Source organism: Spiribacter pallidus, from assembly GCF_040838495.1.
GTDB lineage: Bacteria > Pseudomonadota > Gammaproteobacteria > Nitrococcales > Nitrococcaceae > Spiribacter > Spiribacter pallidus.
On the sequence record NZ_JBAKFM010000002.1, the window covers coordinates 4,722 to 235,407 of the forward strand.

Here is a 230,686-nt window from a genome sequence, read left to right on the forward strand (position 1 = left end):
ACCACGGTGGGTGGTCAGCGCTACGGGGTGAGCAACGCAGGTGCAGTCAATGTCCGCGGAGCGGATGTCACCTTCACGGCCACGGCCAGCGATGCCGATGTGGTGTTCGAGGGCGATCTGCTGGCCGGTGCAACGGCCTATGACCAGGCTACGCTGCTGGATTATGACGATAAGAGCGCGGGTAACTGGAGTCTGCCGTTCGGCACCAAGAGCCTGAAGGTCTGGGCGATTGGTGCCGGTGGTGGCGGTGGTGGTGCCGATCAGTACTACGACGGCGGCTCCTGGCAGAACTATAACCCGGGCGGCGGCGGCGCCGCCGGCGGTGTTGTCTATTACACACTTGACGATGTCAGCGGGCTCAGTGCGCTCAGTTATGCCATCGGTGCAGGTGGTAGAGGCGGCTACGGTGGAGCCAACGGCGCCGATGGCCGCGACACCACGGTCACCCTCACTATGTCCTCTGAAGACGAGGTGCTCACCGCTGAGGGCGGTGAAGCAGGACGCTGGACCAGGCTGAGCCAGGGCTTTGAGGCGAGTGGCGGTGGTCACAGCGGTGGTGATGGCGGTCGTACGGGTGGACCTGGTGGCGAGTCCTGGTACACCGGCTATGGCGGCGGTGGTGGTGGTGCCATCGGTGGTAACAGCGGGGAATATGGCGGCGGCGGCAGGGGCGGCTACGGGGGAGAGAGCTCGGATGTCTCCGGCCTGCAGGCCGCACTGGAGCTGGCGGATCCAAAGTTTGCGGACAACCCCGAGGCTATCGGCGCTGAGCGGGCTGATTACGGCAATGGCAACTCTAATAGAGAAGGCGACGACGCCCAGAGCTTTGGCGGTGGCGGCGGTGGTGGTGATGACTACTACGATTCCAGCCACGGTGGTGATGGCCTTTATGGCGGTGGTGGCGGCGGCGCCGGCACGCAGGACACCAATGGCAGAGGTGGCACCGGTGGTGATGGCGCGGTGGTCATCCGCTACAGCCTGGCGCCGCAGTCGGTCACCATTGATGCCGGTGATGATGTCCGGGTTGGGGGTGATCTCACCGGCAAGACGGTGACCATCAACACCGGTGATGGCACCACGGGCGAATCCGGCGGTACTGATGGCTCGAACGTTGCCGGTGCCATTGATGTGGCAGACAGCGGCGCTGGCCTGACCAAGCAGGGCGGCGGCACGCTCAAGCTCACGGCGGATAACACTTTCACCGGTGATACGAACATCGAGGCGGGCACGCTGCAGATCGGTGACGGCGGCGCCACCGGTGCGCTTGGCAGTGAGAGCATCAAGATCGGTGATGGGGCGACGCTGGATATCCGCCGCTCGGATAGCTACACGCTGTCCGGGGATATCACCGATGCGGCGGGCACGACGAGCACGGGCGGTTCGGTGGCGATCGACTCCAGTGGTGGCACGATCACGCTCTCGGGCAATAACAGCTACAGCGGCGGCACCACGGTGACGGCGGGTGTTCTCAAGGCCGGCAGTGATCTCACCGAGGATAGCTCGGGCGATGTCACCGGCGGTGCGTTTGGTCTTGACAAGACCGCGGGCGGCGATGGCCTGATTACGGTGGCGGCTGGCGCGGAGCTTGATCTCAACAGCTACACCATCAGCAACGATCTCAACCTCTCCGGCGGTGGTGTTAATGGCGGTGCGCTGAACCACAGCGGCAGTGACAAGGCCAAGGTCACCGGTGATATCACGCTTGCAGCGGCGGGCACGGTAATCAAGAGCACGGGTGATCTCACGCTTGGCGGTGATCTGATCACGGGCTTCTCCCCGGCGCCGGGTAGTGCGCTCACGCTTGAGTTTGATAATGCCGGGCGGGTGGATCTGGCCAGTGACCTGACGCTTACGACAGATACCAAGATCATCAGTGGGGCGGGCACGCTGCGCCTGGCGGGCAGCATCGATGATGATGCGGTTACGAACACAGCTTCTAACCTGACCTTTGCGAACACCGGTTCGCTGGAGCTGCTTGGCGCGGTGGGTGTTAGCAAGGCGATTGACAGTCTCACGGTTGATGGCGCGGCGATGGTGGCGGCGGATATCACCACGGTGGGTGGTCAGCGCTACGGGGTGAGCAACGCAGGTGCAGTCAATGTCCGCGGAGCGGATGTCACCTTCACGGCCACGGCCAGCGATGCCGATGTGGTGTTCGAGGGCGATCTGCTGGCCGACGTGACCGCCAGCGATGGCGCAACGCTGCTGACCTACGACCAAAACAGCGCGGGCAGCTGGACGCTGCCGCTTGGCACGACAGGTCTTAAGGTCTGGGCGATTGGTGCCGGTGGTGGCGGTGCCGGTGCCGACGACGATACAGACGGGACTGATTACGTCCCTGGTGGTGGCGGCGGCGCGGGTGGCGTTACCTACTACACCTTGGATGCGAGCGGGCTCAGTGCGTTCAGCTATGTCATCGGTGAAGGCGGTGAAAGCGGCTACGGTCGGAGCAATGGAGCAGATGGTGGTACGACGACGGTTACTGTCGGTGGCGAGCAGCTCGTCGCGGAGGGTGGCGAAGGTGGCTACTGGGCTCGATATGATGGTCAGGACGGTCAGGACTATGAAAATTACGCCGCAGCCGGTGGCAGCGGTAGTGGCGGTACCGATACCGTTGCTGGTGGTGATGGCGGAAAAACTAATCAAGGCGACGGCGGCAGCGGCGGCGGCGCCATCGGTGGTGGTGTCGGCTACGATGGTATTTATTGGAGGGGCGGCTACGGGGGAGAGAGCTCGGATGTCTCCGGCCTGCAGGCCGCACTGGAACTGGCGGATCCAAAGTTCGCGGACAACAGCAGCAAACCCAAGGGTATTGGCGCCGAGCGCGCTGATTATGGCTACAGCACCAACAGCACCCATGGGCCTGGTGAGGACGCCGAGAGCTTTGGCGGCGGTGGTGCTGGTGGTGATGACGCCTATAACTATGCGTACGGTGGTGATGGTTTTTATGGTGGCGGCGGTGGTGGCGCCGGCACGAACACCTACTCAGTCAGAGGCGGTGACGGCGGTCATGGCGCGGTGGTGGCCAAGTACACCCTGGCGCCGCAGTCGGTCACCATTGATGCGGGGGATGATGTCCGGGTTGGGGGTGATCTCACCGGCGAGACGGTGACCATCAATACCGGTGATGGCACCACGGGCGGTTCGGACACCAGCGACGGCTCCAATGTGGCCGGCAAGGTTGATGTGGCAGACAGCGGCGCTGGCCTGACCAAGCAGGGCGGCGGCACGCTCAAGCTCACGGCGGATAACACTTTCACCGGTGATACGAACATCGAGGCCGGCACGCTGCAGATCGGCGATGGCGGCACCACCGGCGCGCTCGCCAGCGACCACATCAACATCTCGGATAATGCCACGCTAAAGATCAGCCGGAGCGACGACCACGAGCTCGATAATCTCATCCAGGATGCCGACAGCGGGGGCGCTGGCGGCTCCGTTCTCATCGACTCCGATGGGGCCAATATCACGCTATCCGGTGCCAGCACCTATTCCGGTGGTACCACGGTTAAGGCAGGCGGGCGTCTGAAAGCCGGGGTGGACAGCACCATCAGCTTGGGTGCGCTTGCCGATGGCGCGTTCGGTACCGGACTGGTGACCGTTGAAACCGGCGCTGAGCTGGATCTTAATGGCTTCACAGTAGGGAATGACCTCAAGCTCTCTGGTCGCGGTGTCGACACCGATAACAGTGGCACCGGCAATGGCGGCGCGCTTACCCACAGCGGTACCGATACCGCCACGCTCACCGGAGATATCACCATCGCCGACGCGGATACCGTGATCGAGAGTCAAGGCGATATGGTGCTCGAGGGCAACCTCACTCCGCCATCGAATATCAGCGATCTCACGCTGGAATTCCTCATTGGCTCGGATGATAGCGTTACCCTCAACAGCGCCCTCGAGCTGACCGTCCCCACCACCGTCATCAGTGGCGACGGCGACCTCATCCTCACCGGTTCGATCGATGAGGCGGCCAGCGGTGTTGATCCTGCTGGCACAGCGCTGACCTTCCAGCACACAGGCGACCTGCAGTTGCTGGGTGACATCGGCGTCACCCGCGCCATCGACAGCCTCACTGCCGGTGGTAAATACGACGGGAGCGGTAATCTGGTCACCGCGTCCGGTGATCTCTACGTCGGTGCCCTCAGCGGCATGACCATCCGCACCGATGGCGACCAGCACTACAAAGCGGATGTGGCCACGATTGGGGATGTGGCGTTTGAGACCACCTCAGGCAATGGTGGCGATATCACGTTCGATGGCAATCTGTATGGCCGGCTGACGGCTCCGCAGGCAGAGATCTTTGTCACCGGTGGTGAGACCGGTGACTGGGTGATACCAAACGAGGTTTCAGAAGTCGAAGTCTGGGCTATCGGCGGTGGCGGTGGCGGCGGCGGTGGGCCGGACGTGTACGACGCCGGGTCCGGCGGCGGTGCGGGCGGATTAGTGTATCGGGCCTATGAACTCGCTGCTGGCGATACGACCATCGGTTACTCGATCGCGAAGGGCGGTTTAGGTTCGACTTCGACCGGCACCGATGGCGGTGATACTGAAATCACCTACCCCGATGGAACATGGATGAAAGCACTCGGGGGAACCGCTGGCAGTACGAACGGATGGTTTAAATCCGGCGGTAGTTTCAGCGGTACTTATGACCATGGCATAGAAGGTGGCCGGGGTGGTCGCGCGAGCACCTACGACGGTGGTGGTGGCGGCGGCGGTATCGGCGATCAGGATGGCGAAGCTCAATCGAGCTATGGCGGTGATGGCGGCAATAGTATTGACGATTTCCATGGCCTGGCCGCTGCCCTGGAGCGCGCCGGTGAGACAGATGAGCTGGGCAAGCAGCAGACACCAGGCTCGAAGGTATTCAACGACGGCTCTTCACATGGTGGATGGGCGTCGACTTACAAGGTGTTCGGTGGCGGTGGCGGTGGTGCCAGCGACAACGGAGGCAATGGAGGGCGTGGCCTTCATGGCGGCGGCGGCGGTGGCGGTACCGGTTGGTACTATTACTACAACTATCGTCAATACGACGATCCCGGCACTGGCCGACGCGGCGGCGATGGCGTTGTCGTCTTCCAGTACGAACGGCCAGGCGATGCGGTTGCGGTTAACGCGGATGGCGCGGTCAATGTCAGCGGTGAGGTAACGGGTGATTCGGTAACGATCGGCGCCGAGCAGGATTCCGTCGTCAACGCCGTGACGGTCCATGAAGACAATGCCCAGCGTGTTGATGACACCTCGGCGGTGATCGGCGGCGGCTTTACCAAGCAGGGCAGCGGCAAGCTCACCATCGAGACCGACCTGGCGCACCAGACGAATGGCGACGCGGACAACGAGGTCTCCACCACGCAGATCGATGCCGGCACACTGCAGATCGGCACTGGCGTTGATGCGGGTAGCATTGCCAGTGACAGGATCACCATCGCCGGTGGTGCCACGCTGCGCACCGAGCGGACCGGTGAATTCACCATCAGCGCCGATATCGATGGCGCTGGTGATTTGATCAAGGCAGGTGGCAGCACGCTCACGCTCAGCGGTAGCAGCACCTATAGTGGTGATACCAACGTCAATACCGGCATCCTCAAAGCCGGTAGCGACATGACCACCAATGGGTCGAATAACCTCACTGGCGGTGCCTTTGGCACTGGGCTGATTACCGTCAGCGATGGTGCGGAGCTTGATCTTAACGGCTACTCCATTGGCAACGACCTGGATCTGACCGGTACCGGTATTAACGGCGGCGCCCTGAACCACACAGGCAGTGGCAAGGCCACGATCACCGGTGATGTCACGCTCTCCGGCGAAGGCACGGTCATCAAGAGCCTGGGCGACATGGAGCTGACCGGTGCGTTCAACATGCCCACGGCTTCGGGCAATTCGCTTACCCTGACATTTGATAATTCCGGCGACATCACCATTGCCGATGCCCTGTCACTGACCCAAGACACCGTCATCCAGACGGCGACCACCGAGGCGGGCGACGACACCGGTGCGCTGATTCTTGAAGGCACGATCGCTTCTAATTCCAGCACGCTGCGCTCGCTGACCATCGACAACCTGGGCCAGGCCAAACTGCTGGGCGGTGTGGGCTCACAGAATAATGGCAGCGATGGCCTGAATGCCGTCAGCGAGCTGACGGTGATGGGCTCGGCCACCGTGGGTGGGCATGTCACTACCGAAAACGCCATGACCTTTGGTGCAGCCCATGCCTCAGGCGTCAGCGCAGACGACTACGGCAAAAATGTCACCACGCAGTCGCAGGATGTCACCTTCCGCTCCAACGCGGGCGATGTCACCTTCCATGGCTCGGTGAAAGCGCCGTTGACGACGATTAAGGGCGAGGTGATCCGTGGCCCGCAATATGGTGACGAGACACATACCTGGGCTATCCCATCGGGCGTCGACGGTGTCCGTGTCTGGGTGGTCGGTGCTGGTGGCGGCGGTGCGGGCACCAATGATAACAGTCAAAACGTCGGCGGCGGTGGCGGCGCCGGTGGTGTCACCTACAAAGAATTCGCGAGGAAAGCCGGCGATGATGATCTGACCCTCGTCCTTTACCATCGTGGTCACAGCGGTGGCGTCGAAACGGACGGCGGAGACGGCGGTGAAGCGAAAGCTACATACAACGGCGTCACGATCAGGGCTGACGGTGGTAAGGGCGGGAAAAACGAGGATACGGACGAGGTTGCCGGCGGCGGCGGCTCCGGTCTGGACACCAATCCGGTCGGCGAGACCGCGCCAGGTGGCCGTGGCCGTGGCGAGTGGAGTTGGGGCGCCGGTGGCGGCGGCGCGATTGGCGGCGTTGACGCACCAGAAAGACATTACTACTGGTATGGAGCCCATGGTGCAGAGGCTGCCGATTTTAAGGGTCTTGCAGTCACTGTTGAGTTGATCAGTAATTACCAGTACGGCAAACCAGCAGGACAAGGCTCGCAAAGTTCCAGCAATAACCGCGCGCACGGTGGCGGTACCAGTGCGTTCGGCGCTGGTGGCGGCGGGGCCTCTTACTACGGTGGCAATGGCGGTAGTGCAGTCATTGGTGGCGGCGGTGGTGGCGCCAGCGGATACAACAATAGTGGATATGGCGGCTGGGGTGGCTACAGTGCCGCTGTCATCGCCTATGACGCGCCCGGTCAGACCGTCACCATCGAGGCCCCGAGCGGCTCGGTGGATGTGGCCGGTGATGTCGCGGGGGATGCGGTCACCATTGATGTGGGTGACACCGGCACGGATTCGCGGGTCTCCGGCAAACTGACAACGCATGAGGATGGCACCAAGGGCGGCTTCACCAAGAAAGGTGCCGGCACGCTGATTCTGGAGGGCGAAGTCGCCCACGAGGTGCCGCTGGACGCGGATTCCCTCACCTCCAAGACCACTGTGAGTTCTGGCACGCTGCAGATCGGTGATGGCGGGGATGCCGGTTCGATCACCAGTGAAACCATCATTGTCGAATCCGGCGCGGTGCTGCGTACCAACCGGGACACCAGCGAAGACATCACCATCGAGGGGACCATCAGCGGTGATGGATCGCTCGAGAAATCGGGCACGAGCACGCTCACCCTCTCCGGCACGAACACCTACACCGGCGGCACGAGCGTTCGCAACGGTGAGCTGGTCCTTGCCGGTAGCGGCGTGGTGGGCACGGGCACCATCGATCTCGGCCCGGATGCCAGTACGCCGGCCACCCTGTCGCTGGCCCGCGGCCTGCGCCTGACCAACGACATCAATATCGGTGCCGGTGGCGGTGACATCGGCATGGTCGATATCTTCGCCGGTGCCACGGATATCTACAGCAATCTATCGACTGATGTCCTCGTCGTCGCCGGCGGTGGCGGCGGTGGCGGCGGTGGTGGTGAAGGCACCACCTCAACCGACGGCGGTGGCGGCGGTGCCGGTGGCCTCATTTTTAAAGCTGGTTACAATCTGGGCGATGCGGTGGCCAACATCGCCATTGGTGATGGTGGCGCCTACGAAGAAAATGGTGAAGATTCCATTTTCTCAACGCTCACCGCGCTTGGTGGCGGTGCTGGCGGCGGCTCGCAGAGAGACGATACCGATGGCCATGCTGGATCTGGCGGGTCAGGTGGCGGAGCAGGGGCCGTTAGCGGAATTGACTCGAATCCGGGTGCGACCAATCAGACCGGTGCCGATGGCTATGGGCACGCGGGTGGTGGAGAAGATGGCGACGCCGGCGGCGGCGGCGGCGCTGGTGGTCCTGGTGGAACAGGAAACCCTTCCAGTCCAGGTGATGGCGGTCCCGGTAAAGATTACAGCGATGTCTTCGGCACGGGCTACGGTGAGGATGGCTGGTTTGCCGGCGGTGGCGCCGGTGGTGGAGAAGGTGGCGATGCGCCCAATGCCGATGGCGGCAAAGGCGGTGGCGGTAGTTCTGATGAGGCCGCAAATCCGGCTGAATCCGGTATGGACGGCACCGGTGGCGGTGGCGCCGGTGCGAACAACGGACAAGGCGGCTCGGGTGGCTCGGGTATCGTCCTGGTGCGCTATGCCGGTGAGGACGAAATGCTCACCGGTGGCAGCACCAATCAGGTCACGCTCGACGGCCGTACCTACACCGTCCACAGCTTTACCAACACCAGCGGCACTCACAGCCTCGAGGTTGATGAGTCCAACGTGAAGACCGCCTGGGTGGACGGCAAGATCACCGGTAGCGGTAATGTCACCGTGGGTGACACTGATGGCACCATTGAGTTGACCGCAGCCAATGACGTGACCGGTAAGGTCACCGTGGCTACAAATACCACCGTTGATGTGACGGGGTCGTTGCCGGATACCGGCGAAGTCGCGGTGGAGAGCGGGGGTACTTATAAGGCATCGGCCACCGATACCATCGGTAAGGTCACCGGCACCGGCTCGGTTGAAGTTTATGGCACCAACACCACCCTGTCGGTTGGTGGTGGTGATCAGACGAGTACCTTTGGCGGCTCCATTGAGGGTAGCGGCAGTTTCAACAAGGTGGGGACTGGCACGATCAGCCTTACCGGTGACAGCGACTATGCCGGAACAACAACCGTAACCGGGGGCGTGCTGTCAATCGGTGCGGGTAGCGATAGCGGCTCGCTCGCCAGCTCGCTGATCACCGTTGCAAGCGGAGGGACGCTGCAGGCCAATCGCTCCGATAACCTGACGCTGGATACCGTGATCGATGGCGCGGGTGAAGTGGTCAAGGCCGGCACCGGCAGCCTCACGCTCGCGGGTGACAGCACCTACAGCGGTGGCACGACGGTCAAGGAAGGCACGCTCAAGGCAGGCATTGACAACACGCTGAGCGGCACGACGATCGTCAGCGGCGCCTTTGGCACCGGGACGGTTGCGGTTGATCCGGGGGTGGATGGCAATGGAGACCTGACTGGGATCGGCGCCGAGCTCAATCTCAACGGCTACACCGTCGAGAACGATCTCGAGCTCACGGGCAAAGGCGTGGACACCGATGATGATGGCACCGGCGATGGCGGTGCGCTCACCCATAGCGGCAGCAGCACGGCCAATATCAACGGCACCATCACACTCACCGATACCGATACCGTCATCGCCAGTGAAGGCGATATGGTCATTAACGGCAACCTGGTCTCGCAGGGCAGCGGTGATCTCAAGCTCACGTTTGACCTGGGCAACGACAGCAGCATCAAGCTCAACAGCGATCTGACGCTGACGGTCCCCACCGAGATTGCCACCATCGGCAGCGCCGATGGTTCGATGATCATCACTGGCACGATTAACGAGGCCAGTTCGGTGACATCGAGCGACAGCACCGATCTCACCTTCAATAACCAGGGACCGTTAAGCCTTAAGGGCAGTATTGGCGACAGCAAACCGATCGACTCACTAACCACCATAGGTGTGCTTACCTTGGGCGGTGGTGATTCGGCCACGCTGGTCAAGACCAGCGGCAATCAGACCTATGAAGATAATGTCTTCATCAGCCCGGCCATCAACCCGGCTGGCGGTGCGGATGATGTCAGCTTTGAGACACCGGGCGATATTACCTTCGAGGGCAATCTCATGGCCCCGATCGCGGGCCCTGCCGCGGAAATTCTCACCAGTCCTGGGTCCGGTGACTGGACTATCCCCAATGGTGTGACGGCCGTCTCTGCCTGGGTTATTGGCGCCGGCGGTGGCGGTGCAGGCGGCTATTGGGGCGATGCCGGCGGCGGCGGTGGCGCAGGCGGATTGGGGTACGCGGAAGATATTGATGTTTCGGGCCTCACGACGATCGCTTGGACGGTCGGGCGCGGCGGAAACGGGGGCTGGAGCACAAGTGCCGGTCAAAACGGAGAAGACTCGTTCATTTATGTGGACGGAGAAAAGTTTTGGGCTGATGGCGGTTACCGCGGTTACCACGACAGCTGGACTCGTGGGTACGGAGGTAGCTCTATCTCGAAAAACTTCGACTTCTTTGTTTCTGGCGGCACCTCGGATGACAATGGTCAAAGAGGCGGTGGGTCCGGTGGTGGCTCGATCTTCAATGCCTGGGGCGAGGCCACTGGGGGTGATGTTGGTGGCGATGGTGGCGACCCGGATAACAGTTCTTATTCGACTCACAAAGACAAGCTCAATGCCGCGTTGGCACTAACCAATGTGAGCGCACGCGTGGATGACGATTATGCCAAGGGCAACGATCGCTCATTCGGGCGTGGTGGCAGTTCATATTCCGACACGCTATATCAATATTGGAATGGTGAGAGGGCAGACGGATTCGGTCACGGCGGTGGTGGGGCACATCGTTGGGGTGGTAGCGGTGGCCGCGGCGCCTACGGTGGTGGGGGTGGTGGCGGTTCCGGCGTGGGTGTGTACCACGGTGCAGGGGACTGGGACGGCTACGGCAAATGGGGTGGTCGTGGCGGCAATGGTGTTGTCCTCTTTGAATACACCCGGCCGGATGCCAGTTTTGGTGTGGATGTAGGCGGTGATGTCGTCGTCCAGGGTGACTTGAAGGGTAACGAGGTCACCATCGCCAACGACGGCGGTGCCTCAGAGCTCATGGGGACGAGCACGGTTGATGAAGGCCTTGTTAAACAGGGGTCGGGCACACTCAATGTCACTGGTGAACTGATCAGCGGTAAGACCGACGCGGGCGAGTACAAATCGACCACCGTGACCGATGGCACCCTGGTCATCAAAGACGATAATCCCGATCTTAAGACCGGTGACTTCGTCGGAGACGGCAACGGCAACGGCGGTCGCGTGGTCATTCAGCCGACTGATGGTAGCAACGACTTCACCAGCTTGCTTGATACAGACATGGCCGGTTTCGGGTCTGAATTAACGGGCGTGCGCATCGGCAAAAAGCCATCGGATAACGCCATTTCCGGCCGGACTTCGACGATCAGGATTGATGAGGCGATCGACATCGCTGCCGGTCCCATCGAAATCTTTGGCGGCAGCATCGACCTCAATGCCAATCTGGGCAGTGATGCCACCACGAGCACGGGCATTGACCTGCAGGCCAATGAGATCGTGCAGGCCGCGGGGCTTAGCGTCTCGACGCAGGGCGCGGATGTGAACTACACCGTCCACGCCAGTAACGACACCTACGCGATGCGTATTGGTGAGAGCACCAGCGGCGCGACGACCACCATTAACGCCGCCGGCGGTGACATCACACTGAGCTCCACGGCCAAGTCGGGCCAGAACGTCCGCCGCGCCATTCAGCTGGTCAATGCGGATCTCTCGACTACCGGCAGCGGCGAAATCGACGTGACCGGTGATGCCACCGAGAGCGGGATCACCAGCAGCAACGCCTGGGGCATCCAGATCTATGGCAGCGAGCTGCAGACCGATAGCGGCAACATTACGCTGACCGGTACTGGTGGCAAGGATTCCCGCGACTCCCGTGGCATCGTCGCCCAGAACACCGATCTCAAGCTGCTATCGGATAGCGGCGATATCACGCTCGTTGATACCGATGCCACTGGCGGCGGCACCAATGGCAATTCTGAATATAAAGGCCTGTGGCTGGCGCCGGATAGCGACGGCAGCATCGTCCTTGGTGCCGATGGCTCTGATGTGAGTATGGCAACGGGCGACATCACCCTCCAGGCTGACACGCTCCAGGCCAATGACCACACCGTCTCGGCGGTGAGCAGCGGTGACCTGGTGGTGGAGTCGGTGGGCGACGACTTCCTGGGTGAGACCAGCACCATCAACATCGATGCCACGGGGGATAACTTCACCAGCATCACGCTGGGCAAGAGCGGTAACACCGGCGAGCTCACCAGCAATGCTGAGCTCACCACCGATGGCACCTTCACCGCCTATGGCCCCCTGACCCTGGGTGATTCCATCACCACCTCGGGCACACAGGACTACAACGGTGATGTCACCATCGCCGGCTCTGCCGTAATGCTCTCGAGCATGGGTAGCGGCAGCACCGGCGGTGCCATGACCTTCACCGGTAACATCGACGGTGCCCAGGCCAATGCCAATGACCTGGTGCTGCTCAGTGGTGATCAGACGATCGACGTGACCGGTGGGGTCGGTAGCACGGTGGCGCTCGATATTTCCGATTTGGGCGGCTCCGCCTCTGGCAACCAAACCGGCAACATCACCATCGACGGTGGCGTGAATGCCACTGAGCTCAAGACCAGTGACACGGACTTCGATCTCGCACTTGCCAGCGATGCCACCAAAGGCGGCAGCGTCAACATCGGTACTGACACCACGCTGAATAACACCGGCACGGTGCAGATCGGTGGTGGGGATTACGGGCAGAACGCTCAGATTAGCGGCAAGCTCGACACCACGGCGGCATCCAAGACCACTTTGGGCGCTAGTGTCACGACCACTGGTACCCAGACCTACGATCAGGTTGAGTTGATGCGGGATGTGGTCCTCAAGACCACTGACAGCACCGTTGATATCAACCAGACGGTGGATTCTGCTGGCCAAGATTCTGACGGTAATGACAAAAGCCATTCCCTGACCGTGCAAACGGGCAGTGGTGATATCAATTTTGATCAGGCCATTGGCGGCACTCAGGCGCTCAACAACATCATCCTGGACAGCACGGGTGCCGTGACCTTTGATGGGGCGGTGACGGCCGCCTCCCTGCGCAGCCAGGGCAGCGCTACGGTGGCCATTAACGGCGGCAGCATCGACACCACCAGCGGCGATCAGACATACGGCGGTGACATCACGCTGGGCGCGGGTACAACACTGACAGCGGCCAATTTGACCGCCGAGGGCATCGCCCTGACCGATTATGACCTCACGGTGGATCTGACCGGCAACAACAGCGAAATTGCCGGCAACATCACCGAGTCGGCCAGCGCGGGCAATACCTTCACCCAGCAGGGCAGCGGCACGCTGACGCTCTCGGGTGACAACGGCTACACCGGGGCCACGGCAATCGATGGCGGCACACTGATTCTGTCCAACGATGACCCGGTCGCGATGACCGCCAGTTCCGGGTTCTCCGGCAACGGCGAGCTGCGCATTCAGCCAGCGGGCGCTGACTTCAACAGCAGCTCCGGCAGCAGTAATGCGCTTGAGACCAGCCTGTTCACCTTCGGCGAGATCAAGGGCGGGTTGGTGCTTGGCCAAGATGGCAAGGCCGCGACCATTGAGATTGACAGTGCGCTGACCCTGGATAACACGCTCGCCGTGTACGCTGGTGATCTGGATATCAATGGCGTGCTGACCATTAACGACGCGACGTCTGGCCCGGCCCACGAGCTGCACCTGCATGCCCGCACTAGCGCGGATCAGTCGGCGGCCATCAATGCCTCCACGCTCGCGCTCTATGGCATTGGTGACTTCACGCTGGATAACGCCAGCAACGTGGTTGATACGCTTGCCGGCGGCTCAGCTGAGAACAAGCTCGGCAGCCTGACCTTTGTGAACAACGGCGCGCTGACCATCGGCGCGATCAACCCCACGGGCATTACCGCTACCGGCGAGATCGACATCAGCACCAAGACCGGTGATCTGATTATTGCCGAGGCCATTACCACCGACAGCGACAGCGCCAACGCCGTGGTGCTGAATGCCGGCAGTGATGTGGATATCTCTGACGGAGATGGATCAACGGCCACCACCAACGATGATGTTCCGGGGGTTGGTGGCGATACCGGTGGCAACGTTCAGATCACTATGGCCAACCCTGATCAGGCCATCAGCATCGGACAGGGCGGCCGAGCGACGGTCTACACGGGATCGGTCAGTATTGCGGATGCCGATAGTCGAGATGTCGTAGAGTCAGGCGACAATGCTGGCGATGGCCTTGTCGAGTGGGGCGCCGGACGCGTCCGGTATGGCAGTGATGAGACCACTAAACGCTTCGGAGCCGGCCTTGGTGGCGGTGTCTATGCCGTTTTCCGTGAGCGCCCCGAGATTGATATCTCGGCTAGTGACCAAGCGATTGTTTACGGGCAGCAGCCCGCGCTCTCCGTGCTGCGGGATGGCGATACAGAACATGGCGATACCCTGACCCAGGCCATTCCGGGCATGGGTAGCGAAATCACTGTCGAAGATGCCAACGGTAACCAGGTTGTGGCTGAGGATAATGGCACCGCGTACTTCGATGTCGGTACCTATGACCTGGTTGTGGCAGAGCAGGCCATCGATTCCTCGGCACTCGGCTACAAGATCAACAGTCAGGCCACAGATGAGGAAGGCAACCCGCGGGTGCTCACGGTGAGCCCGCGTGATCTGCTGCTCAAGGCCAATGACGACGCGAAGTTCAAGGTTGAGATGCCCGAGGGCACGGGCTACACCTACAACGGCGTCGCGGTCTCCGGCATGGCGGACGGTGAGCAGATCATCACCCTCAAAAAAGGCGAGAAATATTTCGATGGCAGCGGTGTTGAGATCACCGCAGCCGGCGGCGAGTCATTCATCATCCCGGAGGGTGACGATCCCGCGAGTATCAATCTGCAAACGAACGCCACGCATCATCACATCGGCACGATGTCGATAACGCGTAATAACGATGGCATCAATAACAACAACCCTGTCACCGGTAATGCGGTAGGCAAGTACGATCTTGAGCTTGATGCTGGAAGCATCACGCTCGATAACTATAACGAGACCTCAGAGGACGGCACTTTCACCGTGGTCGCAGCCAACGAACTGCTGGTGCGCACGGGTACGCTGGACAGCACCTATGGTGACGAGCGCACCTATCGTGATGATGACGCAACCGCTGAGTTCGTCTCGCAGTCGCTCAAATTGGCAAGTGTTGCGGGGATTCAGTCCGGCGATGTTATTGAGCAAACGGACGGCACCAAGACCGCAAAAGGCCTTGTCGTCGAGATCGATACCGGCAACAACACGGTCACCCTCAGTGACGTCTCCGGTCAGCGTGAATTCACGGCGGAAGACGGTACGACCGCTACGACAACAACAATCAAGGATTCGACAGACAGCCTTACGATTAATCAGGTCAATACCTCGATTGTGGGCACGAGGACGCTTTCCGAGGTCGCGGGCACCCCGAACCGGTTCAGCTTCAACGTCGAAGACGGGGGTGAGACCGTCGAATTCGAGATTGCGGCGAATGCTGATGGTGCTGGGAAGCCAGCTTCGCCAGGCGATAACCTCGACGTCGGCATTTACAGCCTGATGTCCAATAATCTCACCGGTGGCGGGCCAGATGTCGTCAGCGCCGTTAACGTCATCGGTAACGTCAAGGTTACCCCGCGGGAACTCACCCTTAGCGCCAGCAAGGTTTACGATGGACTGAATACCGCCACGATTACCTTGGGTAATCTCGCGGATACTGACGAACCGGCCGGTGGAAAGGAGGGGCTCGGCCAGACCGACGTGACGCTCTCAAGTCCCAATGCCGGCAGCAATCGTTATGTGACTGCCCTCACGCTTCAGGATGGAGAGCGCGGCGGAAAGGCTAGCAACTATAAGTTGCCCGCGCTTACGGGGCGGGCGGACGGTGACATCACGAACGGCGGTTCGGTCAACAAGGTGGATATCGCTCGCCGGGCGCTCGCCATTCAGGCCGAGAAGACTTACGACGGCTCTGTCATGGTCAACGCCACCGCGATTGATCTGACGACCGTTAGCGGCAGCGAGAGCAGCACCGGCCTTGCCGCCGGCGAGACGCTGGTCATTGACTCGGCGACGGGCAGTAGCGCCCGCGCGGGTGACGCCCACCATATTAGCGATATCACCTTCTCCGATGGCACCGGGTTGGTGAGTAACTACACAATCCAGGGGCAGGATCTGGCATCAGGGACGGCCGAGACGCTCACCCACGATGCCGATGAGAACAACCTCAAGATCAATAAGCGCGAGTTGGTCATCAGCCTGACCAATAGCGATGTCAGCAAGGTCTACGACGGCACGTCGGCGGCCAAGGTGGGTGATGGTACGAATGCCAACGCCGATTTTGTGCCGCAGTACCTGTTCTCGAATGTGCTCAGCGGGGATAGCTTCACCTTCACCGAGTCCATGCGCTACGAGGATGGCAGCGGTAATGCGGCCTCCAGTGTGAATGCCGCCAGTGAGCTGATGGTGGACTTCAGCAATATCGCCGTGGATGCCACCACCAGCGGCTCTCAGCTCAGCGACTACACCATCAACACCTCGGCTTCAGTGGATGCGCGGATTACACCGCGTCCGGTTTCTGTCGAAGGTGCAGGTGTAACCAAGGTCTATGACGGCACGACAGCCATGACCGGCGACATTTCGGTCTCGCTGGATGCGGTCTCTGGAAAAATCGAGTCCGGTCTACTCAGTGACGAGAGCATTAGTGTGACCGGCGGTGTTGGGGCCTTTGACGCGCCGGATGCCGGTATCAACGTAAGCTATACCCTGGCAGGCACCGCGGATAACCCGCTGGACATCACCGGCAGCAACGGGACCGATATCGATAACTACGATATCCCGGGCAGCATCGGTGCCATCTCGGGCTCAGACGGTGTCATTTACCAGCGTGCGCTGGACATCACCTTCACCGCCGACGACAAGGTCTATGACGGCAATGCCGATGGCACCGTGGCGGTTTCTTTCGATAACGCCAATCTTGATTACGGCATGGTCCAAGGCGATGACCTGCAGATCAATCGCACGGTCACCTTTGACGATAAGAACGTCGGGACCGGTAAGAACGCCACCATTAGCGGCGTCAGCTTGGCGGGTAATGACGCGGGCAACTACCGAATTTCCTTTGACAGCAGCAATGCACTGCACCACGAAGACACTACGACTGGCTCTCCAGATACGGACAACGTCTACTTCAACACCGCATCCACGGCTGACATCACCCGCGCTGAGTCCACGACTTGGTCCGGCGGTGGCGATGGAAACAACTGGTTCGACCCGGATAATTGGGTCGATGGTGTCACGCCGGATAAGGCCAACGTCGCCAGCGTGACGATTGGTGAGGGTGAGACGGTCACGTTTGACGACACGTCGATTTTCGGACTTGCTGAGGCCGGTACGGTCCAGATCGACTCGCTCACCTACACGGATAGCGATGGCGGCACTGATCTGAATGCCAGCCGCCTGAATATGACTAACGGTGCCCTGACTGTTTCGGGTGCCGCCACGCTGGGCGGCCTGCAAACCGCCAGCGGCACCACGCTCGATATTGGTAACACGCTGAGCCTCGACATCGTCTCGAGTGGCAGCAACGGTGTGCTCGCCGGTGACATCACCGGCGCGGGCGATGTCGTGAAAGCCGGCGCCGGCACACTCACGATGAGCGGCACCAACACCTACACGGGCGGCACCACAGTAAATGCCGGTGTGCTCGAGGCCGGCAGCCCCACCACGCGTAGCGCGGGCAGCATTACCGACGGGCCGTTTGGTACTAGCACCGTCACGATCAACGACGGTGCCGCGCTCAACCTTGATGGTAATTCGATCGCCAATGATCTTGCCCTGACCGGCAGCGGCATTAGCAATGGCGGCGCGCTGGTGATTGGCGGCTCGGCGGTCACTCTGGATGGCAATATCGGCCTGGGTGCCATCACCACGATTAACGCCGCCAGCAACCTCAAGCTCAATGGTACGTTGCAGGCGAAAAACGCGGGCACGGCGATGGCGCTGACCTTTGATGGCGCCGGTGATGTGGTCGTCGACGGTGCTCAGTTGATCGAAGCCGACACCACCATCAACAACACCGGCGGAAGTCTCACGTTTGACGGCGCCATCGATGCCGCTGGGGGTGCAAGCAGCAGTGTTCTGACGCTGGATAACGACGGCGGCTTGACGCTGAACGGCACAGTCGGCGGCACGACCGCGCTGAGTGCGCTGGATATCAAACATACCGCGACAATCGATGCCGACATCACTACCGCGGGCAACCAGAGCTACGGTGGCGCCGTCACGATCAATCCGGCCACTGCCAGCTTCCTGGCAACCGCCGGAAACATCACCTTCTCTGACGCCATTAATGCCGGCCCGGCGGATAGCGCGGGTTCCGTGGTGAACATCACCGCCCAGGACGGTGATATCCAGCTTGATGGCAATGTCACCGCGCAGACGCTGAATGTGACCGCCAGTGGCGATCTCACCATGGCCGGCAATGCCGATGCGGACGCCATGACCGCCGATATCGGCGGCAGCAGCTCGACGGTCAGTGGCGCGCTCACACTGGCTAATGGGTTGACCAAAGCGGGCTTGGGCAGCCTCACTTTCACTGCTGATAATAGCGGTACGACGACCGTAGATGTCCTGAAAGGCGGCATTCAATTGGGTGATGGCGGCACGACCGGCTCGTTTGGCACCGGTACGATTAACTTGGCCGGCGCGACTTCTTTCACGGTCAACCGCAGCGATAACGTCACCATCGCCTCGGATCTGCTGGCCACGGGTACAGATCCGGATGGCGCCCTCGCGGGCGGCGCCTTGGTGAAACAGGGTTCCGGCACGCTAACGCTTTCCGGGGCAAACACCTATGCGGATGGGTCCAGTGTTCTTGCGGGCGTGCTCAAGCCGGGCACAGACGGCGCCCTCGGCTCCGGTAATGTCACGGTTCTATCGGGCGCCCAGCTGGACTTGAATGGCAAGGTGATCGCTAACAATCTCGATCTTGCCGGCGCTGGTGTTGATACTAACGATGATGGGACAGTCGATAATGCCGGGGCGTTAAGAAACAGCACAGGCACGGCGACGGTGACGGGTAATGTGTCCCTGGAGCCGGATGCGGTGATCCAGGCCAATGGCGGCATCGTGATCGACGGCGACCTGGCATTGGGCGAGCCCGATGTTGCGTCCCTTCCGGAGCCAAACAATGACCCGAATGCGCCAGAGGGCGAAGAAGATCTCGGAGGTGAGTCCCCGGAAATGCCCACGCGCTCGGCAACGGATCAGACCTTTACGCTGCAGGGCACCGGTGGCGTTTTCGTCAATGGCAATATCGAGCTGCCACGCAACACAATTTTCAACAACGGCGCCGGTGATCTGGTCTTTAACGGCACGATCGATGAGTTTGTCATTGACCCGGCTACCCAGATTGGCCCGGAGCCGACCTCCGAGCTAACCTTCAAAAACAGCGGCGGCGGTACGGTAACGCTGGCTGGTGACGTGGGCAGTAACAAGCGCCTGGATGCACTGACCTTCGAAGGTCCCGCGCAGCTTGGCGCCAGCCAGGGTGCGGTGGGCGTCCATCTCGAAGGCGCCGCCCAGTTTGATGACACCGTGACACTCAAGCACGACGCCACCATTGATTCAGCTACGGCCGGTATCACCTTTGACGGGGTGGTCAGTTCCGATGGCATGGATGATCGCCTGACGCTCATCACGCCACAGGGCGTGACCCAGGGGCCCAGTGGGTCGATTAAGGTAGACGCGCTGGCGTTGAAGGGTGAGACGGACTTCACCCTGACGAATGCCGGTAATGAGATCGGCACCCTTGCCGCTGGCACGGCGGGCAGCCGCGTGGGTGCACTCACGGTGGTGAGCACCGGCGATATGACGATCGGTGCTGTGGATGGGCTTACCGGCATTCAGAGCAGTGGCATGATCGATCTGAAGACCACCGGCGCCAACCTGACGGTGAGCAAGGCCATCGACACACCGAGCGATGCCGAGGTTAGCGGCAGCGGCCCGGCCATTAGCTTGGAGGCCACCAGCAGCGGTGAAGTCCAGCTCGGCGCCGATATCACCTCGGTGGGTGATCAACTCTACACCGGCACCGCCCGGATGGTGGGCGATGCCACGCTGACCGCGGCTGGCACGAACAGCCTGGACGCGAGCATCGAGTTCACCGGTGGCATGCTCAATGACAGTGGTGAGCAGATCCTGACGCTGATCAGTGACGGCGGCATCACCGTGGGTGGCAGCATGGTGGTTGATGCGCTGGCGCTGCAGGGCACCGCGGCGGTCACGCTGGATAACAGCAGTAATGAGATCGGCCGCATCGCCGCCGGCACATCCACCGAACGTCTGAAGAGCCTGAGCGTCGTCAGCACCGGCGCCATGGAAGTCGGGGATATCAACGGCCAGAAGGGCATCTACGTTGACGATGATGTCAGTCTCAAGACCCTTGGCGCCGATCTCACCGTCACGGAGGCCATCGTTGCGGATGGCGTAACAACCATCGATAACAACGGTGATCCCACATACTCCGAGGCGATCGATCTGGAGGCCACGGGTGGTGGCACGATCAGACTGGGCGGCGACCTCACATCGGGTACGGATCTGACCCTGACCGGAGACACGCATCTCATCGAGAACAGCGTGCTGACGGCGAATAACAATCGCATCATCACCTTCACCGGTGGTGACATGACCAACAGAGACGATGCCACGGATGAGCGTCTCACACTGGTGACCGGCGGTTCGGTCGATGCATCGAGCTATGGGCTGGGCGTGGATGCGCTTGCCCTGAAGGGCGCCGGTGACTTCACCCTGACCGACAGCGGCAACGCCATCAGCAAGTTGGCGGCGGGTGTCGCCGGCGACACCACAGCCGATCCGGTTATTGCGGAAGAGCGCATCGGCGAGCTGACGCTGGTTAACGGTGCGGCGATGGAAGTCGCAAGCATTGGCAGCCAGAATGGCGTTCTCGCCAGCGGTGACATCAGCCTGACAGTGAATGGCGCGGACCTCACGGTTAGCCAGGCCATGAACACCACCAGCGAGACCACGCAGGCCAACGACAGCGCCAACGCCATCACCATCGCCAATACCGGTGGCGCCAGCAACATTAACGCGGGCATCACCGCACCGGGTGATATCGCATTCACCGGCACCACCAACATCACCGGTGCAACGGTGGCCACGCAGGCCAATGAGGCCGGTGTTAACAACGCCAACATCACCATCAGTGGCGATGGCGGCACGTTGGAATCGGGTGCCAAGCTCGAGACTGACGAGGGCACCATTGCGCTGGCCGGCGACAGCATCACGGTCACCGACAGTGGCTCAGCGGTTGAGACCACTAGCGGCGCTATCACTGTCTCCGGTGATGGTCTAACCCTGAACAACAGCGCCGAGCTCAAGTCTGACACCGGTGCGGTGACCTTCAGTGGTGCCAATACAACGGTAGCCGGCAGCGCCAAGGTGGAAACGGACAGCAGCGCCATCAGCTTCACCGGCACCGGCGCCACCGTGGAAGGCGGCGCGACGGTCAAGACCACCAGCAGCAACATCACCTTCGCCGGAGATAACGCGGCGATTAAGTCCGGCGTTGAGACCAACAGCGGTGACGTGATCCTCTCTGGCAGCAACACGGCACTGAATGGCGGCACGGTCACGACGGCCAGTGGCGATATCAATGTCACTGGTCCGCTGAACATGACCGGCGATGGCACGCTTGAGGCCACCAGCGGCACGATCGCGATGGATGCGGCGGTGACCAACGCCGGTGGCACCGAGACTCTGACACTGATCACCAGCAACGCGGTCACGCAGGCGAATACCGCCGGCATTAACGTGGATCAGCTCGCCCTGCAGGGCACCGGCACGTTCACCCTGGATGATGCGGATAACCAGATCAGCCGGTTGGCGGCAGGTATTCCGGGTAATGATGCGCCTATCGGAGCCTTGAGCGTGGCGAATGCCGGCATCCTCAAGGTAGGCACCATCGGCAATCAGACCGGCATCCTGTCGACGTCAACGGTGGATCTGTCGGTCGGTGGTAGCGGCGAAATCCAGTTTGATGCGGATATTGAATCCAACGCCAAGCAGACCTACACCGGCGCCATGAAGCTGATGAGCAATATCACGATGGATGCGGGCGCCGCGGACATCGAGTTCGCCGGCAACATGACCAACGCCGGTGGCACCGAACTGCTCAGCCTGGTAACGGATAGCCAGGTGACCCAGTCCGGCACGATCGATGTGGATGCGCTGGCGCTACGCGGCAGCGGTGATTTCATCTTTGACCAGGCTGGCAACCAGATCAGCCGGCTAGCCGCGGGTGTTCCTGAATCAACCGCCGAAACTACGGACGAAAACGGCAACACAGTGACCGTTACAGTGCCTGCCGAGCGTATCGGCCAGCTGACGGTCAACAACACCGGCGCCCTTGAAGTGGGCACCACCGCCGCGGGCACGGGCGATGAGCAAAACGGCATTCTGGCCTTGGGTGATGTCAGTCTGACTGCAGCGGGTGGGGATCTGAAGGTTAACAAGGCCATTGACACCCAGAGCGCCTCGACGACGGCACTGACGCTGGCCGAGACGGGCAGCAGCGGTGCGATTACGCTCAATGCCGATATCACCACGGTGGGCGATCAGACCTACAGCGGTGATCAGAGTGGCAGCCATGATGTGGTCATCGCCGGTGATATCACCCTTGAGACCACGGGGACGGACCGGGATATTGATTTCACGGGCAACACCGCCAGTGCGACCGGTACGCAGACCCTCACGCTGGTGACCGACGGTGCTATGACGCACGCCGGTGCCCTTGAGGTGGACAGGCTCGCGCTGCAGGGCACCGCCAGCTACACCCTTGCCGATACGGGCAACCAGATTGGCCTGCTGGCCGCAGGGGCGGCGGGTGAGCGGATTCCTGAGCTCACACTTGTCAACAGCGCGGCGCTGGAAGTGGGAACCATCGGGGCTCAGAGCGGTATTCTGGCAAGCGGTGACATCAGTCTGACCGTGAACAACGCCGGGCTGACTGTCAGCAAGGCCATCGACACCACCAGCACTAGCACCCAGGCCAACGACAGTGCCAACGCCATCACCATCGCGAATACCGGTGGCAGTGGTGTGAGCGATATCAACGCCGGCATCACCGCGCCGGGCGACATCGAATTCGCCGGTAAGACCAACATCACTGGTGCCACGGTCGAGTCGGCAGAGGCGGGCATCACCATTAGCGGCAGTGGTGGCACGCTCTCGGGCGGCGCCAAGCTCAAGACCGATACGCCTTCGAACGACGCCGACAAGATCGTATTCAGCGGTGACAACATCACCATCTCTGGCGCCACCACGGCTGTCGAGACCACCGATGGCCCCATCACGGTCTCGGGTGATGGCTTCACGCTTGAAAACAACGCAACCGTTCAGTCTTCGTCGGGGGCGGTCAGCATCAACGGTGACAATGCAACGCTCGACAGCGGCGCAACGCTGCAGACCACCAGCAGTGACATCACGATCGCCGGTGATAATGGCTCGATCGAGTCCGCCGTGCAGACCACCGATGGCAATGTCATCCTCTCCGGCAGTGGCATCGGGCTTGACGGCGGCAAGGTGACGACGGCCAGCGGCGGTATCACCCTCACCGGATCGCTCAACATGACCGGCGATGGTGCGCTGGAGGCGACCAGCGGGGCCATTGCCATGAACGGGGCGGTGACCAACGCCACGGGCGGCACCGAGACCCTGACGCTGATCACCGACAATGCCGTCACCCAGACGGATACCACCGGCATCGATGTCGATGCGCTTGCTTTGCAAGGGCCCGGTACGTTCACGCTGGATGATGCGGACAACCAGATCAGCCTCCTGACCGCAGGTAGCAGCACCGAGCGCGTTGCCGCTTTGACGGTCAATAACAGCGGCGCCCTCGAAGTGGAAACCACTGCTGCGACCACGGCCGATGAGCAAAACGGCATTTTCGCGGTGGGCGATGTGAGTATCAGCTCGGCGGGGGGTGATCTGACGGTCAACAAGGCCATTGACACCCAGAGCGCCTCAACGACAGCACTGACGCTGGCTGAGACGGGCAGCAGCGGTGCGATTACGCTCAACGCCAATATCACCACCGTGGGGGATCAGACCTACAGCGGTGATCAGAGCGGCAGCAGTGATGTGGTCATCGCCGGCGACGTCACGCTCGAGACCACGGGGACGGACCGGGATATTGATTTCACTGGCAACACCGCCAGTGCGACCGGTGTGCAGACCCTCACGCTGGTGACCGATGGTGCCATGACGCACACTGGCGCGATTGAGGTGGACGAGCTCGCGCTGCAGGGCACGGCCAGCTTCACCTTGGCCAATGCCGGCAACCAGATCGGCTTGCTGGCGGCTGGCATTGCCAGCGATACGAGCGCGAGTCCGGAAGTTCTCGAAGAGCGCACAAGTGCCATTACCGTCAACAACACCGGTAATATCACGATCGGCAGTATCGGCAGCCAGGACGGGATCCTCGCCGAGGGGCCGGTGGCCTTGGGGACGACCAACGGCGTGCTCGCCATCGAGCAGGCGATCGACACGCAGACGCCCAACACCGGCGGCTCACCGAGTACGCTCAGCCTGAGCGCTTCGGGCAGCGGCGTGATCCAGTTGGCGGCGGATATCGACTCGGACGGCACGCAGACGTACACCGGTGCCAGCAAGCTCATGGCCGATGTGGCGCTGAACGCCGATGATGCGGACATCACCTTCGCCGGTGACATGACCAATGCCGCGGGTGGCATCGAGACGCTGAGCCTGACCTCCAACGGCCAGGTGACCCAGTCGGGCACGCTGGACGTGGACGAGCTCGCGCTGTTCGGCACCGGCGATTTCATCTTTGATCAGGCCGGTAACCAGATCACCAAGCTCTCCGCCGGAACGCCGGAGAGCCAGGAAACCACTGGAGGCACCACGGTTACGCTGCCCGCCCAGCGCATTGGCAAGCTGACGGTGAACAACACCGGCGCCCTTGAGGTGGGGACCACCGCTTCAGGCAGCGCTGACGAGCAAAGTGGCATCGTGGCGGCCGGCGCGGTGAATCTGCAGACCGATGGGGCGGCGCTGACGGTCAGCCAGATCATCGACACCACCGACGACACAACGGGTGCGCTTGCCCTGACGACGAGCAACACTGGTGGAGTGATCGAGCTGGATGCGGATATCACCAGCGTTGGGGATCAGAGCTACAGCGGTGACACCAAGCTTCTGAACAACGTCACGTTGACGGCCACCGGTGCCGGCACCGCCGCAGGCGACATCGGCTTTGCTGGTGGGGACATGTCCAATGCGTCTGGCACCGAGCGCCTGACGCTGGTGAGTGATGGCACGGTCTTGGCCACCGGTGCCATGGTCATCGACGAGCTGGCGCTCCAGGGCACGGCCGACTACAGCTTTGCCAATGCCGACAATCAGATCAGCCTGCTCGCGGCCGGCACGAGTTCGCAGCGTATTGGCGACCTGAGCGTGGCCAACAAAGCGACAGCACTTGAAGTGGGCACCACGGATGCGGGGGGCGCGGACGAGCAGAGCGGCATACTTGCCACTGGAGATGTCAGCATCGCCTCCGCTGGCGCGGATCTTCTGGTCAACCAGGCAATCGACACGCAGAGCGCTACGGCCACCGCCCTCACGCTGACCGAGACCGGCAGCAGCGGCGTGATCACGCTCAATGCCGATATCACCACCGTGGGGAGTCAGACCTACAGCGGTGACCAGGCTGGTGACAGCGATGTCGTTATCACCGGAACCACCCGGAGCACCGAGAATAACGTCACGACGCTGGATGACTACGTCACCCTCGAGGCCACCGGCACTGGCACGACCGATAGCGACATCACGTTCACCGGCAATACCGCCAGTGATAGCAGCAGCCAGGTGTTGATGCTGGTTGCCGATGGGGCGGTGGACCACGGTGGGTCGATGCAGATCGAGTCGCTCGGGCTGGACGGTGGAGCCGACTTCACCTTTGACAACACGGCCAACCAGATCGATCTGCTGGCGGCCGGCGGCGGTGTTAACGGGCGGACCGGTTCAATCACCTTGGCCAATGACGGCACGCTGACCATCGGCTCGGTAGATGCCCTCAGCGGCGTCAACGCCAGCGGCGATGTCAGCCTGACCCTCGCGGATGCGGATCTCACCATCGACAGTGGGGTCACGGTCGGGCTCGCCAGCGGCAGTGATGCGCAGACCCGTTCACTCGGCGTCGATGTGGGCACCGGCAATGTGGTGCTGAGCAATGACGTCACGGTCGATGACGATCTGACGATCAAAGGCAACATGACCGTCTCCGGCGAGGGTCAAAGCGCTGATGATGTCATCAATCGCACGCTTGAGGCCGGTGGCGCGATGGCGCTCAATGGCACGGTCGAGAACGCGACCACGGGCAATCAGGCCCTGACGCTTAGCAGTGACGGGACTGTCACCCAGAGCGCTGCCATGACCCTGGACCGGCTGGCCCTCGCCGGCAGCGGCGATTTCACTTTGGATCAGGCGGGCAATGCGATTGACCTGATCGCAGCCGGAAGCGCGGGCAACCGCATCGGCGCGCTCACGCTCGATAACAGCCAGGCCATCGAGATTGGCAGTGTCGGTACACGCGATGGTATTAACGCGGCCGGCGATCTGAACATCCAGACGCAGACGGGCAACATCACTGTCTCGCAGGTCATCGACACCTCGAGCACGACGGCGAATGCCTTGGTCCTCAATGCCGGCAGCGATCATGTTCATGAGACGGCCTTCGTCGATGGCACCAACACCCTCGGTAGCAATGACAATGTGATGATCGCTGAGGGCGGCGGCATCAACGTCACTGCCGGTCGCGGTGTCATCTACACCGGCAGCATTGCCGGCAGCAGCGGTCTGGTTGAAACGCAAGCCGGCGCCGCTGACGGCGTGATGGCGCAGGGCACTGGCCGCTTCCGCTACAACGCCGATGAGACGGCCGACTTCACCGACGCGACGACCTGGACGGCGCTCGAGGCCACCGGTCTGAACGCGGTGTACCGCGAGCAGCCGCTGCTTGAGGTGACTGCCAATGGCAACATCATCACCTACAGCGACGCGCTGCCGGACGCCGGGGATAGCAACGACTACGGCTCGACCGTGATCGGCCTGCAGAACGGCGATACCACGGACGATATTGAAGGCTTTGATGACATCGAGTGGACCACGCCGTCGCTGATCACCGAGGACAACCCCGAGGGCGTCATCCCGGTCTCCAGCGCGGGCTTTGAAGCCGCCGGCACCTATGAGCTGGACGTCGCCGAAGCGATTGCCAACAAGCTCGGTTACGCCACGGAAGTGGGCGGTGAACTGACCATCAACCCCAAAACCGTGACGCTCACCAGCACCCTTAAGGCCACGAGTCGCGAGTACGACGGCACCACCAAGGCACTCTTTACTGGCAAGGTCGAGATCCCGGGTACCGTGGAACTGGCCGAGGCCAACAGCGGTGATGGCCTGATCCTGGCGCTGGATGAGGTGACCGCTACCCCCCCGGCGGATATCACCGGTGCCTTTTCAAGCAAGGATGTAGACGAAGACAATCGGGTTGACTTTGGCAACCTGCTGCAGGGCGATGATGCCGCTAACTACACTTACAACGTCTTCGATGCCGAGGCCGAGATCACCCCGCGCACCCTCGAGGTGTCGGCCGAGAAGGTCTACGACGGCAACACCGACCTTGATGGCTACGTGACCCTGCGCACCGGTGTTGCCGGCGAGGTCATCGACTACGAAAACGCCGAGGCTTCGTTCGCCAATGTGATCACCGAGGTGAATGGTGAGGTGCAGCCTAACTTTCTCCTCAACATCGATCTCAAGGCGGTGGATGCCGGTGCGCTGGGTGATGGTGAAGTCGCGGCAGCGTTGAACAACTACCGCCTACCAGCCGACGAGAACGGGACTTTTGATGCCGATAGCGCTCCGGTGACGATTACGCCGAAGACTCTGACGGTGGCGCTCAATGACACCAATGTCACCAAGGTTTATGACGGCAGTGATGCCGCACCCACCGGGTTTGCGCCATCGCTCACGATCACCGATGGCTTACTGACTGGTGACAGCCTGACTAACGATGCACTGGCCTCGCTCGGCTTCACCGTTGACAGCGGCCAGGCGTTTTTCAACAGCAAGAACGTGCTTCAGGCCGACACGCTCACGGTCGAGGGCCTGACGCTTTCTGAAATCGACAGCGATAACGGCTCGATGGTCACCGACTATCAGCTCAACACCGACACGCTCACGCTCACCGATGGTGCAGACAGTGGCAACGTGACGGTCTCCGTTGATCCACGGCCGATCCAGTCGATTGAGGTCACCAAGACCTATGACGGCTCCACGCTGCTGTTCGAGACCAAGGAGCTTGCCTTTAATAACATTGTTGAGGGTGAGTCTTTCGACTCCTCGCGCGGAGAAGCGGCGTTCGCCAATGTCACCGCTGCGAATAACTACATCGAAACGATCACCTTGAAGGATGGCAAGGGCGGTCTGCTGAGCAACTACAGCCTCCCGGGCAACAAGACCGTGAACTCGGGGAGCCAGTCGGTGACGCTGAGCTTTGGCTCGCTGCAGATGGACGGTGGCAACCCGGTCAACCCGGTGACCATCGACCAGCGCCTGCTCACGATCCGCGCCGCGGATGACGCCAAACTCGAAGGTCAGCTGGATCCGGCGACCTACGGTGGGGTGTTCTACAACGGCTTTGTGACCGGTGAAGGCGAAGGTGATCTGAGCACCTTGCCCACCATCACCCGTGTAGCCGCTGACGGCAGTAACACCCCTGAGGAAGCCGTCGGCGTCTACGAAGATGTGCTGCAGGTCTCCGGCGCGGCGGCAGATAACTACCGGATCGAATACGAGACGGGTGACTACGAGATCCTCGGCCCGGACGTTCTTTTGCTGCGCACCGAAATCTCCGCGCAGCAGGAATACGGCGGCCAGGCGGTTTATGACTACCAGTCGGCGCAGTATCTCGACGATGCCGGCAATGTGCAGACCATCGAGGCGGGCGAGTTCGTTCTAAACAACAACGCGGTCACCCTGCGAGACAACTCCGCAGGCACGGGTGTCGCCTTCACGCTGGGCGCCTCCGAGCAGACGGCGAAGTTCAGCAGCTCGGGCAACCTGGCGGTGGGCGGCTACAACATCGCCGCGCGCGACTTCCAGGCGGTGGATGACCTGGAGATCTTTGACGACATTCGCGTAAAGGGTGCGCTGACGGTAACGCCAATCCAGCTCAACGTGCCCGCTGACTTTGATTTCGGAGTCACCGAAAAAGTCTACGACGGCAACACGACCATCAATGACCTGGCGGTGGAGAATCAGCCCACCGAGATTATTGCCGATGACGATGCCGCGCTCAGTGGGCTGGGCAGCTACGCCACGCGCCACGTGGGTGATAACAAGCGGGTGGATCTCACGCTGGGGCTGAGCGGGCCTGATGCGGGTAACTACACCCTCGGGGCTCAGCAGTTCAGTAACAATCAGGGCAAGATCACCCAGCGGGCATCGGTGGAGTGGGTCGGCGCCGATGAGGGCCTGTGGTCCAACTCATTGAACTGGGCGGATGGCGCGACGCCCGATAACAGCCCGGAGATGATCGACCCGGCCACGGGTGAGGCGATGCCCAACGTCGCCCAGGTGATCCTGCCGGAAGGCTCCGTGAGCCGCTATGACCGCGGCAACTTTGGCGACACCCACTCCGGTCTTCAGATCGACGGTACGCTCAAGCTCGACTCGGATGTGGCGGATCTAGACTTCGATAACAGCCTCACCGGTGGCGGGCGCCTGGAGCAGGTCAGTGATCAGACGTTGACGCTGTCGGTGGCCAATGAGGGCTTCAGCGGTACCGTCGATGCCGGAAGTGGCACCGTCAAGGTCACCGACGCCAACGCCCTGGGCACCGCACCGGTGGTTGAGGGCAATGGCGGCACCCTTGAGTTCGCGATCAGTGGGCAGAACGGCGAGCCCGCACCGAAACTCGCGAGCCTGATCACCCGCGGGACGCTGAACATCGCAAGCGATGTGCATACGATCGGGGATCAGACCCATGATGCGAAGCTGATCCTCGCGACCGGTGAGGTCGGCGGGACTGGTTATGACCCCATCACCAGCGATGGGGAGACGTTCATCGTCCAGCAGGATGCTGAAGGCAATGACAAGGTCTATCGCCACGTTCGCGGTGTTGCTGGCGAGAAGCTTTTTGTCCACGAGGTGATTGTCGCCGAACCGGTGACCGACGAGGACGCGGCTGAGGGCGATGGCGATTCACCGCAGCCGCAGCCGGAGACGGAGCCGGAGGCGGGGACGCAGACGGAGATTCTGCGGCCGCTCTACACGCTTTCAGAAAGTGGCGAAATCGTCGCCGACACGGCTGGTGAGGCTGAGCGGGTTGTAGCCGTGCGTGAGCCCCAAACACAGGAGCCGGCGACGGATGCCGAGGAAAATGGCGAAGGTGGCGAAGCGCAGGAGCCGGCGCAGTCACTTGCGCAGAATCTCGCTGAGCTCGAGGATCTGGGGCAGACGCTGCGGCGTTACGTGTTTGATGACACGCAGGATAAGTACCTCAGGCTTGAGCCGATCGAGTTCACGGCGGAGACCGCGGATGCCGAGCTCGCCTTCAATGGCGGCATCTCCGGCGGCACAAACGCCAAGTCCACGAAACGCTCCGTTCTTATTGATGCGGGGACCGGCACGGTCACCATCGACGGTCAGGTCGGTCAGGACGTCCGCGCTGAGAAGGCCATGGATGCCGATCTGCGCGAGGGGAGCAGCCGGATCGCCTGGAGCGCCTTCGATCAGCAGGACACGAGCGTGTATCGCCTCGAGGTGGTCGGCGAGCAGATCAACCTCAATGGCGATGTCACGACCTTTGAGGAGCAGATCTACCGCGGCGCGATGCAGGTGGGCTCGGGCACCGATCGCAACCCCATGCGTCTGCTGGTCTCTGTGGATCCGGCGGTGCGCTTCACCGGCACCATTGATGACGCTGTGGCCGGCGGTCGTGTCCACAGTCTTGCAAGCTACGCCCTCTCGACGGTGGAGCGGGGCTCTGAAGGCTTTGTCCGACCGGAAATCGAATTCGAGGGCAGCATCGGCGAGACCAATCCGCTGCTGCATTTCACGGCCGAGACCGGGATGCAGAGTACGAAGCGTCAGGTGGCGAGCATCGTCGAGCGTGACACCCGCGCTGACCGCGATCGGTTCCCAGGCGAGGTCAGCTTCGGTGAGAATGTCGGGGTGATTAACACCGGTGGCGATCAGGTTGTCTATGGCTGGGATATTGTTTTTGATGCCAACACCACCCGACTTGCCGATGGCGAGACCGAATATCGCATGGGCCAGACGCTCAACGAGGATGGTGAACTGATCCCGCGCGGCCTCGGCGGTGAGGGAACGCCGCCCCCGCCGGGTGACTTGACGGTGCCGACCGCACCTATTCCGCCAGTTGTGAGTGCCCCGCCGGTGGTGACAGGTGACATCGGCTTCGCACCGCCGTCGTTTGGCGCCGAAGATACCCCGGCAGGTGTCGACTTTGAGATGGAGCTGCTGCGTGAGGCGCTGGAGCGCATCCAGGGGGCGACGCCCAACGACAGCCCGCTGCAGCCACCAGGCAGCGGTCCGACCGGCTTGCTGACCGCTAGCGTGCAGGTCGGGGAGATCGCCACCGAGGGTGGTGGCAGCGGCGGTGCTGATGTGGATGAGTGCGTCGAAGAGGACGACGAGGACTGCGAAGAACGGTAAACTGACAATGCTGCCAGGATCGACAGAGTCCAGCGTTAATTAACAATGAACACGATGAAAGGAAAAAACGGGAATGGCTGAACTGCTTTTCTACAACGAGCCGGTTGCACTGAACCGCGAAGAACACAAGACCATGAAGGTCAGCGCGCCGAAGGATTTCGGCTTTACGCGTGAGACCAACTCGGTGGTTCTCACCGGTATAGAGTTTGCGAAAGCTTGTCGGCATTTCCCGATCGTTTTCACGCGTAACGCCGACCAGGTTATCCCGGTGGCGGTGCTCGGTATGCGGGATAACGAGAACCTCTTCGTCGACAGTGAAGGGCAGTGGCAGGCGAATTACATCCCCGCCTACATCCGCCGCTACCCGTTTGTCCTCGCGAACCGGGGCGAGGATCAGGATCAGTTCCTGATCTGCGTGGAAAACTCCGCGCTGCGCAAGCGCGGCGGCGAGGCGCTTTTTACCAAGGACGGCGAGGAGACCGAGTATCTGGAGAACGCCACGCGTTTCATGCAGGAATATCACCAGAGCTTCCTGCGGACGGTGGAATTTGGCAGAAAGCTCGACGAGCTGGGGCTTTTCCAGGAGATGAATGCACGGGTGACCCGGGATGATGACTCATCGGTGGTGCTCGGGCAGTTCCTGAGCGTCAACGAAGATGCGCTGATGAAGCTGCCGGCGGCCGCCGCCGACGAGCTTTTCCGCGCCGGGTATCTGGGCTGGATCTACGCGCATTTGATCTCCATGGACCTCTTCCCTGAGCTCGCCCGGTTGATGGGCAAGGACGAAGAGACGGCGTAAGGCGCTGTCTCAGGTGACCGCCGTGGGAGGGCGGTCACCTGACGGATAACCGAGCGGGCACCGGGTGCAGCAAGAGCGTCTCACGGACAGACGGCCCTCACTGGCCTCACTACCGCGCTGGGTGATCGGTGTGGTGGCCGTTATGGTGGTTTCCGTCCATGTCGTCGGTGTCGTCTGGTTCAGCCGGCTCGGTCTGGCAGATCCGGAGGATTTCGAGCCTGCGGAAGTGACCGTGGAGCTGGTTGCCAGCCAAAGCCTGGCGGTGCCAACGGATGCGCCGGTCGAAGAGCCGGTGGAAGAGGTGATCGAAGAGCCGGTGGAGGAACCGGTTGAGGAGCCGGAGCCGGAGCCGGTACCGGAGCCTGAGCCCGTACCGGAACCCGAACCCGAGCCCGTACCGGAACCCGAACCCGAGCCGGAACCTGAGCCCGAGCCCGAGCCGATCCCCGAACCCGAGCCCGTCCCTGAGCCGGAACCTGAGCCCGAGCCCGAGCCCGAGCCGATCCCCGAGCCCGAGCCCGAGCCGGAACCCGAACCTGTACCGGAACCCGAGCGCGAACCACAGCCGGAACCGGCCCCGGAGCCAAAGCCGGAACCGGTGCCCGAGACGGTCCCGGAGGCCGCGCCTTCCGAGAGTTTTTCGCTGCCCACCGAGGGAGCGACCGAATCGGCAGAGGGCTTGGATAATCCCGTACCACCGTATCCGCCTGAGGCCTATTTTGATCAGTTGACCGGCACGGTGCTGCTGCGGGTGCGGGTGAACGCCGAAGGCGGTGTGGACGCCGTCGAAGTCAAGCAATCAAGCGGTCATGACATCCTCGATGACTCAGCGACCACCACCGTCATAGACTGGGAGTTCAAGCCTGCGCTCGAAAATGGGACGGCGGTGGCGCAGTGGGTCGAGGTGCCCATCACTTTTGAACTGGAGTAGCGGGGGCAAGAATGGAATCGGATCTGGTTTTTAACCTGACATCTTATACTTTGCTGGCCATGTCGGCACTCACCTGGACCATCGCCATCGCGAAGGTGTTGCAGTTGCGTCTGGCGCGTAGCCGGGCGCGGATGCTCGAGCGCTCGTTTGACGCGTCCATGGACTGGTCGGCGTTCAAGGAAATCGGCCGTGGGCGGGATGCCGGCGATGCGGTCTATCTCACCGATCGCATCAAGCAGGTCTGCAGCGACTATGCCGGCCCGGACCATGCCAGTTACAGCTTTGAGCAGCTCCGTGCCATGCTCGCAGCCGAGACCCAGCGCAAGCTCGGCACCGTCGCCCGACACAAGGAAAGCTGGCTCAATGCGCTCGCGAGCATCAGCGCCACGGCGCCATTCCTTGGCCTGTTCGGCACGGTCTGGGGCATCATGAAAGCGCTTGAGACCATTGGCGAGACCGGCGCGGCTAACATCACCGTGGTGGCCGCCCCCATCGGCGGCGCCCTGGTGACAACGGCCGTGGGCATTGTCACCGCGATTCCGGCGGTGGTCTTCTACAACGTTATCAATCGCATGGTTCGTCAGCACGTCGGCCGTCTTGAGAACTTTTCCGAGGGGCTCCTGCGCTACGTGCTGCACCATCGCCCGCACTGGCAGGAGATCGACCGATGAACTACGGCGATTCTCAGAACCAATCCATCGCGGATATGAATGTCACGCCCATGATCGATGTGATGTTCGTGCTGCTGGTCCTCTTTCTGGTCTCGATTCCCCTGATGGTGCCTCAGACCATGGGGGTGGATCTGCCGGACACCCAGCCCCACAATGCCGCCGAGGCCGACGATGAGCCCTATCGCCTGGCCATCCGCGCTGATGGGGTCATCGAGCTGGATGACGAGGAAATCAGCGAAGACGCCCTCCTGGAACGCTTTGAGTCGATCGCCGATGAGGAAGGGGCTCGGGTCCTTCTGGAAGCGGATAAGAACGTCACCTATGAGCGCATCGCCACACTCATGGTCGACGCCCAGGTGGCGGGTGTGGCGCAGCTGGGGTTTCTGACCGAGGCCGAGTCCAACCGCTAGGGGGATTGCAAACCCCGCAATCGCCCCCATATCCCTTGGTAAGCGAACGTATCGATTACCGAAGGAGTCCGTCCCATGCGAATGGACAAGTTAACCACCAAGTTCCAGATGGCACTCGCTGAGGCCCAGTCACTGGCGCTTGGCCGTGACCATCAAATGATCGAACCCGAGCATCTGGTGCTGGCCATGCTTGATCAGGAAGGTGGCGGTGTCCGTCATCTGTTGCAGCAGGCCGGCGTCAACGTCAATCTGCTGCGCTCGCAGCTGGGCGACGCGGTGGATCGTCTGCCCACGGTGCAGGGCACCGCCGGCGAGGTACATGTCAGTAATGACCTCAACCGCTTGCTCAATCTCACCGACAAGCTCGCCCAAAAGCGCGGCGACAGCTACGTCTCCAGCGAGCTTTTCCTGCTCGCGGCGGTGGATGAGGGCAAAAGCAAGGCCGGTGAGGCGCTCAAGCATGCCGGCGCCACCAAGGAGGCGCTGGAGAAGGCCATCGAGGCCACCCGGGGCGGCGAGAACATCGATGATCCCAACGCCGAGGATCAGCGCCAGGCGCTCGAGAAATACACCATCGATCTGACCGAGCGGGCCGAGCAGGGCAAGCTTGACCCGGTGATCGGCCGCGATGAAGAGATCCGGCGCACGATCCAGGTCCTGCAGCGCCGCACCAAGAACAACCCGGTGCTCATTGGCGAGCCGGGGGTGGGCAAGACCGCCATTGTCGAGGGCCTGGCCCTTCGCATCGTCAACCACGAGGTGCCCGAGGCGCTCAAGGAAAAACGTGTGCTCTCGCTCGACATGGGGGCCATGGTCGCCGGGGCCAAATACCGCGGCGAGTTCGAAGAGCGCATGAAGGGCGTGCTCAAGGATCTGGCCAAGCAGGAAGGCGAGATCATCCTTTTCATCGACGAGATCCACACCATCGTCGGCGCCGGTAAGGCCGAGGGCTCGATGGATGCCGGCAATATGTTAAAGCCTGCGCTGGCGCGCGGTGAGTTGCATTGTATCGGCGCGACCACCCTGGATGAGTACCGCACCAACATTGAAAAGGACGCCGCCCTTGAGCGGCGGTTTCAAAAGGTGCTGGTGGATGAGCCCAGTGTGGAAGACACGGTGGCGATCCTGCGCGGGCTCAAGGAGCGCTATGAGGTCCATCATGGTGTGGAGATCACCGACCCGGCGATCGTCTCGGCGGCGACGCTCTCGCAGCGCTATATCACCGATCGGAAGCTGCCGGACAAGGCCATCGATCTGATCGACGAGGCCGCTAGTCGGATTCGCATCGAGATCGACTCCAAGCCCGAGGCGATGGATCGGCTCGAGCGCCGGCTGATTCAGCTCAAGATCGAGCGCGAGGCGCTCAACAAGGAAGAGGATGAGGCCTCGAAAAAGCGGCTCGCCACGCTAGAGGGCGAGATCGCCGAGATCGAGCGCGAGTACAACGAGATGGAGTCGGTGTGGAATGCCGAGAAATCGGCGGTGCAGGGGGCGACCGGTCTCAAGGAGGCGCTGGAGCAGGCCCGACAGGAGCTCGAGACGGCCCGTCGTGCCGGGGACCTGACCCGGATGTCCGAGTTGCAGTACGGGCGAATCCCTGAGCTTGAGCAGCAGCTCGACGCCGCCACCCAGGCCGAGGACAAGCAGGAAATGCAGCTTTTGCGCAACTCGGTCACCGACGAGGAGGTGGCTGAGGTGGTGTCCAAGTGGACCGGGATTCCGGTGTCGAAGATGCTCGAGGGCGAGCGCGACAAGCTGCTGCGCATGGAAGCGGCGCTAGGGGATCGGGTGATTGGCCAGACCGAGGCGGTCGAGGCGGTATCCAACGCCATCCGCCGCTCGCGGGCCGGGTTGTCGGATCCTAATCGCCCGAACGGCTCATTTTTGTTCCTCGGCCCCACGGGCGTGGGCAAGACAGAGCTGTGCAAGGCCCTTGCCACCTTCCTCTTCGACACCGAAGAGGCGATGGTGCGCATCGATATGTCGGAGTTCATGGAAAAGCACGCCGTCGCCCGGCTGATCGGTGCCCCACCGGGGTATGTGGGTTATGAAGAGGGCGGTTATCTGACCGAAGCCGTCCGACGCAAACCCTACTCGGTGCTGTTGCTCGACGAGGTGGAAAAGGCTCATGCGGATGTGTTCAACATCCTGTTGCAGGTGCTCGATGACGGCCGCTTGACCGACAGCCACGGCCGTACCGTGGATTTTCGCAACACGGTGATCGTGATGACCTCGAATCTGGGCTCGCATCTCATCCAGGAGCATGCCGGCGAGGCGCAGTACCAAGAGATGAAGCAAGAGGTGATGGGCGTGGTCAGCCAGCACTTCCGGCCCGAGTTCATCAACCGGGTGGATGATGTGGTGGTGTTCCATCCTCTGGAGCAGGCAGAGATTCGCCGGATCACCGAGATCCAGGTGCGCTACCTCTCCGAGCGGCTGCGGGAGCGGGAGATGGCCCTTGAGCTTAGCGACGCGGCGCTGGATGCCATTGGTGAGGCGGGCTTTGATCCGATCTACGGGGCGCGCCCGCTCAAGCGAGTGTTGCAGCAGCGGGTCGAGAATGTGCTGGCTCAGCGGATTCTCAGCGGCGAGTTCAGCGCCGGTGATCGTGTTCGGGTCGACGCCGTGGGCGAAGGCGACGCGCGGGAGTTGCGCTTCGAGCGCATCAGCGAGCCGGCGGTGGCCTAACGGTCTGGACCTGGTGGCGATTGGGGCGGGCTGGCGGTTGGCGGCTCGCGGGACGCTACCGTGTCGGGTTCCGGCGCCTAGGTGGTGTGGGATGCCCGGAGACCCGATGGTAGCGGCTGCGCGCGGCTCGAGCGACCCAGTAGCGGGCGACCGAGGGCTCGACGCTAGCAGCTGCCAGGGTCTAAGGCGGTGGCACTCGGACTCGCCTCAAAGGGCCCCTACGCGATATGTAGCTTGTGGTGCGGCTGCGTTGTCACGCCTTTGCCGCGTCGTCTGCACACGCTTGAAACACGCGATTGATGCACATCGTAATACCCCGGCCTCGCGGCAGCGCCTGCCCCGCAGCGGGCCGCCTGCGTCTTCGGAATATCGTCACGCCTAGGTGTGTTTTTACGATGTGCGTAAACGATGTGTAGCGGCCGTGTTCACTGCGCTTAGTAAAAGGGTGTTATCCGACCGCCCGGGTCCGTGCGCCCAGCAAGCGAACGCTATCCAGCGGCCCCTGCCAGTGCCAGGTCGTTATTGGTAATGGCCTCGCCGCCGTCGGCGGTGACCCGCACGGTATTGCTCATGCCGATGCCCCAAACGCCGGGGATGCGCAGCATCAACGGCAGATGGAAGACCATGTTCTCGACGAACTCGCGCTCGATGCCGCGGGCGATAAAGCCCGAGCCTTCCACCCAGGATGGCGGGAACTGGATGCCGACGGTGTAACCATAGACCCCCGAGAAAAATGCTCGGTCCGCCACCGGGGCCAGTGCCTGGTCGGCGGCCGCGGCCGCGGCGTCCATTGTGACTCCGGGGCGCATATGCTCGATCAGTGCCTCGTAGATATCGCGGATCACACCGGCGACCCGGCGCATTTCGTCCGTTGGCTGACCGGCGACCCGGCTGCGCATCACCGGTGCGGTATAGCGGTGATAGGCCGCGCCGAACTCGAGGAAAACCAGTTCGTCTTCGGCCACCTCGTGGCGCTGGTGGTTGCAGTGAATGACGCTTGAGCGCCATCCGGTGGTGACAATGGGCTGCAGGCTCATGAATTCGCCGCCGGCGGCGAGCATGGCCGCCGAACCGCTGGCGGCCAGTTGCTGGTCGCCGACGCCCGGTGCAATCAGGGCCTCGGCAGCGGCGATGCCGGCCTCGGTAATGCGGGCGCTTTGCCGCAGCATGGCGATTTCTGCCTCGCTCTTGACGATCTTGGCGCCATCCACCAGGCCGGAGGCGTCAACCAGCGTCACGCCGGGCATGACCGCCGCCAGGCCGTCACGAAAGCCACTGCGAAGCGCCGGCCCCCAGTTGTCGGTGCCGATGCGTGGGGACGCTCCAGCACCCGACCCCGACACGCCCGCTCCCGGTCCCGACGAGCCACCCAACCCCAAATCGCGGATGATCGCCTGCATCTGTCCTACGGCGCCGTCCGCCTCTTCCCATCGATAGCCAAAGACATCATCCACCCGTGCGGTGGTGACCGCCGGCCCGGTCTCGATAGACGGGACCTGCAGTATCGCGCGACCCTCGCCCTTGTCGGCAGAGTTGTTGGCTCTAGCGTTATCGGCGCTACCTTCGGCACCGGCGCCACCATCGCCATCACCACCATCACCGGCATCGCTACCACCTCCACCAGTCAAGAAAAGCGCTGTATGAACCGAGACCTCGAAGGTGTTGTAGCCGGTGAGATAGCAGATATCGGCCGCATCGGTGACCAGCAGCCCGTCCAGGCCCCGCGCGGCCATCGCCGCTGCCACCGCGGATCGACGGCGGGCATATTCGGCGTCCTCGAATGGCAGCGGCAGGCGGCCGATCCGCTCGGCAAGGGCATCGCGATAGGTATGAAAATCCATGGCCCGGCTCCTGGTGAGACATTAACGTTGGCTTAGGCTAGCAGCACCGCCACCAGGCCGGTGATAAAGACCCCGTCAAAGGTGCCTGCGCCACCGATCGAGGCAAGCGGTGCGCCGAGGCCGCGAACATCCCGCAGCCGCAGCAGATCGGCGCCGACCAGCACGCCCAGGGTGCCGCAGATGTAGGCAAGTGGGGCGCTGTTATCGGGCGCCAGTGTCACGGCGATCACCGCCGCCGCAATGGGGGCGACAAAGATGGGCATACCCACGCCAAGCCCCGGCACCGGGCGGCTGAATCCATAGCAGATCGCCGACTGGATGGCGATGGCCAGCAGCACCACGCCGCCACCCAGCGGGTGGTGGCGCAGCAGATAGACCGAGAAGGCCAGCGGAATCAGGCCGCCGCCGACGTTTAGCGCGATCAGCACCTTGGCCGGGTCAAGATTACGGTGTAAGCGCGCCATCCAGCGCAGCCGCTCCTGCCACCGCGGGTCGGGCTCGCGGGTGGCGTCGACGGTAAAAAGGGGCAGGTTGATGCCGCTGCCAAAGAGTGAGGCGATCAAAAGCAGCATCGCTGAGCCCTGCGACAACCCCAGCTTGTCGAAGGCGACGGTGACCACGCCGATCTGTATGAACACAAAGATCGTGGCGAGAAGAAAAATGGCGGCGATGATCTGAAAGGGCAAGTTCCGTCTCCGCAGATTGATGCCAAAACCCGGTATCATGGCTTGTATTGAGGCACCGGCGACCCTAGATAAGTTGCAGCGGTGATTGATTACAACGAGGACAAAACACCATGCCCATCTACGAGTACATTTGCGATGACTGCGGCCACGAGCTCGAGGCGCTGCAGGGCCTGAGCGACGATCCGCTCACCGACTGCCCGCAGTGCGAAAACGCCCGGTTGCGGCGGAAGATCTCGGCGGCGGCGTTTCGGTTGAAGGGCGGCGGCTGGTACGAGACCGATTTCAAAAAAGACAACAAGCGCAATCTCGCCGGCGAGGGCAAAGCCGAGAAGGGCAACGCAGGCAACGCCGACAGCGGCGCATCCGGCAAGACCGATAGCGGTGGTTCGTCCGGTCAGAAGGGCGCGGCGAGCGGGGGCAAAACCGGCGAGGCCAAGGGCGCGTCCGGCAAGTCGGAGAACAAGGCAGGCAAGGCGCAGTAAGCCCCGGCTCGCTTGCCTGCCAACCCCCCACCGCTTACCATTCCGGCTTTTGCGAAAGGCGGTCAGGCATCCATGCGCACCCATTACTGCGGCGAAGTCACCGAGGCCCTGCTCGATCAGGACGTAGAGATTTGCGGCTGGGTGCACCGCCGCCGTGATCACGGCGGGGTCATATTTATCGATCTGCGAGATCGCGAGGGCTTGCTTCAGGTGGTTTTTGACCCCGATCGGGACACCGCCTTTGCCACCGCCGACCGGGCCCGGCCCGAGTGGGTGCTCAAAATCCGCGGCCGGGTCCGCTACCGGCCCGAAGGCACGGAAAACGCCAACCTCAACTCTGGCAAGGTCGAAGTGCTCGGCCATGAGATTGAGGTGCTCAACCAGGCCAAGACGCCGCCCTTCCAGCTGGACGAGGACGACGTGGGCGAGGATGTGCGGCTGCGGCACCGCTACGTGGATCTGCGCCGGCCGGAGATGCAGCAAAACCTCATCACCCGGGCGCGGGTGACCGGGTTCATGCATCGGTTTCTGGACCAGCATGGTTTTCTCGATATCGAAACCCCGATGCTCACCCGGGCGACGCCGGAAGGGGCGCGGGATTTTCTGGTGCCAAGCCGCCTGCATGCTGGCAGCTTCTATGCGCTGCCGCAGTCGCCGCAGCTATTCAAGCAGCTTTTGATGATGTCCGGGCTCGATCGCTACTACCAGATCGTGCGTTGCTTTCGCGATGAGGACCTGCGCGCCGACCGGCAGCCGGAGTTCACCCAGCTCGATGTGGAGACCTCGTTCATGGACGAGGACCAGATCACCACATTGATGGAGCAGATGTTCCGCAATCTCATGCGCGAGGTGGCGGGTGTCGAGTTGCCGGAGCCCTTCCCGCGCATGACCTATGCCGAGGCGGTGGAGCGCTATGGCATCGACCGGCCGGACCTGCGCATCCCCATGGAGCTGGTCACGGTGGGGGATCTCCTCGCCGATGTGGATTTCAAGGTTTTCGCTGCGCCGGCGGCGGACCCCCGGGGCCGGGTGGCGGCGATGCGCGTGCCAGGGGGCAACGCCCTGACCCGCAAGCAGATCGATGAATACACCGAGTTCGTCGGCCGCTACGGCGCCAAGGGGCTAGCCTACATCAAGGTCAACGACCCGGCGGCGGGGGCCGAAGGGCTGCAATCGCCCATCCTTAAATTCCTGCCCGAGTCGGCCATAACCGAAATCCTCTCGCGGACCGGGGCCCGGGCGGGGGATCTGATCTTCTTTGGCGCTGACAAGGCCAAGGTGGTGAATGAGTCACTGGCCGCGCTGCGGGTGCGCGTCGGCCACGATCTGGACCTGCTCGAGGGCGATTGGGCGCCGCTCTGGGTGGTGGACTTTCCGATGTTCGAGTACGACGAAGATGACGGGCGTTATTACGCGCTGCATCATCCGTTCACCGCGCCGCAGACCGAGTCGGTGGACGAGCTTCAGACCGCCGATCCCGAGGCGCTGCTCTCGCGGGCCTACGATCTGGTGCTCAATGGCACCGAACTGGGCGGCGGCTCGATCCGTATCCATCGCCCGGACATGCAGTCGGCGGTGTTCGAGCGGTTGGGCATCGGCGCCGAGGAGGCGCGGGAGAAGTTCGGCTTTCTGCTGGATGCGCTGGATTACGGCACGCCGCCCCACGGCGGCATTGCCTTTGGTCTCGATCGCATCGTGATGATGATCGCCGGGGCCGGTTCGATCCGCGATGTTATGGCCTTCCCCAAGACCCAGACCGGCGCCTGCCTGTTGACCAACGCTCCGGCCGAGGTCGAGGAGAGCGCCCTGCGCGATCTGCATGTGCGGGTGAGAAAGCCGCAGAAGGGGTAGGGCGGCGATAGGGCGGTAACGGGCGCGGCGTTGGCCGGATCGCCTGGCCGTCGGCCCCGATTGGTCGCTGGGCGCCACCGCCGACGCGATTGCTCCGAGCCGTTAGCGGGCGAGTGACAGGCGGGCCCCGGGCGCGATCCCCAGTCGCCTGGCATCCCCGGCGGCGACTTCCAGCGCCGCGGCGATGGGCTCGTTGATACCGTAACCGGTCTGCCCGGGCGCCATCCGTTCGATGGCGATGACCATGCCGGCATCGTCTACATAGACGATATCCAGCGGGATGCGCACATCGCGCATATGCCATCCCGTGCGTCGGGGCTCGGGAAAGACAAACCAGATGGGGTTGTCGCGCACCACCCGGGCGGGCAGGTGCTGCATGCCCTGGGCGCGCTCGGCTGTCTCATCGGCGATCCGCACGGCGAGCACGTCCTGACGCCTGCCACCGGGTGCTTCAATGACAACCTCACCCTCGGTCATCGACTGCCAGGCGGCCGGTATCGTCGCGCCGGTTCGCTCGGTGGTGTCGGCGTCCGGGGACAGCAGCGCAATCTGCGCCGCCAGGATGCCGGCGGCGAGTGTGAGCCCGGCAACGATGCGAAGGATCCAGCGTTTCATCGGGTTATGATGGCACAGGTGCTGGCGACGGCGGATACACCGGGGATGCTGGGTTAGACTGTCGGCCATGAATCCATGGTTACTGTTGATCGCGGCGGTCATCCTTGAGGTCATTGGAACGACCGCCCTCAAGCTTTCTGAAGGTTTCACGCGCCTGTGGCCCAGCCTCACCGTCGTCGCCGGTTATCTGCTTGCCTTTATTGCGCTGGGGCTGGTGCTCAAGCGCATGGAGGTGAGCGTTGCCTATGCCGTCTGGGCTGGCCTGGGGACGGCGCTGGTGGCGCTGGTGGGGGTTTTCTTCTTTGGCGAGGCGATGACCTGGGTAAAAGCGGCGAGCCTGCTGTTGATCGTGACCGGCTTGATCGGCCTCAACCTCGCGAGCGGCGGCTAGGCGGCATACTGGCCGGGTGGACTTTCGGGCAGCGCTGCCAAGGGCGGGTTGCCGAGGTCGGCGACTGAAGTGGAACCTTTAGTTTGGAAAGGTTTCAAACTATGTAGGTTTCGTTTGGATCGAAAAGGAGGTCATGATGGCCACAGCAACCAATCCGGCACCGCAGATCAATATCGGCATCGATGAGGGGACACGGGCGGAGATCGCCGCGGGCGTTTCGCGCGTCTTGGCGGACAGCTACTCGCTGTATCTCAAGACGCACAATTTCCACTGGAATGTGACCGGGCCGATGTTCAACTCGCTGCACATGATGTTTGAAGAGCAGTACACCGAGCTCGCCACGGCGGTGGATGAGATCGCCGAGCGTATCCGTGCCCTCGGCGAACGGGCGCCCGGTAGTTACAGCGAGTACCAGAAACTCACGGCGATCCCTGAGGAGACCGGCAGCCCCGAGGCGACCGAAATGATCCGTCAGCTGGTCTCGGATCACGAGACCGTGGCCCGAACGGCCCGCGAGGTGTTCGCGCTGGCGGACGAGGCCGATGACGAGCCAACGGCGGATCTGCTCACCCAGCGCATGCAGCTGCATGAGAAAACCGCCTGGATGCTGCGAAGCATGCTCGCGTAACGTGGGACGCCGCGGCGTCCCGTTACGCTGGGCTGCCGCGGCCGCGCGTAATGCGGGGCTGGCGCGGTTGGCCGGCTAGCGCGGCGAACGGATCAAGTTGGTATGGCCGGGGCGTGATCCGGCTCGAGCGGTGGGTGTCGAGCCGCGCGGGGAAGACGACGGCTTGCTCCGGCGTGGCTTAGAGCCGTGTGAGGGCCAGGTCGGACGGTGCCTGGGCGATGTCGGGCCGCGCGTGGTGTTACAGGTTTTTCCAAAATCCTGCACACGATCGATACACATCGTTTATGCACATCATCACCCGCGCGCCGGCTTCCGGTCATTGAATCAACCGCCGTGTGACGCTGCGCATGACGCTCTGGATCACCGTCAACCGGATGGATTAGATCCCGCCCAAGAGGAAGTCGATGGCACGGGTGATTTTGCGGTTCGCTTTTGCGAGGTATTCGACGGGCTCGCCGAGGCTGCGTTGCGTGACCGTCATCAGATGATGGGTGACCAACACAAAGCGGCTGCCGGGGGAGCAGTCGAGCTCGACGATGGGGTGGACATCATCCAGCGGTGTTTCGTAGTGCCGGGTCGGGATGAGCGGCGCGACGATCTCGGTGCCAAGGGGCTCGAGCAGGGCGCTCTGGAATCCGACAAGGAATGGCGCGCGACGGTCGAGTCGCACAATTCGGGTGCGGAAGACCGGATACATCGACGCCGGAAAAATGTCGCCGAGGCGCCGTTGCGTCGATTCGTTGAGAACCGGCAGTCGATTAACCATTGACTGGAAGTTTTCCTCATCCAGGAAGGCGTCATTTTCGGTGTACGCCTGGCCGCCGTTGATCGGATCCGGTCGGTATGCGAATGGCTCGCGACTGTGGTCGATCAACGCCCGTCGGTTGCGCTCGACCCATTGCCGACAGCGCAATTCATGCATCGATTGGCGGAGATAATCCTCGAACACCCTTGAGAGGTTGAGCTCCCAATGCTTGGCTTCGGCGAGCAAATCCGCGTCGATACTGATGTTGATCCGTTTTTTGGGTTGCGGAATACGGCATTCGTGGGTGCCTAAGACCATCGCTTCCCCCTCCCGCGGCGCTTGCATCGGTCGCTTCCTCCTCCCGCGGCACTTGCATAGGTTCAATGCCTACTGACGATGTGCATAATCCGTGTGTAAAACCCGTGTGCGGCATCTGCGGCAAGAGGGATAACACAATCCGGTCCAGCGGCCACCGCCTGCATCACCGACCGGTCGCACCGGGCTGACCAGCGGCTGCACAGGCACAGGCACAAGGCACTGGCAGAGCCAAAGCCAAAGGCATCGGCACCATACCCGTCGGTTCACCCGCGACCCCACCGACCAACGCCACTGGCCAGCGCCACCGACCGGCGCCCTATATGCCTTGCGGCGATTTCCATATCACCGCATATTCCAGACGGCACTGCCGAAACACGTTACAGTTCGTGCACGAGATACCGGTTCCAACGGCGTTCGGCGCCTCGGCCGTCGATCTAGCCCGTCAGCAAGCGAGAGGACCCTATGAAACTCGAGACCAAGGCGATTCACAGCGGCTATTCGCCGGACCCCACGACCAAAGCGGTGGCGGTGCCGGTCTACCAGACCACCTCTTATGCCTTCGATGACACCCAGCACGGGGCGGATCTTTTTGACCTTAAGGTCGAGGGCAATATCTACAGCCGCATCATGAACCCGACCAATGCCGCACTGGAGCAGCGGGTGGCCGAGATGGAGGGCGGTATCGCCGGGCTGGCGCTCGCCTCGGGCATGGCGGCGATCACCTATGCCATTCAGTGCATTACCCGGGTGGGGGATAACATCGTCACCACCAGCCAGCTCTATGGCGGGACCTATAACCTTTTCGCCCACGCCATGCCCAACATGGGCATCGAGGTGCGCTTTGGCAGCGGCGACGACCCGGCGGCCATCGAGGCGCTCATCGATGACAACACCAAGGCGGTCTACGCCGAGACCGTGGGCAACCCCAACGGCAACGTGGTCGACATTGAGGCGTTTGCCGCGATCGCGCACCGCCACGGCGTGCCGCTGATCGTCGACAATACCGTTCCCACACCGGTGCTCTGGCGGCCCATTGAGCATGGCGCCGACATCGTGGTCCACTCGCTGACCAAGGCCATGGGCGGGCACGGCACCACCGTGGGTGGGGTGATCGTCGACTCGGGCAACTTTCCCTGGGCCGAGTATGCCGCCAAATACCCGATGCTTACCGAGCCCGATCCGTCCTACCACGGTGTGGTCTACACCAACGCCCTGGGACCGGCGGCGTTCATCGGCCGCTGCCGGGTGGCCCCGCTGCGCAACATGGGTGCGGCGTTATCGCCGATGAATGCGTTTTTGCTCATGCAGGGCATCGAGACGGTGCCGCTTCGCATGGAGCGCCACGGCGAGAATGCGCTGGCGGTTGCCGAGCACCTGCAGAACCACCCCGGGGTGACTTGGGTGAAATACGCAGGCCTCTCGGGTAGTCCCTACTATTCGCTGGTGCAGAAATACATGGGCGGCAATGCAGGCGGCATTTTGAGCTTTGGCATCAAGGGCGGCGAGGAAGCCGGTGCCCGGTTTATCGATGCGCTTGGGCTTATCACCCGCCTGGTCAACATCGGTGATGCCAAATCCCTTGCCTGTCACCCGGCGACGACCACCCACCGCCAGCTCAATGACGAAGAGCTCGAGAGCGCGGGTGTCAGCCGGGACATGGTCCGGCTATCGGTGGGGATCGAACATATCGATGACATCCTGGCGGATATCGATCAGGCACTTGCCGCGGCCGGTTGATCGGGGGCAGCGGTTGCCGTCGGCCCCCGCCGGTTGATCGGGGGCGGCGCTCGCCGTCTGCCCCCGCCGGCTGATCGTGGCACGAGCGGCGCACATCGACCCTGGCCGGCTGACCGCGGTCTCGGTCGGTCGATGCCGACTTGCGTCGGCTGAGCCGGTCCTCGGCTCTATCGATCAATCAACCGCAATATGGTCCTCGGGCTTGACTGATCCGAGGGCCCAGCCCACTTCGTAGAAGCCAGTGACCGAAAACTCGCTGGACGCCGGGCTGGTATGGGCGATGGTGATATCGCCACAAATGGCGCGGCAGGCGGCTTTAGTTACCTCCTGCAACAGCGCGAACTCTCGAACCCATGACCTCAGTGGCGGCTTGCCCAGTCGATGGCGTTTGGCGTTTTTGGCCTCGATCCGGGTTTGGATGGCGGCTTCGAGTTCTTCGAGCAGCCGGGGATTGCGTCGGCAATCCCCCAAGAGGCCGGCCATCTGTGAGTAGCGAAACTCCAGGCTGACGTTGTGTCGATCGGCATCGCGGGCGTGGTAGTCGGCGATCGCCTCGTCCAGGCAAACCAGCGCCCGGCTGGTCTCTAGCCCCTCGGCCACCCGGCGGGTGATGGCGGATATGCCCCGGGGCGCCAGCGGGTCGCCCTGGATGACGACAATCGGTGGCCGGTGAATGGGGCGGTCCTGCCAGTGGCGGTCCAGACGAGCGAGCAGCGCCTCGCTCACCGCGCCGGGTTCCCGCCGATCGGCGCCGCCCATGCCCTCGACGATCACCGGATGATAGTCGGCCAGGGTGGTCGGGCAGGGAAATCCGCGATTGAGGCGATCGCCCATGGAAGTCGGTCACCGTTGGAGAGGTAAAAAGCGGGATTTGGTGGGTCGTGCAGGATTCGAACCTGCGACCAGCGGATTAAAAGTCCGATGCTCTACCAACTGAGCTAACGACCCGATGCCAGCCCGTAATGATACGGCGCTGCGACGCGCTGGACAATAAGTCGACTACTGGTGCCTCAGCCACAAATGATATCGTGATATCATCAGGGCGTGGCAGACGAGTAGAGCTTGAGTATGGCACAAGTGGTTGTTCGTCATTTGGACGAGGGACTGAAGCAGGCATTAAAGTCCCGCGCGGCGGCTCATGGCCGGAGCATGGAAGAGGAGATCCGACAGATACTCCGACTGTCGATTGCCGAGGAAATCCCGGTGCAAAGCGCGCTTGGCACCCGCATGGCCGAGCGCTTCGCGTCTGACCCGTTGGATGCACCCATTCCGGAATGGCGCGATGAATTGATTGGGCCGATGGATATCGGAGATGAAAAGCCGGATGATTCTGCTTGACACCAATATCCTCTCGGCGCTGATTCAAAGACGGCCGGATCCTACGGTGGTGGACTGGCTCAACCAGCAGCGGGCCGACGAGCTCTGGATTTCGGGTATTACGATCTTCGAGGCCCACTACGGCTTCGAGAGCATGGCGGATGGCAAACGAAGGCGGCGATTAGAGGCCGCTTTCATGGCGCTTGTTCGCGAGGATCTGGGCAATCGCGTGCTGGGTTTCGGCCAGTCAGCGGCAGCAAAAGCCGCCACACTGGCGGCCGAGCAGAAGGCGGCGGGACGGCCAGTGGATATGCGCGATACCTTCATCGCCGGGATTGCCATGGCCAACGGGGCAACCCTTGTAACCGGCAACACCCGGCATTTCGACGATGTGGCGGTGCCGGTGTTCGATCCCTGGCGGGCGACCCGCACCACCGATCGCGCGTAGAGTCCGGAGTGCGGTTAGATGCGATCGAGCCGTTGCCGGGCCAGGTTGGCCGCGGTGCTGTCCGGGAAGGTCTCGATCACGCGCTCGAGCGCGGTGCGTGCCTCGGCCATGCGGCCCTGTTCGAAGTGCACAAACCCGATTTTAAGCAGCGCGTCGGGCCGCTTGTTGCTGTCCGGGTGGTTGTCGATCACCTGCTGAAAGTGCCCCAGGGCCGTTTCGAACTCGCGCACCACATAGTGCGATTCGCCCAGCCAGTAGCGGGCATTCGCGGCGAGCGCCGCCTGCGGATAGTCGGCCAGAAACTGCTTGAATGCCTCGGCGGCCTCGGCATAGCGCCCGGCACGCAATGTCTCGAAGGCGGCCTCATAAGCGGCCTCGGCAGCGGCGGGGTCGCTTGGCGCATCCGCATCGGGGTGCGCGTCTGGGGCGCCCGCCTGATCGGCATCACCGGTGGCTTCCCCTGTGACCGGCGTATTGGATGCGCCAAGTCCGTCGCTGGCGCCATCGCCGGCGCCGGGTTCGTTCCCACCGGTTGCCGGACGCTCGCTGGTGGCGGCGGTATCGCCGGGTGCCGCGGTGGTGTCACCCGGCGCCGCGCCCGTCTCGGCCTGTTCCAGGGCTTGTAGCCGCCCATCCACATCCAGATAGAGCTGTCTTTGCTGATCGCGCAGATCATCGATCTGGCGCTGGAGCACCTCGATCTCGCCGCGCAGGGTGGTGACTTCTTGGCGCAGAGACGCCGCCTGGTTCATCAGCCCCATCAGGGCGCTGCCTTCAAGGCGCTGTTCGAGCCGATTAACGCGGTCTTCTAGGTCGCTCTGGGCGGCAACCGGGCCGGTGCCAAGGGCCACCACGACGCCGGCTGCGAGGGTGAGCGCGATAGCGGGGTGCCAGTCGATCATCGCTTGATCACCGTTCGTAGACCAGCTCCGCCCGGCGGTTTTGGGACCAGGCCGACTCGGTGCTGCCGCTGACCGCTGGGCTTTCTTCGCCATAGCTCACCGTATCCACCTGTCCGTCCCGGGCACCGGCCAGCAGCAGGGCCTGTTTGACCGATTCGGCCCGCCGCTCGCCGAGGGCGAGGTTGTATTCGCGGGATCCGCGCTCGTCGGTATGGCCCTCGACCAGCATGCGGCTGTCGGGATGATCCGCCAGGTAGGCGGCGTGGGCTTCGATCAGGTTCATCGCCTCGCTGCTCAGCGTGGCGCTGTCGTAGTCAAAATAGACCACCCGCTCGGAGAGCGGGCTTGAGGGGTCTTCGAGGGGTTCGCCCTCAAAGCCTGTGCCTGTGGTGGCACCGGATGCGGTGGCGCCGGTGGTGGCCTCGGCCGCGGCAGCCTGATCGATTTCGGCCATCTCGGCGTCGTCGATGTCATCGTCGGTGGTCGCGCAGCCGGCCAGCAGGACCGAAGCGGTCAGCATTAAAAGCCAATGTTTGGTGCGGTTCATGGATGCTCTCCTAGTGTAATGCGCGTTGACCGTCAATGGCCCCCTATTAAACGCCGAAATCGCGCTCGGGGGAAAGCCTCGGGACGTGACACCGCTCCGGCATCCCCCTAAAGCGGTCCCCAGTCCGGCTCGCGAACGGTGTGATTGAACTCGGTGAGTTCGCCCTGCACCCGACCGAAGACCGATACCGTCGCCAGTTCGGTGGTGCCATTGGCCGAGCGGGTATAGGCGATCATGCTGCCGCTCGCCGAAAAGCTTGGTGACTCGTCAAGCGGCCCCTCGGTGAGGACACGCATGAATTCCTCTTCGAGATCCTGGACGGCGATGCGAAAACCGCCATCCACCTCGTGGGCGAATGCGAGAAACCGCCCATCGCCGGAGATGCTCGGGCTTGCGTTGTAGTTGCCCTGAAAGGTCACGCGCTCGACATCGCCGCTTGCCACATCAACCGAGTAGATTTGCGGGCTGCCCCCCCGGTTGGAGGTAAAATAGATGGTCTGGCCGTCCGGCGACCAGGTCGGTTCGGTGTCGATGCCAAAATGCCGGGTGAGCTGCCGCGGCTCGCCGCTTGCCAGATCCAGCAGATAGATATCCGGGTTGCCGCCGCGTGACAGGGTGATGGCGAGCTGTTCGCCATCCGGTGACCAGGCCGGTGCGCCATTGATGCCCGCAAAGCTCGCCACGATCTGCCGCTCGCTGGTGGCGACTTCCTGGACAAAGATCTGCGAGCTGCGCCCGGATTCAAACGACACATAGGCCAGCCGCTCGCCATCCGGTGACCAGTCCGGCGACATTAGCGGCTCGGCGGATTGGAGGATGCGCTGCGGGCGGTGGCCATCCGCTTCGGCCACCACCAGGTGGTATTGGCGGTCATCCACCGGTCCGCGTTCTTCGACGTAGGCGATGCGGCTGTTAAAGCCACCGGGCCGGCCGATCAGCGCCTCGAATATCTGATCGCTGATGGTGTGGGCGAGGTTGCGCAGCCCCGCCGGGGTGACGTTGAAGCGCTGCCCGGCCAGCCGCTCGCCGGCATAGACATCTAGCAGCTCGTAGCGGACCTGAAAGTTGCCGTTGGTCCCGGGGCGGATACGGCCGACGACCAGTGTGTCGGCCCCCAGCGCCCGCCAGTTACGAAAGCGGACATCGTCAAATCGGCTGGGCGTGCTGATGAAATTGGCCGGGTCCAGTGGATCAAACAATCCGCTGCGGTAGAGATTGTCGCGGATGATCTGATCGACATCGACATTCACCCGGGCGCCATCGGTGGCGAAGGGCACCACGGCAATGGGCAGGGCCGCCTCGGCGCCGCCGGTGATCTCGATGCGCACCTGGGCGTGGCTGACGATCGGTGCCGCGAGCAGCAGGCCAAGCAGTAAAAGCCCGGCGAGCGGGCGTCGTTGCCGCGTTGCCGGTCGCCGGAGAAGATCGCGCAGGGTGTGGATGCTGCTCATCAGTGGCGTTCCGCAGGTTCCGGGCCGCCGCGAGGGCGACCGCGAGGTGAATGATCCATTGCCAGGGCCCAATGCTAACGGAACCGATCGTTGGATGTTAGCCGCGGGGCGCCGGTTCATTCGTCGGGCGCGAAGACCAGCTCCACCCCCTCGCGATAGGGGGCGGCCAGCACCGGATCATCCGGCATGGGCAAGGGATCGGCCCGACGGACCGCGGTCTCCGCCGAGCGGTCGAAGGCGGCGTTGCCGCTGCTGCGGACCACCTGGGCGGCGAGCACCACACCGCCGGGGCCGAGCCTGACTTCGACCACGCAGCTCAGCCCCTCGGGTGTACCGGCGGGGCGGTTCCAGACGGCTTCGACTTTCTGACGGATGGCGCCGTCGTAGGTCCCGCGGGCCTCGGCGATGCGCTCTGCCCGCTGGGCGGCCGCCTGTTCAGCCCGGGCCTGGGCTTCGGCTCGGGCACGGGCCTCGGCTTCGCGCCGGGCGGCCGCCGCGGCTTCGGCTTCTCGACGCGCCTGGGCCTCGGCCTCGGCTTCCGCCTCGCGTCGGGCCTGTTCCTCGGCCTCGCGTTGTGCTCGGGCCTCGGCCTCGCGTCGGGCCTGTGCTTCGGCCTCGCGCCGCGCCTGTTCGGCCGCTTCGGCCTCGCGGCGGGCTTGTGCTTCGGCTTCGCGCTGGCGCTGGGCCGCCTGTTCGGCGGCCTCGCGCTGACGCCGGGCTTCCGCCTCGGCCTCGCGCCGCGCCTGCTCGGCGGCCCGGGCGGCCTCGCGTTCGGCGGCAAGGCGTTCGGCCTCTTCACGGCGGGCTGCCTCGAGTTCGGCCAGTTCGGCCTCGCGGGCGCGGCGTTCGGCGGTGGCCTGCGCCTCCAGCGCCTCGACCGCCGCTTCGACCTCGGCTTCGTCCACGGCTACCGCCTGGACCGCCTGTTGGGTGCCGGCCGGCGCCTGATCGGTGACCGAGCCCCACTGGAAACCCACCCCGAAGGCGGCGAAAAGCAGCCCGTGGGCGGCCAGTGACAGGCCCAGGTCCCGCCAGCTCACCCCGGCGATCCCGCCGTCACTCAGCCCGCTGCCAAGCCGGTCCAGCCAGCCCTTGCCAAGCCCGGCCGGTATTTTCATTGGCCCGCACCACTTGCGGGGGGTGGCTGGGTCATCAGCCCGACCTGCGGGACACCGGCCTGCTGCAGGGCGGTCATGACCTCGACCACCCGGCCATAGGCGACTCCGGTATCGCCGCGCACAAAAACCGGCGTCTCGGGCCGGGCGCGCATCACGGCGGTGACATTGACGATGACCTCTTCGGCGCTGACCGGCTCATCATCGTCCTGTGCACCGATACTCAGGTAATAGCGGCCGTTGCGGTCCACCTCGACGATGACTGGCTCCTGTTCCTGGGGCTGCATCGGCTCGGCGGTGGACTGGGGCAGCTGGATTTCCACCCCCTGGTAGAGCAGCGGTGCGGTGACCATGAAAATCACCAGCAGCACCAGCATGACGTCGATGTAGGGGACGACGTTGATCTCCGCCATGGCACGGCGGCGGTGACGGCGACGCAGTGGCGCGGCATTCACCGGCTGGCTCCTCCCTGCAAATGACGCTGCAGAAAACTGGTGAACTCTTCGATGAACATCTCGTAGCGCCCGGCAATGCGCTCGGACTGGTTGGAGAAGCGATTATAGGCCATGACCGCCGGAATCGCGGCAAAAAGTCCCAGTGCCGTGGCGATCAGCGCTTCGGCGATCCCCGGGGCGACGGTTGCCAGGGTGGCCTGCTGCATGGCCCCCAGGGCCAGGAACGAGTTCATGATGCCCCAGACAGTGCCGAACAACCCGATATACGGACTGGTCGATCCCACCGTGGCCAGATAGGGCACCTGCTGCTCGAGCTGGTCCATTTCGCGGTTGAGCGCCACGCGCATGACCCGCTGGGCGCTTTCCATGGTGGGTTCGGCGGCGGCGCCCTGCTGGCGCATGCGGTTGAACTCGCGAAAGCCCGCCCGAAAGATCCGCTCGAGCCCGCCGGTGTGCAGATCCGGGTGCTCGCTGCGGGCGTAGAGCTCGCTTAGGTTACCGCCCGACCAGAACTCGTCCTCGAAGCGCTCGGCGCCGTGGCGGGCGGCCTTGAGCTGGCGGATCTTGCGGAAGATCACTGCCCATGAGCTCACCGAAGCGGCCAGCAGGATGAGCATGACAAGCTGGACGACGAGACTGGCATCGAGGATGAGATGGGTAATCGAGAGGTCGACGGCCATGGTTACCTGATCCTTATCGTTGCGGTTCACTCATCGTCGAAAAGCGCCCCGGTGGGGTCTTCGATGCGTGGTGGGGCGGGACGGTCGAAATGGGCATAGGCGGTGCGGGTCGCCATCCGACCCCGCGGGGTTCGGTGCAGAAAGCCCTGCTGGATGAGAAACGGCTCGATGACATCCTCGATGGTGCCACGCTCTTCCCCAATGGCGGCGGCGAGGCTCTCGACGCCCACCGGGCCACCGTCGAATTTATCCAGAATCGCCAGCAGCAGCCGCCGGTCCTGGGTGTCAAAGCCATTGTGGTCGACCTTGAGCATGTCCATGGCCGCGGCGGCCACCGCACCGGTGATGCGCCCATCGGCTTTGACCTCGGCGTAGTCCCGAACCCGGCGCAGCAGCCGGTTGGCGATCCGCGGGGTGCCGCGGGCGCGGCGAGCCACTTCGGCGGCGCCATCTGGCTCCATGGCAAGGGCCAGCAACCCGGCGCTGCGGTTGACGATGGTGGTGAGCTCGGCCTCGGTGTAGTACTCAAGCCGCTGGACGATGCCGAACCGATCGCGCAGCGGCGAGGTGAGAAGGCCGGCTCGGGTGGTGGCGCCCACCAGAGTGAAGGGGGGTAGATCCAGTTTGATGGATCGGGCCGCCGGCCCCTCGCCCACCACGATATCGATCTGCTGATCCTCCATGGCCGGGTAGAGCACCTCTTCGACCACCGCCGAGAGGCGATGGATTTCGTCGACGAACAGCACATCCCCGGGTTCGAGGTTGGTCAAAAGCGCGGCCAGATCGCCGGGGCGGTCGATGACCGGGCCGGACGTCTGGCGCAAGTTGACGCCCAGCTCGTGGGCGATGATGTGCGCCAGCGTGGTCTTACCAAGGCCGGGCGGGCCAAAGACCAGGACATGGTCCAGCGACTCGGCGCGTCCCCGGGCCGCCTGGATGAAAATCTCCAGTTGTTCGCGCACCGCCGACTGGCCGATGTACTCATCTAGCCGCCGCGGCCGGATGGCGCGGTCGACGGCCTCATCCTCGGCGGCGGCGGTGCTCGAGATGATACGGTCTTCTTCGATCATGCCCCTAGCGTACCGCCTTCTGCAGTGCGGCGCGGATCAATGTCTCGCTGCTCTCGCCATCGACGTCCTTTAAAAGCCGCTGGGCCTCCGCCGACTTGTAGCCCAGTGCCACCAGCGCGGCGTTGGCCTCGGCCACCGGGTCATCCACCACCGCTGCCGTGCCCGGCGGCCCGGCGCCGGGCAGCGTCGTGCCGCCGCCGATGCCCTCAAGCCGGTCCTGCATCTCGAGGGTCAGGCGTTCGGCGATCTTGCGGCCGATGCCCGGCAGGCGGTTGAGTGTGGCCATGTCCTTTTGCTCGATACAGCGGCGAAACTCATCGGTGCTCATCCCCGAGAGGATGGCGAGCGCCATTTTGGGGCCGACGCCGTTGACCCGAATGAGGTGGCGGAAAAGCCCGCGCTCGCTTTCGGTGAGAAACCCGTAGAGCACCGGCACCTCGTCGCGCACTCCCTGGTGGACGCGCAGGGTGACCCCATCGCCGGTTGCCGGTAGCTGGTAGAAGCTCGACATGGGCACCTCGAGCTCGTAGCCCACGCCGTGGACATCCACGATGACCTGGGGTGGATGCTTTTCGGCCACGGTGCCCGTGATACGACCGATCATGATGTGCCCCCGTCAGCGTTGCCCGGCCACCCGGGCGTTGAATCGATCCTGCTGGGCATGGGTCAGGGCCACGGCCAGCGCATCGGCGGCGTCCTCTTTGAGCGCGCCCTTGAGCCCGAGGATAGCCCGCACCATGTAGCCGACCTGGTCCTTTTCGGCGCCGCCGCGGCCGACCAGGGCCTGTTTGACTGACCGCGGGGTGTATTCATGCACCGGCAGTCCGGCGCTGGCGCAGGCGCACATGGCCGCCCCGCGGCCCTGGCCGAGCTTGAGCGCGGACTGCGGGTTGCGGTTGATGAACACCTCTTCGATGGCCGCCTCGGTGATGGCATGGCCGGCGATCACCTCGCCGATGCCGGTAAAGATCGTATGCAGTCGCCCCGCGAAAGGCCCGGTGCCGGCCTGGATCACGCCACTGGTGATATAGCCGGCCGTGGCGCCGCTTACCTCGATTACGCCAAAGCCGGTTTTCACCGACCCGGGGTCGATGCCAAGTACGCGGCGGGGCGGCCGGGCGGTGGTGGGTGCGGCGCTGGCCACCGGGGTCAGGCCTCCTCGTAGGCGTCGGCCTGGATGTCGGCGTTGGTGTAGACATGCTGGACATCGTCCAGGTCTTCCAGACGCTCAATGAGCCGCAGGGTCTTGCTGGCCTCGTCGCCTTCCAGTGCCGTGGTGGTGGTCGGGCGCATGGTGACCTCGGCATCGGCCGGTTCCAGGCCCGCGCCCACCAGATCATCCCGCACCTGGGTGAAGGCCTCGGGCGTGGTCAGCACCTCAAAGGCGCCGTCATCGTGGCTGATGACGTCCTCGGCGCCGGCCTCGAGGGCGGCCTCCATCAATCCATCCTCATCGGTATCTGGCGGATAGATCAGCACCCCGCGTTGTTCGAACATAAAGGCTACACAGCCATCGGTGCCCAGATTGCCGCCGTGTTTGTTGAATGCATGGCGGATCTCGCTGACCGTCCGGTTGCGGTTGTCGGTCATGCAATCGGCCATGATCGCGATACCGCCGGGGCCATAGCCTTCGAAACGGGCTTCCTCGTAGGCGGCGGCCTCATCGGTGCCAGCGCCACGGGCGGCGGCTTTCTCGATCTTGTCCTTGGGCATGTTGACCGCCAGCGCCCGGTCCACTGCCAGTCGCAGGCGCGGGTTGGCGTCGGGGTCGTCGCCGCCCTGGCGGGCCGCGACGGTAATCTCGCGGATCATCTTGGTGAACACCTTGCCGCGCTTGGCATCCTGCGCCTTTTTGCGGTGCTGGATATTGGCCCATTTACTGTGCCCTGCCATGGTCTCCCTCGTCCGATCGGCCCATATCAATTCGCCTATCGGCAGATTACCATGCCGAAAAAGCTCCGACAGGACGCTGGATCGCAGGGCACATGGCGCAGACCTTCATTCCATACCCCATCGACGTGGTGGCAACCGTGGCGGCGATCCGCCGCGACTGGCCCGCGGTGGTGTGGCTGGACGGCGACGCCGGTGGGGATCACAGCATCATCAGCGCCGCACCACGCGAGCAGCTCATCAGTCGCGGGGGCGAGACCTGGGTGGCGGATCCGCTGTCGGACCGGCCCGCCCGAGCGCTGGGCAAGGGCGATCCGCTGGCCCATCTGCGCGAGCGCCTGGGCCCGGTGCGGCCCGGGCAGGGGCCTTTTGCCGGGGGCGCGATTGGTTATTTCAGCTACGAGCTGGGTCGGCGTCTGCAGGGGCAGACCGTCGCCGATGCGGGCATGCCCGAGATGGCGGTGGGCCTTTATGACTGGGCACTGGTGCTCGACCATCGCAGGCATCGGGCCTGGTTGGCCGGCGAGCCGCCGGCTGCCCTCGCCGATGCGCTGACTGGCGCGGCGGCGCTATCGCCCGGTCCATGGTCAACCGGAGGGCATGTTCAGTGCGCACCCGGCTTTGGCGACTATGCCGAGGCCTTCCATCGGGTGATGGGTTATCTGCGCGATGGCGACTGCTACCAGGTCAACCTCGCCCGGCGCTTTCGTGGGGATTTCGAGGGGGATCCGCTGGGGCTCTACCGGGACTTCCGCACCCGGGCGGGCGGGCCGTTTGCTGCGTATCTGGAGCTGCCCGGTGGGCCGATCCTGAGCGGCTCGCCAGAGCGCTTTCTGTGGTTGCGCGATGGTTGTGTCGAGACCTGCCCGATCAAGGGCACCCGCCGACGACAGGCCGATCCGGCGGCCGACGCACGGGCCCGCGAGTCGCTGCTATCGAGTGCCAAGGATCGCGCCGAGAATGTGATGATCGTGGATTTGCTGCGCAATGACATCGGCCGTTGCTGTGCCACGGGGACGGTGACGGTCCCGCGGCTCTGTGCCCTGGAGTCATTCGCCACGGTTCATCACATGGTCAGTGTCGTCACCGGCCGGCTGGATCCGCGCTTTCATGCCACCGATCTCCTGCGGGACTGTCTGCCCGGTGGTTCGATTACCGGCGCGCCCAAATACCGGGCCATGGAGATCATCGACGAGTTGGAAGACGGCCCGCGTGGCGTCTACTGTGGTGCCATCGGCTATATCGGCTACGACGGGGCAATGGATAGCAACATCGCCATTCGCACCATGACCGCGCGGGATGGGCAGCTGGATTATCACGCCGGCGGCGGACTGGTGATGGACTCGGCCTGCCGCGAGGAATACGACGAGACCAGTGCCAAGGCCGAGGCCTTCTGCGGGGTGGTGGAACAAGGCGGCCAGACGCATGTTGCAGAGCAGCAATTTCCGTTTGACGCTGATATGATGCAGAGTTTTGATCGATAGCGGTTTGAAATCGCGGGGAGGCAGAGAGATGGAAGATATTGTTATTGTGGCCGCGGGACGCAGCGCGGTGGGCAGTTTTGGCGGCACCCTGGCCCCTCTGGGTGCCGCGGACATCGGCTCGCAGGTGATCAAGGGGGTGCTCGGCCGCGCCGGCATCCAGCCAGAGGCCATCGATGAGGTGGTCCTGGGACAGGTGCTGACCGCCGCCTGCGGGATGAACCCGGCCCGGCAGTCGTCACTCAACGCGGGCCTACCGGTGGGGACGCCGGCGATGACCATCAACAAGGTCTGTGGCAGCGGGCTGAAGGCCACCCACATGGCCGCCCAGGCCATTAACGCCGGCGATGCCGAGGTGATGATCGCCGGGGGCCAGGAATCCATGAGCCAGGCACCCCACGCTCTGCCCAATTCGCGCAATGGTCAGCGTATGGGGCCGTGGAAGATGGAAGACACCATGATCAAGGACGGTCTGTGGGATGTGTTCAACAACTACCACATGGGTGTGACCGCCGAGAATCTGGCCAAGGAATACGAAATCACGCGTGAAGCGCAGGACGCCTTTGCCGCTCAGTCGCAGCAGCGCGCCGAGGCCGCGCAGAAAGCCGGGCGGTTTGATGAGGAAATCGTCCCGGTGGAAATCCCGCAGCGCAAGGGCGAGCCCATTGTCTTTGACACCGACGAGTTCCCGCGTCATGGCACCACCGCCGAGAAGCTCGCGAAGATGCGCCCGGCCTTTGATAAAGAGGGGACGGTGACCGCCGGCAACGCCTCGGGCATCAACGACGGCGCCGCCGTGGTGGTGATGATGTCCGCCTCGAAGGCCGAGTCGCTGGGACTGACACCCCTGGCGCGGGTCAAGGCCTATGCCAATGCCGGCGTCGAGCCCCATGTCATGGGCAGCGGCCCCATTCCGGCGACCCGCCGCTGTCTAGAGCGGGCCGGTTGGGATGTGAACGATCTCGATCTGGTGGAATCGAACGAGGCCTTCGCGGCTCAGGCGCTGGCGGTCAACAAGACCCTGGGCTGGGACGCCGAGAAGGTCAATGTCAACGGTGGCGCCATTGCCATCGGGCATCCGATCGGGGCCTCCGGGGCGCGCATCCTTGTCACCCTGTTACACGAGATGAAACGCCGGGACGCTCACAAAGGCCTCGCCACGCTGTGCATCGGCGGTGGCCAGGGTGTGGCGCTGGCGGTGGAACGCTGAGAGGAGCTGGACTGATGGCCGAAATGCGACTGATCAAAAAGTATCCCAATCGGCGGCTGTATGACACGGCCATCAGCAGCTACGTCACGCTCGAGGACGTCAAGGCGCTGGTGCTCGACGGCGTGGAGTTTCAGGTCAACGATGCCAAATCCGGTGAGGACCTCACCCGGACCATTCTGTTGCAGATCATCAGCGAAGAGGAGGAAGGCGGCGAGCCGATCTTCTCGAGCGCGTTGCTCGCGCAGATCATCCGCGCCTATGGCGGCAACATGCAGACGCTTTTGACCACCTATCTGGAGAAGTCCATGGAGCTGTGGGCCGATCAGCAGCGTGAGCTGCGCGATCGGGCCCGCTCGTTCATGGATGTCAGTAATCCGGTCCAGGTGCTCTCGCAGATTGCCGAGCAGAATCTGAGCATGTGGCAGCAGGCCATGGACAGCTTCAAACCCGATCAGGGCAGCGCCCGCGATCGATCGAAGGATGCCTCGGACGATCAAAAGGACTGATCCGCTGCGTTGACAGGGGTCATGACGCCTCCCTATGATGCTGCGCAACATAACTTGTTGCGACGCACAAATCCGGGAGGCAAAGATGACGCAGCGACTGGCACTGGTAACCGGCGGCGAGGGTGGAATCGGCACAGAGATCTGCCGACAACTGGCCGCCCAGGGGCGTCGCATCGTCACGACCTGCCTCGACCCCGAGCAGGAGAACATCGAGCAGTGGGCGCAGAATCTCCGCGATGAAGGCATCGAAGCGGACTGGGTGGTCTGCAACGTGGCCGACTACAGCGCCTGCGAGGCCATGGCCGAGGATGTACGCAAGCGTTTTGGCGAGGTGGATATCCTGGTCAACGTCGCCGGCATCACCCGCGACGGGTTTTTGCACAAAATGGAAAACGAGCAGTGGCGCTCGGTGATTGATATCAACCTCTCCGGGGCGTTCAACGTCACCCGGCAGTTCGTGGCCGGCATGCGTGAGCGGGGCTTCGGCCGCGTGGTGAATATCTCGTCGGTCAACGGCCAGACCGGCCAGTTTGGCCAGACCAACTACTCCGCCGCCAAGGCCGGACTCCACGGCTTTACCATGGCGCTCGCCAAGGAGGGGGCACCTAAGGGCGTGACGGCGAATACGGTCTCGCCGGGGTATGTCAAAACCAGCATGACCGCGGCCATGCCCGATAAGGTGCGTGAGGCGATTGTCGGCCAGATCCCGGCCGGCGACATGGGCGAGCCCGCCGACATCGCCCGGGCAGTGCGCTTTCTCTGTGCGGATGAGGCCGGCTACATCAACGGCGCCAACCTGCCGGTGAACGGCGCGCTTTTCTGCAGCTTCTGATCATCGCCGGGGTGCTGCAGCGCAGCATCCCGTGGCGAAAAAAGGGGAGACCAGGTCTCCCGTAGAAGTGCACCCTCATGCGCGGGGTGCTTTGTCTGTGGGTCATCACCTGTCAGGACGTGCCGGTGGCGCGGCCGGTGGACCCGCTCCTCCTCTTGGCGCTCTATCGTTGTGATAGATGACGTTAATGTGACCTTATGTCGGACGCAAGCCCTTCTTGTGATGCGCTGCGACACGGCGGCGCGGTTGTTTAAAGGGTCTGCAGCCAGTCCAGTAACGCCGGATAGAGCCGCCGATGGGCCTCGGCACTGATGAACAACCCCAGGTGACCGCCCGGCAGGGTGGTGGTGGTGCACCGTCCGGTGACATGCCGCTCGAGTGCCGCGGCGGCGGCCGGCGGGACCAGGTGGTCGTCCTCGGCCAGCGCGTTGAAGACCGGACAGCCGATCCGATCGAGCCTCACAGGCTGCCCATCCAGCATCAGCCCGCCCTCCACCAGGGCATTGTCCTGGTAGATGGCCCGGGCAAATTCGGCAAAGGCCTGGCCGGCCAGATCCGGGCCGTCATACATCCACCGCTCCATGCGCATGAACGCCTCCACCGCGGCCGCGTCCGCATCGGCCAGGGCGGTCAGCCCGCCATAACGCTGCGGACCTAGGGCAAAGGGCTTGAGGCTGGCAAAAACGGCCGCCATGCCCTGGCCCGACGGGTTGCCGGTGGCCTGGACCAGGGCATCGAAATCGATGGCCCGAGCCAGTGCGGCCAGCTGATCGCCGTCGGTGCCGGTATCCACCGGCGTCGCCAGCGTGGTGAGGCTGCGACAGGGCTGAAGGGCGGCATGGCAGAGCGCCAGCACACCGCCCTGGCATACCCCGAGCAGGTGGGGTGATTGATCATGGGCGTTGCCGATCCAGGCCACCGCCTCGGCAATATCGCCCAGGATGTAGTCGGCCAGCCTCAGATAACGCCGGGCCGCCCCCGGCGGATGCCAGGCGAGCAGATAGACGCACAGCCCGCCGTCGACCAGACGCCGGACCACCGAGCGCTGCGAACTGAGATCGAGGATGGCGGGTCGGTTGACCAGCGAGTAGATGATCAGCAGCGGTGGCCTGTCGCCATGGCCATAGCGATACAGCGTGGCGTTGTCGGTCTCGGTGACCGGCTCGGCAGGCGTGACCGGCTGGTTGGCGCCATCCAGCCGTGCGGCCCGGGCCAGGGCCCGCTGCAGCTCCGGGGCGGCACCGGGGGTGTCGGTCGGCCGGGTCACGATGGATGATCCTGGCCGGCTTTCAGGGCCTCGATTTCGGCACGCAGCGCGGCGATATCCCGCCGATGTCGACGGCGCTGACGCTGCAGTTCGGCGCTGATGTCCTCCATTCCGCGGCTTGAGGGCAGCCCCAGGCTCTCCAGCGTCTCATCGGCGAGGGCCTTCAGGGTCTCCACCAGATGGCTCCAGGCGTTCACCAGCGCGGCGATGCGATCCTGGGTCTGCGCCCGAGCGAGCCAGGCCTCGTATCGCGGCTCGGCCGTCTCGTTCCAGCACTGGATCAATGCCCCGGGCTCGGCGGTACTGGCCCCTAGATCCTCGCCGTAGCGCTGGATCAGCGCCTCGCGAAAGGCGGCGAGGCAGGACTCGGTCAGATCGGTCAGGCCCTCGAGATGCGTGGCGAGGGCCTTTTGATAGATGTCACTGCGCTCGGCCAGCGACCGCAGCAGGGTCTGCCGCCGCGGATACGGGCCCAGGGCCGGGATGTCGCCGATATCGGTATCCGGCAGCACCGGGCCGATCATCCGCAGGGTATCCGCCCAGTGTTTGAGCAACGCATCCAGACTGTTGCCGCGTTCGGCCTGCGCGGCGCGCTCGGCGTCGATGGCCGCTACCAGGCGATTGATGGCCTCGGCCGGGCTGCGGGCCGATTCCATTGCCTCGGCGCTGCGCAGCAGTAGCCGGCCAACCCCCAGCGGATCGGTCCAGTCGCTGCCGTTGTGCGCATTCCTGTGATCGTCTGGCCCGGCCATTCAGTCCTCCCCCCGACGGATGACATGCTACACCGGCGTCGGGGCCGGGTTCAGCCATCGGGTGCGATGCGTGACTCCCAGCGCTCGCGCAGCGCCCGGGCACGGGCCATCTGGTTGGGCGTGGCGGTGGCCGGATCAAGCCGCTTGAGCTGCGAGAGCCCCGCCTGGGTATCCCCCTGCACCGCGTAGTACTGGGCCATGGCGAGCGCCGATTCGTCATCATCGCCGGCGGCGCTTGCCGCTCGGGCGTGCAACGACCAAACCTCGGGGGCATTGGGCTGTTGATGGCTGAGGGTGCGGGTAATGGCGAGGGCCTTGTCCGGTCGGCCGCTTTGCAGATGCACCTCGACCCGGGTGAGGGTCAACGCCGGGTGGTCCGGAAAAAGGCTCAGGCCGCGGTTCAACTCGGCCAGTGCCGCCTCGGGGGCGTTGTCTGCCATGGCCGCCTCGGCCCGGGCAAGCACCAGCAGGGCATGTTCGGGTTGTTCCGAGGCCAGGGTGTCGAGCAGACGCCGGGCCCGGTCCACATCGCCGGCGCGGATCCGCGCATAGGCGAGCCCGTAGCGGTTGCCCCGATCGGGTTGTGATTGCACGCGGGCGGCGAAGGCCTCGACGGCCTCGTCGGGATTCTCGGCCGACAGCACCCGGGCCCGGGCGCGGATGAAGGCGTGATCCGGGCTTTCGAAGATCTCGCTAGGGGCAATGGAGCGGGCGATGGCCCGGGCATCGGCGATGCGGGCCTCGGTCAGCGGATGGGTGCTGAGAAAGGCCGGGGGCTGGCTGCGATAGCGGCTGTCGTCCATTAGCACCTGAAAGAAATCCGGCATGCCCTGGGGGTTGAGGTCGGCCCGGGCGAGGATGCGCATCCCCACCCGATCGGCTTCGCGCTCATGGTCCCGTGAGTAGGCCAACTGGCTGTCGATGCCGCTCGCCATCCCCGAGGTGGCGGCGGCCATGCCCGCCTGGGGGTTTTGCGAGCCGATCAGCAGCCCGGCGAGCACCAGCGCCGTGGTGCGCAGGTTCACCCCCTGGGTGGCCGCCACGCGCCGGGCGATATGCCGCTGGGTGACGTGGGCGAGCTCGTGGGCGATCACCGCGCCCAGCTCGCTTTCATTGCGCGAGGCGGTGATCAGCCCGCTGTGGACCCCTACATAGCCGCCGGGCATGGCAAAGGCATTGATGCGCGGGTCATCGACCACGAAAAACCGGTATGCCGCCCCCGGCATGTCGGTGGCGGTGGCGATGCGGGTGCCAAGATCGCGCACATAGGCGTTGATTGCCGGGTCGTCGACAAGCGCGACCTCGCGGCGGATTTCGCGCATCATCTGCTGGCCGATGCGGGCTTCTTCCTGGCTCGAGAGCACCCGAGCGGCCGGGTCGCCGAGCTCTGGCAGCGACAGATCCAGGGCGGCGGCGCTGCCGTGGGCAAACGCCAGAATGGCCACCAGCACGATCCACCCCGGCGCCATTGGGCGTCGTGGCGGTGACAGGGGCGGCGCGGCGGGCGAGTGTCTGGGCATCAGGCAAACCGTTGTGGTGGTCGGGATCGGCGGCGGGGGCATCGTCTCAGACCCGAGCGGGTCGCCCACGTTCCCCTGCCGGCCGGGATTGTGCAAAAGTATACCCCGCAACCGGAGGTTATCGTGTCGACACCCATGTACACCGTCAGAGACTGGATCCATCGCCACCTGAGCGATCCCCAGGTGGTTAGCCTGGCGTTGCTGCTCATCGCCGCCGTGGCGGTGGTCACCCTGCTGGGCAGCATGCTGGTGCCGGTGTTCGCCTCGATCGTGCTTGCCTATCTGCTCGAGGGGGTGGTGCGGGTGTTGACCCGTCATGGCGTCGGTCGGCGCTGGGCGGTGCTGGGGGTGTTCCTGCTCTTTCTAGTGGTCCTCGGGGCGGTGTTTCTGGCGCTGCTGCCGACGGTGGTCAATCAGGTCGTGCAGCTTGTCGAGAGTCTGCCGGCGATGCTCGAGCAGGGCCAGGCGGCGGTGCTGCAGTTGCCCGAACTCTATCCCGAGTACTTCTCGGCCGATCAGGTCGCGGCGCTGCTCGATACCATCCGCCGCGAGGCGATCGCCTATGCCCGCTCGATTGCGGCGTCGTTTTCGTTTGCCTCGGTGGTCAGCGTCATCACCCTGGTGGTCTACACCATCCTGCTGCCGGTGCTGATCTTTTTCTTTCTCTGGGACAAGGGCAAGATTTTGAGCTGGATGGGGCGCTTTCTTCCGCGTCACCACGGCCTGGCCATATCGGTCTGGCACGAGGTGGATCTGCAGATCGGCAACTATGTCCGTGGCAAGTTCGTCGAGGTGGCCATCCTCTGGTTCGGCAGCTATCTGACCTTCCTTTTTCTGGGCCTCGACTTTGCCATGCTGCTCGCCCTGCTGGTCGGGCTGTCGGTCATCATCCCCTATGTCGGGGCCATTGTGGTGACCCTGCCGATTGCCATTGTGGCGTACTTTCAGTTTGGCGCCAGCAGTGAGTTCATGTGGGTGTTGATCGCCTACGCCATCATCCAGGCCATTGATGCCAATGTGCTGGTGCCGCTGCTGTTCTCCGAGGCAGTCAACCTACACCCGGTGGCCATTATCATCGCCATCCTGGTCTTTGGCGGGATCTGGGGGTTCTGGGGGGTATTTTTTGCCATCCCCCTGGCAACTGTCATCCAGGCGGTGATGAATGCCTGGCCTCGGGCCACGGCGGACGAAACGCCCGCAGGCGCCGATCCTCAGGCGCCGACCGGCTAGAGCACGTCGCTGGCATGGGCGGCGAGACGCGAGCGCTCGCCGCGGGTGAGGGTCAGGTGGCCGCCATGGGGCCAGTCGGCAAAGCGCCGGATCAGATAGGTCAGCCCCGAGGTGCTCGGGGTGAGTAGCGGGGTGTCGATCTGGCCGAGGTTGCCCAGGCAGACGATCTTGGTGCCCGGCCCGGCTCGGGTGATGAGGGTGCGCATCTGCTGCGGTGTGAGATTCTGCGCCTCATCCAGCACCATGAAGCGGTTGAGCAGGGTGCGGCCGCGCATGAAGTTCAGCGAGCGCACCCGGATGCGGCTTTGCAGCAGATCCTGGCTGGCCGCCTGACCCCATCGGCTGCTGCCCGCCGAGCCGCTGCCGCCGCCCGGCGCGGCCAGGATCTCGAGGTTATCCATCAGCGCGCCCATCCAGGGCGTCATCTTCTCCTCCTCGGTGCCGGGTAGATAGCCGATGTCCTCGCCGATGGCCACCGTCGCCCGGGTCATGAGGATCTCTTCGTAGCGCTGTGTCTCCAGCGTCTGGGCCAGGCCGGCCGCCAGGGTCAGCAGCGTCTTACCGGTGCCCGCCGGGCCCAGCAGGGTAACGATGTCGACCTCCGGGTCCATCAGCAACTCCAGGGCCAGGTTCTGCTGCCGGTTGCGCGGATGAATGCCCCAGACCGATTCGCCATCGGCGCTTCGGTCGGCGACCGGCACCAGCCGGTGCTCGCCCAGCCGCTCGCCGACCACCCGCCAGCTGCGGGTCGCATCGACGACAAAGCTGTTCACCGGTGGCGCCGGCTGTTGGCTGTCGCAGTAGGCCTGTGGCTCGGTATCCGGGGGCAGCGTGACCACGCCCGAGGGCAGCAGATCCGGGTCGTCCACGGGGCCTTCGCCCTGATGGTCGATGGCTGCCAGGCCGAGTACCCGTGCCTGGATTCGCAGGTTGATATCCCGGGCCACCAGGGTGACCCGCACATCGGGGTGGGTGTGCACCAGCTGCCGGGCGGCGGCCAGAACCGCGGTGTTACGGGCCTCGGCGCTGGGTGGTCGGGTTGTCTGCGCCTCGTCGAGAAAATACAGCCGGCCCAGGCCGTCGCCGAGCGGCAGTCCGCGATCGAGCGAGGCCGGGTCCACGCCGGCCAGACGCTCGTCGAGAAAGCGCGCGGCCTGCAGCGCGTTACGGGCTTCCTCGCTGTTGCCGTGGCGGGCGGCATCCAGGCCGTGGAGCACCGCGAGCGGCAGGTAGATGTCCTGCTCGGCAAAGCGGAAAAGCGCCGCCGGGTCATGCAGCAGGACCGAGGTATCGAGCAGACAGGCCCGACGCATGGCTCAGCCGGCCTGCTTGGCCTGCAGGGCCTCAAGCACCGCCTCGGCGTGGCCGTCCACGGCCACTTTGCGCCATTCCGCTCGCAGCACCCCCTCCGGGTCGATGACAAAGGTACTTCGCTCGATCCCCCGGGCGGGTTTGCCGAACATGACTTTGTCCTTCATCACGCCAAACAGGTTGCAGACCTGCTCTTGCTTGTCACTGAGCAGCGGGTAGGGGAAGTCGTGCTTGGCCCGGAAGTTAGCCAACGCTTTGGGGCCGTCCCGCGAGATCCCCACCACCTGGGCGTTGAGTGCGGCAAAGCGCCGGTCGAGGTCGCGGAACGCCTGGCCCTCGACGGTGCAGCCCGGGGTACTGGCCTTGGGGAAGAAAAACAGCACCACCCAGCGCCCGCGGTGGTCAGCGAGCCGCCAGGTCTCGGCGGTGTCGGTGGGGCATTCAAAATCCGGGACCGGGGCGTCGAGGCGGATGTCGCTCATCGCAAAGCTCCTTAGAGTTTGGCCGGCTCGATGATGGCATCGAGGTTGAGTTGGTCGCAGAGGTCCATGAATTCCTCACGCAACCGGGCGATATGCTGGCTGGCCGCCACATCGACGGTCATGTGCACCTGAAACATCGGCGTACCGGTATGGGCGGTGGTGTAGGTGGTGGTGGCCATCTCGCGGATGTTGATCCCGCGCGTCGAGAAAAACCCGGCGAGGTGCTGGACGATACCGGGGTGGTCGATCGAGACCACTTCGACGGTGTAGGGCAGGCGATTGCCCGAGGGCACCGCCGTGGTGGTGCGCTTGGCGTTGATCTGCAGATTGAGCCGCCGGCCGGCGGCGGGCAGCCCGGCTTCGAGCTTGGCCAGCTCGTTCCAGCGCCCCTCCACCATCATGACCATGGCCACATCGGCGCCCAGCACGGTCATGCGCGAGTCCTCGATGCTGCAGCCCGACTCGGTGATCAAACCGGCCAGCTCATCGATGATGCCCGGGCGATCATCGCCCAGGGCCGAAATAACCAGAAGATTCGTCTGCATGGTTTTGCCCGATGCTGTCCCTGCGCACCCCTGTCAAAGGCGGTGAGGATATCATGTCGGCGGCCATGATCCGCTTGTCAGCCCGGGGGTCCGGGGCTACCATCCGCGCATTGATCCACCGAGAAAGGATGAGGCGATGTTTCAGGGCAGTATGGTCGCGATGGTGACCCCCATGCGGGACGATGGCGCCCTGGATGAGCGTGCCCTGGAGCGGCTGGTCGAGTTTCATGTCAGCCACGGCACTGATGCCATTGTCGCGGTGGGCACCACCGGTGAGTCGGCGACACTGGATCATGACGAGCATGCCCATGTCATGCGCCGTACCGTCGAGATCGCCGATGGCCGGATCACCGTGATGGGCGGCTGCGGTGCCAACTCGACCTGGGAAGCCGAGCAGCTCACCCGGGTGGCGATGGAGGCCGGCTGTGCCGCCGCGCTGCTGGTGACCCCGTACTACAACAAGCCCACCCAGGAAGGGCTTTATCAGCATTTCAGCCACATCGCCGAGGCGGTGCCCATGCCGCAGATCCTCTACAACGTGCCGGGGCGCACCGGGTGTGATCTGCTGCCCGAGACCGTGGATCGGCTGGCCGAGATCAGCAATATCGTCGGCATCAAAGAGGCCTCGGGCAGCCTGGAGCGGGCCGAAGAGGTCATCGAGCGCTGTGGTGACCGGATCGATGTGTACTGCGGCGAGGATGCGCGCAACCTGGCGCTGATGAACGCTGGTGCCAAGGGCTGTGTGTCGGTGACCGCCAATGTCGCCCCGGATCTCATGCACCGTATGTGTCTGGCCGTGCTCCAGGGCGATGCCACCGAGGCCGAGGCGCTGGACGCCCGGTTGGCGGCGTTGCACAACGCGCTCTTTCTCGAGACCAATCCGATCCCGGTCAAGTGGGCGCTGGCCGAGATGGGGCTGATCGGCCCCGGCATGCGGCTGCCCATGACGCCGCTCTCTGAGCAGCACCACGAGACGGTACGTCAGGCGCTGAAACTGGCGGATGCGCTGTGACGCCAACCGGTTTGCAGTCTCGACGTTGGCCCACGGGCCTGGCGCTGATCGGATTGGTCGCCTTGCTTGGCGGCTGCAGCTGGATCGGGGGTGCCCCCACCGAGGCCGAGCGTCTTGCCGAGCGGCTTCGCACGCCGCCGGATGTGTTGTCCACTGCCACCGCCGAGGCCCGGGACGAGGATATGACCGAGGCCATCGATCGGCTCTCGACAACCGCCACCGGCGCCGATGGCCAGCCGGACGCCTCGCGGCTGACCGAGGCAGGGTCGTTCGTGGCCCTGGATCTGGGGCTGCCCCGGCAGCCGGCCTGGGCCGTGGTCGGCCGGGCCCTGGAGCGCAGCGGGTTTTCGCTGATCGACTCGGACGAGTCGGCCCACATCCACCGCATCCGTTATGACAGCGGCGTGGCACCGGAAATTGCCGCCGACAGTGGCGATCTGTTCGATGGCCTGGCGTTCTGGCGCAGCGAACCCGACCCGGGGGTGGTGACCTATCAGGTGCGCATCGACGAACGCGGCAAGGGCTCGCGCGTACAGGTCGTGACCGATAATGGCGATCCGGCGCCCCGCGGCGCGGCCCGCCAGGTGCTGGCAGTCCTGGCCGAACAGCTCAAGCCCTGACCGTCATGTGGGTACTGCTCGCCGATACCCCCGCCCAGCCGGTGGCGGAGCCGCGTCTTGTCGAACGGGCCCGGGGGGCCGAACCGCGTCTCGACACGCTGTGGGTGCGCACGCTCTATCTAGTGGATGCCCCGCAACCGCTGGATGATGCTCACCACCAGAAGCTCCAGTCACTGCTCGATGCCCGGCCGGTGACTCCGGCGGATGGCCTGGATGAAGCCGCCGGCGGCCAGGTCTTTGTCACGCCACGGCTTGGTACCCTCTCGCCCTGGGCCAGCAAGGCCACCGAAATCGCCCGGCAATGCGGGCTTGATGGGGTGCGGCGGGTCGAGCGGGCGGTGGTCTATCGCGCCTGCGATGCCACCGGCGACGGGCTTGCCCTGGCCCCGGGCGGGGCGCTTGCCGATGCCTTGCATGACCGGATGACCGAATCGGTACTCGGCGAACTGGCCGCCGCCGAGGCGCTTTTCGCCACCCAGTCGCCGCGGCCGCTGCAGCGGATCGATCTCAGCGGCGATGGCCGGGCCGCCCTCGATCGCGCCAACGCCCAACTGGGCCTGGCTTTGTCCGCGGATGAAATCGACTATCTGCTCGATAACTACCAGGCGCTGCAACGCGATCCCACCGATGTCGAGCTGATGATGTTCGCCCAGGCCAACTCCGAGCACTGCCGGCACAAGATCTTTAACGCCGACTGGGTGATCGACGGGCAGCCCATGCCCCATTCGCTTTTCGCGATGATCCGTCATACCCATCGCGAGCGCCCCGACGGGGTGCTTTCGGCCTACAGCGACAACGCGGCGGTGATCGAGGCCGGCTGTGTCGATCGCTACTGGCCGGACCGCGACGGTGCCTACCATCACGTCGATGAGCCCGCGCACCTGGTGATGAAAGTCGAAACCCACAATCACCCCACGGCCATTTCGCCCTTTGCCGGCGCGGCAACGGGCGTGGGCGGCGAGATCCGCGATGAGGCCGCGACCGGCCGCGGGGCACGGACCAAGGCCGGGCTGGCGGGTTTTTCGGTCTCGAACCTGCGCATCCCGGGCGCCGAGCAGCCCTGGGAGGTCGACCACGGGCGGCCCGACCGGATGGCCTCGGCCTATGAAATCATGCTTGATGGCCCGATCGGGGCGGCCCGCTACGGCAACGAGTTCGGCCGCCCGCAGCTGGTCGGGTATTTTCGCACCTACGAGCAGACCGTCCCCGATGTCGAGGGTGAGGCGATCCGCGGCTATCACAAGCCGGTGATGATCGCCGGCGGCATGGGGGCGATTCGCAGCCATCAAATCGACAAGGGCAAGGCACCGGCCGGTTCGCCGCTGGTGGTCCTGGGCGGGCCGGCCATGCTGATCGGCCTGGGTGGTGGCGCCGCCTCGTCGGTGGCCAGTGGTCAGAGTGACGAGGCGCTGGACTTTGCCTCGGTGCAGCGCAGTAACCCCGAAATGGAGCGTCGCTGTCAGGAGGTGATCGATGCCTGCTGGCGTCTGGGTGAGCACAACCCCATCATCGCCATCCATGATGTCGGCGCCGGCGGGCTTTCCAACGCCCTGCCGGAGCTTCTGGATGATGCCGGTCGGGGCGGGCGCATGAATCTGCGTGACATCCCCTGCGCCGAGCCAGGGCTCTCACCGCTCGAGATCTGGTGCAACGAGGCCCAGGAGCGCTACGTCCTGGTCCTCGACAGCGCCCGGCTCGAGACGTTCTGCGCCCTGTGCCGGCGCGAGCGGGCCCCCTGTGCCGTGGTCGGCGAGGCGACCGAGTCGCCGCAGCTGGTACTGGCCGATGCGCGGGACGAGGACAACCCGGTGGATATCCCCATGGCGCTTTTGCTGGGCAAGCCGCCGCGGATGCAGCGCGATGTCCGCCGGGCCGGGTCAAGCCTGCGGCCGCTGGATCTGGCCGGGGTGAGCCTGGCCGAGGCCATGGACCGGCTGCTGCGCCTGCCCACTGTGGCCAGTAAAGGCTTTCTGATTACCATTGCCGATCGCACCGTGGGCGGGTTGACCACCCGCGACCAGATGGTGGGGCCCTGGCAGGTCCCGGTGGGGGATTTTGGCCTGACCCTGGGTGACTACAGCGGCTATCGGGGCGAGGCCATGGCCATGGGCGAGCGCAGTCCGGTGGCGCTGGTGGATGCCCCGGCATCCGGGCGCATGGCCATTGGCGAGGCGCTGACCAATCTGATGGGGGCGGCGGTCGGCCGGCTCTCGGCGGTGAACCTCTCGGCCAACTGGATGGCCGCCTGCGGGCACCCCGGTGAGGATGCGCGGCTTTATGACACCGTCGAGGCGGTGGGACGGGCGCTCTGCCCGGCGCTTGGCATTGCCATCCCGGTGGGCAAGGATTCGCTTTCGATGAAAACCGTCTGGCAGGCCGGCGATCAACAACGGACGGTCACCGCGCCGTTGACGCTGGTGGTCTCGGCCTTCGCGCCGGTGGCGGATGCCCGCCGGGCGGTGACGCCCCAGCTGGCGGCCCGGCCGGACAGCCAACTGCTGTTGCTGGATCTTGGCGGGGGACGCCGTCTGGGCGGCTCGGCCCTCGCCCAGGTCTACGGGCAACTCGGTGACAAGGCGCCGGATCTGGATGACCCGGCGGCATTCCGGGCGGGTTTTGACCTCGTCCAGCATCTGCTTGGCCATGATTGCATCCTGGCCTTGCACGATGTCAGTGACGGCGGGTTGGCGGTGACGCTGGCCGAGATGGGATTTGCCGGGCGTCAGGGGATAGCGGTGGATTTATCCACCCTCTCGGACGATCCCCTGGCGGCCGCCTTTGCCGAAGAGCTGGGCGTGGTGCTGCAGGTCGCCGATGAGGCACTCGAGGCGGTGCAGACAGCCGTTGAGGCCGCCGGGCTCGAGCAGCGGTTGTACCGGCTGGGCCGGCCGATCGCCGCTGAGCATCTGGTGATTCGCCACCATGGCGCGGTGGTGCTCGACAAGGCCTTGGGCGAGCTGGAACAGGCCTGGCACGAGACCAGCTATCATATGCAGTCGCGGCGGGATGATCCGGACTGTGCCGGTGAGGCCCACCAGGCGTTGGCCGATCGCGACGACCCCGGGCTGCGGGCGGTGCTCAGCTTTGACCCGAGCGAGGATCCGGCGGCGGCTATGGTCAATACCAGGGTCCGTCCCCGGGTGGCGGTGCTGCGCGAACAGGGGGTGAACAGCCACATCGAGATGGCCGCGGCGTTCGAGCGCGCCGGTTTCGAGCCCCGGGATATCCACACCACCGATCTGATGGCCGACCCCGGCCGGCTCGAAGACTGCCAGGCCCTGGTGGCCTGTGGCGGGTTCTCGTATGGAGATGTCCTGGGTGCCGGTGTGGGTTGGGCGCGGACGATCCGGTTCAACCCGCAACTGCGCGATGCCTTTGCCGGTTTCTTCGACCGGCCGGATACCCTGGCACTGGGGGTCTGCAATGGCTGTCAGATGTTGTCGGCGTTGCGCGGGATCATTCCCGGCACCGAGCGATGGCCCGATTTCAAGGCCAACCGCTCGCGGCAGTACGAGGCCCGACTGGCGATGGTCGAGGTGCTCCCCTCGCAGTCGCTGATGCTCGGTGACATGGCCGGCTCGAGACTGCCCATTGTGGTGGCCCACGGCGAAGGCCGGGCGGTCTTTTCGACCGATGCCGGGGCCCGGGAAGCCATCGATGCCGGGCAAGTGGGCCTGCGCTATATCGATGCCGCCGACCGACCCGCCGAGGCCTATCCAGCCAACCCCAACGGCTCGCCCCTGGGGGTGACCGGGCTTTGCAACGCCGACGGCCGGATCACCATCATGATGCCGCATCCCGAGCGGGTCTTCCGCACGGTGCAGCATTCGTGGCACCCCGAGGAATGGGGCGAGGATGGCCCCTGGCTGCGGCTCTTTCGCAACGCCCGACGGGCGCTGGGATGACCGGCGCTTGATTCGCGACTGAACTCCGGCGAAGGTGCGGGGCTCGAAGCGTGAAACACCAGTGGGGTTTGTCTGATGCTGATCAAAAAACGCCGCGCCAGCGATGTGCTGCCTTCGGAGATCACGCCGGAGTCCATCTACCGCGACCGCCGACGCTTTCTGCGCACCTCGGCGTTGGCCGCGGCGGGGAGCCTGCTGGCTCCGGGCTGGAGCCTCGCCAAACCCATGGAAGCGCTAGAGCCACTGGGTGAGCTGCCGGCAAGCGAGTTCAGCACCGACACACCGGCCAATACCTACGAAGAGATCACCACCTACAACAATTTCTACGAGTTCGGCTCGGGCAAGGAAGACCCCATGCGCCTGGCCCCCGGTCGACTCGAGCACCGGCCCTGGACGGTGACCGTCAGTGGCGAGGCCGAGAACACCGGCGAGTTCGGCTTTGACGATTTTATGCGTGGGCTCACCGTCGAAGAGCGGATCTACCGACTGCGCTGTGTCGAGGCCTGGTCCATGGTCATCCCGTGGGCCGGCGTCCCGCTGGCCGAGGTCATCCGCCGGGCGCGCCCGACCTCGCGGGCCAAATATGTGAAGTTCTACACCGGCTATGACCCGCAGGTGTTTCCGGCTCAGGCGGCCCGGGGCATGGGTTTTCTCGCCAGTATCGACTGGCCCTACACCGAGGGGCTGCGCATGGACGAGGCCATGAATCCGCTCACCCTGCTGGCCACCGGGCTGTATGGCAAGGAAATGCCGTCGCAGAACGGCGCGCCCATCCGTTTGGTGGTGCCCTGGAAATACGGGTTCAAAAGCATCAAGTCGGTGGTGCGCATCCATTTTCAGGAGACCGAGCCCGAGGCGACATGGAACCAGCTCGCCCCCCACGAGTACGGCTTCTATGCCAACGTCAATCCCAACGTCGACCATCCGCGCTGGAGCCAGGCCCGTGAGCGACGCATCGGCGAGTTCTTCAAACAGGACACGCTCATGTTCAACGGCTATCAAGAGGAAGTGGCCCATCTCTACGCCGGCATGGACCTCAGCAAGCATTACTGACGGCGGATGCGCGGCGGGCAGCCGGTGATGGGCGCGGCGACGCTGGCTCGTACGCCCTCGCCGGCCGGCCTGCGGGCGCTGCGCGTCGGGCTCTTTGCCGTGGCCGGGCTACCGGCGATGATGCTGGCGGTCGGCCTGGTGCAGGGGGAGCTGGGCGTCAATCCGGTCGAGACCCTGCTGGATACCACCGGTATCTGGGCGTTGCGATTCTTGCTGGCGACCCTTGCTGTGACCCCGATCCGCTGGTTGACCGGCGCGGTCTGGGTGGTGCGCCTGCGCCGGCAGGTGGGGCTGTGGGCGTTTTTCTACGCCAGCTGCCATTTTGCGGTATTCGCCGTTTTCGATCATGGACTGGCCCTCGCGCCGATGATCGAGGATATCGCCAAACGGCCGTTCATTCTGGTGGGCATGAGTGGGCTTTTATTGATGCTGCCGCTTGCCCTGACCTCGACCCGTGGCTGGATCCGGCGGCTGGGTAAGCGTTGGCGGCAGCTCCACTGGCTGGTCTATCCGGGGGCGGTGCTGGGGCTGGTGCATTTTTTCTGGCTGATTCGCGCCAACCGCTGGACCGAACCATTGATCTATGCAGCGCTCCTGGCCGTCTTTCTGGGCTGGCGCGCGTGGCGGCGACGAGGTGTAGCCTTGCGGGATGGATAAAACAGAGGGCAATCTGGAGCGCGTCTTGACGGTCGCGGACCCGCTCATCGCCGGTCATCTCGAATCCATCCTCAGCGAGCGCGGCATCCATTGCCATGTCCGTAATCGCCATCTGGTCGGTGGTGCCGGCGAAATCCCGCCGCTGGAGGCCTGGCCGGAGATTTGGGTGGACGCCGAGGATGCCGCCGCAGCGCGGCGACTTATCGACGAAGTCCTCGAGCCCACCGGCGCGGCAGCCGAATCCTGGGTCTGTCGCGGCTGCGGCGAGACGATTGAGGGGCAGTTCGCGCAGTGCTGGCGCTGCGGGGAGTATCCGGATTGATCCAGCTGAACAACATCACCCTGCGTCGCGGTCCCGACCCGCTGCTCGAGGGCGCGCGGCTCACCGTCCACGCCGGCAGTAAGGTGGGCCTGGTAGGGGCCAATGGCACCGGCAAGAGCACGCTTTTCGCCCTTTTGCGCGGCGAGATGGGAGTGGATGAGGGGGATGTTTCGTTGCCCGCCGACTGGCGGGTGGCCTGGATGGCGCAGGAGACACCGGCCCGGCCGGAGTCGGCCATTGATTTTGTGCTCGATGGCGATACCGCGCTGCGCCGGGCCGAGGCCGAGGTGGCGGCCGCCGAGGCGAGCGGCGCCGGCGAGCGGATCGCCCATGCCCACGTCGAGCTGGAAAACGCCGGCGGTTATGATGCCCGGGCCCGCGCGGGTGTGCTTTTGCATGGTCTGGGCTTTGCGCCGACCGAGCACGACCGTCCGGTCGGGGAGTTCTCCGGCGGCTGGCGGGTGCGGCTCAACCTGGCCCGGGCACTGATGGCGCCGTCGGATCTGCTGCTACTCGACGAGCCCACCAACCACCTGGATCTCGAGACGGTGTTGTGGCTTGAGCAGTGGCTGCAGGCCTATCAGGGCACCCTCATCCTGATCGCCCACGACCGGGATTTTCTCGATCACGTCGCCGAGGAGATCGTGCACATCGAGCATCGCCGCCTGAACCGCTACAGCGGCAACTACACCGCCTTCGAGCGTCAGCGCAGCGAGCGCCTGGCCCAGCAGCAGGCGCTGCACGAGCGCCAGCAGCGCGAGATTGCGCACATGGAGGCGTTCATCAACCGGTTTCGGGCCAAGGCCACCAAGGCCCGTGCCGCCCAGAGCCGCATCAAGGCGCTCGAGCGCATGGAGCGGGTGGCCCCGGCCCATGTCGACTCGCCCTTTACCTTCGAGTTTCCGCCGGCGCCACGGGCAGGCAACCCATTGCTCAACCTCGACGATGTGGGTCTGGGCTATCGACAGCGGCCGGTGCTTGCCGGACTGCGGCTGGGGTTGGCGCCCGGTGATCGAGTCGGGCTGCTGGGGCGCAATGGCGCGGGCAAATCGACCCTCATCCAGGCATTGTCCGGGGACCTGGCACCCCTTGCCGGTCAGATCCGCCGGGCCAGGCAACTCAAAGTCGGCTATTTTGCCCAGCATCAGCTCGAGCAACTGGACGCCAAGGCCTCGCCCGTGGTCCATCTGCAGCGACTCAGTCCCGATGCCGAACCGCAGCGCCTGCGCGACTTTCTGGGCGGGTTCGGTTTCAACGGTGATCAGGCGCTGGCGCCGGTGGCGCCGTTCTCTGGCGGCGAGAAGGCGCGTCTGGTGCTGGCGATGCTGGTCTGGCAGGCGCCCAACCTCTTGCTGCTCGACGAGCCCACCAACCACCTGGATCTGGAAATGCGGCATGCGCTGAACCTGGCCCTGCAGGGGTTCGAGGGCGCTGTGGTGGTGGTCTCTCACGACCGGTACCTGCTCGAGAGCACCGTGGCCGATTACTGGCTGGTGGCGGATGGGCAAGTGACGCCGTTTGACGGGGATCTGGATGACTATCGCCGCTGGCTGGCCCGGGACGAGCGGCAGAAGCGCCGACAGGCCCGGGCGGGCTCGTCGGTGGAGACCCCTCCGCCGGCGCCGGCGGCGGCCGGTCGCGGTCGTCAGGCGCGCCGGGCGCAACGCCAGGCGGTGGCCGATGCCAAGGCCGCGCTGCGTCCGGCGCGTCGTCGGGTGGATCAGGCCGTCGAGGCGCTGGAGCGGCTTGACCAGGCGCTTGCCGATCTTGAGGGCCAGCTCGCCGACCCCGCGCTCTATCAGGACGAGGGCAATGACCGGCTCCAGGCGCTTTTAAAAGAACAGGGCCAGCTGCGGCAGGCCCGGGATGCGGCCGAGGCCGAATGGATGGCGGCCGAAGCCTCGCTGGAGGCGGCGGAATCCGAAGCGGCCGACCAGGCCCGCGCCTGACGGTGGGGATGCCTTGGGCGGATGCCTGGGTGTGTTTTGCGAATGCGTCCGTGGCTGAGTATTCTCGGTCGAGCTGATCAAAAATCCACAACCATCCAGCGGAGTGTTGGACATGAAGACAAACGGCAAACTCGCGGGCGCCGCCGGCGCCCTGTCTGTGCTCATGGCCGCCGGCGCGGCCCAGGCCGAGCTCAAGGTCGGCGCGCTCATGCCCATGACCGGCGATTTACAGGCCTACGGCGAGAGTTCGCGTAACGGCGTTGAGCTTGCCATTAGCGAGATCAACGACGCCGGCGGGGTCATGGGCGAGCCGGTGGTGCTCGAGGTCTCCGATACCCAGACCGAACCCCAGGCCGGTGTGGATGCCGCGCAGCGGCTGGTCTCGGTTCAGGGCGTGTCGGCTATCGTCGGGGCGTTGTCCAGCGGCGTCACCATTCCGGTGGCGAGTAGTGTCTCGTCGGTGGAGGGCGTACCACAGATCTCTAACGCCTCGACCTCGCCGGTGATGACCGATCTCGACGACAATGACTTCCTCTTCCGCACCACGCCGTCGGATGCCTTCCAGGGTGTGGCCCTGGCCTCGGTGGCGGTGGAAAACGGCGTCGACAGCGCGGCGATCCTGTATATTAACAACGACTACGGTGAGGGGCTTGCCAACGCCTTTGCCGATGCCTTCGAAGCCGCCGGTGGCACGGTGGTGGGCAGCAACGGCTACGAGCCGGGCCAGGCTTCGTATCGCGGCGATCTCAGCGCGGTCTCGGACGGTGAATCGCCACTGCTTTTGATCGGCTACCCCGAAAACGGCCAGACCATCCTGCGTCAGGCGCTGGAGGGGGGGTACTTCAGTGACTTCTTCTTCACCGATGGCATGAAGTCGCCGGTCATCGTCGAGAACCTGGGGGCGGAGTTTCTCAACGGCAGTTTCGGCACCGCCGCCGAAGCCCGCGCTGATACCGATGCCGCGCAGCATTTCCGCAGCGCCTACGAGCAGGCCTATGGCGAGGTGCCGCCGGTGCCTTACATCGATACCGCCTATGATGCCGTCTACAGCATTGCGCTGGCCGCGGTGGCCGCTGACAGCACCGATCCGGCGGCAATCCGTGATCATCTGCGGGCCATCAACGACCCGGATGGCGAGATCGTCGGCCCGGGCGAATTTGCCGAGGCCGTGGATCGGCTTGAAGCTGGTGAGCCGATCAACTACCAGGGCGCCTCGGGCAGCGTGGACTTTGATGCCAACGGGGATGTCGGCGGCACCTTTGCCCACTGGGTAATCGAGGACGGTGAATACCGCACCCTCGAGATCTTCGAGCCAAGCATGTAACCGGCCGACCGGGTTTGGGGGTGCCCGTTGCGGCGCTGGCCACCGCGCCGGCGTGTCAGTGACGGGCAACCTCCGGGCGCGGTTGAGCGTGGTTGGCGGGTCCTGAGCGGTCCGTCGTCGCTAGCGTTGTTCGCCGGGCATGGGCGGACGGCGCTCCGGCAACATGCCCTGGGGCCGGCTGACCAGGATGATCTGCAGCAACACCCCGATGAGGAATACCCGAAAGGCGCTCTCGCTGCCGATCAGATCCGTGGGCAGCACCCCGGCAAGCATCTCGGTGGATGACCAGATCAGCCAGACCACCAGCGCCCCGAGGATGGCGCCCAGGTTGTTGCCGCTGCCCCCGGCGATGAGCATGACCCAGACCAGAAAGGTGCCGTAGAGCGGGCGGAAGGCCTCGGGGCTGACAAAGCCGACAAAGTGGGCATAGAGCCCGCCGGCCAGCGCCATGATGCACGAGCCCACCACGAATGCCTGCAGCCGGAACCGGGCGATATCCTTGCCCGCGGCGGCGGTGGCCGGCTCGTTGTCGCGGATGGCCCGCAGAACCCGGCCCCAGGGCGAACGCCGGGCCATTTCGACCAATAGCCAGATCAGCGCGACAAAGGCGGTGACGATCAAAAGGTAGCCGCCGTTGCCCGTGCCCAGGGGTTTCTCGATGCCGGGGATGCCCCGCACGCCGTTGGTCAGCCATCCCTCGTTGAGAAAGAAAAGCCGGATGATCTCGGCGATCCCGATGGTGGCAATGGCCAGATAGTCGGTACGCAGTCGGGCGGTGATGCGGCCGACCAGCCAGGCAATGGGCAGGCAGACCAGGACCGTCGCGGCCAGCCCCAGCAGAAACGGCAGACCGAAGCCGCCCAACCAGGTCGGCGATGACCCGGTGGTCAGGATGGCGCTGGTGTAGGCGCCCACGGCAAAAAACCCGGCAATGCCGATGTTGAACTGCCCGGTCATTCCCCATTGCATGTTCAGCCCCAGCGCCATGATGGCGTAGATGCCCACCAGGTTGAGGAAGAAAAGCCCATAGGCGAGCAGACCTGCCAGATCCATCAGACCGTCCCCTTGATAATGCCTTGGGGCCGGAAAACCAGCGTGGCCACCATGATGGCAAAGGCCACCGCGGGTTTGTATGAGCCCGGAATGATTAGTGTCGAGAGCTCCATGGCACAGCCGATGACCAGCCCGCCGAAGATCGCGCCGTAGGGCCGGCCGATGCCGCCCAGGATGGTGGCGGCGAAAATCGGCAGCAGCAGCGTCCAGCCCATCACCGGGTGGAGCCGCGTATCCATGCCCAGAAACACGCCGGCCGCCGCGGCCAGTGCGCCGCCGATGGCCCAGGTGGCCATGATCACCCGGTCGGCCGGGATGCCGGTGATCAGCGCCAGGTTCATGTTGTCGCTCATCGCCCGCATGGCCTTGCCGAGCCGAGTGCGGGTGAGGAAAAGATGCACGGTGACCACCAGCCCGGTGGCGGCCAGAAAGATCAGCAGATGATCGGGTTTGAGGGTAAAAGGCCCAATCCGCCAGGGCAGCTGGATACCGGTTTCATAGACCTGATTGCTGCTGCCCCAGATCATCTGGATCAGCGAGCGCAGCACCAGCGCCGTGGCAAACGAGGAGATCAGCAGGATCACCGGCTGGACACGGCGGATGCGCCGATAGACCAGCTGATCGATGGCCACCGCCAGCCCGGCGGTCGCCGCCATGGCGACGGGCAGTGCCGCGAGCACCGGCAGGTTGAACACCGTGACGACACTCAGGGCAAAGTAGGCGCCCACGGCCATGAAATCGCCGTGGGCAAAATGGGCAAAACGCAGCACCCCGAAAATCATCGTCGCCCCGACCGCGCCCAGGGCCAGGATGCTGCCCAGCAGAATGCCGTTGATCAGTAGCTGGATGACCTCAACCATGATTGTTTATCCGCCCAGAAACATTTCCGCCACCTCGGGATTGGCCAGAAGGGCGGGGCCGGTGTCTTCGTATCGATTCTCGCCGGTGGCGAGCACATAGCCACGGTCGGCGATGGCCAGGGCCTGACGGGCGTTCTGCTCGACCATCAGCACGCCAATCCCCAGGTGGTTGACCTCGCGAATGCGCTCGAAGGTCTCATCAATCAACCGCGGCGACAGCCCGGCGGTGGGTTCGTCGAGCATCAAAAGCCGCGGCTCGACCATCAGCGCCCGGCCCATGGCCACCATCTGCCGCTCGCCACCGGACATCACGCCGGCCTGTTGGTTTCGGCGCTCCTTGAGCCGAGGGAAGATCTCGAAGACCTTCTCGAGCCGCGGGCGATGATCGCCGCGCAGGGCATAGGCCCCCAGCTCGAGATTCTCCAGCACGCTCAACGACGGAAAGACGTTGGCTTCCTGCGGGACATAGGCGATGCCCCGGGTGACCATCCGCTCGGGGGGGCGATTGGTGATGTCCTCGCCCTGATAATGGACCCGGCCTTCGCGGATGGGCACCAGGCCGAAGACCGCTTTCATCGCCGTCGATTTGCCTGCGCCGTTGGGCCCGACAATGACCACAATTTCATCGGCGCCCAGCCGAAGGTGGGTGTTGCGCAGGATATCCACGCCCCCATAGCCGGCGTACAGCCCCTGGGCATCGAGCAGGCTCATGTACCGGTCCCCGTCTGGCCGCTACTGCCGGTGCCCAGATAAGCCTCGCGGACCTGGGGGTTCTGTCGCAGGCTGGCCATATCCCCCTCGGCGATGAGCTCGCCGTTGGCCATCACCATGACCGGGTCGCACAGCCGGGCGATCAGATCCATATCATGCTCGATCACACAAAAGGTATAGCCGCGCTCGCGGTTGAGTCGCTCGATGGCCTCGGCGAGCTTGCCGAGCAGAGTCCGGTTGACGCCGGCGCCGGGTTCATCAAGCAAGACCGCCCTGGCATCGGTCATCATGGTCCGTCCCAGATCCAGCAGCTTTTTCTGGCCGCCGGAGAGGTTGCCGGCCAGCTCGTCCCGGACGTGGTCGATTTCGAGAAAGGCCAGGACATCATCGGCCCGGCGCAGGATTTCCCGGTCTTCGCGGACCACTTTCCACCAGCTCAGCCAGCTTTTGAGCAGGTTTTCGCCGCGCTGGGCGGCCGGCACCAGCATGAGGTTCTCGCGCACCGTCATGCGGGAGAACTCGTGGGGGATCTGAAAGGTGCGGACCAGGCCTTTGTGGAAAAGCCGATGGGTGGGCAGACCGGTGATGTCCTCGCCCTGCAACCGGATAGCGCCGCTGTCGGGCGGGATGCTGCCGGCGATGATGTTGAAAAGCGTCGACTTGCCCGCGCCGTTGGGCCCGATCAAGCCGGTGATGCTGCCGGTCGCGACGGTGAATGAGACCTCGCGGACTGCCTGCAGACCACCGAATGCCCGCGAAACCCGCTCGATCTCGATCACCTTGTCGCCCCCGGGTGTTTACTCGCCGTGCACGTGGCCGTGCTCGATTTCCTCGTCCGAGGCCTCACGAACGTCCGAGACCTTGACCTTGAAGTTCAGGGTCTGGCCGGCGAGGGGATGGTTGGCATCGACGGTCACCTGATCACCGCTGACCGCCGCGACGGTCACTACCTGGGTGCCCGACTGGGTCTGGGCCTGAAAGCGCATCCCGGCCTCGATGTTGTCGACGCCTTCGAACATGCTGCGTGGGACGTCCTGCTGCAGCCGGTCGTCGCGCTCGCCGTAGGCCTCTTCCGGTGGGATGCTGACATCCACATCGTCGCCGGCCTCGCGGCCCTCGAGGGCTTTTTCGAGTCCGGGGATGATGTTTCCTGCGCCATGCAGATACTGCAGTGGCTGGCCCTCCGGCGAAGCGTCGATGACCTCGCCCTCGGTGTCGCGCAGGGTGTAATCGATGGCAACCACCGCGTTGTTTGCAATCTGCATGAAAACCTCTGAACCATTGATTGAGCGCGTAGTGTAAACGCCCGGATTATGGCGAACAAACGATCGCCACTGGTCATCGGCCGGCCCGGGGGATAGGCTCTAGGGCTTTTACCCACCGCAGGAGGCTGTTTGTCCGCACCACCGGCCCAAGCCCTTTTCTCTGGCCCGCAGGCCCATGCCCGGGGCCTGGCCATCGCCGTGGGGGCGGTGCTTTTGATCAGCTTTGATGCGCTCATGGTGCGGCTCGCCGATGCCCATCACTGGGATATCATCTTCTGGCGGGGCTGGCTGATCTGCGCCTCGCTGGGGGGGTGGATGCTGCTCACTGGCCGCCGTGCGGTGTTGCCCCCGCGCCGGCGGGATCGCGGCCTGCTGTTGTTGGCCGTGGTTTTGTTATCGGGCAACACCTCGCTTTTTGTCCTGTCGGTCAGTCACACGACCGCCGCCAATACTGTGGTCCTGCTGGCGGCGTCGCCGTTTTTCGCCGCGATCTTCTCGCGGCTGTTTCTCGCCGAGCCCGTGCCCTTGCGCACCTGGGTGGCCATCGCGCTGGCCATGGCCGGTGTGGTGGTGGTCTTTGGCGGTGGCCTGCAGGGCGGCTCGTGGATCGGCGATGGTCTGGCTTTGCTGCTGGCCATGACCGTCGGCGGCCAGTTGACCATTCTGCGGCGCTTTCCGGCGACGCCGCGGCTGCCGCTGGTCTGTGTCAGTGGTGCCATCGCCGGGGCGATGGCCATCCCCTTTGCCGATCCTTTCGCGCTGTCTGCCCAGAGCTACGGGGTGCTTCTGGCCATGGGGCTGGTGCAGATGCCGCTTGCCACCCTCATGCTCACCGTGGCCACCCGCTACATCCCCTCGCCGGAGGTCAGCCTCTGTCTGCTGCTCGAGACCATCCTCGGGCCGATCTGGGTGTGGTGGGTGCTGGGCGAAGCGGCACCGGCGCTGACCCTGGTGGGCGGCAGCATTATCCTGGTGACCGTCGCCACCCACGCCTGGCTGGCGCTCCGCGCGGAGCGCCGTGCCCGGGCCGGTCTTGAGGCCTCTGCATTATGACAAACGCCACGACCACCGACTCCATCCACCCCCCGATTGCCCCGCGCCGGGTGGTACTGGATCAACGTCATGGTAAGCGGCGCGAAGATCCCTATGCCTGGCTGCGGGATGCCAACTGGCGCGATGCCATGGCCGACCCGCAACGGCTGGATCCGGCGATTCGCAGCTATCTCGAGGCCGAAAACCGCTACGCCGAGGCCATGCTGGCGGATGTCGAGCCCCTGCGCCGGCAGTTGGTCGGTGAGCTGCGCGGCCGCATCCGCGAGGATGACAGCAGCGTGCCGGCGCCGGATGGCCCCTGGGCCTATTACAGCCGCTTTCGCGAGGGTGGGCAGCATGCCCTGCTCTGCCGCCGGCCCCGTGACGGCGGGGACGAGCAGATCCTGTTTGACGGCGATGCCGAGGCGGCGGGCAGTGAGTATTTTCGCCTAGGGGGTGCCTCGCACAGCGCCGATCACCGCTGGCTGGCCTATGCGGTCGATCGTACCGGCGCCGAGGCCTTTGAGATTCGGTTTCGGGATCTGGCCACCGGCGAAGATCTCGATGAAGTCATCGGGCAGGCCCGGGGCGATCTGGTCTGGGCCGCCGATCACCAGACCCTGCTCTATACCGTGCTGGATGAAGCGCACCGGCCGCGCTGGGTCTATCGCCACCGGCTGGGGACGCCCCCGGGCAGCGATGAGTGCGTCTACACCGAGGCCGATCCGGGGTTTTTCCTGGGCGTGGATCTGACCGAAAGCGGTCGCTATCTGCTCATCGACAGCCACGATCACACCACCAGCGAGGTGCGCTGGATACCCGCCGACAACCCTGGCGTCGAGCCGCAGCTGGTCGCCGCCAGGCAACCGGGTGTGGAGTACGCCATCAGCGATCATGGCGACGAGTGGCTGATTCTCACCAACGCCGGTGGCGCCGAGGATTTCTGGATTGCCCGGGCGCCGATCGGCTCGGTGGGACAGGCGCACTGGCAGGCAATGGTCGCGCATCGGCCCGGCCGGTTGATCGAGGGAATGCTGCTTTTTGCCGACTGGCTGGTCCGTCAGGAGCTGGAGGCTGCCGAGTCGCGACTCGTGATCCGGTCGCTGACGAGCGGTGAGGAGCATGTCATCGACCAGCCCGATCCGTGTATCGAGGTGGGGCTGATCCCCGGTCTGGAGTACCGCACCGATACCCTGCGTTTTGCGATCTCGGGGTTGGCCTATCCCACCCGGGTCTATGACTACGACATGGCAAGCCGGGAGCGGTTGTTGCGCAAGACCCAGGTGATCCCTTCGGGCCACGATCCGGCGGATTATGTCTCGCATCGCCTGACTGCCACCGCCCCGGACGGCGAGCAGGTGCCGGTGTCGTTATTCCACCGCCGCGATCGGGCCCCGGATGCCGATACCCCACTGCTGCTCTACGGCTACGGTGCCTATGGCATCAGCGAACTGCCGGGGTTCAGTCCTCACCGGCTGTCACTGGTGGATCGTGGCTTTGTCTATGCCATCGCCCATGTCCGCGGCGGCAAGGAGCGGGGTTATCGCTGGTATCGAGAGGGGCGAGCCGGTTCCAAGCACAACACCTTCGCCGATTTCATCGCCGCCGCCGAGGCGTTGATCGAGGCCGGCTACACCGGCGCCGGACGGATTGCCGTCCACGGCGGCAGTGCCGGTGGCATGCTCGTCGGTGCGGTCATCAACCAGCGCCCGGCGCTTTTCCATGCTGCGGTGGCCGATGTGCCGTTCGTGGATGTGCTCAATACCATGCTCGATCCCGACCTGCCTCTCACGCCCCCGGAGTGGCCGGAATGGGGCAACCCCATCGAGGATGCCGGCGCCTATGCGGATATCGCCGCCTATTCGCCCTACGACAACATTTCGCCGGCGCCCTACCCGCATCTGCTGGTTACCGCCGGGGTGTCAGACCCCCGGGTGACTTATTGGGAGCCGGCCAAATGGGTGGCCCGGTTGCGGGCCGAGGGCCGGCCGTCGGGCATGTTGCTGCTGCATACCAACATGAGCGCCGGCCACGGCGGGCCGGGGGGACGCTTTCAGTACCTCGAAGAGGTGGCCCGGCGCTATGCCTTTTTGCTCAAGGCTTACTCGCTGGCCGAGTAGAGGGTCGCGTAGGTATCGCGCAGCTGGTTTTTCTGCACCTTGCCCATGGCGTTGCGGGGCAGGGCGTCGACAAACACCACCCGTTTGGGCTGCTTGAATCGCGCCAGTCGGCCGTCGAGGGCTTGCTGGATGGATGATTCGCTGGGGTTGGCCCCGGCGGCCGGGACCACGACCGCCGTCACCCCCTCGCCGAAATCCGGGTGGGCGACACCAATGACCGCCGATTCCTCTACATCCGGGTGTTCGTCGATGATCTGCTCGACCTCGCGGGGATAGACGTTGTAGCCGCCAGAGATGACAAGATCCTTGCCGCGGCCGACGATCTGCAGATAGCCGCGGTCGTCGATCATCCCGAGGTCGCCGGTGATAAACCACCCGTCGCTGCGAAGCTCTTCGGCGGTCTTCTCGGGCATGCCCCAGTAGCCACTGAACACGTTGGGCCCGCGCACCTCGATCATCCCGACCTCGCCATCCGGCAGGGCGGTGGCCTGCTCGGGTTGGGTGATGCGGATTTCCACCCCCGGCAGGGGGAAGCCCACGGTGCCGGCGCAGCGCTCACCGTCATAGGGGTTGGAGCTGTTCATGCCCGTCTCGGTCATTCCGTACCGCTCGAGAATGGCCACGCCAGTGCGCTCGGAAAAGGCGTTGTGGGTCTCGGTGGTAAGCGGCGCCGACCCCGAGACAAAAAGGCGCATGGCGGCGACGGCATCGCGGGTGAGGCGTGGTGACTTCAAAAGCCTTGTATAGAAGGTCGGCACGCCCATCAGCACCGTGCCATCGACCATGGCATCAATGACCTCGTCGGCGTCAAAGCGCGGCAGATACAGCATCGAGGCGCCGCTTGCCAGCACCGTGTTGCAGGCCACAAAAAGCCCGTGGATATGGAATATCGGCAGCGCATGGATGAGCCGGTCGTCCGGTGTGAACCGCCATGTCTCGGCCAGTGCCCGGGCATTGCTGAGCAGGTTGCCGTGGGTGAGCATCGCCCCCTTGGAGCGGCCCGTGGTGCCCGAGGTATAGAGAATGCTGGCAAGATCATTCGCCGTCCTGGGGGTGATGCCCGACATGGGCTCGGCCCGGGCGGCTGCCTCGATCAGGCTGCCCTGGCCGTCGCCATCGAGGGTGGCCACGCTTGTCTGCGCGGCGTCGGTACAAAGCGCCCGGGCACTGGCCTCGTCCTCGGGCCGGCAGACGAACAGCGCCGGTTCGGCGTCAGCGAGAAAGTAGGCGATCTCCTCGCCGGTGTAGGCGGTGTTCAGCGGCAGATAGACACCGCCCATGCGCAGACAGGCAAGGTAGAGCAGGATGGTCTCCGGGCTTTTCTCCACCTGCACGGCCACCCGGTCGCCCGGCGCCACGCCCATTGCCTGCATCGCGCCGGCCAACCCCGCGGTGAGGCCTGGGAGGTCGCCGTAGCGGATGACCCGCCCGGCGGGCGTGGTCATGAACGTCGCCTCGGGCTGGCGCTCGATAACGGTGTGAAAGTGCTGGTAGAGATTGTCGCTCATGGCGCCGGATTCTCCTGGATCATCTTGCGGGCGCGTCTTGAAAGATCACGCACATTGCTGGATTGGGTAATGTGGCCATCGGCAGTAAAGCGCTCGTGGTTGCGCTCGATCTCGTCGGGGACATACAAATAATTGACCATCATGCCGGCGGCGGTCTCCAGCCCCTTGGCCGAGCGGTCGCCGAGGAAGTTGATTCGCTCGAGCCGGGCGCCGTTGCCAAGATGGAAGTTGGCCACCGGGTCGAGCGGGGTATTGCCGCGGCGCTTGGCCACGCCCAGGTAGTGGGCGGCGAGGGAGCGCAATGGTCCGGCCAGCGTTTCCTGTGTCGACGGATCGTCCACCCAGTCCGGGTCATCGAGCCGATCGAGGGTGGCAAGGGTCTCGGCGTCGAGTCGCGCCGGCTCGGCCCGGCGCAGTTCGTCGAGCCAGCGCCGGAAGCCGGGCATGGGAGAGAGCGTGACGAACTGGCGCAGGTCCGGGAGTTCGCGCGAGAGTTCGGTGACCACCTGCTTGATCAGGAAATTGCCAAACGATATCCCGCGCAGCCCCCGCTGACAGTTGCTGATGCCGTAGAAAGCGGCGGTGGTCAATGGCCCGTCGTCGGCGGCGCCATCGGTATCCTCGTCGAGGATGGCCTGAACCCGCTCGGGGATGGCCGGCTCGAGGGCCACCTCGACAAAAATCAACGGCTCGTCGCCGGTGGCTGGATGGAAGAAGGCAAAGCAGCGTCGGTCGCGCTGGTCGAGGCGTCGCCGCAGATCCTGCCAATCGCTGATGGCATGCACCGCCTCATAGGCGATGATCTTCTCGAGAATGGCCGCCGGTGTCTGCCAGTCGATGCGCCGCAGGACCAGGAAACCCCGGTTGAACCACGATCCGAACAGATGCTGGAAGTCCGCATCCACCGCGCGCAGCTCGGGGTCATCACCCATGACCTCGAGCAGGGTCTGGCGCATGCGGACCAGCTCGAGGGTGCCGCCGGCGGGCAGGTTGAGCCGTCGTAGAAGCTCCTGGCGGGCCGGCTCGCAGGCGGCAAACAGCTGCCCCAGCGTGGCCTCGTCGTGGTGGGACTGCCAGGCGCCGTAGGCCTGCTCGATGGCAACCCGGTCGGCGGAGAAGTCACGGGCCAGTGACTGGAAGAAGGCTTTCTTCTCGTCGGTGGCGAGGCTTTTGTAGATATCAAGCGCCCGCTGCGCCAGCGCGATGCTCGAGGCCTCGCCGTCACTGTCCATGAGTGTGCGGCAGGCATCGATCAGATCAGCGGCCGAGTCGGGCAGGCCACGCTGGCGTGCCCGCCGCATCGCCCGGCTGTCACGCTGGGTGATGGTATGCAGCAGATCCTGGAGGAAGCCGACGTTGACGATGGCCATGACCGATCAGCCCATCATGGTGGTCGGCAACCAGGTGGCGATGCCCGGGAAAAAGCAAAGGATGATGATCGCCAACACCATGCACAGCGCGTAGGGCAGGCTGCCGAGCAGGATGTCGCGAAGCGAGATCTCCGGGGCGATCCCGTTGATGATGAAAAGGTTCAGCCCCACCGGCGGGGTGATCAACCCGATCTCGAGGTTGATGGTCAGGATGACCGCAAACCAGTAGGGATCGAAGCCGGCATTGAGGATGATCGGCATCAGGATGGGGGCGGTCATCACGATGACAGCGACCGGCGGCAGGAAGAAACCGGCCACCAGCAAAAAGACATTGATAATGCCCATCAGCACCCAGCGATTGACCTCCATGGTGGCGATCGCCTCGGCCAGGGTCTGGGTGATGAATAGCGACGACAGGGCAAAGGCAAAGATCTCGGCCGCGGCGATGATCAGCATGATCATGACGCTCTCGCGCAGGGTGTCGCGGAAGATCAGCTGCAGGCGCTGACGGTCCCACATCCGGTAGATGACAATCGCCAGTAGGATGCAGAGAAAGGCCCCGGCGCCGGCCGCTTCGGAGGGCGTGGCGACCCCGCCGTAGAGGGTAAAGAGAATGCCCAGCACCACCGCCAGGAAGGGCAGCACCCGCCGGATGGCATCCAGGTTGGCGCGGACATTGTTGGCCACCTGATTGACGCCGGCCTTGACCGAGCCGCCGTATCCACCGCTGATGCGGCAGGCGATGATGGTCCAGACAATGAAAAGCCCCGCCAGCATGAAGCCCGGAAACACCCCGGCCATGAACAGCCGCCCGATGGAGGTCTCGGTGGCGATGCCATAGACGATCATGGTTACCGACGGCGGGATGAGGATGCCGAGCGTGCCCCCGGCGGCGATACAACCGGCGGCCACGCCGTCGGGATAGCCGCGTTGCCGCATCTCGGGGATGCCCATCTTGCCGATGGCCGCACAGGTGGCCGGCGACGAGCCGGACAGCGCGGCAAAGATCGAGCAGGCACCGATGTTGGAAACCGCAAGCCCGGCCGGCACTCGGCCCAGCCAGACGTCGAGCGCGCGGTAGAGGTCGCGGCCGGTAGGGGATGAGGCCACCGCCGCGCCCATCATGATGAACATGGGGATCGCCACGAAGCCAAAATGGGCGATGCTCTCGTAGAAGGTTTCACCAAAGTAGGTCAGCTCCGGCAACCCACGACTGGCCACGAGCGCGATCAGTGAGATGCCGCCCAGGGCAAACGCGATGGGGGTGCCGATGGCCATCAGCACGAACAGGCCGATGACCACGAGCAGCCCACTGGTCAATGGATCCATGATCAGGGTGCTCCGCGCAGGAATTCTGCGATGTATTGAAGACACAAAAGGGTCGCCGCAACGGCCATGGGAAAGATCGGTATCCACAGCGGCGGATTCCAGACCGTGCCGGTGCCCCATCCCAGATGCCAGGCTTCGTAGACGTAATACCAGGCCGCATAGGTGAGGGCGAGACAAAACCCCAGGCCGACCAGTCTGCCGATCGTCAGCATGATCACCCGGGCGCGGCCGCCCAGAAAATCAGGCAGTGCCGTGACGGCCACATGCCCTTTGGTCAGCAGGACATAGGGCGCGCCCAGCATCATGGCGCCGGTGATCGAGTAGATCGTGTACTCGGTCTGCCAGACGGTGCTCTGGTTGAGGATATAGCGGACGAAGATCATCTGGCAGACGACCACCACACCCGATATCAAAAGCCCCGCGGCGATCACCGCTGTTGTGACTGACAAGCGGTCGATCAGGCGGATATAGGCCGCGGCCACCCCGCCCGGGGTGGCCGTAGCGGGGCCGTTACTCGACTTCGAGGGCTGCATCGATGAGTTCCTGGCCGTTGGGGACATTGTCCGCAAAGGTCTGGTAGGAGCTCTGCTGTGCCAGCTCGAGCCAGGCCTGATAGTCCTCGCTGGACATGCCGACGACCTCGACACCGTTTTCCGAGAACACATCGACCAGCGTCTCGTCCAGTCCCGCCGCCTCGGCTGCGAAGTACTCCTCGGCCACCTGGCCGGCATCCATGAGCGCCTCACGCTGCTCGTCATTGAGCCGCTGCCAGGTACGCTCGGAGATGAGGATCGGCTCGTACATGAACCAGAGCGCGTTCTCACCCGGGCGGGTCAGGCAGGTGACCTGCTCGTAGATGCGATAAGAGACGAACGACCCGGACGAGGTGTTGGCGCCGGTCAGCACGCCGGTCTGCATGGCCGAGTAGATCTCCGAGCTGGGCATCGAGGCGATCGATGCGCCGGCGGCGGCGAGCAGTTCATCGAAGGCCGGTCCTGCCGCGCGCATGGTCTGGCCCTCGACGCTGTCCGGCGAGGTGATGCAACGCTCGTTCGAAGCGAATGCGCCGGCCAGCCAGGCATCCGCCAGAACGCGGGCTCCGCCTTCGTTGATGACATCCTTGATCATGTCCATGAAGCGCGAGTCGTTGAGACGCTCGGCCCGCTCGTGGTTACGCACGAGCCCGGGCATCAGCGTTGCCGAGAATTCCGGGTGGCGGCCACTGGCGTAGTCCAGGGGCAGGGCGGTGATGTCGAGCCGTCCCTGGGCGATGGCACCCCACTGCTCCTTGGGGCCGAACAGCGACGCCCCGGGGTAGACCTGGACCTCGAGGCCGACATCGGCCTCGGCGACTTCGCGGGCGAGAATCTGAACCATCTCGTCACGGACATCGCCCTGGCCACCGGGCCACTGGTGTGACGCCCGCAGCGTGGTCTGGGCCATGGCGGTGCTGCCAATGGCGACGGCGATGGCAACGGCGCCACCGATGATGTGATGATTGCGTATCATCGTTCTCTCCTCCTGATGGATTGTCAGGTGTTTGTTTTGATATACATCAAACGAATTGATGTATACATCGGTATAGTGAAGGAAAGCGGGGGTGTCAACCCTTGGCGGATCAAGGAGGGAGTTATGACGCGGGAGCGGACCTCGCAAATGCAGCGCCTGCGCGATGAACTGGCCGAAGCGGTGATCAACGGCGAACTCAGCCCCGGAGAGAAGATCGATCCGGAGGCGTTGTCCGAGCGTTACGGCTGCTCACGCACGCCGGTGCGCGAGGCGATCCAGCAGCTCCACGCCAGTGGGCTGCTGGTGGTGGTGCCCAAGCGCGGGACATTTGTCGCCGAACTGGGTGTGACCGAACTCATCGAACGCTTCGAGGTGATGGCCGAGCTCGAGGCAATGGCGGCACGGCTTGCGGCGCGCCGGGTGAGCACTGCCGAGATGGCCGAACTCAGCAAAGCCCTGCGGGCGTGTCAGAGTGCGGCCGCCCAGGGCGACGCCGATCGCTATTACTACGAAAACGAGCATTTCCACCACATCATCTACCGTGCCAGTCAGAACGGCTTTCTCGAGGAAGAGGCCCGTCGGCTGCACGATCGGCTCAAACCGTATCGACGGCTGCAGCTGCGGATGCGCAATCGACTGCAGCGATCACAGCAGGAGCATGCTGAGGTGGTGGCCGCTATCGAGGTCGGTGATGCTGAGGCCGCTGCAGAGTCACTGCGCGCCCATGTCCGGGTGCAGGGCGACCGCTTTACCGATCTGATCGCCTCAATGCATCACCAGATGAGGTCATCCGGGACCGGGTGATCCGGGTAGGCCGCCTCGGACTGTTCGTGGGGGCCGGCCTGGTCGGCGGTCCAGGCCAGCAGAAAGGGCGCGTCCCGGCGCAGGGTTGCCACGACGGCGGCGGGGACCAGGCGATACCGACCACGGGTCCGGGCGATGGCCAGTTCGCCGGCGGCGAGCTGACGGCGCTGTGCGGCGCTGACATTCACCGGGCGGATGCGGCCATTGTGCTCGAATTGAAAGCGCTCATCGCCATCATGGGGGACCTCCTGGTCGATGACCATCTGACGGGCGGCCTTCTCGGCGGCCTCGCGCTGGCGTTCCTCCTGCTGGCGGCGATTGAGGGTGCGGGCCCGGGCCTTGCGGTCGACTTCGCGCTGGATCGCGGCCTGACTGGCGCTGGCCTGCTCGCTGTCGGTCTCGCCACGCCGGCGCTGCTTGCGCTTTTTGCTGCGCGTCTTTTTGACCGACTGCTCGTCGACCAACCCGGCCTTTAACAGTTGATCCTGAAGGCTTTCACTCATAGCGCGAGCATAAGCACCCTGTCGGCGGGTGACTACCCCCGATTGGACTGAACCGGTGATGGCCGCTGCACCAGCGCCACGCCGATCACCACCACCGCCAGGCCGACCAGTGCCAGGGGCGGGAGGATCTCGTCGAACAGCAGCCAGGCGGTGACCACGGTAATGGGTGGGGCCAGGTAGAAAAACGATGCCACCCGCGAGGCCGCACCATGGCGGATGAGCAAAAACAAAAGCCCGATCGCACCCACCGACAGCACCAGCACCAGCCAGGCCAGCGCAAAGACAAGCTCGCCGGTCCAGATGATGCGCTGCTCCTCGAGGACAACCGCCAGACTGCCCAGCACAATGGCGCTGGCGGCGTACTGAATGGCGCCGCCGCTGCGCAGGTCGGTGACCGGGCAGAAGCGTTTTTGATACAGCGTGCCGAGGGTGATCCCGACAAGCGCGATCAGCGTCGCGGTCAGGGTCTGGATCGAGATCGCGCCGCCCTCGAGCCGGCCGAGGATGACCAGCGAGACCCCGGCGAACCCCAGAACAAGCCCCAGCCACTGGCGGGCGCTGACTCGCTCGGCGAGCAGCGGGCCGGCTAGTGTCGCGGTCAAAAGCGGCTGAAGGGCGACGATGATCGCCGTCACACCCGCCGCCTGGCCCCGATCGATGGCCCAGAACACGCCACCCAGGTAGGCGGCGTGGACCAGCAGGCCGGCAGCGGCGGTATGGACAATGGCGCGACCATCCGCTGGCCAGGGTGCACGGGTGAGCACGGCCACCAGCCCCAACAGGCCGCCGGCGATGATCATGCGGATGGACAGAAAGGTCAGCGGCTCGATCCACGGCAGGCCAAGCTTGGCGCCGATAAAGCCGGTGCTCCATAAAAGGATGAAGGCCGCCGGCAGGGCCAGCGACCAGACCCACTCGCCCCGTGCGGGCATGTTGCTGGCCTAGTAGGCTTCGTTGAGAACCCGCTCGCGAAGCTGCTGGTACTCGTTGTCACTGATCAGCCCGCGATCGCGCAGGGTATCCAGCTCTTCGAGCCGGCTGGTCAGCGAATCGGTGTTGCTGCCACCCCCCGCGCTGCCGCCCTGGGGCAGGGTCTCCTCGCGGAAGGCCACGCCGGTGAGCTGGAACATGTCGTTATGACAAAGCCCCCGGCTCTCGAGCTCGCCGGTGCCAAGCACGCGCAGATAATCGGCGCCATCCTCGACGGCGTTGCCCTTGAGTTTGTCCAGGGTCTCGACGAAGGCCGCCCGCTGGTCGCGGTCGTTGTTGCAGTCGGTGCGTGCGTAAGTGGTGTAACGGCCGAGCTGGCGCGAGAAGGTATCCGGAGTGCTGGTGCCCACGGTCAGTTCCGGGAAGCGGTTGCTGCTCACCGGCTCGGCGGGTTCGGCCGGTGCCGTCGACCCGGCCGCTTCGGGCTCGCTGTCGCCGCCGGGCATCATGCCACAGGCCGTCAGGGTAGAAGCGCAGACGAATAAAATGAGCAGTTGGCGGGCGGTCATTGGCAGCTCCGGTGAGTCAAATGCATCTCTGCGATGCAGTATTGCCGATTGGCCCGGTGATTGGCCAGCCCCATCCGGCCGGAAGCCCGGGCCGGTGGTGGTCAAAATGGGACTGAAAGGGTACGGTTTAGGGGTTTTCCCGAACCCATGCACGCAAACGCAAAGGAGATTCCCATGGCCTTTACGCTACCGGATTTGCCTTACGACTATGACGCGCTGGATCGGTCCATCGACGCCCGGACGATGGAGATCCACCACACCAAGCATCACAACACCTACGTTACCAAGCTCAATGATGCCGTCGGCGGCACCGAGCACGAGGGCAAGGACCTGGAAGCGCTGCTTGCCAATGTCTCGGCCCTGCCGGCGGCGGTGCGCAACAACGGCGGCGGGCATTTCAACCATTCGCTGTTCTGGAAGATGCTCTCGCCCAATGGTGGCGGCGCGCCGACGGGTGAGGTGGCCAGCGGGATCGATCAGGCCTTTGGCTCGTTCGATGCCTTTCGCGAGACCTTTACCAACGCCGCCCTGGGTCGTTTCGGCTCTGGCTGGGCCTGGCTGATCGCCACGCCGCAGGGGCTCAAGGTCACCTCGACCCCCAACCAGGACAACCCGATCATGGATGTGGCCGAGGACAACGGCACGCCCATCCTGGGGCTGGATGTCTGGGAACACGCCTACTACCTGCGCTACCAGAACCGTCGGCCGGATTACGTTGAGGCGTTCTGGGATGTGGTCAACTGGGACGAGGTCAACCGCCTGCTGGCGGCGGCGTGAACCGCGCCAGATCCTGATGCAGGGCCCCGGCGAGGGGGAGCTGCGCATCCTGTGGATGCAGCCCGATGCGCAGCCCCGCCCGCGGGGCCCTTTTTCGGTTGATGGCGTTGTTGATGACAAGCGCGGCATGCTGCAGCGGATTGCCGGCCTCATAGCCCAGAAGGGCGCGAAACGCCACCTGGCCCCTTTCCAGATCATTGATACCGCACAGTGTTTCGATGCGCCGGAACGGCTGTTCGCCCAGCCTTGAGCGGGGCAGACGACCCAGCGCCCAGGCCGGGGGCACGTACAGGGTAGGGGCATCCAGCCCTTGTTGCCCGAACCAGCGGTGGCAGCGCCGCATCAAATCCAGGATGCCGTCGGCATCGAGGCTCAGGTGCTCGGCTACATCCCGCGAGATGCAAAGCCCATGGAGGCGATGGTAGAGCCCGCCGTAGCCGCTGATTCGGTGCCGCCAGCCGTGGCCGGCCAGTTCGTGGCCGGCGGCCTGCCAGGCATGCAGCTGCTCGATGCCGGCCTGGTCCCATTCAAGCCCGGGGACCACCAACAGTGTGGGCGGTGGCCAGCCGTGGGCCTGGCTCATCCGGATCAGATCCGCGACCGGCTCGAGGGTCGTGGGCATGACATCGTGAATACTCAGGTGAACCGCGGTCATCGCGCAGGCTCCGGGGCGTGGAGCAGCTCGAGCCATTCCTGGGTGCAACGATGGGCCATGGCCCGGGCGGCGCCGCGCCCGGTTTCTGCCTGTTGGGTCAGGGCGTCGGTGGGTAGCGCCCGTACGCGGGCCACCGCCTCGGGGATGGGCTCATCGACTTCGGCGATGTGCAGGCCCCGGGCCAGGTCCGGCCAGTCGGTGATCCCGCAGCCCCGCGTCACCAGCGTGATGCGGCCGCGGGCCATGGCCTCGAGGGCCACCGTCCCGAAGGCCTCGATCCGTGAGGGCAGTACGAGCATATCCACCGCATCCAGCGCCTCACGCAGTGACGATCGCGTCATCCATCCCAAATACTCGAGGTTCTCCAGCCGCTGGGCAGCCGACTCGACCATCGATCGCAGCGGTCCATCGCCGGCAATGCGGATTTGCAGATCGGGATGGGCGCCGGCGGTGTCGATCAGCGTCTCTACGCGTTTCTCCTCGGCAAGCCGCCCGACAAAGAGCAAACGCTGCGGCGGCGTATTGAGCCGGGATGGGGGGGTGTCGATAAAGTCCCGTGGCACCGGGGTTGTCACCGGCACCGCGCGCCGTGCACCCCGCGCCCGGGCGAGGCTTTGCATGGCGGTGGCGTTGCTCACGACCGCAGCAGCCCGCGAGAACATGTAGCGGTTGATCCAGCGCATCAACAGGCGGTTGAGCCGACCACGAACCGGGCCGAAATAGAGCCCGGCAATCGACTCGAAATCGGTATGCAGCCCGGCGATCACAGGCACCCCCAGGCGGCGTGCGATATGGGTGGCGATCACCCCGTAGGGCCCCGGCGTGGCGGCGACCATGACATCGGGGGTCTGATCGGCGATGGCCGTCTGCAGCGCCGCGGGCGAGGGCAGGGCGATGGATTGGGTGGCATCGCCCGGCATGGGGCCTTCCCACCAGTGCGGGATGCCCCGGGTGGCCGGCGTGATCAGGCCAATCTGCCCCACCTGATCCGCCAGATGGGCGAGCAGGTCGTGGTAGTAGGTGCCGACCCCGTTGCGTTGCGGGATCGCATCCGAGACCACCACGACATTCAATGGCGGGGACGGGCGCTCGACCTCGGTGGCCGGGATCGGCCGCCGGGCGGCGAAGTCGAAACCGGCGCGCAGAAAACCGAATGCCTGCTCGATATCCGCGCGTGTGAGCCCGAAGTCGGCGGCCTTGTGTCGGTGGCCGGACTGCCACTGGCGGGCCTTTTCATCCAGCCCGGCCAGTGTCCGGGCAAACGCCGGCGACAGCGTCAGCCCGAGGGTCGGGTAGATTGCGGTCAGGGTCGCCTGGAGCCCGTGGCGCTGGGCGTCGAGGGGGACAAGCACCGACCGCCGGGGCGCCTTTTGTGGCAACACCGAAAGCAGATGGGTATAGGCAAACCGCAGCTGGCGGGTCATCTGCCGGGTCAGTGCCGGGCGCCGGATTCGGCCATGCAGGGCCGCCATGGCCGGCATCAGGCTGGCAAGCTGTGACGAGACGACCTGTTGCGGATCCCTCAGACAGGCGATGAAACGGGCATCGGGGAAGGTCTGGCAGAGACTGGCCGCCAGCACGGCATGACTGGCGTTTTTGGCCAGGTAGATGCGCTGGCTGCCATAGAAGTACAGATGCCGCTGGATGCTGCGATGGTAGGCGCGCATCAGCCTTGCCCTCTCGGCCTCGCTCAGTGCCTCATCGCCCCGGCCCAGGCGCCAGAGCCGGGCCGAGTCCGGAAACGCCACCACCAGGATGAAGGCCGAGAGTTGGGGCAGAAGGCTGAGGTAGTCCTCTTCGGGCGCTGACAAGGCAAGCGGGTGGGCATGGGTCAGACCGGCGAGCCAGCGCCGGTTGAACCAGCCCGCGGTCCGTCGCAGCGGGTTGCCCGCCAGCCGATCCAGCCGCGCCAGGCCGCGCCAGAGGTAGCGATGGCTGATGGCCGGAGCGAGCAGACACTCCCAGGTGCGCTGGGTGGTGAACTGCCCATCCTGGGCCAGCGCTTCGTGCAGCGCTGTCGTCCCGCTCCGTGGCACGCCCAGGATGAACACCGGCCGGCGGACCGCCACGCGGCGATAACCCCGAAAGACGATCTCATCGAGCCCCAGCCCGATCCAGTAGTAGAGCAGGGCGAGTGGCAGGACCACCGCCAGCCCCAGGGTGATCAGCCGGCGCCGCCACCCGGCCTCGACCAGGCTGGCGCGGTTGGGCGCAAGGCCGCTGTAGATCAGTGCGGCGGCGTCGACGGTAGCCCTGAACATCGGGTCAGTCTGTGACACCGCCGTGACGGTGACATGACAGCACGCGCGCTAGCGGTTGGCCTCGACGTCATCCAGGGCGTCGCTGAAGCCCATCAACGAGAGAGGCAGCTGAACCCCCTGGCCCTGCGGGTCGGCGATGGTCAGTGTGGCCTCGGTGCCGGCCCGCATCTGCTCGACCAGCGGCCCGTCGAGTGCGATATCCGCCCGGCAGCCACTGCTCAGGCAGATCTGCACGGCAAAACCGATGGGGTCGTTGCCGTCGACCTGCAGTTCGACACCGGGGGGCAGACGCATGCCAAGCGGCAGGAAGAACAAAGCAATGGGCTGCTCGGCGCCCTGGGGGTAGCCGATCACCGCCTCGAGGACCGTCTGTTCGGTCTCCTGGGCGCTGACCTGCTGATACATCTCGCAGAGCTTGTCGGCGCCAAAGGCGTCATCCGGTGCATCCTGGCACCGGACAATCCAGTCCTCGTACTCCGCCGTGACCGAGGCCTGGGCCTGATCGGACTCGGGCGTGATGGTTGGCTCGGCCGCTTCCTGGGCGACTGCCGGCAGTGCGAGGGCCATCATCAGCGCGGCGGCGCCGCGGGCGAGGTGGGGTTGCAGGTTGATCTGGCGTTTCATGGTGTCCTCTTTGTGTTCATCCGTCCTCGGCCGGTTCGTAGCCCAGATTGGGTGACAACCAGCGTTCGATCTCGCGCACGGTCATGCCCTTGCGCCGGGCGTAGTCTTCGACCTGGTCACGATAGATGCGACCAATGCCGAAATAACGGCTCTCCGGGTGGCCAAAATACCATCCCGAGACCGCGGCTGTCGGATACATGGCCTTGCTCTCGGTCAGTGTCAGCCCGATGCGTTGTTCCACATCGAGCAACGACCAGAGCAGATCCTTCTCGGTGTGATCGGGACAGGCCGGGTAGCCCGGCGCCGGCCGAATACCCCGGTACTGCTCGTCGATGAGCGATTCGTTATCGAGCTGCTCCCGCGGATCATACCCCCAGTACTGCTGTCGCACGCGCTGGTGGAGCATCTCGGCAAAGGCCTCGGCGAGCCGGTCGGCCAGAGCCTTGACCATGATCGAGCTGTAGTCGTCGTTGTCCGCCTCGAAGCGCGCCACCGGCGCATCGATGCCGGTCCCGGTGGATACGGCGAACGCCCCGATCCAGTCCGGGCAGCCCGTGTCTTTGGGGGCGACAAAATCGGCCAGTGACTGGTTGGGCCGACCGGCGGGCTTTTCGTTTTGCTGACGCAGGTGGTGCAGCGTGGTCAGTACGTGGCTGCGCGTCTCGTCGGTATAGATCTCGGTATCGTCGCCGACCCCGTTGGCCGGGAACAGCCCGTAGACCCCACGGGGCTGCAGCCAGCGCTCGGCGACCAGCTGCTCGAGCATGGCGCGGGCGTCGGCGAGCAGCTTGCGGGCCTCTTCGCCAACCACCTCGTCATCCAGGATCCGGGGGTAAGAGCCGGCCAGCTCCCAGGCGTGGAAAAACGGCGTCCAGTCGATGTACTCGACCAGCTCTTCGAGCGTTGGCTGGATGTCGTGGACGCCCGGGTGGTTGGGCCGTACCGGCTGCCAGGCCGCCCAGTCCACCGGGGTGCGGTTGGCCCGAGCCGCCTCGATATCCAGCCACTTGTGGCGCTTCTGCCGACCGGCATGCTGTTGCCGGACACGCTCGTATTCGTCGCGCAGTTCGGCGGCGAAGGGCTCGTAGCGGGTGTCGCTGACCAGATTACTGGCCACGCCCACCGCCCGGGAGGCGTCCTTGACGTAGATGACATCGCCGGCATACCGGGGGTCGATCTTGACCGCGGTGTGCACCCGCGAGGTGGTGGCGCCGCCGATGAGCAGAGGCAGTTGCATGCCGCGGCGCTCCATTTCCTTGGCCACATTGACCATCTCATCCAGCGAGGGCGTGATCAGCCCGGAGAGGCCGATGACATCGGCCTTTTTTTCGATGGCGGTATCCAGGATCTGCTCGGCAGGGACCATGACCCCCAGATCGGTGACCTCGAAGTTGTTGCACTGAAGCACCACGCCAACGATGTTCTTGCCGATGTCGTGGACATCGCCCTTAACGGTGGCCAGCAGAATGCGACCGGCGGGCGCGTCATCGGTGTTGCCGGCGGCGGCTTTTTCCTCTTCGATGTAGGGCAGCAGATAGGCGACAGCTTTTTTCATTACCCGCGCCGATTTGACCACCTGGGGCAGGAACATCTTGCCCTCGCCAAAGAGATCCCCCACCACGTTCATGCCATCCATGAGCGGCCCCTCGATTACCTCGATGGGGCGGGCGAACTGCTGCCGGGCCTCTTCGACATCCTCGTCGGTGTAATCGGCGATGCCCTTGACCAGTGCGTGCTCCAGCCGCTTGGCCACCGGCTGCTCGCGCCAGGCCAGATCTTCTTCTTTCTTCCGGCCGCCCTGGCCCTTGTAGCGCTCGGCCAGATCCAGCAGCCGCTCGGTGGCATCCTCGCGCCGGGCAAGGACCACGTCCTCGACATGCTCGCGCAACTCATCGTCGATATCGTCGTAGACCTCGAGCTGCCCGGCGTTGACGATGGCCATGTCCAGACCCGCGCGGATGGCGTGGTAGAGGAATACCGAGTGCATCGCCTCGCGGACCGCGTTGTTGCCCCGGAACGAGAACGACAGGTTTGACAGCCCGCCACTGACCTTGGCGTAGGGGAGGTTGTCCTTGATCCAGCGGGTGGCGGCGATGAAATCCACCGCGTAGCGGTCATGCTCGGCGATGCCCGTGGCCACCGGAAAGATGTTGGGGTCAAAGATGATGTCTTCGGGCGGAAAATCCACCCGCTGGGTGAGCAGGCCATAGGCGCGCTGGCAGATTTCGATACGGCGCTCGTAGGTATCGGCCTGGCCCTGCTCGTCGAAGGCCATGACCACCACCGCGGCGCCATGGCGCTTGAGCGCCCGGGCCTTGTCGAGAAAATCGGCCTCACCTTCCTTGAGCGAGATCGAGTTGACCACGGACTTGCCCTGAAGGCATTTCAGCCCCGCCATCATGGCCTCCCATTTGGAGGAGTCCACCATGACCGGGACCCGCGCGATGTCCGGCTCGGCGGCCACCAGCCGCAGAAAACTCTCCATCGCGGCGGTGGCATCCAGCATGCCCTCGTCCATGTTGACATCGATGATCTGGGCACCGCCTTCGACCTGTTCCCGGGCGACTTCCAGGGCGGTGTCGTAGTCCTCATCGACAATCAGCCGCTTGAACCGGGCCGAGCCGGTGACGTTGGTGCGCTCGCCGATGTTGACGAATAGCGCGTCCTCACCGATATTGCAGGGCTCGAGCCCGGACAGCCGCATGGCCGGCTCCGGCTCGGGGATGGCGCGGGGCGGCAGCCCATCGACCACCTCGGCCAGGGCGCGGATGTGATCCGGCGTGGTGCCGCAGCAGCCGCCGACAATATTGACAAAGCCGCTCTCGGCGAACTCCCGCACGATCTCGGCCATGAACTCGGCCGAGTGGTCATACTCGCCAAACTCGTTGGGCAGCCCCGCGTTGGGGTAGATGGTGACGAAGGTCTCCGCCACCCGGCTGATCTCCTTGACGAAGGGGCGCATCAGATCCGCCCCCAGCGCGCAGTTGAGCCCGACGGTAAAGGGCCGGGCATGACGCACCGAATTCCAGAATGCCTCGGTGGTCTGGCCGGAGAGCGTACGGCCCGAGGCATCGGTGATGGTGCCCGAAATCATCACCGGCAGGCGCTCGCCACGCGCGTCGAACAACGCCTCCAGGGCATAGATCGCGGCCCGGGCATTGAGGGTGTCGAAGATGGTCTCGACGAGCAGCAGATCGGCGCCGCCTTCGATCAGCCCCTCGGCGGCCTCGCGGTAGGCGGTAACCAGTTCGTCAAAGGTGACATTGCGCTTGCCCGGGTCGTTGACATCCGGCGAGATCGAGGCAGTGCGGTTGGTGGGGCCAATGGCACCGGCGACCAGACGGGGGCGGTCCGGGTCATCGGCTTCGAATGCATCGCAGGCCTGTCGGGCCAGTCGCGCCGCTTCGACGTTGATCTCGCGGGCCAGGTGCTCGAGGCCGTAGTCGGCCTGGGCGATGGTGGTGGCCGAGAAGGTGTTGGTCTCGAGGATATCCGCGCCGGCAGCAAGGTTCTGCCGGTGGATCTCGTCGATGATATCCGGGCGCGTGAGCACCAGCAGGTCGTTGTTGCCATTGAGGTCATGGGGGTGGTCGGCGAGCCGCTCGCCCCGAAAGTCGCCCTCCTCCAGTTCGTAGGTCTGGATCATGGTGCCCATGCCGCAGTCGAGCAGCAGTATGCGCTCGGCCAGGGCCTGGCGTAGGCGTTCAACGCGGTGGGACATGGAAGGCGAACTCCGTCTTGCCATCGGCAAAACGGCCATTATACGTATCGTTCAGCCTTTCGTGGATTGGTCATGGCCGGTGATCGGTTCATACTGCATTCATGAACGACTGGATCCGCTGGCCGATGGCCTATTTTCTTGCCCTCTGGCATCTGCATCATCCGCCGCTCGCCGAGGCCGATGCGCTCACCCGGGCACGCTGGTGCCGGGACCACTGCGGCTCGTTTGCCGCGCGCTGGTTTGCCGTGGGGGCGGGGTTGTGGTTTTTGTTCAGCACGCCGTTCGTGCAAAGCGGCTGGATTGGCGTTGTTGCCGTTTTCGGCCTGGCCATGGGGATGTGGCATATTGGCTGGCAGATTCTGGCCCAGCGCAAGGCCGGGCCGCCGCCCATCGAACCGCCGGTGGACTTTCCGGACGATTCAGAGGATGCCCATGACGATCAGCCGACCCGGCACAACGAATCGGACCCGGAGCGCCGGGACTAATCCGCCCTGGATACGACGGGGCATTGCCCTGCTGCTGATCGGCTCACTGGTTGCCGGCTGCGCGACCTCGCCAACGGGCCGGTCACAGCTACAGTTCTTTCCCGAGGCGCAGATGCGCAGCATGGGGGTGGATGCCTTCGAGCAGATGAAAGCCGAGCAGGCCACCATCGACGATGGTGCCCTGGTGGCGTATGTCGACTGCGTTGCCGGTGCCATTGTCCCGCATGTGCCCGAGGGCTACGGGGATAATGGCTGGGAGGTGGCGATCTTCGACGACGAGGCGGTCAATGCCTTTGCCCTGCCGGGCGGCAAGATGGGGGTGTACACCGGGTTGCTCGAGGTCGCCGAAACCCCGGATCAGCTCGCCACTGTGATCGGCCACGAGATCGCCCATGTCATGGCCGAGCACGCCAACGAGCGGATGAGTACGCAGTTTGCCACGACGCTGAGCCTGGGGGCGTTGCAGGTGGCGGCCGGTGATGATCCGCAACGCCAGGAGCTCATGGCCGTCCTCGGGCTGGGTGCCCAGGTCGGCATCATCCTGCCCTTCAGCCGGTTGCACGAATCCGAGGCCGATGCCATTGGTCTGAACCTGATGGCGCGCGCCGGGTTTGACCCGCGTGAGAGCGTGGCATTGTGGCGCAACATGGCGAGGGCGGGCGGGGCTGCGCCACCGGAGTTTCTCTCGACCCATCCATCGCGCGATACCCGTATCGAGGATCTACAAAAGGCCATGCCGCGGGCGATGTACTTCTACGAGCAGGCGCGCGAAGCGGGGCGTGTCCCGGGCTGTGAACGCCCGGCGATGGCCTGGGCCGATACCGATTAACTGAACACCACCGTGCGGTTGCGGTAGACCAGCGTCTGGCGCTGGAGATGTGCCCAGACACCACGGGCGAGGACGAGTTTTTCCAGATCCTGACCCTTGCGCACCAGCTCGCCCACCGAGTCCCGGTGGGTGATGCGGGTGACGTCCTGCTCGATGATCGGCCCGGCGTCCAGGTCTTCGGTGACGTAGTGACTGGTTGCACCGATGATCTTCACGCCCCGTTCATGGGCGGCGTGATAGGGCCGGGCGCCCGCGAAGGCGGGCAGAAACGAGTGGTGGATGTTGATGATGCGCTGCGGAAAGGCCTCGATCAGCCGGGGGCTGACGATCTGCATGTAGCGGGCCAGCACGACAAAGTCCACCTGGTGTTCGGCAAGCAGGGCAATTTCCCGGGCCTCCTGATCGGCCTTGTTCTCGGGGGTAATCGGAAAGTGGTGAAAGGCCAGGCCGAATTGTTCGGCCACCGGACGCAGGGTTTCATGGTTGCTGATGATCAGCGGGATCTCGACGGGCCATTCGCCGGACTGCCAGCGGGAGAGCAGATCGTAGAGACAATGGCTCATAGTCGAGACGAAAATGGCCATCCGCTGCGGCCGGCCATCGTCGTGGAGTTGCCAGGTCACCTGATAGGGCCGGGCGATGGCGGTATCGAAGGCTTCGCCGAATGCCGCGGGGGTCAGGGCAAAGCCGGCCAGCTCCCAGCGCACGCGCATGAAAAACTGACCCTCGCTGCGGTCGACATGCTCATCCAGGTCGATGATGTTGGCCCCGTGTTCGGCAAGAAAACGGGTCACGCCGGCCACCAGCCCGGGCCGGTCGGGGCAGTGCATGAGCAGCGTAGCGGTGCGCGGTGTGTCTTTGTCCATGACCCTTGTCCCCAGTGGCAGCCGGGGTGTGTGCTCAGTCGGCCAGACGCCGGTACTTGATGCGCTGCGGGTTGAGGGCCTCATCGCCCAGGCGCCGGCGGCGATCCGCCTCGTACTCTTGGTAGTTGCCCTCGAAGAAGGTCACCCGGCTGTCCCCCTCGAAGGCGAGGATATGGGTGGCGATGCGGTCGAGGAACCAGCGGTCATGCGAGATCACCATGGCCGAGCCGGGGAAGACCAGCAACGCCTCTTCAAGCGCCCGCAGCGTCTCGACATCCAGGTCATTGGTGGGCTCGTCGAGCAACAGCAGATTGCCGCCGCGTTGCAAGAGCTTGGCCAGATGCACCCGGTTGCGTTCACCGCCGGAGAGATCGCCAATGCGCTTTTGCTGATCCTGGCCCTTGAAGTTGAACCGCCCGACATAGGCCCGGGAGTTCACCTCGTACTTGCCGACCTGAAGGATGTCGTGCCCGTCGGAGATCTCCTCCCAGACGGTCTTGCCATCATCCAGGTGGTCGCGGCTCTGGTCGACGTAGGCGAGATCCACGGTTTCGCCCAGACGCAGGCTGCCGGCATCCGGCTGCTCCTGGCCGACGATCATGCGGAACATGGTGGTCTTGCCGGCGCCGTTGGGGCCGATGATGCCGCAGATGCCGCCGGGAGGCAGATTGAACGAGACATCGTCAACCAGCAGGGTGTCGTCAAAGCCCTTGCGCACGCCTTCGGCTTCGACCACCACGTTGCCCAGCCGCGGGCCCGGCGGGATGTAGATTTCGTTGGTCTCGTTGCGGGCCTGGAATTCCTTTGACTGCAGCTCATCGAACTGCTTGAGCCGGGCCTTGCTCTTGGACTGGCGGCCTTTGGGGTTGGCGCGCACCCACTCAAGCTCGGCCTGCATGGCCTTGCGATGGGCAGCCTGTTCCCGGGCCTCCTGCTCGAGGCGTTTTTCTTTCTGCTCCAGCCACGAGGAGTAGTTGCCCTCCCAGGGAATGCCGTGGCCGCGATCCAGCTCGAGGATCCAGCCGGCGACATTGTCGAGAAAGTAGCGATCATGGGTGACCGCCACCACGGTGCCCGGGAATTCGGCGAGAAAGCGCTCCAGCCAGGCCACCGATTCGGCATCCAGGTGGTTGGTGGGCTCGTCGAGCAGCAGCATGTCGGGGTTCGACAGCAGCAGCCGGCAGAGCGCCACGCGGCGGCGCTCACCGCCGGAGAGCCTGGTGACATCGGCCTCCCAGGGCGGCAGGCGCAGGGCCTCGGCGGCTTGGTCGAGCTTGCGCTCCAGATCCCAGGCATCGGCGGCGTCGATCCTGTCCTGGAGTTTGCCCTGCTCGGCCATCAGGGCCTCGAAATCCGCGTCCGGGTCGGCAAACTGTGCCGAGACCTCGTTGAACCGATCGATCAGCGCCTTGGTCTCGGCAACACCCTCTTCGACATTGCCCCGGACATCCTTGTCTGGATCGAGCACCGGCTCCTGGGAGAGATAGCCAATGTGGATGCCGGGTTGCGGCCGCGCCTCGCCCTCGATCTCGGTGTCGATGCCCGCCATGATGCGCAGCAGGGTGGACTTGCCCGCGCCATTGAGTCCGAGGACACCGATTTTTGCCCCCGGAAAGAAGGACAGCGAGATATCCCGGAGGATGTGCTTTTTGGGCGGGACGACCTTGCCGACCCGATTCATTGTGTAGATGTACTGTGCCATCCCCTTAGTCTAAGCGCTCAGGCGTTAAATAGCACCCGGGTGCATTCGCTAAGGTCGTATCCGCCCATGGCCGCGGCGGTCTCGCGAAAGCGCTCGGTGGCGGTGAAGGCGAGCAGCCGCTGGATAGGGGTTTCAAAGTAATTGCGCCGTTTCATCGCCAGATCCATGGGCTCTTCGATCAGTGCAATGAAATCCAGCCCGTGCCGGCGGGCCGCCGCCTCGATGGCCAGGCCGCAATCGGCCCGGCCGCTGCCCACCTCGACGGCCACCGCGTCCTCATCCAGCGCCGCGTGGCCCGGTCGGGGGGGCGGCGGCGGCTGAACACCGGCCCGGTCGAGCAGGTACAAAAGCAGCGCCTGAGCCCCGGCCCCGGGTTGACGCTGGACCACCCGCAGATCGGTGCGTCGAAGGTCTTCGATGCCGCGGATCCCCAACGGGTTGCCGGGGGGCAGCACCAGGCCCTGGGTGCGCTTGGCCCAGCGCAGCATGATCAGATCCCGCATGCCGCCAAGGCCGCAATGGGCCGGGTCATTGAACCGCCCGGTCGTCGAATCGATGACATGCAGGCCCACCAGTTGAGCCCGGCCGTCGAGCAGCCGGGTGATCCCGTCACCGCTGCCGTTGCATAGCTGGGCGAGCTCGGTCTCGGCTTCGCGCAGCGCCCAGTCCAGCAGCGGATCCGAGCTGCCGGCATAGACCGCCGGGGTGTTGGCATCGAGGGCCTGGTCGCCTTCGAGGTGTTTCATCACCCAGAGGTCGATGGCCTGACGGGGGAAGACCAGCTTGCCCGTCACTCGGGCATAAGGGATGGCGCCCTGGCTGACCAGATCGTAAATCTTGCGCTCTTTAAGACGCAGATATTCGGCAACTTCCGCGGTTGTCAGCAAATCCATCGTGCATTCCTATGCATGTAACTGCATCAATTTCCATGACCGGTATCGCTTTTCAGCATCATACCTAGACTGATGATGGATGCGGGAGGAGAGCGACATTGCTTGATGCGTTTGCCAGCGCCCTGGCGTTAATCGCCACGGTGGATGCCGAACTGGCCGGTATCGTCGGCCTGTCACTGCGGGTGAGCCTCTCGGCGGTGTTTTTTGCCGGCCTGCTGGCATTGCCGGTGGGCGCGGCGGTGGCGCTTTTCCACTTTCCCGGCCGCAGCGCGGTCATCGTGCTTTTGAACGCGCTCATGGGGCTGCCGCCGGTGGTGGCCGGACTGATGATCTATCTGCTGCTCTCGCGGGTCGGCCCGTTGGGACCGTTGGGGCTGCTGTTCACCCCCACCGCCATGGTGATCGTCCAGAGCCTTTTGATCTTTCCCATCGTCGCGGCGCTGACCCGCCAGATCATCAGCGATCTGTGGGAGGAGTACCGCGAGCAGCTCACCTCACTGGGTGCCGGGCGGCTGCGGGCCATTCCGACGTTGCTCTGGGACGGGCGCTACAGCTTGATCACCGCATTGCTGGCGGGGTTCGGCCGGGCGGTGGCCGAGGTGGGGGCGGTGCTCATCGTCGGCGGCAATATCGCCGGGGTCACCCGGGTGATGACCACTGCCATTGCGCTCGAGACCAATAAAGGCAATCTCACCCTGGCCCTGGCGCTGGGCGTCATCCTCATAACGTTGACCATCATCATCAACGGCCTGGCCTACGGGTTGGGCCAGTTTGCGCGGCGGCGCATCGGTTGATGGGCGCGGTGGTTCGCACCCTGCCCATCCGGCTCGAGGGCGTCGCCTTCGAGCACGGTGCAACGCGCCTGCTCGGGCCGCTGGATCTGACCTTCGAGGGCAGTCAGCGGACCGCGGTCATGGGGCCCAACGGGGCGGGTAAAAGCCTTTTGTTGCGGCTCTGCCACGGGCTGATCGCGCCCACCGCCGGGCGGGTGCGATGCGGCGTGGCCGGCGCGCCCACCGACCCGCGGGTCCGGCGTCGGCAGGCCATGGTATTTCAGCGCCCGGTAATGTTGCGCCGCTCGGTCAAGGCCAACGTCCTCTACGCCCTGAACCGGCGTGGCATCAAGGGTCGCGATGCCCGGTCGAGGGCCGATGAGGCGCTTTCCATGGTGGGTCTGCAGGGGCTGGAATCACGGCCGGCGCGCGTGCTCTCCGGCGGCGAGCAGCAGCGCCTTGCCCTTGCCCGAGCCTGGGTGCTGCAACCCGAGGTGATGTTCCTCGACGAGCCCACCTCGGCGCTGGATCCGCAGGCGGCCCAGGCGGTGGAGTCGACCATCCAGCGCTTCCACAAGCGGGGGACCCGCATCGTGCTGACCACCCACAGTCCGGGTCAGGCCCGGCGCCTGGCGGATGAGATCGTTTTCATGGCCGACGGCGGCGTGGTTGAGCGCGCCGAGGCCGAGGCTTTCCTGACACGACCGCAAAGCCGTCAGGGCCAGCAGTTCCTGGCCGGTGAGCATACCGTCTCGCCGGCCGTTCACCCCAGAAGAGAGGATCGCCACCATGAGTAGATACAAACTTGTTCGTTGGGCCGTGGTACTGGGCATGGCGCTGGTCGTTTCGCTGGCCCATGCGCAGGATCGCGGGTTTATCACCATTGCATCGACCACCTCCACCGAGAACTCCGGGCTTTTCGAGTCCATCATCCCGCAGTTCGAGGACGAGACCGGGATCGAGGTGCGGGTCGTGGCCGTCGGCACCGGCCAGGCCCTGCGCATCGGCTGCAATGGCGACGCGGATGCGGTGCTGGTTCATGCCCCGGCCGCCGAGCAGCAGTTCATCGATGATGGCTGTGGCGTTGATCGGCGCGAGATCATGTACAACGACTTCGTGGTCATCGGCCCGGGCAGTGACCCCGCTGGCGTGGCCGATGCCGACAGCGCCACCGAGGCGTTCGGCATCATCGCGGATGCCGAGGCGCCCTTTGCCTCGCGCGGCGACGACAGCGGCACCCACAAAAAAGAATTGGGCATCTGGTCCGAGGCCGGCGTGGACCCCTCGGGCAGCTGGTATCGCGAGCTGGGCTCGGGCATGGGTGCGGCGCTGAACACCGCCGCCGGCATGGATGCCTACATCATGGCCGACCGCGGGACGTGGATCAGCTTTGATAACCGGCAGAATCTGGAAATCCTCTTCGAGGGCGATCCGATTCTGTTCAACCAGTATGGCAGCGTGCTGGTGAACCCCGAGGCCCACGACGTCAAGCATGACCTGGCCATGGTCTGGCACGACTGGCTCGTCTCCGAGCAGGGCCAGGCGGCCATCGGTGCGTATCGTCTGCGCGGCCAGCAGCTCTTTACCCCCAACGCCGAGTAAGCCCTGCGCTGATCGGCTGCCAACCGCCACCCGACCGCCCGGTCGGGTGGCCTTTTACCCGCCGCCGGGCGGCATGCAAGCGAATGTCGAATCCTTTATCATGAGAGGTTATTTCGAACCCGCCCGTCAAAGAGGATCAGGCATGTATTCCACCGACATGACCGTCGCCGGATTCGACCCGGCGCTTGCCGACGCCATTGACCGCGAACGCCAGCGCCAGGAGGCTCATATCGAGTTGATCGCCTCGGAGAACTACGCCAGTCCGCGGGTCCTCGAGCTGCAGGGCAGTGTGCTGACTAACAAATACGCCGAGGGTTATCCCGGCAAGCGGTATTACGGGGGCTGCGAGTTCGTGGATATGGCCGAAAACCTGGCCATCGAGCGGGCCAAGGCGCTGTTTGGCGCCGATTACGCCAACGTCCAGCCCCACTCCGGCTCAAGCGCCAACCTGGCGGTGTTCATGGCGCTCGCCAACCCCGGTGACACCCTCATGGGCCTGAGCCTCGACCATGGCGGGCATCTCACCCACGGGGCCAAGCCCAACTTCTCGGGCAAGATCTACAACGCGGTCCAGTACGGCATCGACCCGGACAAGGGCGAAATGGACTACGACGCTATCGAGGCGCTGGCCCACGAGCATCGGCCCAAGATCATCGTCGCCGGCTTTTCGGCCTATTCACGGGTGGTGGACTGGGCCCGGTTCCGTGCCATCGCCGACGCCGTGGGGGCCTGGTTGGTGGCCGATATGGCCCATATCGCTGGCCTGGTGGCCGCCGGGGTCTATCCCAGCCCCGTGCCCCACGCTGATGTGGTCACCACCACCACCCATAAAAGCCTGCGCGGCCCTCGGGGCGGGTTGATCCTGGCGCGGGAAAACCCTGATGTCACCAAAAAGCTCCAGTCGCTGATCTTCCCCGGCACCCAGGGCGGGCCGCTGATGCATGCGATCGCCGCCAAGGCGGTTGCCTTTCTCGAAGCCCAGGATCCGGGTTTTCGCACCTATCAACAGCAGGTCATCGCCAACGCCCGTGCCATGGCCGAGACGGTCATCGAGCGCGGCTACAAGGTGGTCTCCGGCGGCACGGACAACCACCTTTTGTTAATGGATCTGGTGGACAAGGGCATTACCGGCAAGGCCGCCGACGCGGCCCTCGAAGACGCCCACATCACGGTGAACAAAAACACCGTCCCCAACGATCCGCAGTCGCCATTCGTCACCTCGGGGCTTCGGATCGGCACGCCGGCCATCACCACCCGGGGCTTTGGCGAAGTCGAGAGTCGTCAGCTGGCCGGCTGGATCTGCGATGTGCTGGATGACATCGATAACACCGCGGTCCGTGACCGGGTGCGGGATCAGGTCACCGAGATCTGTGCCCGGTTTCCGGTCTACGAGGCGTTGCAGAGCCGGATCTAGCCCATGCGTTGTCCTTTCTGCCACACCCAGGACACCCGGGTGGTGGACTCCCGCCTTGCCAGCGAGGGGGATCAGGTCCGCCGCCGCCGGGCCTGTGTTGGGTGTGGCGAGCGCTTTACCACCTACGAGGGTGCCGAGCTTGTCATGCCCCGGGTGGTCAAACGCGACGGGACGCGGGTGCAGTTCGACGAGGCCCGACTGCGCACCGGCATGATGCGCGCTCTGGAGAAACGGCCGGTGGCCACCGAGGACGTCGAAGCGGCCATCAGTCGTATCCGCCAGCGCATGCAGGCGCTGGGTGACAGCGAGGTGTCCGCGAGCACCGTCGGGGACTGGGTGATGGAAGAACTGCGCCAGCTCGACGAGGTGGCCTATGTGCGCTTTGCCTCGGTCTATCGCAGTTTTCAGGACGTCTCGGCGTTTCGCGAGGTGATCGAGGGGCTGGAACATGGCGATGCGCCTTTCATCGACTCCGGTGAACGCTCTTGAGCGGCTTCAGTGCCAGTGATCACGCCTGGATGAGCCGCGCGCTGCAGCTCGCCGAGCAGGGGCGGTGGAGCTGCGATCCCAACCCGCGGGTGGGTTGTGTGTTGGTGCGCGATGGGGTGTGCATCGGCGAAGCCGGCCATCGCCGGGCCGGCGAGGATCATGCCGAGATCCGCGCCATCGCCGCGGCCGGGGGGGATACCGCCGGGGCCACCGCCTACGTCACGTTGGAGCCCTGCAGCCATTACGGGCGCACGCCACCCTGTGCCGATGCCCTGATCGAAGCGGGCATCGCCCGGGTGGTGGCCGGTGCCACCGACCCCAATCCGCGGGTGGCGGGCCGTGGTCTCGAGCGACTGCGCGAGGCGGCCGTCGCCGTGGCCTCGGGGCTGATGGCCGCGCAAAGCGAGGCGCTCAACCCGGGGTTTTTCCGGCGCATGCGCGGCGGACTGCCGTGGGTCCGCGCCAAGCTTGCCGCCAGCCTGGACGGGCGTACGGCGATGGCCTCGGGCGAGAGCCGATGGATTACCGAGCCACCCGCCCGGCGGGATGTGCACCGCTGGCGGGCGGCCAGCTCGGCGATTGTCACCGGCGTGGATACCGTCATCGCCGATGATCCGGCATTGACGGTGCGGGATGTCGATGGCGAGTTTCGCCCGCCCCGGCGGGTGGTGATCGATACCGATCTGCGCACACCACCGGATGCCGGGCTTCTGGCCGATCAGCAGGGCGTGGTGCTGATCCACGGGGGCACCATGCCGGCCCGCGAGACCGATCTTGTCCATGCCGGCGCCGAGCTCTGGCAGGTGGCGACCGACGAGGACGGCCATGTCGCACCGGCGGCGGCCCTCGAGGCCCTGGCCGCGGCCGAGATCAACGAGGTCTGGCTCGAGGCCGGGCCACGGCTGACCGGCGCCTGGGTCCAGGCGGGCGTGGTGGATGAGCTGATCATCTATCTGGCGCCCCATTTGATGGGGCACGAAGGCCAGCCACTGCTGGCGCTGGCCGGCCTGGCGTCGATGGATGACCGGCTTGCGCTGCGGCGCACCGACAGCCGCTGGGTCGGCGAGGACCTGCGTTTGACCTTTTGTCTGCACGACGACGAGGACGTTTGAATGTTTACCGGCATCATCCAGGCCTGCGGCGCGCTTCGCTCAACCCGCGAGATGGGCGGAGACCGACGCCTCGAGTTCACCACCGCAGGGCTTGATCTGGACGGAGTCAAACCGGGTGACAGCATCGCCGTTAACGGCTGTTGCCTCACCGCGGTCGAGCTGGGGGCCGGGCATTTTGCCGCGGATGTCTCTCAGGAGAGTCTCGATCGCACCACCCTCGGATCACTCAAGCCCGGCGACCCGGTCAACCTCGAGCCGGCGCTCACCCTGGCCACCCCCCTGGGCGGGCATCTGGTCAGCGGGCATGTGGACGGCGTCGGCGAAGTGGTCGATGTGAGCCCGGCGGGGCGGTCCCAGCGCTGGCGGTTCCGGGCCCCGGCGTCGCTTGCCCGCTACATTGCCGAGAAAGGCTCGATTGCCATCGAGGGCATCAGCTTGACCGTCAACCAGGTCGAGGGTCCGGAATTCGAGGTCAACATCGTCCCGCACACCGCGGCGGTCACCAGTCTGGGCCAGTATCGCCCGGGCCAGCCAGTGAACATCGAAGTCGATCTGCTCGCCCGCTATCTTGAACGCCTGCTCGAGTCCGGCCACAGCGCCGCCAGCGACGGCGTAAGCGAGGCATTGCTGCGGCGAAGCGGTTTTCTCGGGGGCTGATTATGGCATTCAACGACATCGAAGAGATCATCGAAGCGCTGCGTGACGGGCGCATGGTGCTGATGCTCGATGACGAGGACCGGGAGAACGAGGGCGATCTGTTGATGGCTGCCTCGATGGTGCGGCCGGACGATATCAACTTCATGGCCCGGTACGGTCGGGGGCTCATCTGTCTGACCCTGACCCGCGAGCGTTGCGAGCAGCTGCGACTGCCGCTGATGGTGGCGAGCGGCGGTGATCACCAGGGGACCCGCTTTACCCTGAGCATCGAGGCGGCCAGTGGTGTGACCACCGGCATCTCGGCAGCGGACCGGGCCCGCACCGTTCAGGCCGCGGTCGCGCCGCAGGCGACGCCGGAGGATCTCATCCAGCCGGGGCATGTCTTCCCGTTAATGGCCCAGCCGGGCGGGGTGCTGACCCGTGCCGGCCATACCGAGGCGGGCTGTGACCTGGCCCGGCTGGCCGGGTTCGAACCGGCGGCGGTGATCGTCGAGGTGCTCAATGAGGATGGCACCATGGCGCGCCGCGATGATCTGCTGGCCTTCGCCCGATCGCATGACATCAAGATCGGTACCGTGGCCGATCTCATTGCCTATCGGATCCGCAACGAGCGTACCGTCGAGCGGGTGGCCGACTGCGAGCTGCCCACCGAATACGGCCGATTCCACCTCTACGCCTATCAGGACCGGGTGGACGGGGCGCTGCATTTCGCGCTGTTGCGCGGTCAGCCGACGCCGGATAATCCCGCCCTGGTGCGGGTGCAGGTCGAGAACACGCTCTCGGATCTGTTCGGGGCCACCGCCCCGGATCAGACCTGGTCGCTCAAGCAGGCACTCGAGGAAATCGGCGGCAGCGAGGCCGATCCCGCCTGCCTGATCATGCTCCGGCAGGCCAGCGACCGGGACGAGGTACTGGCGCGCGTCCGCGAGTTCCAGGCGCTCGCCCGCAGCGGCGAGATGATGCCCGAGCCGCGCTCGGCCAGTGAACAGAGCCAGGCGCTTCGGACCTACGGTGTGGGCGCCCAGATCCTCACCGATCTTGGCATCCACCGGATGCGGGTGCTCTCCTCGCCCAAGATCATGTACGGCTTGAGCGGTTTCGGGATCGAGGTCGTGGATTACGTCCAGTCCGCCGGGGAGTGAGCCCGGCGGTTGAGGTTTCAACTTGCCGCCCGGCGGTTTAGTCTTGCCGCAGGCGATCAACAGACAACGGAACCGACATGAAAACCCTTGAAGGTGATTTTACCGCCAGCAATGCACGGATTGCCGTGGTGGCCACGCGATTCAATGACTATATCGTCAACGCCTTAGTGGGTGGCGCCGAGGATGTGCTGCGTCGTCACGGCGTCGCTGACGAGGCGTTGACGCTGATCCGCGCGCCCGGCGCCTGGGAGATGCCATTGGTGGTCGACCGGGCGGCGGCATCGGGTCAGTACGACGGCATCGTCGCACTGGGCTGCGTGATCCGTGGCGGGACGCCGCATTTTGACTATGTCGCCGGCGAGTGCGCCAAGGGCCTGGGACAGGTCATGCAGCAACGCAGCCTGCCGGTGGCCTTTGGTGTGTTGACCACCGACACCATTGAGCAGGCCATCGAGCGGGCCGGCACCAAGGCCGGCAACAAAGGCGCCGAAGCGGCCATGTCGCTGCTCGAGATGATCAGCCTCTTGCGCCAACTGTGAGGCCCGGCGAGGCGAAGCGGGCCCGCGCAAGAGCCCGGCGCCGGGTCCTTCAGGCGCTTTATCAATGGCAGTTGACCGGCCACGAGCCGGTGGCCATCGAGCGCCAGTTCCTGGGGGATCATCGACTCGGTCGCATGGATCTTGAATTCTTCTCGGAGGTTTTCCGGGGGGTCACCGCCCAGGCCGAGACGCTGGATCAGGCCTTCGATGCTTACCTCGACCGACCGGCGCGAACCCTTGACCCGGTGGAACTGGCCCTGCTGCGACTGGGCAGCTACGAGCTGCGCGAGCGCCTGGATGTTCCCTATCGGGTGTGCATCGATCAGGCCGTGGAGCTTGCCAAATCCTTTGGCGCCGAGCAGAGCCATCGTTACATCAACGGCGTCCTTGACCGCGTCGGCCAGGCGGTCCCGCTGCGGCGGGCCGAGCTTGACGCCCAACGAGGCTGAGCCCGCGCATGGCCGGTTGTGGTGAATTCGATCTCATCCGGCAATACCTCACCGGGTTGGGCGCCGACCGCGGCGATGTGACTTACGGAGTGGGCGATGACGCCGCCATCACCTGCCCGCCGGCATCAATGCCCGCGGTGCTGGCGCTGGACACGCTGGTCGCCGGGGTGCATTTTCCGCAAGACCTGCCGGCAGCGGCGGTGGGCTATCGGGCCCTCGCCGTGAACCTAAGCGATATGGCGGCGATGGGCGCGACACCGGCCTGGGCGTTGCTGGGGCTGACCCTGCCGGCATCCGATGCCGACTGGGTGGCGGCGTTTGCCGGGGGGCTGGATCGGCTCGCCCGCCTCAACAACGTCGCCGTTGTCGGCGGCGATATCACCCGCGGGCCTTTGACCATCAGCCTGCAGATCACCGGATTCAGCCCCGCTCCCCTTCGTCGTGACGGCGCCCGGCCAGGGGATCGGGTCTGGGTGTCGGGGCGGCCGGGCGATGCCGCCGGTGGGCTTGAGGTATGGCAGTCGGCGCACCGTCAGACCCCGCGCTGGCAGGGCCTGGTGCGGGCGTTTGCCGAACCCCGGCCGCGGATCGCTCTTGGGCAGGCGCTGCGTGGCATTGCCTCGGCGGTCATCGATGTCTCGGACGGTGTGCTGGCGGACGCCGGGCATATCGCCGAGGCCAGCCAGGTTGCCCTGCAGCTCGAGTCGACGGCGCTGCAGCCGTCGGCGCGGTTACGGGCCTGGGCGGGTGCCGCGGCAGGGCAAGATCTGACCCTGGCCGGCGGTGACGACTACGAGCTGCTTTTTACCGCCCCGGACGAGGCGGGACCGGTCATTGGACAGGTCGCCGGTCAGACCCGGACGCCGGTCCGCTGCATTGGCCGGGTTGTACGGGGTGCCGGAGTGGACTGGGGCGGGCAGAACGCCGATGCGGCGGCCAGGGGCGGTTATCGGCATTTTGACTGATCATTGACCCATCCCGCGGCGGCCATCGGCATTTTGTATTGGCATCATCGCGGTCTGGTGGATTACCCTCTGGCCCGTCTGGGGCAACAAATGGGGGCTGGCTCGAACGGCCAGCGACACAACCGGCGATGACTGGCTCGACCCGTTCGGACTTTCGTATCTCGACCCTGCGCCAGGCCTGCACCCACTGCAGCCTCAATCAGCTTTGCCTGCCCATGTCGCTCAGCGAGGCCGATATCGAGCAGCTCGATGCCATCGTCGAGCGCCGCAAGCCCCTGGACCGCGGGGGGCATCTCTACCGGGCGGGCGATTCGTTCCGGGCCATTTATGCGGTGCGCTCCGGTTCGCTCAAGACCTATACCACCGCCGATAACGGTGAAGAGCAGGTGACCGGTTTTCATCTGCCCGGCGAATTGGTCGGGCTGGATGCCATCAACAGCTGGGTCCACCCCTGCGGGGCCTCGGCGCTTGAGACCACCAGCGTCTGCGAGCTGCCCTTCGAGGAGCTCGAAAACCTGGCGGCGGACATCCCGGGGCTGCAACGACAGCTTTTCCGGTTGATGTCACGCGAAATCTTTGCCGATCAGGAGATGCTCTTCGCCATGGCCCGCCGTTCGGCCGAGGAGCGCCTGGCGATGCTGCTTTTGAGTTTTTCTGACCGGTTTGGCCGGCGCGGGCTGTCGCCAAGCCGGTTTCGCCTGCCCATGGCCCGCACCGAGCTGGGTAACTACCTGGGCCTGGCACCCGAGACCATGAGCCGGCTTTTCCGACGCTTCCAGGAGCAGGGGTGGCTGGAGGCCGACGGCCGCGAGATCAACCTGCTGGATGTGCCCACACTTCGCGAGCTCAGCGGCCGCGGCGGCGAGGAAGCCGCCGGCGGGCAGTGTCACCCCGTCCCGGAGTGAGTCCACGTCGCTACGGCCGGGACTACATCATGCCGGTCTGGAGCTTGGCCGCCTCGGACATCATCTCGAAGCTCCACGGCGGATCGAAAACGATCTCGACGTCGACTTCATCTACCGTCGGCACCTGGCGGACCTTCTCGCGTACGTCATAGGCGATGATGTCGCCCATGCCGCACCCGGGTGCGGTGAGGGTCATGTCCACTTCGACCGCCCGGCTACCATTGGCCTGTTCGCGGATTTCGCAGCGATAGACCAGCCCCAGATCGACGATGTTCACCGGGATCTCCGGGTCGAAGCAGCGCCGCATCTGGTCCCAGACCAGCTGTTCGACATCGGCGGTGGAGGCGTCATCCGGCAGCTCCGGGGTGGGTTCGGGTTCTTTGCCGATGGCGTCGGCATCCTTGCCGTCGATACGAAAGAGATTGCCCTGGATATAGACGGTATAGCTGCCCCCGAGGGCCTGGGTGATCATGCCCTCGGCGCCCTTGGGGATGATGCCCGTGTCACCGGCGGGGATCAGCGCGGCCTCGCAATCGCGCTCGAAAACCACCGGTTCGTTGCTTTGCATTGCCATGGTGAATCCCTCGTCCCGTCCACTTGTCAGACAGAATAACACCCGCGAGGCGGTCCGCCGAGACGGGAGGAAAAGCCATGCCGACTCGCGTATGCTGGGTCGGGAATTCTCTAGCCAGGAGGCTGTCATGAACGACAACGTCCACCATCTCTCGCCGCTGCTGCGCCAGTCCAGCGACATCCTGGTCGAGCGCGCGCAGGGGATGTATGTCTACGCCGAGGATGGCGGCAAGTACATGGATTTCGCCTCGGGGATCGGCGTGCTCAGCACCGGCCATTGTCATCCCCGCGTGGTCGAGGCCGCCAAGGCCCAGATCGACAAGGTGGTCCATGCCCAGTACGCCATTATGAAGCATCGGCCCATCCTCGAGCTCTCGGACCGGCTGGTGGAACTGCTGCCGGATCAAATCGACAGTGTGTTCTTCTCGAACGCGGGTACCGAGGCGGTAGAAGCCTCCATCCGGCTGGCACGCCAGGCCACTGGCAAGCCCAACATCATCGCCTTTAGGGGCTGTTTCCACGGCCGGACCATGGGCTCGCTGTCGACGACAAGCTCGAGTGCGGCGGTGCGCCAGGGGGTCCAGCCGTTGATGGGCGGGGTCGTGACCGCGCCGTTTCCGGATACCAACTGGTATGGCATGAGCGAGGACGAGGCGGCCGATTTTGCCCTTCGCGAGCTCGACTACATCCTGCAGGTGCAAAGCACCCCCATGGAGACCGCGGCCATGCTCATCGAGCCCATCCAGGGCGAGGCGGGCTATATCCCGGCCAACACCAAATACATGCAGGGCCTGCAGGAGCGGTGTAACAAACACGGCATCCTGCTGATCATGGACGAAGTCCAGTCCGGCAACGGGCGGACGGGTCTGATGTGGGGCTACGAGCATTTCGGCGTCGAGCCGGATGTGGTGGTCTCGGCCAAGGGCGTGGCAAGCGGTTTTCAGCTCTCGTTCATGGCCGCCCCGGCCGAGCTTATGAGCAAGGCCCTGCCCGGCTCCCAGGGCGGGACCTATGGCGGCAACGCGGTGGCCTGTGCCGCCGGCCTGGCGACGCTGGATGTCATGCGCGACGAAAAGCTGGTGGAAAACGCCGCCGAGCGTGGCGAACAGCTGCGTGCGCGGCTCGAGGATGTGCAAAGCCGGCATCCGGAAATCGGTGCGATCACCGGTCGTGGATTGATGATCGGCACCCACCTGGTGGATGCCCACGGCAAGCCCGATGGTGACCGCGGCATGAAGATGCTCAAAGCCTGTGAACGGTTGGGGCTTTTGATGATCCGCTGCGGTCCCTGGGGCGGCAACGTCATCCGCTGGATCCCGCCGCTGATTGTCACCGCCGAAGAGATCGACTGGGCGGTGGATCAGTTCGAGGCGGCGCTGGTCGAGACCGGCGACGGCAGTGGCCAGGAAGGCATGCGTCGGACCGGCTAACCCGCCGGCCAACAGCGCCCGCATGCAAAGGCCTGGTTCAGCCCGGGCCTTTTTTTTGGGCTAACCCACCGGCACGGTCTGTGCCTCGGTGAACTCGAACAACCCCTCCAGGCCGCCCTCGCGGCCGTAGCCGGACTGCTTCATGCCCCCAAACGGTGCCTCGGGGGTGGGGCCCGAGCCGGTATTCAAAGCGGCATGGCCAAAGTGCAAGCGGCTGATGATCTGCTGGCCGCGCGTCTCATCGCCGGTAAAGACATAGCAGGCCAGACCAAAGTCGGTGTCATTGGCCAGCGCCACGACCTGGTCATCATCGGTGAAGGTGATGATGGGCACCAGCGGGCCGAAGGTCTCTTCGCGATAGCAGGCGGCGTGGGATGGCACACCCAGCAGCACGGTGGGCGGGTAGAAGGTGCCGGGCAGCCCTGCGGCATCGCCCTGGTAGATCTTCTCGGCGCCCTTGTCGAGGGCATCTTCGACGTGCCGCGCCACCTTGGCCACGGCCTTTTCGTCGATCAACGGCCCCAGTTTGGTGTCCGGGTCCATGCCGTCGCCGACGGTCAGCGATTGGACCCGGTCGGCCAGTTTGTCGGCGAAGGCCGCGGCAACGGATTGGTGGACGAAGATGCGATTGGCGCAAACGCAGGTCTGCCCGCCGCCGCGAAACTTGTTGCCGATGAGCTGATCGGCGGCGTGGTCGAGATCGGCATCGGCAAAGATGATGTACGGGGCGTTGCCACCCAGCTCCAGGGCAAGGCGCTTGATGCCGGGGGCGGATTGCTGGATGAGTTCGCGGCCCACTTCGGTCGAGCCGGTAAAGCTGATGACCCGCACCGCGGGTGCGTCGAAAAGCGCCTGGGTGATCGGGCCGGCGCTGCCCATGACCAGGTTGGCCTTGCCGGCCGGCAGCCCCACCTCGCGCTCGAGCAGCGTGAAAAGCGCGATCATCGTCAGCGGCGTTTTGGACGAGGGTTTAATGACACTGGCGCAGTCCGCGGCGATGGCCGCCGAGAGCTTCTTGGCGATCATGCCGATGGGAAAGTTCCAGGGCGTGACCAGCCCGACCACACCGGCGGGCCGGTGGTACACGGTCCAGCGGCACCCCCGCGGTTGCTCGTCGAGGGTCCGGGGGTCGAGGGCATCGATGTGCTCGGCGGCGTAGCGGAAAAACCCGGCTGCATAGTCCGCCTCGCCCTGGGCCTCGGCCAGTGGCTTGCCGTGCTCGGCGCAGAGGATGCGCCCGATCTCTTCGCGATGGTTGGTGAGGCTCTCGGCGATGGCGTTCAGCCAACCGCGCCGCGTCTCCCGGTCCGCCGGCGTGGCCTGGGCCGATTCGGCGGCGGCAATCGCCCGCTCGGTCTCGACCGCATCCATCGAGGCGACGTCTGCCAGATGGCCATTGTCAACCGGGTTGGTGACCGCGAGGGTCTTGCCGCTGTCGGCCATCACCCATTGACCGTTGATATAGCCGCCGAGGGTGGGGAGGAGGGGAGATTCGATCATGAAGGGCCTCGTGTGGTTTCTGTCGGTGGCACGGCCTAGCGCCCGGCGGCCGAAAAGCCGCTTTGCTTGTCGACCGGGTTGTTCAGGGCTTCGCCGGCCTGCCAGCGCCGGAAGTTGTCGATGAACTGCTCGGAAAGCGCCCGCTTCCAGCCAATGAAATCGCCCGCCATGTGGGCCGAGATAGCGACATTGGGCAGCCCCCAGAGGGGATGATCAGCCGGCAGGGGCTCTTGCTCGAAGACATCCAGTGCTGCGCCATCAATCTCGCCGTCCTGCAGCGCGGCGAGTAGTTCATCGGTTTTGACAATCGGCCCGCGGCCGATGTTGATCAGCCGTGCGCCGGGCGGCATGGCCTTGAACTCGGCGGCTCCGAAAAGCCCCTCGGTGTCGGCGGTAAGCGGCGCGGCGATCACGACAAAGTCATAATCCGGCAGCAAAGAGAGCAGATCGGCCTGGGCGTAGATGGCGGTAAAATCCTCATCCCCGTCGCGGGCCCGGCGGCCGACCCCGTCGACCTCCATGCCGATCGCCGAGCAGGTGCGGGCGATCCGCCGGCCGATGGACCCGGCGCCGACGACCAGCACGCTGCGGCCCGCGACCGGTTCGGTCTCGCGATGCTGCCACTGTCGGTCCTGCTGCAGCCGGTAGTTGCCGGCAAAGTCTTTGCAAAAGCTGATGATCTGGCCAAGGACGTATTCGGCGATGCAGCCATCGAAAATCCCCCGGGCATTGGTTACCGGGATGGCGCTGTCACGGATTTCGGGGATCATCAGTGCATCAACGCCGGCGCTGGTGGCGTGGATCCAGGCAAGCGCATCCGCCGCTGGCCAGGCATCGGCGAGGGCGTCGGTGCGAAAATCGGTGACACACAGGATCTCGGCACCGGGGAGTGTCTCGCGCAGTCCGGCGGCATCATCGGCGCGCCGCAACTCGGCCTCGGCTTCCAGCGCCTCGAACCCTTCCGGAATGGGCTCATCGGGTGCCGTCAAGACGACGATTGTCGGCCGGGATGCGGACATGGCCTGATCTCCAGTGGGTCGAGCGGAATTGCAGCGACGTTAAACACCCCCGGGGCTCGCCGTCAACTGCGTCAGCATGCGCTTTGCGGGGCTTGACCGGGTTGACCTGCCGGTCTAGCGTCGGCGTGTTTTCTGTCTTCATCCGACTTGTGTATCAGCCAGGAGGAAAATCCATGGTCAACCCGGTGGAAATGGATCAGGGCGATCAGGCCGAGGGACCGCTTTTCAGTCCGTCGCTGCAAGCCATTCCCATGCCCGGTATCCGGCGGATGATCAACACCGCCGCGGGGATGGACGACGTGATCCATCTGTCCATCGGTCAGCCGGATTTCCCGACCCCGCCGCATATCGTGGATGCCCATATCGACGCCCTGCGCGATGGGTTGACCGGCTACACCATGGATGCCGGGCTGCCCGAGCTGCTCAGCGAGCTGGCCCGCTACTACAGCAAGCGCTATGACCGCGAGCTCACCGAGGACAATTTCCTCATCACCACCGGTGCCACCGAGGCCATGTATCTGGCGCTCACCGCCACGGCCGCGCCGGGTCGGCAGTTCATCGTCACCGATCCGACCTTTCTGCTCTACGCACCGCTCATTCGCATGAACGGCGGCGAGGTCAAGCTCATCCCGACCCGGCCCGAGCACGGCCACCAGATCGACCCCCAGGAGGTGATCGATGCGATCGGGATGCGCACCTTTGCCATTGTGCTCAACTCGCCGAGCAATCCCAGCGGGGCTGTCTACCCGCGCGAGACCATCGAGGCGATCGTCCAGGAGGCGGCCTATCGCGGGGTGTATGTCTTTGCCGACGAGGTCTATGACCACATCCTGCTCGAAGAGGGCATGGAATTTCCCAGCGTGATCAACTGCACCTCGGATCTCGACCATGTGATGTCTATCTCGAGCTTTTCCAAGACCTTCAGCATGGCCGGGTTCCGGATCGGCTGGATGATCTCCAGCCAGGGGGCAATCAAGAAACTGCGGCGTTATCACATGTTTACCACCACGGTGGCGAGTACCCCGGCGCAGTGGGCCGGTGTGGCCGCGCTGCAGGGGGATATGGCCTGTGTCGATGAGATGAATGCCGAGTACCGGCGGCGCCGCGACCGGGTGGTGGAGCTGGTCAGCGAGACCCCGCATCTGACCGGTTACGTCCCCCAGGGGGCCTTTTATATCTTCCCCTCGCTGCCGCCGCGCACCGATGCCACCGATCTGTCGCTGCGCATGCTCGCCGAGACCGGTGTCTGCGTGATCCCGGGCGATGCCTTTGGTGATACCTGTGGCAATGCCATCCGCATCAGCTTTTCCAACTCGATGGAAAATATCGAAGCGGCGTTCGCCCGAATGCAGCCCTGGTTGGCGCAGCAGAAGTTCTAGCCACGGGGGATACCGCCGGCCGGTGGGGTCAGTCCTCCAGCCAGTGGACGCGGTAGAGGTCCAGGCGTCGATCCTTGGCGTTCTGGACCGACCCTTCGGCGCGCAACTGCTTGAGCTTGTCCATGTCCAGATCCACCACCAGGGTCATTTCGGTGTTGGGCGTGGATTCGCTAACGATGCCGTCGTGGGGGAAGGCGAAATCCGAGGGTGAGAATACCGCCGCCTGGGCATACTGGATTTCGATGTTCTCCACCCGTGGCAGGTTGCCCACGCTGCCGGTGATGGCGACATAGCATTCGTTTTCGATGGCCCGGGCCTGGGCACAGCGCCGGACCCGGAGATAGGCGTTTTTGGTATCGGTCCAGAACGGCACGAACAGGATCTGCATGCCCTGGTCGGCCAGCAGCCGGCAGGCCTCGGGAAATTCCACGTCATAGCAGACCAGGATGCCGATCTTGCCCACATCGGTGTCGAAGGCCTTGAGCGCGTCACCCCCCTGGACCCCCCAGTAGAAACGCTCATCCGGGGTGGCGTGGAGCTTGTAGTGGTTGTCGATGGTGCCGTCCCGGCGGCAGAGATAGGCCACGTTGTAGAGCGCGTTGTCATCGTAGACCGGCATCGAGCCGGCGATGATGTTGATGTTGTAGGACACGGCCATGCGGCTCATGGCATCGGTGATTTCGCCGGTATACTGGGCCAGCCCCCGCATGGCCTCGGCGGGATCCTCCTGGTTGAACTGCGCGAGCAGTGGCGCATTGAAAAGCTCCGGGAAGAGGATGAAATCGCAGTTGTAGCCGGCCATGGCGTCGACGAAGAACTCGATGTTGGTCATCAGGTCCTCGAAGTTGGTGACCCGCCGCATCTGCCACTGCACCGTGCCGACCCGCACCATGGACTTGCGCCCACCGATCAGCGGCGTGCGCTCGCTTTCGTAGAAGATGTTGTCCCACTGCAGCAGCGTGGCGTAGGCACGGGATTGCTGATCCTCGGGCAGATACGCGGTGATCACCCGGCGGACATGAAAGTCGTTGGCCAGCTGGAACGAGAGGATCGGGTCGTAGAGCTCGCGGCGCTTGACCAGGTCGATGTACTCTTCGGGCTTCATCTCGGCGGCGTGCTCGCGATAGCCGGGCATGCGGCCGCCGGCGACGATGGCCCGCAGATTGAGGCTGCGGCAGAGCTCTTTGCGGGCGTCGTAAAGCCGCCGGCCAAGGCGCATGCCGCGGTATTCGGGATCGACGAAGATATCCACGCCGTAGAGCACGTCGCCGTTGGGGTCGTGGTTGGTCAGATAGCCGTTGCCGGTGATTTCGTTGTATTTGTGCCGGTCACCGAAGCGGTCATAGTCAACGACCATCGAGATGGCGCCGGCCACCACCCGGCCGTTGTCCTCGATGCAGATCTGGCCCTCGGCAAAGCGATTGATCTGGGCAGCGAACTGTTTGCGCGTCCACGCCCCGCCCAGATCCGGATAGACCTGATCCATGATGTGTCGGACATCGGCGTAATCCGCCAGGCGCAGATGCCGCAGCCGGAGCCGATGTTCTTCGCCGCTGCCATCCTGTTCTGTCATGGCGGCGAGGATATCATGGCCCTGTCACGGGTCTGAGTCTGCAACGCAGACCACCGACAAGGAGATTGCCATGGAAAGCCATCTGGATGCCGCGCAGCGCGACAGACTGCGACAGATGCTGGAAGCGCAGCGCGCCACGCTGCGCGAGACGCTGCGTGGCGAGGTGCTCGCCGCCGATATCCTCCGCGCGGAGGACATCGCCGACCGGGTCCGGGATCCGGGGGATGAGGCGGTGGTCGATCTGCTCGCCGATCTGGAATATGCCGATATCGACCGCCATATCGGTGCACTGCGGGCCACTGAGGCGGCGCTGCGCGCCTGGCATGACGGCCGCTACGGTGTCTGTGCCGATTGCGGCGGGCCCATCCCCTATGCCCGGCTCGAGGCCTATCCCACCGCCAGTCGATGCATCGACTGTCAGGCCGAGTATGAGCGCGCCGGAGGGCCGACGCCACGGCTTTGACCCGGTCAACCGCAGCCCGCCGCCGGTGGGGGCGCTGGCAATGGCTGACCGCCGGGGTGCTGGTGCTGCTGATCGTCGCGCCGGCAACCGCCGGGGTGCGCTTGACGGTGGAAGGGGCGCCGGATTTTCTTGCCGATAATATCCGCGCCCACATCGACACCCGGGTCGGGCTGACATCGCGGCTGGCGGTGCGCTTTTATCGCGATCAGGTCCGCAGTCAGGTCCGGCAGGCCCTCGAGGCGCTGGGCTATTATGAGGCCGACGCCGACATCCGCATCACCCCGGTGCGTGGTGACTGGGCGCTGGCGGTGCGGGTCACCCCCGGTCCGCGGCTGAGCTGGCGACGGGTGGATGTCGCGCTGACCGGCCCCGGACGGGATGATCCGGCATTTCGGCAACTGCTCGAGGCGCTGCCTATCCGTCCCGACCAGGGGGTCAATCACCGCGACTACGAGCGCAGCAAGCGGGCATTGCGCAATCTGGCCCGGCAGCGCGGCTATTTTGATTATCGATTCACCACCGTCCGGCTGGCGGTCAACGCCGCACAGGGCTGGGCCGACGCCCGTATCACGATGGAGAGCGGGCCACGTTATCGCCTGGGGGCGGTGCGGTTTTCGGATGCGCCCCTGCGCGACGAGTTTTTGCAGCGGCTGGTCCCGTTTAAAGCCGGTGCGCCCTATCACGCCGATCGCATCGCCGAGCTCAGCCGTCGCTTGCTCGATAGTGGTTATTTTGCCGATGCCACGGTGGATGTCCTGCGTGACAAGCCTCAAGGCCGCCGGATCCCGCTGGCGGTCACCCTCACAACCCGGCCGCGAAACACCGTGACCACCGGGATCGGCTTTTCCACCGACGAAGGCCCCCGGGGCCAACTGGGCTTTACCCGGCATTACATCAATAACCGCGGCCACCGGCTTGAGAGCGGTCTGCGCCTCTCACCGGTGCGGCAGCGGCTGGATGCGCGCTACGAAATCCCCCTGGGTGATCCGCTCAACGATCATCTGGCGGTGACCGCCGGCTGGGAGAACGAGGATATCGAGGACTCTCGCAGCGAACGCTATACCCTGGGGCTGAGCCGGCGGCAGTCATTTCGCTCGGGCTGGGTGCGCACCCAATCGCTGCGCCTGCTCGAGGAGCGCTTCCGCAGCGGCGAGGACCGCGGCCGCAGCCGGCTTCTGATGCCCGGGATCAGTTTCTCGCGAACCCGCTCGCGGGGCGGAGTGGATCCCTATCGCGGCGATGCGCAGCGCTATGCCATCGAGGCCAGTGCCCGGGACCTGGGCTCGGATGTCGATATCGCCCGGCTGCGACTGGCCAACAATTGGCTGCGCAGCCTCGGCACCCGGCACCGCTTTCAGCTGCGGGCGGACCTGGGGGCCATTGCCACCAATGCATTCGCCCGCACCCCCACCTCGCTGCGATTCTTCGCCGGGGGGGACCAGAGCGTGCGCGGTTTTGCCTACCGCAGTCTGGGCCCCATCGGTGCCGATGGCGAGGTGACCGGGGGCCGGTATCTGGCAACCGGCAGCGCCGAATACAGCTATGCCGTCGCTGCAGACTGGCGGGCGGCGGTTTTTGTCGATGGCGGCAACGCCTTTGATCATCTCGATGCGGTGGATGTCGAGGTGGGCACCGGGGTGGGGGTGCGTTGGCAGTCTCCGGTGGGGCCGCTGCGACTGGATTTTGCCTGGGGCGTGAGTCGTGACCAGCCGCCCTTTCGCCTGCATCTGTCGCTGGGGCCGCCTTTCTGATGCCATCGCTACGAACCGTACTGGTGGCCACTTTGATTGCCCTGGCATGGGCCACGGCCTGGGTGTTGAGCACCACCGCCGGGGCTCAGTGGCTGCTGGATCGCCTTACCGAGGCAGAACCCCGTCTGGAGGCTCAGGTCGCAAGCGGCACGCTGTGGTCGGGCATCACCCTGCGGGATCTGAGCTGGGACGAGCGCTGGGGCCGAGTCGGGCTGGCGCGGCTTCGAGTCGACTGGCAACCCGCTTGCCTGCGGCAATGGACGCTTTGCATCGACGGTGTCACCGGCCAGGGGCTTGTCATTGATGCCAGGGCGGGGGCGTTCCGTGCGGCGGTGCTGGATGCCGACGGCCGCTGGCCGTTGAGCGAGCGTGGCCGTTTTCAACTGGCCATCGACGGTATCCGTTGGCGGGGTGAGTCGCTGGGTGAGCAACCGGTGCGCCTGCAATTGACCACCAGCGCCCTGCAGGCCCGCCCCCGATCGGCCACCCTGCGCCTTGATCTGCCCACGCTGCCGCTGGCCGCGCTTGACTCGTGGCTGCCCGACGGCGTTCGGCTACCCGGCCGGGTCAGTGGCACGGGCCGCGTTGACTGGCGCAGCGGCCATCCGCCCCGGGCACGGCTGACGTTGGTCAGTCGTGCATCACAGGTGGTGCTGCCGATGGACACCGAAGAGCCGCTGGCGCTCGAATACCATCGTGCCGTTATTGACGCCGATCTCAGGCCGCAGCAGGTGGATCTGCGCTTTGGCATGGCCTCGCCGGATCTTGGCCGCGGGGGCTTTGCCCTGCGTGTTGACCCCACCCAGTCGCCGCGCCCGTTGCAGGGCGAGGTCTGGCTGGATGGCCTGCCAGCGGCCCCCCTGGCCGGTGCACTGCCCGGCCTGCGGCGGTCGCAGGGGCGCATCAAGGTGGCGGGCAGGGTCTCCGGCAACCTCTCCCGGCCACGGTTTGCCGGTGATGTGACCTGGGCCGACGGACTGCTTCTGCCCCGGGCACTGGCCCGACCGCTTCGCGATTTTCGACTGCGACTGACAATGGATGGCCCGCGTGCCGAGATCGCCGGCGGATTCCGGGCCGGCGAGGGCGAAGCCGTGCTGTCGGGCCGCCTGCAGCGTCGGGGGCAGGCGCTGGCCGGCCGGCTTCGTCTGACCGGAGAGGATCTGGCCATTGACACCGGTCCGACGGCGAGCGTGACGCTGGCCCCGGATCTGACCGTAACCCTGGCCTCCGGTGAAGCCCGTCTGGATGGCGTGGTGGATGTGCAGGGCGGGGCGGTGTCGCTGCCGAGCAGCGCCAGCGATGCCGTCCGGGTCTCGGCGGATGCCGTACGCGTCGACACGCCGGCGCCGAGCCGACCGGACCCGGATGGGGGCTTGCCCCTGGCGCTCAGCACGGATGTTCGCCTCAATCTGGGAGAAGGGCTGCGCTTTCGGGGTCGGGGGCTGACGGGAGCGCTCGCCGGGCGCCTGCGGCTGCGTCAGCAGGGGCTCGATGAACCCCGGGCCGACGGGGTGGTCCGGCTGGTCTCGGGGCATCTCGAGGCCTACGGCCAGCGCCTTGAGGTGCGCCGCGGGCGGTTGATTTTTGCCGGCTCGCCGCGCCGCCCGCGACTGGATATCGAGGCGGTGCGCGCCTCGCCCCGGCGGCTGGCCGGGTTACGGGTGACCGGGCCGGCCGATGACCCGGTGCTGACGCTTTTCTCGCGTCCGCCAATGGAGCAGTCCCGGATACTGGCCTATCTGATAACCGGCGCCCCGCCCGGCAGCGGGACACCCGATGAGACCGCACTGATCAGTCAGGCGGCCGTCTCTTTGGGCGTTTTCGGTGGCGGTCAGATCGGTGGCGCCCTCGCCGAGGAAATCGGCATCAGCGATTTCCGGTTGCAGGCCACCGGTCAGGGCGAGACAGCGCAGGTCGCGGTCAGTGGGTATCTGGCGCCCAACCTGTTAATCCGCTATGGGGTCGGGGTCTTTACGCCCCAGAACACCCTCAGCCTGCGCTACTACCTCACCGAGCAGCTCTATCTCGAGGCGATCAGCGGCGCCGAGAGTGCCCTGGATCTTTTCTATGCCTTTGACTACGACTGATCCTGGGGCGCCGGGGTCTTGTCGTTGTTGCCATCCGCCTTCTCGGCATCCGACCGGGTCTGACCGGCCGAGCGCCGGGCCCCGCCGTTGCCGCGACTGCGGTTGCCCCCGCTGCGGCCGCCGCCGCTTCGGCTGTTGCCGCCCCGGGCATTCCCCCCGCTCCGGCGGCTGTCGGTGCGCGCCGCCGGTTTGATGTCCTCGGCGATCAACGCCGGTGGCGCCATCTCGGCGGGGATCTTCTGCTCGATGTAGGCCTCGATGTCGGGCAATGAATAGACATAGCTCTCGCAGGCAAAGCTGATCGCCTCACCCGTGGCCCCGGCCCTAGCCGTGCGGCCGATGCGGTGGACATAGTCCTCGGCATCCTGAGGCAGGTCGTAGTTGATGACATGGCTGACATCGGGGATATGCAGTCCCCGGGCGGCCACGTCGGTGGCCACCAGGATCGGCAGCTCGCCGCGCTGGAACTTGCCAAGGAGCTGTTCGCGCTTGTTCTGCGGGATATCCCCCGAGATCACCGCGGCCTTGATGTCATTGCCGAGAAGATAGCCGGTGACCTTGTCCGCATCGCGTTTGGTGTTGACAAAGATCAGCGTCCGGGTGGGTTCCTGCTGGCGCAGAACACCTAGCAGCAAGCCGATTTTCTGGTTGTTTTCGACATGATAGAGCTGCTGGTTGACCCGGTCGGCAGTGATGGTCTCGGACTCGATCTTGACCGATTCGGGCTCGTTCATGTGCTCGTAGGCGAGCTCCCGGACGCGTTCCGAGAGCGTGGCCGAGAACAGCATGTTGAGCCGCTTCTCCGGCGGCGGCATCCGCCGGAGCAGATAGCGGATGTCAGCGATAAAGCCCATGTCGAACATGCGGTCGGCCTCATCGAGGATGCACACCTCGATGTTCTCGAGGCTGAACACCCGCTGCTTGTAGAAGTCGATGATCCGCCCGGGGGTGCCGATGAGGATATCGGTGCCCCGCTCCAGTGCCTTGCGCTGGCTCTCGTAGCCGGTGCCGCCATAGATGCAGGCGAAGTCCATGCCGGTGAAATCGCCAAGGCGTTCGGCATCCTTGTGGATCTGCAACGCCAGCTCGCGGGTCGGTGCCAGAACGATGGCCCAGGGGCCGGTCTTGTCGGCGGCCACCGGGTGGGTCATCAGATGGTGCATACAGGCCAGCAGAAAGGCAGCGGACTTGCCCGTGCCGGTCTGCGCCTGCCCGGCCACGTCCCGGCCCTCAAGGGCGATGGGCAGCGCGCCGGCCTGAATCGGGGTGCACTGCTCGAAACCGGCTTCCTGCAGGCCTGTGAGAAGGGATTCATGAAGTCCAAGGGACTCAAAGCGAACGTCAGAGAGATGATTGTTTTCCATGGGCGCGGATGGTAACGCATCACAGCCGGTTTTGCCCCTCGCCTGTTTTCTCTGCAATCCGTACACTGACGGTACACATTCATTCGAGGAGCCAAGATGAGCGATACGCAGGAGACGATCCGTCAACAGGTCGAGGGCAACCCGGTCATCCTCTACATGAAAGGCTCGCCGCAGTTTCCGCAGTGTGGTTTTTCGATGCGGGCCGCCCAGGCACTCGCCGGCTGCGGGGTCGAGTTTGCGTACGTCAACGTGCTCGAGGATGAGGACATCCGTCAGGGCATCAAGGAATACGGCAACTGGCCGACCATCCCACAGCTTTATGTCGGCGGCGAGCTTCTGGGGGGGTGCGACATCATCCTCGAGATGTACGAAAACGGCGAGCTGCAGCCGGCGGTGCAAAGCGCCGCCGGTGGCAGCGCCTGACCGGGCGGGCCGCTGTCTTAGCGGCCGGCGTATTCGGGAAAACCGTTGGCGGCATCCCAGCGGTTGACGATGTTGCAGAAAAGCTCGGCGGTCTTCTCGGCATCATAGATGGCTGAGTGCGCCTCGCGGGCATCCCATTCGATGCCCGCCGCGGCGATGCCGCGGGCCAGGACGGTCTGGCCAAAGGCCAGGCCCGAGAGCGTCGCGGTGTCAAAGCACGAAAACGGGTGGAAGGGGTTGCGCTTGATCGCGCAGCGATTGACCGCCGCGTTGAGAAAGCCCAGGTCGAACCACGCATTGTGACCTACCAGCACCGCCCGGTTGCAGCCGGTGGCGCGGATCTGCTCGCGAATGGGCGCAAAGATCTGCCGCAGGGCCTCGTCCTCGGGGATAGCCATGCGCAGCGGATGATCCGGGTCGATGCCATTGAACTCCAGCGATTTGGGGTCGAGGTTGGCGCCCTCGAAGGGCTGGACATGATGGGTATGGGTCTCGCCGCGATAGAGTGTGCCATCCGCTTCCATATGGACCAGGGTGGCGGCGATCTGCAGCATCGCGTCGGTGGCGGCGTTGACGCCACCGGTCTCGATATCCACCACCACGGGCAGAAAGCCGCGGAACCGATCCTTGATCATGCGATGGGTCACGAGGCGCGCGCCTTGCCGGGGTGGCGGTCGACGAGCTGCCAGCCGACCGTCTCGCCGGCACGCAATGGCACGACGGTGTCATCGCCGTACGGCAGGCGGTCGGGGATGTCGCGGCTTTCTGGTGCCAGGGTGACCGTGTCGCGGTTGCGCGGCAGCCCGTAGAAATCGGCCCCGAAGTGACTGGCAAAGCCTTCGAGTCGGTCCAGGGCCCCGGCGGCGGCGAAGGCCTCGGCGTAGAGTTCCAGCGCCAGTGGCGCGGTGAAAATGCCGGCGCAGCCACAGGCGTTTTCTTTGGCGTGGCGGGCGTGCGGGGCACTGTCGGTGCCCAGGAAAAACCTTGGATGGCCCGAGGTGGCGGCCTCGAGCAGGGCCTCGCGGTCCGCTTCGCGCTTGAGAATGGGCAGGCAGTAGTGGTGCGGCCGGATGCCGCCGGCGAGCAGCGCGTTGCGGTTCATCAGCAAATGCTGCGGGGTGATGGTCGCTCCCAGCCGCGCCGGCCCCTGGCGGACAAAGGCCACCGCCTCGGCGGTGGTCAGATGCTCGAGGACCACCCTGAGGCGGGGGTGGCGTTCGAGCAGCGGTGCCAGTCGCTCGTGCAAAAACACCTTCTCGCGGTCAAAGATATCGGTTTGCCCGTGGGTGACCTCGCCGTGGATGCACAGCCCGAGTCCCTGCTCGGCCATGGCATCGAGGGCGTCGCTGCAGCGCTTGATATCCGTCACGCCCGAGTCGGCGTTGGTGGTCGCACCGGCCGGGTAGAGTTTGACCGCATGGATGATGCCGCTGGCGGCGGCGCGCTCGATCTCGGTGGCGGGGGTGTTGTCGGTGAGATAGAGCGTCATCAGCGGCTCGAAATCGCAGTCCGCGGGGCAGGCCGCCAGGATGCGCTCGCGATACGCCTCGGCCATTGCCGTGGTGGTCACCGGCGGGACGAGGTTGGGCATGATGATCGCCCGGCCAAAACGCGCGGCGCTCCAGTGGACGACATCCGGCAGGACATCGCCGTCGCGCAGATGCAGGTGCCAGTCGTCCGGGCGGGTGAGGGTGAGCGTGTCCATGACCGCAGTGTATCAGGGCTGTTGCGGTGCCGCGGTGCTTGTCTTGATTTGTGCGCCGAGCCGCCGGATCATGATTGCTTTTCCACCGGCGTGACCGAGCATTTCGAGAGTCTATTCATGAGCGATATCAAAAAGGTGGTGCTGGCCTACTCAGGCGGGCTGGATACCTCGGTGATCCTTCAGTGGCTGCGCGATCACTACCGCTGCGAAGTGGTGACCTTCACCGCCGATCTCGGCCAGGGCGAGGAGCTGGAGCCGGCCCGCAGCAAGGCCCGGGACCTGGGTGTCGAAGAGATCTACATCGACGATCTGCGCGAGGAGTTCGTGCGCGATTTCGTCTTTCCCATGTTCCGCGCCAACGCCATCTACGAAGGCGAATACCTGCTCGGTACCTCGATTGCCCGGCCGCTGATTGCCAAGCGGCAGATCGAGATCGCCCGCGAGACCGGCGCCGATGCCGTCTGCCATGGCGCCACCGGCAAGGGCAACGATCAGGTTCGCTTCGAGCTCGGCTACTACGGCCTCGAGCCGGGCATCCAGGTCATCGCCCCCTGGCGGGAGTGGGATCTGAACTCGCGCGAGCGCCTGCTGGCCTACGCCGAGGAGCGCGGCATCCCGATCGAGGGCAAGACCGAGGGCGGCGGTTCGCCCTATTCCATGGATGCCAACCTGCTGCATATCTCTTATGAAGGCGGCGTGCTCGAAGACACCTGGACACCGGCCGAGGAAGGGATGTGGCGCTGGAGCGTTGCCCCCGAAGCGGCGCCGGATACCCCCACCGAGATCGACCTGACCTTCCGCGGGGGGGATCCGGTGGCGATCAACGGCGAGACGCTCTCGCCCCAGGCAATGCTCTCGCGGCTCAACCAGCTGGGCGGAGACAATGGCATTGGCCGCATCGATATCGTCGAGAACCGCTATGTGGGGATGAAATCCCGCGGCTGCTACGAAACGCCCGGCGGCACCATCCTGCTGCGTGCCCACCGCGCCATCGAGTCGATCACCCTCGATCGCGAGTCCGCGCATCTTAAAGACGAGCTCATGCCGCGTTATGCCGAACTCATCTACAACGGCTACTGGTGGAGCCCGGAGCGCGAGGCGCTGCAGGCGCTGATCGATCAGACCCAGACCCGGGTCAACGGTGTGGTCCGGCTCAAGCTCTACAAGGGCAACGTCATCGTGCTCGGCCGCCGCTCTGAGTCGGACAGCCTGTTCGATGACAGCATTGCCACCTTCGAGGACGACGCCGGGGCCTACGATCAAAAGGATGCCGAGGGCTTTATCAAGCTCAACGCCCTGCGACTGCGCGTGGCGGCAAGACGCGGCGAGTGAGCGGTCACCGGTGGCGCATCGCAGCGGTTGCGTTGCACCGATGGCGGCAGGGGTCTACATTGGAATTATTCCAATTTTTGAGGTGACGACCTGTGCCCAAGTCACGCATTCGACGCGCCGCCATGGCCGTGGTCATCGCGCTTGCCCCGGGGCCGGTGCTGGCGGCACCGCTGGTGGTGGCGACCACTGGCATGGCCGGCGATCTGGTCGCGACGATCGGGGGTGACTGCATCGACGCCGAGGTGTTGATGGGCCCCGGTGTCGACCCTCATCTGTACCAGGCCACCGCCTCGGATGTCCGAGCCTTTCAAAAGGCCGAACTCATTGTCTATAACGGGTTTGGCCTGGAGGGGCAGCTGGCGGATGTGCTTGCGGGGCTGGATCGGCACAAGGCGACCCTGGCGGTGGCCGAAGCGGCCGCTCGCGCCGGTCCCATCGAGGCGTTAGATGGCGAGGCGGGTTATGCCACCGATCCGCATCTGTGGATGCAGCCGGCGTTGTGGTCCCAGGCCGTGCCGGCGGTGGAGGCGGCGCTTGCGCGCCTGGCACCGGACTGTCTCGAGCCGATGCAGCGCCGGGCGGCGGCGTATCGGCAACAGCTGCAGGCCCTGGACCGCTGGATGGCAGCGAGCCTTGCCACGATTCCGTCGGGCCAGAGGGTGCTTTTGACCGCCCACGACGCGTTTGGCTACTTAAGCCAGGGTTACGGGCTCGAGGTCAGGGGGGTGCAGGGGATCAGCACCCAGGCCGAGCCCAGTGTCGCGGCCATCCAGTCGGTGGCCGATCTGATTGCCCAACGCAATATCCCGGCGGTTTTCATTGAGACCACCATCAACCCGCGCACCGTCGAGGCGGTGATCGAGGCGGCCCGCGCGCGGGGAACAGATGTCGAGGTGGGGGGCAGCCTCTACGGCGATGCGCTGGGGCAGCCGGGGACACTGGCTGATACGCTGGTCGGTATGTTGATCCACAACACCCGGGTCATGACCGACGCCCTCGGGGGGCAGGTCATTCCGCTGCCCGAAGCGCTGGCGCCCTGGCAACAGCGGCGCGAGGAGGTCGCGCCTTGAGCGATCTCCGAGCGGATATCCACACGCCCCACGAACCCGAGCTGGCGCTGCATATCGAGGATCTGACGGTCAGCTATGGCGATCGTCCGGCCCTCTGGGATATCGACCTGAATATCCCGCCGGGGGTGTTGGCGGGCGTGGTCGGGCCCAACGGCGCCGGCAAAAGCACCCTGCTGAAGGCCATCCTCGGTCTGGTCCCGCGCTCCGCCGGTCATGTGCGGTTGTTCGGGCATCCCTACAAAAGCCAGCGCAAGCGGGTGGGTTATGTGCCGCAACGCTCGAGCGTTGACTGGGATTTTCCCACCACCGCGGTGGATGTCGTGACCATGGGGCTGTACGGCCAGCTGGGCTGGTGGCGCTGGCCGGGCCGGCGCGAGCGCGACCGGGCGCTGCGGGCGCTCGAAGAAGTGGGCATGGAGGCGCTGGCGGATCGTCAGATCAGTGAGCTCTCGGGGGGGCAGCAGCAACGGGTTTTCATCGCCCGGGCGCTGGTCCAGAAGCCCGATCTGCTGTTGCTCGACGAGCCCATGGCCGGAGTGGATGCCACCACCGAGCGCAGTATTATCGATATCCTCTCGCGGCTGCGCAGCGAAGGCCGCACCATCGTGGTGGTCCACCACGATCTGCAGACCGTCCAGCGCTATTTCGACTGGCTGGTGTTTCTCAACGTGCGGGTGATCGCCGCCGGCGCGATGGCCGCGGTGTACAGCGCCCGCAACCTGCGCCGTACCTACGGCGGGCAGATCGCGCTGCTGGACGAGAACGGTGCCGCCGCGCCGGACGCCCCGGGTGAGCGATGACAGCGCTGCTGGGCGACTACACGCTGCAGAATGTCATGCTGGGCGCCGCGCTGATTGGCGTAATCAGCGGCGTTCTGGGCAGTTTTGCCGTGCTCCGCCGCGAGAGCCTGCTGGGCGATACCCTCTCCCATGCGGCCCTGCCGGGGATCTGCCTTGGGTTTATCGTCACCGGGATGCGTGACATGGGCAGTCTGCTGGCTGGTGCGCTTTTCACCGCCGTGGTCGCGGCACTGCTCATGGTGGGGCTGACCCGACGCACCCGGCTCAAAACCGACGCTGGCCTGGCCATCATGCTCTCGTTGGGCTTTGCCCTGGGCGTGGTGCTGCTGACCTGGATCCAGAACCGGGGCGGAGCGGCGCAGGCCGGCCTGGACAGTTTTCTGTTTGGTCAGGCCGCCGCCACCACCCGGGCGGATCTGTTGCCCATGGCCTTGTTGACCGTCGTGGCGCTGTCGGGCGTTGTCATGTTGTGGAAGCCCCTTAAATTGATGAGCTTTGACCCGGAGTTTGCGGCGGTCATGGGGCTACCGGTGCGGCGGATCGAACGGCTTTTGACCGCCATGATCGCGTTGGCCGTGGTGGTGGGGCTGCAGATGGTGGGTGTGGTGCTGATGACGGCGATGATCATCGCCCCCGGGGCGGCCGCGCGGCAGTGGGCCGGCAGCCTGCTGGGTATGGTCTTGCTTGCGGCGGGCTTTGGTGCCACCGCAGGGATCAGTGGCGGGCTGATCAGCACCCTGGGTCCAGGGCTCGCCACCGGGCCGGTGGTGGTGCTGGTGGCCACCGCGCTGGCGCTGGTGTCACTGCTCATCGCCCCGCGGCGGGGGTTGCTGCCGGCCTGGTGGCGGCGCCGGCGGCGGCGCAGCCACACCTCCACCGAACAGATCCTGCAGACCGTCTACGAGCTGGCTCGGGAACATGGTGACTGGCGCTACCGCGTCGAGCAGGGGGCAGTCGACGCCTACCACGGGATGATCACCGAGCCGCAGCTCGCCACGCTGGCCGATCGGGGCTTGCTCATCAGTACCGAGCATATGCCCGACGAGGGGCCGCACTGGCGGCTCACCGAAAAAGGCCAGGGCCATGCCGCCGAGCAGGCCAAACGACGCAACGAGCGACGGCGCTGGCGGGTGCGGGCATGAGCGGGCTGGCCAATCCCACCATCGCCATTCTATTGACCGGTATGCTGGTGGGGATGGCCGGCGCGCTGCTTGGCAGTTTTCTGGTGCTGCGTGGCAACAGCATGCTGGCCGACGCCATCAGTCATTCGATTCTCTTCGGGATCGCACTGGCGTGGCTTGCCACCGGCGAGACCAGCGGTGCGGTGCAGATTGCCGGGGCGGCGCTCAGCGGGGTGCTGGCGGTATTCTTGATCGAGACACTCGCCCGCAGCCGCCGGCTCCGGGATGATGCCGCCATCGGGCTGGTCTTCCCGGCGTTATTCAGCATTGGCGTGGTCCTGATCAACGTCTTTGCCAGGGACGTGCATCTGGATGAGCACACCGTACTGCTTGGCGAGATCGGGTTCGTCTGGCTGGATACGGTCACCGTGGCGGGCCTGGTCGTGCCACGGGCACTGCTGGCAAGCGCCACACTGTTGCTGGTGGACGCCCTTTTCGTGCTTGCCTTCTACAACGCCCTCAAGCTGGCGACCTTCGATCCGGGGCTGGCCCGGGCCTTGGGGCTGGCCCCGGGGCTGGTGTTCTATGCCCATCTGTCGCTGCTCAGTGGCACCGCCGTGGCGGCCTTTGATGCGGTGGGCGTGGTGCTTTTTGTCACCTTTGTGGTGGTCCCCCCGGCGGCGGCCTATCTGCTCTGCCGGCGGCTTTCGAGCCTGATCGCAGTGGCCATGCTGATCGCTGTGGCAAGCGCCCCCCTTGGCTACGGGGCCGCGCTTTGGCTGGATGTATCGGTGGGCGGCGCTATGGCCCTTGCCACCGCGCCCTTCCTTGTTGGCGCGTTCAGCTGGCGGCGCTGGCGCGAACGCCGCCGGTACCGCTCCGGTCAGCCACCTGCCGTGTCGGCGTCCTCGTCGGCGTAACGCGTCTTGTCCTTGAACTCGCAGAGGTCGTAGATCGGGCAGGCGCCGCAGCGGGGCTTGCGGGCCACGCACACGTAGCGGCCGTGCAGGATCAACCAGTGGTGGGCGTCTTTGAGAAATTCACGCGGCAGCAGCCGCAGTAGCCGTTCTTCGACCGCCCGCACGGTCTTGCCCCGGGCAATGCCGGTTCGGTTGGCGACGCGAAAGATATGGGTGTCCACCGCCATCGTGGGTTGATCGAAGGCGGTATTCAAAACCACATTGGCCGTCTTGCGACCCACCCCGGGCAGGGCTTCCAGCGCTTTGCGTTGCGCCGGTACCTGGCCGTCGTGTTCATCGACCAGGGCCTGGCAGGTGGCGATGATGTTCTTCGCCTTGCTGTTGAAAAGGCCAATCGTGCGAATGTACTGCCGAAGCCCGACCTCACCCAGCGCCAGGATGGCTTCGGGCGTGTTGGCCACCGCAAACAGCGGCCGGGTGGCTTTGTTGACGCTGCGGTCGGTGGCCTGTGCCGAGAGGATGACCGCTACGAGCAGCTCGAAAGGGGTGCGGTATTCGAGTTCGGTTGTCGGCTGTGGATTGGCGGCGCGCAGTCGCTCGAAGATCGCCTGGCGTTTGTCCCGGTTCACCGCGGCTGGCCTCCCGCCCGCGCGCGGCGTCGGGCACGGGCTTTTTCGAGCGCGGCCTGTGCCACGGCGCGGCGGCGTTCGCGGTCGGGCAACGGCGCTGGGCCGTCCGCTGCGGAATCATCCGCGCCACTGCGCCGGGCCCGGCGTTGCTGGCGTTTGGCCTCGGCCTCGGCAGCGCGGCGCGCCAGCCGGGCCTTACGGTTGTTGAAACGCTGTCTGGCCCGATCGCGGCGGGCCTTTTGCTGGGATGCGGGTTCTTGCTCGCGGTCGGTGGGCTGCATATGGATGCAATCCACCGGGCAGGGCGCCAGGCACAGATCACAGCCTGTGCATTCCTCGGTGATGACGGTATGCATGCGTTGCCGGGCACCGACAATGGCATCCACCGGGCAGGCCTGGATGCACTTGGTGCACCCAATGCAGACCGACTCATCGATCCACGCGACCCGGGGGGGGCGATACGCGCCATGGTCGGGGTTGAGCGGCTCGACCGCCCGGCCGGTCACCTCGGCCAGCGCCTCGATGGTGGCCTCGCCCCCGGGCGGGCACTGGTTGATCCCCGCCTCGCCGCGGCTGATGGCCTCGGCATAGGGGCGACACCCCGGGTAACCGCACTGCTCGCACTGGGTCTGCGGCAGCAGCGCGTCGATCCGGTCAATCAGGCTCGCGTGATCGCTCATGCCGGTTTGAGGCTCTCCCGGGAGTCTTCGATCATCGCCTCGACCGCGGCCGGGTCGATGCGCGTCATCAGCGGTTTGAAGCGCTCGATACGATGGTCGAGTAGCGGCTGACCCGCGTCCGCCCAGGCCATGGGCGGGACCTGGAGGAAGGCCTCGGCGGCCTCGGCGGTCCGTGGCAGCACCGGTTTGAGATAGAGCATCAGCACCCGGAACAGGTTGATGCCGGTGGTGCTGATCGCATGCAGTGCCTCGGCCTGGTCCGGGTCTTTAGCCAGCACCCAGGGCTTTTTCTCGTCGATGTACTGGTTGGCCTCATCGGCCAGTGCCATGACTTCGCGCACCACCCGGGCGTATTCGCGCTCTTCGTAGAGCCCGCCGATGGTCTCGGCGCGGGCGCTGATGCGGCGGAAAAGCTCGGGCGTGTCGAGCCGCGGGCCAAGCTGGCCGTCAAAGCGCTTTTGGATGAAGCCAGCGCAGCGGCTGGCGATATTGACCAGTTTGCCCACCAGATCGGCATTGACCCGCTGGGTAAAGTCCTCAAGGCTTAAGTCGATGTCATGCACCCCGGTGCCCAGTTTGGCAGCGAAGTAGTAGCGCAGATATTCCGGGTCGAGGTGGCGCAGATAGGTCTCGGCCATGATGAACGTCCCCCGCGATTTCGACATCTTCTGCCCATCGACGGTCAGAAACCCGTGGGCGCAGACCCGGGTGGGGGTGCGAAAGCCGGCCCCGTGCAGCATGGCCGGCCAGAAAAGGGCGTGAAAGTAGACAATGTCCTTGCCGATGAAGTGATAGAGCTCGGCGTCACTGTCGGCGCGCCACCACGCATCGAAATCAAGTCCCTGGCGGTTGCACAGATCCTGGAAGCTGGCCATATAGCCGATCGGCGCGTCCAGCCAGACATAGAAGTACTTGTCAGTGGTATCCGGGATCTGAAACCCGAAGTAGGGGGCGTCCCGCGAGATATCCCACGCCCGCAGGCCGGCGTCGAACCACTCCTGGAGCTTGTTGGCGACCTCTTCCTGCAGCCCTTCGCCGGTGGCCCATTCGCGCAGCATGGGCTCGAAGTCCTGCAGCCGAAAGAAGTAATGCTCCGAGGCCCGCTGGACCGGCGTCTCGCCCGAGATCACCGAGACCGGGTTCTGCAGCTCGTCGGGCGAGTAGCTGGCGCCGCAGGCTTCACAGTTGTCGCCGTACTGGTCATCGGCACCGCAGCGCGGGCAGGTGCCTTTGATGTAGCGATCGGGCAGGAACATCCCCTCGCGCTCGTCATAGGCCTGGGTGATGGTCTGCCGGTCAATCCAGCCGCCATCGCGCAGCCGGGTGTAGATGAGCTCGGAGAAATGCCGGTTTTCTGCCGAGTGGGTGCTGTAGTAGTTGTCAAAACCGATATGAAAGCCGGCAAAATCCCGGCGATGATCGGCGCCCACCTGCTCGATCAGTGCCTCCGGCGTGATGCCCTGCTCCCGGGCCTTGAGCATGATCGGTGTGCCGTGGGCATCATCGGCACAGACGTACCAGCATTCATGGCCCTGGAGCTTCTGGTAGCGCACCCAGATATCGGTCTGGATGTACTCGACCAGATGGCCGAGGTGGATGGGCCCGTTGGCATAGGGCAGGGCACTGGTCACCAGAATCTTCCGGCTCATTGACGCTCCGCGCGGTGGCAAATTAAAGGGAGCATTATGCCAGAGGCGAGGGCAGGGCATGCGCCCGGGTTAGCGTCGCGATCACCCGATCGGCCACCGCGAACTGATCATCGCCGCTGGCATCGACGCTGAACTCGGCATAGTGCGCATAAAGCGCCTCGCGCTCGGCGAAAAGCGCCGTCAGGCTCTGGCCGGGCGCTCGAGCCAGCCCGCGGGTGGCGGCATCCTGCACCCGAGAGAGGATCGTCTCCAGATCCACCTGCAGATGGACGATCACGCCGTGGCGTTGCAGGGCGGTCATCGCCGCGTCGCTGTAGACCGCGCTCCCGCCGGTGGCAATGACGTCACCCCGGCAATCGAGCTGCGTCAGCACCCGGGCCTCGATCGCCCGCAGGGTCTGGTACCCGTGGGTATCGACGATCTGTTGCAGCGTCTGCCCCTCGCGGTGTTCGATTAAGCGGTCGGTATCGGCAAACGCCAGGCCCAGGCGACGGGCCAGCAGTGCGCCAACGGTGGTCTTGCCTGCGCCGGGCATGCCGATGAGCACGATGTTCGATGGTCGGCGGGTCATACGAGCAATATCCCGCGGCAGACGCCGCCCCCGCAAGCGCAAGGGGCGTAGCCATCCGGGGCGGCTGCGGTTTCCACTGCCGGCGGCGGGGGTTAGACTTGGCGGTTAATCCGTTGCGACAACCCATGGGGCGTTCATGAGCACAGTCACCCGCGAAGCCGTCGAGACCGCCCTGCAGGGCTGGGTGGAGCCGGCCCTGGGGCAGAATCTGGTTGACGCCGACGCCGTCGAGGCGATCACCGTCGATGGCACGGCGGTGACCATCGCCCTGCGATTGGGTTTCCCGGTCGGCCGCTACCAGGACGAACTCGAGCGCACCCTGACCGAGCATCTCCAGGCGCAGACCGGGGCCGGCACGGTGACCATCAACGTCGACTGGCAGGTCTCTGCCCGCCAGGTCCAGGCGGCGCTCAAGCCGCTGGAGAATATCCGCAACATCATCGCCGTGGCCTCGGCCAAAGGCGGGGTGGGCAAGTCCACCACCTCGGCCAACCTGGCCCTTGCACTGGCCGACGAGGGCGCTCGGGTGGGGCTTCTGGATGCCGACATCTACGGCCCCAGTCAGCCCCGCATGATGGGGGTGGCCGGGCGCAAGCCGGACAGCCCGGATGGCAAACACATCACGCCGCTCGAGCACTACGGCGTGCAGATCATGTCCATCGGCTTTCTGATCGAAGAAGACACCCCCATGGTCTGGCGCGGGCCGATGGTCACCCAGGCGTTGACCCAGCTGCTCAACGAAACCCGCTGGGAGTCGCTGGATTATCTCATCATCGATCTGCCACCCGGCACCGGCGACATCCAGCTGACGCTCTCGCAGAAGGTTCCGGTGGCCGGCGCGGTGGTGGTGACCACGCCGCAGGACATCGCCACGCTGGATGCCCGCAAGGGGGTGAAGATGTTCGAAAAGGTCAAGGTCCCGGTGCTGGGCATCCTCGAGAACATGTCCTTGCATGTCTGCTCGCAGTGCGGGCACGAGGAGCACATATTCGGCGCCGGGGGCGGCCAGCGCCTGGCCGACCAGGAGGGGGTCGAGCTGCTCGGGTCGCTGCCGCTTGATCTGCGCATCCGCGAGCAGGCCGACAGCGGGCAGCCCACCGTGGTGGCCGACCCGGAGAGCTCGGTTGCCAGCCATTATCGAGAGGCGGCGCGCCGGACCGCCGCGTTGCTGTCGCGCCAGGATCCGGCGGGCGCCAGCCGTTTTCCCAACATCGTCGTCGACGACGACTGACCGAGGACCCTGTTCGATGACCATCAAATCCGACCGCTGGATCCGGCAGATGGCCGGTGAGGGCATGATCGAGCCCTTCGAGCCCGGCCAGATGCGCGAGAACGCCGGCGGGCGGATGATCTCGTACGGCACCTCGAGCTATGGCTACGATGTCCGTTGTGCCGATCATTTCAAGATCTTCACCAATATCAACTCGGCGGTGGTCGATCCCAAAGATTTCGACGAGTCGAGCTTTGTCGATGTCCGCTCGGATGTGTGCATCATCCCGCCCAACAGCTTTGCCCTGGCGAGCACCGTGGAGTACTTCCGCATTCCGCGGAACGTGCTGACCATCTGTCTGGGCAAATCCACCTATGCGCGTTGCGGCATCATCGTCAACGTCACGCCCCTCGAGCCCGAGTGGGAAGGGCATGTGACCCTGGAGTTCTCGAATACCACGACGCTGCCTGCCCGGATCTATGCCAACGAAGGGGTCGCGCAGATGCTCTTTCTCGAGTCCGACGAGGTCTGCGAGCAGTCCTATGCCGATCGGGCCGGCAAATACATGGGCCAGCGCGGCGTGACCCTGCCGCGCCCCTGACCGCGATCAGCCGCCACCGCGCATCCCCGGCTCGCGGCGCAGACCTTCGAGGCTTTCCAGGACCAGCCGGGCACTGCGGCTGCCGTCCTCCCACTGTTCCACCTGCACGGCGAGATACCCCAGTGCCGGCGCGCACCAGAGAATGGTGTGTCGATCGCTGTCGGTGTCCCGCCGCTCGATGCGCAGCACCCGAAACCGGCCCTGCGGGGTGTTGACCGTCTCTTTGCCCTCGATGGTGAGCAGATAGGTCTTCAGCCGCCCACCATCGGCGATGCGATAGACCAGGCGATTGGCCTCCTCGCCCCGCTCGGTGAGATCGTGCATCAGCTGCAGTGGGCTGATGACCCGATCGATGGTGTCGTGGGTGATCTCGGCTCGCCAGGGGTAGTCGGCGATGTCGTTGACCACCTCCAGCGCCTGCCAGTCAAAGCGCAGCTCGGCTTCGCGGGCATCGTCGCCGCCGGTGCGCTGATAGCGATAGACCTCGGGGCGGAACCCATCCTCGACGATGCGCCCGCGGCTTTCTTCGCGGACCTGGGCGGGAAAGAGCCACCGGGCCAGGCCCACGGCCCGGGTGTAGAGGCGGTAGTGATAGCGTTCACCCGGCAGCCGGCGATAGCTCAGATCAGCCCGGCCCAGCGTCAGGCCGGTTCGCTCAACCGCATAACGGGCGCTGAAATCGCCAGGTGGCCGGAATGTCTCGGCAGCGGCCGCGCCGCTCCCGATGGCCATAGCAAAGACCATCCAGCCCAGCCATTGGCGGCTGCACCGCTTCACGTCTCGCCTGTCTCCAGACGCACCGGGGTCTGACCGGTCTGGCCGTCGAATACAACCGAGCGGTTGGCCATGGCCACGCGGCCGGCGGCGATCCACTGCACCACGCGGGGGTAGAGGCGATGCTCCATGGCCCGGACCCGGTCCTCGAGCCGCGCCGGTGTGTCATCGGCGTGGACCGGGACCACCGCCTGGGCGATGACCGGGCCGGCGTCCAGCTCGGGAATCACGTAGTGAACACTGCAGCCGTGCTGTCGCTGACCATCGGCGATGACCCGCTCATGGGTATGAAGCCCGCGGTAGGCGGGTAACAGCGAGGGGTGGATATTGATGAGCTGCCCTTCGAAGCGCTCGACGAATGCATCGCCGAGGATGCGCATGAAGCCCGCCAGCACCACCAGATCCGCCGCCAGGGCCTCGAGCCGGCCGGCAAGCCGGCGGTCGTAGTCAGCGCGGCGGGCGAATTGGCGGTGGTCGATGACCTCGGTGTCGATGCCGTGGCGTCGCGCCCGCTCCAGCCCGCCGGCGCCGGGGCGATTGCTGATGACCCGGACGATGGTTGCATCGATTTCGCCGGTCTCGATGCCATCGATGATGGCCTGCAGGTTGCTGCCGCTGCCGGATATCAGAACCGCGATGCGCAGACGAGCGTTGTTCATTCGCCGGCCTGATAATGGACACTGGGCTGCGCGTCGGACGCCGGGACCACCTCGCCGATCGTCCAGGCCGTCTCGCCGGCGGCCTCGAGGCAGCGGATGGCATTATCGGCCTCGGCGGCCGGGACAACCGCCACCATGCCGACCCCGCAGTTGAAGGTCCGTCGCATCTCTGCGGTGCGGATGCCACCGGTTTGCTGCAGCCAGGCAAAGACCTCGGGCCATTGCCAGCTGTGGGTATCGATCCGGGCGTCCACCCCGTGCGGCAGCACCCGCGGCAGGTTCTCGGTCAGCCCCCCACCGGTGATGTGGCAAAGCCCGTGCACCGTGACTTGACGGGTCAGTGCGGCAATGGCCCGGGCATAGATCCGTGTCGGGGCGAGGAGTGCTTCCATGCCCGGCCCGTCCGGCCGCGCGGGCTGTCGGGCGGCCGGGTCAAGCTCGATGACCCGCCGCACCAGCGAGTAGCCATTGGCGTGGATGCCGCTGCTGGCCAGACCGATCAGCCGGTCACCGCTGCGAATGGACTGACCGTCAATGATGCGGTCCTTGTCGACCACACCCACGCAAAACCCCGCCAGATCATAATCGCCGTCGCCGTACATCCCCGGCATCTCGGCGGTCTCGCCGCCAATCAATCCGGCGCCGGCCTGCCGGCAGCCCTCGGCGATCCCCCGGATGACGCGCTCGGCGGTCGCGACATCGAGCTCGCCGGTGGCGTAGTAATCGAGAAAGAACAGCGGCTCGGCGCCGGTGACCAGCACGTCATTGACACACATGGCCACCAGATCAATGCCGATGCCGTCGTGCCGGCCGCTGTCGATGGCCAGCTTGAGCTTGGTGCCCACCCCATCGGTGCCAGAGACCAGCACCGGTTGGCGATAGCGATCCAGCGGCAGCTCGAAAAGGCCGCCAAAGCCGCCCAGGCCGCCCATCATGCCCGGGCGGTGGGTGGCTTTGACATCGGGTTTGATGCGCTCGATGAGGGTGTTGCCGGCATCGATGTCGACACCGGCATCGCGATAACTCAATCCACTGTGGGGGTCGGCTTCGGTCACGCTGAGCTCCGACGGACTGGTGCTTGGCTATTCATCCGGCCATGGTACCGTAATCGCCGGTTCATCGGCTGCAGCCCTCGTGATGGAAATACTGCTCAACCGCCTCTTACTTGCCCTTTGCCTGTTTCCGGCGGCGTGGCCGGCGATCGCCCAGAACGCGTCGGCGCCCGGCGAGGTCCGGGTGGCGGTCAGTGATGACTCGGCCGCGGCGCGGTCAGCGGCCATCGAGACGGGCGTGGTCCGCATGATCACCCGGCTGACCGGCGATCCGGCCGTGGGGGATAGTCTCATCGGGCAGCGGCTGCAGGAACAGGCGGATCGCTTCGTCGAGGGGTTTTCGTATCGCCGGCTCGAGACCGAGTCCGAGACCGAGACCGAGGACGCCGCCGATGCCCAGCGCCTCGAGCTGGCGTTGCAGCTGGATGAACCGGCCCTGCGCGAGGCGCTGGTGCGCGCCGGTGTCCGGGTCTGGCCATCGGAGTTGCCCACCGTGCTGGTGTGGCTGGCACTCGAGCGCGATGGCGAGCGGCAGCTGCTCGACGCCTCGGCGGCCGCGGCATTGGCCCCCGGGTTACGGTCGCTGGCTGCCGAACGGGGCATCCGCGTATTCTTCCCGCTGCTCGATCTCGCCGATCGCCAGACGCTCACCTATGTCGATGTGGCCGCGGGCTTTACCGAGCCGATCCGCGAAGCCTCAAAGCGCTACAACGCGGATCTCGTGCTTGCGGGTCGACTGCAGCGCGATGCCACCGGCTACGTCCGCAGCCGCTGGATCGGGCTGGGCGAGGAAGTCAGCCGCGGGCGCTGGCAAGCGGCCGGGCCGAGCGTCGAAGCGGTGGTCGAGGACATGGTCCCGCGCATTGCCAGGCGGCTGCGGCGGGTCTATGCCTTTCTGCCCGATCTGGATGCCCGCCGCCGCCTCGAGGTCGAGGTCCGGGGGGTCACCGATTTGTCTGCCCTGGATGCGCTGCAGCGCCGTTTGGGTGCGATCGCCGGGGTGCAGCGTGCCCGTGTGACCCGCGTCGCCGCCGACCGGGTGACGCTGAGCCTGGCGCTGCAGGTGGATAGTGAGCGGGTGCTGGCGGCGTTGGCGGACGACCCGCGCCTTGCCGAGTCGGGGTCGGGCTGGCGCTGGCAGCCATGACCGGGGGGCATCGGCGGGCACAACGGGCGCTGGCGTTTCAATGGAACGACCGCGCGGATCTGGCGAGCTTTGTGCCGCATGGCAACGAGGAGGCGGTCGCCGCCATCCGGTCGCTGGGCGATGGCCATCCGCAGGGGCTTTACTTGATGGGGCCCGGCGACAGCGGCAAGAGTCATCTGCTGCAGGCCGCCTGTGGCGACGCCACTCAAAAGACAGGACAGGCGGTCTATCTGCCGCTGGCGCAGCTGGCCGGCCAATCACCGGCGCTGCTCGAGGGGCTCGATCAGCTCGCACTGGTGGCCATCGATGATCTGGCGGCCGTGGCCGGCGATCCGGCCTGGGAGGAGGGGCTTTTCCATTTGTACAACCGCCTGCGGGATCAGGGGGGGCAACTGGTGGTCGGCGCCCGGCAGGCGCCGGCTGGGCTGGGGTTGCAGCTGCCGGATCTGGTCTCGCGTCTCGAGGCGCTGCTCAGGCTGCGGCTGAGCGCACCGGATGATCAGCGCCGCCGTCTGATCTTAAAAGCGCTGCTTGGCCAGCGGGGGCTGACGCTGCCCGAACCGACCATCGATTATGTTCTGCGCCACCAGTCGCGGGATCTCGACCACCTGCTGATGGTGGTCGAGCGGTTGGATGCCGCGTCACTCGAGGCCGGGCGCCGCCTGACCGTGCCCTTTGCCCGCGAGGTACTCGGACCGCCGGATTAGTCGGTCCCGAGGGTTTGTTTTTCGGCCTTGTGGCGCTGCTTGCCGCGCCGTAACACCAGCATGGCGGCGCCAAAATAACCCAGCGTCAGCACCAGCTCGGCACTGCCCAGCCAGCGCTCGGGAAAGCCGCCGGTGGCGGCCAGCATGCCGTGGACGAAGTAGGCCAGGATCAGCATGCCCGTCCATTGCAGCGTATAGCGGCGGCGGTGGAGCAACCCGCGCAGGCCGAGCAACAACGGCAGCAGAAAGATCACCAGCATCAGACTGCGGGATTCGGGGGGCGGTGGTGACAGCCAGATGAGCCAGGCGAACAGCAACGCGATCTGCCCGACATAGCAGCCCGCCGCGATGCGGTAGAGCGGCGTGTCGCCGACCCGGTGGGCGCTCTCGTCGGTCGCGCTCACAGCCACGCGTCCGTATCGCTTTGCAACCGCCGCGCGGCGTTGGCCACCCGGCGGCCGAGGGCCTGGCAGAGCTGCGCCTCATCTTCGTCCACCGCCCGGTCGGCATCGGCGCCGGCCAGATGGCTGGCGCCATAGGGCGTCCCACCGGTGGTGGTCCGCATCAGCGCGGCTTCGTGGTAGGGCAGGCCGGTGATCAGCATGCCGTGGTGGAGCAGCGGCAGCATCATGGACAACAGCGTGGTCTCCTGGCCGCCATGGAGGCTGCCGGTCGAGGTGAACACGGCGGCCGGCTTGTCCGTCAGCGCCCCGCTGAGCCACTCGCTGGTGGTCTGGTCGAGAAAATGCTTCAACGCCGATGCCATGTTCCCGAACCGGGTCGGGCTGCCCAGGATCAGTCCCTGACACTGCGCAAGATCGGCCAGCTCGGCATAGGGTGGCCCTTCGGCGGGTACCGGTGCCGCCACGGCTTCGCTGACCTCGGAGACGGCGGGCACGGTACGCAGTCGGGCCCGGCAATCCGAAACGCTTTCGATGCCATGGGCGATCTGACGCGCCATGCCGTGGGTGGCGCCGTGGCGGCTGTAGTACAGGACCAGGATTTCGCAGCTCATGGCGGCATCATCGGGATTCGGCGGCGTTGACGCAAGTCAACTTTACCGCCGTTGCGATCCATGGAAATATATGACGGTGCGTCGGGGCGCCGTCCCCGGCTGGATTGCCGGAACCGGCTAAGAGGAGTGCAATGAGAATCACGCAAGCGATGGCGGTTGCCATCATGCTGCTGCCACTGGCCTTGCCCGGGATCGCGCTGGCCCAGGGAGATATCGAGGCGGGCCGCGCCAAGGCTTACACCTGCCTTGGCTGTCACGGGGTCGAGGGTTACCGCAATGCCTACCCGTCCTACCGGGTGCCCAAGCTCGGCGGACAGCATGCCGAGTACCTGGTCTCGGCCCTTCAGGCCTATAAAAACGGCGACCGCCAGCACGCCACCATGCAGGCACTGGCCGCCACGCTCAGCGACCAGGACATGCAGGATATTGCGGCCTATTTCGAAGCCGCTGGCCGGGAGGACAACCCATGATGCACCGGGCAACGAAAGCCTGCCTGCTGGCGGGGGCGTTGATGAGCGGCGCGGCCGTGGCCCAGCCCATCGGTGATGTCGAAGCCGGGCGGGAAAAATCCCAGGCCTGCATCGCCTGTCACGGCGAAAAAGGTGCGGCGCAGAATAACCCCGCCTGGCCCATGCTTGCCGGCCAGCACCCGGATTATCTGTTGCACGCGCTCAAGGCCTACAAAAGCGGCGACCGGCAGAACGCCATCATGAACGGCCAGGCGGCCGGGCTGAGCGCGCAGGACATGCGGGATCTCGCCGCCTACTTTGCCGCCCAGACCCCGGCGGTCCATGGCCTTCAGCGCGAGGCGGTCAGCAGCGCCGAGTAACCGGCGCGAAAGTCTGGGTAGATCAGCTCGTAACCCGACTGCCGGAGCAACCGGTTGCTGCAGCGCCGCCCGGCGCTGTCCCCGCTGACATGATCCGGGGCCGGCAACGCGAGTCGCCGGGCTAACCAGGTCATCACCTCGCACTGGGTCGCCGGATCGTCGTCCACGCCGATAACCACCGGCGGCGGGTCCGGCAGTCCGCCCAAATGCCCGAGCACGCCGATACAGTCATCCTCATGGATTCGGTTGGTAAAGCGCGGTGGCCGGGCCTGGCAGGCGTCGCCGCGGCGGACTTTGCGCAACAATGCCTCGCGCCCGGCGCCATAGATGCCCCCGAAGCGAACCACCGTGGATGGCCCGTGATGGCGGTGGGCCAGCGCCTCGGCCTCAAGCAATCGCACCCCAGAGAAACGCGCCGGCCGGGTGGGGCTTGCCTCATCCACCCAGCTGGCATCGTCCTGGCCGTAGACGCCGGTGCTCGAGACCATGACCAGCCGGGCGTTATGGCTATGTCGATCGGGCAGGTCGCCAAGCAGATGCTCGAGGCTTGTGACATAGGCGGCCCGATAGCCGGCATCATCGTACTGATCCGGGGTCATGATGAAGTAGATGCGGTCGAGCCGCTGTGGCAAGCGCGATGACAGCTCGCGGGTCGAAGCCAGGTCGGCCGGGCACGGGACGATGGCCGAGGGCAACGCGTCGCAGCGCCGGCGCAGACCAAAGACGTGATGCCCGGCGGCGGCAAGCCGCACGCCCAGACGGGTGCCCAGCCGGCCACAGCCGGCGATGAGGATTCTTTCTTTCATCATCGCTTAGAATACGCCGTTCACCGCCATGGAGGACAAGCGTTGACCGCCCATCGCCTGAATCGCTGCCGTGCCGCGCTGGATCGCCGTCAGCCGGATCTGCGGGTGCTCATGGACGGGGTGCACAAGCCCCACAACCTCAGTGCGATCCTGCGCACCTGTGACGCCGTGGGGGTGTTCCAGGCCCATGCCGTCGTCCCCCGGGGCAATCTGGCCATCCACCGCCACTGCGCCGCCGGCGCCGGACAATGGGTTGAGACCGTACTGCATGACGAGGTCACCGCCGCCGTCCGGTCGCTGCAGTCCGAGGGAGTCCGCGTCTATGCCGCGCATTGGTCGCCCCGGGCGGTGGATTTTCGCGACGTGGATTACACCGCACCGACCGCGGTTTTGATGGGCGCCGAGTTGTGGGGGGTCAGCGACGCCGGAGCCGCGGCGGCCGACGGCCATATCAGTGTGCCGATGGCCGGGCTGGTGGAGTCACTGAACGTCTCGGTGGCGGCGGCGGTGATCCTTTTCGAGGCGCAGCGTCAGCGCCAGGCCGCCGGTTTCTATGATCAAGTCCGACTCGATCCGGAGCGATATCGCCGGACCCTTTTCGAGTGGCTCCACCCCCGGCTCGCGGCACGCTGTCGCGAGCTGGGTGAGGCCTATCCGGCGCTGGATGCCGACGGCGACCCAATCCGCTCGGCCAGCGCCGCGGATAACTGATCCAGCGGCAGGTCCTCGCTGCGCTCGGCATCCCGGGGCCGATATTCCACCGTGCCGGCCTCGAGCCTCCGGGCGCCGATGACCACGCGATGGGGGATGCCGATGAGCTCCATGTCGGCGAATTTCACTCCGGGGCGTGCCCCCCGGTCGTCCCAGAGCACCGACCATCCGGCCTCGCCAAGGGCCGCATAGGTACGCTCGGCCGCCTCGGCGACGGCCGGGTCGCGGTCGGCCCCGATGGAGATGAGCGCCACCTCGAAGGGCGCGAGCGGTGCTGGCCAGACGATGCCCTTGTCGTCGTGGTTCTGCTCGATGGCGGCGGCCACCACCCGCGAGACCCCGATGCCATAGCAGCCCATGATCAATGGTTGCGGCGTGCCCTGTTCGTCGAGGACCGTGGCCTCCATGGCCTCACTGTATTTGGTGCCCAGCTGGAAGATATGGCCCACCTCGATGCCGCGGTGGATTTCGAGTTGGCCCTCGTCGCAGGCTGGACAGGACTCGCCGGCTTTGACCATGCGTAGATCGGCCACCGGCGGGCGGGGGGTGTCGCGCTCCCAGTTGAGGTTGATCCAGTGGTGGTCGCTGCGTCCGGCGCCGCTCGAGAAATTGCCCAGATCTGCTGCCCGGTGGTCCACCCGCACCGTCAGCCCGGGTGGCAGGTCGACCGGGCCGATGAAGCCGACCGGGGCACCGGTGGCTTGCTCTGCCTCGGCGGGCTCGGCCATGCGCAGTTCATCGGCCTCCAGGGCACGGGCGGCCTTGACGTCGTTGAGTTCGTCGTCGCCGGCGATGAAAAGCACGGCCGGTTCGCCATCGGCCATGACCACCACGCTTTTGACCACCTGGTCGGGGCGCAGCCCCAGGGCCTGGCACTGGGCCTCGACCGAGCGCGCCCCCGGGGTGGTGTGCTGCTCGGCGGGCTGCGGCTTTGTTGCCGGGCCCGGCGCCGGTCGGCTGCTCGCGGTTTCGGTGTTGGCGGCGTAGCGGCAGTGGTTGCAGCTGGCGATTTCGTCTTCGCCGGAGTCGGCGAGAACCATGAACTCTTCGGACACCGACCCACCGATGGCGCCGCTGTCGGCGCCGACCGCCCGAAAGCGCAGCCCTAGACGCGCAAAGATGCGTTCGTAGGCATTGCGCATGGCCTCATAGGTGGCCTGCAGCGAGGCCTCATCCAGGTGAAAGGAGTAGGCGTCTTTCATGACGAACTCCCGGGCCCGCATCACCCCGAACCGCGGCCGGATCTCGTCGCGGAACTTGGTCTGGATCTGGTAATAACTCAGCGGCAGCTGCCGGTAGCTGCGCAGCTCGCGGCGCAGGTAGTCGGTGATCACCTCTTCGTGGGTGGGGCCGATGCAGAAGTCGCGCTCGTGCCGATCGGTCAGTCGCAGCAGCTCGGGGCCGTACACCGACCAGCGACCGGACTCGTGCCACAGCTCGGCGGGCTGGACGGCGGGCATGAGCATCTCCAGCGCGCCGATGGCGTCCATCTCTTCGCGGACCACCTGTTCGACCCGCCGCATCACCCGCAGGCCCAGTGGCTGCCAGGTATAGAGCCCGGCACCGAGTTTCTCGATCAAGCCGGCGCGCAGCATCAGCTGGTGACTGATGATCTCGGCATCCGCCGGTGTCTCTTTGCTGGTGAAAAGCGGAAAACGGCTCACCCGCATGGTTTGTCGCCCTGTCGGTGGCTGGGTTGGCGCCACAGGGTAGCCCAGCGTCGGGCGGGCGCCCACCCCTGCCAGCTTGACGCTCATGGCTCGGCACCGTAATTTGAGCCGCTTTCATCGGATAAACAGCGGATCGCGAACAGCGCCAGCCACGGGATTATGCGACATATCATCTCTATCCTCGTCGAGAATGAGTTCGGCGCGCTGGGTCGGATCGCGGGGCTTTTCACCGCCCGCGGCTACAACATTGATTCGCTGACGGTGGCCCCCACCGACGACGCCACCCTCTCGCGCGTGACCCTGGTGACCCAGGGGGATGATCAGATCGTCGAGCAGATCCTCAAGCAGCTGAACAAGCTGCTCGATGTGGTCCGGGTGCTGGACATCACCGAGGCCACCCACATCGAGCGCGAACTGATGCTGGTCAAGGTCCAGGCCACCTCGGGCGAGGCGCGCGAGGAGTTCAAGCGCCTGGCCGATATCTTTGACGCCAAGGTGGTGGATGTCACCGACAAGACCTATACCATTGAGGTGATCGGTCGCAGCAGCAAGCTGGATGCCTTTCTCGAGCTGCTCGATCGCAAAACGCCCATGGAGGTGGTGCGATCCGGTGTGATCGGCATCGCCCGTGGCGAAAAACAATTGCGTATCTGAACACAACCCCCGGGGGAGTCATGAAGGTTTTCTACGATAAGGACGCGGATCTTTCCATCATTAAGGGCATGAAGGTGGCCATTCTCGGGTATGGCTCGCAGGGGCATGCCCATGCCAACAACCTCAAGGAGTCCGGCGTACCGGTGGTGGTGGGACTGCGTGCCGGCTCGGCCAGCGCCGAGAAGGCCCGTGCCGCCGGTCTCGAGGTCGCCGAGGTGGCCGATGCCGTGGCCGCCGCGGATCTGGTGATGATGACCCTCCCCGACGAACACCAGGCGGCGGTCTACGAATCCCAGGTGGCGCCCAACCTCAAAAAGGGCGGCGCCATCGCCTTTGCCCACGGATTTAACATCCACTACCAGCAGATCGAGCCGCGGGCGGATATGGACGTCATCATGGTCGCCCCCAAGGGCCCGGGGCATCTGGTGCGCTCGACCTATGTCGAGGGCAACGGCGTCCCCAGCCTGATCGCAGTGCATCAGGATGCCAGCGGCAAGGCCCGCGAGATTGCCCTGTCCTATGCCTCCGCCAACGGCGGTGGCCGCTCCGGGGTGATCGAAACCAGCTTCCAGGAAGAGACCGAAACGGATCTTTTCGGCGAACAGGCAGTGCTTTGCGGCGGCATCACTTCGTTGATCGAGGCCGGCTTCGAGACCCTGACCGAGGCGGGTTATGCCCCGGAGATGGCCTATTTCGAGGTCCTCCACGAGACCAAGCTGATTGTCGATCTGCTCTACCAGGGCGGCATCGCCAACATGCGCTACTCGATTTCCAACACCGCCGAGTACGGGGATTTCACCCGCGGCCCCCGGGTGATCAACGAGCAAAGCCGTCAGGCGATGCGTGAGCTGCTCGAGGAAATCCGCAATGGCGAATTCGCCAAGGAATTTGTCCTCGAAAACCAGGCCGGTGCGCCGCGACTCAAGGCCATGCGGCGTCGTGCCGCAGAGCATCCCATCGAGGCGGTCGGCAGCAAGCTGCGCGGGATGATGCCCTGGATCCAGGCGAATCAGCTGGTTGATCGCGACCGCAACTAAATCCCGGGCGTCCGCCGCCCGGTCGAGGGAGGCATGAGCGACCCAAGCCCCGAGCCCCGGCGAAAGCGCCGGGGCATCTATTTGCTGCCCAATCTGATCACCACGCTGGCGCTTTTCTTTGGCTTCTACGCGGTGGTCGCGGCCCAGTCCGGAACCTATGAGTTGGCGGCCATTGCCATTTTCGTCGCCATGGTCATGGATGGTCTGGACGGGCGGGTTGCCCGACTGACCCACACCCAGAGCGATTTCGGCGTGCAGTTCGACAGCATCGCCGACATGGTCTCGTTTGGCATCGCGCCGGCGCTGGTGGTGTATCTCTGGGCGCTCGCCGACCTGGCCAGTCTCGGCGCTGTCTGGGAAAAACTCGGCTGGCTCGGGGCGTTCATCTACACCGCCTGTGCCGGTCTGCGACTGGCACGGTTCAACACCCAGGCGGGGATGGCCGATAAGCGCTATTTCCAGGGTCTGCCCAGCCCGGCCGCGGCGGCCACACTGGCCGGGTTGGTCTGGGCCGGCGATCGGCTGGATTTTGGCGGCTGGCCCGCCGGTATCCCGGCGCTTGTCATTACCCTTCTGGCCGGGGTGTTGATGGTCAGTAATGTCCGCTATGACAGCTTCAAGGAAATCGATTTTCGCTATCGGGTGCCCTTTGTGGTGATGGTCCTCGGGGTCATGGCCGTGGCCTTGATGTCGCTGCATCCGCCGAGTGTGCTGTTCGCCCTGGCGCTCACCTACATGGGGTCGGGGCCGGTTTTGACTGTGCTGCGTCGACGTCGGCGTCGCAAAAGGCGCAAGGCGGGTTAGAATGGATTTGCCAACCCGTTAAGAGGATACATCCGATGAGCGATGCGGATCGTTTGATCATCTTTGACACGACGCTCCGTGACGGCGAGCAGAGCCCCGGGGCTTCAATGACCCGCGAAGAGAAGGTGCGGATCGCGCGGGCGCTCGATCGACTGCGGGTGGATGTCATCGAGGCGGGTTTTCCAGCGGCCAGCCGGGGCGATTTCGAGTCGGTCCAGGCGGTGGCCGAGACGGTCGAAGACGCCCGGGTGTGCGGCCTGGCCCGGGCCAACGAGGCGGATATCGATCGCGCCGGTGAGGCGGTGGCGCCCGCCCGGGCCGGCCGGATTCACACATTCATCGCCACCTCGCCGGTGCATATGGAGAAAAAGCTCCAGCTGACGCCCGATGAGGTGGTCGAGCGGGCGGTGACCGCGGTCAAGCGCGCCCGCGGGCTCTGCGATGATGTGGAGTTCTCGCCCGAGGACGCCGGCCGATCCGATCCGGACTTCCTCTGCCGGATCATCGAGGCGGCCATCGACGCCGGCGCGACCACGATCAACATCCCGGACACGGTGGGCTACAACATGCCGCGGCAGTTTGCCGGTCTGATCCGCAGCCTGCGCGAGCGTGTCCCCAACAGCGACCGGGCGGTCTGGTCGGTGCACTGCCACAACGACCTCGGGGTGGCCGTCGCCAACTCGCTGGCGGCGGTGCGCGAAGGGGCCCGGCAGATCGAGTGCACCATCAACGGCCTTGGCGAGCGGGCCGGCAACGCCGCCCTCGAGGAGATCGTCATGGCGTTGCGTACGCGCCAGGACGACTTCCCCTGTGACACCCGGGTCGAGACCCGCGAAATCCTGCCCACCTCGCGGCTGGTCTCCAACATTACTGGTTTTCAGGTCCAGCCCAACAAGGCCATCGTCGGCATCAACGCGTTTGCCCACGAGTCGGGCATCCACCAGGACGGCGTGCTCAAGCATCGCGAGACCTACGAGATCATGCGTGCCGAGGACGTGGGTTGGGGGACCAATCGCATGGTTCTTGGCAAGCACTCGGGCCGAAATGCCTTTCGCAGCCGTTGCGACGAGCTGGGCATCCGCTTCGAGACCGCCGCCCAGCTCAATGAGGCCTTTCAGCGATTCAAGGACCTGGCGGATAAAAAACACGAAATCTTCGACGAAGACCTCCAGGCGCTGGCCACCGAGGCGGTGGCTGCGCTGGAAGAAGACCAGGGGGCGACACTGGTGGCCTTTCGCTGTTGCTCGGAGACCGGCGAGACGCCGGTGGCCGATGTCACGCTGCAGGTCGATGGCGAGGAGCACAAGCACAGCGCCGCCGGCGATGGACCGGTGGATGCCGCATTCAAGGCCATCGATGGCATCCTCGATGTGAGCGCCGAGCTGCTGCTGTATTCGGTGAATAACATCACCACCGGCACCGATGCCCAGGGCGAGGTCACCGTCCGCCTCGAGCGGGGCGGTCGTGCGGTCAATGGTCAGGGCTCGGATACGGACATCGTGATCGCCTCGGCCAAGGCCTATCTCAACGCGCTCAATCGGCTGCGAAGTAGCGCCAACCGGACCCACCCCCAGACCGAAGGCGTCTGAGGGGCCGCGTTGTGGCTGGGCTCGATGCGCGACGGCATCGCCTGCTGGCGGATATGGGGGTGACGGTCTGGTCGCCGCGACGCGCCGAGCGCCCGGCCCCCAGCGGTGCCGAACCGCCCGGTGCAGCGGCAGCCGTCGATGACTGGGCGGCGCTGGAAGCGGGTATCCGCGGCTGTACCCGCTGCCCGCTTCACCAGACCCGGATCTGTGCGGTGCCCGGGGTGGGTGACCGGGATGCCGAGCTGCTGATCGTCGGCGAGGCGCCGGGCCGCGAAGAGGACCAGCGGGGTGAACCGTTCGTCGGCCGTGCCGGCCGCCTGCTCGATGCCATGCTCCGGGCCATCGATCTGGATCGGCACCGGCGGGTGTATATCACCAATGTGATCAAGTCCCGGCCACCGGACAACCGGGATCCCAAAGCCGAAGAGTTGAGCGCTTGTCGGCCCTGGCTCGAGGCGCAGATCCGGCTCATCCGCCCGCGACGCGTTCTGGCCGTGGGCCGGGTCAGCGCGCAGCAGCTCATTGGCACGCGGGAGGGCATCGGCAAGCTGCGCGGCCGTTGGCACCGCCTGGGCGAGGCCGAAACCCCGCTGCTTGTGACCTATCATCCAGCGTATCTGCTGCGCGAGCCGGCCGCCAAGGCGCGCAGCTGGGCCGATCTGCTGATGCTCAAAACGGCGCTGGAAGCCGACGTCTGATGGTCGCCAGGGCCTTTTTGCCCGTGATCCGCCCCATGCGACCGGCGGATCTCGCGTTGGTCGAGGGCGTCGAGGCCCGGGCCTACGACTATCCATGGAGCATCAATATCTTCCGCGACTGTCTGCGCATGGGCTATGAGTGCTGGGTGCAACTGGCCACCGAGCGGGTGGTGGGGCACTGTGTGCTCGCCATGGGCCCGGGCGAGGCCCATGTGCTCAATCTCGCGATCGACCCCGACTGGCACAACCGCGGCCTGGGGCGGGCACTGCTCGAGCGGCTCCTGACCCGGGCCGAAGAGCTGGGGGCGGAGTCGGTGTTCCTCGAAGTTCGTCCCAGCAACGCCCCGGCGGTGCATCTGTATCGCGCCACCGGATTCCGGCGGGTGGGACGGCGACGCGATTACTATCCCGCCGAAGATGGCCGCGAGGATGCCCTTGTGCTGCGCTACACGCTGCGCGAGGTGGCACCCGCGGGCCGTTGATGACCCCCATGGCGGGTGTGGCATCGCCGGCTCGGCCGTCGCGGCGGGTGGTCTGGTCGTGGGCCCTCTACGACTGGGCCAACTCGGCGTTTGCCACGGTGGTTCTGGCCGGGTTTTTTCCGATTCTCTTTCAGGACTACTGGAGCAGCGCCGCCGCGCCGGCGACGGCCAATCTGCGTCTGGGCTGGGCCAATGGGCTGGCCAGCCTGCTCATCGTGCTGCTGGCGCCGCTCGCGGGGGCGATGGCCGATCGCGGCGGCTGGCGCAAACGGGCGCTGCTTTTCTTTGCCTGGTCGGCGGCCGCGCTGACGGCGCTTCTGGCGCTGGTCCCCGGCGGCGACTGGCTGGTTGCCGCGACGCTTTTCGTCCTTGCCACGGTGGGCTTCATGGCCGCCAACCTGTTCTACGACGCCCTGCTGGTGGGGATCGCGCCACGCCGGCAATGGCATTCGCTCTCCGGGCTGGGGTTTGGCCTGGGCTATCTGGGTGGCGGTTTGCTCTATCTCGGCTGTGTCATCGCCGTGCTCCAGCCCGCCCGTTTCGGGCTGGCGGGGCCGCTCGAGGCGGCGCTGGCCGGGCTGATGGCGACCGCCGTGTGGTGGGCGGTGTTTGCACTGCCGCTGGCGCGCTATGTGCCCGAGCCGCCCGCCACCGGTGGCGGTGCCTCGCTGGGCGGCGGTCTGCGGCAGATCGGCTCGACGCTGCGGCATCTGCGGGCCTATCGGCCGGTGGTTGTGTTTCTGCTTGCCTATTGGCTCTATATCGATGGTGTCGGCACCACCATCCGCATGGCGGTGGCCTATGGCCGGGCCCTGGGCTTCGAGCAGAATGATCTGATCGTGGCCCTTTTGATCACCCAGTTCGTGGGCTTTCCGGCGGCGATTGCCATGGGGGCATTGGGTGAGCGCATCGGCGCGCGCCCTGGCATCCTGCTGGGCCTCGGGGTGTATATCCTGATTGCCGTATGGGGCGCATTCATCCAGGCGCCCTGGGAGTTTTACTGCATTGCCGCGCTGGTGGGACTTGCCCAGGGGGGTGTGCAGGCGCTCAGCCGGTCGCTCTATGCACGTCTCATCCCCCCGGAGCGCGCGGCGGAGTTTTTCGGCTTCTACAATCTGCTCGGCAAATTCGCCGCCCTCATCGGTCCGCCGGCGTTCGGCTTTCTGGGCGTCTGGCTGGGGGATGTGCGCTACTCGATGCTGGCCCTGATTGTGCTGTTTACCGCCGGTGGGTTGATATTATGGCGGGTGGATCTGAGAGGAGCGGAAGCATGAGTGATAACGAGCAGACCCCGACGGCACCGCGTCTGACGGTCTGGCAGGTGATCAAGAGCACGGTTGCCGCCGCGTTTGGCGTGCAGACCGAGGCCGCCCGGCAGCGCGATTTCAAGCAAGGCAGCGCGGCGACGTTCATCATCGCCGGGCTGGTCTTTACCGCGGCCTTTGTGGTGGCGCTGGTGGTGATCGTTAATCTGGTGCTGAGCGGCGCCGGCTGACGGGCAGCGGCACCATCACCGCGGCGGTCACCAGACTCGAGGCCACCAGCGCGCCCAGAAACGGCGCCAGTGTGGGTGTCGCCGCCGGAAAGCTCGCCGCCAGCAATCCGGCGGCAAGGCTGCCCCCGGTGACCACGCCCGGGATGATCGCGCCGACGACGCCGGCCAGGCAGCCGAGCACCGCCGCTTTGGTCGAGGCGCGATGGAAAAGCGCCGAGAGCAGCGGGACCACCGCGGTGGCGCAGAGCAGATCGGCAATCAAAAACAGCCTCAGCACCGAAACCTGCTGGAGCGCCAACAGCACCACCGGCAGCATTAACAACGCGGTCAGAACCCGCGCCCCCCGCAGGCCCAGGCGTCCGGTCTCGGAGGCCCCCAGCGAGACCAGCGCATTCTGTAGCGTATCCACCGACGAGGCCACCAGGGTGATGCCAAGTACCAGCGCCGGCAGGGTCAGCCAGGCGGGCGCTTCGGCGAGTAGCGCGAAAAACGGGATGGGCGGGTTGCCCAGCTCGAGGCCGCGCCCGGCCGCCACCAGCCCGAGGCCGCCAAGCACGCCGATGACCAGCATCGTCGCGATACCGCCCAGCAGCGCGCCGCGTCGCAGGGCAGGGATATCCGCAGCGGCCCAGACCCGTTGCCAGTAGCCCTGGTGGAAAAGATTGGCTGCGGTCACCGCGATCACCAGGGTGAGGGCGACGGTCAGCCCCGTGGCCGCCGATGGGGGCGCGGCGCTTGCCGCCTCGGCGGTGGCATCCCCCGCGGCCGCCATCAGCGCCGCCAACGCCACCAGGGCGAGCAACACCAGCAGCAACCCCCCTTGCCAGCGGTCGGTGATCAGGCTCGCCCGCAACCCCCCGGCCATGGTGTAGACCAGGGTGGCGGCGGCGACCGCCGCGATGGTGAAAGCGCCGTCTATCCCGGACAAAAGGGCCGTAATCGCCCCCACGGCGGTGAGTTCCGCGGCCAGAAAGCAGAGCATGTAGAGCAGCGAGAGCACCCCGATCCAGCGCCTGAATCCATTGCCGAAGCGCTCGGCGGCAAACTCGGTCAGGCTTCGCCCCTGCGCCAGCCGCCGGCGGATGGTGGGGCCCATCCAGGCGAGCAGGGCGAATGGCAGTGCCGAACCCAGTGCGTAGCCGGCCACGGCCACCGGGCCGACAAAGGCCCCGACCTCGGGTGGGGCAAACAGAATCCATGCGCCCATGCCCGAGGCCAGAAAAGACAGGCCCAGGGTGAGTCCGGTCTGGCTGTTGCGGGCGGTGAGATAGTCATCGAGGCCGCCTGGGTGGCGGGCCCGTAGCCCCAGAAGGACAAAGATCAAAAGCGCGGCGGCAATCGCCGCCATGGTCAGGGTCTGCATGTCGCACTTCCTCCGCCGGTATGACCCGGTTCAGGTTCCAGGGTCTGCGCGAAGCGCACTCTCAGTCCGAAGACTCCCCTGGCGACGAAAATCTGGATGATTCGAGGATCGAGTATGACCGCGGTGGGTGGGGTCGCTCAAGTCGTCGGCTGCGGTTGGGCTGGGCGTGGCGCCGGCAAATCGGCATGATGGCGGCCGAAACCAACAACGGGAGTACTGGCACCATGGCGCGTAGACGGCACTGGCTATTGACGGCCCTGGTCGTGGGGGTCGTGGCAGGCGGGGTTGCCCTGCCCATCGTCAATGGTCAGCGGGCCGAACAGGCCTGGGTGACGGGGATCGAATCCATCGATGCAATGCTTGAGGGCGACTATGGCCGGCCCAGTGGCGTCGAGTCGCGGGTCTATGACCGGGGGCTTTTCAGCGCCCAGGCGCGGGCCCGGATCCGTCTGGCGGCACCGGCTGTGTCACCGGCGCTTGCTGCGGCACTGGGCAATGATCGCGGCGAGGTAGTGCTGACCCTCGAGCAGACCATCGAGCATGGCTTGCTGGGCATTCGCTTTGACGGGCATCTCATCCCACATGATCGACTGGCCATGCAACTGCGCCGGTTTGTCGCCGATCCCGCCGAGGCTGTCCGCGTCGGGGGCAAGGTCAACTTGCAGATGCGACAGCTTCGGGTCTCGACTGTGCCATTGAGCGGGTTGATCGAGGCGGACGAGCCGCTGGTGCTGGACGCCGCCCCGCTTCGCCTGGAGCTCAGCTTCCAGCCCGATGAAAAGCGCCTCGACACCCTGCTGAACTGGCCGGGTATGACGCTGGACGCGCCGGAGCAGGGCGGCGAGCTGCGTGTCGATGACGTCTCGTTGAACAGTACCGGCCGATTGGTGGCGGGCGATCTGCTCAATGGCCTGTGGGTCGGCCGCAGTGAATTGCGGCTCGGCGATATGGCCGCCCGATCGCCCATGGAGCCGCCGGTCCGGCTCGCTGAACTGTCGGTGACGGCCAACAGCGAGGCGGCGGACAACGGCCGGATCGATGCCGGCCTGGGGCTGCGTTTCAGCCGGCTGTCGTTGCCGGAGTTTCCGGTGGTGCGCGGCCAGGCCCGATGGCAACTGCGCTCGCTGGCCGCCGAGCCGTTGATGGCGCTAAGCCGCATGGCCCCGGCGCTGGAGGATAGTCCTACGCTTCCCGACCGGGCACGGGCGCATCTTGCCGATCTGGCAGCGGCAGGCCCGGTGCTCACCCTCGAGTCGATGCGGCTTGAGACCGAAGCCGGCACGGGTTTGAGCAGCACCGGTCGCGTGATGGTCGATCCGGCCATGGCCGAGGCGCTGCGCACCGGGGCACGGGGCATAGCGCTGCTACGGCATCTGGCGATGACCGCAACCATGGGGCTTGATCAATCCCTCGGTGATGCACTGCCGGCCGAGCCCGCCGCCTGGCTTGCCCAGCTCCAGGCCTTTGGCATTGTCCGCCGGCAGGCCGGCGAGTACCGCATCGAGGCGGCGCTTGAGCAGGGCACGTTGACGATTAACGATCGGCCCTGGTGGCGCCTGGATGGGTAGCGTCGGCGGCTTTTAAAGCCGGGCGATGCGGTTGATCTGATCTTCGATCCGGCCGAGGGCCGTCTGGGCCTCGGCAAGCTTGTCCCGCTCTTTTTGCACCACATCGGCGGGCGCCCGGGTGACAAAGCGCTCGTTGCCTAGCTTGCCCTCGGTGCGTTGAATATCGCCAGCAAGCCGGCTGCGCTCTTTCTCCAGTCGGGTGAGCTCTGCATCCTTGTCGATCAGCCCGGCCATCGGGACCCGGATTTCTAGCTGATCGACCAGGGCCAGGGCCGACTCCGGTGCGTTGTCGGCCGCATCCAGCACGGTCACCGACTCAAGGCGTCCGAGAAAATCCAGCGCCGCACGATGGCGTTCGAGCCGGTCAAGATCCTGGGCCGAGGCATTGCCGAGCAGCACCGGCAGGGGTTTGCCCGGGGCGATGTCCATCTCGCCACGGATGCGCCGGATCCCAAGAATGAAACGCTGCAGCCAGTCGATCTCGGCTTCGGCTTCGGGATCCTCCCGGGCGGGCTCGGCCACCGGGAAGGGCTGGGTCATGACCGTCTCGCCGCTGACACCGGCAAGGGGCGCCACCCGCTGCCAGATGGCTTCGGTGACAAAGGGCATGATGGGATGGGCCAGGCGGAGCACTGCCTCGAGCACTGTCACCAGTGTCCGGCGGGTGCCCCGGGCCGCGGCGTCATCGCCGGCGTCCTGGAGCGCGGGTTTGCTGAGCTCCAGATACCAATCGCAGTACTCGTCCCAGATGAACTCGTAAATCGCCTGGGCGGCCTGATCCATGCGATAGCCGGCGATGGCGTCGTTGACGGTCCGCTCGGTTGTCTGCAGCCGTGAGATGATCCACCGCTCGGCGGTGCCCAGGGTCTGTTCACCGCCCGAGGTGCCGCAGTCCTGGCCTTCGGTGTTCATCAGTACGAAACGCGCCGCGTTCCAGAGCTTGTTGCAGAAGTTGCGATAGCCATCGACCCGGCCCATGTCAAAGACGACGTCCCGTCCGGTGGTGGCCAGGCTGGCAAAGGTAAATCGCAGGGCATCGGTGCCGTGGGCCGCAATGCCCTCGGGGAAGGCCTTGCGGGTCTGCTTTTCGATGGCACCCGCCCGCTGGGGCTGCATCAGTCCGGTGGTGCGCTTGGCCACCAGCGATTCGAGATCGATGCCGTCAACAATGTCGATGGGGTCGAGGACATTGCCCTTGGACTTGGACATCTTCGCGCCCTCGGAGTCGCGCACCAGTCCGTGGATGTACACCTCGCGGAACGGCACATCGCCCCGGAACTTGAGCCCCATCATGATCATCCGCGCCACCCAGAAGAAGATGATGTCAAAGCCGGTGACAAGCACGCTGGTGGGGTAGAAGCTGGCGAGCTCTGGCGTCTCGTCCGGCCAGCCCAGGGTCGAGAACGGCCACAGCGCCGAAGAAAACCAGGTATCCAGCACATCCTCGTCTCGGGTAAGGGCGGTGGCCTCGTCCAGGCCGTGGGCCGCGCGCACCGCCTGCTCATCCTCGCCGACATAGACATTGCCGGCCTCGTCGTACCAGGCGGGGATGCGATGGCCCCACCAGAGCTGCCGGCTGATGCACCAGTCCTGGATATCTTCGAGCCAGTTGTAATAGGTCTTCGTCCAGTTCTCGGGCACAAAGCGGATATGGCCCTGTCGGACCGCCTGGATGGCCGGCCGAGTGATCTCGGCCCAGCCGCCGGGCCGGCCATCGGACTGGGTCTCGCGGGTGAGGTCGACAAACCACTGATAGGTCAGATAGGGCTCGATCACCGCCCTGGTGCGGTCACAGCGCGGCACCATCAGCTTATGCGCATCAATGCCCTCGAGCAGGCCCGCCGCCTCGAGGTCGGCGACGATGCGCTCACGCGCCTCGTAGCGGTCCAGGCCCTGGTAGGCGGCCGGGGCATTGGCGTTGACCCGGGCGTCGCCGGTGAAGATATTGATCGGCTCGCAGCCGTGACGGCGGCCGACCTCGTAGTCGTTGAAGTCGTGGGCCGGGGTGATTTTTAGACAGCCCGTGCCGAAACTCGCGTCGACATACTCATCGGCGACGATGGGGATCTCGCGGCCGACCAGGGGCAGCTTGACCCGGCGGCCGATGAGGTGACGGTAGCGCTCGTCCTCGGGGTTCACCGCCACAGCGGTATCCCCCAGCATGGTCTCGGGCCGGGTGGTGGCGACCACCAGGGTCTCGTCACCGTCCGCCAGCGGGTAGCGCAGCCGCCAGATCGAGCCCTGCTCTTCGGCCGACTCCACCTCCAGGTCGGACACGGCGGTTTGCAGCACCGGATCCCAGTTGACCAGGCGCTGGCCGCGATAGATCAGCCCCTCCCGGTAGAGCTGGATGAAGACATCACGGACTGCCGTCGACAGGCCCTCATCCATAGTGAAGCGTTCTCTCGACCAGTCCACCGAGGCCCCGAGACGCCGCATCTGGTTCTGGATGGTGCCGCCGGATTGGGCCTTCCACGCCCAGATCTTGTCGACAAACGCTTCGCGGCCGAGATCGTGGCGGGTCTTGTCCTCGGCGTTGAGCTGGCGCTCGACCACCATCTGCGTGGCGATGCCGGCGTGGTCGGTCCCCGGCTGCCAGAGCGTGTTGTCGCCATGCATCCGGTGGTAACGCACCAGGATATCCATGAGCGTGTCCTGAAAGGCGTGTCCCATGTGAAGGGTGCCGGTCACATTGGGTGGCGGGATCATGATGCAGTAAGGGTTGCCCTTGCCGTCGGGCTGGAAATAGCCCCTCGACTCCCAGGTCTGATACCACTGGGTCTCGATCTGCTGGGGGTTATAGGTCTTGTCCATGGACGCGAAAGGCTCCTAGTGCTCGATGCGATGGGTGCGGGGGTCGATCCCGGCCTGTTGATAGTCGCGGTAGCGTTGCCGCCCGGCCCGGCGGACCGCCTCATCGGCGGTGATGATCTCGGCGATCCGCTCGCGTTCTGACCACTGCGCCGGCAGATCCTCGCCGAGGTTGATCAGCAGCCGCCCGGGCGCCGGATCCGGGTGGATGACGATGGGGTTGTGGCCATCCTGCGAGGATTGGCCATGGGGGATGAAGCTCTCCGGCTCGAACGTCCAGAGGGCCTCATCCAGTCGCTGCGCGCTCGCCTCGTCGGCGGTGCGGATGTGGACATCCAGCCCCTGCTGCCAGGCCCGCGCGGCGAGTCGACAGCAGAAATGCTCGCGGGCGTCATCTCCGCCCCGGTCGAGGATGTAGAAATCGATGCGCGGCATCATCGCCCCGGCAGCTGTACCATATCGGCCCATCAAGGGATGGGCATGGATGTCGTTACATTGCACAAACGCTGGAAGGTTACCGCAGCCGGGCAGGGCGTGTCGTGGGGCTGAACCGCCTGACTCGCTATTTGCTGCGTGAGCTGCTGCTCGCCTGGGCCGCGGTCACGCTGGTGCTGGTGGTGGTTTTGCTGACCAATCGGCTTATTCAGTTCATGGCCGATGCCGCCAGTGGCGAAATCCCGCCGTCGGTCATCTTCACCCTCCTGGGCCTCAAGGCCGCCGCCAATATCGGCGTGGTGCTGCCGGGCAGCTTTTTTCTGGCGGTGGTGCTGGCGCTGGGCCGGCTCTACCGCGACAGCGAGGTCACCGCCATGGCGGGTTGCGGGATCGGCCCGAACCGGATCTATCGGGGGATCTTTGCCCTGGCGGTGCCCCTGGCGCTCGGGGTGGCGGTGCTCACCCTGTCACTGGGGCCGGCGGCGGAACGCCAGGCCGATCGGGTGCTGGCCAATGCCGAGCAGCAGGCCCGCTTTGGCGGGGTTCAACCCGGACGGTTTCTCAATTTTGGCGATCAGACCACGGTCTATGTGGGCCAGCTGGGCGCCGACGGTGGCATGCAGGGCCTGTTCGCCGAGCGGCGCGTGGATGGGCAGTGGCAGATCTGGGTGGCCGAAGGGGGGCGACGGGTCGCCAACGCCCTTGGGCCCGGCGAGTTTCTGGTGCTCGACAACGGCTGGCGGTATGACGGCAATCCCGGCGAGGCTGCCTGGCGGGTGATGGAATATGCTGAGCATGGCATTCGCGTGGCGATGCCGGCGCCGGTCGAGCCGGGGGTTGGCATGGACAGCCGCGGCGCGACGGCATTGATCGAGCAGGCCGATGCGGCGGCCTGGGCGGAGTTGCAGCGTCGCCTGTCGCCGGCGGTAATGCTGCTGGTGCTGGCCCTCGCCGGTCTGCCCCTGGCCCAGTCGGCGCCCCGCAGCGGGCGATTCGGCCGGGTGGTCATCGCCGTGCTTGTGTTCATGATCTATTTCAACCTCATCTATACCGCAGCGGACTGGCTCGAGTCCGGTCGGGTGGGGCTGCTGGGCGGCCCGGTCTGGGTGCACGGGTTGGCGTTGTTGATCACCGTAGCGGCGGTGGTCGTGCGCCTTGGGGTGAGCCCGCTGCGGCGCTGGCAGCCGGGGGCGGCAGGGTGACGCGGGTGGATCGCTACATCGCCACCACGGTGGCCGCCGGTGCCCTCGCCGGGTTGCTGGTCATTGTTTGTCTGAGTTTTGTCTTTGAGTTCATTGATGAGGCGGATGACATTGGCCGCGGTGGCTATACCTTTGCCACCGCCATGCTGGTGGTGGCCTTATCCATGGTGCAACGCGCCTACGAGGCATTCCCCATGGCAACGCTGATCGGTGCACTGGTCAGTCTGGGTGGGCTTGCTGCGCGCAGCGAGCTCGTGGCCATGCGTGCCCTTGGCTTTTCGGTCGGGCGTGTCGCTCGGGCGGTGGTGGTCGCCGGTGTGCTGCTTGCGTTGCTGGCCGCGGCGATGGGCGAGTGGGTGGCGCCGGCAGCTAGCCGACTGGCTCAGCAGCTGCAGACAGAAGCCCGGGGCGGGCCGGTGGGCACCCTGGGGCAGGGGATATGGGCCCGGGATGGCGAATACCGGCTGCGGGCCGAGCGGGTGCCGCAGGCTGACCGGCTCGATGGCGTTCGTGCCTACCGTATCCGTGACAACCGATTGGCCGAGATCATCACCGCGCCCCGGGCGAACTACGAGAACGGCGCCTGGCGGTTGCCCGAGGCAACGGTGACGCGGTTTCGATCGGCTGGCGGCGTTGAGCTGCGACAAGTCTCATCCCTGCACCTGGGCGGGGCGTTGACGCCGGAGGCGCTCGAGGTGGTGGTGGTCGAACCGGACACCCTCTCGGGCAGGGATTTGCTCGAGTACGTGGGCTATCTCGAGCGCAATAACCTCGACAGTGACCGGTATCGACTGGCGCTGTGGGTCAAGCTGGCGACACCCCTTGCCACGGTGGTGATGCTGTTGCTGACGGTGCCGCTGGTGTTTGGCTCGCAACGCAGCGCCGGCGTGGGCCAGCAGGTCTTTCTGGGGGTGTTGATCGGCCTGGCGTTTTTCCTGCTCAATCGGTTCATCGGCAACGCGGCGCTGATCTACGGGCTGCCGCCGGCGGTCAGTGCGCTGGCGCCGACGGTGGTGTTTCTGGCCATCGCGCTTTTCACCCTGCGCCGGGTTCGCTGAGCGCTCGGGTTAGGGACGCTTGGGATCGAGATAGAGATAGGTCCGCGAGAGCCGGTCATGCCAGGTCAGTCCCTGACGGTCGAAAAGCGCCCAGAGAAACCCGGCCCCCGCCGGCAGCCACGAGAGCAAAGCGGCAAAAAACCGGTTGCTGGCCCCCACCAGCCCCACCTTCTGGCCGTTGGCATCAATCAGCCGCATCCGCCAGGCCTGCAGTCCCAGGGTTCGGCCGCCCCACACCCAGAAGCCGACAAAGAATACGAAAGACACCCCCAGCAGATAGAGCCGGAAGAATGCATCGCCGGGCGCGGCGGCATTGCCACCGTGCAGGGCAATCCACGCGGCGCCGGCGCCCATCCACAGCGCGATCAACAGCATGCCGTCATAGAGCACGGCGGCCAGGCGGCGCAGCAGACTGGGGCGGTTTTCGTCGGGCAGATTCATCCCGCGATTCTAGATCCTGTGGCGGGGAAAGGGTAGCGGCTTGGGTGATGGCGCTCCCACGGGGATTTGAACCCCGGTTTCCGCCTTGAGAGGGCGGCGTCCTCACCACTAGACGATGGGAGCGTTGTCGTTTGGCCGGCGTTTTTGACCGCCGATCGGCGCGCCAGACAAGGGCTGGTATTATACGGGCTGCAACCCACCGCACAAGAGGCGACTGCCGCTCCGTGAGTGATCCGCAACCACAATCCATCGAACCCGCCATCATCCCGCGCGACCAGCACGTCATCTCGCGGTCACAGATTAGCGACAAGGCCCTGACCGTACTCTATCGGCTCAAAAGCGCCGGCTACGGGGCCTATCTGGTGGGCGGTGGCGTCCGTGATCTCTCGCTGGGCCGGGAGCCGAAGGATTTTGATGTCGCCACTGACGCCACGCCCGATGAAGTCAAGGCGCTTTTCCGCAATTGCCGGCTGATCGGGCGCCGCTTTCGGCTCGCCCACGTCCACTGGGGCCCCGAGATCATCGAGGTGGCCACCTTTCGGGCGCTGACCCCGCCCGATGGCGATACCGACAGCGACCGGGTGACCGAGGACGGCATGATCGTGCGCGACAACGTCTACGGCACCATCGAGGAAGACGCACTGCGGCGCGATTTCACCATCAATGCGCTTTACTACAATATCGCCGATTTCACGGTGGTGGACTACGCCGGCGGCATGGAGGACATCAAAGCCGGTCGCCTGCGACTGATCGGTGACCCGGCGGTGCGGTACCGGGAGGATCCGGTGCGGATGCTCCGGGCGGTGCGCTTTGCCGCCAAGCTCGGCTTTGCCATCGACACCGCCACGGCCGAGCCGATCCCCTGGATGGCCGAGCTTCTGGACGATATCCCTCCGGCGCGGCTTTTTGATGAGGTGCTCAAGCTCTTCATGGCCGGCCAGGGGGTGGAGACCTTCGAGACGCTTCGCCAGCACGGGCTTTTTCGCTATCTGTTTCCGGCCTCGGATACGGCCCTCGATGATGATGAACACGGGCAGTTTGTCACCTTCATCGCCCGAGCGCTCGAGAGCACCGACAAACGGGTCAACGAAGAACGCCCGGTGACCCCGGCGTTTTTGTTTGCCGCGCTCATCTGGCCGGCGATCCTCGCGCAACTGCCCGGCGGCCGGTTGCAGTCACAGATCAACCGTGAGCTCTTCGAGCAGGCCGTCACCGAGGCCCTCGAGCGCCAGCTGCGGCAGGTGGCCATTCCCAAGCGCTTCTCGCAGCCGATGCGCGAGATCTGGGCGCTGCAACCGCGCTTTGATACCCGCTCCGAGAAAAAGGCCAAACGGCTTTTTGCCCATCCGCGTTTTCGCGCTGCCTATGATTTCCTGCTGCTACGTGGTGAGGCCGGGCTGGCCGACAAGGCGTTGGTGGAATGGTGGCGTGAATACACCACCAGCAGCCCCGACGCCCCGCCGCCCACACCGGCGAGGCGGCGTCGGCGGGGTGGCAAACGCCGGCGGGGCGGCCATGCCGGCGACGCCAATGCGGCGCCGTCCGATTCGGCCGTGGAGTCTGGCGGCGAGTGACCCCCAGCGTTGATGCCTTTGTCGGGATCGGCAGCAATCTGGACGATCCCGCCGCCCAGGTCCGTCGGGCCATTGTGGCGCTGGATGGTATTGGCGAGAGCCGCTGCCATGTTGCCTCCGGTCTCTACCGTAACCCGCCCATGGGGCCGGCCGATCAGCCGGACTACATCAATGCGGTAGCCTGGCTGCGGACCGGGCTTTCGCCGCTCGAGCTGTTGGCGGCGTTGCAGGCCATCGAAGCGGATGCCGGCCGCCGTCGCCAGGGGCCACGCTGGGGGCCGCGGCCGCTGGATCTGGATCTGCTCGTCTATGGGCAGCGGGTCATCGATACACCGGATCTGCAGGTGCCTCATCCGGGCGTCACCGAACGCGCCTTTGTCCTGTATCCTTTCAGCGAAATCGACCCGCACCGCATAATCCCGGGCGAGGGCAGCGTCGAGGCGTTGGCCGGGGCGGTAGATGGCGGTGCGTTACAGGCAATCGGGTAGGGCATGACGGACAGGGCGCTGGACTATGTGGTGGTCGAGGGGCCGATCGGGGTGGGCAAGTCGCGGCTGGCCGAGCAGCTTGCCGAGCGCATGAACGCCCAGCCGCTGCTCGAGCGAAGCCAGGAAAACCCCTTTCTCGAGCGCTTTTATCGCAACCCTCGCGAGGGCGCCTTCCCGACACAGCTGTTTTTTTTGATGCAGCGTGCCGAGATGCTCTCGGGACTGCGCCAGAGCGATCTGTTCCAGCCCCGGGTGGTCTCGGACTTTCTCTTTGCCAAGGATCGGCTTTTTGCCCAGCTCAACCTCGACAGCCACGAGTTCGACCTCTATGACCGGGTCTGGCAGACCCTCGCGCCCAGCGTGCCGGCGCCGGATCTGGTGGTCTATCTCCAGGCCCCGGTCGAGGTCCTCCAGGGCCGGCTCAAACGGCACGCCAAAGGGCCCGAGGCGCGGCTCGATAGTGACTATCTGGAGCGTCTGGCCGGCGCCTATGTGGATTTTTTCCACCACTACAGCGACGCCCCGGTGTTGATCGTCAACAGCGCCGGGCTCGACCCGCTTGGCAGCGAGGCCCATCTGGAGATGCTGCTCGAGGAGATGGGCCGGGCGCGCAGCGGACGGCATTACTTCAACCCGGACAAAAGCGTACTCTAAGAGCCATGAGCAAACGCCTGAGCCTGACCCGATTGCGGCGCATGAAAGCCGATGGCGAGCCCATCGTGGCGTTGACCGCCTACGACTACAGCTTTGCCCGGGCGGTGGACGCCGCCGGCATCGATCTGGTGCTGGTCGGCGATTCGCTGGGCATGGTGGTACAGGGTCATGCGGGCACCATGCCGGTGACCGTCGCCGAGATGGCCTACCACACCCGCTGTGTCGCCCGGGGGCTGTCGCGGGCCTATCTAATGGTGGATCTGCCTTTTCTCAGCGACTACGACGAGCGCAGCGCGCTGGAGAGCGCGGCGGTGTTGATCAAAGAGGGCGGCGCGGACATGGTCAAGGTCGAGGCAACCGCCGAGCAGGCGCCCATCGTCGCAGCGCTCTCCCGCGCCGGTGTACCGGTGTGTGCGCATTTCGGGCTGCGACCGCAACGGGTCGGACAGCTGGGCGGCTATCGGGTCCAGGGCCGTGGCGACGATGGCGCGGCACAGTTGTGCGAGGACGCCCGCGCGCTGGAGGCCGCCGGTGCCGACATGCTGCTGGTCGAGTGCGTTTCGGCGAAGGCGGCGCGGGCTGTCCAGGCGCAGTGCCAGACGCCGCTCATCGGCATCGGCGCGGGTAGCGATTGTGACGGGCAGATCCTGGTCCTCCAGGACATGCTCGGCATCACGCCCGGTCAGCCGCCCAGTTTCAGTCATGACTTCATGGCCGATGCCGGCACCATCCCCGGTGCCCTCAGTGCCTATGCCGAGGCGGTGCGCGCCAGACGCTTTCCGGGACCCGAACACGGGTTCGATTGATCCATGCAGACGGTCGAGGCCATTGCGCCGCTGCGCGAGCAGGTCGCCGCCTGGCGTCGGGCGGGAGAGTGCATTGGGTTTGTGCCCACCATGGGGAATCTGCATGGCGGCCATCTCGCGCTGGTGGACGAGGCCCGGGCCCGCAGCGATCGAGTCGTTGCCAGCATCTTCGTCAATCCCACCCAGTTCGGACCGGACGAGGACTACGAAAACTACCCCCGGACCTGGGAGGCGGACTGTGCGGCGCTCGAAGCCCATGGCACCGATCTGGTGTTCGCCCCCGCGGTCGATGCCATCTACCCCGAAGGCCCGCAGTTGCGCACTCGGGTCGACGTGCCGGCGCTCAATGCCATCCTCTGCGGCGCCTCTCGGCCCGGTCACTTTACCGGTGTGGCGACCGTGGTCACCAAACTGCTCAACATCGTCCAGCCCGATCTGGCGGTGTTCGGTCGCAAGGATTACCAGCAGCTTATGGTCATCCGCCAACTAGTCGCCGACCTCAGTCTGCCGGTGGAGATCGTCGGCGGCGCCATTGCCCGCGAGCCCAGCGGCCTTGCCATGAGCAGCCGCAACGCTTATCTCACGCAGGCCCAGCGGGCCCGGGCGCCGGCGCTTTACGCCACGCTCCAGGATCTGGCGGATCGATTGCTGGCCGGCGACCACCGGCTCGGCCGGTTGATCGACCAGGCCAAGCAGCAGTTGATCAATGCGGGGCTCGAACCGGATTATCTCGAGATCCGGCGAGCCGATGATCTCACGCCCGCCGGCGCCGGGGATCAGTCGCTGATCATCCCGGCGGCGGTCTATCTGGGTCGGGCGCGGCTGATTGATAACATCCCGGTGAGCCTGCCGGCGCCGGGGCTGAAGGGGGTGTCATGAAGGCATTGAAGGCAACGCCAGCCTGGCAGGCGCTGCTCGATGAGCGCGCATCCATCGAGGCGCGATCCATTGCCGGTTTGTTTGATGATGACCCGCAGCGCTTCGAGGCGTTTTCCATCGAACTCGATGGGCTTTTGCTCGACTACAGCAAACAGCCCCTCACCCGGGCGACACGCGATGCGCTGCTGACCCTCGCCGAGGCCCGGGATGTCGCCGGGCAGCGTGACCGGATGTTGGCCGGCGAGTCGATCAACACCAGCGAGGGCCGCGCCGCGCTGCACACTGCCCTGCGTGTGCCGGACGGGGCCGCGGGTTGGGCGGACGCGGCCACCACCCGGGCGGTGGCCAGCGCCCGGCGGCAGATGCACGAGATGGCCGATGCGGTGAGGACGCAGTGCCGCACCGGCGCCACCGGTGAGCCCATCGAGCATGTCATCAACATTGGCATCGGCGGCTCCGATCTGGGCCCGCGCCTGGTGCTCGAGGCCCTGGCACCGATCGCCGACGGGCCGGCCGTGCATTTTGTCGCCAACCTCGATGGCGTCGAACTTGAACGGACTCTGGCGCGTTGCAACCCGGCCCGGACCCTGGTGCTGGTGGTCTCGAAGAGCTTCGGGACGGCCGAGACCATGGCCAACGCCCACGAGGTCATGGCCTGGCTGCGGCGGCGCGTGCCGGCGGATGATGTGCTCGAGCAGCAGGTCATCCCCATCACCGCCAATCTGGACCGGGTTCGCGCGCTGGGGCTTGATCCGGCGGCGGCCCTGCCGATGTGGGATTGGGTCGGAGGGCGCTATTCGCTGTGGTCGGCGGTCGGCCTTGCCATCATGATGGGGATTGGCCCGGCGGGCTTTGATGCGCTGCTGGGTGGAGCCCATGGCATGGATCGCCACTTTGCCGAGGCGCCGCCGGCGTCGAACATGCCCTTGATGCTGGGGCTTGTCTCGGTGTTAAACGGCACGCTGCTCGGCCGGCGGAGCCAGGCCGTGGTGCCGTACACCGAGCGACTCGGCCGACTCTGCGCCTATCTCCAGCAGCTCGTGATGGAGAGCAACGGCAAGTCCGTCGACCGTGAGGGCGGGGCCATCGAGCAGCCCACGGCGGCAGCCATCTGGGGGCAGACCGGCACACCGGGCCAGCACGCCTTCTTCCAGGCACTGCATCAGGGCACTGACATCGTCCCGGTGGATTTTATCGGGGTGGCCCGGCCCGTCGCCGGCGAGCACGGCGACCCCCTCGAGCTCACCGCCAACCTGTTCGCCCAGAGCCAGGCGCTGATGCTCGGCCGCGCCGAGGCGGGTATCGATGCGGCCCGCCGCTGCCCGGGCAATCGGCCCAGCAACACCCTGTTGCTCGACTCGCTGACACCGGCGCGGTTGGGGGCGCTGATCGCGCTCTACGAGCACCGCACCTTTGTCGAGGCCGCCATCTGGGGGATTAACGCGTTTGATCAGTTCGGGGTCGAGCTGGGCAAGGGCCTGGCCCGGGATCTCAAACCCCTCATCGCTGGCGGTCAGGCGGCGGACGGGGTGGATGGCTCCACCGCCGGGCTGGTGGGCTGCTATCGACGGTGGCGGCGCTAGGCGGTCATTACAATCAGCGGCTTTGCGCCGCGCCGCCGGGCTGCAGCCGCTCCAGTGCCCAGACGACGTGCTCGCGCACCAGTGGATGTGGATGGCCGAGCCGGGCTTTCAACGCGGTGATGGCCTGTGGATCGGCCGGGCCATTGCCAAGCGCCACCGCGAGGTTACGCAACCAGCGCGCGTGCCCCAGACGGCGAATGGCCGAGCCCTCGGTGCGGCGTAAAAAGGTCGTTTCATCCCAGTCAAAAAGCGCCACCAGCGAGGCGGTCTCGAGCCCGTGCCGGGGGTGGAAATCCGCCTCGTCGGTGGGCTGGGCGTAGCGGTTCCAGGGGCAGACGGCCTGGCAGTCGTCGCAGCCGAATACCCGGTTGCCGATGGCCGGACGCAGGTCCTCCGGGATGCTGCCCTCATGCTCGATGGTCAGATAGGAGATACAGCGTCGGGCATCGAGCTGCCTTGGGCCGGTGATGGCCCGGGTCGGGCAGATGTCGATGCACGCCCGGCAGCTGCCGCACAGATCCTCGGTGACCGGTCTGTCCTCGGGCAATGGCAGATCGGTGAAAAGCTCGCCGAGGAAGAAATATGAGCCGGCATGGCGGTTGAGCAGCAGGGTGTTCTTGCCGATCCAGCCCAGTCCGGCATTCCGGCCCAGGGCCTTCTCCAGCACCGGCCCGCTGTCGACGAACACCCGGTAGCCGAATGCGCCGACCGTCGCCTCGATGCGCTCGGCGAGGCGTTGCAGACGCTTGCGCATGAGCTTGTGGTAGTCCCGCCCCAGTGCATAGCGGGCGATGAATGCCCGTCGGCCATCGGCGAGGATTTGATCATCCGCCTCGAGGTCGGGCGGGCGGTAGTCCATGCGCACGCTGATGACCCGCACCGTGCCGGGGACCAGGCGCTCGGGCCGGGCCCGTTTGACGCCATGCCGGCCCATCCAGCGCATGGTGCCGTGGCGGCCATCCTGCAGCCAGCGCAGCAGATGGGCTTCGTCCTCGGCCAGCGCCGGCCGGGCGATGCCCAGCTCGTCGAACCCCAGCGCATCCGCCCATTGCCGGATATCGTCGCTGAGGCGATGCATGTCGGCGGTGCCATCCATGGCGGCATTGTAACGAGTCCCGGCCGGTGATCGGCAGAGCCGTTATAATCACGCCATGAGCGAATTGCCCCAAGCCCTGTATACACCCGAGCAGGTCCGCGAACTCGACCGGCGGGCCATCGAGGACCACGCCATCCCCGGCGGCGTGCTCATGGCCCGCGCCGGCCGGGCCGCCTGGCGTTTGATCCGGCAACGTTTTCCCGATGCCCGGCGGCTTTTGGTGCTCTGCGGCGGCGGTAACAACGGCGGCGATGGGTATGTCATTGCCCGGCACGCCGCCGAGGCCGGTCTGGCGGTGACGCTTTGTCCGTTCGCTGAGTCATCGGCGCTCGGCGGTGATGCGCGCCGAACCGCCGACCAGGCGCTCACGGCTATCTCGCCGACGCCATTTACCTCGCAATGCCTGGCCGAGACGGATCTGGTCGTCGATGCCCTCTTGGGCACCGGGCTCGATCGGCCGGTGAGCGGGCCGATGGCCGATGCCATCGAGGCGGTCAATGCAAGCCCTTGTCCCGTGGTGGCGGTGGATGTGCCTTCCGGCCTCAATGCCCGGACCGGGCAGGTCATGGGGGTGGCGATCGGGGCGGCGCTGACGCCGACTTTCATCGGCCTCAAGCAGGGGCTTTTTACCGGTCAGGCCGCGGACTGTGTCGGCGAGGTGGTCTTTGACGATCTTCACGTCCCGGCGGCGGTGTATGACGGTATCGAGCCGCCGGCGCAACGGCTCGGCCCGACAGCCCTCGCCGGCGCGTTGCCACGGCGGCCGCGCACGGCGCACAAGGGCGCGTTCGGGCATGTGCTGGTGATCGGCGGCGACCATGGCATGGGCGGCGCGGTGCGCATTGCCGCCGAGGCGGCGGCCCGCAGCGGAGCCGGCCTGACCAGTGTCGCCACGCGAGCGGGGCATGTGCCCGCCCTCATCGGGGCACGGCCCGAGCTCATGGTGCACGGGCTCGAGCAGCCCGGCGATCTGTCTTTGCTGCGCTCGCGGGCCGATGTCCTCGCGGTGGGGCCGGGGCTGGGTCAAGCCGAGTGGGGGCGGGCGGTGTTCGAGGCGGCCCGTGATGGCGACCGGCCACTGGTCGTCGATGCCGATGGGCTCAACTGGCTTGCCCGGGCGCCGGAGCGACGTGACGATTGGGTGCTCACTCCGCATCCTGGCGAGGCGGCACGGCTTCTGGATACGGATGTCGCGGCCATCAATCGCGACCGCTTTGCCGCGGTGCGGGCGATTGCCGATCAATATGGCGGCGTGGCGGTGCTCAAGGGCGCCGGCACCCTGATCAGCGACGGCCGGGGTTGCGACGTCTGTACCGAGGGCAATCCGGGCATGGCAAGCGGCGGTATGGGGGATGCGCTGACCGGTGTGATCGCCGGCCTGCTTGCCCAGGGGCTGACGCCTGCGGCCGCTGCCAGTCGGGGGGTTGTCGCACACGCCCGGGCGGCGGACCGGGCGGCGGTGGATGGCGAACGCGGCCTGCTCGCCGGCGATGTGCTCGAGGCATTGCGCGGGGTGGTCAACCCATGAGCCCGATGGTCGTCGATCTGCCGGACGAGACCGCCACTCGGGCGCTCGCCGGGGCGATTGCCGCGATCCGTCCACGCCATGGGGTCGTTCACCTTGAGGGTGACCTGGGCGCCGGCAAGACCACCTGGGTCCGCGGCTTTCTGCAGTCGGCCGGCCATGATGGCCCGGTGCGCAGTCCCACCTATACCCTGATCGAGCCCTACGCACTTGGTGATGAGCGGTTGTTCCACCTGGATCTTTACCGATTGAGCGATCCCGAAGAACTCGAGTTCATCGGCCTGCGCGAGTTGCTGGACGATGGATTGCTGCTGGTGGAGTGGCCCGATCGCGGCCAGGGGGTGCTGCCACCGCCGAGCCTGCGGGTGCAGCTGGCGGTGGTCGGCCACGGACGTCGTGCCCGGCTGGATGCCAGACCGGATGAGTGGACGGGGTTGGCGGCCATCCTTGAGACATTGAAAGAGAAGATCGCGCTATCTAGCTAATCGGCCGGTTTTTTATTGAAATCTTCGAGTGCCTGTGGCGTACTGTCCGCCAAGCAAGGGTTGGAGGTAGCAACGGGATGCGCAGGCTGGCCGGCTTAGTTTGCGGGCTTTTCATGGTCGTCACCGCCCAAGCCGGGGTGGTGGTCGAAGAGGTGCGGACCTGGAATGGTCCGGATCACACCCGGGTGGTGTTTGATCTCTCCGGCCCGGCCGAGCATCACATGTTTACCCTCGACAACCCGCAGCGCGTGGTGGTTGACCTGGGTGCCGATGTGCCGGCCGATGCGGTCGACGCGATCCGTGACGAGGGGCCCATTGCCCGGATACGGACCGGCGAGCGGGGCGACAGGACCCGGGTGGTGCTGGATTTGGCCCGGGCGGTGGACCCCGAGGCGTTCACCATCCGCCCCAACCAGACCTATGGCCACCGCCTGGTGGTGGATCTGAACAAGCCCGGAGGCGGCGCGGCGGCCCCGGCCAACGACAGCCAGAGCACGGATGAACGCGGGCCGGTGATGACTGCCCCGGATGATGGCGAGTTCGTGGTGGCCATCGACGCCGGCCACGGCGGCGAGGATCCCGGTGCCATTGGCGCGTCGGGGACCCATGAAAAGGACATCGTCCTGGCGGTGGCCAAGAAGCTGGCACGACGGGTCAACGACATCAACGGCCTGCGGGCGGTGCTGATCCGCGACGGCGACTACTACATCGGTCTGCGCGAGCGCACCCGAAAGGCGAGGGCCGCCGAGGCGGATCTTTTTGTCTCGCTGCACGCCGACGCCTTCACCGACCGCCGGGTCAAGGGCTCCTCGGTCTTTGTGCTGTCACGAAACGGGGCTTCGAGCGAGATGGCCCGTATGGTGGCGCGGCGCGAGAACCAGGCCGATCGCATTGGCGGGGTCTCGCTGCAGGACAAGGACGAAGAGCTGGCCTCGGTGTTGGTGGATCTCTCCCGCGCCCACACCGTCGAGGAGAGCGTCGGGCTTGCCCAGGTGCTGCTGCGCGAGCTGGATGCCCTGGGCGATGTCCACGGCGGGCGAGTCGAGAAGGCCGGGTTCGCTGTTTTGAAATCGCTCGACATGCCATCGGTGCTGGTCGAGCTGGCCTTCATCTCCAACCCCGATGAGGAGCGACGGCTGCGCTCGCGGGATTATCAGCGCCAGCTGGCGGACGGTCTGGTCCACGGGATTCGCGAGTATGTCGCCGCAACCCGTCCCGATCTCGCCCTCGAGGCGGACCAGTACACGGTGCGCAATGGCGATACCCTCTCGCAGATCGCGCATCGGCATGCGGTTTCGGTCAGCGAGCTACGGCGCGCCAATGACCTGGGGGGTGATGTGATCATGGCCGGCCGGACGCTGCGCATTCCCTGACTGGCTTTCCCCGTCGCCCCCGGCGGCGTCATAATCCGCGCATGACCATACGTCTTCTGCCACCGGCGCTCGTCAACCAGATCGCGGCCGGCGAAATCATCGAGCGACCCGCCTCGGTGCTCAAAGAGCTGCTCGAAAATGCCCTGGATGCCGGGGCCAGGGCGATCCAGGTCGATGTCGAGGCCGGCGGTCTGCGCTTGATTCGGGTCAGGGATGATGGCCGCGGCATGGACGCCGATGACCTTCGTCTGGCGGTCCAGTCCCACGCCACCAGTAAGATCGCCGAGCTGGATGACCTCGAGCATATCGCCACCCTGGGGTTTCGTGGCGAGGCGCTGCCGAGCATCGCCTCGGTGGCGGATCTGACCATCACCTCGCGCCCCGCCGGGGCAGAACACGGCCATCGTATGGCCGGCCAGCCGAATGCCGTGCCGGCACCGGCGCCCCATCCGGTCGGGACCACCGTGGCGGTGGCTGATCTGTTCCATCATGTCCCGGCGCGGCGCAAGTTTCTGCGCACCGAGCGCACCGAACTGCGCCACATCCAGGAACTGCTCCGCCGGGTGGCACTGGGCCGGCCCGAGGTCGCCTTTCGGTTGACCCACAACGACCGCGAGCTTGTCAATCTGCCCGCCCTGGCACCGGATCAGGCCGTCACCCGGGTGCGGCATCTGATGGGGGCGGCTTTTGTCGACGGCGCCCTGGCCATGGATGCCGAAGCCGCCGGTCTGCGGCTGCACGGCTGGCTGGGTCTGCCCACCGCCGCCCGCGGGCAACCGGATCTTCAGTATGTCTATCTCAACGGCCGCATGATCCGGGATCGGCTGGTCACCCAGGCGTTGCGTCGTGCCTACGCCGATGTGCTTTTCAAGGACCGTTTCCCGGCCTATCTCGTCCATCTGCAGATGGATCCGGCCCAGGTGGACGTCAATGTCCACCCAACCAAACACGAGGTGCGGTTCCGCGACGCAAGACTGGTGTTCGACTTCCTGCAGAGGCAGGCCGCACGGGCCCTGGCCCATGGGGGTGCCGCCGCGCCCGTCGCACCGACCAGGCCGCCGGCCGGGGCCGCCGTTGCCGGGTCGTGGCAACACGCTGAACCACCATCGGCCCGGCGGGGCGCTCCGGCCGCGCCGACCGGGTCAAGCGCCGCGCTGGATCTGCCGCTGGCCGAGGCGAGGGCGGTCTATGGCGACACCCGCTCAGCCGCCGATATCCCGGCGCCGTCCGATCGCGAAGCCGCTCCGGCTGACCGGGCAGATCAGCAAGCGCGGCTGCCGCGTCTTGGGCGGGCCCTGGGCCAGATCCACGGCGTCTATCTGCTTGCCGAGTCGGTCAATGGCCTGATCCTGGTGGATATGCATGCCGCCCACGAACGCATCGTCTATGAGCGGCTCAAGGCGCAGTACGCCAGCCAGGCGATCGCCCGCCAGCCGCTGCTGGTGCCGGTGACGGTGGCGGTCACGCCGGCCGAGGCGGATCTGGTCGAGGCGCAGCAGCCGCTGCTCGAGGGCATCGGGCTGGATGTCGATCGTACCGGCCCCGAGCAGGTCAGGCTGCGTGGTCTGCCGGCGTTGCTGGCGCAGGCCGATGGTGAGGCGTTGCTGCGGGACGTGCTCGCTGACCTGCGTCAGGCCGGTGGCAGTGACGCGGTGGATGATCGCCTGGCCCGGCTGCTCGGGACCATGGGCTGTCACGGTTCGGTCCGGGCCAACCGCCAGCTCACCCTCGCCGAGCAGGAGGGGCTGCTGCGCGATATGGAGCAAACCGCCAACATCGATCAGTGCAACCACGGCCGGCCGACCTGGGTCGAGCTGGATACCGCGGCACTGGATCGGCTTTTTCTGCGCGGCCGATGAGCGAATCAATCCGTGCCGGCGGGCCGGTGATCTGCCTGATGGGCCCCACCGCATCCGGCAAAACGGACCTGGCGCTGGGGCTCCATGCCCTGGGTGGGGTGGATATCATCAGTGTCGATTCGGCCATGGTCTATCGCGGCATGGACATTGGCACCGCCAAGCCATCGGCCTCGGTTCGGGCCCGTATCCCCCATGCCCTGGTGGATATCCGCGATCCGGCGCAACCCTACTCGGCGGCCGAATTCCTCAACGATGCCCGGGCGTGCATCGCCGACAGCCATGCCGCGGGCCGGTTGCCGCTGCTTGTCGGCGGGACCATGCTCTACTTTCGGGCCCTCAGTCAGGGCCTCTCGCCGTTGCCCGCCGCCGATGCGGGGCTGCGCGCCCGGCTCGAGGCTCAGGCCAGCCAGGCGGGCTGGCCGGCAATGCACCGTCGACTGGCCGAGGTGGATCCGGAGACGGCGTCGCGGCTCCATCCCAATGATGCACAACGCATCCAACGCGCCCTCGAGGTCCATGCCCTTACCGGGCAACCCCTCAGTCGGTTGCAGCGCGAGCCGGCGGCGGAACCCAGTCACAATGGCCTGGTCAAAGTGGCTGTATACCCGGGAGACCGGGCCGAATTGCATCGACGCATCGAGCAGCGTTTCGAGCAGATGCTCGCGCAGGGCTTTATCGAAGAGGTCGAGCAGTTACGGGCCCGGGCGGATTTGCACCGCGATCTGCCGGCGATGCGCTCGGTCGGCTACCGCCAGGTATGGGATTACCTGGAGGGCATGATCCGCCCGGATGAGCTCGCCTATCGCGGTGTGGTGGCGACCCGGCAGTTCGCCCGGCGACAGCTCACCTGGCTGCGGCGGGAAGACAATCTGGTCTGGCTGGATAGTACCGATGCCGCGGTGCACGATCAGCTTCGGCAGCGGGTCGACGACATGCTACCGTAGGGTGGCTACCAACAATAAAAGGCTGGCGATCAAGGAGCACGCCAACGATGTCAAAGGGGCAGTCTTTGCAGGAACCATTTCTCAACGCGCTGCGCAAAGAAAAGATTCCGGTGTCGATCTATCTGGTCAACGGGATCAAACTACAGGGACAGGTGGAGTCGTTTGACCAGTTCGTCATCCTGCTGCGCAACTCCCTGAGTCAGATGGTGTACAAACACGCCATCTCCACCATCGTGCCCACACGCAATGTCCGCGGGCTGCTGGAGGAAGAACGCAATCCCGAATCCGAACAGGACTGAACCCACCGCGGCTCCGGCAGCCGCTCCGGCGCAGTTGTTCGAACGCCCCGGTGGGGGCGAACGGGCCGTGCTGGTGCAGCTGGATGACGGCAGTGTCGACCCGGCAGAGGCCCTCGACGAGTTCAAGGCCCTGGCGGATTCCGCCGGGGCGCAGGTTGTCGGTGCACACACCGGCCGGCGTCGCACACCGGATCCGCGGACGTTCCTTGGTTCCGGCAAGGTCGCTGAAATCGCCGAGCGCCTGCACGCCGAGGCCGCCGATCTGGTGCTGGTCAACCATGCGCTCTCGCCGGTGCAGGAGCGCAACCTCGAGCAGGCGCTTCGTTGTCGGGTGCTTGATCGCACGGGCCTGATCCTCGATATATTCGCCCAGCGTGCCCGCTCACACGAGGGCAAGCTACAGGTCGAGCTGGCGCAGTTACGGCACATCGCCAGCCGGCTGGTACGAGGGTGGTCCCATCTAGAGCGGCAGAAGGGTGGCATCGGTCTGCGCGGCCCCGGCGAGACGCAGCTCGAGCTCGACCGCCGCATGCTCGGCACCCGCATCCGGCAGCTTGAAAAGCGCCTTGGCCGGGTCCGGCAGCAGCGCGATCAAGGGCGAAAGGCCAGGCGGCGCCGCGATCTTCCGGCGGTTTCGCTGGTCGGCTACACCAACGCCGGCAAGTCGACGCTGTTCAACCGCATCGCCGACTCGGGTGTCTACTCGGCCGATCAGCTTTTCGCCACCCTGGATACCACCATGCGGCGCATCGAGCTGGCCGGTGGTGAGGCGGCGGTGGTGGCCGATACGGTGGGCTTCATCCGCGATCTGCCGCCGCAGCTGGTCGCTGCCTTTCGCTCGACGCTGGAAGAGGTCGTCGAGGCGGATCTGCTTTTGCACGTCGTCGATGCCGCCGACCCCGCCCGGCCCGAGCACATGGCCGAGGTGGGGGATGTGCTCGAGGCACTGGGCGCCGAATCGGTGCCGCAGCTTGTGGTCTACAACAAGATTGACGCCCACGGGGTCGCGCCCCGTGTCGATCGTGACGACAACGGGGTGCCGGTGGCGGTCTGGGTCTCGGCGGTCACGGGGCAGGGGGTTGAGGCGCTGCTCGCGGCGATCGCCGAGCGGGTCAGCGCGGACAAGGCCTGTGGCACCATCGAGCTGAGCCCCGCCGAGGGCCGTCTGCGGGCCCGCTTCTACAGCCTCGGCGATGTGCTGGATGAGGCCTGGACCGAGGACGGTCGCATCCGGCTGACCGTGGAATTGCCACGGCGCGAACTCGAGCGGCTGTATCGTCACGAGGGCCTGCAAGCCGAGCTGGACAGCGAAACCCCGCCGGCGCGGTTGCCGGTCGGGATGGTGGCTCATTAGAATCACGAGGCTGGCGCCGGCATGCGGTGTCATCCGATAGTAACGGCCGGCGCCGAATGTCTGGCGCCGGGTTGACTCCGAAACTGGAGAAATGGAATGGCCTGGAATGAACCCGGTGGCGGCAATCGCGACCCCTGGAGCAGTGGTGGTGGACGCAACAATCAGGGGCCGCCGGATCTGGATGAGGTAATCCGCAAACTACGTCAGCGCCTCGAGGGGCTCTTCGGCGGCGGCCGCCGTGGTGGCAACGGCGCTCAGGGCGGCGAAGGCCGGGGGCCGGGCAAACCCAATGCCAAGGGCATCGGCATCATCATCGGGCTGGTGTTTGCCGGCTGGGTGCTGTCCGGCATCTATATCATCGACGAGGGCACGCGCGGGGTGGTCACCCGGTTCGGCGCCTATCAACAGACCGCCGTGCCCGGGCCGCACTGGCATCTGCCCTATCCCATCGAGGCGGTCCAGACGGTCGATGTCTCGACGCGTCGCCGGATTACCGTGGGCTATCAGGCGGTCTCACCGCAGCAGACCCGGCCGGTGCTCTCCGAAGCGCTCATGCTCACCGAGGATGAGAACATCGTGAACGTCCAGCTGGCGGTGCAGTACCAGGTCTCGGATGCGGCGCAGTTCATTTTCGAGTTCGTCGATCCGCAGCAGACGCTCAAAGAGCTCACCGAAAGCGCGCTGCGCGAGGTGGTCGGCAAACGGCGCATGGAGTTCGTCCTCACCGAGGGCCGTGCCGAGGTAGCCCAGCAGACCCGCGACCTGATCACCAGCGTGCTTGAAGAGTATGACGCGGGTATCGAGGTCGTCGAAGTGGTCATCCAGGATGTCCAGCCGCCGGAGCAGGTGCAGGACGCCTTCGAGGATGCGATCAAGGCGCGTGAGGACCGCGAGCGGCTGATCAACCAGGCCGAGGCCTATCGCAACGAGGTCATCCCGCGGGCCGAGGGTGAGGCGGCGCGTATTCGCGAGGATGCGCAGGCCTATCTGGCGCGGATCGTCCAGCGGGCCCAGGGTGATGCCAGCCGGTTCACCCAACAGCTTGCCGAGTACCAGAAAGCCCCCCAGGTCACGCGCAGCCGGCTTTATCTCGACACCATGGAGCGGGTGCTCAGCCGCAGTGGCAAGGTGCTCATCGACAACAAGTCCAGCCAGCAGCTGATGTATCTGCCTTTGGATCGGATGCTGCGCGGTAGCGGCACCGGGACTGGTACCGGCAACAGCGACAGCACACAGATGAACAACTCGCTCTCGGGCAGTGGCTCGAGCCAGACACAGAGTAGCGCCGGTACCGCCGGGACGCTGCGGATGCGGGAGACACGCTGATGAGTCGTCTGACCTCTATCGGGGCGGTCGTGATCGTCCTCGTGGTCGTGGGGATCACCTTCGGCACATTCACGGTCAAGGAAACCGAGCGGGCGCTTAAATTCCGGCTCGGTGAGGTGGTTCGCACCGACTTCACGCCGGGGCTCTACTTCCAGGTGCCGTTCGTCAACAACGTGCGCAAGGTGGATGCCCGAGTCCAGACGCTGGACGAGAGCCCGCAGCGGTTTCTGACCAGCGAGCAGAAAAACGTCATCGTCGATGCCTTCGTCAAGTGGCGGGTCGAGGATGTCGAGCAGTACTACGTCACGGTGCGGGCCGATCCACGGCGGGCCAACCTGCGGCTTTCAGAGATCATCCGTGACGGGTTGCGGGATGAGTTCGGTAAACGCACCGTCCAGGAGGTCATCTCCGGCGATCGGGCCGAGATCATGCGCATTCTCAGCGAAGAGGCCAACGTCGCCGGCGGTTCGCTGGGCGTCTCGGTGCTGGATGTGCGGCTGCAGCGCGTCGACTTGCCCGAGGGGGTGAGCGAGTCGGTGTTCAACCGCATGGTGGCCGCCCGTGAACAGGTCGCCCGTGAGTTCCGGGCCGAGGGTGAAGAGCAGGCCGAGCGGATCCGGTCGGCCGCCGACCGGCGCCGCGCCGAGATCCTTGCCGAGGCAAGGCGTGAAGCCGAAGAGCTCCGCGGTCAGGCGGATGCCGAGGCGACGGCCATCTATGCCAATGCCTACGATGGCGATCGGGAGTTCTACCGCTTCTATCGCAGTCTGCGGGCCTACGAGAACACCTTCCGCGATCGCAGCGACATGCTGGTGCTCTCGCCCGAGTCCGAGTTCTTCCAGTACTTCGACCAGATCGAGACCAACCGGCCCTAGGCCGGTGCGAGGGGGGGAATGCAGGATCTGCTCACAGCGGTGGCACTGCTGCTGATCATCGAGGGGATCCTGCCTTTTCTAAGCCCGAGGACGCTGCGCAAGGCGCTGTTCGCCATTGTCCAGCAGAATGACAAATCGCTGCGCTGGACCGGGCTTGCCAGCATGCTCACGGGGGTCGCGCTGCTTTATCTGATCCGCCAGGGGGGGATATGACGGATACCGGCGGGGTTGCCCGCAATCCATGGCTGTTGCCGGATGCAGTCGAAGAGCTGCTGCCGCCGGCTGCCGCAAGGCTCGAGCGGCTGCGCACCCAGGCGCTGGTGACATGCGAGCGTTGGGGCTACGCGCTGGTCATGCCGCCGCTGATTGAATACCTCGAGGCGCTGCTCTCGGGGGTGGCGCATGATCTCGATCTGCAGACCTTCAAGCTGACCGATCAACTCAGCGGCCGGACCATGGGTGTGCGGGCCGACATCACGCCCCAGGCCGCGCGGATCGACGCCCATCAGATGCGGCGTGACGGCCCGGTCCGGCTTTGCTACAGCGGCAGCGTGCTGCGAACCCGCCCGGACGAGCCGGGTGCGGCCCGCAATCCGCTGCAGCTCGGCGCCGAGCTCTATGGCCACCCCGGTATCGAGAGCGACGTCGAGGTCATCGCGCTCATGGCGGAGGTGCTCTACGCCGCGGGTGTCGAGACACTGCATGTGGATCTGGGGCATGTGGGGATCTTTCGCGGTCTGGCCGCCGAGGCCGGCCTGGATAGCGGCGACGAGGCAAGGCTCTGGGATGCGCTTCAGCGCAAGGCCGTCGCCGATCTCGAGGCGATCCTCGATACCCTGGCGGTTGGCGACCCGCATCGCAGCCGGCTGTTGGCGCTTGCCTGGTTAAGCGGCGGCGAGGATGTGCTTGCTGAGGCGGAACACCGCTTTGCCCCAGCGGGCGAGGCGGTGGTCAACGCCCTGGCCGACCTCAGGGCAATCGCGGCCCATCTGCAGGGCTGGCTGCCGCAGCTCGTCCTGCATTTCGATCTGGGCGAGCTGCGTGGTTACCGCTATCACACCGGGGTGGTGTTTGCCGCCTACGTGCCGGGCGCCTCTCAGGCCCTCGGCCGCGGCGGTCGGTATGACGACATCGGGGCGGTGTTCGGGCGCCGGCGGCCGGCGACCGGATTCAGCACCGATCTCAAGACCCTGTTGCGGGTCACCGCGCCCGCGGCTGCGGTTGACCATGCGCCAACCGGGATTGCGGCGCCGTGGGTGGATGATGCCGCGCTGCGGCGTTGTATCGCCGAGCTTCGCGAACGGGGTGAGCAGGTGGTCTGGCAGCTGCCGGGGCACGGGCATCACCCACAGACCGTGGGCTGCAATCGGATGCTCGTCTCCGACGGGCAGGGCGGCTGGTCGGTTCAGCCGCTCGAAGGGGAATAATCGGCATGGCAAAAAGCGTGGTGGTCATCGGCTCTCAGTGGGGTGATGAGGGCAAGGGCAAGATCGTCGATCTGCTCACCGACCGGGTGGCGGCGGTGGCCCGGTTTCAGGGCGGGCACAACGCCGGGCATACCCTGGTGATCGACGGACAAAAAACGGTGCTGCATCTCATCCCCTCAGGCATCCTCCGCGAGGGGGTCGAGTGCCTCATCGGCAATGGGGTCGTGCTCTCGCCGCAGGCGTTGATGGCCGAACTCGAGCCCCTCGAGGCCTCGGGGGTGCCGGCCCGCGAGCGGCTGCGGGTCTCGCCGGCCTGCCCGGTGATCCTGCCTTCGCACGTGGCCCTGGATCAGGCCCGCGAGAAAGCCCGCGGCAAAGCGGCGATCGGCACCACCGGCCGCGGCATCGGTCCCGCCTACGAGGACAAGGTCGCCCGGCGCGGGCTGCGGGTCGGTGACCTGTTCCAACGTGAGCGGCTGGCCGCCAAGCTGGGTGAGCTGCTGGATTACCACAACTTCATCCTCAAACAATACTACGGCGGGGCGGGACTGGATTTTCAGGCCATCCAGGAGGAGTGCCTGGCGATGGCCTCGCAGCTCGAGCCCATGGTGGCCGACATCAGCCAGCGACTGGCGGACCACCGCCGGGATGGGCGGCATCTTTTGTACGAAGGCGCCCAGGGCACGCTGCTCGATATCGACCAGGGGACTTACCCCTATGTCACTTCATCCAATACCACGGCAGGTGCCGCCGCCACCGGAACGGGCGTCGGGCCGCTGGAGCTCGATTATGTCCTGGGGATTACCAAGGCCTACACCACCCGGGTCGGGGCGGGGCCGTTTCCCACCGAGCTCAGTGACCATTTGGGCGAGCATCTGGCACGTCGGGGACACGAGTTCGGCTCGACCACCGGTCGGCCGCGCCGCTGCGGCTGGTTTGACGCCGTGGCCATGCGGCGGGCGGCGCAGATCAGCAGTCTCTCGGGCCTTTGCATGACCAAGCTGGATGTCCTCGACGAGCTGGATACCCTGCGTATCTGCACCGGCTACCGTTGCGGTGCCCAGTCGCGGGATGTCCTTCCCACCGGTGCCGAGGCGCTTGCCGAGTGCGAACCGGAATATGTGGAGATGCCCGGCTGGCAGTGTTCAACACTGGGGATCCAGGCCTATGACGATCTGCCGCGGGCAGCGCGGGATTATCTCGAGCGGATCGAAGAACTCTGTGATGTGCCGGTGGATATTGTCTCGACCGGACCGGACCGGGCCGATACCATCATCCGCCGTCATCCGCTGGACGATGGTGCCGAGGAGAGGACTTGAACCTCCACGGGGTTACCCCCACTAGCACCTGAAGCTAGCGCGTCTACCAATTCCGCCACCTCGGCTTGGCTGATCGTGCCCGCAGGGCGCAACAGCGCTGCGGAGAATACTGCCCGCCGCCGGGGCTGTCAAACGCGAACCCGCCGCGGGCGGCGCTATCAGCCTGCTTGCGTAGGCACCGCTGCCAACATGCCGTATCCTTCGCGCATGGCAAAAAAAACCGACTCCGCCGATCCCGGCAACGACCCCTACCTGGACCGCGAACGCGAGAAATACGGCTCGCCGGTGCCCAGCCGGGAATACATTCTCGAGCAACTTCAGGCCCAGGCCCGGCCCCTCGGGCGCAAAGAGCTGGCCGAACTGTTCGGCCTCACCGATGAGGACGCCCTGGAGGGGTTGAGACGTCGGCTCAAGGCCATGGAGCGCGATGGTCAGCTGGTGCGCAACCGGCGCAACGGCTATGTGGTGGTGGATAACGAGGAGCTGGTCCGGGGCCGGATCCGCGCTGCCGCCGACGGCTCGGGTGTTGTCCATCCCGACCGACCCGGGCCCAATGTCTACCTCGCCCCGCGCGAGATGAAGCGCCTGCTCAACGGCGATCGCGTGGTGGTGCGGCTGACCGGTGACGACGAGGCCGGCCGACCCACTGGCGAGCTCGTCGAGATCATCGAACATGCCAACCGCGAGATTGCCGGGCGCTATTTCGAGGAAAGCGGCATCGGTTTTGTGGTGCCCAACAACAAGCGCCTCCACCAGGATTTGATCATCCCCGCGGCGGATCGCAATGGGGCCAAAAACGGTGAACTGGTCACCGCCGAGGTGGTCAGTCAGCCCTCGCAGCGACGCCAGCCCATCGGCCGGATCATCGAGGTCTTCGGCACCGAGATTGCCCGGGGCGATGAGGTGGCGGTGGCCGCTCGCACCCATGGCATCCCCGTGGAGTGGCCGGATGCCGCGCTTGCCGAGAGCGCGCAGATCGGGGATACCGTCCCCGAGCGCAGCAAGCAGGGGCGGACCGATCTGCGCGATGTGCCGCTGCTGACCATCGACGGGGCCGATGCGCGGGATTTTGATGATGCGGTGTTTTGCGAGCCCACCGACAAGGGCTGGCGATTGCTGGTCGCCATTGCCGATGTGGCCGCCTACGTCCAGCCCGGTTCGGCGCTGGATGCCGAGGCGGCAGAGCGGGGCAATTCGGTGTACTTCCCGCGTAATGTCGTCCCCATGCTGCCCGAGAGCCTGTCCAACGGGCTTTGCTCGCTCAACCCGCGGGTCGATCGGCTGTGCATGGTCTGCGAAATGCAGATCGACCCCCGGGGGCAGCTGCTGGATTCGCATTTCTACGAAGGGGTGATGAACTCCTGTGCACGGCTCACCTATGAGGCGGTGGATGCCATCCACAATGACCGTGACCCCAGTCTCAAGCGCGAATACGCCGAGGTCATCCCGCATCTGGAAAACCTCTACGGCGTTTTCAAGGCCCTGCGCGCTGACCGTCGCCAGCGTGGCGCCATCGATTTTGACACCACCGAATCGGTCATCGAATTCGACGCCGAGGGTCAGGTGGCCGATGTCCATCCGGCCGAGCGCAATGACGCCCACCGCCTGATCGAAGAGTGCATGGTCAAGGCCAACGTGGCGACCGCCCGGTTTCTCGAGCGCAACAAAATCCCTGCGCTCTACCGGGTGCATGAGCCGCCGGCCGAGACACGCCTGGAAAACCTCCGGCAATTCCTGGCGCAGACCGGGCTGACGCTGGGCGGCGGCGATGAGCCGAGTCCTGCCGATTACGCCGAACTCATGGCCAAGGTGCGGCAGCGAAGCGACCGCCACCTCATCGAGACCATCATGCTGCGCTCGATGATGGCCGCCGAATACCGGCCGGATAACGCCGGCCATTTCGGCCTGGCGCTGGATGCCTATGCCCATTTCACCTCGCCCATCCGGCGCTATCCGGATCTGGTGGTCCACCGGGCGCTCAAGCACCTCATCCACAAAAAGCCGGTGGAGGCCTTCCCCTACACCGAGGATCAGCTGGTGACGGTGGGCGAGCACTGCTCGATGACCGACCGTCGGGCCGAGGAGGCCACCCGCGAGGCCACCATGACGCTGAAGTGCCGGTTCATGGCCGAGCGCCTGGGTGAGGCGTTCACCGGCGTGATCAGCGGCGTGACCTCGTTCGGGCTTTTTGTCGAGCTGGATGAAGTCTTCGTCGACGGGCTGATCCATATCACCAATCTCGAGCAGGACTTTTTCCACTATGACGCCATCGGCCACCGTCTGGTGGGCGAGCGCACCGGCAAGGAGTATCGCCTGACCGACCGCATCCGTGTCCGGCTCGCGCAGGTCAATGTGGATGAGGGCAAGATCGACTTCGACCCGGTGGCACACCCGCTCGGGCCCGACGGCGAAGTGCTCGAAAAACCGCCGGCGCGGTCGACGAAAGGGGCCGGCAAGGGCGAGAAAAAAGCCGGTAGCCGCCGCAAGGGACCGCCGCGCAGCACCAAAGGGCGTCGCCAGCGGCGATGAGCGGCGAGCGCCAGTTCATCGGCGGGCTCCATGCCGTGCAGTCCGCCCTTAAATACGACCCGGGGCGGATCGAAGCGGTATGGCTGGATAAACGCCGGCGTGATGCCCGGCTCCAGCGGCTGCGACGTCAGTGTCAGTCGCTTGACTGTCCAGTGCACGAGACCGATGCGCGAGAATTGACCCGACTGCTGCCCGAGGTCAGTCACCAGGGCGTGGTGGTGGCGACCCTGGGCATGACACCGCGCGGCGATGACGCACTGGCCGTGCACCTGGATGGCCTTGACCGCCCGCCGCTTTTGCTGGTGCTGGATCAGGTGCAGGATCCCCACAACCTCGGGGCCTGTCTGCGCAGCGCCGATGCCGTCGGCGTCGATGCGGTCATCGCCCCCCGTGACCGCGCCGTGGGTCTGACCCCGGCGGTTCATCGTGCCGCGGCAGGGGCAGCCGAGACGGTGCCGTTTTTTCAGGTCACCAATCTCGCTCGTTGCCTGCGGGGCCTCGCCGATCGGGGCATCTGGCTTCTGGGTGCTGCCGACGGGGCCCATACCCCGCTTTTCGATACCGATCTGATCGGGCCGCTGGCGCTGGTCATGGGGGCCGAGGGGCGCGGGCTGCGGCGGTTGACCCGTGAGCACTGCGACCAGCTCGTGGCCATTCCGATGGCCGGCCAGGTCGAGAGTCTGAACGTCTCGGTGGCCACCGGGGTTGTGCTCTACGAAGCGCTGCGCCAACGCCAGGGTTCCGGTTGATCGGCTCTGTGGTTATACTGCCCGGCTAGCCGGCGTGATCGTCGGCTCTCCTTGCTGCCCGCCGTGTGTGTGCGGGTGGCTTTTCCCGGTGGACGACCGGATTAACCGAAAGGAGCCACAATGCGGCACTATGAAATCGTCTTTATGGTCCATCCGGACCAGAGTGATCAGGTCCCGGCCATGATCGAGCGCTACCGCGGCCTTATCGAGGGCAATGGTGGGGCGATCCATCGCCTCGAGGACTGGGGGCGGCGCCAGCTTGCCTACCCGATCAACAAGCTCATCAAAGCCCATTACGTGTTGATGAACGTGGAATGCGAACCCAGCGATATCGAAGAGCTGGAGTCGATGTTCCGGTTCAACGATGCGGTCATCCGCAACATGGTGTTGGCGCGCAAAGAAGCCGTGACCGAGCCCTCGCCGCTGGCCAAGAGCCAGGACGAAGAGCGCGAGCGCGAGCGTGAGCGTGACGAGCGTCGCGACTCGGACGAAGGACAGCACCCGGCCGGGGATGAGGACGAGGGCAGCGCCGACGGCGATGCCGGCGATGACGAGGCGGCCGAGGCGTCCGCCGAGTCCGAACCCCAGTCGTGAGCAATTGCGTTGAGTTGACCGGGCGGCTGGTGGATGCCGCCGAGCTCCGTCACTCCCCGGCCGGTGTGCCCATCGCCCGCGCGCTGCTCGAGCATGACTCCGAGCAGCGTGAGGCCGGTGCGCGGCGTCCCATCCGGTTTCGGGTGGGCTTGAATGCCGCCGGTGCCGGTGTCGCCGAGACACTGGGAGCGCTGGGGGTGGGCGAACCGATTCGGGTGCAAGGCATCCTGCGCCGCTCGCGTCAGCGCAACGCCGAGACCGATCCCATCATTATCAGCGTCAACCGGATCGAACGGTTGGCCGAAACGGAATAGAGGAAACCGACATGGCCCGATTCTTTCGTCGTCGCAAGTATTGCCGCTTTACCGCCGAGGGTGTCAAAGAGATTGACTACAAGGATCTCAACACCCTGCGTCAGTACATCACCGAAACCGGCAAGATCGTCCCGAGTCGCATCACCGGGACGCGCGCCAAATACCAGCGTCAGCTGTCCACGGCCGTTAAACGGGCCCGTTATCTGGCCCTGCTGCCGTACACCGACAGCCACTAGCCGCGGCTACGCGGTGGGTTGAGATGAGCGGTTTTCTGGCGTTTCTGATGCGCTCGCGCCCGGCTGCCGTCGGCATCGTGGCGCTGGGCGCGTTGATGCCGCTGCTGTTCTGGCTAAGCGGCGCGGTGATCGCGCTGGTGACCCTCCGTCGGGGGGTGATCGAAGGCGCGCTGATCGCCGCCGGCGCGGCCCTCGTGCTGTGGCCGCTCTATGGCCTGCTGTTGGGGATGCCCGCGGCGGTGCTTCAGCCCATTGCCTTGATCTGGCTGCCGGTGATGCTGCTCGCCGAGGTCCTGCGGCGCAGCGTATCGCTGTCATTCGCGCTGCAGACCGGGGCCGTGGTGGCGGCCGTGGGGGTGGCGGCCTTCTATGGGCTGCACGGTGACCCGACGGCTTTCTGGCAGCAGACGCTGAACACGCTGGCACAGGCCCTTGCCGGGGGCGAGCCCGGGCCGGAATGGCAACGGGCGGCTTCGCAACTGGCGCCAAGGCTGACCGGGCTGTGGGTGGTGAACATGCTGGCGGTGGCGGTGATCTGCCTATTGCTCGGCCGCTGGTGGCAGGCGGTGCTGTACAATCCGGGCGGATTCAGGGCGGAGTTCCACGAACTGCGCTTTGCCCGTTGGTTTGCGGTCGCCGGGCTGGCGGGGCTTTTCGCCGGGGGCTTTGCGCCGCCCGGGCTGATGGCCGACGCCGGGACGGTGATCGGCGGGTTGTTCGTGCTGCAGGCCCTGGCCGTCGCCCACGCGGTGGTCGCGCGACGCGGCTGGCATGTGGGTTGGCTGATCGGGTTTTACCTGATTCTGCCGCTTATGCTGCGGCCAATCACGTTGTTGGGGCTGGCAGATGCCTTTGTGGATTTTCGCACGCGGCTGTCGCGGCCGGCATAAAATACGAATCGTACAAGACTGGGGTATACCATCATGGAAGTCATTCTGCTCGAGAAAGTCGCCAACCTGGGCGGTCTGGGAGACAAGGTCAAAGTGCGGCCCGGCTACGGGCGCAACTACCTGATTCCGCAGGGCAAGGCCAAACCGGCGACGGCCGAGAACATCGCCTATTTCGAAGCGCAGCGTGCCGAGCTCGAGCGCAAGGCCGCCGAAGAGCTGGCCACCGCGCAGGCCCGGGTCGAGAAGCTTGAAGCGCTCAACGTGACCATCGCCGCCAATGCCGGCGAAGAGGGCAAGCTCTTTGGCTCGGTCGGCCCCCAGGACGTCGCCGATGCGGTCACCGCCGCGGGCGAGGCACTGGCGCGCCACGAGGTACGGATGCCCGAGGGGCCCATTCGTGCGGTGGGCGAGTACAGCATCGAGTTGCACCTGCACGCCGATGTCAACGCCACGGTGAGCGTTAACGTCACCGGCGAGGCCTGATCCCGGCGGCTTCGGCCGTTCCGTGACTCACCATGGCAGAAGCGCGCAACGCCTCGCCCACCGACGCGCTCAAGGTCCCGCCCCATTCGCTGGAAGCGGAGCAGGCGGTACTGGGCGGGCTGATGCTCGACAACAAGGCCTGGGATCAGGTCGCCGACCGGGTCGCTGAGGATGATTTCTACCGCCGCGATCATCGCCTGATCTTCCGCGCCATCGAGTCGCTGGCCGAGGGTGGTCAGCCGATGGATGCGGTGACCCTCTCGGAGTGGCTCAAGTCCAACGACGAGCTCGAGAACGCCGGCGGGCTGGCCTACCTGGGGCTGCTGGCCCGGGACACCCCCAGCGCCGCCAATATCCGCACCTACGCCGATATTGTCCGGGAGCAGTCGGTCCTGCGGCAGCTCATCGAGGCGGGCACCGATGTCACCAACGCCGGTTTCAACCCCGAGGGGCGGACCTCGGCGGACCTGCTCGATCACGCCGAACGGCGGATCTTTGAGATTGCCGAGCAATCGGGGCGTAACCGTCAGGGGTTTGTGGGCGTCCGCGATGTCCTGCCCCAGGTGGTGGATCGCATCGACACCCTCTATCACCAGGACAGCGATGTCACCGGGCTGGGGACCGGATTCACCGATCTCGATCGCATGACCTCGGGGCTGCAGACCGGTGATCTGGTCATCGTCGCCGGAAGGCCGTCCATGGGCAAGACCACGTTTGCCATGAACATCGCCGAGGCGGCCGCACTGCAGGGGGGACCGCCCACGGCGGTGTTCAGCATGGAGATGCCGGCCGACGCGCTGGCCATGCGCATGCTCGCCTCGCTGGGGCGGGTCGAGCTGCAGAAGATCCGCTCCGGCCGGCTCGGGGATGACGACTGGCCGCGGCTGACCTCCACCATGAATCTGCTCTCCCAGGCCAATCTGTTCATCGACGACACGCCGGGTCTGACCCCCACCGAGATGCGTGCCCGCTGTCGGCGACTCAAACGCGAGCATGGCCTGGGGCTGGTCCTGGTTGATTATCTGCAGCTCATGCAGCTACCCGGGTTCAAGGAAAACCGCGCCGCCGAGATCTCCGAGATCTCCCGTGCGCTCAAGGGCATGGCCAAGGAGCTGGGCGTGCCGGTCATGGTGCTCTCGCAGCTCAACCGCAGCCTCGAGCAACGCCCCAACAAGCGCCCGATCATGTCCGATCTACGCGAATGCGTGACGGGTGATACCCGGGTCATGCTGACCGATGGCTCGTGCCAGCCGATCGCGTCGCTCGTCGGCGAGATGCCATCGGTGCTGACGGTGAGCGCCGATGGGCGGATCACAGAGGCCGTCTCCGATCGGGTTTGGCCCGTTGGGCAGCGTCCGGTTCGGCGAATCAATCTGGCCAGTGGCCGTTCAATCCGCTGCACCGATGACCATCGCCTGCGAACGCTTTGGGGATGGCGCCGTGTCAAGGATATCCGCTTTGGTGACCGTCTGGGTCTGGCGCGTTATCGGCCTGAGCCCGCGAAACCAGCGGTTTGGTCCGAAGCGGCGGTGAGCCTGCTGGGGCATTTGGTGGGTGATGGTAGCTACGTCAAGGGGCAGCCCCTTCGCTACACCACCGCCAGTGAGGCCAACAGCCAGGCTGTCCGACAGGCCGCCGAGGCGCTTGGCTCAACCGTTAAGCGACGCGAGGGCCGGGGGAACTGGCATCAATTACTGATCAGTGGCAACGGTACAAGATGGCAACCTGCAGGTGTCGGTCGATGGCTCAAGACGCTCGGCATCTTCGGTCAACGTTCAAGGCAGAAAACCCTGCCCGAGGCGCTTTTTCGTCTCTCCAACCGGCAAATAGCACTTTTTCTACGCCATCTCTGGGCGACGGATGGCAGCATCACGCTCGCCCGGGATGGTCGGGTGAGGATTTACTTCGCAACAGCCAGTCACCAACTCGCGGTTGATGTGAGCGATTTGTTGCTGCGATTCGGGATCGTCTGCCGGTTACGGCACGTGTCCCAGGCCGGTGGTCAAGGCTGGTACACGGCCGATGTGTCGGGTGTCCAGGATCAGCTGATCTTCCTCGACAAGGTGGGCGTCTTTGGTGATCAACAAGCACGGTTGCCCGCGATCCGGAGCGTTTTGACGCAGCGGGCAGTCAACACCAATGTCGATACCCTGCCTAACGAGGTCTTCGACCATATCAAAGCCCGGATGCACGACCGAGGCATCACCCACCGGCGCATGGCAGCGATGCGTGGCACGGCCTACGGAGGGAGCGCACATTTCGCGTTCGCACCCTCGCGGAAGGTTGTGCGCGACTACGCAAAAATACTGGACGATGAGCGCCTCGAGGTGTTGGCCTCCTCCGAATTATTCTGGGATCGGGTCGTGTCCATCGAAGCGGCCGGCGAGGAGACGGTGTACGATCTTACGGTTCCGGAAACGGCTTGTTGGTTGGCGGATGGCATCGTGAGTCATAACTCCGGCGCGATCGAGCAGGATGCAGACGTCATCGTGTTCATCTACCGCGATGAGGTCTACAACGAAGACAGTCCCGACACGGGCACCGCAGAGATCATCATCGGCAAGCAGCGGAATGGCCCGGTCGGTACGGTGCGGCTGACCTTCTTGGGGCAGTTCACCCGTTTCGAGAACTTCATCGCCGATGCCGGCTACGGGGGCGGGGGCTGGCAATGAGCCGCTTGGCCCGGGCGACGATCCATCTCGACGCCCTGCGGCACAATATGGCCATGGCCCGGGCCGCGGCATCCGATGGCCGGACCATGGCGGTTTTGAAAGCCAACGCCTACGGCCACGGCCTGTTGCCCGTCGCCCATGCGCTCAGTGATCTCACCGACGCCTTTGCCGTGAGCTGCCTGGAAGAGGCGCTGCCCCTGCGCGAAGCCGGGCTCGAGCAACGCATCGTGTTGCTCGAGGGGTTCTTTGACGCCGACGAGATCGGCGTATTCGCCGCGCGGCGACTGGATGCCGTCATCCATCTGCCATGGCAGATCGAGGCGCTGGCAGCCGCGGCACCGTCACAGCCCATTGACTGCTGGCTGAAAGTCGACACCGGCATGGGACGCCTGGGATTTTCCCCCGATGAGGCGGACGCGGCGGTCGAGGGCCTGCGAGCCCTGCCGGCGGTGGGTGAGCTGCGGTGGATGACGCATCTTGCCCGCGCCGATGAGCCGGATGCATCGGCCACGGCCACCCAGGTCGAGACGCTTGAGCAGGCGCTGGCCACGGATGCGGTGTCGGATGATCAGACAAGCATTGCCAACTCCGCCGGGACGCTGCACTGGCCCATGGCCCGGGCCGGATGGATCCGGCCCGGCATCATGCTCTACGGGGCCTCGCCCTTTGCGGATGCCGCCATCCATGATCGGCTCCAACCGGCGATGACCCTCGAGGCCCGTCTGGTCTCGGTCAAGACCCTGCCCGCCGGCCACGGCGTGGGCTATGGGGCGCGCTTTGTCTGCCCCGAGGCCATGCCCGTCGGGGTGGTGTCGATGGGCTACGGCGATGGCTATCCGCGCCATGCCCCGGACGGCACGCCAGTGGTGGTCAACGGTCGCCGGACGGCGTTGATCGGCAAGGTGTCGATGGACATGCTGGCGGTGGATCTGCGCCCGGTGCCCGATGCCCGGGTGGGGGATCCGGTGGTGCTGTGGGGCGCCGACCCCTTGGCGACCGAGGTTGCCGGGTATTGCGGGACGATCAGCTACGAGCTTTTCTGCCGGCTGACCCCCCGGGTCCAGCGTGTCTACCGCCAGGGAGATGGATAATGGCCAAGGCCAGCGTTAAAACCCGATTCGTCTGCAACGCCTGTGGTGGGGTGACGCCGCAGTGGGCCGGGCAATGCCCGGACTGCGGTCAATGGAACACCCTCGAAGAGCAGCTCGAGGCGCCTGCAACCGCCAAGGGCCGCGGGTCGACACGTGTGGCCGGCCAGTACGCCGGTGACAGTGGGGTCAAGCGCCTGGCCGAGGTGCCGCGGGATCAGGAAGCGCGCTTCCCCACCCGGATCGCCGAGCTTGATCGTGTCCTCGGCGGGGGTCTGGTGGCCGGCGGTGTGGTCTTGCTCGGTGGCGATCCGGGGATTGGCAAATCCACCCTGCTGCTCGAGGCCGTCGCCCGGGTGGCCCAGCGTCAGGGCGCGCTTTATGTCACCGGCGAGGAGTCGTTGCGTCAGGTGGGCATGCGTGCCGAGCGGCTGGGGGTGATGGATGCTGATTTGCGGCTGTTGGCCGAAACCCGGGTCGAGGCCATCATCGAGCTTGCCGCCCGCGAGAAACCGGATGTCCTGGTGGTGGACTCGATTCAGACCATTCACAGCGAGGAGCTGGGTTCCGCACCCGGTGGTGTGGCCCAGGTGCGCGAGTCGGCGGCGCAGCTGGTGCAGTTTGCCAAGCGCACCGGCACGGTGTTGTTTCTGGTCGGGCACGTCACCAAGGAAGGGCAACTGGCCGGACCGCGTGTGCTCGAGCATATGGTCGATACGGTGCTTTATTTTGAAAGCGATTCCGGCAGTCGTTACCGGTTGCTGCGGGCGGTCAAGAACCGGTTTGGTGCCGCCAACGAGCTGGGTGTCTTTGCCATGCAGGACACCGGCCTTAAAGAGGTCAAAAACCCCTCGGCCATTTTTTTATCCCGGCATGAGCAGCCGGTGCCCGGCAGCGCCATTCTGGTGACCCGCGAGGGGACACGGCCGCTGCTGCTCGAGCTCCAGGCCCTGGTCGCGGAGAGCCCGTTGTCCAATCCCCGACGGCTTGCGGTGGGTCTGGATGGTAACCGCCTTGGCATGCTGCTCGCCGTGTTGCAGCGCCACGCCGGGGTCAGCACCTATGGTGAGGATGTGTTTGTCAACGTGGTCGGCGGCGTGCGGATCGCCGAGACGGCCAGTGATCTGCCCGCGCTGCTGGCGGTGAGCTCGAGTCTGCGCGATCGGCCGATCCCGCAGGATTGGGTGATATTCGGCGAAGTGGGGCTCGCCGGTGAGATCCGGCCGGTCCCCAACGGGCCGGACCGGCTGGCCGAGGCCGCCCGGCACGGGTTTACCAAGGCCCTGGTGCCGAGCAAAAACGCACCGGCCCGCGGCCAGGCGCCCGAGGGTATGGAGGTGCTGGGGGTAGAGCGCCTGGATGCGGCGCTGGCGATGTTACGCGAGCACGGTGACTGAGCGGAGTTGTGCTCCGCGCTTTTCAGCCATCCAGGGCTTCGGCAGCCTGCAGGGTATTCTCGAGCAGCGTGGCCCGGGTGAGCGGGCCCACCCCCCCGGGCACCGGTGTGATCCAGGCGGCCCGCTCGGCGGCCCGCTCATCCACATCGCCAACCAGGCTGCCGTCCTCGAGCCGGTTGATACCGACATCGATCACCGTGGCGCCGGGCTTGATCCAGTCCCCGGGGACAAATCCCGGCCTGCCCACGGCGGCCACTAGGATGTCGGCGCGTTCCACCTCGGCGCGCAGATCCCGGGTGCGGCTGTGACAGATGGTCACGGTGCAGCCGGCATTGAGTAACTCCAATGCCATCGGTCGGCCAACGATGTTGGACTGGCCGAGGACCACGGCCGGGGCCCCGGCGAGCGGGGTATCGGTGTGGGCGAGCAGCGTCATCACACCATGGGGCGTACAGGAGCGCAGCCCCGGCAGACGCAAGACCAGCCGGCCGACATTTCGCGGATGGAAACCATCCACATCCTTGGCCGGATCGATGCGCTCGATGACCGCCTGGGCATCGATGTGATCGGGCAGTGGCAGCTGTACCAGAATGCCGTGGACCTCGGGGCTGGCGTTGAGCTGGTCGATCAGCGCCAGTAGCGCCGCCTGGTCGGTGTCGGCGGGCAGATCATGGTCGTGGGATACAAACCCCACTTGGGCGCAGTCGCGGCGTTTCATGCGGACATAGACCGAAGAGGCGGCATTGTCACCAACCAGTACCACCGCCAGCCCCGGCGGGCGCTGCCCGGCCCGGATCCGGTCATTGACCCGATCGGTCAGCCGTTCGCGAATATCCGCGGCGATTGCCTTGCCGTCGATGATGGCTGCGCTCATACCCTGTCCTGTCACCCGTTCAGCCCGATAGGGCGCGAACTCTACGCCGGCTGTGTTTGCGCTACAATGCTCACAGGGCGCCCGTAGCTCAACCGGATAGAGCATCGGCCTTCTAAGCCGAGGGTTGCAGGTTCAAGTCCTGCCGGGCGCGCCATGATCCAGGGTTCAGACCGTGGTCTCGGCCCGCTCCAGTGGGCGTTTGAGCAGCCGCTCGATGCCCTTGAGCAGTTTATTCTCCTCGGGGGCCACCAGCGAAATGGCCTCGCCTACGTTGCCGGCCCTTCCCGTACGGCCGATGCGGTGGACATAGTCCTCGGCCACCTGGGGCAGGTCGTAGTTCACCACATGGGGCAGCTGGTCAATATCCAGCCCCCGGGCGGCGATATCGGTGGCCACCAGAACCCGCACCTGGCCCTGCTTGAAGCCATCCAGCGCTCGGGTCCGCGCACTCTGGCTCTTGTTGCCGTGGATGGCCGCGGCGCTCAGCCCGTCCTTGTCCAGTTGCCGGCTGAGGTTATTGGCCCCGTGCTTGGTCCGGGTGAAGACCAGCACCTGTTGCCAGTCGCCCTCGTGAATCAGCTGGCTGAGCTGTTGGCGCTTCTTGGCCTTGTCGAGGCGGTAGACCTTCTGCGCGACCGTCTCGGCGGCGCTGTTGCGGGGGGCGACATCGATTTCCACCGGGTCCCGCAACATGCCGCTGGCCAGTCGGCGGATTTCGCTCGAGAAGGTTGCCGAGAACAAAAGCGTCTGGCGCTCGCGTGGCAGCTGCTTGAGCAAGCGTCGGATGTCGTGGATGAACCCCATGTCGAGTATCCGATCCGCTTCGTCCAGGACCACGGTCTCAAGGCGGTCGAGCCGGACATGGCCACGCTGGAGGTGGTCGAGGAGCCGGCCCGGCGTGGCGATGAGCACATCAACGCCCCGACGCAGCCGGTCGATCTGGGGTTGCATGCCGACACCGCCAAAGACCACGGCGGATTTCAGCGGCAGATCCTGGCCGTAGTTCCTGACGCTTTCATGGATCTGCGCGGCCAGCTCGCGGGTGGGGGCGACGACCAGCAAGCGAACGGGCCGACCCTTGCCTGCCGGGCGTTGCGCGGCGAGGCGATGCAGCAGGGGCAGGGTAAACGCAGCGGTCTTGCCGGTACCCGTCTGTGCGGCGGCAAGCAGGTCGTTGCCCTGGGTGATGGCTGGGATGGCGCGTTGCTGGATGGCGGTGGGGGTGGTGTATCCCGATGCCTTGACGGCGTCGAGCAGTTCGGCACGCAGGCCGAAGGAATCGAATGTCATGTAAGCGTTACTCCTTGCGCTGGTCGGGAGTATACGCACATTGACCGCCTATGGCGCGCTGAGTATTATCCTTCTCCTCTCGGTCAGTCGGCCGCGGGGCGCCTGCGATCACGGCGGGGTGTAGCGCAGTCTGGTAGCGCGCCTGCTTTGGGAGCAGGATGTCGGGGGTTCAAATCCCTCCACCCCGACCAGTCACCGGGCAGGACAAAGTTGACAATGGTGGGCGTAGCTCAGTTGGTAGAGCTCCGGATTGTGGCTCCGGTGGTCGTGGGTTCAAGTCCCATCGCTCACCCCATTTCTCTCAGGGCCGTTAGCTCAATTGGTAGAGCAGCTGACTCTTAATCAGTAGGTTCGGGGTTCGAGTCCCTGACGGCCCACCATCCCCTCGCCAGAGACCATCCGGTACATCCGATATCACTTTGTCGTCGGGTTGCTTGTTCCCGCGTCCTTTCGTTGATCAACACCCCATATAGGGGGTGTGATCGCAAACAAATACCGGATACCGTGAGAGGTGATAGCAAGGGTTAAAAAGTCTTTTGGGGGCACAATCCGATTTCTAGTTGCTGCGATTTCATGCTTATTCTGCAGCGTAAGCATTGCACAGGCGGAGTTGCCGGTATTTTTCGCCGGGACTGCCATTATTGGCGCATCTCAGGGTCAAGCCGAAAGGTATCCTCACGTTTCTGAGCTCTTGAAGCTAGAGGATGAGCGTGGCGCATCGCTGGTGGACACTCTGCTTGTGGAGAGGTTGAGGGCTACCGAAACCGGTCATAACTTCCAATTCGGTGAGCTTGCGGACTACCGCGATGGCGATGGTGTTGTCCTGGCCCTGGCTATTGACTGGGAAAACGTCTCCACCACCGATATCGACGGCAATACGAAATATGTTGTCGATGTCCATGGGCAGGTGCTCGCCTTTGATTACTCGACGATGAAGGTCGTCGGGGCATTTCCGATCGGTGTACAAGTGCGGGATGCGCGCAAAGGTGGCCCATCCGATGACCATGCCAGGGCGCTCGCCCGTCGGGCCCTAATCGGAGAGGATGACTTCGGATTGCTTGCGAGTTTTGTCGAGATGCTCAAGCAAGTGGAGTTGAAACCGGCATATAGCAACAGGATTCAGGTTACCACCGCCGAGCTATCCCCCGAATCTGTCAGTGTAGTAGATGAGCTTGGACTTGATGCAGACGCTTTCTCTGCCCGAGTCGGTCAGACAATGAGCAAGTACCTCGCGTCCAATCAATCCGTTCCGGTGCTGCCGTTCAAAAAAGGTACCGTCATCGGTAACCAGATGGCGGCTCAGTTTACAAACGGTGATGTCTATCAGCTCGAGATTCCGAATCCCGACTATACGGTATCCTTCACGGTTGACCGGTTGAGAAAGCTAGAGCTTGATCGGACGTCCAGCCAGATCGCTTACTTGTATGGGCTCTACGCGACCGCGCGTGTCAGCCAGCCGTTGCTTGAGAAAGATTATGCGAATCATCAATTCAAATATGCGGTAAGTTCAACCGTGCCGGTCGGCATTCGGCCGGATGATCCAGCCGCGTTCGAAGAGTTAGTCCTCTCTTCAATCAACTCCTTTACACAACAGATTTCGGATCCTCAGAGGGAGTGGGTGGATAAATGGGGCGTGACCGATGGTATTCAGAAGGCTTTTTTGGAGATGGACGATGTCCTTGCGAAATGCAGGTAAATTTTTGTTGTTGACCCTTGGCTGCTTGGCAGTGCTCGCCTCGGCTGGAGTGCATGCCCAAAGTGAGTTCCAGGGTGTTGGTGAAGTGCGTTACGAAAGCGGTGTTTTCAACAGCAAACCCAGTGAGGCAGATCGGACGCAGGCGCTCCATGAGGCGAAATTATCCGCGTGGCGCAGCTATACCGCGACATTCAACACGGCAAGGTCGACCAGCTATTCGGCGTCGGCCACAAAGTTCGAGGAGCAACTCGATACTTTTATTTCTGACGTCACTGTCCTCGACGAGATGGTCGATGAGGAATCGAATGTCATACGCGTGGCCGTTCGGATTGCAGTCAATACCGGCATGGTGGATGCAGCGTTCAACGAGCTGGCGCAAGCCGGACAGACCTCGAGTCAAGGGGCCGGTCCGGCCTCGATGCTGAGTTTCGTTTTTGTGGCTCGCGAAGTCGAGAGCATTCGCGACTTTGATGACCGCCGCACCGTGGTTGAGAAAAAGGACAGTAAAGCGACTCAGACAGACCAAATGGCTGATTCGGGTGGGACAGTATCCGGCAGTACATCCTCTTCGTCCATTTCAAGCAGCACCACGGGCGGCAGCACGCTGACCAAAGCAGACGAAATTGCCTATGACGTCAGCAGCGCCAGCGACATTGATAGCGCCGTTGGCCAGGTATTTGCGGGCAACGGATTTGAGGTCATCCCATATGTCGACGTGTTTGGCTTCTGTGGAGGAGCCTCTCTGGATGCTATCCGGTCGGAGTTTGCAGAGTCCGACACGCTGACAGCGGGTACGAGAACAGCGGCAATTAAAGCAGCGTCCTCCTGTGATGTTGAGTTGTTTGCCATGGGAACACTAGACGTGGGCCTGCAGCAGGATGAGGTGGATCCAGCAACGGGCAATCGACGCGTTTTTGTGTCTGTCCGCGGGCAGATATGGGATATCGGCCGAGGTCTTCCCCGGCAGGTAGCCAGCGTTGGGCCTGTGCAATATGCGGGTCTGGGACCCGACAGGCAGGTTGCCAAGCGTAATGCGTTGATCGAAGCGGCAGAGGATGCCGGTCGAGTGCTGGTAGATCAGCTCAACGCGAAAGGAATTCGTTAAGTTTTCAACCTGGAGAAGTGTAATGAAAGGTCTTTTAAAAAGTCTGTCCGCAGGTCTACTGACGCTCGCCATTAGCGGCCCGGTGGGCGCTCTCGGTCTGGATGACGTTACCGGTGGTGGCGATGGGGGCAGCGATGTCGATGTGGGTCAGCTTGTTAGTCAGGGTGATGGCCTCATGGGGCGCTTTTCGCTTGCTTTTGGCAACATGAATCTTGCGCTTGCCAATACGTTGGATGCACTGGGGTATAAAGAAAAAGCCGAGCAGCTTAGCGCCCGCGGAAACTTTTATGCTGAAGGCAACATTGCAGAGAAAGATGCGGTAGAGCGGGATATAGAGGTCACTCGGGAGGCGGTTGCGCTGGTCGAGGAGTCGGCAGATAGCGCCGAGGCTGTCTCGGATGCGGGCAAAGAGGCCCTGGCATCGGCAGTGCCGCACTACGTCAAGGGAGTCTATGAAGCAACTCAGCTCCTGCCGGAGGCGCAGAAGTGGGCGGATTCCGTTAGCAGTGGTATTTCGAGCCTCTCAAGTAACCCGATGAAGCTCAACGAGCTGCGGAGTAGCACTGCTGCGCCCATTTTCGTGGCTACGAATCTGCCCAGCTTCATGGAATCGTTTGCCGGAGCAACGAACAACTTCGTCGCATTTGCCCGGTCCAATGACGTTGAAGTTCCGGATGACATTTCGAACGTGTCGTTCTGATACAGGCTGATTGAGGCCTTTTATGATTCAGCATGAAAAAATGTGGCCCGAGCGGGCCACATTCATTTTGGCGGTTGTGTTCCTGATGTTCATTTCAACCGTACATGCTCGGGTGAGCTATGTCGAGGTTGAAACGAGGGGCGAGGGGTCAACACAAAATATCGCGATCGCATCCGCTCTCCGCGAGGCAGTGTTGTCGGTCAACGGTGGGCAATTAGCGGGTGTCTCGGAAAGCGCGCAGGCCACGTTGGCTCTCGATACCGAAGATGGCTCCTCGGTTGCCTCGAGTTCGATGACAAGCGAGGCCATTGCGACACAAACGGAAGGCGTGGTCGATTCGTATACCCTGCTCGAGGCATCGGAAGAGCAGGGTCTCTGGTCGGTAAAGCTCAGAGCGCGGGTCGCCAAGTATGAGGTCTCCGCGCAAGCTGAGCGGCTTCGGATGGCCGTCATGCCTTTCCGATTGATGAATAGCGACCAGGCATCTTTTGAGCTTGCCGTGACAGACGCGTTAACGACCTCGCTGACGCAGAGCCGCCGATTCGCGATGCTTGATCGTGATTTCCTAGAAGAACAGAGCAAAGAGCTGGGTTTTGTTGCATCCGGTGGCGCGGCGACACCGGAGCTTGCCCGTCTGGGAAACCGTCTGGGGACTGACTATTTGATTGTTGGTCGGATTGAGCAGGCGAATCTTTCCGAGCGAACGATTGAATTATCGTCCACAGGTCAAAGCCGTACGATAACCACGGCGAGTGCTGATGTCAGCTACCGCATCATTGATGTTGCCACAACGCAGATCAAGTACAGCGACCGGTGGCAGGGCAGTGGACGCGACTTGACGCTCTCCCAGCTCGCCCGGCGGGGCGGCTCCGAGATCGGGGAAACGATTCTCAATGCCATATTCCCGATCATGGTCGCGAGTTACAGCAATAACACGGTCACTCTTGGGCAGGGTGGAAACGATATCCAGATCGGTGACCGATACCGGCTTGTGCAATATGGGGAACCCATTGTTGATCCGTACACACAAGAGAGTCTAGGGCGTGAGGAGCGCTCAGTTGGCGTGATTGAGATCACAAGTGTTCAGGCGAAGTTGTCCAATGCCTCTGTTATCGAAACCACCGTGGACCTGGGGGCTCAATTTCGCCAAGGTGACTTCATCGTTCGGCCCATGGAGGCGTCAGGTTCATCCCGATCAGCGGGTGGTAGTCAAGCGAAAAACGCCGAAGCGACCGCACAAGATGGCCAGGAAGCCGTCGACGAGATGACACAGGAGATGGAAGATGTTTGGTAATCCTTGGCGACTAATGGGTGCTGTTTTGATTTTCGGTGCGACAAACGTAGCACTCGGACAAGGACTTTCCCTGGATGATTTCTCACCTGAGGGGGACGGTGGCAGTGGGACTGACCCAAATGCCATAAACGCTGAAACCATCGAAGAAGGTGTCAGTCGGGCCTACCAGCGGATCAAAAGCGATGGTTTTGCCGGCGGAAAGCTTATCAACACCGATACGGGATTCGCTTATCTTTCAACGGAGTTTGCCGGTTACCGCACGTACGACAATATCAACGCCACACTTTTGAGCAAACGTAATGCCTACTTCAAAGCGTATGTCAACGCACGCAAAGGCATTGTTGAGTTCATGGAGGGCATGAGCAGCGAGTGCAGCGCTCAGGTAGAGGACTCGACGGTTGCCATGGATACCGGTGTAGAGAGCGTGGCCAACATGTTCTCCAGTACATCGGAGGAATGTGTTGAGACGGTGTCGGGGATGGTGAATGGCTATATCGTGTACGCCATTGAGGACCTCGTCGATGAGAAAAGTGTGATGGTTAGTGTGCTCACCTCGACGAAAACTCAGGGTGCAGTCGACCGGATCGGTGAAACCGTGGTCAATACCACGGATCCTGAGGCGGCGTTCCAGGGCGTCCTCGAAGATATCGCCAATTTTGCCACTCCGCCACTTGGGGCCCGCCTAATAAGCGATGTCGAAAGCGGAGCTTACACAGTGGTCGGTTTCGGCAGCGCGATCATCCGCCAGAATTCGGACCCAATGATGGCAAGACGGCTGCGGTCAATGGCGCAGGATGTCTCTGAGACTCGAGCGAGGAGCGCTTTGGTGTCCTATCTTTCCGGAGATGAAATCTACTGGGAGGGCGGTTTTCAGCAGGAGCAGATGGAGAATGCTGAGCAGTTCTTCGTGCCGGAGAATGAAGACGGCACGCCCGGGTCACCGCAAAAGCATGACGAAACGCAAAGTCAGTTCTTGAACGTCATGTCCAGTTCCAATGCAAGCAGCTCGGTGACCAGTGGTCAGGTGCCGCCGGGGACCCGTCTGCAGAGCTTCACTTCGGAAGACGGCTATTGGCGATTCACCGTCGCGGTGTATCAGCCGGCGTTTACTAGCGGAGCGATCGACTCCATCGAGTCAGGTGGAGCTAACACCAATAGCTCTGATGTGAATATGAGCGGTGGTGCCAACGAAGACGCGGCCAATCCGCAAGGCCCCAGCGGCGCTGTCGTGCCGCAGCATGACTTTTAGGGAGCAATTCGTCCGGGCGATACCTTGTGGATTGGCACTGGGTATCGTCGTGACATCAGGATACGCTGATAAAAGCTACGCACGCAGTTGGGTGGAAGGGCCCGTCCGGTATGTGGAAATCACGCATGCTGGCCTCGATATGTCGCAGGGGTCACAGGTCGGCGCTGCAAAGTGCCGGGCTATTCTTGGCAGGGATGCCCTTTTTGGTCAGTCGGGCGGGCAGTTCTCTCTTGCCGTTCACCGGCAGTTGTCTAAAACAATCGGAATCCGTGTTCGTGTATCCAGGATGCAGCGCGACACCGAGAGGCTGGGCCCTGGTCGGTTTCGTACACGCTGTAATGTGGCTGATAACGATATTTCCGCCTCTTTCAAGAGGGAGCCATCCAAAGCGGACATCGCTGAGGCAAGGCTGCAGGTGGGTGTGGAAAGGATAGCGACCGGCCGCCACCGAGAAGGCATCGATATTCTCGCCAAATTGCGCGATGAGGCAAATTATCCGGATGCGCTCCCCGCGATCGTTGCCGGTCTCATCAGTGTCGATGTCGGGTTGGCGTTAGACACCGACGATCAGTACGTCCGACTAGGCGACGCGGACTACCGGCCAGCCTTGATCGAATATAGGGATGCTTTATCTCGTGCGGGGTGGGCCGAGAGAGCTCGAGACGCTCAAAGGCGCTTGGACGAGCTTTTACGTTGAAAGTGTGGTCATGCAACCTGCAAAGAACCGGACCGGTCTGTCACCGGCCCGGCCCTGGTCAAGCCGCCCTATACCTCAGCCGTGCAGCTTGACGGCGACCTCGGCGACCTTCTCACCCTGGTGGCGGGCGATCTCGAGTTCCTTGTCGTCGGGCTGCCTTGAGCCGTCACCCCCGGCGATGGTCGACGCCCCATACGGCGTGCCGCCGCTGACGGTGGAGATGTCGAACTGCACCGGGTTGGTGTAACCCAGCGGCACCAGCACCATGCCGTGGTGGGCCAGGGTGATCCAGCTCGAAGTGATGGTCTGCTCCTGACCACCACCGGTGCCGGTCGAGGTAAAGACACTGCCGACCTTGCCAGCGAGTTTGCCTTCTGCCCACAGCCCGCCGGTCTGATCCAGAAAAGTCCGGACCTGGCCGGCCATGTTGCCAAAGCGGGTCGGTGTGCCCAGGAGGATGGCATCGTAGTCTGCCAGTTCTGCCGGTGTGGCCTCCGGGGCGCTCTGGTCGGTCTTGCCGCCTGCCGCCGCGAACGCCTCGGCATCCATGGTCTCGGGAATGCGTTTGATGGTCACTGTGGCGCCGTCCACGCCCTGTGCGCCATCGGCGATGCGCTGGGCCATGGTCTCCATGTGGCCGTACATCGAGTAGTAGAGGACAAGAATCCTGGCCATTGGTTGCTCCCTGATATCGACTGGATGGGCTTACTGCTGGATGCCTTCAACTTCGAGCTCGAGGTAGACCACTTCGCTGGTCGGGCCAAGTTCGTAGTCGATGCCATAGTCCTCGAGCCGGAACTCGGTCTCGCCGCTGAAGCCCACCCGATAGTTGCCCCAGGGGTCTTCGCCCTCACCGATTTTCTCGACATCAATGGCGATATCACGGGTGATGCCCCGCAGCGTCAGTTCGCCTTCGAGGGTGGCCTCGCCATCGTCGTGGGGGATGAAGTCGGTGCTGACAAACCGCGCCTGCGGAAACTGCTCGACATCCAGAAAATCGGCCGAGCGCAGGTGCGCATCGCGATCGGCGTGGTTGGAGTCGATGCTGGCGGTGTCGATGGTCACGGTGATTTCCGCGGCCTCGGGGTTGTCGGCGTCGTAGCTAAAGTCCCCCTCGAAATCATTGAAACGCCCCTTCAGCCAGCTAAAGCCCAGGTGGCTGATCTTGAACTGTATCGACGCATGGGCGCCTTCGGTGTCGATCACATAGTCCGCGGCATGGGCCGTGCCGGCCATGGCAGCACCACCGAGCAGCGCCGAAGTGGCAAAGGCTTTGAGCGTTTGAGTGAATTGCATGCATCCTCCGGTTCAGGTCCTTGGGTTCAACCGAGACCCTACGATGCCTGTTATGATGCGTCTAATGAATTATCTATATTTACTCTATGCGTGAAACGAATCTTCGAGGTGTCGACCTCAATTTGCTGGTGGTCCTGGAGGCCCTTCTGCGTGAGCGTCACATCACCCGGGCGGCGACGAGCCTGTCCATGAGTCAGCCGGCCGTCAGCCGTGCCCTGGGCCGCCTGCGCGAAACCTTCGATGATCCATTGCTGGTTCGCGGGCCGGCGGGGCTGACGCTCAGCGAACGGGCCGAGGGCCTAAGACAGCCGCTTGCGGATCTGCTGGCCGGTCTCTCGGGCCTCGTGGCCGCGCCCGATTTTGAACCGGCCGATGCCACCGGCTCGCTGCGCATCGGGTGCCTGGATCTGGAGGCGGCGATCTACCTGCCGGACCTGGTGCCCGCGATCCGGCAGAACGCGCCGAACATGCAGCTCGAGATCTACTCGCACCCGGATGATTACTTTGCGCTTCTGGCTGAAGGTCGGTTGCATCTGGCCATCAGCGGACTGGAGCCCTGGGCCGGGGCCGCCCAGTTCCATCGGCGGGTGATTGACCACACCCACTCCGAGGTGCTGATGGGGCAGGATAATGCGCTCGCCGACCCGCCCATGACCCTGGAGCGCTACAGCGCTGCCCGCCACGGGGTGGTATCGATCACCGGGCGCGGCCCGGCGATGATGGATGAACGCCTCGCCCGCCAGGGTGTCCACCGTCAAGTGGCGCTCAAGCTCTCGAGCTTTGCCAATGTCTCGGATGCCTGTGCCAACAGTGATGTCATCTTCTCGTTGCCGCACCGGCTGACCCGGCGACTGGCGGCCCGGGACGGTCGTCTGGTGACCCGGCCGTTGCCCGGAGCGCTGCAGGAGCAGCGATTTCCCATGTACCTGTACTGGCACGCGCGCCATCACAACGACGCCATGAGTCAATGGTTCCGACGGCTGCTTTTGCAGACCATTGATCAACGAATCGACCACGGAGACACCGCCGATGACAGACCTTGAATCGCTCCGACAGGGGTGGCGCTATCGCGGCGACGCCCGGCCGGACTTTGCCATTGCCCCGGGGCCGGGGCAGGAGTCGGTCTGGGATTATCCCCGGCCGCCGGCTTATGTCGCTGACGACCGCCGCGTCGAGATCTGGGCGGGTGACCGACGCATCGCCGCCAGCCAACAGGCCATCCGGGCGCTGGAGACGGGCAGCCCACCTGCTTTCTATCTGCCCGCCGGGGCGTTTGACCGGCAGTGGCTCCGTCCCTCGGCCCATCAAAGCTTCTGCGAGTGGAAAGGGCAGGCCAATTACTATGATGTCGTCACCCCGACGCTGGATTTAAAGGCAGCGGTCTGGTGTTATGCCGACCCGCTGGCCGGCGCGGAAGCGATCGCCGGATACCTGTCGGTCTATCCGGAGTCGCTGCAATGCTTTGTCGGCGGCGAAGCGGTCGTGCCTCAGCGGGGTGAGTACTACGGCGGTTGGGTGACAAGCGAGTTGGTCGGGCCCTGGAAAGGCGAACCCGGCACCAGCCACTGGTAGACAACGCGGCGAGGGATGCCCATGCAGGCCCATCAATCGCAGCGGCAAGACGCCGGCATCAGGCGCCATGAAGCCTGGCATACGCTTGACGCCGAAGAGGTGCTCGAGGCATTGCAGACCGGCCGTGGGGGGCTGGATCAAGCACAGATCGCTCCCCGGCTCGAGCGCTTTGGTGAAAACCGACAACGTCGCGTGGCCCAACGCAGCGGCTTGCGGCGGCTGATCAGCCAGTTCGACAACCTCCTCATCCAGCTGCTCATCGTCGCGGCGGTGATCACCGCTGTGCTCGGCCATTTTCTTGATGCCGGCGTTATCGCGGCGGTCGTTCTGATCAACGGGGTCATCGGCTTTATCCAGGAAGGCCGCGCCGAACAGGCCCTGGCCGCCATTCGCGGGTTGCTCGCACCGCAGGCGACGGTCCGGAGGGACAATCGCCGCCAGACCATCGATGCCTCGCAGCTGGTCCCCGGAGACATGGTCATCCTCGAGCCCGGGTCAAAGATTTCGGCCGACATCCGGCTTGTCACAACCCGGGGGCTGGCGATCGACGAGTCGGCGTTGACCGGTGAGTCGGTGCCGGCGAGCAAGTCCGTCGAACCGGTCTCTGCCGAGGCCTCCATCGGCGACCGGCGGTGCATGGCCTATGCCGGCACGCTGGTGACCCGTGGCGAGGGTGCCGGCGTGGTGGTCGAGACCGCAGATGCCACCGCGCTGGGCGAGGTCACCGCGATGCTCTCGTCGGTCGAGTCGGTGACAACGCCGTTGCTCCGGGATCTGGCCCGGCTGGGCAAACGCCTTGCCGCGATCATTCTCGGCGCCGGGGCGTTTACCGCGCTCGCCGGCATCCTGGTGCATGGTTTTTCGGTCGTCGAGATGTTCCTTGCCGCGGTGGCGTTGATTGTCGCGGCCATCCCCGAGGGGCTACCCGCCATTGTCACCATCACCCTGGCGCTTGGCGTTCAGCGGCTGGCCAGACGCAAGGCCATCGTGCGACGACTGCCGGCGGTCGAGACGCTGGGTGCAGTGAGTGTCATCTGCTCGGACAAGACCGGCACCCTGACCCTCAACGAGATGGCGGTCCGCGCCGTGTTGCTGGGTGACGGTCTCCACCGGGTGGATGACAAGACACTGGCGCTCGAGGCAGCCCGGGCCCAGGAGCCGGCCCCGGCATCGGTGGTCGACGCGTTATCCCGCGCCGTGGTGCTTTGTTCCGACGCCGATGTCCATGCCAACAGCGAGGGCCAGGTCAGGGTCAGTGGCGATCCCATGGAAGTGGCATTGCTGCACTTTGCCAAGGCCCAGGACGTCGAGCTGCGGGCACTGCGCTCGGCGCATCCGCGGGTCGACGGTTTGCCCTTCGATTCCACGCATCGCTTCATGGCAACCCTCCACGGCACCGACGATGGCGAAGGACAGGTGCTGATGGTCAAGGGCGCGCCCGAGGCCGTTGTGCCCCGCTGCAAGCAGGTGCTGGGCGTCGATGGGACCGAGCCGCTGGATGAGGCAGCCTGGCACCGGCAGGCCGAGGCCATGGCCGCTGACGGCCTGCGGCTGCTGGCCATCGCCCGGCAGACCGCCCCCGGTGGGGTTGACCTCGATGACCCGTCGCGGATCGATGGTCTGACGCTGATCGGGTTGGTCGGCATCATCGACCCGCCGCGCGAGGAGGCGATCGCAGCGGTGAAGACCTGCCACGAAGCGGGAATGCGGGTGAAGATGATCACCGGCGACCACGCCGTGACGGCGGCCGCCATCGGCCGTCAGCTTGGCATCGGCGACGACGAGCGGGGGATCACCGGCGAAGCACTCGAGGCGATGGATGACGAGGCCCTGTCGCGCTGCGCCGCCCAGCACTCGGTGTTTGCCCGCGTCTCGCCCCGGGTCAAGCTCAGGCTGGTACAGGCGCTGCAAAGCCAGGGCGAGGTGGTCGCCATGACCGGTGACGGGGTGAATGACGCCCCGGCCCTGAAGCGCTCGGATGTCGGCGTGGCGATGGGGCACGGTGGCACCGATGCCGCCCGCGAGGCCGCGGAAATCGTTCTGGCCGATGACAACTTCGCCACCATCGAGGCGGCGGTTCATGAGGGCCGGGTGATCTATGACAATATCGTCAAATCGATTGCGTTTCTGCTGCCCACCAACGCGGCGCAGGCGCTGTTGCTGGTGGTGGCGGTGCTGGCCGGCTGGATGCTGCCCATCACGCCGGCGCAAATTCTCTGGGTCAACATGATCACCGCCGTGACGCTGGCATTGTCGTTGGCCTTCGAGCCGCCCGAGGACGATGTCATGGCCCGCGCTCCACGGTCGCCATCGGCGCCGCTCATTCCCCGGGTCATACTGGTGCGGATTCTGATTGTTGCGGTATGCATGGTCGCGGGCACATTGGCCCTGTTCGCCCGCGAGCTTGCAGATGGGCGGCCGCTTGCAGAAGCGCGAACGCTTGCGGTGAACACCCTGGTACTGTTCGAAATCTGGTTTTTGTTCTCATCGCGGCGGCTGCACACGGGGATCCTGAACACCAGCGGTCTCACCGGGAATGCCAGGGTCTGGCTGGCCATCGCGATTATCGTCGCGGCACAGCTTGTTTTTACCTATCTGCCGCCCATGCAGGTGATCTTTGAAACCCAGCCACTCGGCCCCGGGGCCTGGCTTCTGGCCATTGTGGTCAGTCTGCCAATCATCCTGGTGGCAGAAGGGCACAAATGGCTGATGCGGCGCCGTAGTCAGGCGCGCTGAGGTTTCTTGCCTGCCCCCTTGCCGGTATGATGATGGATTGGGTTTACAAGCGCGAAAGTGGCGGAACTGGTAGACGCGCTGGGTTTAGGTCCCAGTGGGGTAGTCCCCCGTGCGAGTTCGAGTCTCGCCTTTCGCACCAGTCACTAGAGGTGGGCGATGCAAGTATCGGTAGAGGCGGGCGAGGGCCTGAAGCGTAAGTTGAAGGTTCAGGTCCCGTCCGAGCGGGTCGATGAGCAGGTGGATAAAAAGCTCCGCGAAATGCGCGGTCAGGTCCGTCTGCAGGGGTTCCGGCCCGGCAAGGTGCCGATGAAGGTGGTGGCCAAGCGCTACGGCCCCCAGGTGCGGGGCGAGGTCCTCGACGAGGTGGTCCGACAGACCTATGCCGAGGCACTCGAGCAGGAATCGCTCCGGCCCGCCGGTAGCCCGCAGATCGAGCCGGTCAATCTCGAAGAGGGCAGTGACATCGAATACGAGGCGGCCTTCGAGGTGATCCCCGATATCGAGGTCAGTGGCATCGAGAGCATCGAGCTGACCCGACCGGTGGTGGATATCGAGGCCGCGGACGTCGACCGGATCCTGGATCGTTTGCGCAAACAGCACGCCGAGTACGCCGAGGTCGACCGGGCCGCCGCCGAGGGCGACCAGGTCACCATCGATTTTGAGGGCAAGATCGATGGCGAGGACTTTGAGGGCAACAGCGGCGAAGATGTGCCGGTGCCGCTGGGCGAGGGGCAGATGCCGGAACCCTTCGAGCAACAGCTTGTCGGGATGCAAGCAGGCGAGACCAAAACCGTGACCTACACGTTTCCGGAAGGGTTTCCCGACCCGGCGATTGCCGGCAATGAGGCGGCCTTCGAGGTGACGGTGAAAAAGGTCGAGGCAGCAGAGCTGCCCGATGCCGATGAGGCGTTCGCCGAGAAGCTGGGTATCGATGGCGGCATCGACGGGCTTCGTCAGCGCATCACCGAGAGCCTCGAGCGCGAGCGCGATCAGGCAACCCGGACCCGGGTCAAGAATCAGGTCATGGAGGCGCTTGTCGAGCAAAACGACATTGAACTGCCGCAGACACTGGTGGACAGCGAGATCGACCAGCTCCGGCAACAGGCCCGCGAGCGGATGCGGCAGTCGGGTGCCGAGGGTGACGAGCCCGAGCTGCCGGCGGATCAGTTCGAGAGCGAGGCCCGGCGACGGGTCAAGCTGGGGCTGCTGGTCAACGAAATCGTCCGCGCCAACGGCATCGAGCTGGAGCCGGAACGCATGCAGCAGGCCCTACAGCGGGTCGCATCGGGGTACGAGCAGCCGGAGCAGGTGATGCAGTACTACTTGCAGAACCAAGAGATGATGCAAAGCCTGCAGTTGCAGGTCATGGAAGACCAGGTTGTGGACTGGGTGACCGAACAGGCCACCGTGACGGACAAACCAATGAGTCTCGACGCCCTGACCAGTGGTGTCGAGGATGAAGACAACGCCAAGGCCGAATAAGCGGCCGGGAGTCAAAACGTTGATGAACAACGAGCACCGCGAAGATAGCCCCATGGCCACCGGCCTCGTGCCGATGGTGGTGGAACAGACCTCCCGCGGCGAGCGCGCCTTCGATATCTACTCGCGCCTGCTCAAAGAGCGGGTGATCTTTCTGGTCGGGCCGGTAGAGGATCACCAGGCCAACCTGCTGATTGCACAGCTTCTGTTTTTGGAGTCGGAGAATCCGGACAAGGATATCCACTTCTACATCAACAGCCCCGGCGGCGTGGTCACTGCGGGACTGGCGATCTACGACACGATGCAGTTCATCAAGCCGGATATCAGCACTGTCTGCATCGGCCAGGCCGCGAGTATGGGGTCGTTGCTGCTCGCCGGCGGCGCGGCGGGCAAGCGCTTTGGGCTGCCCAACTCGCGGGTGATGATCCACCAGCCGCTGGGCGGTTTTCAGGGTCAGGCCACGGATATCGACATCCATGCCCGCGAGATCCTGAGCATGCGCGAGCGACTGAATCAGATTCTCGCCCACCACACCGGGCAGAAGCTCGAGAAGATCGCCGAAGACACCGAGCGGGATAATTTCATGGCCCCCGAGGCGGCCCGCGATTACGGGATTATCGATCAGGTGCTCGCCGACCGCAGTAGCCTGCCCACGGATTAACGCGGTTGCGTGACCCGCTAAAAGCGGGCATCGTCGGAACTGTCCCACTTCCTACGGCGCAAAGGTAGCCCATGACTGACAGAGACAACGGCGGTCGCGACGATAACGGCAAGCTGCTCTACTGCTCATTCTGCGGCAAGAGCCAGCATGAGGTGCGCAAGCTCATCGCAGGGCCTTCGGTTTTTGTCTGCGACGAATGTGTCGAGCTCTGCAACGACATCATTCGCGAAGAGATGGAAGAGAAGGTCGGCGAAGGCGACGCGGGCCTTCCCAAACCCCAAGAGATCAAAAGCACCCTGGATGAGCACGTCATCGGTCAGGATCACGCCAAAAAGGTCCTGTCCGTGGCGGTCTACAACCACTACAAGCGCATGCAGGCGGCACAGGGCAAAGAGGATGTCGAGCTCAGCAAGAGCAACATCCTGTTGATCGGGCCGACCGGGTCGGGCAAGACACTGCTGGCCGAGACGCTGGCGCGGTTGCTGGATGTGCCGTTCACCATCGCCGATGCGACGACCCTGACCGAGGCGGGGTATGTGGGTGAGGACGTCGAGAACATCATCCAGAAGCTCTTGCAGCGTTGCGATTACGATGTCGACAAGGCCCAGCGGGGCATCGTCTACATCGACGAAATCGACAAGGTCTCGCGCAAGGCCGAGAACCCGTCCATTACCCGGGATGTCTCCGGCGAAGGCGTGCAGCAGGCGTTGCTCAAGCTCATCGAAGGGACCACCGCGTCGGTGCCGCCCCAGGGCGGGCGCAAGCACCCCCAGCAGGAATTTCTGCAGGTGGATACCGGCAACATCCTGTTCATCTGCGGCGGCGCATTCGCGGGCCTCGAGAAGGTCATCCAGCAGCGCTCCGAGAAGGGCGGGATCGGCTTTTCCGCCGAGATCAAGGGCGAGAGCCAGCGCAAGGCGGTGGGTGAGACCCTCCGCGATGTCGAGCCCGAGGACCTGGTCCGCTACGGGCTGATTCCCGAGTTTGTCGGCCGTCTGCCGGTGGTGGCGACCCTGGAAGAGCTCGACGAAGAGGCGCTGGTCCAGATCCTCCGCGAGCCGCGTAATGCGCTGGTCAAGCAGTTCCGGCGGCTGTTCGAGATGGAGGGCGTTGAGCTCGAATTCCGGGACGAAGCCCTGTTCGAGGTTGCCCGCAAGGCGATTGCCCGCAACACCGGTGCTCGGGGGCTGCGGACATTGGTTGAACATGTACTGCTCGATACCATGTATGACCTGCCGTCGCTCGAGAACGTCAGCAAGGTGGTGGTGGATGATGCGGTCATTCGCGGCGAGACGCCCCCCTATCTCATCTATGACGGGTCCGAGCAGTCGGCGGCGGCATCTGACTGAGCCGCCGCCGGGGCTCGACCCCCAAGAGGCAATCCATGAGTGAGCCAATCATTCCGGCGGCCGGTGCCGAGACACCGGCGCTGCCGCTCCGTGACGTCGTGGTCTACCCCCACATGGTGATCCCGCTTTTTGTCGGTCGGGAGAAATCCATCGAGGCCCTCGAGGCGGCCATGGCGGTAGACAAACGCATCCTGCTGGTGGCGCAGCACAGCGCCGAGATGGATGATCCCTCGCCGGATAACATCTACTCGGTCGGCACCATGGCCAACATCCTGCAGATGCTCAAACTGCCCGATGGCACCGTCAAAGTGCTGGTTGAAGGCGCCGAACGGGTGGGGGTCCGTGACCTGCGGGTCGATGCCGACCACTACCAGGCGACGGTGACCGCCATGCCGGAGGAAGGCGGCGAGGACGAGCAAGAGCTGGAGGTCATGACCCGCTCGCTGCTCTCGCTGTTCGAGCAGTATGTAAAGCTCAACAAGAAGGTGCCACCGGAAATCCTCTCGTCGCTGCAGGGGATCGACGAGCCCAGCCGTCTGGCCGATACCGTCGCGGCGCACATGAGCCTGAAGATCGACGAGAAACAGCGCATCCTCGAGATGGCCGGGGTGCAGGCCCGGCTCGAGCATCTCATGGCGCTGATCGAAGGCGAGCTGGATATCCTGCAGGTGGAAAAGCGCATCCGCGGACGCGTCAAACAGCAGATGGAGAAGTCCCAGCGCGAGTACTACCTCAACGAGCAGATGAAGGCCATCCAGAAAGAGCTTGGCGAGCTCGAGGATGTGCCCAACGAAATCGAAGACCTCGAACAGAAGATCGAGGCCTCGGGCATGTCCAAAGAGGCGCGGGAGAAATGTGACCAGGAGCTCGGCAAGCTGCGCATGATGTCGCCGATGTCCGCCGAGGCCACCGTCGTGCGGAGCTATCTCGAGTGGATGCTCTCGCTGCCGTGGAAAAAACGCAGCCGCGTTCGCCACGATCTCGGCCACGCCGAGTCGGTACTGGATGCCGATCACTACGGCCTTGAAAAGGTCAAAGAACGGATCCTCGAGTATCTGGCGGTCCAGCAGCGGGTGCGCAAGCTCAAAGGGCCGATCCTCTGTCTGGTCGGCCCCCCCGGGGTCGGTAAGACCTCGCTCGGCGAGTCCATCGCCCGGTCGATTAACCGCAAGTTCGTGCGCATGTCGCTGGGGGGCGTGCGCGACGAGGCCGAGATACGCGGCCACCGCCGCACCTATATCGGCTCGCTGCCGGGCAAGATCGTTCAGAAGCTCGCCAAGGTGGGTACACGCAATCCGCTGTTCTTGCTCGATGAAATCGACAAGATGGCGATGGACTTCCGCGGTGATCCGGCATCGGCGCTACTCGAGGTGCTCGACCCCGAACAGAACGCCACGTTCAACGACCACTACCTTGAAGTCGATTTCGACCTCTCGGATGTGATGTTCGTCTGTACCGCGAACACCATGAATATCCCCGAGCCGCTGCTCGATCGCATGGAGGTGATCCGGCTGTCCGGCTATACCGAAGAAGAGAAGGTCAACATCGCGCGCAGTTACCTGCTGCCCAAGCAACTCAAGGCCAACGGGCTCAAAAACGGCGAGCTCGAGGTCAGCGACAACGCACTGCGGGACATCGCCCGGTACTACACCCGCGAAGCCGGTGTACGCAGCATGGAGCGCGAGGTCGCCAAGATCGCCCGCCGGGTGGTCAAGGATGTGTTGCTCAAGCCGCGGGACCGGGCGGTGCAAATCACACCGCGCAATCTCGATAAATACCTGGGTGTGCGGCGTTACCGCTACGGGGTGGCCGAGACCAGCGACCAGATCGGCCGGGTGACCGGGCTTGCCTGGACCGAGGTGGGCGGCGAGCTTTTGACCATCGAGGGCGCGGTGATGCCGGGCAAGGGCAAACTGCAGAACACCGGTCAGCTGGGCGATGTGATGAAAGAGTCCATCCACGCTGCGCTGACGGTGGTGCGGGCGCGTACCGAGGTGCTGGGCATCGACCCGGGCTTCCATCAGGACAACGACATCCACATCCATGTACCCGAGGGCGCCATCCCCAAGGACGGTCCGAGTGCCGGGATCGGCATGTGTACCGCCCTGGTCTCGGCGCTGACAGGGATTCCCGTGGCCGCCAATGTGGCGATGACCGGCGAGATCACCCTGCGCGGCGAGGTGTTGCCCATCGGCGGGCTCAAGGAAAAGCTCCTGGCCGCGTTGCGTGGGGGGATCACCACGGTGTTGATCCCGCAAGAAAACGAAAAGGACCTCGCCGAGATTCCCAAAGATCTCAAAGGCAAACTGGATATCCGGCCGGTGCGCTGGATCGATGAAGTGCTTGGTGTGGCGCTCACGCAGCAGCCGACACCCAGGGTGGATGATGGCGAGACACCCGCCAAGGCGGTGGCCTCCAACGAAGCGGAAGCCCCGTCGTTGAGGCGTCATTAGGCCCAGGTTTTTGGCGCTTTTGTTTGACAGCGCCGCAGAGCCGTTGCTATACCGGGGTTGTGCATGATGTGTCGCAGAGAGCGCGCGTAAGCGGGGCACCTGAACGGCCACTTCATGTCAGCCTGTTGTCTCAAGAACAGTGCACAGTGAATTCGTCGGGAACGACGTCAATCGTAATAAACATTTAAGGGGATTCGATCCATGAACAAGTCTGAGCTTATCGACGCTGTCGCCGAGGCCGCGGGCCTGTCCAAAGCCGATGCCACCAAGGCCGTTGACGCTTTCGCGTCAACCGTCACCGGCGCGCTGAAAAAGGGTGACCAGGTCACACTGGTCGGCTTTGGCACTTTCACTGTCCGCGAGCGGGCTGCTCGCACCGGCCGCAACCCGCGCACCGGCGCCACCATCAACATCGCCGCGTCGAAAGTGCCGGGCTTCAAGGCTGGCAAGGCGCTCAAGGATGCAGTAAACTAAGCGCCGCTTTCCCGGGTGGTTAGCTCAGTTGGGAGAGCGTCGCCCTTACAAGGCGAATGTCGGGGGTTCGAGCCCCTCACCACCCACCAAAAAGAATACGGAGCGGTAGTTCAGCTGGTTAGAATGCCGGCCTGTCACGCCGGAGGTCGCGGGTTCAAATCCCGTCCGCTCCGCCACATCATCCCATCATCAGGAAGGCGCCAATTGGCGCCTTTTTGATTTTACGGAAAACCAATCATGCTCCAATCGATACGTGATCGCATGGGAATCGGACTGGCCATCTCGGTGCTGGTCCTGCTGGTGGTGCCCTTTGTGATCTCCAGCCTCTACGGTTATGTCAGCGGTGGCGGAGGGCCGCAGACCGTGGCCGAGGTAAACGGCGAGGAGATCAGCCGGTCGCAGCTCGATCAGGCCTTCCAACAGCGGCAGGCCGAGCTGCGGCGGATGCTGGGTGATCAGTTCGATCCGGCGCTCTTTGACAATGATCAGCTCCGCCGCGAGACCCTGCAGCAGTTGATCGACCGGCAGGTGCTGCTTGGCTATGTCCGGGCAAATGGTCTGCGGGTGAGTGACAAGGATGTGGCCGACGCCGTGCGAAGCCAGGAGATCTTCCAGGTCGATGGCGCGTTTTCGGCCGATCGCTATCGGCGGGTGCTCCAGCAAAACGGGCTGACCCCCGAGCGCTACGAGGGGCAGTTGCGCCGGGATCTGGCCCTGTCGCTGCTGCAGCGAAGCCTGCGGGCCAGCAGCTTTACCCCCGACCCGGCACTCGACCGGGTCATTGCCCTGCAACGGCAGCGGCGTGAGCTGCGTTGGGTAACCCTATCGCTCGATCGCTACCGCGACCGCGTCAGCGTGACCGAAGCCGATCTCGAGGCACACTACGAGGCCAATCCCGATCGCTACCGACAGCCCGAGCAGGTCCAGCTGCGCTATGTGGCTCTGGATCCCGCGGTATTGGCCGAGTCTATTTCCGTCGACGAGCAAGCCATCAATGATCGCTATGCCGAGCGTCAGGCGCAGGTGCAGGCCGAGTCATCCAGGGCAATCCGCCATGTCCTGGTGGCGGTGGATGCCGAGGCCGATGCCGCTGCGGTAGAAGCTGCCCGGGAGGCGGCGATGGCCGCCCGAGAGCGCATTCTTGCCGGCGAGTCGTTTGCGCAGGTGGCCGAGGCGGTCTCGGATGACACCGGATCGGCCGCCAATGGTGGCAGTCTGGGTGTGCTCGAGCGGACAGACGTGGTGGATGGCTTTGCGGAGGCGGCATGGGCACTTGATCCGGGTGAGATCAGCGAGCCGGTACGGACCCAGTTCGGGTTTCACATCATCGAGGTCACCGACATCCAGGCCGCGGAACTGGCGCCGCTGGCCGAGCGGCGCGACAGCATCCGCGATGAGATTGCCCGAGAGCGGGCCGAGCGCCAGGTCTTTGAGCTTGGCAACGAGCTTGAGACGCTCGCCTTCGAGAACCCGCAGCGACTGACGCCCGCCGCCGAGGCGCTGGGCGTTGAGGTCAAGCAAAGCGGCTGGATACCCCGCGAGGGCACCGAAGAAGGGATCGGCGCCCAGTCCGCCGTGCTCGAGGCCGCTTTCAGCGAAGGGGTCCTGGAGCGCCGAGAGAACAGCGATCTGCTCGAGCTCTCGCAGGGCCGCTATGCAGTGATCCGGGTCGAGGACTACAAGCCGGCCGCGCTGCAGCCTCTCGAGCAGGTGCGTGATTCGGTGCGCGCGGCGGTGGTTGAGGAAAAGGCCGAGGCCCAAGCGCGGGCGGACGCCCAGCGCATCCGCGAGGCGTTGTCGGCGGGTCGGTCCATGCAGGCCGCCGCCGATGAAGTCGAAGCGGCATCCGTCAACGGACCACGCTGGAGTCGGCGCAACGACCGCGAGTTACCGGCCGGTGTGCGTGAGGCGGGGTTCCGGCTGGCGGCGGATGCCGCCGGCCAGGGGGTATCGCGGATGGCTCGGACCGTCGACGGCTGGGCGGTGGTGACCGTCGAAGCGGTGGAAAACGGTGACCCGCAGTCACTCAGCGCCGAGCAGCGCGAGCAACTGCGTCGCTCACTCAACGATCTGGACGGGCAGGTGAGCATGCGGGCGGTCCGCGCCGCGCTGCGCGAAGCCGCCGAGGTGCGGGTCTACGAAGACAACATCTGACCCGCTGCCGTGGGGTTATTGGCTGTCGAGCATGCTGCTCGACAGCGCCACAGCGTGGAATCCGCCATCGACGTGGACCACCTCGCCGGTAATCCCCGAGGCCAGCTCCGAGCAGAGGAAGGCGCTGGCGTTGCCGACCTCATCGATGTCGACGTTGCGGCGCATCGGCGCCGAGGCGGCGTTGTAGTCGAGCATCTTGCGAAAGTCACCAATGCCCGACGCCGCCAGCGTGCGGATGGGCCCAGCGGAGACGGCGTTGACGCGAATGCCCTCCGGGCCCAGGTCGTTGGCCATGTATCGCACCGATGCCTCCAGGCTCGCCTTGGCAGGGCCCATTACGTTGTAGTTGGGCAACGCCCGCTCGCCGCCCAGGTAGGTGAGTGTCAGCAGACTGGCGTTCCGCCCCTGCATCAGCGGGCGGGCGCCCCGGGCCAGCGCCAAAAAGCTGTAGGCACTGATGTCATGGGCCATGGCGTAGCCGCCCCGGGTGGTGTTATCAACGAATGAGCCTTCCAGCTCTTCCCGCGGGGCAAAGCCAACCGCATGGACCAAAATATCCAGATGCCCCCAGGTGGACTCGAGTTCTTTGAACACGGCCTCGATCTGGGCGTCATCGGTGACATCCAGTGGCATCACCGGCCCCCCGCCGCAGGCCTGCGAGCACTGTTCGACCCGGGCCTTGAGCTTTTCGGTCTGGTAGGTCAGCGCGATCTCGGCGCCCTGCTCGTGCATGGCCTTGGCCACACCCCAGGCGATCGAACGGTTGCTGGCGACGCCGACGACCAGCGCCTTGCGGTTGGTGAGAAAACCCATGGGAACCCCTTTGCCCCTGAAAGAATCACGAGTACGTTACTCAAAAGCGTTTCCATGGCCAAGCGGTCATGGCCGGATCGGTTTCGACAAGGGAGTCGGAGAATGGCAAACAACGGTCTCCGTGGGCTGCTCATGGCCCTGTTGGTGGCAACCATCGGCCCGGTCACGGTGGCGGCTGCCGCCGAACACGCGCTGACGCTGCATGGCAGCCCTAAATACGGACCCGATTTCGAGCATCTCGACTACGTCAACCCGGACGCCCCCAAGGGCGGAACGCTCAAGCTCGCCAACGTCTCGGCGGCCACCTTCGACAGCCTGCATCCGTTCATTCTGCGAGGAACGGCGGCCGAGGGCATCGGGCTTGTCTACGACACCCTCACCGAGGGGACGCTCGACGAGCCCTTTACCGAATACGGGCTGATTGCACGGGCCATCGAAGTGGCGCCCGATAACAGCCATGTCCGTTTCTATTTGCGCGAAGCGGCCCGGTTTCATGATGGTGAGCCGGTGACGGCCGACGATGTGGCCTGGACGTTCCGCCGGTTACGGGACGAAGGGCATCCGCAGTACCGGGCTTACTACCGCGACGTCGAACGGGTCGAGGTGGAGGGGCCGCGGCAGGTGGTCTTTCATTTTGCCACCCGCGACAACGCCGAGTTGCCGCTGATTCTCGGGCAGCTGCCGGTGTTGCCGGCGCATTACTGGGAGGGGCGCGATTTTGCCGCCACGACCCTGGAGCCGCCGCTGGGCAGCGGGCCGTATCGGGTCGTCGAAGTGGAGCAGGGCCGACGGGTGGTCTACGAGCGGGTCGAGGACTATTGGGCCGCGGATCTGCCCATCAAGCGGGGACGTCACAATGTCGATCGGATCAGCTACGACTACTATCGGGATGGCACGGTCGCTCTCCAGGCCCTGAAGGCCGGTGAATACCACCTGCGTCAGGAAAACGTCGCCCGAAACTGGGCAACGGCCTACGACACCCCCGCGGTCGAGGCGGGCGATCTGCGCCTTGCCGAGATTCCCCATGACCGCCCGGCGGGGATGCAGGGGTTCTTTTTCAACACCCGCCGCGAGATCTTCTCGGACCCGAAGGTGCGTGAGGCGCTCTCCTATGCCTTTGACTTCGAGTGGACCAACGAGAATCTGTTCTATGGGGCCTATCGCCGGACCCGCAGCTATTTCGAGAACTCCGAACTGGCCGCCACCGGATTGCCGAGCGAGGCCGAGCTGGCGGTGCTCGAGCCGTGGCGGGACCAGCTGCCGGCACGGGTGTTCAATGAAGCCTATCAGCCGCCCTCGACCGCCGAGACCAGTCGCCGGGCCAATCTCAGACGGGCACTGGCGCTGCTCAACGAGGCCGGCTGGCAGGTGGAGTCCGGGCAGCTGGTTCATTCGCAGAGCGGCCGACCAATGCGCTTTGAGATCCTGCTGGTCAGCCCGTCATTCGAGCGCGTGGTGCTGCCGTTCAAACGCAATCTCGAGCGTCTCGGGGCGGCGGTCAGCGTGCGCACCGTGGATCCGACCCAGTACCAGAACCGGATGGAGTCCTTCGACTTTGACATGACCGTTCACGTCGCACCGCAGTCGCTGTCGCCCGGTAATGAGCAGCGCGATTTCTGGAGTTGCGAGGCGGCCAGCGTCGAGGGCAGCCGGAATGTCGCCGGTGTCTGTGATCCGGTGGTTGAGGCGCTGGTCGAGGCGGTGATCGACGCCCCCGACCGGCAAGCGCTGATCCACCGGGTGCGCGCCCTCGACCGGGTGCTGCAGTTCGGGTTCTACGCCATTCCCAACTGGTACATCGACCGTTTTCGGGTGGCTTACTGGGACCGGTTCGGTCGTCCGGCGGAGAACCCGCCCTACGGGCTGGCCCTGGATACATGGTGGGTGGATGCCGACAAGGCCCGACGCATCGATAACCGCTAGCTAGCGATCACCCGGAGACTGACGTGTACGGCTACATCCTGCGCCGGCTGTTGCTGATGATCCCGACACTCATCGGCATCCTGCTGATCAACTTTGCCATCGTGCAGTTCGCACCGGGCGGGCCGGTCGAGCAGATCATGGCCCAGGTGCAGGGGACCGCCGAGTTCTCGACCAGTCGCTTCTCGGGGGTGGCGGCCGATGAGGTGGCCGGGGAGAGTCGCGGTGGCCGGGGGCTCGACCCGGCCTATGTCGCCGAGCTGGAGGCCCAATTCGGCTTTGACCGACCGGCCCACGAGCGGTTTCTCAAGATGCTTGGCGACTATGCGCGGCTCGATTTCGGCGAGAGCTTCTACCGTGACCAGACCGTGCTCGAGCTCATCGCCGACAAGCTGCCGGTGTCCGTTTCGCTGGGGTTATGGACGCTGCTTTTCACCTATCTGATCTCCATTCCGTTAGGGATCCGCAAGGCGGTTCGCGATGGCTCGGCATTCGATGTCTGGACCAGCGCGGTGGTGATCGTCGGCTACGCGATCCCCGGGTTTTTGTTTGCCATCCTGCTGATCGTGCTCTTTGCCGGGGGCAGTTATCTCGACTGGTTTCCGCTGCGGGGGCTGGTCTCGGACAACTGGGAATCCCTCACCTGGCCGATGCGCATCCTCGACTACCTCTGGCACCTGGTCCTTCCGGTGCTGGCGATGGTCATCGGCGGTTTTGCCGGGCTGACCATGCTGACCAAGAATTCCTTTCTAGAGGAGATCAACAAGCAATACGTGGTGACCGCCCGGGCCAAGGGCGTGAGCGAGCGACGGGTGCTCTACGGCCATGTCTTTCGCAACGCCATGCTCATTGTCATCGCCGGTTTTCCGGCCGCCTTCGTCGGGGTGCTATTCACCGGCGCGCTGCTCATCGAAGTCATCTTCTCGCTGGACGGGCTGGGGCTGCTGGGGTTTCAGTCGGTGGTCAACCGGGACTATCCGGTGGTATTCGGCAGTCTTTTCATCTTCACCCTGGTGGGACTCGTCCTCAATCTGCTCGGGGACTTGATGTATGTGCTTGTCGACCCTCGCATCGATTTCGAGACCCGCGAGGGCTAGGCCATGATGCGGCTCGACCCCATCAATCAACGACGCTGGGCTCAATTCAAGGCCAATCGGCGTGGCTGGTGGTCGCTGTGGATCTTTTTGGTGTTGTTTGTGGTGTCCCTTGGGGCGGAGTTCGTCGCCAATGAGCGTCCCCTGGTGGTGCACTACGACGGGGGCTGGTATTTCCCGGTGCTGGTGAGCTACCCCGAGACCACCTTTGGCGGCGACTTTCCCACCGAGGCGTCCTACCGCGACCCGTACGTGGCCGGGCTGATCGAGGAAAAGGGCTGGATGCTCTGGCCACCGATCCGCTATCACCACGCCACGATCAACTACGCGAGCGAGGCGGCGGCGCCGGCGCCGCCCTCGGCGGCGAACTGGCTGGGGACCGATGACCAGGCCCGGGACGTGCTGGCCCGGCTGATCTACGGGTTTCGCATTTCGGTGCTGTTTGGGCTTGCCCTGACGCTGGCGAGTTCGCTGATCGGTGTGGCCGTGGGTGCCCTGCAGGGTTACTTTGGTGGGCGGGTCGATCTTTTCGGGCAGCGCTTCATCGAGGTCTGGGCGGGCCTGCCGGTGTTGTATCTGCTCATCATCATGGCCGGTTTCGTGCAACCGAATTTCTGGTGGCTGCTGGGCATCATGCTGCTTTTCAGCTGGACGCAGCTGGTGGGGGTGGTGCGGGCGGAGTTTCTGCGGGTGCGCAATTTCGACTACGTCACGGCCGCCCGGGCGCTGGGTGTCTCGGATGGGGTGATCATCATCCGCCACGCCCTGCCCAATGCCATGGTGGCAACGGTGACCTTCATGCCGTTCATCCTCACCGGCTCGATCACCACATTGACCTCGCTGGATTTTCTGGGTTTTGGCCTGCCGCCGGGCTCGCCATCGCTGGGCGAGCTGCTGGCCCAGGGCAAGGCCAATCTGCAGGCGCCGTGGCTGGGGCTGACGGCGTTTTTCACCCTGGCGATCATGCTCTCGCTTTTGGTGTTCATCGGCGAAGCCGCCCGGGATGCATTCGATCCGCGCAAGCTTTTCACCGGGGGTGGACGGTGAGCGAGCCTTTGCTGTCGATCCGCGATCTCGAGGTGGCCTTTGACGGCGAAAACGGCCCGACCCGGGTGGTGGAGGGGGTGAGCCTGTCGCTGAATGCCGGCGAGACCCTGGCGCTGGTTGGCGAGAGTGGTTCCGGCAAATCGGTCACGGCGCTTTCCATCCCCCGGCTTCTGCCCTATCCCCAGGCGACCCATCCCGGCGGCAGCATCCGGCTCGAGGGTGAGGAGCTGATCCATGCCCCCGTGGCGCGGCTGCGGTCATTGCGCGGCGGCACCCTGGGGATGATCTTCCAGGAGCCGATGACCTCGCTCAATCCGTTGCATACGCTGGAAAAACAGATCGGTGAGACATTGCGGATCCATCAGGGCCTGTCCCCGGCCACGGCCCGCGAGCGGATTGTCGAGTTGCTCGAGATGGTACGGCTGCCCGAAGCCGCCGACCGGCTTGGTGCCTATCCCCACCAGCTCTCGGGCGGGCAGCGCCAGCGGGTGATGATCGCCATGGCGATCGCCAACAGCCCGCGGCTTTTGATTGCCGATGAGCCCACCACCGCACTGGATGTCACGATTCAGGCCGAAATCCTCGAGTTGCTCGCCGATCTGCGTCGCCGGCTGGGCATGGCCATGCTGTTCATCAGCCACGATCTCAACGTGGTCCAACGCATTGCCGATCGCGTCGCGGTGATGCAGTCCGGCCGGATTGTCGAGCAGGGCCGGGTTGAGGCGGTCTTCGCCCGCCCGACGCATGGCTATACCCGCATGCTGCTGGACGCCGAACCCGATGGGCGGCCAGCGCCCGTGGCGGATGGCCCGCCGCTTCTCGAAGTCCGCGATCTTCGAGTCGCGTTTCCCCGGCGTCGCGGGCCATTTGGCCGTGTGCGGTCGCATCTCATGGCCGTCGACGGTGTCGGGCTGGGGGTGCGCCCAGGAGAGACCCTGGGCGTGGTTGGTGAGAGCGGGTCGGGCAAAACGACCCTGGGCATGGCGTTGCTGCGGCTGCAACCGGCGAAGGGCCGAATCACCTTCGATGGGCAGGACCTCAGCCGTCTGGACAAGCGCCGGCTGCGCCCGCTGCGCCGCTCGATGCAGGTGGTCTTCCAGGATCCCTTCGGCAGCCTGAGTCCGCGTATGTCGGTCGGGCAGATCATTGCCGAGGGCCTGGCGGTCCACGAGCGCGCACTGGATGCCAACGGCCGCGAGGCGAGGGCCCGCGAGGCGCTGGTCGAGGTGGGCCTGGCGCCGGAGTTGCTGCGGCGGTTTCCCCACGAACTCTCCGGGGGTCAGCGCCAGCGGGTGGCCGTGGCCCGGGCGATCGTGCTCAAGCCCAGGCTGATCGTCCTCGATGAGCCGACCTCGGCGCTCGATCGGTCGGTGCAATCACAGCTGGTGGATCTGCTGCGCACGCTGCAGGCCCGCCATGGCCTTTCCTATATCTTCATCAGTCATGACCTCAAAGTGGTGCGGGCCATGAGTCACCGGGTGGTGGTGATGCAGGCCGGCCGGATCTGCGAGACTGGCTCGGCCGAGCGCATCTTTACCGATCCGGTCGAGCCCTATACCCGGCGGCTGCTGGCGGCATCCCTGCACGCCTGATCGCGCGCCGGCTTTGCTATCATTTGCCCATGGAGCAGCCTGTAATCGCCCTGGTGGGCCGGCCCAATGTGGGCAAATCGACCCTGTTCAATCGGCTCACGCGAACCCGGGACGCCCTGGTGGCGGACTTTCCGGGGCTCACGCGGGACCGCCAGTACGGCCTTGGCCGGGTGGGGCCGGTGCCCTATGTGGTGGTGGATACCGGCGGGCTGGGTGAGCCGGATGACCCCACTTACCACGACATGCAGGGCCAGGCGGTCCGTGCCCTGGACGAGGCCGATGCAGTCTTGTTTCTCGTCGATGCCCACGCCGGGGTGACGCCGGGGGATGAGGCGCTGACGCATCAGCTGCGACAGCGCGGCAAGCGTGTCTGGCTGGTGCTCAACAAAGTCGACGGTGTCGACCCGGATCTTGCCGGTGCCGAGTTCCATGCCCTGGGGCTGGATCGGCCCTGGCCCATTGCCGCGGTCCACGGGCGTGGCGTGCCCAGGCTCATGGAGGCGGTGCTCGACGATCTGGTCGGATCGCGGCACGAGGCCCACGAGCCGGCGACACCGGGCACCGACGACGATGGCCATACCGATGCGCCGATCTCCGAGACGCATGATTCGGCCAGGATACGGGTGGCATTGATCGGGCGCCCCAATGTCGGCAAATCCACCCTGGTCAACCGGCTGGTGGGCGAAGAGCGGGTCCTGGTCTATGACATGCCCGGCACCACCCGGGATGCGATTCGTGTGCCCTTCGAGCGGGATGGCCAGGCGTTCACCCTCATCGATACCGCCGGCGTGAGGCGTCGCAGCCGGGTTCGCGAGACCGTCGAGAAGTTCAGCGTGGTCAAGACCCTGCAGGCCATCGACGCGGCTGAGGTGGTGATCATGGTGCTCGATGCCCAGCAGGAAATCTCCGAGCAGGATGCGCATCTGATCGGTCACGCCGTCGACGCCGGCCGGGGGCTGGTGTTGGCGGTCAACAAGTGGGATGGGCTCGCCCCGGCCGATCGCGACCGCATTCGGCGCGAACTGGATCTCAAGCTGGCCTTTCTGGATTTCGCCCGGCCGCGGTTCATCTCGGCATTGCACGGCACCGGGGTGGGCCGGCTGCTCGACGAGGTCGCACAGGTCCACCGGGCGGCGCGCGCCGAGCTGCCGACGCCGGCACTCAATGCGGTGCTTGCCGATGCACTCGAAGCCCATCAGCCGCCACTCATCCGAGGTCGGCGCATCAAACTGCGCTATGCCCATCAGGGCGGGCGCAATCCGCCGATGATTGTCATTCATGGCAATCAGACCGCAGCGCTGCCCGCTGCCTACAAGCGCTATCTGGTCAATCGTTTCCGGCGGGCATTTTCGCTGCAGGGCACGCCCATCCGGCTCGATTTCAAAACCGGCGAGAATCCCTACGCGGGCCGACGCAATCGGCTGACACCGCGTCAGCAGCGCAAACGCGAACGCCTCATTCGCCGCAACCGTCGCAAGGCATAAGGACAATGACTGAGCAAAGCTTTCCGCGGGTTCATCAGATTCGGTTCGCCTACTCAGGACTCGAGGACCGGATGGCGATCATGCTGACCATGGCCTCCGGCGAGGGTCGGGTCGCCTGGCTCTCGCGCCGGGCGCTGACCGGGTTGATGCACCACATCAACACCGTCCTCAAAAAGAGTCATCCCGCCGGTGAGGGCCAGGAAGCCCACGATACGGTCATGGCGCTGGAGCACATCGGGGCCCGCTCACAGGTGGCCGCCCAGCGTGATCAGGAAAAAGCCGAGGCCGAGGAATCGTCGGTGGTGCAACCCGACAGCTGGGCGCATTACCTGGTCACCGAAGCGCGCGTCGAGGCCCAGGGCGAGGCGGGCGAAACCGTGGTGGTGGCATTGCTGGGGCAGCCGCTGCCGGGTGAGCCGGATCGTCGCTTTGAACCGGCGCCGGTGGCCGGTCTGGCCCTGACACGGCCCCACGCGCACGAGATTCTTCGTCTGATGCGGGCCAACGCCGAACAGGCCGAGTGGCAGCTGGAGTTGCCCATCGGCTGGATGGGGGGCAAGCCATCATCATCCGAGGCCGAGTGACCGATCCCTCGGTCTGGCGCCCCGGGCAGGAGTCGAACCTGCGACCTATCGCTTAGGAGGCGATTGCTCTATCCAGCTGAGCTACCGGGGCCCGGGATGGTGTCGGGGGAAAGATGGTGGAGCCGAGGGGAGTCGAACCCCTGACCTCTAGAGTGCGATTCTAGCGCTCTCCCAACTGAGCTACGGCCCCATCGCGTCAATTCTAAATCTTAACACTCCCGGATGATCCGGTGCCACAACGCCGCCCGGGCTTGATATAGTGCCTGTCGTTGCTGTTTTAGCGGAGAGCACCCATGGCCAGGTCCCACACTTTACGCGCCGGTACCGTTGTCCTGACCGTTTTGATCGGTCTGCTTCTGGCCGGTTGCAACACCATGGAAGGGCTGGGGAAGGATATCCAGGAAGCCGGCCGCGTGCTGGAGAATACCGCCGATCGCGACGACTGAGCTTCATTCTGGCTGATTGATGGTGCCGGGGGCGGGAGTCGAACCCGCACTCTCTTTCGAGAACCGGATTTTGA

191 protein-coding genes, 13 tRNA genes, 1 pseudogene and 1 riboswitch (1 of these 206 running past the window's edge) are annotated in these 230,686 nt (G+C 65.0%); of the genes and pseudogenes, 130 read left to right on the forward strand and 75 right to left on the reverse strand.

What is annotated here, in order from left to right; all coding sequences use genetic code 11:
• Nucleotides 1-27 precede the first annotated feature (27 nt).
• The 6 genes from V6X73_RS03480 to clpB all read left to right on the forward strand — a co-directional run bounded on the left by V6X73_RS03480 (nucleotide 28) and on the right by clpB (nucleotide 37,308).
• Nucleotides 28-31,809: an autotransporter-associated beta strand repeat-containing protein gene (locus tag V6X73_RS03480; RefSeq protein ID WP_367958995.1), complete on the forward strand. Its 31,782-nt coding sequence runs from the start codon at nucleotides 28-30 to the stop codon at nucleotides 31,807-31,809.
• Nucleotides 31,810-31,882: 73 nt separating this feature from the next.
• The gene (locus tag V6X73_RS03485; RefSeq protein WP_367958994.1) at nucleotides 31,883-32,608 is read left to right on the forward strand and encodes a SapC family protein; all 726 of its coding nucleotides are present in this window, start codon (nucleotides 31,883-31,885) and stop codon (nucleotides 32,606-32,608) included.
• Nucleotides 32,609-32,750: 142 nt separating this feature from the next.
• Nucleotides 32,751-33,539 (forward strand): energy transducer TonB, encoded by a 789-nt coding sequence (locus V6X73_RS03490; RefSeq protein WP_367991056.1) that lies wholly within the window; start codon nucleotides 32,751-32,753, stop codon nucleotides 33,537-33,539.
• Between the two features lie 11 nt (nucleotides 33,540-33,550).
• Nucleotides 33,551-34,210 (forward strand): MotA/TolQ/ExbB proton channel family protein, encoded by a 660-nt coding sequence (locus V6X73_RS03495; RefSeq protein WP_367972127.1) that lies wholly within the window; start codon nucleotides 33,551-33,553, stop codon nucleotides 34,208-34,210.
• The gene (locus V6X73_RS03500; RefSeq protein WP_367958991.1) at nucleotides 34,207-34,620 is read left to right on the forward strand and encodes an ExbD/TolR family protein; all 414 of its coding nucleotides are present in this window, start codon (nucleotides 34,207-34,209) and stop codon (nucleotides 34,618-34,620) included. Before V6X73_RS03495 ends, V6X73_RS03500 begins: the two co-directional genes overlap by 4 nt.
• An 81-nt stretch (nucleotides 34,621-34,701) precedes the next feature.
• On the forward strand, nucleotides 34,702-37,308 hold the full coding sequence (clpB, locus tag V6X73_RS03505; protein ID WP_367959011.1) for an ATP-dependent chaperone ClpB: 2,607 nt from the start codon (nucleotides 34,702-34,704) through the stop codon (nucleotides 37,306-37,308).
• 488 nt (nucleotides 37,309-37,796) lie between these two features.
• On the opposite strand, the gene V6X73_RS03510 is transcribed toward clpB, so the two are convergent.
• Both V6X73_RS03510 and V6X73_RS03515 read right to left on the reverse strand, forming a co-directional pair.
• Complete coding sequence (locus tag V6X73_RS03510; RefSeq protein ID WP_367958990.1) at nucleotides 37,797-39,149, reverse strand: M24 family metallopeptidase; 1,353 nt, start codon at nucleotides 39,147-39,149, stop codon at nucleotides 37,797-37,799.
• Nucleotides 39,150-39,181: 32 nt separating this feature from the next.
• A complete protein-coding gene (locus tag V6X73_RS03515) occupies nucleotides 39,182-39,835 on the reverse strand; it encodes a DUF1614 domain-containing protein (protein ID WP_367958989.1) in 654 nt (217 codons plus the stop codon).
• 110 nt (nucleotides 39,836-39,945) lie between these two features.
• Between V6X73_RS03515 and V6X73_RS03520 the strand changes: the two genes are divergently transcribed.
• Nucleotides 39,946-40,317: an FmdB family zinc ribbon protein gene (locus tag V6X73_RS03520; RefSeq protein WP_367958988.1), complete on the forward strand. Its 372-nt coding sequence runs from the start codon at nucleotides 39,946-39,948 to the stop codon at nucleotides 40,315-40,317.
• 72 nt (nucleotides 40,318-40,389) lie between these two features.
• On the forward strand, nucleotides 40,390-42,168 hold the full coding sequence (aspS, locus tag V6X73_RS03525; protein ID WP_367958987.1) for an aspartate--tRNA ligase: 1,779 nt from the start codon (nucleotides 40,390-40,392) through the stop codon (nucleotides 42,166-42,168).
• A 102-nt stretch (nucleotides 42,169-42,270) separates the two neighbouring features.
• Here aspS and V6X73_RS03530 read toward each other — a convergent pair whose 3' ends face one another.
• Nucleotides 42,271-42,783: a DUF192 domain-containing protein gene (locus tag V6X73_RS03530; protein ID WP_367958986.1), complete on the reverse strand. Its 513-nt coding sequence runs from the start codon at nucleotides 42,781-42,783 to the stop codon at nucleotides 42,271-42,273.
• Nucleotides 42,784-42,850: 67 nt separating this feature from the next.
• On the opposite strand from V6X73_RS03530, the gene V6X73_RS03535 reads away from it, so the two are divergent.
• On the forward strand, nucleotides 42,851-43,174 hold the full coding sequence (locus tag V6X73_RS03535; protein WP_367958985.1) for a DMT family transporter: 324 nt from the start codon (nucleotides 42,851-42,853) through the stop codon (nucleotides 43,172-43,174).
• Nucleotides 43,175-43,307: 133 nt separating this feature from the next.
• Entirely contained in the window at nucleotides 43,308-43,802 is a 495-nt protein-coding gene (locus V6X73_RS03540; protein WP_456154520.1) for a Dps family protein, read from the forward strand.
• Nucleotides 43,803-44,181: 379 nt separating this feature from the next.
• Here V6X73_RS03540 and V6X73_RS03545 read toward each other — a convergent pair whose 3' ends face one another.
• Nucleotides 44,182-44,892, reverse strand: a complete 711-nt coding sequence (locus V6X73_RS03545) for a CcdB family protein (RefSeq protein WP_367958983.1) — start codon at nucleotides 44,890-44,892, stop codon at nucleotides 44,182-44,184.
• Nucleotides 44,893-45,327: 435 nt separating this feature from the next.
• Between V6X73_RS03545 and V6X73_RS03550 the strand changes: the two genes are divergently transcribed.
• A complete protein-coding gene (locus V6X73_RS03550; RefSeq protein ID WP_367958982.1) occupies nucleotides 45,328-46,602 on the forward strand; it encodes an O-acetylhomoserine aminocarboxypropyltransferase/cysteine synthase family protein in 1,275 nt (424 codons plus the stop codon).
• A gap of 174 nt (nucleotides 46,603-46,776) precedes the next feature.
• Here V6X73_RS03550 and V6X73_RS03555 read toward each other — a convergent pair whose 3' ends face one another.
• Together V6X73_RS03555 and V6X73_RS03560 are read right to left on the reverse strand one after the other, a co-directional pair.
• Nucleotides 46,777-47,436, reverse strand: coding sequence for a shikimate kinase (locus V6X73_RS03555; RefSeq protein WP_367958981.1), 660 nt, complete (start codon nucleotides 47,434-47,436; stop codon nucleotides 46,777-46,779).
• Nucleotides 47,437-47,474: 38 nt separating this feature from the next.
• Nucleotides 47,475-47,550 (reverse strand) — tRNA-Lys (locus tag V6X73_RS03560).
• Between the two features lie 120 nt (nucleotides 47,551-47,670).
• On the opposite strand from V6X73_RS03560, the gene V6X73_RS03565 reads away from it, so the two are divergent.
• Nucleotides 47,671-47,940: a FitA-like ribbon-helix-helix domain-containing protein gene (locus tag V6X73_RS03565; RefSeq protein WP_367958980.1), complete on the forward strand. Its 270-nt coding sequence runs from the start codon at nucleotides 47,671-47,673 to the stop codon at nucleotides 47,938-47,940.
• Complete coding sequence (locus V6X73_RS03570; RefSeq protein WP_367958979.1) at nucleotides 47,927-48,367, forward strand: type II toxin-antitoxin system VapC family toxin; 441 nt, start codon at nucleotides 47,927-47,929, stop codon at nucleotides 48,365-48,367. Before V6X73_RS03565 ends, V6X73_RS03570 begins: the two co-directional genes overlap by 14 nt.
• Nucleotides 48,368-48,381: 14 nt before the next feature.
• Here the strand turns inward: V6X73_RS03570 and ybgF are convergent, their stop codons facing one another.
• From ybgF to V6X73_RS03620, 10 genes are all read right to left on the reverse strand, one after another.
• On the reverse strand, nucleotides 48,382-49,269 hold the full coding sequence (gene ybgF, locus V6X73_RS03575) for a tol-pal system protein YbgF (protein WP_367958978.1): 888 nt from the start codon (nucleotides 49,267-49,269) through the stop codon (nucleotides 48,382-48,384).
• Nucleotides 49,270-49,276: 7 nt separating this feature from the next.
• A complete protein-coding gene (gene pal, locus V6X73_RS03580) occupies nucleotides 49,277-49,816 on the reverse strand; it encodes a peptidoglycan-associated lipoprotein Pal (RefSeq protein ID WP_367958977.1) in 540 nt (179 codons plus the stop codon).
• Between the two features lie 107 nt (nucleotides 49,817-49,923).
• On the reverse strand, nucleotides 49,924-51,267 hold the full coding sequence (gene tolB / locus V6X73_RS03585; RefSeq protein ID WP_367958976.1) for a Tol-Pal system beta propeller repeat protein TolB: 1,344 nt from the start codon (nucleotides 51,265-51,267) through the stop codon (nucleotides 49,924-49,926).
• 116 nt (nucleotides 51,268-51,383) lie between these two features.
• Nucleotides 51,384-52,385: a cell envelope integrity protein TolA gene (gene tolA / locus V6X73_RS03590; RefSeq protein ID WP_367958975.1), complete on the reverse strand. Its 1,002-nt coding sequence runs from the start codon at nucleotides 52,383-52,385 to the stop codon at nucleotides 51,384-51,386.
• Nucleotides 52,382-52,795 (reverse strand): protein TolR, encoded by a 414-nt coding sequence (gene tolR, locus V6X73_RS03595; RefSeq protein ID WP_367959010.1) that lies wholly within the window; start codon nucleotides 52,793-52,795, stop codon nucleotides 52,382-52,384. The genes tolA and tolR overlap by 4 nt, the downstream gene beginning before the upstream one ends.
• A 38-nt stretch (nucleotides 52,796-52,833) precedes the next feature.
• Nucleotides 52,834-53,517 carry a protein TolQ gene (gene tolQ / locus V6X73_RS03600; RefSeq protein ID WP_367958974.1) on the reverse strand — a complete coding sequence of 228 codons (684 nt, stop codon included), beginning with the start codon at nucleotides 53,515-53,517 and terminating at the stop codon, nucleotides 52,834-52,836.
• Between the two features lie 26 nt (nucleotides 53,518-53,543).
• Entirely contained in the window at nucleotides 53,544-54,587 is a 1,044-nt protein-coding gene (gene ruvB / locus V6X73_RS03605; protein ID WP_367958973.1) for a Holliday junction branch migration DNA helicase RuvB, read from the reverse strand.
• Between the two features lie 4 nt (nucleotides 54,588-54,591).
• Entirely contained in the window at nucleotides 54,592-55,191 is a 600-nt protein-coding gene (gene ruvA / locus V6X73_RS03610) for a Holliday junction branch migration protein RuvA (protein ID WP_367958972.1), read from the reverse strand.
• 12 nt (nucleotides 55,192-55,203) lie between these two features.
• Complete coding sequence (ruvC, locus tag V6X73_RS03615) at nucleotides 55,204-55,731, reverse strand: crossover junction endodeoxyribonuclease RuvC (RefSeq protein ID WP_367958970.1); 528 nt, start codon at nucleotides 55,729-55,731, stop codon at nucleotides 55,204-55,206.
• A 5-nt stretch (nucleotides 55,732-55,736) separates the two neighbouring features.
• The gene (locus tag V6X73_RS03620) at nucleotides 55,737-56,480 is read right to left on the reverse strand and encodes a YebC/PmpR family DNA-binding transcriptional regulator (RefSeq protein WP_367958969.1); all 744 of its coding nucleotides are present in this window, start codon (nucleotides 56,478-56,480) and stop codon (nucleotides 55,737-55,739) included.
• Nucleotides 56,481-56,572: 92 nt separating this feature from the next.
• On the opposite strand from V6X73_RS03620, the gene pabB reads away from it, so the two are divergent.
• The 4 genes from pabB (at nucleotide 56,573) to phbB (ending at nucleotide 60,506) form a co-directional block, all read left to right on the forward strand.
• Nucleotides 56,573-57,961 (forward strand): aminodeoxychorismate synthase component I, encoded by a 1,389-nt coding sequence (gene pabB / locus V6X73_RS03625; protein ID WP_367958967.1) that lies wholly within the window; start codon nucleotides 56,573-56,575, stop codon nucleotides 57,959-57,961.
• Between the two features lie 28 nt (nucleotides 57,962-57,989).
• Nucleotides 57,990-59,168 carry an acetyl-CoA C-acetyltransferase gene (locus tag V6X73_RS03630; protein ID WP_367958965.1) on the forward strand — a complete coding sequence of 393 codons (1,179 nt, stop codon included), beginning with the start codon at nucleotides 57,990-57,992 and terminating at the stop codon, nucleotides 59,166-59,168.
• Between the two features lie 14 nt (nucleotides 59,169-59,182).
• Nucleotides 59,183-59,674: a polyhydroxyalkanoate synthesis repressor PhaR gene (phaR, locus tag V6X73_RS03635; RefSeq protein ID WP_367958964.1), complete on the forward strand. Its 492-nt coding sequence runs from the start codon at nucleotides 59,183-59,185 to the stop codon at nucleotides 59,672-59,674.
• 85 nt (nucleotides 59,675-59,759) lie between these two features.
• Nucleotides 59,760-60,506, forward strand: a complete 747-nt coding sequence (gene phbB, locus V6X73_RS03640; protein WP_367958963.1) for an acetoacetyl-CoA reductase — start codon at nucleotides 59,760-59,762, stop codon at nucleotides 60,504-60,506.
• Nucleotides 60,507-60,756: 250 nt separating this feature from the next.
• Here phbB and V6X73_RS03645 read toward each other — a convergent pair whose 3' ends face one another.
• Genes V6X73_RS03645 through V6X73_RS03655 form a run of 3 tightly spaced genes read right to left on the reverse strand, consistent with a single transcriptional unit; the run spans nucleotide 60,757 to nucleotide 63,994 of the window.
• On the reverse strand, nucleotides 60,757-61,773 hold the full coding sequence (locus V6X73_RS03645) for an alpha/beta fold hydrolase (protein ID WP_367958962.1): 1,017 nt from the start codon (nucleotides 61,771-61,773) through the stop codon (nucleotides 60,757-60,759).
• Nucleotides 61,770-62,525: a poly(R)-hydroxyalkanoic acid synthase subunit PhaE gene (locus tag V6X73_RS03650; RefSeq protein ID WP_367958960.1), complete on the reverse strand. Its 756-nt coding sequence runs from the start codon at nucleotides 62,523-62,525 to the stop codon at nucleotides 61,770-61,772. Before V6X73_RS03650 ends, V6X73_RS03645 begins: the two co-directional genes overlap by 4 nt.
• A 50-nt stretch (nucleotides 62,526-62,575) precedes the next feature.
• On the reverse strand, nucleotides 62,576-63,994 hold the full coding sequence (locus tag V6X73_RS03655; RefSeq protein WP_367958959.1) for a M48 family metalloprotease: 1,419 nt from the start codon (nucleotides 63,992-63,994) through the stop codon (nucleotides 62,576-62,578).
• Between the two features lie 174 nt (nucleotides 63,995-64,168).
• Between V6X73_RS03655 and V6X73_RS03660 the strand changes: the two genes are divergently transcribed.
• Nucleotides 64,169-65,275, forward strand: coding sequence for an AI-2E family transporter (locus tag V6X73_RS03660; RefSeq protein ID WP_367958958.1), 1,107 nt, complete (start codon nucleotides 64,169-64,171; stop codon nucleotides 65,273-65,275).
• On the opposite strand, the gene V6X73_RS03665 is transcribed toward V6X73_RS03660, so the two are convergent.
• From V6X73_RS03665 to V6X73_RS03675, 3 genes are read right to left on the reverse strand one after another with little or no spacing between them, the layout of a single operon-like run.
• On the reverse strand, nucleotides 65,272-66,588 hold the full coding sequence (locus tag V6X73_RS03665) for a PhoH family protein (RefSeq protein WP_367958957.1): 1,317 nt from the start codon (nucleotides 66,586-66,588) through the stop codon (nucleotides 65,272-65,274). The genes V6X73_RS03660 and V6X73_RS03665 overlap by 4 nt on opposite strands.
• Nucleotides 66,589-66,591: 3 nt before the next feature.
• Nucleotides 66,592-67,068: a peroxiredoxin gene (locus V6X73_RS03670; protein WP_367958956.1), complete on the reverse strand. Its 477-nt coding sequence runs from the start codon at nucleotides 67,066-67,068 to the stop codon at nucleotides 66,592-66,594.
• Nucleotides 67,069-67,079: 11 nt separating this feature from the next.
• Nucleotides 67,080-67,613: a glycine cleavage system protein R gene (locus tag V6X73_RS03675; protein WP_367958955.1), complete on the reverse strand. Its 534-nt coding sequence runs from the start codon at nucleotides 67,611-67,613 to the stop codon at nucleotides 67,080-67,082.
• 136 nt (nucleotides 67,614-67,749) lie between these two features.
• Between V6X73_RS03675 and dapA the strand changes: the two genes are divergently transcribed.
• The 8 genes from dapA (at nucleotide 67,750) to V6X73_RS03715 (ending at nucleotide 78,455) form a co-directional block, all read left to right on the forward strand.
• Nucleotides 67,750-68,625 (forward strand): 4-hydroxy-tetrahydrodipicolinate synthase, encoded by an 876-nt coding sequence (dapA, locus tag V6X73_RS03680; RefSeq protein ID WP_367958953.1) that lies wholly within the window; start codon nucleotides 67,750-67,752, stop codon nucleotides 68,623-68,625.
• Nucleotides 68,622-69,245, forward strand: a complete 624-nt coding sequence (locus tag V6X73_RS03685) for a hypothetical protein (RefSeq protein WP_367981393.1) — start codon at nucleotides 68,622-68,624, stop codon at nucleotides 69,243-69,245. Before dapA ends, V6X73_RS03685 begins: the two co-directional genes overlap by 4 nt.
• 5 nt (nucleotides 69,246-69,250) lie before the next feature.
• Complete coding sequence (purL, locus tag V6X73_RS03690) at nucleotides 69,251-73,150, forward strand: phosphoribosylformylglycinamidine synthase (RefSeq protein WP_367958951.1); 3,900 nt, start codon at nucleotides 69,251-69,253, stop codon at nucleotides 73,148-73,150.
• A 75-nt stretch (nucleotides 73,151-73,225) separates the two neighbouring features.
• Nucleotides 73,226-74,203, forward strand: a complete 978-nt coding sequence (gene msrP / locus V6X73_RS03695) for a protein-methionine-sulfoxide reductase catalytic subunit MsrP (protein ID WP_367958950.1) — start codon at nucleotides 73,226-73,228, stop codon at nucleotides 74,201-74,203.
• 6 nt (nucleotides 74,204-74,209) lie between these two features.
• A complete protein-coding gene (locus V6X73_RS03700) occupies nucleotides 74,210-74,860 on the forward strand; it encodes a protein-methionine-sulfoxide reductase heme-binding subunit MsrQ (protein ID WP_367958949.1) in 651 nt (216 codons plus the stop codon).
• Complete coding sequence (locus V6X73_RS03705) at nucleotides 74,853-75,182, forward strand: putative signal transducing protein (protein ID WP_367958948.1); 330 nt, start codon at nucleotides 74,853-74,855, stop codon at nucleotides 75,180-75,182. Before V6X73_RS03700 ends, V6X73_RS03705 begins: the two co-directional genes overlap by 8 nt.
• Nucleotides 75,179-77,131, forward strand: coding sequence for an ABC-F family ATP-binding cassette domain-containing protein (locus V6X73_RS03710; RefSeq protein WP_367958947.1), 1,953 nt, complete (start codon nucleotides 75,179-75,181; stop codon nucleotides 77,129-77,131). Before V6X73_RS03705 ends, V6X73_RS03710 begins: the two co-directional genes overlap by 4 nt.
• Nucleotides 77,132-77,243: 112 nt before the next feature.
• On the forward strand, nucleotides 77,244-78,455 hold the full coding sequence (locus tag V6X73_RS03715; RefSeq protein ID WP_367958946.1) for an ABC transporter substrate-binding protein: 1,212 nt from the start codon (nucleotides 77,244-77,246) through the stop codon (nucleotides 78,453-78,455).
• 120 nt (nucleotides 78,456-78,575) lie between these two features.
• On the opposite strand, the gene V6X73_RS03720 is transcribed toward V6X73_RS03715, so the two are convergent.
• From V6X73_RS03720 to V6X73_RS03740, 5 genes are read right to left on the reverse strand one after another with little or no spacing between them, the layout of a single operon-like run.
• Nucleotides 78,576-79,508: a branched-chain amino acid ABC transporter permease gene (locus V6X73_RS03720; protein WP_367958945.1), complete on the reverse strand. Its 933-nt coding sequence runs from the start codon at nucleotides 79,506-79,508 to the stop codon at nucleotides 78,576-78,578.
• Nucleotides 79,508-80,368 (reverse strand): branched-chain amino acid ABC transporter permease, encoded by an 861-nt coding sequence (locus V6X73_RS03725; protein WP_367958944.1) that lies wholly within the window; start codon nucleotides 80,366-80,368, stop codon nucleotides 79,508-79,510. The genes V6X73_RS03720 and V6X73_RS03725 overlap by 1 nt, the downstream gene beginning before the upstream one ends.
• A gap of 6 nt (nucleotides 80,369-80,374) precedes the next feature.
• Nucleotides 80,375-81,079 (reverse strand): ABC transporter ATP-binding protein, encoded by a 705-nt coding sequence (locus tag V6X73_RS03730; protein WP_367958943.1) that lies wholly within the window; start codon nucleotides 81,077-81,079, stop codon nucleotides 80,375-80,377.
• A complete protein-coding gene (locus tag V6X73_RS03735; RefSeq protein WP_367958942.1) occupies nucleotides 81,076-81,858 on the reverse strand; it encodes an ABC transporter ATP-binding protein in 783 nt (260 codons plus the stop codon). Before V6X73_RS03735 ends, V6X73_RS03730 begins: the two co-directional genes overlap by 4 nt.
• 18 nt (nucleotides 81,859-81,876) lie before the next feature.
• The gene (locus tag V6X73_RS03740; RefSeq protein ID WP_367958941.1) at nucleotides 81,877-82,344 is read right to left on the reverse strand and encodes an FKBP-type peptidyl-prolyl cis-trans isomerase; all 468 of its coding nucleotides are present in this window, start codon (nucleotides 82,342-82,344) and stop codon (nucleotides 81,877-81,879) included.
• Nucleotides 82,345-82,473: 129 nt separating this feature from the next.
• Between V6X73_RS03740 and V6X73_RS03745 the strand changes: the two genes are divergently transcribed.
• On the forward strand, nucleotides 82,474-83,397 hold the full coding sequence (locus V6X73_RS03745) for a DMT family transporter (protein ID WP_367958940.1): 924 nt from the start codon (nucleotides 82,474-82,476) through the stop codon (nucleotides 83,395-83,397).
• Complete coding sequence (locus tag V6X73_RS03750) at nucleotides 83,394-85,496, forward strand: S9 family peptidase (RefSeq protein WP_367958939.1); 2,103 nt, start codon at nucleotides 83,394-83,396, stop codon at nucleotides 85,494-85,496. Before V6X73_RS03745 ends, V6X73_RS03750 begins: the two co-directional genes overlap by 4 nt.
• On the opposite strand, the gene V6X73_RS03755 is transcribed toward V6X73_RS03750, so the two are convergent.
• Genes V6X73_RS03755 through dctP form a run of 5 tightly spaced genes read right to left on the reverse strand, consistent with a single transcriptional unit; the run spans nucleotide 85,478 to nucleotide 91,212 of the window.
• Nucleotides 85,478-87,004 carry a malonate--CoA ligase gene (locus V6X73_RS03755; protein WP_367958937.1) on the reverse strand — a complete coding sequence of 509 codons (1,527 nt, stop codon included), beginning with the start codon at nucleotides 87,002-87,004 and terminating at the stop codon, nucleotides 85,478-85,480. The genes V6X73_RS03750 and V6X73_RS03755 overlap by 19 nt on opposite strands.
• Complete coding sequence (locus V6X73_RS03760) at nucleotides 87,001-88,374, reverse strand: malonyl-CoA decarboxylase (protein WP_367958936.1); 1,374 nt, start codon at nucleotides 88,372-88,374, stop codon at nucleotides 87,001-87,003. Before V6X73_RS03760 ends, V6X73_RS03755 begins: the two co-directional genes overlap by 4 nt.
• Nucleotides 88,375-88,380: 6 nt before the next feature.
• Entirely contained in the window at nucleotides 88,381-89,703 is a 1,323-nt protein-coding gene (locus V6X73_RS03765) for a TRAP transporter large permease (protein ID WP_367972180.1), read from the reverse strand.
• Between the two features lie 2 nt (nucleotides 89,704-89,705).
• The gene (locus tag V6X73_RS03770) at nucleotides 89,706-90,236 is read right to left on the reverse strand and encodes a TRAP transporter small permease subunit (protein WP_367958933.1); all 531 of its coding nucleotides are present in this window, start codon (nucleotides 90,234-90,236) and stop codon (nucleotides 89,706-89,708) included.
• On the reverse strand, nucleotides 90,214-91,212 hold the full coding sequence (gene dctP, locus V6X73_RS03775) for a TRAP transporter substrate-binding protein DctP (protein ID WP_367958932.1): 999 nt from the start codon (nucleotides 91,210-91,212) through the stop codon (nucleotides 90,214-90,216). The genes V6X73_RS03770 and dctP overlap by 23 nt, the downstream gene beginning before the upstream one ends.
• Before the next feature lie 123 nt (nucleotides 91,213-91,335).
• Between dctP and V6X73_RS03780 the strand changes: the two genes are divergently transcribed.
• Nucleotides 91,336-92,016, forward strand: a complete 681-nt coding sequence (locus V6X73_RS03780; protein ID WP_367958931.1) for a GntR family transcriptional regulator — start codon at nucleotides 91,336-91,338, stop codon at nucleotides 92,014-92,016.
• On the opposite strand, the gene V6X73_RS03785 is transcribed toward V6X73_RS03780, so the two are convergent.
• Genes V6X73_RS03785 through V6X73_RS03795 form a run of 3 tightly spaced genes read right to left on the reverse strand, consistent with a single transcriptional unit; the run spans nucleotide 91,986 to nucleotide 94,018 of the window.
• A complete protein-coding gene (locus tag V6X73_RS03785; protein ID WP_367958930.1) occupies nucleotides 91,986-92,519 on the reverse strand; it encodes a DUF2058 family protein in 534 nt (177 codons plus the stop codon). The two genes, V6X73_RS03780 and V6X73_RS03785, sit on opposite strands and share 31 nt — an antisense overlap.
• Nucleotides 92,520-92,551: 32 nt before the next feature.
• The gene (locus V6X73_RS03790) at nucleotides 92,552-93,451 is read right to left on the reverse strand and encodes a DMT family transporter (RefSeq protein WP_367958929.1); all 900 of its coding nucleotides are present in this window, start codon (nucleotides 93,449-93,451) and stop codon (nucleotides 92,552-92,554) included.
• A 9-nt stretch (nucleotides 93,452-93,460) separates the two neighbouring features.
• A complete protein-coding gene (locus tag V6X73_RS03795; RefSeq protein ID WP_367958928.1) occupies nucleotides 93,461-94,018 on the reverse strand; it encodes an SHOCT domain-containing protein in 558 nt (185 codons plus the stop codon).
• 174 nt (nucleotides 94,019-94,192) lie between these two features.
• Between V6X73_RS03795 and V6X73_RS03800 the strand changes: the two genes are divergently transcribed.
• Nucleotides 94,193-94,795: a superoxide dismutase gene (locus tag V6X73_RS03800; protein ID WP_367958927.1), complete on the forward strand. Its 603-nt coding sequence runs from the start codon at nucleotides 94,193-94,195 to the stop codon at nucleotides 94,793-94,795.
• Here V6X73_RS03800 and V6X73_RS03805 read toward each other — a convergent pair.
• From V6X73_RS03805 to metH, 4 genes are read right to left on the reverse strand one after another with little or no spacing between them, the layout of a single operon-like run.
• Nucleotides 94,770-95,450 (reverse strand): polysaccharide deacetylase family protein, encoded by a 681-nt coding sequence (locus V6X73_RS03805; RefSeq protein WP_367958926.1) that lies wholly within the window; start codon nucleotides 95,448-95,450, stop codon nucleotides 94,770-94,772. The two genes, V6X73_RS03800 and V6X73_RS03805, sit on opposite strands and share 26 nt — an antisense overlap.
• The gene (locus tag V6X73_RS03810; RefSeq protein WP_367958925.1) at nucleotides 95,447-97,711 is read right to left on the reverse strand and encodes a sulfotransferase; all 2,265 of its coding nucleotides are present in this window, start codon (nucleotides 97,709-97,711) and stop codon (nucleotides 95,447-95,449) included. The genes V6X73_RS03805 and V6X73_RS03810 overlap by 4 nt, the downstream gene beginning before the upstream one ends.
• Nucleotides 97,712-97,759: 48 nt before the next feature.
• Entirely contained in the window at nucleotides 97,760-98,335 is a 576-nt protein-coding gene (locus tag V6X73_RS03815; RefSeq protein WP_367958924.1) for an invasion associated locus B family protein, read from the reverse strand.
• A gap of 16 nt (nucleotides 98,336-98,351) precedes the next feature.
• On the reverse strand, nucleotides 98,352-102,056 hold the full coding sequence (gene metH, locus V6X73_RS03820) for a methionine synthase (protein WP_367958923.1): 3,705 nt from the start codon (nucleotides 102,054-102,056) through the stop codon (nucleotides 98,352-98,354).
• A gap of 101 nt (nucleotides 102,057-102,157) precedes the next feature.
• Here metH and V6X73_RS03825 point away from each other — a divergent pair, with 101 nt between their 5' ends.
• On the forward strand, nucleotides 102,158-102,541 hold the full coding sequence (locus V6X73_RS03825; protein WP_367958922.1) for a hypothetical protein: 384 nt from the start codon (nucleotides 102,158-102,160) through the stop codon (nucleotides 102,539-102,541).
• The gene (locus V6X73_RS03830; RefSeq protein WP_367958921.1) at nucleotides 102,489-103,370 is read left to right on the forward strand and encodes a M48 family metallopeptidase; all 882 of its coding nucleotides are present in this window, start codon (nucleotides 102,489-102,491) and stop codon (nucleotides 103,368-103,370) included. The genes V6X73_RS03825 and V6X73_RS03830 overlap by 53 nt, the downstream gene beginning before the upstream one ends.
• Here the strand turns inward: V6X73_RS03830 and purU are convergent.
• From purU to V6X73_RS03845, 3 genes are read right to left on the reverse strand one after another with little or no spacing between them, the layout of a single operon-like run.
• Complete coding sequence (gene purU, locus V6X73_RS03835; protein ID WP_367958920.1) at nucleotides 103,367-104,236, reverse strand: formyltetrahydrofolate deformylase; 870 nt, start codon at nucleotides 104,234-104,236, stop codon at nucleotides 103,367-103,369. The two genes, V6X73_RS03830 and purU, sit on opposite strands and share 4 nt — an antisense overlap.
• A 34-nt stretch (nucleotides 104,237-104,270) precedes the next feature.
• Nucleotides 104,271-105,938 (reverse strand): energy-dependent translational throttle protein EttA, encoded by a 1,668-nt coding sequence (ettA, locus tag V6X73_RS03840; RefSeq protein ID WP_367958919.1) that lies wholly within the window; start codon nucleotides 105,936-105,938, stop codon nucleotides 104,271-104,273.
• Nucleotides 105,939-105,955: 17 nt separating this feature from the next.
• Nucleotides 105,956-106,831: a substrate-binding domain-containing protein gene (locus V6X73_RS03845; RefSeq protein ID WP_367958918.1), complete on the reverse strand. Its 876-nt coding sequence runs from the start codon at nucleotides 106,829-106,831 to the stop codon at nucleotides 105,956-105,958.
• Nucleotides 106,832-106,929: 98 nt separating this feature from the next.
• On the opposite strand from V6X73_RS03845, the gene V6X73_RS03850 reads away from it, so the two are divergent.
• From V6X73_RS03850 to fnr, 12 genes are all read left to right on the forward strand, one after another.
• Entirely contained in the window at nucleotides 106,930-107,625 is a 696-nt protein-coding gene (locus tag V6X73_RS03850; RefSeq protein WP_367958917.1) for an ABC transporter permease, read from the forward strand.
• Nucleotides 107,625-108,401, forward strand: a complete 777-nt coding sequence (locus V6X73_RS03855) for an ABC transporter ATP-binding protein (RefSeq protein WP_367958916.1) — start codon at nucleotides 107,625-107,627, stop codon at nucleotides 108,399-108,401. The genes V6X73_RS03850 and V6X73_RS03855 overlap by 1 nt, the downstream gene beginning before the upstream one ends.
• Nucleotides 108,394-109,206: a substrate-binding domain-containing protein gene (locus V6X73_RS03860; RefSeq protein WP_367958915.1), complete on the forward strand. Its 813-nt coding sequence runs from the start codon at nucleotides 108,394-108,396 to the stop codon at nucleotides 109,204-109,206. The genes V6X73_RS03855 and V6X73_RS03860 overlap by 8 nt, the downstream gene beginning before the upstream one ends.
• Nucleotides 109,207-109,348: 142 nt before the next feature.
• Nucleotides 109,349-110,620 (forward strand): serine hydroxymethyltransferase, encoded by a 1,272-nt coding sequence (glyA, locus tag V6X73_RS03865; protein WP_367958914.1) that lies wholly within the window; start codon nucleotides 109,349-109,351, stop codon nucleotides 110,618-110,620.
• 3 nt (nucleotides 110,621-110,623) lie between these two features.
• The gene (gene nrdR / locus V6X73_RS03870) at nucleotides 110,624-111,109 is read left to right on the forward strand and encodes a transcriptional regulator NrdR (RefSeq protein WP_367958913.1); all 486 of its coding nucleotides are present in this window, start codon (nucleotides 110,624-110,626) and stop codon (nucleotides 111,107-111,109) included.
• Entirely contained in the window at nucleotides 111,106-112,221 is a 1,116-nt protein-coding gene (gene ribD, locus V6X73_RS03875; RefSeq protein WP_367958912.1) for a bifunctional diaminohydroxyphosphoribosylaminopyrimidine deaminase/5-amino-6-(5-phosphoribosylamino)uracil reductase RibD, read from the forward strand. The genes nrdR and ribD overlap by 4 nt, the downstream gene beginning before the upstream one ends.
• Nucleotides 112,222-112,878 (forward strand): riboflavin synthase, encoded by a 657-nt coding sequence (locus V6X73_RS03880; RefSeq protein WP_367958910.1) that lies wholly within the window; start codon nucleotides 112,222-112,224, stop codon nucleotides 112,876-112,878. It abuts the gene before it with no gap.
• 2 nt (nucleotides 112,879-112,880) lie between these two features.
• Entirely contained in the window at nucleotides 112,881-114,020 is a 1,140-nt protein-coding gene (gene ribBA, locus V6X73_RS03885; protein ID WP_367958909.1) for a bifunctional 3,4-dihydroxy-2-butanone-4-phosphate synthase/GTP cyclohydrolase II, read from the forward strand.
• 77 nt (nucleotides 114,021-114,097) lie between these two features.
• Nucleotides 114,098-114,559 (forward strand): 6,7-dimethyl-8-ribityllumazine synthase, encoded by a 462-nt coding sequence (ribH, locus tag V6X73_RS03890; RefSeq protein WP_367958908.1) that lies wholly within the window; start codon nucleotides 114,098-114,100, stop codon nucleotides 114,557-114,559.
• On the forward strand, nucleotides 114,556-115,008 hold the full coding sequence (gene nusB / locus V6X73_RS03895; protein ID WP_367958907.1) for a transcription antitermination factor NusB: 453 nt from the start codon (nucleotides 114,556-114,558) through the stop codon (nucleotides 115,006-115,008). Before ribH ends, nusB begins: the two co-directional genes overlap by 4 nt.
• A gap of 8 nt (nucleotides 115,009-115,016) precedes the next feature.
• Nucleotides 115,017-115,973 carry a thiamine-phosphate kinase gene (gene thiL / locus V6X73_RS03900; protein WP_367958906.1) on the forward strand — a complete coding sequence of 319 codons (957 nt, stop codon included), beginning with the start codon at nucleotides 115,017-115,019 and terminating at the stop codon, nucleotides 115,971-115,973.
• Nucleotides 115,974-116,101: 128 nt separating this feature from the next.
• The gene (fnr, locus tag V6X73_RS03905; protein ID WP_367958905.1) at nucleotides 116,102-116,878 is read left to right on the forward strand and encodes a fumarate/nitrate reduction transcriptional regulator Fnr; all 777 of its coding nucleotides are present in this window, start codon (nucleotides 116,102-116,104) and stop codon (nucleotides 116,876-116,878) included.
• 22 nt (nucleotides 116,879-116,900) lie between these two features.
• Here the strand turns inward: fnr and sufT are convergent, their stop codons facing one another.
• Complete coding sequence (gene sufT / locus V6X73_RS03910; RefSeq protein ID WP_367958904.1) at nucleotides 116,901-117,452, reverse strand: putative Fe-S cluster assembly protein SufT; 552 nt, start codon at nucleotides 117,450-117,452, stop codon at nucleotides 116,901-116,903.
• A 127-nt stretch (nucleotides 117,453-117,579) separates the two neighbouring features.
• On the opposite strand from sufT, the gene V6X73_RS03915 reads away from it, so the two are divergent.
• Nucleotides 117,580-118,881, forward strand: coding sequence for an aspartate aminotransferase family protein (locus tag V6X73_RS03915; RefSeq protein WP_367958903.1), 1,302 nt, complete (start codon nucleotides 117,580-117,582; stop codon nucleotides 118,879-118,881).
• Between the two features lie 60 nt (nucleotides 118,882-118,941).
• Here the strand turns inward: V6X73_RS03915 and V6X73_RS03920 are convergent, their stop codons facing one another.
• Together V6X73_RS03920 and V6X73_RS03925 are read right to left on the reverse strand one after the other, a co-directional pair.
• Entirely contained in the window at nucleotides 118,942-120,381 is a 1,440-nt protein-coding gene (locus V6X73_RS03920; protein WP_367958902.1) for an NAD-dependent succinate-semialdehyde dehydrogenase, read from the reverse strand.
• A gap of 35 nt (nucleotides 120,382-120,416) precedes the next feature.
• Nucleotides 120,417-121,400, reverse strand: coding sequence for a D-2-hydroxyacid dehydrogenase (locus tag V6X73_RS03925; protein WP_367981401.1), 984 nt, complete (start codon nucleotides 121,398-121,400; stop codon nucleotides 120,417-120,419).
• 173 nt (nucleotides 121,401-121,573) lie between these two features.
• Between V6X73_RS03925 and V6X73_RS03930 the strand changes: the two genes are divergently transcribed.
• On the forward strand, nucleotides 121,574-122,779 hold the full coding sequence (locus V6X73_RS03930) for a pyridoxal phosphate-dependent aminotransferase (RefSeq protein WP_367958899.1): 1,206 nt from the start codon (nucleotides 121,574-121,576) through the stop codon (nucleotides 122,777-122,779).
• Between the two features lie 28 nt (nucleotides 122,780-122,807).
• Here V6X73_RS03930 and V6X73_RS03935 read toward each other — a convergent pair whose 3' ends face one another.
• A complete protein-coding gene (locus V6X73_RS03935; RefSeq protein ID WP_367958898.1) occupies nucleotides 122,808-124,352 on the reverse strand; it encodes a GNAT family N-acetyltransferase in 1,545 nt (514 codons plus the stop codon).
• A 70-nt stretch (nucleotides 124,353-124,422) separates the two neighbouring features.
• Here V6X73_RS03935 and V6X73_RS03940 point away from each other — a divergent pair, with 70 nt between their 5' ends.
• From V6X73_RS03940 to V6X73_RS03950, 3 genes are read left to right on the forward strand one after another with little or no spacing between them, the layout of a single operon-like run.
• Nucleotides 124,423-124,815 carry a TraR/DksA family transcriptional regulator gene (locus V6X73_RS03940; RefSeq protein WP_367958897.1) on the forward strand — a complete coding sequence of 131 codons (393 nt, stop codon included), beginning with the start codon at nucleotides 124,423-124,425 and terminating at the stop codon, nucleotides 124,813-124,815.
• Nucleotides 124,812-126,566, forward strand: coding sequence for an autotransporter assembly complex protein TamA (locus tag V6X73_RS03945; RefSeq protein ID WP_367958896.1), 1,755 nt, complete (start codon nucleotides 124,812-124,814; stop codon nucleotides 126,564-126,566). The genes V6X73_RS03940 and V6X73_RS03945 overlap by 4 nt, the downstream gene beginning before the upstream one ends.
• A complete protein-coding gene (locus V6X73_RS03950; RefSeq protein ID WP_367958895.1) occupies nucleotides 126,566-128,653 on the forward strand; it encodes a translocation/assembly module TamB domain-containing protein in 2,088 nt (695 codons plus the stop codon). Before V6X73_RS03945 ends, V6X73_RS03950 begins: the two co-directional genes overlap by 1 nt.
• On the opposite strand, the gene V6X73_RS03955 is transcribed toward V6X73_RS03950, so the two are convergent.
• Entirely contained in the window at nucleotides 128,644-130,017 is a 1,374-nt protein-coding gene (locus tag V6X73_RS03955) for a DEAD/DEAH box helicase (RefSeq protein WP_367958894.1), read from the reverse strand. The two genes, V6X73_RS03950 and V6X73_RS03955, sit on opposite strands and share 10 nt — an antisense overlap.
• Nucleotides 130,018-130,113: 96 nt before the next feature.
• Between V6X73_RS03955 and grxD the strand changes: the two genes are divergently transcribed.
• Nucleotides 130,114-130,440 (forward strand): Grx4 family monothiol glutaredoxin, encoded by a 327-nt coding sequence (grxD, locus tag V6X73_RS03960; protein WP_367958893.1) that lies wholly within the window; start codon nucleotides 130,114-130,116, stop codon nucleotides 130,438-130,440.
• Nucleotides 130,441-130,457: 17 nt separating this feature from the next.
• Here grxD and rnt read toward each other — a convergent pair whose 3' ends face one another.
• Entirely contained in the window at nucleotides 130,458-131,075 is a 618-nt protein-coding gene (rnt, locus tag V6X73_RS03965; RefSeq protein ID WP_367959009.1) for a ribonuclease T, read from the reverse strand.
• A gap of 8 nt (nucleotides 131,076-131,083) precedes the next feature.
• Nucleotides 131,084-132,145 carry a dihydroorotase gene (gene pyrC / locus V6X73_RS03970; RefSeq protein WP_367958892.1) on the reverse strand — a complete coding sequence of 354 codons (1,062 nt, stop codon included), beginning with the start codon at nucleotides 132,143-132,145 and terminating at the stop codon, nucleotides 131,084-131,086.
• Nucleotides 132,146-132,262: 117 nt separating this feature from the next.
• Between pyrC and V6X73_RS03975 the strand changes: the two genes are divergently transcribed.
• From V6X73_RS03975 to V6X73_RS03995, 5 genes are all read left to right on the forward strand, one after another.
• Nucleotides 132,263-133,477 (forward strand): argininosuccinate synthase, encoded by a 1,215-nt coding sequence (locus V6X73_RS03975; protein ID WP_367958891.1) that lies wholly within the window; start codon nucleotides 132,263-132,265, stop codon nucleotides 133,475-133,477.
• Nucleotides 133,478-133,569: 92 nt separating this feature from the next.
• Nucleotides 133,570-134,547 (forward strand): metal ABC transporter solute-binding protein, Zn/Mn family, encoded by a 978-nt coding sequence (locus V6X73_RS03980; RefSeq protein WP_367958889.1) that lies wholly within the window; start codon nucleotides 133,570-133,572, stop codon nucleotides 134,545-134,547.
• Nucleotides 134,544-135,347 (forward strand): metal ABC transporter ATP-binding protein, encoded by an 804-nt coding sequence (locus V6X73_RS03985; protein WP_367958888.1) that lies wholly within the window; start codon nucleotides 134,544-134,546, stop codon nucleotides 135,345-135,347. The genes V6X73_RS03980 and V6X73_RS03985 overlap by 4 nt, the downstream gene beginning before the upstream one ends.
• Nucleotides 135,344-136,489, forward strand: coding sequence for a metal ABC transporter permease (locus V6X73_RS03990; RefSeq protein ID WP_367958887.1), 1,146 nt, complete (start codon nucleotides 135,344-135,346; stop codon nucleotides 136,487-136,489). Before V6X73_RS03985 ends, V6X73_RS03990 begins: the two co-directional genes overlap by 4 nt.
• The gene (locus tag V6X73_RS03995; RefSeq protein ID WP_367958886.1) at nucleotides 136,486-137,388 is read left to right on the forward strand and encodes a metal ABC transporter permease; all 903 of its coding nucleotides are present in this window, start codon (nucleotides 136,486-136,488) and stop codon (nucleotides 137,386-137,388) included. The genes V6X73_RS03990 and V6X73_RS03995 overlap by 4 nt, the downstream gene beginning before the upstream one ends.
• On the opposite strand, the gene nth is transcribed toward V6X73_RS03995, so the two are convergent.
• The 4 genes and pseudogenes from nth to V6X73_RS04015 all read right to left on the reverse strand — a co-directional run bounded on the left by nth (nucleotide 137,352) and on the right by V6X73_RS04015 (nucleotide 140,917).
• Nucleotides 137,352-138,017 carry an endonuclease III gene (gene nth, locus V6X73_RS04000; RefSeq protein ID WP_367958885.1) on the reverse strand — a complete coding sequence of 222 codons (666 nt, stop codon included), beginning with the start codon at nucleotides 138,015-138,017 and terminating at the stop codon, nucleotides 137,352-137,354. The two genes, V6X73_RS03995 and nth, sit on opposite strands and share 37 nt — an antisense overlap.
• Nucleotides 138,014-138,679: pseudogene (rsxB, locus tag V6X73_RS04005) on the reverse strand (electron transport complex subunit RsxB); the annotation flags it as partial. The pseudogene rsxB and the gene nth, both read right to left, overlap by 4 nt.
• Nucleotides 138,680-138,693: 14 nt before the next feature.
• The gene (metG, locus tag V6X73_RS04010) at nucleotides 138,694-140,346 is read right to left on the reverse strand and encodes a methionine--tRNA ligase (RefSeq protein ID WP_407810756.1); all 1,653 of its coding nucleotides are present in this window, start codon (nucleotides 140,344-140,346) and stop codon (nucleotides 138,694-138,696) included.
• Between the two features lie 34 nt (nucleotides 140,347-140,380).
• A complete protein-coding gene (locus V6X73_RS04015) occupies nucleotides 140,381-140,917 on the reverse strand; it encodes a shikimate kinase (protein ID WP_367958884.1) in 537 nt (178 codons plus the stop codon).
• Between the two features lie 136 nt (nucleotides 140,918-141,053).
• Between V6X73_RS04015 and apbC the strand changes: the two genes are divergently transcribed.
• Together apbC and dcd are read left to right on the forward strand one after the other, a co-directional pair.
• A complete protein-coding gene (gene apbC, locus V6X73_RS04020) occupies nucleotides 141,054-142,148 on the forward strand; it encodes an iron-sulfur cluster carrier protein ApbC (protein ID WP_367958883.1) in 1,095 nt (364 codons plus the stop codon).
• 16 nt (nucleotides 142,149-142,164) lie between these two features.
• Nucleotides 142,165-142,728, forward strand: a complete 564-nt coding sequence (dcd, locus tag V6X73_RS04025; protein WP_367958882.1) for a dCTP deaminase — start codon at nucleotides 142,165-142,167, stop codon at nucleotides 142,726-142,728.
• A gap of 6 nt (nucleotides 142,729-142,734) precedes the next feature.
• Here dcd and V6X73_RS04030 read toward each other — a convergent pair whose 3' ends face one another.
• Genes V6X73_RS04030 through purM form a run of 3 tightly spaced genes read right to left on the reverse strand, consistent with a single transcriptional unit; the run spans nucleotide 142,735 to nucleotide 145,216 of the window.
• Nucleotides 142,735-143,505: a DUF3108 domain-containing protein gene (locus tag V6X73_RS04030; RefSeq protein WP_367958881.1), complete on the reverse strand. Its 771-nt coding sequence runs from the start codon at nucleotides 143,503-143,505 to the stop codon at nucleotides 142,735-142,737.
• The gene (gene purN, locus V6X73_RS04035) at nucleotides 143,502-144,161 is read right to left on the reverse strand and encodes a phosphoribosylglycinamide formyltransferase (protein ID WP_367958880.1); all 660 of its coding nucleotides are present in this window, start codon (nucleotides 144,159-144,161) and stop codon (nucleotides 143,502-143,504) included. Before purN ends, V6X73_RS04030 begins: the two co-directional genes overlap by 4 nt.
• Nucleotides 144,158-145,216, reverse strand: coding sequence for a phosphoribosylformylglycinamidine cyclo-ligase (gene purM, locus V6X73_RS04040; protein ID WP_367958879.1), 1,059 nt, complete (start codon nucleotides 145,214-145,216; stop codon nucleotides 144,158-144,160). Before purM ends, purN begins: the two co-directional genes overlap by 4 nt.
• Nucleotides 145,217-145,298: 82 nt before the next feature.
• Here purM and V6X73_RS04045 point away from each other — a divergent pair, with 82 nt between their 5' ends.
• Together V6X73_RS04045 and hda are read left to right on the forward strand one after the other, a co-directional pair.
• Nucleotides 145,299-146,360, forward strand: a complete 1,062-nt coding sequence (locus V6X73_RS04045; RefSeq protein ID WP_367959008.1) for a DUF2066 domain-containing protein — start codon at nucleotides 145,299-145,301, stop codon at nucleotides 146,358-146,360.
• On the forward strand, nucleotides 146,357-147,067 hold the full coding sequence (gene hda, locus V6X73_RS04050; protein ID WP_367958878.1) for a DnaA regulatory inactivator Hda: 711 nt from the start codon (nucleotides 146,357-146,359) through the stop codon (nucleotides 147,065-147,067). Before V6X73_RS04045 ends, hda begins: the two co-directional genes overlap by 4 nt.
• Here the strand turns inward: hda and V6X73_RS04055 are convergent.
• Together V6X73_RS04055 and wrbA (V6X73_RS04060) are read right to left on the reverse strand one after the other, a co-directional pair.
• Nucleotides 147,064-147,471 (reverse strand): DUF2069 domain-containing protein, encoded by a 408-nt coding sequence (locus V6X73_RS04055; protein ID WP_367958877.1) that lies wholly within the window; start codon nucleotides 147,469-147,471, stop codon nucleotides 147,064-147,066. The two genes, hda and V6X73_RS04055, sit on opposite strands and share 4 nt — an antisense overlap.
• Complete coding sequence (gene wrbA / locus V6X73_RS04060; RefSeq protein WP_367958876.1) at nucleotides 147,468-148,082, reverse strand: NAD(P)H:quinone oxidoreductase; 615 nt, start codon at nucleotides 148,080-148,082, stop codon at nucleotides 147,468-147,470. The genes V6X73_RS04055 and wrbA (V6X73_RS04060) overlap by 4 nt, the downstream gene beginning before the upstream one ends.
• Before the next feature lie 149 nt (nucleotides 148,083-148,231).
• Here wrbA (V6X73_RS04060) and V6X73_RS04065 point away from each other — a divergent pair, with 149 nt between their 5' ends.
• Entirely contained in the window at nucleotides 148,232-148,552 is a 321-nt protein-coding gene (locus V6X73_RS04065) for a c-type cytochrome (RefSeq protein ID WP_407810458.1), read from the forward strand.
• Nucleotides 148,549-148,911 carry a c-type cytochrome gene (locus V6X73_RS04070; protein WP_367958875.1) on the forward strand — a complete coding sequence of 121 codons (363 nt, stop codon included), beginning with the start codon at nucleotides 148,549-148,551 and terminating at the stop codon, nucleotides 148,909-148,911. The genes V6X73_RS04065 and V6X73_RS04070 overlap by 4 nt, the downstream gene beginning before the upstream one ends.
• On the opposite strand, the gene V6X73_RS04075 is transcribed toward V6X73_RS04070, so the two are convergent.
• Nucleotides 148,881-149,720, reverse strand: a complete 840-nt coding sequence (locus V6X73_RS04075) for a Rossmann-fold NAD(P)-binding domain-containing protein (RefSeq protein WP_367958874.1) — start codon at nucleotides 149,718-149,720, stop codon at nucleotides 148,881-148,883. The genes V6X73_RS04070 and V6X73_RS04075 overlap by 31 nt on opposite strands.
• Nucleotides 149,721-149,759: 39 nt before the next feature.
• Between V6X73_RS04075 and trmH the strand changes: the two genes are divergently transcribed.
• Nucleotides 149,760-150,428, forward strand: coding sequence for a tRNA (guanosine(18)-2'-O)-methyltransferase TrmH (gene trmH, locus V6X73_RS04080; RefSeq protein ID WP_367958873.1), 669 nt, complete (start codon nucleotides 149,760-149,762; stop codon nucleotides 150,426-150,428).
• Here the strand turns inward: trmH and V6X73_RS04085 are convergent.
• Nucleotides 150,368-152,098 carry a proline--tRNA ligase gene (locus V6X73_RS04085; RefSeq protein WP_367959006.1) on the reverse strand — a complete coding sequence of 577 codons (1,731 nt, stop codon included), beginning with the start codon at nucleotides 152,096-152,098 and terminating at the stop codon, nucleotides 150,368-150,370. The two genes, trmH and V6X73_RS04085, sit on opposite strands and share 61 nt — an antisense overlap.
• A 159-nt stretch (nucleotides 152,099-152,257) precedes the next feature.
• On the opposite strand from V6X73_RS04085, the gene ilvN reads away from it, so the two are divergent.
• Genes ilvN through V6X73_RS04125 form a run of 8 tightly spaced genes read left to right on the forward strand, consistent with a single transcriptional unit; the run spans nucleotide 152,258 to nucleotide 158,857 of the window.
• Nucleotides 152,258-152,752 carry an acetolactate synthase small subunit gene (gene ilvN, locus V6X73_RS04090; RefSeq protein WP_367958872.1) on the forward strand — a complete coding sequence of 165 codons (495 nt, stop codon included), beginning with the start codon at nucleotides 152,258-152,260 and terminating at the stop codon, nucleotides 152,750-152,752.
• A 20-nt stretch (nucleotides 152,753-152,772) separates the two neighbouring features.
• Nucleotides 152,773-153,789, forward strand: a complete 1,017-nt coding sequence (gene ilvC / locus V6X73_RS04095; protein WP_367958871.1) for a ketol-acid reductoisomerase — start codon at nucleotides 152,773-152,775, stop codon at nucleotides 153,787-153,789.
• A gap of 33 nt (nucleotides 153,790-153,822) precedes the next feature.
• Nucleotides 153,823-154,593 carry a CDP-diacylglycerol--serine O-phosphatidyltransferase gene (gene pssA / locus V6X73_RS04100; protein ID WP_367958870.1) on the forward strand — a complete coding sequence of 257 codons (771 nt, stop codon included), beginning with the start codon at nucleotides 153,823-153,825 and terminating at the stop codon, nucleotides 154,591-154,593.
• Between the two features lie 35 nt (nucleotides 154,594-154,628).
• A complete protein-coding gene (locus V6X73_RS04105; protein ID WP_367958869.1) occupies nucleotides 154,629-156,182 on the forward strand; it encodes a 2-isopropylmalate synthase in 1,554 nt (517 codons plus the stop codon).
• A 53-nt stretch (nucleotides 156,183-156,235) separates the two neighbouring features.
• Nucleotides 156,236-156,880, forward strand: coding sequence for a uracil-DNA glycosylase (locus V6X73_RS04110; RefSeq protein ID WP_367959004.1), 645 nt, complete (start codon nucleotides 156,236-156,238; stop codon nucleotides 156,878-156,880).
• Entirely contained in the window at nucleotides 156,880-157,362 is a 483-nt protein-coding gene (gene rimI, locus V6X73_RS04115; protein WP_367958868.1) for a ribosomal protein S18-alanine N-acetyltransferase, read from the forward strand. The genes V6X73_RS04110 and rimI overlap by 1 nt, the downstream gene beginning before the upstream one ends.
• Before the next feature lie 8 nt (nucleotides 157,363-157,370).
• Nucleotides 157,371-158,636: an MFS transporter gene (locus V6X73_RS04120; RefSeq protein ID WP_367981406.1), complete on the forward strand. Its 1,266-nt coding sequence runs from the start codon at nucleotides 157,371-157,373 to the stop codon at nucleotides 158,634-158,636.
• The gene (locus V6X73_RS04125; protein ID WP_367958866.1) at nucleotides 158,633-158,857 is read left to right on the forward strand and encodes a DUF2970 domain-containing protein; all 225 of its coding nucleotides are present in this window, start codon (nucleotides 158,633-158,635) and stop codon (nucleotides 158,855-158,857) included. Before V6X73_RS04120 ends, V6X73_RS04125 begins: the two co-directional genes overlap by 4 nt.
• On the opposite strand, the gene V6X73_RS04130 is transcribed toward V6X73_RS04125, so the two are convergent.
• Complete coding sequence (locus V6X73_RS04130) at nucleotides 158,829-160,220, reverse strand: sodium:solute symporter family transporter (RefSeq protein WP_367958865.1); 1,392 nt, start codon at nucleotides 160,218-160,220, stop codon at nucleotides 158,829-158,831. The genes V6X73_RS04125 and V6X73_RS04130 overlap by 29 nt on opposite strands.
• Nucleotides 160,210-160,310: riboswitch (TPP riboswitch) on the reverse strand. It overlaps the preceding gene by 11 nt.
• A 134-nt stretch (nucleotides 160,311-160,444) precedes the next feature.
• On the opposite strand from V6X73_RS04130, the gene V6X73_RS04135 reads away from it, so the two are divergent.
• Nucleotides 160,445-161,788 (forward strand): DUF945 family protein, encoded by a 1,344-nt coding sequence (locus tag V6X73_RS04135; RefSeq protein ID WP_367958864.1) that lies wholly within the window; start codon nucleotides 160,445-160,447, stop codon nucleotides 161,786-161,788.
• 12 nt (nucleotides 161,789-161,800) lie between these two features.
• Here the strand turns inward: V6X73_RS04135 and V6X73_RS04140 are convergent, their stop codons facing one another.
• Nucleotides 161,801-164,602, reverse strand: a complete 2,802-nt coding sequence (locus V6X73_RS04140) for a valine--tRNA ligase (RefSeq protein WP_367958863.1) — start codon at nucleotides 164,600-164,602, stop codon at nucleotides 161,801-161,803.
• Between the two features lie 15 nt (nucleotides 164,603-164,617).
• The gene (locus V6X73_RS04145) at nucleotides 164,618-165,037 is read right to left on the reverse strand and encodes a DNA polymerase III subunit chi (RefSeq protein WP_367981407.1); all 420 of its coding nucleotides are present in this window, start codon (nucleotides 165,035-165,037) and stop codon (nucleotides 164,618-164,620) included.
• A 101-nt stretch (nucleotides 165,038-165,138) separates the two neighbouring features.
• Here V6X73_RS04145 and lptF point away from each other — a divergent pair, with 101 nt between their 5' ends.
• The gene (gene lptF / locus V6X73_RS04150; protein ID WP_367958861.1) at nucleotides 165,139-166,236 is read left to right on the forward strand and encodes an LPS export ABC transporter permease LptF; all 1,098 of its coding nucleotides are present in this window, start codon (nucleotides 165,139-165,141) and stop codon (nucleotides 166,234-166,236) included.
• Complete coding sequence (gene lptG, locus V6X73_RS04155; protein ID WP_367958859.1) at nucleotides 166,233-167,294, forward strand: LPS export ABC transporter permease LptG; 1,062 nt, start codon at nucleotides 166,233-166,235, stop codon at nucleotides 167,292-167,294. The genes lptF and lptG overlap by 4 nt, the downstream gene beginning before the upstream one ends.
• Nucleotides 167,295-167,303: 9 nt before the next feature.
• Here lptG and V6X73_RS04160 read toward each other — a convergent pair whose 3' ends face one another.
• Both V6X73_RS04160 and V6X73_RS04165 read right to left on the reverse strand, forming a co-directional pair.
• A complete protein-coding gene (locus tag V6X73_RS04160) occupies nucleotides 167,304-167,735 on the reverse strand; it encodes an RDD family protein (RefSeq protein ID WP_367958858.1) in 432 nt (143 codons plus the stop codon).
• Between the two features lie 48 nt (nucleotides 167,736-167,783).
• Nucleotides 167,784-167,858: transfer RNA gene (locus tag V6X73_RS04165), tRNA-Glu, on the reverse strand.
• A gap of 101 nt (nucleotides 167,859-167,959) precedes the next feature.
• Here V6X73_RS04165 and pcnB point away from each other — a divergent pair.
• From pcnB to pgi, 6 genes are read left to right on the forward strand one after another with little or no spacing between them, the layout of a single operon-like run.
• Nucleotides 167,960-169,309: a polynucleotide adenylyltransferase PcnB gene (gene pcnB / locus V6X73_RS04170; RefSeq protein ID WP_367958857.1), complete on the forward strand. Its 1,350-nt coding sequence runs from the start codon at nucleotides 167,960-167,962 to the stop codon at nucleotides 169,307-169,309.
• Complete coding sequence (folK, locus tag V6X73_RS04175; protein ID WP_367958856.1) at nucleotides 169,306-169,797, forward strand: 2-amino-4-hydroxy-6-hydroxymethyldihydropteridine diphosphokinase; 492 nt, start codon at nucleotides 169,306-169,308, stop codon at nucleotides 169,795-169,797. Before pcnB ends, folK begins: the two co-directional genes overlap by 4 nt.
• Nucleotides 169,798-169,800: 3 nt before the next feature.
• Complete coding sequence (locus V6X73_RS04180) at nucleotides 169,801-170,451, forward strand: deoxynucleoside kinase (RefSeq protein WP_367958855.1); 651 nt, start codon at nucleotides 169,801-169,803, stop codon at nucleotides 170,449-170,451.
• 5 nt (nucleotides 170,452-170,456) lie between these two features.
• Nucleotides 170,457-171,257, forward strand: coding sequence for a 3-methyl-2-oxobutanoate hydroxymethyltransferase (panB, locus tag V6X73_RS04185; protein ID WP_367958854.1), 801 nt, complete (start codon nucleotides 170,457-170,459; stop codon nucleotides 171,255-171,257).
• Between the two features lie 3 nt (nucleotides 171,258-171,260).
• Entirely contained in the window at nucleotides 171,261-172,136 is an 876-nt protein-coding gene (gene panC, locus V6X73_RS04190) for a pantoate--beta-alanine ligase (RefSeq protein ID WP_367958853.1), read from the forward strand.
• Nucleotides 172,133-173,719, forward strand: coding sequence for a glucose-6-phosphate isomerase (gene pgi, locus V6X73_RS04195; RefSeq protein ID WP_367958852.1), 1,587 nt, complete (start codon nucleotides 172,133-172,135; stop codon nucleotides 173,717-173,719). Before panC ends, pgi begins: the two co-directional genes overlap by 4 nt.
• A gap of 13 nt (nucleotides 173,720-173,732) precedes the next feature.
• Here pgi and queG read toward each other — a convergent pair whose 3' ends face one another.
• Complete coding sequence (gene queG / locus V6X73_RS04200) at nucleotides 173,733-174,797, reverse strand: tRNA epoxyqueuosine(34) reductase QueG (protein WP_367972240.1); 1,065 nt, start codon at nucleotides 174,795-174,797, stop codon at nucleotides 173,733-173,735.
• A 73-nt stretch (nucleotides 174,798-174,870) separates the two neighbouring features.
• On the opposite strand from queG, the gene V6X73_RS04205 reads away from it, so the two are divergent.
• The 12 genes from V6X73_RS04205 (at nucleotide 174,871) to V6X73_RS04260 (ending at nucleotide 187,601) form a co-directional block, all read left to right on the forward strand.
• Entirely contained in the window at nucleotides 174,871-176,343 is a 1,473-nt protein-coding gene (locus tag V6X73_RS04205) for an NAD(P)H-hydrate dehydratase (RefSeq protein ID WP_367958850.1), read from the forward strand.
• On the forward strand, nucleotides 176,340-176,825 hold the full coding sequence (gene tsaE / locus V6X73_RS04210; RefSeq protein WP_367958849.1) for a tRNA (adenosine(37)-N6)-threonylcarbamoyltransferase complex ATPase subunit type 1 TsaE: 486 nt from the start codon (nucleotides 176,340-176,342) through the stop codon (nucleotides 176,823-176,825). Before V6X73_RS04205 ends, tsaE begins: the two co-directional genes overlap by 4 nt.
• Before the next feature lie 77 nt (nucleotides 176,826-176,902).
• A complete protein-coding gene (locus V6X73_RS04215) occupies nucleotides 176,903-178,198 on the forward strand; it encodes an N-acetylmuramoyl-L-alanine amidase (protein ID WP_367958848.1) in 1,296 nt (431 codons plus the stop codon).
• A 41-nt stretch (nucleotides 178,199-178,239) separates the two neighbouring features.
• A complete protein-coding gene (gene mutL, locus V6X73_RS04220; RefSeq protein ID WP_367958847.1) occupies nucleotides 178,240-180,057 on the forward strand; it encodes a DNA mismatch repair endonuclease MutL in 1,818 nt (605 codons plus the stop codon).
• Nucleotides 180,054-181,001 carry a tRNA (adenosine(37)-N6)-dimethylallyltransferase MiaA gene (miaA, locus tag V6X73_RS04225; RefSeq protein WP_367958846.1) on the forward strand — a complete coding sequence of 316 codons (948 nt, stop codon included), beginning with the start codon at nucleotides 180,054-180,056 and terminating at the stop codon, nucleotides 180,999-181,001. Before mutL ends, miaA begins: the two co-directional genes overlap by 4 nt.
• A 47-nt stretch (nucleotides 181,002-181,048) precedes the next feature.
• Complete coding sequence (hfq, locus tag V6X73_RS04230; protein WP_367958845.1) at nucleotides 181,049-181,300, forward strand: RNA chaperone Hfq; 252 nt, start codon at nucleotides 181,049-181,051, stop codon at nucleotides 181,298-181,300.
• 34 nt (nucleotides 181,301-181,334) lie between these two features.
• Nucleotides 181,335-182,654, forward strand: a complete 1,320-nt coding sequence (gene hflX, locus V6X73_RS04235) for a ribosome rescue GTPase HflX (protein WP_367958844.1) — start codon at nucleotides 181,335-181,337, stop codon at nucleotides 182,652-182,654.
• Between the two features lie 96 nt (nucleotides 182,655-182,750).
• A complete protein-coding gene (gene hflK / locus V6X73_RS04240; protein WP_367958843.1) occupies nucleotides 182,751-183,980 on the forward strand; it encodes an FtsH protease activity modulator HflK in 1,230 nt (409 codons plus the stop codon).
• Complete coding sequence (gene hflC / locus V6X73_RS04245; protein ID WP_367958842.1) at nucleotides 183,980-184,855, forward strand: protease modulator HflC; 876 nt, start codon at nucleotides 183,980-183,982, stop codon at nucleotides 184,853-184,855. The genes hflK and hflC overlap by 1 nt, the downstream gene beginning before the upstream one ends.
• Before the next feature lie 18 nt (nucleotides 184,856-184,873).
• A complete protein-coding gene (locus V6X73_RS04250; protein WP_367958841.1) occupies nucleotides 184,874-185,068 on the forward strand; it encodes a DUF2065 domain-containing protein in 195 nt (64 codons plus the stop codon).
• Complete coding sequence (locus V6X73_RS04255; RefSeq protein WP_367958840.1) at nucleotides 185,065-186,282, forward strand: ATP phosphoribosyltransferase regulatory subunit; 1,218 nt, start codon at nucleotides 185,065-185,067, stop codon at nucleotides 186,280-186,282. Before V6X73_RS04250 ends, V6X73_RS04255 begins: the two co-directional genes overlap by 4 nt.
• A 5-nt stretch (nucleotides 186,283-186,287) precedes the next feature.
• Nucleotides 186,288-187,601: an adenylosuccinate synthase gene (locus tag V6X73_RS04260; RefSeq protein WP_367958839.1), complete on the forward strand. Its 1,314-nt coding sequence runs from the start codon at nucleotides 186,288-186,290 to the stop codon at nucleotides 187,599-187,601.
• Here V6X73_RS04260 and V6X73_RS04265 read toward each other — a convergent pair.
• Nucleotides 187,580-187,666 (reverse strand) — tRNA-Leu (locus V6X73_RS04265). The genes V6X73_RS04260 and V6X73_RS04265 overlap by 22 nt on opposite strands.
• 142 nt (nucleotides 187,667-187,808) lie before the next feature.
• Between V6X73_RS04265 and rnr the strand changes: the two genes are divergently transcribed.
• The 10 genes from rnr to radA all read left to right on the forward strand — a co-directional run bounded on the left by rnr (nucleotide 187,809) and on the right by radA (nucleotide 198,553).
• Complete coding sequence (gene rnr / locus V6X73_RS04270; protein WP_367958838.1) at nucleotides 187,809-190,130, forward strand: ribonuclease R; 2,322 nt, start codon at nucleotides 187,809-187,811, stop codon at nucleotides 190,128-190,130.
• Nucleotides 190,127-190,879, forward strand: a complete 753-nt coding sequence (gene rlmB, locus V6X73_RS04275) for a 23S rRNA (guanosine(2251)-2'-O)-methyltransferase RlmB (RefSeq protein ID WP_367958837.1) — start codon at nucleotides 190,127-190,129, stop codon at nucleotides 190,877-190,879. The genes rnr and rlmB overlap by 4 nt, the downstream gene beginning before the upstream one ends.
• A 120-nt stretch (nucleotides 190,880-190,999) precedes the next feature.
• Complete coding sequence (gene rpsF / locus V6X73_RS04280) at nucleotides 191,000-191,473, forward strand: 30S ribosomal protein S6 (protein ID WP_367958836.1); 474 nt, start codon at nucleotides 191,000-191,002, stop codon at nucleotides 191,471-191,473.
• Complete coding sequence (gene priB, locus V6X73_RS04285; RefSeq protein ID WP_367958834.1) at nucleotides 191,470-191,787, forward strand: primosomal replication protein N; 318 nt, start codon at nucleotides 191,470-191,472, stop codon at nucleotides 191,785-191,787. Before rpsF ends, priB begins: the two co-directional genes overlap by 4 nt.
• 11 nt (nucleotides 191,788-191,798) lie before the next feature.
• Nucleotides 191,799-192,023, forward strand: coding sequence for a 30S ribosomal protein S18 (gene rpsR / locus V6X73_RS04290; RefSeq protein WP_110883152.1), 225 nt, complete (start codon nucleotides 191,799-191,801; stop codon nucleotides 192,021-192,023).
• A gap of 23 nt (nucleotides 192,024-192,046) precedes the next feature.
• Nucleotides 192,047-192,913, forward strand: coding sequence for a hypothetical protein (locus V6X73_RS04295; RefSeq protein ID WP_367958833.1), 867 nt, complete (start codon nucleotides 192,047-192,049; stop codon nucleotides 192,911-192,913).
• 33 nt (nucleotides 192,914-192,946) lie between these two features.
• Entirely contained in the window at nucleotides 192,947-193,396 is a 450-nt protein-coding gene (rplI, locus tag V6X73_RS04300; protein ID WP_367958832.1) for a 50S ribosomal protein L9, read from the forward strand.
• A gap of 32 nt (nucleotides 193,397-193,428) precedes the next feature.
• Nucleotides 193,429-196,068: a replicative DNA helicase gene (locus V6X73_RS04305; RefSeq protein WP_367958830.1), complete on the forward strand. Its 2,640-nt coding sequence runs from the start codon at nucleotides 193,429-193,431 to the stop codon at nucleotides 196,066-196,068.
• Complete coding sequence (alr, locus tag V6X73_RS04310) at nucleotides 196,065-197,159, forward strand: alanine racemase (protein ID WP_367958829.1); 1,095 nt, start codon at nucleotides 196,065-196,067, stop codon at nucleotides 197,157-197,159. Before V6X73_RS04305 ends, alr begins: the two co-directional genes overlap by 4 nt.
• Entirely contained in the window at nucleotides 197,159-198,553 is a 1,395-nt protein-coding gene (gene radA / locus V6X73_RS04315; protein WP_367958828.1) for a DNA repair protein RadA, read from the forward strand. Before alr ends, radA begins: the two co-directional genes overlap by 1 nt.
• Before the next feature lie 22 nt (nucleotides 198,554-198,575).
• Here radA and folD read toward each other — a convergent pair whose 3' ends face one another.
• On the reverse strand, nucleotides 198,576-199,427 hold the full coding sequence (gene folD, locus V6X73_RS04320; protein WP_367958827.1) for a bifunctional methylenetetrahydrofolate dehydrogenase/methenyltetrahydrofolate cyclohydrolase FolD: 852 nt from the start codon (nucleotides 199,425-199,427) through the stop codon (nucleotides 198,576-198,578).
• Nucleotides 199,428-199,504: 77 nt separating this feature from the next.
• Between folD and V6X73_RS04325 the strand changes: the two genes are divergently transcribed.
• Nucleotides 199,505-199,581, forward strand: a tRNA-Arg gene (locus tag V6X73_RS04325).
• 11 nt (nucleotides 199,582-199,592) lie between these two features.
• On the opposite strand, the gene V6X73_RS04330 is transcribed toward V6X73_RS04325, so the two are convergent.
• Nucleotides 199,593-200,717: a DEAD/DEAH box helicase gene (locus V6X73_RS04330; RefSeq protein WP_367958826.1), complete on the reverse strand. Its 1,125-nt coding sequence runs from the start codon at nucleotides 200,715-200,717 to the stop codon at nucleotides 199,593-199,595.
• 114 nt (nucleotides 200,718-200,831) lie between these two features.
• On the opposite strand from V6X73_RS04330, the gene V6X73_RS04335 reads away from it, so the two are divergent.
• The 9 genes from V6X73_RS04335 to V6X73_RS04375 all read left to right on the forward strand — a co-directional run bounded on the left by V6X73_RS04335 (nucleotide 200,832) and on the right by V6X73_RS04375 (nucleotide 207,458).
• Nucleotides 200,832-200,908, forward strand: a tRNA-Pro gene (locus tag V6X73_RS04335).
• Between the two features lie 28 nt (nucleotides 200,909-200,936).
• Nucleotides 200,937-201,012: transfer RNA gene (locus V6X73_RS04340), tRNA-His, on the forward strand.
• 9 nt (nucleotides 201,013-201,021) lie between these two features.
• Nucleotides 201,022-201,097 (forward strand) — tRNA-Lys (locus V6X73_RS04345).
• Nucleotides 201,098-201,327: 230 nt separating this feature from the next.
• Nucleotides 201,328-202,413, forward strand: a complete 1,086-nt coding sequence (locus V6X73_RS04350) for a hypothetical protein (protein WP_367958825.1) — start codon at nucleotides 201,328-201,330, stop codon at nucleotides 202,411-202,413.
• The gene (locus V6X73_RS04355; protein WP_367958823.1) at nucleotides 202,391-203,518 is read left to right on the forward strand and encodes a hypothetical protein; all 1,128 of its coding nucleotides are present in this window, start codon (nucleotides 202,391-202,393) and stop codon (nucleotides 203,516-203,518) included. Before V6X73_RS04350 ends, V6X73_RS04355 begins: the two co-directional genes overlap by 23 nt.
• A 22-nt stretch (nucleotides 203,519-203,540) precedes the next feature.
• Nucleotides 203,541-204,218, forward strand: a complete 678-nt coding sequence (locus V6X73_RS04360) for a hypothetical protein (protein ID WP_367958822.1) — start codon at nucleotides 203,541-203,543, stop codon at nucleotides 204,216-204,218.
• A gap of 22 nt (nucleotides 204,219-204,240) precedes the next feature.
• Nucleotides 204,241-205,512: a CsgG/HfaB family protein gene (locus V6X73_RS04365; RefSeq protein WP_367958821.1), complete on the forward strand. Its 1,272-nt coding sequence runs from the start codon at nucleotides 204,241-204,243 to the stop codon at nucleotides 205,510-205,512.
• Complete coding sequence (locus V6X73_RS04370; RefSeq protein WP_367958820.1) at nucleotides 205,502-206,761, forward strand: hypothetical protein; 1,260 nt, start codon at nucleotides 205,502-205,504, stop codon at nucleotides 206,759-206,761. Before V6X73_RS04365 ends, V6X73_RS04370 begins: the two co-directional genes overlap by 11 nt.
• A gap of 31 nt (nucleotides 206,762-206,792) precedes the next feature.
• The gene (locus V6X73_RS04375) at nucleotides 206,793-207,458 is read left to right on the forward strand and encodes a hypothetical protein (RefSeq protein ID WP_367958819.1); all 666 of its coding nucleotides are present in this window, start codon (nucleotides 206,793-206,795) and stop codon (nucleotides 207,456-207,458) included.
• 75 nt (nucleotides 207,459-207,533) lie between these two features.
• Here the strand turns inward: V6X73_RS04375 and wrbA (V6X73_RS04380) are convergent, their stop codons facing one another.
• Both wrbA (V6X73_RS04380) and V6X73_RS04385 read right to left on the reverse strand, forming a co-directional pair.
• Entirely contained in the window at nucleotides 207,534-208,133 is a 600-nt protein-coding gene (wrbA, locus tag V6X73_RS04380; protein ID WP_367958818.1) for an NAD(P)H:quinone oxidoreductase, read from the reverse strand.
• 30 nt (nucleotides 208,134-208,163) lie between these two features.
• The gene (locus V6X73_RS04385) at nucleotides 208,164-208,754 is read right to left on the reverse strand and encodes a YceI family protein (protein ID WP_367958817.1); all 591 of its coding nucleotides are present in this window, start codon (nucleotides 208,752-208,754) and stop codon (nucleotides 208,164-208,166) included.
• An 86-nt stretch (nucleotides 208,755-208,840) separates the two neighbouring features.
• On the opposite strand from V6X73_RS04385, the gene V6X73_RS04390 reads away from it, so the two are divergent.
• The 12 genes from V6X73_RS04390 (at nucleotide 208,841) to V6X73_RS04445 (ending at nucleotide 221,632) form a co-directional block, all read left to right on the forward strand.
• Nucleotides 208,841-209,797: a LysR family transcriptional regulator gene (locus V6X73_RS04390; protein ID WP_367958816.1), complete on the forward strand. Its 957-nt coding sequence runs from the start codon at nucleotides 208,841-208,843 to the stop codon at nucleotides 209,795-209,797.
• Nucleotides 209,784-210,326, forward strand: coding sequence for a DUF427 domain-containing protein (locus V6X73_RS04395; protein ID WP_367958815.1), 543 nt, complete (start codon nucleotides 209,784-209,786; stop codon nucleotides 210,324-210,326). Before V6X73_RS04390 ends, V6X73_RS04395 begins: the two co-directional genes overlap by 14 nt.
• A gap of 21 nt (nucleotides 210,327-210,347) precedes the next feature.
• Nucleotides 210,348-213,062 carry a cation-translocating P-type ATPase gene (locus V6X73_RS04400; RefSeq protein ID WP_367958814.1) on the forward strand — a complete coding sequence of 905 codons (2,715 nt, stop codon included), beginning with the start codon at nucleotides 210,348-210,350 and terminating at the stop codon, nucleotides 213,060-213,062.
• A 51-nt stretch (nucleotides 213,063-213,113) separates the two neighbouring features.
• Nucleotides 213,114-213,201: transfer RNA gene (locus tag V6X73_RS04405), tRNA-Leu, on the forward strand.
• A gap of 17 nt (nucleotides 213,202-213,218) precedes the next feature.
• Entirely contained in the window at nucleotides 213,219-214,544 is a 1,326-nt protein-coding gene (tig, locus tag V6X73_RS04410) for a trigger factor (protein ID WP_367958813.1), read from the forward strand.
• A 22-nt stretch (nucleotides 214,545-214,566) separates the two neighbouring features.
• Nucleotides 214,567-215,202 (forward strand): ATP-dependent Clp endopeptidase proteolytic subunit ClpP, encoded by a 636-nt coding sequence (clpP, locus tag V6X73_RS04415; RefSeq protein WP_367958812.1) that lies wholly within the window; start codon nucleotides 214,567-214,569, stop codon nucleotides 215,200-215,202.
• Between the two features lie 71 nt (nucleotides 215,203-215,273).
• Entirely contained in the window at nucleotides 215,274-216,551 is a 1,278-nt protein-coding gene (gene clpX, locus V6X73_RS04420; RefSeq protein WP_367958811.1) for an ATP-dependent Clp protease ATP-binding subunit ClpX, read from the forward strand.
• A 35-nt stretch (nucleotides 216,552-216,586) separates the two neighbouring features.
• A complete protein-coding gene (lon, locus tag V6X73_RS04425; RefSeq protein WP_367958810.1) occupies nucleotides 216,587-219,004 on the forward strand; it encodes an endopeptidase La in 2,418 nt (805 codons plus the stop codon).
• Between the two features lie 201 nt (nucleotides 219,005-219,205).
• Complete coding sequence (locus tag V6X73_RS04430) at nucleotides 219,206-219,478, forward strand: HU family DNA-binding protein (protein ID WP_367958809.1); 273 nt, start codon at nucleotides 219,206-219,208, stop codon at nucleotides 219,476-219,478.
• A gap of 13 nt (nucleotides 219,479-219,491) precedes the next feature.
• Nucleotides 219,492-219,567, forward strand: a tRNA-Val gene (locus tag V6X73_RS04435).
• 10 nt (nucleotides 219,568-219,577) lie between these two features.
• Nucleotides 219,578-219,654 (forward strand) — tRNA-Asp (locus V6X73_RS04440).
• A gap of 61 nt (nucleotides 219,655-219,715) precedes the next feature.
• Nucleotides 219,716-221,632: a SurA N-terminal domain-containing protein gene (locus V6X73_RS04445; RefSeq protein ID WP_367958808.1), complete on the forward strand. Its 1,917-nt coding sequence runs from the start codon at nucleotides 219,716-219,718 to the stop codon at nucleotides 221,630-221,632.
• 15 nt (nucleotides 221,633-221,647) lie between these two features.
• Here the strand turns inward: V6X73_RS04445 and V6X73_RS04450 are convergent, their stop codons facing one another.
• On the reverse strand, nucleotides 221,648-222,445 hold the full coding sequence (locus tag V6X73_RS04450; protein ID WP_367958807.1) for an enoyl-ACP reductase FabI: 798 nt from the start codon (nucleotides 222,443-222,445) through the stop codon (nucleotides 221,648-221,650).
• A gap of 102 nt (nucleotides 222,446-222,547) precedes the next feature.
• Between V6X73_RS04450 and V6X73_RS04455 the strand changes: the two genes are divergently transcribed.
• Genes V6X73_RS04455 through V6X73_RS04480 form a run of 6 tightly spaced genes read left to right on the forward strand, consistent with a single transcriptional unit; the run spans nucleotide 222,548 to nucleotide 230,166 of the window.
• Nucleotides 222,548-224,368 carry an extracellular solute-binding protein gene (locus tag V6X73_RS04455; protein WP_367958806.1) on the forward strand — a complete coding sequence of 607 codons (1,821 nt, stop codon included), beginning with the start codon at nucleotides 222,548-222,550 and terminating at the stop codon, nucleotides 224,366-224,368.
• A gap of 23 nt (nucleotides 224,369-224,391) precedes the next feature.
• Entirely contained in the window at nucleotides 224,392-225,462 is a 1,071-nt protein-coding gene (locus V6X73_RS04460) for a microcin C ABC transporter permease YejB (RefSeq protein WP_367981285.1), read from the forward strand.
• Nucleotides 225,463-225,465: 3 nt separating this feature from the next.
• Complete coding sequence (locus V6X73_RS04465; protein ID WP_456154523.1) at nucleotides 225,466-226,506, forward strand: ABC transporter permease; 1,041 nt, start codon at nucleotides 225,466-225,468, stop codon at nucleotides 226,504-226,506.
• A complete protein-coding gene (locus tag V6X73_RS04470; RefSeq protein WP_367958804.1) occupies nucleotides 226,503-228,098 on the forward strand; it encodes an ABC transporter ATP-binding protein in 1,596 nt (531 codons plus the stop codon). The genes V6X73_RS04465 and V6X73_RS04470 overlap by 4 nt, the downstream gene beginning before the upstream one ends.
• A gap of 29 nt (nucleotides 228,099-228,127) precedes the next feature.
• Complete coding sequence (gene der / locus V6X73_RS04475; RefSeq protein WP_367958803.1) at nucleotides 228,128-229,582, forward strand: ribosome biogenesis GTPase Der; 1,455 nt, start codon at nucleotides 228,128-228,130, stop codon at nucleotides 229,580-229,582.
• A gap of 5 nt (nucleotides 229,583-229,587) precedes the next feature.
• Nucleotides 229,588-230,166: a hypothetical protein gene (locus V6X73_RS04480; RefSeq protein WP_367958802.1), complete on the forward strand. Its 579-nt coding sequence runs from the start codon at nucleotides 229,588-229,590 to the stop codon at nucleotides 230,164-230,166.
• A 14-nt stretch (nucleotides 230,167-230,180) separates the two neighbouring features.
• Here the strand turns inward: V6X73_RS04480 and V6X73_RS04485 are convergent.
• Both V6X73_RS04485 and V6X73_RS04490 read right to left on the reverse strand, forming a co-directional pair.
• Nucleotides 230,181-230,257: transfer RNA gene (locus V6X73_RS04485), tRNA-Arg, on the reverse strand.
• Nucleotides 230,258-230,280: 23 nt separating this feature from the next.
• A tRNA-Ala gene (locus tag V6X73_RS04490) sits at nucleotides 230,281-230,356 on the reverse strand.
• A 103-nt stretch (nucleotides 230,357-230,459) separates the two neighbouring features.
• On the opposite strand from V6X73_RS04490, the gene V6X73_RS04495 reads away from it, so the two are divergent.
• The gene (locus V6X73_RS04495) at nucleotides 230,460-230,612 is read left to right on the forward strand and encodes an entericidin A/B family lipoprotein (RefSeq protein WP_367958801.1); all 153 of its coding nucleotides are present in this window, start codon (nucleotides 230,460-230,462) and stop codon (nucleotides 230,610-230,612) included.
• A gap of 20 nt (nucleotides 230,613-230,632) precedes the next feature.
• On the opposite strand, the gene V6X73_RS04500 is transcribed toward V6X73_RS04495, so the two are convergent.
• Nucleotides 230,633-230,686 (reverse strand) — tRNA-Leu (locus tag V6X73_RS04500) (it continues 33 nt past the right edge of the window).

Coding starts and splice junctions, on each gene's coding strand:
- dctP (WP_367958932.1), bottom strand. CDS start 91,212: ATGATACGCAATCATCACATCATCGGTGGCGCCGTTGCCATCGCCGTC.
- purU (WP_367958920.1), bottom strand. CDS start 104,236: ATGGACAAAGACACACCGCGCACCGCTACGCTGCTCATGCACTGCCCC.
- V6X73_RS03920 (WP_367958902.1), bottom strand. CDS start 120,381: ATGATCGAATCTCCCCTCCTCCCCACCCTCGGCGGCTATATCAACGGT.
- V6X73_RS04075 (WP_367958874.1), bottom strand. CDS start 149,720: ATGATGAAAGAAAGAATCCTCATCGCCGGCTGTGGCCGGCTGGGCACC.
- msrP (WP_367958950.1), top strand. CDS start 73,226: ATGCTGATCAAAAAACGCCGCGCCAGCGATGTGCTGCCTTCGGAGATC.
- V6X73_RS03810 (WP_367958925.1), bottom strand. CDS start 97,711: ATGTTCAGGGCTACCGTCGACGCCGCCGCACTGATCTACAGCGGCCTT.
- mutL (WP_367958847.1), top strand. CDS start 178,240: ATGACCATACGTCTTCTGCCACCGGCGCTCGTCAACCAGATCGCGGCC.
- V6X73_RS03755 (WP_367958937.1), bottom strand. CDS start 87,004: ATGAGCGACAATCTCTACCAGCACTTTCACACCGTTATCGAGCGCCAG.
- ribBA (WP_367958909.1), top strand. CDS start 112,881: ATGGCATTCAACGACATCGAAGAGATCATCGAAGCGCTGCGTGACGGG.
- dcd (WP_367958882.1), top strand. CDS start 142,165: ATGACCATCAAATCCGACCGCTGGATCCGGCAGATGGCCGGTGAGGGC.
- V6X73_RS04145 (WP_367981407.1), bottom strand. CDS start 165,037: ATGATGCCGCGCATCGATTTCTACATCCTCGACCGGGGCGGAGATGAC.
- V6X73_RS04465 (WP_456154523.1), top strand. CDS start 225,466: ATGATGCGGCTCGACCCCATCAATCAACGACGCTGGGCTCAATTCAAG.
- glyA (WP_367958914.1), top strand. CDS start 109,349: ATGTATTCCACCGACATGACCGTCGCCGGATTCGACCCGGCGCTTGCC.
- clpX (WP_367958811.1), top strand. CDS start 215,274: ATGACTGACAGAGACAACGGCGGTCGCGACGATAACGGCAAGCTGCTC.
- V6X73_RS03990 (WP_367958887.1), top strand. CDS start 135,344: ATGACAGCGCTGCTGGGCGACTACACGCTGCAGAATGTCATGCTGGGC.
- V6X73_RS04295 (WP_367958833.1), top strand. CDS start 192,047: ATGAGCGGTTTTCTGGCGTTTCTGATGCGCTCGCGCCCGGCTGCCGTC.
- V6X73_RS03770 (WP_367958933.1), bottom strand. CDS start 90,236: ATGCAGCCCTCGAAGTCGAGTAACGGCCCCGCTACGGCCACCCCGGGC.
- panB (WP_367958854.1), top strand. CDS start 170,457: ATGAGCAAACGCCTGAGCCTGACCCGATTGCGGCGCATGAAAGCCGAT.
- pal (WP_367958977.1), bottom strand. CDS start 49,816: ATGAACCGCACCAAACATTGGCTTTTAATGCTGACCGCTTCGGTCCTG.
- V6X73_RS03925 (WP_367981401.1), bottom strand. CDS start 121,400: ATGTCCGCATCCCGGCCGACAATCGTCGTCTTGACGGCACCCGATGAG.
- V6X73_RS04365 (WP_367958821.1), top strand. CDS start 204,241: ATGATTCAGCATGAAAAAATGTGGCCCGAGCGGGCCACATTCATTTTG.
- V6X73_RS03855 (WP_367958916.1), top strand. CDS start 107,625: ATGGGCGCGGTGGTTCGCACCCTGCCCATCCGGCTCGAGGGCGTCGCC.
- tolA (WP_367958975.1), bottom strand. CDS start 52,385: ATGAAAATACCGGCCGGGCTTGGCAAGGGCTGGCTGGACCGGCTTGGC.
- ruvA (WP_367958972.1), bottom strand. CDS start 55,191: ATGATCGGTCGTATCACGGGCACCGTGGCCGAAAAGCATCCACCCCAG.
- queG (WP_367972240.1), bottom strand. CDS start 174,797: ATGCATCGCCTCAGCGACGATATCCGGCAATGGGCGGATGCGCTGGGG.
- V6X73_RS03805 (WP_367958926.1), bottom strand. CDS start 95,450: ATGACCGCGGTTCACCTGAGTATTCACGATGTCATGCCCACGACCCTC.
- purL (WP_367958951.1), top strand. CDS start 69,251: ATGTGGGTACTGCTCGCCGATACCCCCGCCCAGCCGGTGGCGGAGCCG.
- radA (WP_367958828.1), top strand. CDS start 197,159: ATGGCCAAGGCCAGCGTTAAAACCCGATTCGTCTGCAACGCCTGTGGT.
- V6X73_RS04390 (WP_367958816.1), top strand. CDS start 208,841: ATGCGTGAAACGAATCTTCGAGGTGTCGACCTCAATTTGCTGGTGGTC.
- V6X73_RS04125 (WP_367958866.1), top strand. CDS start 158,633: ATGAGTGATAACGAGCAGACCCCGACGGCACCGCGTCTGACGGTCTGG.
- V6X73_RS03790 (WP_367958929.1), bottom strand. CDS start 93,451: ATGCCCGCACGGGGCGAGTGGGTCTGGTCGCTGGCCCTGCCGGCGGCC.
- V6X73_RS03725 (WP_367958944.1), bottom strand. CDS start 80,368: ATGGTTGAGGTCATCCAGCTACTGATCAACGGCATTCTGCTGGGCAGC.
- ettA (WP_367958919.1), bottom strand. CDS start 105,938: ATGGCACAGTACATCTACACAATGAATCGGGTCGGCAAGGTCGTCCCG.
- V6X73_RS03565 (WP_367958980.1), top strand. CDS start 47,671: ATGGCACAAGTGGTTGTTCGTCATTTGGACGAGGGACTGAAGCAGGCA.
- V6X73_RS03705 (WP_367958948.1), top strand. CDS start 74,853: ATGGATAAAACAGAGGGCAATCTGGAGCGCGTCTTGACGGTCGCGGAC.
- V6X73_RS03730 (WP_367958943.1), bottom strand. CDS start 81,079: ATGAGCCTGCTCGATGCCCAGGGGCTGTACGCCGGCTATGGGGGCGTG.
- V6X73_RS04445 (WP_367958808.1), top strand. CDS start 219,716: ATGCTCCAATCGATACGTGATCGCATGGGAATCGGACTGGCCATCTCG.
- V6X73_RS04370 (WP_367958820.1), top strand. CDS start 205,502: ATGTTTGGTAATCCTTGGCGACTAATGGGTGCTGTTTTGATTTTCGGT.
- V6X73_RS03520 (WP_367958988.1), top strand. CDS start 39,946: ATGCCCATCTACGAGTACATTTGCGATGACTGCGGCCACGAGCTCGAG.
- aspS (WP_367958987.1), top strand. CDS start 40,390: ATGCGCACCCATTACTGCGGCGAAGTCACCGAGGCCCTGCTCGATCAG.
- V6X73_RS04140 (WP_367958863.1), bottom strand. CDS start 164,602: ATGGACAAGACCTATAACCCCCAGCAGATCGAGACCCAGTGGTATCAG.
- rpsR (WP_110883152.1), top strand. CDS start 191,799: ATGGCCCGATTCTTTCGTCGTCGCAAGTATTGCCGCTTTACCGCCGAG.
- purN (WP_367958880.1), bottom strand. CDS start 144,161: ATGAACAACGCTCGTCTGCGCATCGCGGTTCTGATATCCGGCAGCGGC.
- V6X73_RS04215 (WP_367958848.1), top strand. CDS start 176,903: ATGCGCAGGCTGGCCGGCTTAGTTTGCGGGCTTTTCATGGTCGTCACC.
- clpB (WP_367959011.1), top strand. CDS start 34,702: ATGGACAAGTTAACCACCAAGTTCCAGATGGCACTCGCTGAGGCCCAG.
- V6X73_RS04455 (WP_367958806.1), top strand. CDS start 222,548: ATGGCAAACAACGGTCTCCGTGGGCTGCTCATGGCCCTGTTGGTGGCA.
- rplI (WP_367958832.1), top strand. CDS start 192,947: ATGGAAGTCATTCTGCTCGAGAAAGTCGCCAACCTGGGCGGTCTGGGA.
- V6X73_RS03510 (WP_367958990.1), bottom strand. CDS start 39,149: ATGGATTTTCATACCTATCGCGATGCCCTTGCCGAGCGGATCGGCCGC.
- V6X73_RS03485 (WP_367958994.1), top strand. CDS start 31,883: ATGGCTGAACTGCTTTTCTACAACGAGCCGGTTGCACTGAACCGCGAA.
- wrbA (WP_367958818.1), bottom strand. CDS start 208,133: ATGGCCAGGATTCTTGTCCTCTACTACTCGATGTACGGCCACATGGAG.
- V6X73_RS03720 (WP_367958945.1), bottom strand. CDS start 79,508: ATGGATCTGGCAGGTCTGCTCGCCTATGGGCTTTTCTTCCTCAACCTG.
- panC (WP_367958853.1), top strand. CDS start 171,261: ATGCAGACGGTCGAGGCCATTGCGCCGCTGCGCGAGCAGGTCGCCGCC.
- V6X73_RS03715 (WP_367958946.1), top strand. CDS start 77,244: ATGAAGACAAACGGCAAACTCGCGGGCGCCGCCGGCGCCCTGTCTGTG.
- V6X73_RS04015 (WP_367958884.1), bottom strand. CDS start 140,917: ATGACCCGCCGACCATCGAACATCGTGCTCATCGGCATGCCCGGCGCA.
- V6X73_RS04045 (WP_367959008.1), top strand. CDS start 145,299: ATGGAAATACTGCTCAACCGCCTCTTACTTGCCCTTTGCCTGTTTCCG.
- V6X73_RS04110 (WP_367959004.1), top strand. CDS start 156,236: ATGGGGGTGACGGTCTGGTCGCCGCGACGCGCCGAGCGCCCGGCCCCC.
- V6X73_RS03880 (WP_367958910.1), top strand. CDS start 112,222: ATGTTTACCGGCATCATCCAGGCCTGCGGCGCGCTTCGCTCAACCCGC.
- nrdR (WP_367958913.1), top strand. CDS start 110,624: ATGCGTTGTCCTTTCTGCCACACCCAGGACACCCGGGTGGTGGACTCC.
- V6X73_RS04065 (WP_407810458.1), top strand. CDS start 148,232: ATGGCGGTTGCCATCATGCTGCTGCCACTGGCCTTGCCCGGGATCGCG.
- ybgF (WP_367958978.1), bottom strand. CDS start 49,269: ATGATCGACTGGCACCCCGCTATCGCGCTCACCCTCGCAGCCGGCGTC.
- ilvC (WP_367958871.1), top strand. CDS start 152,773: ATGAAGGTTTTCTACGATAAGGACGCGGATCTTTCCATCATTAAGGGC.
- V6X73_RS03785 (WP_367958930.1), bottom strand. CDS start 92,519: ATGAGTGAAAGCCTTCAGGATCAACTGTTAAAGGCCGGGTTGGTCGAC.
- V6X73_RS03765 (WP_367972180.1), bottom strand. CDS start 89,703: ATGGATCCATTGACCAGTGGGCTGCTCGTGGTCATCGGCCTGTTCGTG.
- ruvB (WP_367958973.1), bottom strand. CDS start 54,587: ATGATCGAAGAAGACCGTATCATCTCGAGCACCGCCGCCGCCGAGGAT.
- rnt (WP_367959009.1), bottom strand. CDS start 131,075: ATGATCAAGGATCGGTTCCGCGGCTTTCTGCCCGTGGTGGTGGATATC.
- sufT (WP_367958904.1), bottom strand. CDS start 117,452: ATGGCAATGCAAAGCAACGAACCGGTGGTTTTCGAGCGCGATTGCGAG.
- tolQ (WP_367958974.1), bottom strand. CDS start 53,517: ATGGCCGTCGACCTCTCGATTACCCATCTCATCCTCGATGCCAGTCTC.
- V6X73_RS04395 (WP_367958815.1), top strand. CDS start 209,784: ATGACAGACCTTGAATCGCTCCGACAGGGGTGGCGCTATCGCGGCGAC.
- V6X73_RS03780 (WP_367958931.1), top strand. CDS start 91,336: ATGACGCGGGAGCGGACCTCGCAAATGCAGCGCCTGCGCGATGAACTG.
- grxD (WP_367958893.1), top strand. CDS start 130,114: ATGAGCGATACGCAGGAGACGATCCGTCAACAGGTCGAGGGCAACCCG.
- thiL (WP_367958906.1), top strand. CDS start 115,017: ATGGCCGGTTGTGGTGAATTCGATCTCATCCGGCAATACCTCACCGGG.
- V6X73_RS03650 (WP_367958960.1), bottom strand. CDS start 62,525: ATGGCCGGGCCAGACGATCACAGGAATGCGCACAACGGCAGCGACTGG.
- V6X73_RS04430 (WP_367958809.1), top strand. CDS start 219,206: ATGAACAAGTCTGAGCTTATCGACGCTGTCGCCGAGGCCGCGGGCCTG.
- V6X73_RS04355 (WP_367958823.1), top strand. CDS start 202,391: ATGTCCTTGCGAAATGCAGGTAAATTTTTGTTGTTGACCCTTGGCTGC.
- V6X73_RS04105 (WP_367958869.1), top strand. CDS start 154,629: ATGAGCGATGCGGATCGTTTGATCATCTTTGACACGACGCTCCGTGAC.
- V6X73_RS03995 (WP_367958886.1), top strand. CDS start 136,486: ATGAGCGGGCTGGCCAATCCCACCATCGCCATTCTATTGACCGGTATG.
- V6X73_RS03815 (WP_367958924.1), bottom strand. CDS start 98,335: ATGAAACGCCAGATCAACCTGCAACCCCACCTCGCCCGCGGCGCCGCC.
- V6X73_RS03670 (WP_367958956.1), bottom strand. CDS start 67,068: ATGAGCGACATCCGCCTCGACGCCCCGGTCCCGGATTTTGAATGCCCC.
- V6X73_RS03700 (WP_367958949.1), top strand. CDS start 74,210: ATGCGCGGCGGGCAGCCGGTGATGGGCGCGGCGACGCTGGCTCGTACG.
- V6X73_RS04400 (WP_367958814.1), top strand. CDS start 210,348: ATGCAGGCCCATCAATCGCAGCGGCAAGACGCCGGCATCAGGCGCCAT.
- wrbA (WP_367958876.1), bottom strand. CDS start 148,082: ATGAGCTGCGAAATCCTGGTCCTGTACTACAGCCGCCACGGCGCCACC.
- V6X73_RS03530 (WP_367958986.1), bottom strand. CDS start 42,783: ATGAAACGCTGGATCCTTCGCATCGTTGCCGGGCTCACACTCGCCGCC.
- V6X73_RS04120 (WP_367981406.1), top strand. CDS start 157,371: ATGGCGGGTGTGGCATCGCCGGCTCGGCCGTCGCGGCGGGTGGTCTGG.
- V6X73_RS03845 (WP_367958918.1), bottom strand. CDS start 106,831: ATGGATTTGCTGACAACCGCGGAAGTTGCCGAATATCTGCGTCTTAAA.
- rlmB (WP_367958837.1), top strand. CDS start 190,127: ATGAGCGGCGAGCGCCAGTTCATCGGCGGGCTCCATGCCGTGCAGTCC.
- tsaE (WP_367958849.1), top strand. CDS start 176,340: ATGAGCCCGATGGTCGTCGATCTGCCGGACGAGACCGCCACTCGGGCG.
- ribH (WP_367958908.1), top strand. CDS start 114,098: ATGAAAACCCTTGAAGGTGATTTTACCGCCAGCAATGCACGGATTGCC.
- V6X73_RS03940 (WP_367958897.1), top strand. CDS start 124,423: ATGGAAAGCCATCTGGATGCCGCGCAGCGCGACAGACTGCGACAGATG.
- phaR (WP_367958964.1), top strand. CDS start 59,183: ATGGCCGAAATGCGACTGATCAAAAAGTATCCCAATCGGCGGCTGTAT.
- V6X73_RS03555 (WP_367958981.1), bottom strand. CDS start 47,436: ATGGGCGATCGCCTCAATCGCGGATTTCCCTGCCCGACCACCCTGGCC.
- V6X73_RS03630 (WP_367958965.1), top strand. CDS start 57,990: ATGGAAGATATTGTTATTGTGGCCGCGGGACGCAGCGCGGTGGGCAGT.
- V6X73_RS03825 (WP_367958922.1), top strand. CDS start 102,158: ATGAACGACTGGATCCGCTGGCCGATGGCCTATTTTCTTGCCCTCTGG.
- V6X73_RS03750 (WP_367958939.1), top strand. CDS start 83,394: ATGACAAACGCCACGACCACCGACTCCATCCACCCCCCGATTGCCCCG.
- V6X73_RS03950 (WP_367958895.1), top strand. CDS start 126,566: ATGCCATCGCTACGAACCGTACTGGTGGCCACTTTGATTGCCCTGGCA.
- hda (WP_367958878.1), top strand. CDS start 146,357: ATGACCGGGGGGCATCGGCGGGCACAACGGGCGCTGGCGTTTCAATGG.
- V6X73_RS03830 (WP_367958921.1), top strand. CDS start 102,489: ATGACGATCAGCCGACCCGGCACAACGAATCGGACCCGGAGCGCCGGG.
- V6X73_RS04495 (WP_367958801.1), top strand. CDS start 230,460: ATGGCCAGGTCCCACACTTTACGCGCCGGTACCGTTGTCCTGACCGTT.
- der (WP_367958803.1), top strand. CDS start 228,128: ATGGAGCAGCCTGTAATCGCCCTGGTGGGCCGGCCCAATGTGGGCAAA.
- dapA (WP_367958953.1), top strand. CDS start 67,750: ATGTTTCAGGGCAGTATGGTCGCGATGGTGACCCCCATGCGGGACGAT.
- V6X73_RS04205 (WP_367958850.1), top strand. CDS start 174,871: ATGAGCGAATTGCCCCAAGCCCTGTATACACCCGAGCAGGTCCGCGAA.
- V6X73_RS03540 (WP_456154520.1), top strand. CDS start 43,308: ATGATGGCCACAGCAACCAATCCGGCACCGCAGATCAATATCGGCATC.
- V6X73_RS04260 (WP_367958839.1), top strand. CDS start 186,288: ATGGCAAAAAGCGTGGTGGTCATCGGCTCTCAGTGGGGTGATGAGGGC.
- V6X73_RS04160 (WP_367958858.1), bottom strand. CDS start 167,735: ATGAATCTGCCCGACGAAAACCGCCCCAGTCTGCTGCGCCGCCTGGCC.
- V6X73_RS04130 (WP_367958865.1), bottom strand. CDS start 160,220: ATGCAGACCCTGACCATGGCGGCGATTGCCGCCGCGCTTTTGATCTTT.
- V6X73_RS04385 (WP_367958817.1), bottom strand. CDS start 208,754: ATGCAATTCACTCAAACGCTCAAAGCCTTTGCCACTTCGGCGCTGCTC.
- V6X73_RS04480 (WP_367958802.1), top strand. CDS start 229,588: ATGACTGAGCAAAGCTTTCCGCGGGTTCATCAGATTCGGTTCGCCTAC.
- V6X73_RS04135 (WP_367958864.1), top strand. CDS start 160,445: ATGGCGCGTAGACGGCACTGGCTATTGACGGCCCTGGTCGTGGGGGTC.
- V6X73_RS03490 (WP_367991056.1), top strand. CDS start 32,751: ATGGTGGTTTCCGTCCATGTCGTCGGTGTCGTCTGGTTCAGCCGGCTC.
- metG (WP_407810756.1), bottom strand. CDS start 140,346: ATGAGCCGGAAGATTCTGGTGACCAGTGCCCTGCCCTATGCCAACGGG.
- clpP (WP_367958812.1), top strand. CDS start 214,567: ATGAACAACGAGCACCGCGAAGATAGCCCCATGGCCACCGGCCTCGTG.
- V6X73_RS04085 (WP_367959006.1), bottom strand. CDS start 152,098: ATGCGGGTGAGCCGTTTTCCGCTTTTCACCAGCAAAGAGACACCGGCG.
- V6X73_RS03655 (WP_367958959.1), bottom strand. CDS start 63,994: ATGGCGCCGGGGTGGATCGTGCTGGTGGCCATTCTGGCGTTTGCCCAC.
- V6X73_RS03760 (WP_367958936.1), bottom strand. CDS start 88,374: ATGGCCATCGTCAACGTCGGCTTCCTCCAGGATCTGCTGCATACCATC.
- V6X73_RS04360 (WP_367958822.1), top strand. CDS start 203,541: ATGAAAGGTCTTTTAAAAAGTCTGTCCGCAGGTCTACTGACGCTCGCC.
- V6X73_RS03665 (WP_367958957.1), bottom strand. CDS start 66,588: ATGCGTCGGGCCTGTCTGCTCGATACCTCGGTCCTGCTGCATGACCCG.
- lon (WP_367958810.1), top strand. CDS start 216,587: ATGAGTGAGCCAATCATTCCGGCGGCCGGTGCCGAGACACCGGCGCTG.
- V6X73_RS03620 (WP_367958969.1), bottom strand. CDS start 56,480: ATGGCAGGGCACAGTAAATGGGCCAATATCCAGCACCGCAAAAAGGCG.
- V6X73_RS04330 (WP_367958826.1), bottom strand. CDS start 200,717: ATGACATTCGATTCCTTCGGCCTGCGTGCCGAACTGCTCGACGCCGTC.
- fnr (WP_367958905.1), top strand. CDS start 116,102: ATGACTGGCTCGACCCGTTCGGACTTTCGTATCTCGACCCTGCGCCAG.
- hfq (WP_367958845.1), top strand. CDS start 181,049: ATGTCAAAGGGGCAGTCTTTGCAGGAACCATTTCTCAACGCGCTGCGC.
- V6X73_RS03535 (WP_367958985.1), top strand. CDS start 42,851: ATGAATCCATGGTTACTGTTGATCGCGGCGGTCATCCTTGAGGTCATT.
- V6X73_RS03570 (WP_367958979.1), top strand. CDS start 47,927: ATGATTCTGCTTGACACCAATATCCTCTCGGCGCTGATTCAAAGACGG.
- V6X73_RS03935 (WP_367958898.1), bottom strand. CDS start 124,352: ATGACAGAACAGGATGGCAGCGGCGAAGAACATCGGCTCCGGCTGCGG.
- V6X73_RS03930 (WP_367958899.1), top strand. CDS start 121,574: ATGGTCAACCCGGTGGAAATGGATCAGGGCGATCAGGCCGAGGGACCG.
- hflC (WP_367958842.1), top strand. CDS start 183,980: ATGAGTCGTCTGACCTCTATCGGGGCGGTCGTGATCGTCCTCGTGGTC.
- pgi (WP_367958852.1), top strand. CDS start 172,133: ATGAAGGCATTGAAGGCAACGCCAGCCTGGCAGGCGCTGCTCGATGAG.
- V6X73_RS03915 (WP_367958903.1), top strand. CDS start 117,580: ATGAACGACAACGTCCACCATCTCTCGCCGCTGCTGCGCCAGTCCAGC.
- V6X73_RS03495 (WP_367972127.1), top strand. CDS start 33,551: ATGGAATCGGATCTGGTTTTTAACCTGACATCTTATACTTTGCTGGCC.
- pyrC (WP_367958892.1), bottom strand. CDS start 132,145: ATGGACACGCTCACCCTCACCCGCCCGGACGACTGGCACCTGCATCTG.
- V6X73_RS03975 (WP_367958891.1), top strand. CDS start 132,263: ATGAGCGATATCAAAAAGGTGGTGCTGGCCTACTCAGGCGGGCTGGAT.
- pssA (WP_367958870.1), top strand. CDS start 153,823: ATGAGCGACCCAAGCCCCGAGCCCCGGCGAAAGCGCCGGGGCATCTAT.
- V6X73_RS03955 (WP_367958894.1), bottom strand. CDS start 130,017: ATGGAAAACAATCATCTCTCTGACGTTCGCTTTGAGTCCCTTGGACTT.
- V6X73_RS03545 (WP_367958983.1), bottom strand. CDS start 44,892: ATGCAAGCGCCGCGGGAGGGGGAAGCGATGGTCTTAGGCACCCACGAA.
- apbC (WP_367958883.1), top strand. CDS start 141,054: ATGAGCACAGTCACCCGCGAAGCCGTCGAGACCGCCCTGCAGGGCTGG.
- V6X73_RS03860 (WP_367958915.1), top strand. CDS start 108,394: ATGAGTAGATACAAACTTGTTCGTTGGGCCGTGGTACTGGGCATGGCG.
- V6X73_RS04070 (WP_367958875.1), top strand. CDS start 148,549: ATGATGCACCGGGCAACGAAAGCCTGCCTGCTGGCGGGGGCGTTGATG.
- alr (WP_367958829.1), top strand. CDS start 196,065: ATGAGCCGCTTGGCCCGGGCGACGATCCATCTCGACGCCCTGCGGCAC.
- tig (WP_367958813.1), top strand. CDS start 213,219: ATGCAAGTATCGGTAGAGGCGGGCGAGGGCCTGAAGCGTAAGTTGAAG.
- V6X73_RS03675 (WP_367958955.1), bottom strand. CDS start 67,613: ATGCAGACGAATCTTCTGGTTATTTCGGCCCTGGGCGATGATCGCCCG.
- V6X73_RS03500 (WP_367958991.1), top strand. CDS start 34,207: ATGAACTACGGCGATTCTCAGAACCAATCCATCGCGGATATGAATGTC.
- miaA (WP_367958846.1), top strand. CDS start 180,054: ATGAGCGAATCAATCCGTGCCGGCGGGCCGGTGATCTGCCTGATGGGC.
- V6X73_RS03740 (WP_367958941.1), bottom strand. CDS start 82,344: ATGCAGATTGCAAACAACGCGGTGGTTGCCATCGATTACACCCTGCGC.
- folD (WP_367958827.1), bottom strand. CDS start 199,427: ATGAGCGCAGCCATCATCGACGGCAAGGCAATCGCCGCGGATATTCGC.
- V6X73_RS03550 (WP_367958982.1), top strand. CDS start 45,328: ATGAAACTCGAGACCAAGGCGATTCACAGCGGCTATTCGCCGGACCCC.
- rnr (WP_367958838.1), top strand. CDS start 187,809: ATGGCAAAAAAAACCGACTCCGCCGATCCCGGCAACGACCCCTACCTG.
- rpsF (WP_367958836.1), top strand. CDS start 191,000: ATGCGGCACTATGAAATCGTCTTTATGGTCCATCCGGACCAGAGTGAT.
- V6X73_RS03800 (WP_367958927.1), top strand. CDS start 94,193: ATGGCCTTTACGCTACCGGATTTGCCTTACGACTATGACGCGCTGGAT.
- metH (WP_367958923.1), bottom strand. CDS start 102,056: ATGTCCCACCGCGTTGAACGCCTACGCCAGGCCCTGGCCGAGCGCATA.
- ilvN (WP_367958872.1), top strand. CDS start 152,258: ATGCGACATATCATCTCTATCCTCGTCGAGAATGAGTTCGGCGCGCTG.
- V6X73_RS04255 (WP_367958840.1), top strand. CDS start 185,065: ATGACGGATACCGGCGGGGTTGCCCGCAATCCATGGCTGTTGCCGGAT.
- V6X73_RS03795 (WP_367958928.1), bottom strand. CDS start 94,018: ATGACCGCCCGCCAACTGCTCATTTTATTCGTCTGCGCTTCTACCCTG.
- rimI (WP_367958868.1), top strand. CDS start 156,880: ATGGTCGCCAGGGCCTTTTTGCCCGTGATCCGCCCCATGCGACCGGCG.
- tolB (WP_367958976.1), bottom strand. CDS start 51,267: ATGAGCAGCATCCACACCCTGCGCGATCTTCTCCGGCGACCGGCAACG.
- V6X73_RS04180 (WP_367958855.1), top strand. CDS start 169,801: ATGACGGACAGGGCGCTGGACTATGTGGTGGTCGAGGGGCCGATCGGG.
- V6X73_RS04450 (WP_367958807.1), bottom strand. CDS start 222,445: ATGGGTTTTCTCACCAACCGCAAGGCGCTGGTCGTCGGCGTCGCCAGC.
- V6X73_RS04250 (WP_367958841.1), top strand. CDS start 184,874: ATGCAGGATCTGCTCACAGCGGTGGCACTGCTGCTGATCATCGAGGGG.
- phbB (WP_367958963.1), top strand. CDS start 59,760: ATGACGCAGCGACTGGCACTGGTAACCGGCGGCGAGGGTGGAATCGGC.
- pabB (WP_367958967.1), top strand. CDS start 56,573: ATGGCGCAGACCTTCATTCCATACCCCATCGACGTGGTGGCAACCGTG.
- hflK (WP_367958843.1), top strand. CDS start 182,751: ATGGCCTGGAATGAACCCGGTGGCGGCAATCGCGACCCCTGGAGCAGT.
- V6X73_RS04305 (WP_367958830.1), top strand. CDS start 193,429: ATGGCAGAAGCGCGCAACGCCTCGCCCACCGACGCGCTCAAGGTCCCG.
- tolR (WP_367959010.1), bottom strand. CDS start 52,795: ATGGCGGAGATCAACGTCGTCCCCTACATCGACGTCATGCTGGTGCTG.